Origin of the sequence: Actinomadura oligospora ATCC 43269 (genome assembly GCF_000518265.1) — a bacterium.
Taxonomy (GTDB): Bacteria; Actinomycetota; Actinomycetes; order Streptosporangiales; family Streptosporangiaceae; genus Spirillospora; species Spirillospora oligospora.
This window is the reverse complement of record NZ_KI912410.1, coordinates 964,946-1,148,980: the sequence shown is the minus strand read 5'-3', so window position 1 is coordinate 1,148,980 and position 184,035 is coordinate 964,946. Positions and strand designations below refer to the sequence as shown.

The following is a 184,035-nucleotide window of genomic DNA, read 5'->3' as shown; positions in this document are numbered from 1 at the left end:
GCCGCTCGAGTACCCCCGAAGGGGCCTTTCCGCTCGACTTGCATGTGTTAAGCACGCCGCCAGCGTTCGTCCTGAGCCAGGATCAAACTCTCCATCAAGGTCCAAACGACAATCCCCAGGGGCGAACCCGGAAACCATCAAACCCGAAGGAGGATCCGAAGATCCCAGCATGCGATCCCCAAAAAATGAGGACCACTTGCCTCAAAGAAATCCCCACCCCGAACCGTGAAGGTTCAGAGCACGGGGTGATCAGACACGTTGGCCTGATCTATAAAGGCACTGGCTTTTAACACGCTGTTGAGTTCTCAAGAAACGGACACCCACCGCGCTCGACCCACTCTCGCGGGCCTCGCTCCGGGGCAACCCTTCAATCTTACCGGAATCTTCACTCGTGTCAACCGGCTCTTTCGAGTCGATCTTCTGAGCTTGCCCGTCCACTCATGAGGACGTGGACGACTAGACGTCGTCCGACGTGATCAATCTGTGGAGTCCCTCGGGCCGGCCGCCTTGTCGGCGTCCTGCATCCCGTTCCGGGCTGACCACTCCAGACTAACGCGGTCCGAAGAGTACTTCGAACGGTTTTCCTTCGGTGGTCTCCCCGGGGCCGTCCGCCTCTCGGCGTCCCGCATCCCCTCGGGGCAGGAAGAACATTAGGTACTCCCCGAGGGGGCGTCAAATCGAGGCGTTCAGGCAGGTCCAGAAGGTGCGGGCTCAGTCGGCGGCCGGGGTCTTGGCGGACTGCATCCGGGTGAAGGGGGCCATGCCCGCGAGCTTGCCGCCGTCGATCGGCAGGACAGCGCCGGTGATGAAGGACGCGGCGTCCGACAGGAGCCAGACCACGGCCTCGGCAACCTCGTCGGGCGCGCCGATGCGGCGCATCGGCATGGCCCGGGCTGCCGCGGCCTGGGCCTGCTCGCCGGCGCGTTCCAGCTGCTCGGTGAGGATGGGCCCGGGGGCCAGGGCGTTGACGCGGATTCCGGCGTCGGCGTAGTCGAGGGCGGCGGTCTGGGTGAGGCCGATGAGGCCGAACTTGCTGGTGACGTATCCGGCGAGGCCGCCGACGGCCTGGAGGCCCGCGGTGGAGGACATGTTGACGATCGCTCCCCCGCCGGACTCGAGCATCGCGGGGATCTCGTGGCGCATGGCCAGGAAGACTCCGCGCAAGTTGACGGTCAGGGCGCTGTCGAAATCCTCGATGGCGACGTCCGCGAGTGGGGTGGGCCGGTGGCCTCCGCCGGCGGCGTTGTTGAGGGCGGCGTCGAGGCGTCCGTAGGCGTCGAGGGTCTGCTGGACGAGGTGCTCGACGGCGGCGGCGTCGGTCACGTCGGTCGGGACGGGGAGGGCGCGTCCTCCGTCGGCGGTGATCTCGTCGGCCAGGGACTTGAGGGCGTCGGCGTCACGGGCGGCGAGGACGACGGCGGAACCGGCGCGGTGCAGGGCGCGGGCGGTCGCGGCGCCGATGCCCCGGCTGGCTCCGGTCACGATCGTCACGCGGCCGTCCAGGGGACGGGTGGTCAAGGTGTTCACGGGTGGCCTGCTTTCCGATAGTATTCGTTGGACAGACAGTAAATCCAATTCGAAGGTCGGTCAAGGATGTCGCCTCGTCCCTACCGTTCGGACCGTCGTAGCGCCGCGGCCGAGGAGACCCGCCGGCGTGTGCTCTCAGCTGCGCGGGAGCATCTGGCCGGGGACGGCGTCACGCGTGTGTCGGTGGACGCGGTCGCGAAGGCCGCGGACGTGTCGCGGCAGACGGTCTACAACGTGTTCGGGTCCAAGACGGGGCTGCTGGAGGCACTGTTCGACTCGCTGGCGGAGCATGCCGGGTTGTCGTTGGAACCCGCGTTCACGGCGAATGACGTTGACGAGGCGTTGGCGGAGTTCTGCGGGGCGTTCTGCGGGTTCTGGGCGGCGGAGCGGCCGGTCCTGCGCAGGCTGCGCGGCCTGGCGGTCATGGACGACGATCTGGACCGGCTCCTGCGCGAGCGCGATGACATGCGCAGGGCGGGCCTGTCGGCTCTGCTCAGCCGGTTCGGCGAGGAAGCGCCTGCGGAGGAGCTGCTGGACGTGGCCTGGCAGTTGACGAGTTTCGAGTCCTTCGACCTGCTTGCCGGGCGTGACGGCGGTCGTGACACGGAGGAGGTGGCTCGGGTGATCGCGCGGGCCGTCGCGTCCGTCCGGGCGGAGGCGCGCGGGGCTTGATGCTCGTGCGCGCGCGTCAGGAGCGGGATGCGGAGCAGGAGATCGCAGCGATGCGGCCGTGCTCGTCGAAGCGGACGGCCAGTTCACCGCCGTCGACCATGTCACCGGCCACGACGTCCGGGCTCTCCTTGTACCGGGTGCCGTAGCGGGCGATGTAGCCCTGGACGATCAGTTTGGGGTTGGCCGGGAAGACCTCGGCGGCGGTCATCAGCAGGCGCGGTGTGGCGATGTGGCTGTAGGTGGCCTCGGGGATCTGCGGATCGTCCAGGTGGATGTAGGCCGAGCCCTTGCCGTCGTTGATGCGGCATGACCAGCAGCCGTTTCCGCCTAGGAGGTAGGCCGCGGCCAGGGCCATCGTGGTGGCTGCTTGGTGAGGGTTGGGGAACTCGGAGAAGTCGATGTGTCCTGTGGTGAACTCGACGATTCCCTGCTGGACGCCGTGGTCGTACAGCGCGCGCAGGGGAGCGATGGCCGGGTCGTCCCAGGAGAAGTTGGGGTTCGCCCAGGACCAGAGCCAGGTCTGGCTGAGGTGGGAGAAGCTGCCCATGCTCGTGAGGCCGCCGAAGACCTGGCCTCCGCCGGAGAGCGTGCGGGCGCGCAGGTCGAAGTGGCGGTCGGTGGCGCCGAGGAACTCGTTCAGCACGTCCTGGCGGTGGATCACGACGGCGGACGAGCGGCCCGCGAAATCCTCGAAGGCTTCGCTGTAGCGGGAGAGCGCGAGGGGTTCTTCGATGCCCGGCATGCGCCGTGATCTTAGCCACGCGTCAGGGCCGTGTCAGTGGGACGTCAGCCGGGACCGGGGCGATGTCGGTGGCGCGTCAGTCGTGGGGCCGACTGTGGAGGACGTGGGCGGAGCTCGTAGGGCGTCCACGTGATGGATGGCGGATACGTGAGCCGCCGACATAGACCACGGGAGGCCAAGGGTGGGTCAAGTCATTAGGGCCGAGGGGCTGCGCAAGCGGTTCGGTGAGACGCAGGCACTGGACGGCGTGGACCTGGAGGTTGCGCAGGGGACGGTACTGGGGGTCCTCGGACCTAACGGTGCGGGCAAGACGACGGCGGTGCGGATGCTCGCGACACTGCTGCGTCCGGACGAGGGGCGCGCGGAGATCTGCGGCTTCGACGTCGTCCGGGAGGCGACGCGGGTGCGGGCGCTGATCGGGCTGACCGGGCAGTACGCGTCTCTGGACGAGGAGCTGACCGGCCGGGAGAACCTGGTCATGATCGGACGGCTGCTGGACCTGCCCCGGGCGGAGGCGCGGGCGCGGGCGGCGGGGCTGCTGGAGCGGTTCCGGCTCAGCGACGCGGCGAACCGGGCCGTCAAGACGTTCTCGGGCGGGATGCGGCGGCGGCTGGACATCGCGGCGAGCATGATCAACCGTCCCCGGGTGGTGTTCCTGGACGAGCCGACGACGGGGCTGGACCCGCGGGCGCGCGGGGAGGTCTGGGAGACCATCCAGGAGCTGGTCAGGGACGGCGCGACCGTGCTGCTGACCACGCAGTACCTGGAGGAGGCGGACGCGCTCGCGGACCGGATCGCGGTGTTCGACCACGGGCGGGTCATCGCGGACGGCACTCCGGCGCAGCTGAAGGCGCGCGCGGGGCGGCAGACGCTCGTCGTCCGGGCGTCGGAGGTGTTCCGGACCGAGCAGCTCGCGGCGATCGTGGCGGAGCTGACGGGTGAGCGGCCGGACGTGCGCGCGGAGACGGGCCTGGTGACCGCCCCGGTGACGGATCCGGGAGTCCTGCGGGCGGTGGTCCAGCGGCTGGACGAGACGGACCTCGTGGCGGCTGAGGTGGCCCTGCGGCTGCCGAGCCTGGACGAGGTGTTCCTCAGCCTGACCGGGCACACGACGTCCACACAGACGGCGTCTGAGGCCGCCGCCGCGCAGCAGCAGCTCGAGGGGAGCGTTCGATGACCACAACGACGATGGCGGGCACGGTGGCGGACGTGTTGCCGCCCACGCGGATCAGCGCGCGCAGGACCGTCCGGCACAGCCTGACGTTGGCGTGGCGGAACATCGCGCAGTTGCGGCACTCGCCGGAGAAGCTGCTCGACGTCACGCTGATGCCGCTGGTGTTCCTGACGCTGTTCCTGTACGTGTTCGGCGGCGCGGTCGCCGGGAACACGCACGCCTACCTGCAGCAACTGCTGCCGGGGCTGGTGGCGCAGATGGCGATGTTCTCGACGATGGGGCTGGGCACGGCGCTGAACGAGGACCTGCGGAAGGGCGTGTTCGACCGCTTCCGGAGCCTGCCGATCGCGCGGTCCGCGCCGCTGGTCGGGACCGTCCTCGGCGACACGGTCCGGTTTCTCACGGTGATGGTCATCCTGACGGCCGCGGGCACCGCGATGGGGTTCCGGTTCGGCTCCGATCCGCTGCGGGTGCTGGCGGGGTTCGGGCTGGTGTACGTGTTCTACCTGGCGTTCTCGTGGATCTCGGTGATGGTCGGGCTGCTGGCGCCGTCGCCGGAGACCGTCCAGGGGCTGGCGTTCCTCTTCGTCATGCCACTGACGTTCGGGAGCAGCGTGTTCGTGGCGGACACGAGCACGATGCCGGGCTGGCTCGAGGCGTGGACGAAGGTGAACCCGGTGTCGCACCTGACGGACTCGCTGCGTGCCCTGCTGGTGGGCGGTCCGGTGGGGAACCACGTCTGGTTCACGCTGGCGTGGGCGATCGGGATCGTCACCGTGACGTTCCCGATCGCGATGGTCATGTACAAGCGGCGGGCCTGACGGCCGACGTCGACAGATGACCGCCGACAGGCAGCTGTCGGCGGTCATCTGTTTTGCCGTGCGACCGATCAGGGGGTCAGCGCCAGCGCGTCCTCGCGGGTGGCTTCGCGGCCTCTGGCGTAGGCGGCGTCGAAACGGTCCTGGCCGAGGACGGGCAGGACGGCGGCCGTGACCCGGCGGCGTTCGAGGCTCTGCCGGTCGTGGTAGCCGACGACGCCGTGGGCCGTGCCGAGAAGCTCGGCGGCGCGCTCGTGGTCGCCACGGGCGAGCGACAGCCCGGCGACGCCCTCGACGATCTTGGCCAGCGTGTGGTTGACCAGCATCGACTTCGGGTCGATGTGCTGAAGCGCGCGGGCGTGCCACTCGGCCGCGCGATCGAGGTCCCCGTCCAGGGCCGCGAGGACGCCCAGCCTGCTGTAGGTGAGCGTCCTCGGCTGCAGGAAGTCACCGCGGGAGACGCGGGGGGTGACCAGTTCCAGGGCGCGTTCGGCGGCGGCTCGCGCGGACGCGAGGTCGCCGTCGCGCTGGTGGAGCTCGGCCTGCGTGAGGTAGCCCGTCGTCGCGTCGGCGTACTCGCCGATGCGCAGCGCGGCGCGGATGCCCTCGGTGAGGTCGTCGTGGGCGCGTTCGGTGTCGCCGAGTTCGGCGCGCGCGACCGCGAGGTGGATGAGGACGACCGAGCCCTGGTCGGGGTTGACGCCTTGGTCGGAGTACCGGCGGGCCTCCTCGCCGTACCGGATCGCCTCTTCGGGTCTACCCCGGCTCAGCGAGATCTGCAGCAGGACGATGAGGGTGATCCCCATGCCGAGCCGGTCGCCCAGGGCGCGGAATCCCTCGTAGGACTCCTGCGCGCGCACGTAGGCGGCGTCCAGGTCGCCGTTGTGGAGGGCGTTGAAGGTCAGGAAGGTCTCGGCGATGGCGCCGACCCACGGGTCGGAGTGGCCGACGAGCCCGCGGAAGCCGTCCGCCGTGGCCTCGACGTCGCCGGCGAACATCCGTGAGATCGGCCGGGCGATCACCGCAATCGGGTGCCTCGGACGTTCGGGCAGGAAGCGCAGCAGCTCGTTGATCGTCTCGCCGAACAGCTCCGGCGCGGGGCCCTCCCGTCCGGCCCGCGCGACGACCTTCCCGGTGAACGCGCAGATCGCGTACTCCTCGCTGAGGCCCGGCGGCGGCCCGTCCCCGGCGATCTTGGTGATCGACTCGGCCCACACGCACGCCTCGCGCTCCATGTCGCGCATCAGCCAGTACCAGACGAGCGCGGCGACCAGGCGCAGGCCGGTCGTGACGTCCCGGCTGTCCAGGACGGTCTGGAACGCGGCGTTGTGGTTGTCGCGCTCGGCGGTGAGCCGTTCGACCCAGACGAGCTGCTCGCTGCGGCGCAGCTCGGGTTCGGCGGCCTCGGCGACCTGGAGGAAGTGGGCGGCGTGCGCGGCGCGGACGGCCCCGGTCTCGCCGGTCTCGTCCAGGCGCTCGCGCGCGTACACGCGGACGGTCTCCAGCAGCCGGTAGCGCGGCTCGGCGTCGCCGTCGGCCATGACGAGGGACTTGTCCACCAGGGACGCGACGACGTCGATGACGTCGGCGGACAGGCCCGTCCCGCAGACGCGCTCGGCGGCCTCGGGGGTCGCGCCGCCCGCGAACACCGACAGGCGGGCGAGGACGGTCCGCTCGGCGTCGTCGAGCAGGTCCCAGCTCCAGTCGACGACGGCGCGCAGCGTGCGGTGGCGGGGCAGGGCGGCGCGGCTTCCGCCGGTGAGCAGCCGGAACCGGTCGCCGAGCCGGGCCGCGACCTGCGCGGGTGTGAGGGCGCGGAGGCGCGCGGCGGCGAGTTCGATCGCGAGCGGGATGCCGTCCAGGGCCCGGCAGATCTCGACGAGGTCGGCGACGTTCGCGTCGTCCACGGCGAAGCCGGGCCGGACGGCGGCGGCCCGGTCGGCGAGCAGCCGCGTCGCCGCGTGCCCGAGGGCGGTCGCGGGGTCGGCGCCGGTCGGCGGGAGCGCGAGCGACGGCACCGGGTGGAGGGTCTCGCCGGTGATGCCGAGCGGTTCGCGGCTGGTCGCGAGGATCCGGACCTCGGGCGCGGAGGCGAGCACCCGGTCGGCGAAGGCCGCGACGCCGTCCAGGACGTGCTCGCAGTTGTCCAGGACGAGCAGGGTGCGGCGGGTGGCGAGCAGGTCGGCGAGGCGGTCCAGCGGGAGCGGCGCGGTGCGGCCCTCCGCCTGGAAGAGCAGGTCGGGGACTTCCAGGGCGACGAGGACGGCCTGCGCGACCGCGTCGGCGGCGCTGTCCGCCGCCATCGGCGCGAGCGGGACGAACCAGACGCCGTCGGGCAGCCGGTCCACGAGCGGCGCGGCGGCCTCGGACGCCAGCCGCGTCTTGCCCGCGCCGCCAGGGCCGGTGAGGGTGACGAGCCGGGACTCGCCGAGCATCTTGCCGAGTTGCCGGACCTCCTCGTCCCGCCCGACGAAGCTGGTGAGGGCGGTGGACAGGTTCGTCTGGCCCTTCTCGTGCGCGGGCGGGCCGATCGGCTCGGACGGTCGTGTCTCGGTGTCGCGGCGGAGGATCGACAGGTGCAGGGCGGCCAGCTCCGGGGCCGGGTCGACGCCGAGATGTTCCGCCAGGTGCTCGCGCGTCTCCTCGTACACGCGCAGGGCGTCGGCCGGACGGCCCGCCGCGTTCAGCGCGCGCATGAGGAGACCTCGGAGGCGTTCGCGCAGCGGGTGCGCGGTGGTCAGAGCCTCCAGCTCGGGGAGCAGCGAGACCGACTCCCCCAGCGTCAGCTCGGCCTCTATGCGGTCTTCGGACGCGGTGAGACGGAGCTCTTCAAGGCGGGCGGCTCGTGCGCGCGCGAACTCGGCGTCCGCGACGTCCGCGAGCGCGGGGCCTCGCCACATGTCCAAGGCTTGGCGAAGCGCAGCGGCCCGGTCGGATGGTCCGGACAGCGCCCGCGCGGCGGCGACGGCCCGTTCGAAGGCGACGGCGTCCACGGCGGACGGATCGAGCGCGAGGCGGTATCCGGCCGGGCTGTGCTCGACCAGGTCCCTGCCCGTCGCGGCGCGCAGCCGCGAGACCAGGGCCTGCAGGGCGTTCCCGCCGGGCGGATCGCCGTCCCACAGGTCGTCCAGGAGCCGGGTCGCGGACACCGGGCGGCCCGGCTCCAGCGCCAGCCGGACGAGCAGCGCGCGCAGGCGCGGACCGCTGACCTCGACGGGACGACCGGTCTCGTCCCGCGCTTCGAGCGGCCCCAGAATGCCGATGCGCGCGCCTGTCATGCCTGCATTGTCCCCCAACCGGAAAGTCCGGACCGTCCGCGCCCGCAAACACGTTTGAGGTGAGTGGGGCGGGTAGGGCGGGCACATGGATCTGACTTTCCTCAAACCGCTGTACGCCGGGTCCGGTCCGTTCTCCTCCCTCTACCTGGACCTGACCCGCACCACCGAGGACGCGGCCAAGGCCGCCGAGCTGCGCTGGCGCGCGCGGCGCGGGGAGCTGGCCGCGCAGGGCGCCCCCGAGGGGGACCTGCGCGCCCTGGAGGCCGTCGTCGAGGAGGACCTCCGCGACCGCCGCTCCGAGGGGCTGGTCGCGTTCGCCGCGGGCGGGAAGGTCGGCTACGTCCGGCGGATGAACCGTCCGCCGCGCGCCGAGCACGCCCGCTGCGCCCCGCTCCCGCACGTCCTGCCGCTACTGGCCGAGCTGGGCGAGCGGTTCCCGTACCTGATCGTGAGGGTCGACCGGCGCGGCGGGACGATCACCTGCGCGACCTCCGACGCCTCGCCGGACGCCCCGCCCCGGACGATCGACGTCCCCGGCGACGAGGACTTCCCCCTCCGCAAGCCGAAGGGCGGCGACTGGAACCAGTCCCGCTTCCAGCGGGCCGCCGAGGAGGCGTGGAAGGCCAACGCCCGCAAGGTCGGACGCAGGATCGAGGCCGTGGCGCGGCGCCACGGGGCCGAGCTCGTCATCCTCGCCGGGGACCCGCACGCCCGCTCCGCCGTGATGGAGGAGCTGGGCGAGAACCTGCTCACGCACACCGTCGAGACCGACCGGGGCCCGGACGGGGCCGCGATGGACGCCGAGGTCGGGCGGATCCTGGAGCTGAAGCGCGCCGAGCGGATCATGCGGGTGGCCGAGCGGTTCGAGCGGGAGCTGGCGGCCGGCCGCCGCGCCGTGACCGGGCTGCCCGCGACGGCCGAGGCCGCGTTCGGCGGACGCGTCGAGTCGCTGCTGCTCGACGAGGACCCGGCCGCGCCGACCCGGCTGTGGGTCGGGCCGCGTCCGCACGAGATCGCGGCGACGCCCGAGCGGCTCCGGGAGCTCGGCGTGGCCGAGCCCGCCGAGGAGCGAGCCGACGCCGCCCTGATCCGCGCGGTGGCGGCGACGGACGGCGATCTCACGATCATCCCGGCGATCACGCCGCAGGCCGAGCTGGGCGTCGGAGCGGTCCTACGCTACTGACGGCGCTTCCCGCTGGACGAAACGCGAGAGGGGCCGGTGTCTCCACCGGCCCCTCTCGTCCTCACTGTGGAGCTATGGGGATTCGAACCCCAGACCTCCTCCATGCCATGGAGGCGCGCTACCAACTGCGCCATAGCCCCGCATCAAGCCGTTTCCCGGAGGTGTCTCCGTGGCGACCCGCAGAGAAAAGCTTAGTGCATGGCGGAACCGGTTCGGACCATCCCGAATCCCGGCGGCGGAGGCCGTCCCGGGGTGGGTCAGCGCCAGCCGAGGCGTTCGGCGACCTGGTCGGGGGCGTAGCCCTCCTGGCGGCCTTCGCCGATCCACACCAGGCCGTCCGCCTCGGTGATAGCGCCGAGGGTGTGCTCCTGGGGCATGCGCGGCTGCGTGGCGAGCCGCACCTCCATGTCGGCCGGGTACCGGCGCAGCGCGTCGATCAGGTCGGCGACGGTGACCTCGCGCCGTGCTCCCCTGCGGTGTCGTCCCATGGTCGGTAAGGAAACCACCACCGCCGGAGTGATCTGTCCATTCAAGTGCAAGAGTGTCCGTTTTGAAACTGATCACCTGCGGGCCTGGGCGCCCGGCCGGAAAAGCGAAAGAGCGGCGAGCTCAGGCTCGCCGCTCTTTCGGTGTTGTGGAGCTATGGGGATTCGAACCCCAGACCTCCTCCATGCCATGGAGGCGCGCTACCAACTGCGCCATAGCCCCGTGCGACTGCGATGGACGTACATCCCCGCAGCGCTCCGCCAGCATATAGGACCGGCGGCGTTCAGACGAATCGAATAGGCGGTCGGCCCGGGTCAGGCCCGGTCGTCGCCGGCGCGGTCGTCGCTCATGACGGGCTCCGGCAGGGTGCCCGCGTTGTGCTCGGCGAGCCGCCAGCCGCCGTCCCGCATCTCGGTGAGGACGGACCAGCAGCAGTTGGAGAGGCCACCGAGACGGTTCCACACCTCCTCGGGAAGGCCGAGCATGTGCGCGATGCCGAGGCGCAGGGCGGCACCGTGCGAGGCGACGACCAGGACGCCGTCGGGCCCGAGGGCGGCGGCGTGCCGCTCCAGGGCGGTGCCGACGCGCTTGGCGACCTGCGGGCTGGTCTCACCGCCCGGCGGCTCCCAGCGGACGCGCTGCTCCGGGTACCGCTCGGCGATCTCCCGGTCGCTGAGGCCCTCCCACTCGCCGCCGTCCCGCTCGATCAGCTCCTGGTCGGGGCCGACCGGCAGGCCGGTCAGGTCGGCGAGGCTCTGCGCGGTGTCGCGCGCGCGCACGAGGGTGGACGAGACGATCGCGGTGGGCTGGAGCGCGGCGAGCAGCCGGGCCGCCCGGCGCGCCTGCTCGAGGCCCGTCTCGTCCAGGGGGACGTCGGTCTTGCCCTGGAAGCGCCGCTCGACGTTCCAGGACGTCTGCCCGTGCCGCCACAGGACGAGACGGCGGCGTCCCGGCTCACCGCGCGCGACCGGCGTCTCCCCCGCGTTCGCCGTGGCGGAGGGGTCACTCACCGGGGACCGCCGACCGGGCGCGCTGCGCCATGTGCGCGTTGACGTCCTCGGGGAGCTCGATGGTCGGGCAGTCCTTCCACAGCCGTTCGAGGGCGTAGAAGACGCGCTCCTCCTCGTGCTGGACGTGCACGATCACGTCGGCGTAGTCGAGCAGGACCCAGCGGCCCTCCCGCTCGCCCTCGCGGCGGACGGGCTTGGCCCCGGCCTCCTCGCGCAGGCGCTTCTCCACCTCGTCCACGATCGAGCGGACCTGCCGGTCGTTGGGGGCGGAGCACAGCACGAACGCGTCGGTGATGACGAGCTGCTCGCTCACGTCGTAGGCAATGATTTCGTCGGCCAGCTTGTCGCCCGCCGCCTCGGCGGCGATCCGGACCAGCTCGGCGGCCCTGTCGGATGCGGTCACGGTGCGCTCGTGATCCTCCCTGTGGGGGTGGTGTCCGCCACCAGCCTCTCACGGCGGTGGCCGGCTCCCCCGGTGTCGTCGTATCCCCGCGCACGGGCCGGGACGGCCCGCGACGGTCTTCGCCTTCCAGGGTATGGGGCGTCCGCCACCGCTTTTCCGGACGCGGCGGCGCGGGCCCGGCGGCGGAGGCGGTCAGGCGGTGATCAGGTGGGGTGATCACGTGGGTGATCAGGTCGGGTGCTGATCAGGTGGGGTGCTGATCAGTCGCGGTAGAGGTTGCGTTTGTTGATGTACTGGACGATGCCGTCCGGGACGAGGTACCAGATCGGCTCGCCCGCGCGGACGCGGTCGCGGCACTCGGTGGAGGAGATCGCGAGGGCCGGGACCTCCACCAGGCTGACGCGGCCGTCCGGGAGGCCCGGGTCGGTGAGCCGGTGCCCGGGGCGGGTGACGCCGACGAAGTGGGCGAGCTCGAACAGCTCCTCGGTGTCGTGCCAGTCGAGCATCTTGGCCAGCGCGTCCGCGCCGGTGATGAAGAAGAACTCGTTGTCGTCGCCGTGGATGCCGTGCATGTCGCGGAGGGTGTCCACCGTGTAGGTGGGGCCGGACCGGTCGATGTCGATGCGGCTGACCGAGAACCGCGGGTTGGACGCGGTGGCGATCACCGCCATCAGGTAGCGGTCCTCGGCCGGGGTGACCTTCTGGTCGGGCTTGTGCGACGAGAGCCCGGTGGGGACGAAGATCACCTCGTCCAGCGCGAAGAAGTGCGCCACCTCGCTCGCCGCCACCAGGTGGCCGTGGTGGATCGGGTCGAACGTGCCGCCCATGATCCCCAAACGCCGCTTTTGCGTCATGCCGACGAGAATAGCCAGCGGAGCGAGGCGCTCGGGCGGCGGGTCCTCGGGCGGTCGGGCGGGCGGATCAGCTCGACGGCGGGACGGCCTGGTCGGCGAGGCCGGGGAGGGGTGGGGCGCCCTCCGTCCAGTGGACGACCCGGACGGCCTTGCCCACCTCGACGCGCGGCACGTCCCCGGCGGGCAGGACGGCGACGTCCGCGTGCAGGCCGAGGCCCTCGCGCAGGAGGTGGGCGAGTTCGGCGGACGGGTCGTCCCCGGTGAGCGCCTCGCAGGCGACGACGAGGCGGACGGCGGCCTCCTCGCGGCGGTCCACGACGATCTGGTAGTGCGGGGCGACCAGGCCGGAACCGAGCAGGACGCGTTCGATCTCGCTCGGGTACACGTTCACGCCGCGGACGACGAGCATGTCGTCCGCGCGGCCCATGACCTTGCTCATGCGCACGAGGGTCCGGCCGCAGTCGCAGTCGCCGCGGGTGAGGGACGCCACGTCGCCCGTCCGGTAGCGCACGAGCGGCAGGGCCTGCTTGGTCGGCGTGGTGAAGACCAGCTCGCCGGGAGTGCCCTCCGGGACGGGCTCGCCGGTCGCGGGGTCGACGGCCTCGACGATGAAGTGGTCCTCGTTGACGTGCAGGCCGTTCTGCTCCAGGCACTCGGTCGCGACGCCGGGGCCGATGATCTCGGACAGGCCGTAGATGTCGAGCGCCTTCAGCGGCAGGACGGCCTGGATTGCGGTGCGCAGCTCCTCCGACCAGGGTTCCGCGCCGAAGATCCCGGCCCTGAGGGACGACACGTCGGCGCCGGCCTCGGCGGCGGCCTCGCCGAGCCGGAGCGCGTACGCGGGCGTGCAGGTCAGGATGTCCGGACGCAGGTCGGCGATCATCCGGACCTGGCGGTCGGTCATGCCGCCCGACATGGGGACGACGGTCGCGCCGAACTTCACCGCGCCCTGGTGGATGCCCATGCCGCCGGTGAACAGCCCGTAGCCGTAGGCGTTGTGGACGACGCTGCCCGCGTCGGCCCCGGCGCAGGCCAGCGACCGCGCGCACATGGAGGCCCAGAGGTCCAGGTCCGCGCGGGTGTAGGCGACGAGCGTCGGACGGCCCTTCGTGCCGGACGACCCGTGCACGGCGGCGACCTGGTCCTGCGGGACGGCGACCATGCCGAACGGGTAGGCGTCCCAGAGCTGCTGCTTGGTGGTGAAGGGCAGGCGGGGCAGGTCGTCCAGGTGGACGTCCGCGCCGCCGTCGACCCCCGCCTCGCGGAGCCGCCGCCCCTGGGGGCCGTCCGCCGCGAGCAGCCGGTCGATCATCCCCCACACGCGGTGCCGCTGCAGGGCGGCCCGCTCATCGACGGACATCGCCTCGGCCTTGGGGTCGAACATCCGCGCCTCCTCGTCCGGGCGTCGTTCTCGTCCGGTGTCGTCCATTGTGAAGTGAAGCGCGTCACACGCTCCGGGCGCACGACTTTATTGACCGATCGTTCGGTAAGTCCAGACGTCCACTCGTGGTCGGGATCCCTGTCGGATGAGGAAGGCCAGGGTGGCGGCCCCGGAAGGCGGGGCCGGTGCCGGACGCGCGGTCCGGGAACCTCGGGTTCTCCGCGTTCGTCGGACTTACCATGCCGGACATGACGACCAACACACCGGACCGAGCCCGAACGCGCTTCCCGGGGATCAGCTCCCGGGCCTACGAACACCCCGCTGACCGCTCGGCGCTGGTGGCGCTGCGCTCGCTCACGGGGTTCGACGTCGTCCTGCGGAAGATGTCGGGGCTCTTCAACGAGCGGGCCATCCGGCTGACCTTCCTCGGCGGGGCCGTCCGCGCCGGTGAGGACCAGTTCCGGAACCTGCACGACATGGTCCGCGACGCCGCCTACATCCTGGACCTGCCCGAGGTCCCCGAGATCTACGTCATGCAGGACCCGCGCGCCAACGCGATGGCGATCGGCTCCGACCACCCGTTCATCGTCGTGACGACCGGGCTGCTCGACCTGCACGACGACGAGGAGCTGCGGTTCGTCATCGCGCACGAGGTCGGGCACATCCTGTCCGGCCACGCGGTCTACCAGACGATGATGATGATCCTCATGCAGCTCGGGTCGCGGCTGGCGTGGCTGCCGCTCGGCAACATCGGGATCGCGGCGATCATCATGGGGCTGCGCGAGTGGTTCCGGAAGGCCGAGCTGTCGGCCGACCGCGCCGGCCTGCTCTGCGGGCAGGACCTCGAGGCCGCCAAGCGCGTCATGATGAAGCTGGCGGGCGGCACCCGGCTGTCGGAGATGAACGCCGAGGCGTTCCTCGCGCAGGCGCGCGAGTACGACGCGGCCGGGGACGTCCGGGACGGGTTCCTGAAGTTCCTGAACCTGCTGAACCAGTCGCACCCGTACTCGGTGATCCGGTTCGCCGAGGTCGACAAGTGGGCGCGCGAGGGCGAGTACCAGAGCATCCTGGCCGGGAACTACCCGCGCCGCGACGACGACTCCAGCGCCTCGATCAGCGACGAGGTCAAGAACGCGGCCCGGGCGTACCGCGAGTCCTGGGAGTCCAGCGCCGACCCGTTCGTGGGGAAGGTCCGCGACATCGCGGACGCGGCGGCGAACGCCGCGGGCGGCCTGTTCGACCGGATCGGACGGCGCGCGAACGGCGGGGGCTCCTCGTCCGACTGACCCCTTCGGGGAGACGGTCGTCGCTGTGCGGCGGCCGTCTTCGTGGTTTCCGGAGGCGGTCAGCGCAACGGGCGGCGTCTGGGCAGGTGGCGGAGGTGGTCGCCCGGGTTGAGCTGTTCTGGACGAGTAGGATCCGGGCGGTATGGCCGAGACCTCGTCGCGTCTGCTCAGACTGCTGTCGCACCTCCAGACGCCGCGGCGATGGTCGGCGACCGAGCTGGCCGGGCGGCTGGACGTCACGACGCGGACCGTCCGGCGGGATGTCGAGCGGCTGCGCGACCTCGGGTACCCGGTCGAGACCACGATGGGCCCGGACGGCGGATACCGGCTGGTCGCGGGCACCGCGATGCCGCCGCTGCTGCTGGACGACGAGGAGGCCGTCGCCGTCGCGGTGAGCCTGCGGACGGTCGGCGGGCAGCCGGTCGAGGGCATCGGGCCCGCCGCCGTCCGGGCGCTCGCGAAGCTGGAGCAGGTCCTGCCGTCCCGGCTGCGGCACCGGGTGTCGGCGCTCGGCGACGCGGTCGACGCGCCACTCCCCGAGCCGGACGCGCCCAGCGTCGACCCGGACGTCCTGGCGGTGATCGCCGGAGCCGTGGCGGCCGGGGAACGGCTGCGCTTCCTGTTCCGGGACGAGCGGCGCGTCGTGGAGCCGCACCGGCTCGTCCCTGTGCGGCGGCGCTGGTACCTGCTGGCCTACGACGACGGACGGGACGACTGGCGGGTGTTCCGCGTCGACCGGATCTCCGAGCCCGCCCGGACCGGGCAGCGCGGCACGGCACGGGACGTCCCGGGCGGGGACGCGGCCTCGTTCGTCCTGGGCAAGCTGTACTCGGTCATCCCGACCCACGAGGTGGACGCGACGCTGCACATGCCCGCCGCTGAAGCCGTCCGGGCGCTGCGCGCCGACCCGGACGAGATCACGCCGGTCGACGCGTCCACCTGCCGCCTGCGCGGGCGGGCCGACACCGTCCCGTGGCTCGCGAACCGGCTGCTGATGCTCGGCTGCCGTTTCGAGGTGCACTCTCCTCCCGAACTGGCCGACCACCTGCGTGAACTGGCCGTCCGCGCGGCGTCCGCGGCCGAAGGCGGACCCCGCCCTCCCGCTTGATCATCACGGGCGTACGATCGGCTCCTCCTTATCGAGAAAGGTCGAGGTTCGGTGCGCCGTTCCGCTCTGTTCTCCCTCGCCGCGACCGCCGTCACGGTCGCCGCGTCCCTCCCCCTCCAGCCCGCCGCGTACGCCGCCACCACGGTCGGCACCCAGTTCACGGACCTGTCCACGTCCAGCACGACCGTCAGCTACGAGCACCGGACGGTCACCGTCCGGGGCCTGCTGCGGCAGCTCGTCCAGCGCGAGTGGCAGCCCCTCGGCGGCGCGTCCGTCGACGTGCGGCTCAACGGCACGACGGTCGGCGCCGCCAGGACGGGCGCGGACGGCACGTTCTCCGCGACCGTGGACCTGCCGTCCGGCGGCACGCTGACCGCCGCGTTCGCCGGGGACGACGGCCACCAGTCGTCCCGGGGCACGATCGCGTCGGAAAGGGCCGATCGCGCGGGAACCCGCGTCCTGCTCGACCCGACGCCGTCGTCGGTGCGCGCGGGCACCACGGTCACCTTCTCCGGCGTGGCGCAGATCCTTCTGGACGGCGTCTGGAAGCCGCTCCCCCACGTCCCGATCAGCCTCACTCCCAGCGCGCCCCAGCGCGGCATGACCGGCGACGACGGGCGCTTCAGCATCCCGGCCACGGTCACCGCACCGGACGTGTGGAAGGCCCAGCCCGTGGCCGGTTCCCATGCCTACTACTCGTCGGACGGTTCCGACGGGCGGATCGTCCAGGCGTACGACGACACCCGGTTCGTCGCGTTCGTAATGCCGTCCAAGACCGAGGCCCATCACGAGGCCTACGCCACCGGACGGGTGCAGTGGGGCCACGGCTCGCACTGGGGCGGCCCCGCGCAGTCCCCCATCGTGGCTCTGTACTACCGGGCGAAGGGCTCGACGACCTGGCACTCCTACGGCGGGATGCAGACCGACGACTTCGGGAACTTCTCGATCCCGGTCTACGGTCTGCTCGGCACGGCCGACTGGCAGGCCCGCGTCGTCCGCGACGAGGCGAACCTGCCCAGCACCAGCGGAAACGTGGTCCATACCACCACCGACCAGGGCCACTTCGAGACCGTCTCCGCCTCACGGTCGAGGCGTGGCACCCAGGTGAACGGCCGCCTCCAGGACTGGTACGACGGCCAGCACTCGTTCTCCACGATGAAGGGCCTCAAGGTCGGGCTGTACTACCGGCGCGCGGGCACCAAGACCTGGCACTGGTACCGGACCACCACCACGGGCAAGAACGGCCTCGTCTACTTCAGCGGCCTCAAGCTGGGGAAGGGCTACTACTTCCGGCTGTACCTGCCCGCTCAGGGCCCCTACCTGACGACGACCAGCAAGACCTTCTGATCACGCGCCTGAGCGGGCGACGCGGAAGCCGACGTCGTCGACGCGGTAGGTGGGGTGACTGCGGCGGCGGGCGGACGCACGGCAGCTCCAGTGCTCGTCGAACCATCCGCCGCCGCGCAGGACGCGGTAGGCGCCGTACACCTCGGGGTCGTAAAGGTCCCAGCACCAGTTCCAGACGTTGCCGAGCATGTCGTGCAGGCCCCAGGCGTTGGGCTGCTTGGTGCCGACCTCGTGGGGACGTTCGCCGGAGTTCTCCCGGTACCAGGCGATGTCGTCCAGCGGAGCGTAGTGGGGGCCGCTCGTGCCCGCGCGGCAGGCGTACTCCCATTCGGCCTCGGTGGGGAGCCGGTATCCGCCAGCGGACCGGTCCCATTCGACCTCGTCGCCGTGGACGCGGTAGGCGGGCAGGAGGCCGTCCTGTTCGGACAGGGAGTTGCAGAAGTGGATCGTGTCCCACCAGGAGACGTTCTCGACGGGCAGCAGGTCCCCCGGCGCGGCGGACGGACGGCTGCCCGTGACCCGGGCGTACAGCTCCTGGGTCACGGGCAGCGCGGCGATCCGGAAGGCGTCCAGTCCGACCTGCCAGCGGCGGCTCGTCCGGCGGTCGGACAGGGTCACCGTGCCCGCCGGGATGTCGATCATCACGTCGTGATCGTAGGCCCGGCGTCCGCCCCGCCTTACCGCAGGTCGCGACCTCCCTTACCGCGGGTCGTCGCGTCCCTTACTTCATGGGGCCGCGCGGCAGGACGGGCGTGACGGTCTTGCACTCGCTGCGGCAGTGCGGCTGCAGGGCCGAGACGACCCTGTTGCGGACGCGCGTTCCGCCTCTGGTACTTCGCTTGACGGTCACGCTGAACCTGATGGTCGCCCTGTGTCCGGCGCGGAGCGGTCCGCGCCAGTGCAGGACGCCGTCGCGGAGGTCCACGTCCCCGTGACTGGCTCTCGCGTCATGGTCGTACCTCGCGTAGCGCAGGAGTCTTCGCAGGTCGTCGGTGAAGTGCGCCGGATCCTCCGAGGTGAAGTCGCCGCGTCCGACGTTGCGCGCGGTGATCGTGTAGTGGATGCGCTGCCCGGGCCGGACCGCGTACGGCTCGGCGTCCTTCGACAGGACCAGCTGTGGGTGGTGCACAGGCGGCGGCGGGGGCGGCGGCGGGGGCGGAGGCGGAGGCGGCACCGGCGGACGCTGCGTCTCCACGAGCAGGTTCCGGATCAGGTGGACGTCGGTCCACAGGCCCGTGGACGCGCCGAAGCCGAACCGGTAGCTCTCCGGCACCGGCGTGGGCGCGTCGAAGTCGAGGACCCGCTGGAACCCGTCGCCGTCGTTGAAGTCGATGTCGACCGACATCTTCGGGTCGGGCGCCGGTGTGACCTCGACGCGGACGGTCCGCTTGCTCGGCTCGAGGAGGGCCTCGGCCTCCTGGGGTGAGACGCCGGGGGGCAGGGACGTGGTCGGCCCCTGCAACTCCCCGGGCAGCGTGGACGGCCACGGCGGCGTGGTGCTCCTGTTGGTCGTCGTGGCGTCCAGCCAGCAGTACCCCTCGGTGCCGTTGCCCGGCCCGCGCACCGTCACCATGTTCGCACCCGGAGCCGGGACGCGGATGCTGGTGCCCGCGGGCGACCGCTCAGGACAGCCGTTGCCGCGATGCTCCCAGTCGCCGAAGTAGTTGCCGAGGACGTCGAGGCCGACGCCCACGTATCCGTGCCCGACACCGGGCAGGAACGTCTGGCCCGGGTCGTCGTCCGGCCACTTCTGCGCGTAGCCGAGGCTGCCGCCGAACGGGCCCGGGTTGGACAGGTCGTACGTTCCGTCGGTGAGGAAGAACGAGATGCCGTCCGCGGGACGCACGGTGGTCGTGGCGTACTGCCACTGCTCGAAGGTGACCCGCAGGCCGTCCTTGGACGGGATCGGCGTGTCGAACAGCACCGACCCCTCGCGGTCGTTCGCGGCATCGGTCAGCTGCAGGTACCCGTGCGGCGCGGCGTTCCCCGGCGGCACCCCCGCCCCGACGTAGTCGGAGCAGCCGCCGAGCGGATGGTGGATCCCCGGCGGCGGCGAGGTCCGTGGCGCGCCGGTCAGGCAGGCGGCCCCGTAGGCGTGGAACCGCGGGTCGGCGGTGGCCCCCCTGAAGGTCTCCCGGACGAACTCCTCGAGCTGCGCCGCCCTTCCCGGCGCGGGCCTCCCGGTGTGCGCTCCGGACGGCGGCCCGCCCGGCCCCGCGACGGCGGCGGCGGGAAGCGCCGAAATCACGGTCGCGGCGGCCACTCCGACCACCACTCCGCGGACGCCCCACATATGCCCCACGAATCTCGACAATGTCATGTTCATTCCATTCCACCGATGAGTCACCTCCGCCCCAAACCGGAGCGATCACTTGGCACGTACTTCCGTCGAAGCGGACGCCCCATTCGCACCCCTCCGGCGGGTGGCGCCGGCGGTCGTGGCGGGTCCGGGATGATGAGGGCCATGAGCAGCATCAGGCAGGTGAGCAGCCGGGTCGTGTACGAGAACCCCTGGTTCCTCCTCCGGGAGGACGAGGTCGAGCGGCCGGACGGGTCGCGGGGGATCTACGGGGTCGTCGACCGGCCGGACTTCGCCCTGGTCATCCCCATGCAGGACGACGGGTTCGTGATGGTGGAGGAGTTCCGGTACCCGGTCGGGCGGCGGTGCTGGAACTTTCCGCAGGGGTCGTTCCCGAACCGGGCCGAGGGGGATCCGGAGGAGCTGGCGCGGGCCGAGCTCGTCCAGGAGACGGGGCTGCGGGCCGGGAAGATGCGGCACCTCGGGTTCCTGCACGCGTCGGTGGGGGCGTCGACCAACGGGTTCAACGTGTTCGCGGCGACCGAGCTCGAGCAGGGCCCGCACGAACGGGAGCTCGAGGAGCAGGACATGCGGCAGGGGTTCTTCTCCCGCACCCAGTTCCAGGACATGGTCCTGCGCGGGGAGATCACCGACGACGCGAGCGTGGCCGCCTACGCGCTGCTGATGATGCGCGGGCTCTGAGCACGGCGACGGCCGGACGCCATCGCGCGTCCGGCCGTCGTTCCCTCCCGGGTCAGTTCAGGCGGGCGAGGTAGCCGTTGTCGACCAGCCACAGGACGTTCAGGCGGGACGGGGCGCCGGGGACGAGGGCGCCGTCCAGCATGTACTGGACGCCGTGGCCGGGCTGGGCGAAGGCCGGGGCGATCGGGCCCGACTGCACCTCGAAGGCGCGCAGGACGCGGTAGGCGCGCCAGTTGCAGCCCGCCGGGTTCTGCGCGTTGTCCAGGCTCTGCGGCGGGATGGAACGCTTCGCGTAGCGGGTGCCGTAGGGCGCGAGGAAGCCGCCGTACTCGCTGCCGAAGCGGTCGACGCGCAGGTTCACGCGCAGGCGGTAGGCGTGTTTGACCGGCTTGCCGTCCCGGCCGATGAGGAAGCCGTCGGCGGGCGGGTAGCGCCAGCCGTTGGCCGCGGAGTCCCAGTACTGCTTCAGGAAGCCCGCCTCGGTCATCCCGCCGAAGCGCTGGTAGCCGACCAGTTCGCGTCCGACCACGCCGCGGTCGGGCAGGACGGCCGGGCCGAGGCGCGCGTCGTTGTCGTAGTCGTCGGCCGAGCACGCGCTGACCGGCCCCAGGGGCTGGAGGGGAACCGACGCGGACACCGGGCCGGTCTCGGCCGCGGACGCCGGGCCGGGTCCGGCGGCGGACGCCGGGGACGCGGCGACCGGCCCGGCGAGCAGGGCGAGGGCCGCGAACAGCCAGGCGAGTCGATGGCGCAGGGGCCGCTGACGCAGGTGAGGCAGGTGAGGCATGGTCCGCCTTCCGTGACGGGTGAGACACATGACCACGCCAAGGATGCGAGCGAACACGTCCAGTGACAAGAACCCCGGGTGGCCATAATCGGCTACCCGGGGTTCGCACGCACTCCCTGGAAGAGCGCGCCGGAAGGCTCGTTAGAAGGGCGCGGGGACGAGGAGCTCGACGTTGCGGTCCTCGGTCTTGCCGCGGCGGTGCTGCGGGTCGTCCTGCCAGTCGTTGCCGGAGAGCTCACGCGACAGGGACGCCAGCGAGACCGGGTCGCCGAGGCTCGCGTGGGTCTCCGGGCCCGCGGTGTCCAGGACGGTCGCGAAGACCGAGAGGGTGCCGTCGCGGTTGTCGGCGATCTCCAGGATCCGGGACTGCTGCGGGTAGTCGATGTGGGCGGCCGTGTTGACCTCCCAGAACCCGCCGCCGCCCTGCCGCGCGTGCGGGGTGACCTGGTTGACGTGCGTGTGGCCGTTCACCCACAGGACGACGTTCGGGTAGCGCAGCAGCAGCGCCTTGACCTCGTCGCCCAGGACGCGTCCGCCGCCGAGGGAGTTCTTCAGGGACGCGATCGTGTGGTGGCTGAACAGGACGAACAGCCGGTCCTTGACGTTGTGCGTGACCTTCTTGCCCGCGGTGTCGTAGTACGTCCGGCTACCGGCCTTGAGCTGCGCCTCCAGCCAGGCGAGCTGCGTCTTGTCGAGCGAGCCCTCCGAGTAGCCGTTCGGGTTGACCGTGTCCAGGACGAGCCCGCGGACGATCCCCTGGTCGAAGCCGTAGTACGCGGTGCCCTTGAGCAGGTTCTCGGCGGTGAACCCGTGGCCGCGCAGCCCCGGCGAGGTGTTGAAGTGCTCCCGGACGACCTCGGCCCGCGACAGGACGCGACGCTTCGGGTCGGCCGTGACCTGCCGGAACAACCCGCCGTTGGACTGCGCCGCGAGACGCGCGAACTCGGCGGTGTTGCCCGTCTGCAGAATCCGCGCCAGCTTGTCGGCCTGGGCCGCGTCGGCGGGCGCGACGATCTTCGTCCCGCCGGTCGCGAGGGCCGCGAGCAGCGGGTTCGGCGGGAGGTTGCCCTGCATGAGCCCGTCGTGGTTGCCGAACGCGGCGAGCCACGGGGTGCGCAGGCCGGTCGCCTTGAAGGGGCGGCGGGCCGCGTCGAGCAGGCCGGGGACGCGCGGGAAGCCGTGCTTGGCGAGGGCCTGGTCGGTGGCGTGGCCGGGCGGCGGGCCGTCCGGGTGCCAGTAGGCGGTGCTGTAGCCGACGCCGTCCATCACGCCCTCGTAGCGGCGCAGGTCGCCGGAGTCGGGGGTGATGGCGCGGCCGTCGAGCAGGTCGATGATCCAGCGCAGCTCGTTGTACTGGGTGTTGTCGGCGGCGTCGCCGGTGTTGATGGTGAACGCGAGGCCGAGGCCGGTCGCCGGGCCGTGCCCGACCCGGTTCATCGCGCGGACCATCGCCTCGGCGACGTGCGTGGTGAGGATCTCCTGCGGACGGTAGGCGCCCTCGGTCGGGATCGCGCTCACCAGGTCCTTGATCCGGTCCAGGAACTCGACCCGGCCCGGGGACTGCGCGTCCACGATGTGCACGTCGGTGAGCTGCCCGAACGCCAGCAGGCCGCGGCGGGTCGCGGCGCGTTTCGCGGCGGCCGTCCCCCCGAGGTCGCGGCGCAGGACGTGGGGTTCCCCGGGACCGGCGACGATCTTCCGGTAACCGCCCGTCCCGGGACGACCGAGGACGAGCGTCCGGTCCAGGGTCGTCCCTGCGGCGGAGCCGCGGAGCGGGGGCGCGGCGAAGCCGGGACGGGCGGGGAAGGCGGCCAGGCCGGAGACCGCGAGACCCGCGGCCCCCGCTCCCAGCAGGACGCTGCGGCGGGTGACGCCCGCCGTCCGGGACGAAGCACGATTCACGAGAGTGAATAGACCACACAGTGCACAGTTACATCAAGGGTAAATCTGTCACATTCCACGCACGAAGCGAAGCGCCGCGCCCCGGCGGGGGACGCGGCGCTCGCTTCCGGCCTCGCCGCGCACGGCGATCGGAGTCAGCCCCGGGTGTGTCCCTCACCAGTGACGACGTACTTGGTGGACGTCAGCTCCGGCAGCCCCATCGGGCCGCGCGCGTGCAGCTTCTGCGTCGAGATGCCGATCTCCGCGCCGAAGCCGAACTCCTCGCCGTCGGTGAAGCGGGTCGAGGCGTTCACCATCACCGCGGCCGAGTCGACGAGCGCGACGAACCGCTTCGCTGCAGGCTGCGAGTCCGTGATGATCGCCTCGGTGTGCCCGGACCCGAACTTCCGGATGTGCGCGACGGCCTCGTCCAGGGACGGGACGACCCGGGCGGCGATGTCGAGCGACAGGTACTCGGCGTACCAGTCGTCGTCGGTGGCGGCGACGACGTCCGGCGAGTAGGCGCGGACCAGCGCGTCCCCGTGGACGGTCACGCCCTTCTCCTTCAGCGCGGCCAGCGCGCGCGGCAGGAACCTGTCCGCCACGTTCGCGTGGATGAGGACCGTCTCGGCCGCGTTGCACACCGACGGACGCTGCGTCTTGGCGTTCACCAGGATCGCCAGCGCCATGTCCAGGTCGGCGGCCTCGTCCACGTAGACCGAGCAGTTGCCGACGCCGGTCTCGATCACCGGGACGGTCGACTCCTGCACGACCGAACTGATCAGGGACGCGCCGCCGCGCGGGATCAGCACGTCCACCAGGCCCCGCGCCCGCATCAGGTGCTTCACCGACTCGCGCGAGGTGCCCGGCACCAGCTGGACGGCGTCCTCCGGCACGGCCGTTCCGCGCAGCGCGTCCTGCATGACCGCGACGAGCGCGGTGTTCGACTCGAACGCCGAGGACGACCCGCGCAGCAGCGCCACGTTGCCGCTCTTCAGGCACAGCGCCGCCGCGTCGACCGTGACGTTCGGACGGCCCTCGTAGATGATCCCGACGACGCCCAGCGGCACCCGGACCTGCTGCACCGACAGGCCGTTCGGCAGCACGTACCCGCGCACGGTCTCGCCGACCGGGTCGGGCAGCGAGGCGACCTTCCGGACGGCCGCGGCGACCGCCTCGACGCGCTCGCGGCTCAGCGCCAGCCGGTCGACCATCGCCTCGGACGTGCCCGCCTCGCGCGCCCGCGCGACGTCGGCCGCGTTCGCCTTGACGATCTCGTCGGCGCGGTCGGCCAGCGCGTCCGCGATCGCGTGCAGCGCCGCGTCCTTGGCCGCCCGCGGCAGCGGGGCCAGCTCCGCCGACGCCGCCCGGCCGAACTCGGCCACGCGCAGGAACGCTTCCCGCTCTTCGTTGATCGGCTCGCTCATCAGCGAACCCCTTTCCTGGTTCTCCGCGGTTCGGACGGGCCATCGACCGCACATGTGAGCGCTGCTCAGGCGAGGACGACCAGGTGGTCGCGGTGGATGACCTCGCGTTCGTACTCCGGGCCCAGCTCGCGCGCCAGCCAGCGGGTCGAGCGGCCCATCAGCTCGGGGATCTCGGCGGCGTCGTAGTTGACCAGGCCGCGCGCGACGACCAGGCCGTCCGTGCCGACCAGGTCGACCGGGTCGCCCGCCGCGAACTCGCCCTGGACGCCGGTGACCCCGGCGGGCAGCAGCGACTTGCGGCGCTGCACGATCGCCTCGATCGCGCCCGCGTCCAGCACGACCCGGCCGTGCCCGGTCGTCGCGTGGGCGAGCCACAGGTTCCGGGACGACATGCGCGGCGCGTCGCCCGGGTGGAAGTAGGTGCCGACCGGCTCCCCGGCGAGGGCGGCGGCGGCGCGCGCGGCGTCGGTCAGCACGACCGGGACGCCCGCGATCCGCGCCGCCTCGACCTTGGTGACCATGCCGCCCGTCCCGACGCGCCCGGACCCGCCAAGCTCGATCCCGGCCAGGTCGGCCGGCGACCGCACCTCGTCGATCCGCCGGACGCCGGGCCGTGCCGGATCGCCGGTGTAGAGAGCGTCGACGTCGGAGAGCAGGACGAGGGCGTCCGCCCTGGTCAGATGGGCGACCAGGGCCGCGAGCCGGTCGTTGTCGCCGAACCGGATCTCGTCGGTCGCGACCGTGTCGTTCTCGTTCACGATCGGGACGATGCCGAGCGCGAGGAGCTGCCCGACCGCGCGCTGCGCGTTGCGGTGGTGCGAGCGGCGCATCATGTCGTCCGGCGTCAGCAGCACCTGCCCGACCGTCAGCCCGTACCGCGCGAACGACGCCGTGTACCGGGCGACCAGCAGGCCCTGCCCGACGGACGCGGCGGCCTGCTGGGTGGCCAGGTCGCGCGGGCGCCGGGCCAGCCCGAGCGGGCCGAGCCCGGCGGCGATCGCGCCGGACGACACGAACACGACCTCGGTCCCGGCGGCGCGGCGCGCGGCCAGGACGTCCACCAGCGCGTCGATCCGGTTGGCGTCGATGGTGCCCTGCGGCGTCGTCAGCGAGGACGACCCCGCCTTCACCACGATCCGCCGGGCGTCGCCGATCGCCTTTCGGATGGTCACCAGTCCTCCTGGGGGGGTCGCCCGCTCCGCGCGGGGGTCAGTCCTCGTCGTCGGTGTGGCCCGCGCGGCGGGCGGCGCGCTTCTCCTCCAGCTCGGCGCGGCGCTCGACGTTGGTGCGCCGGTGCCCGGCGGCCGCGTCGAACCGCCGGTCGGTGCCGCGCGGGGACTCGGCGACCGCGGCGGCGGAGGTCTCCGGCTCCCAGTCGAAGACGATCGCGTCCTCCATGGTGCCGATGAGGACCGTGGCCCCGGCGGACGCGCCCGCCTTGGCGAGCTCCTCCTCCACCCCGAGGCGGGCGAGCCGGTCCGCGAGGTAGCCGACGGCCTCCTCGTTGGCGAAGTCGGTCTGCTTCAGCCAGCGGACGGGCTTCTCACCGGTGATCAGGTAGGTGTTGTCGCCGACGTGGCGGACCTCGTACTCGACGTCCCCGCCGACCGGAACCGGGCGGATGACCAGGCGCGTCGGCTCGGCGGGCGGCAGGCTCGCCCGGTACTCGCGGACCATCTCGGCCATCGCGAACGACAGCTCGCGCAGCCCCTCGTGCGTCGCGGCGGACACCTCGAACACCTTCAGCCCGCGCTTCTCGAACTCGGGCCGGACGATGTCGGCGAGGTCGCGGCCGTCCGGGACGTCCACCTTGTTCAGCACGACGATGCGCGGGCGGTCCGACAGCGGACGGTCGCCGAGGACCCGGTCGTAGGCCTGCAGCTCGTTCTCGATGACCTCGAAGTCGGAGATCGGGTCGCGGCCCGGCTCCAGGGTCGCGCAGTCCAGGACGTGCGCGAGCGTGGACGACCGCTCGATGTGCCGGAGGAAGTCCAGGCCGAGGCCCCTGCCCTCGCTCGCGCCCTCGATCAGGCCGGGGACGTCGGCGACGGTGAAGGTGGTGTCGCCCGCGCTGACCACGCCGAGGTTCGGGATCAGGGTGGTGAACGGGTAGTCGGCGATCTTCGGCTTGGCCGCCGACAGCGCCGCGATCAGCGACGACTTGCCCGCGCTCGGGAAGCCGACGAGCGCCACGTCCGCGACGCTCTTCAGCTCCAGGACGACCTCGCGCTCCTCGCCGGGCTCGCCGAGCAGCGCGAAGCCGGGGGCCTTGCGCTTGGCGGTCGCGAGCGCGGCGTTGCCGAGGCCGCCGCGTCCGCCCTGGGCGACGACGAACCGGGTGCCCTCGCCGACCAGGTCGGCCAGCACCTCGCCGCCGCGCGTCTTCACGACCGTGCCGTCGGGCACCGAGAGCACGGTCGGGTCGCCGTTCGCGCCGGTGCGGTGGCCGCCCTGCCCCGGACGGCCGTTGGGGGCCTTGCGGTGCGGGCGGCGGTGGTAGTCGAGGAGGCTGGCGGTGTTGGTGTCCACCTCGAGGATCACGTCACCGCCGTTGCCGCCGTTGGCCCCGTCGGGGCCGCCCAGCGGCTTGAACTTCTCGCGGTGGACCGAGGCACACCCGTGCCCGCCGTTTCCGGCGACCACGTGCAGCACGACCCGGTCCACGAACTGCGCACCGGCTCCGGTGTTGGCGGCCACGAATCCTCCAGGTGGGAAAGAAAACAAGCAAAGGGGCGGACCGAGATCGGTCCGCCCCTTCTCTAACGTCGCTGCGTGGCGGACTTACTCCGCCGGCGGGACGATGGCCACGGCGTTGCGGCCACGGTAGCGGCGGAACTGCACGTGGCCCGCGACCAGCGCGAACAGCGTGTCGTCACCGCCACGGCCGACGCCCGGGCCGGGGTGGAAGTGGGTGCCGCGCTGACGGACGATGATCTCGCCGGCGTTGACCAGCTGGCCGCCGAAGCGCTTGACACCCAGACGCTGTGCGTTGGAGTCGCGGCCGTTACGGCTGGACGACGCGCCCTTCTTGTGTGCCATTCGGGGCCTCCCTTACTTCCCGGCCTTGATACCGGTGATCTTGACCTCGGTGTACGGCTGACGGTGACCCATCCGCCGCTTGTACCCGGTCTTGTTCCGGTAGTGCATGATGTGGATCTTCGGGCCCTTGACCGCGCCGAGGATCTCGGCGGTGACCTCGTAGGAGGCCAGGTCGGCCTGCTTGCTCACGACGTTGGCGCCGTCGACGACCAGCAGCGCCGGGAACGTCACGGTCGCGCCGACCTCGGCGTTGAGCTTGTCGACGGTCAGGACGTCGCCCTCGGCGACCTTCTCCTGCCGCCCGCCTGCGCGGACAATCGCGTACACGCGGAAACCCTTCGTTCAACGCGCGCTTCCGGAGCGAACCGGCCCCGCGCGTGGTCTTCACCAGCCCCCGGGATCGAGGGCCTATCCCCGGCCGGAGCCGAGGACGGCACACCGCACGGTCTCGGGGACCATGGGCGCTCTCTGCTCCTCCCCGCCTGTACGGACGGGGTGTCTGCACCGCCGTCGCGTCGCCGCGGCCTCGCGAGTGCAAGTCGAGATGGCGCGCTGACACGCACCGTCTGTCAAGGTTACCGGACGCCCTGAGGTAAGGCGAACCGCGCGGATCGCCCGCCCGGACGCCCCGGCTCCCGTCAGGAACGGAGATCGTCCGCCCCGGCCGTCACCGGGCCGAACCGCCACCCGAGCGAACCGCAACCGGACCGAACCGTCAGCGGACCGACAGGACGATCTTACCCGCGGTGCGCCCGGTCTCCCCCGACCTGTGGGCTTCCGCGGCCTTCTCCAGCGGGAACACGTCCTGGACCCGCGCCCGGAGGCGGCCGTCGTCGACCAGGGCGGCGATCTCCCGGAGGCCCTGGTGGTCGGGCTCGACCAGGACGAACCCGGCCCGTACGCCCTCGGCCTCGGCCTCGGCGGCGGGCCACGACGCGTCCAGGGGGAGGATCGAGACCAGCCGTCCGGTCCCCGGCCTCAGGGTCCGCAGGGAGCGGGCCGGGTAGTCGCCGCCCATCGTCTCCAGGACGACGTCGACGTCCCGGACGACCTCGGCGAAGTCGGACTCGCGGTAGTCGACCAGTTCGTCCGCGCCCAGGTCGCGCAGGAAGTCGTGCTTGGCGGCGCTGGCCGTGCCGATCACGTGCGCGCCCCGGGCCTTGGCGATCTGGACGGCCAGGTGCCCGACCCCGCCCGCCGCGGCGTGGATCAGGACGCGCTCGCCAGGCCGGACATCAGCGGTGTCCACCAGCGCCTGCCACGCGGTGAGCGCGGCCAGCGGAAGCGCGGCGGCATGGACGTGATCGAGCTTCGCGGGCTTGCGCGCGAAGTGCCGGGCGGGCGCGGTCACGTACTCCGCGTAGGCCCCCGCGGGGTCCGGGAACCGGGGCATTCCGAACACCTCGTCCCCCGGCGCGAAGAGCGCGACGCCGTACCCGACGGCCTCCACCACCCCGGACACGTCCCAGCCGAGCGTGAACGGCGGCCGGGTCCCGTCGTGGAGGCGGCCCCTGGAACGGGTCTTCCAGTCGACCGGGTTGATCCCGGCCGCGTGCACCCGGACCAGGACCTCCCCCGCCCCCGGCTCCGGCCGCGCCGTCTCGACGATCTTCAGGACCTCCGGGCCGCCCGGCTCGTCCTGGCTGACCGCGCGCATCGTGTTCTCTGCCATGTGCCACTTCCTGACCTGCGGTGATCTGACCAGGTCCAGATTTGCGGCCCAGCGAGCCACCCGGGAGTGGCCCGATGGACGCGCTGCGAAAGAATCGGGCCATGCATCGTGTGGCGGTCCTGGCCCTGGACGGCGTCGTCCCGTTCGAACTCGGCATCCCGGCGCGGATCTTCGGCGCGGCGCTGGCGCCGTCCGGCGAGCCGCTCTACGACATCGCCACGTGCAGCCTGGACGGACGTCCGGTCCGGGCGCACGCGGACTTCTCGATCACCGTGGAGCACGACGCGTCCCTGCTGGCCTCGGCGGACACCGTGGTGATCCCGCCCTCGCACGCGCTCGACACGCTGCGGAACGGCGGGGCGCTGCCGGACGACCTGCGCGCGGCGCTCGCGTCCGTCCGGCCCGGGACGCGCCTGGTCGCGATCTGCACCGGCGCGTTCGTGCTGGCCGCCGCCGGGCTCCTGGACCGCCGTCCCGCCACCACGCACTGGGGCGAGGCCGACCTGCTGCGGCGGCTGTTCACCGGCGTCCGGGTCGATCCGGACGTGCTGTACGTGGACGACGGGGACGTGCTGACCTCGGCGGGCGTCACCGCCGGGATCGACCTGTGCCTGCACCTCGTCCGGCGCGACCACGGCAGCGGGGTGGCGGGCCAGGTCGCGCGCCTCTGCGTGACGCCCCCGTGGCGGGACGGCGGGCAGGCGCAGTACATCCCCCGCCCCGTCCCGGAGGACCGTCCGGGCGGGCTGGCCGCCACCCGCGCCTGGGCGCTGGAACGCCTCGGGGACCCGCTCACCCTCGCCGACCTGGCGGCGCACGCGGGCCTCAGCGTCCGCACCTTCACCCGCAACTTCCGCGCCGAGACCGGCGTCAGCCCTGGTCAGTGGCTCGCGGGTCAGCGCCTGGACCTCGCCCGGCGGCTCCTGGAGGCCACCGACCTCCCCGTCGACACCGTGGCCCGGCGCGCGGGCTTCGGCACCGGGACCGCCCTCCGCCAGCGCTTCCGGGCGTCCCTCGGCGTGCCGCCTCAGGCGTACCGGCGCACGTTCCGTCCCACCGCCGCCTGAGGACCGTCCACGGGGGGCTGAGTCGCCCGTGCGGCGGCCTCGATCGCCCGCTTCATCTCCACGACGCCCCGCTCGGTGCGGACGCGGATCTCGGGCGCCAGGGCGTGCGGCAGGACGTCGGTGATCCACACCAGGCGGGCGGCGCGCTCCCCCTCGGGACGGACCTCGAACGACGCGTGATGCCGGTCGACCGCGGGACGCGCGCCCTCCACGACCGCGTAGGCCAGGCGGCGGGCCTCGTCGTCGACGGCGAGGATCAGCTCGCGGATCACATGCCCGTCCGGGAAGGTCAGGAAGCGCTCGTCGCCCTCGACGCGGGTGTCCGCGACGCGTCCGGGCAGCAGCCGCTCGTGCACGGCGCCCACGTCGCGCAGGACGTCCCACACCTGCTCGGGCGACGCGTCGATCACGATCTCATGCCGTACCGAGGCCACGGGCCAAGGCTCCTCTCACAGGCGAATCCCCAGGGGGAAAACGAAGGCGCCCCCGCCGCCCGGAACTGGACGGCGGGGGCGCTCCCGTTAGCGGTTCACTCGACGGACGCGGGTCACTCCGCGTTCGCGGGCTCCGGCGGGGCCGAGGCCGGACGGGTCGCGCGGCGCGTCCGGCGGCGGGTGCGGCCGTTCGAGGAAGCCGCAGACGCCTCGGGCGCCTCGTCGGTGAGCGCGCCCGGGGACGTGCCCTCGGTCTCCTCCGCGGCCTCGGCGGCCTCGACGGCGGCCTGGGCCGGCGGCTCCTCGTCCTCCTTCTTGGTGGACTTGGCGAGCTTCTCCTCGACCGCGCGCTCGACGTCGCCCTTGCGCTTGCGGCGGCGGCCGGTCTCCTTGGCCGCCCCCTTCTCCACGGCCTTCGACGGCTCGACCGGGGTCAGGTGGACGTGGATGCCGCGCCCGTTGCAGCTCTCGCAGGTCTCGGAGAACGCCTCGAGCAGGCCCTGGCCGACGCGCTTGCGGGTCATCTGGACCAGGCCCAGCGAGGTCACCTCGGCGACCTGGTGCTTGGTGCGGTCCCGGGACAGGCACTCCACCAGGCGGCGCAGCACCAGGTCCCGGTTGGACTCCAGCACCATGTCGATGAAGTCGATCACCACGATGCCGCCGATGTCGCGGAGCCGGAGCTGCCGGACGATCTCCTCGGCGGCCTCCAGGTTGTTGCGGGTGACCGTCTCCTCCAGGTTCCCGCCCTGGCCGGTGAACTTGCCGGTGTTCACGTCGATCACGGTCATCGCCTCGGTGCGGTCGATGACCAGCGAGCCGCCGGACGGCAGCCAGACCTTGCGGTCCAGCGCCTTGGCGATCTGCTCGTCGATCCGGAACGCGCCCATGACGTCGCCGTCGCCGGTCCACTTCTCGACCCGGTCGGCCAGGTGCGGCGCGACGTAGCCGACGTACTCCGACACGGTGTCCCAGGCGCCGTCGCCCTGGACGACCAGCTTCCCGAAGTCCTCGTTGAAGATGTCGCGGATGACGCGGATCGTGAGGTCCGGCTCACCGTGCAGCAGGGACGGCGCGGACGCCGACTTGACCTGCTTCTGGATGTGCTCCCACTGGGCGGCCAGGCGGGACACGTCGCGCGCCAGCTCCTCCTCCGTCGCGCCCTCGGCGGCGGTCCGGACGATCACACCGGCGTTCTCCGGCATGACCTTCTTGAGGATCTGCTTGAGGCGGCTGCGCTCCTTGTCCGGCAGCTTGCGGCTGATGCCGGTCATCGAGCCGTCCGGCACGTAGACCAGGTAGCGGCCGGGCAGCGAGACCTGGCTGGTCAGGCGGGCGCCCTTGTGGCCGAGCGGGTCCTTGGTGACCTGCACCAGCACCGACTGGCCGGACTTCAGCGCGGACTCGATCCGCCGCGGCTGGCCCTCCAGCCCGGCGGTGTCCCAGTTGACCTCGCCCGCGTACAGCACGGCGTTGCGGCCCTTGCCGATGTCGACGAACGCGGCCTCCATCGACGGCAGGACGTTCTGGACCTTGCCCAGGTACACGTTGCCGACGTAGCTCTGGTGGCTGGCGCGGTTGATGTAGTGCTCGACCAGGACGTCGTCCTCGAGCACCGCGATCTGGGTCCGGTCGCCCTCCTGCCGGACGACCATCTCGCGCTTGACCGACTCGCGGCGGGCCAGGAACTCGGCCTCGGTGATCACCGGCGGGCGGCGGCGGCCCTGCTCGCGGCCCTCCCGGCGGCGCTGCTTCTTGGCCTCCAGGCGGGTGGAGCCGCGCACGGCCTGCACCTCGTCCTCGACGGGACGGGGGGCCTGCTCGCGCACCTCGCGGACGTGCACGACGGTGTTCGGCGGGTCGTCGGTGACGGTGGCCTCGTCGCCCCCCCCGGAACGGCGGCGACGACGGCGGCGACGGCGGGACGAGCCGGGCCCGCCCTCGCCCTCGTCCTCGTCGCCCTCGTCCTCGGCCTGCTCCTCGGCCGCGGCGGGCTTCGCGGTCTCCTTGGCGGACTCGGCGGCCTCGGCCTCCTCCTCGCCCTCGGCACCCTCGTCCTCGGCGCCCTCACGGCCCCGTCCACGGCCCCGTCCGCCGCGGCGACGGCGGCGGCGGGACGGACGGTCGTCCTCGTCCTGCTCCTCGCCGGGAGCGGCCTCGGCGCGCTCCTCGGTCTCGGGCTCGGCCTCGTCGGCGGGCCGCTCCTCCTCCTGCGCCCGCTTGCGGGCGGGCTTGGCGGCGGTCGGCTGCGGCGGCTGGAACACCACCATCGTCGGCGGCTGGAAGGTCACGCCCGGGACGCCCACGGAGGACGCGGGCTCGTTCTCGTCCACCTCCGGCTCGGCGCCCGGCACGGCCGGGACCTGCGGGACGGCGGAGCTGAAGGCGGCCTCGTCGGTCGCGGCGGCGCGCTTGCGCGACCGCGTGCGGGACGACCTGGGCGCGGCCTCCTCGGCCGGGGCGGCCTCGGCGGCGGCCTCAGACGCGGGCTCGGACACCGACACGGCCTCGGGCGCGGTCTCCTCGGCCGGAGCCTCGGCGGCGCGGGCCGGACGGCGACGCGTCCGGGTGCGCTTGGCCGCGCCCTCGTCCTCGGCGGGGGCCTCGGCGGGTGCGGCGGTCGCGGCGGTGGGCTCGCCCGCGGTCTCCTCGACCTCGGGCGGCGGCGCTGCGGCGCGGGTCGCGGCCCGGCGGCGGGTCGTCTTGACGACCTTCACGGCGGGCTCGGACGTCTCGTCCTTCTCGGCCGGGGCTCCGGCCTCGGCGGACGCCTCGTCCGCGGCGGCGGCGGACGTGCGCGCGCGCCGGGTGCCCTTGGCCTTGGCGGCCCCGCGTCCGGCCCCTGCCTCCGCCTCGGGGGCGGACGCGGCGGGCGCCTGGGCGGTGGGCTCCACGGCGGTGGGCTCCGCAGCGGCCCCGCTGGCGGTCTCCTCGACCTCAGGCGGCGGCGCTGCGGCACGGGTCGCGGCCCGGCGGCGGGTCGTCTTGACGACCTTCACTTCGGGCGTCGCGGTCTCGGTCGCCGCGGCGCGGGTGGTCTTGCGGGCGCGGGCCGGCTTCTTCGCCGGCGTCCCGGACGCCCCGTCGTCGGAGTCCGGCGGCGGACCCGCCGGACGGCTGGCCACGCGTCGCCGCGTGGTGGTCACGGTGGGACGTGAATCCTCGGGGCCCTCGGGCCCGGTGGCCGGATCGGCTTCGTTCTCAAGCATGCGGGCAATCTCCCGTCAGGCTCCCGGGCGCGTCCGCACGCCCCGCCCCACTGGGGCGGTTCGCCGCGGTGCGCCGCACGGGAGCACTCCGTCAGTCATCGGCGCCGACGCGCCCGGACCGGTCGTCCGGACACGACGACGAAGTCGTCGGGGGCGCGCCCGCCGCTCCCTGCAGGCCGGTTCCGCGCCGCCACGGGCGTGGCGGCGGCGGCTTCGGCCCTACGAGCGGGCGCTGACGGCATCCACGCCCACGGCGTCGCCGGACCGCGGCAAGGCGGGACCGTCCACCGCGCCGGCCTCGTCGCCGGAGCTGGTGGCGGTCTCCCGGTCGGGATCGAGCGGATCCGCGAGCACACCGGTTCGCTCGTCCAGGGGCCCCTGCGCCAGCCTGGTCACCAGCGGGGGTGACGGCGGCGCGAGGTCGGCGACCTGGCGGAGACCGGTGAGGATGTCGTCGGGTCGTACGGCGGGTGTGGTGTGCCGCACAACCATGCGAAGTATCGCACATGGGGCATCCGTCGCCTCGGTGCCGCGCCGGTCGGCGTCCTGGGCACGCTCTGCGGCGAGCTCCAGGGCGGACACGGCGGCACGCACGTCGAAACGGCGGCGCCCCTTCTTGGTGAGGCGTTCGACCTCCACCGCCCCGGCGTCCAGGAAGACGGACACGGCGGTCGCGGCGTCGCTTTCGGCGACACCGTCGAGCCGTACCCGCCACTCGGAAGCCTGGAGCCGATCGGCCAGCGCGGTGCTCTTGCCCGTCCCCGCCGGGAGGGCCACGACGTCGACGACGTCGAGGCCCGGAGGCAGGGCGGCGTCGAGCTCGGCGCGCACCCGCGCAGGGTCGCGGGGCTCGGTCAGCCCGATCTCGAGGTATTCGGCCTCACTGGCCACCCCTGTCGCCGCCGCACCCGTGTAAGAGATCTTCGGGTGCGGAGTGAATCCGGCACTGAACGCGACGGGGATCCCGGCACGCCTGACGGCGCGTTCCACGGCCCGGGAAATGTCACGATGGCTCGTGAACCGGAGCCTGCCCCGCTTGGTGTAGCGGACACGCAGGCGCTGGGTCACGGGGGCCGGTGCTGGACCCTCCGGCATGGGAGCCAGGGTTCTGGTCCTTCCTACTCGTGTCGAGTCGAAAACGTCTCCCTATAGAGTACGGCCACCGCGACCCACTTGAGCCCCCGGGCATCCCGGAGGCGCGTCCTCTCCCAGCTCAGGCCCTGTACGCCGGGGCGACGCGCCGTGGGAGCGCGCCCTTCAAGCCTTGGTCGGGGGCGTCCAAAGGAACGGCACGCCGCCCCGTCCGGGACGACGTGCCGTGGGAGAGCGGCGGCGGACGATCAGACGACCGACAGCGGGAGCAGCCTCTTGCCGGTGGGGCCGATCTGGATCTCGGTGTCCATGGTCGGGCAGACGCCGCAGTCGTAGCAGGGGGTCCAGCGGCAGTCCTCGACCTCGGTCTCGTCGACGGCGTCCTGCCAGTCCTGCCAGAGCCACTCGCGGTCGAGACCGGCGTCGAGGTGGTCCCACGGGAGGACCTCGACCTCGTCACGGTCGCGCAGCGTGTACCAGTCGACGTCGACGGGCTCGCCGTCCAGGGCCTTCGCGGCGGCGTTCGTCCAGCGCTCGTAGGAGAAGTGCTCGGACCAGCCGTCGAACCGGCCGCCGTCCTCCCAGACCGCGCGGATGACCTTGCCGACGCGGCGGTCGCCGCGCGACAGCAGGCCCTCGATCACCGACGGCTGGCCGTCGTGGTAGCGCAGGCCGATGGCGCGGCCGTACTCCTTGTCGGAGCGCAGCTCGTCCTTCAGCAGGCGCAGGCGGCGGTCGACGGTCTCGTGGTCGGTCTGCCCGGCCCACTGGAACGGGGTGTGCGGCTTCGGCACGAACCCGCCGATGGACACCGTGCAGCGGATGTCCTTGCGGCCGGTGGCCTCGCGGCCCGCCTTGATGACGCGCTTGGCCATCCCGGCGATCTCCAGGACGTCCTCGTCGGTCTCGGTGGGCAGGCCGCACATGAAGTACAGCTTGACCTGCCGCCAGCCGTTCTCGTAGGCGGTGGTGACGGTGCGGATGAGGTCGTCCTCCGACACCATCTTGTTGATCACCTTGCGCATCCGCTCGGAGCCGCCCTCGGGCGCGAAGGTCAGGCCGGAGCGGCGGCCGTTGCGGGAGAACTCGTTGGCGAGGGTGATGTTGAAGGCGTCCACGCGGGTGGACGGCAGCGACAGCGAGGTGTGCGTGCCCTCGTACCGGTCGCCGAGGCCCTTGGCGACCTCGGCGATCTCGCTGTGGTCGGCCGACGACAGCGACAGCAGGCCGACCTCGGTGAAGCCGGTCTGCCGGATGCCCTCGTCCACCATCGCGCCGATCGTGGTGATCGACCGCTCCCGGACCGGACGGGTGATCATGCCCGCCTGGCAGAACCGGCAGCCGCGCGTGCAGCCGCGGAAGATCTCCACCGAGAACCGCTCGTGGACGGTCTCGGCCAGCGGGACCAGCGGCTTCTTCGGGTAGGGCCACTGGTCGAGGTCCATGACGGTGTGCTTCTCGACCCGCCACGGCACGCCCGGACGGTTCGGCGCGACACGCTTGATCCGGCCGTCCGGCAGGTACTCGACGTCGTAGAACTTCGGCACGTACACGCCGCCGGTCTCGGCGAGGCGCAGCAGCACCCCGTCGCGCCCGCCGGGCTCGCCCTCGTCCTTCCACTCCCGGATCACCTCGGTGATCGCGAGCGCGATCTCCTCGCCGTCGCCGAGGACGGCGGCGTCCAGGAAGTCGGCGATGGGCTCGGGGTTGAAGGCCGCGTGCCCGCCCGCCAGGACGATCGGGTGATCGCCCGTGCGGTCGGCGGCCTCGAGCGGGATGCCCGCGAGGTCGAGCGCCGTGAGCAGGTTGGTGTAGCCGAGTTCGGTGGAGAACGACACGCCGAACACGTCGAACGCGCCGACCGGACGGTGTGAGTCGACGGTGAACTGCGGGAGCGCGTTGTCCCGCATGACCTGCTCCATGTCCGGCCACACCGCGTAGGTGCGCTCGGCGAGCACGCCCTCGCGCTCGTTCAGGATCTCATAGAGGATCTGGACGCCCTGGTTGGGCAGCCCGACCTCGTAGGCGTCGGGGTACATCAGCGCCCAGCGGACGGTCGCGGCGTCCCAGTCCTTGACCTGGGAGTTCAGTTCGCCACCGACGTACTGAATCGGCTTCTGCACGCTCGGGAGCAGCGGCTCCAGGCGCGGGAAGATCGACTCTACGGACATGACGGTGGCCTCCGGTGGCTGGACGTGGGAGAGACCCTCAAGCCTATCCCCGGCGAGCCGGTCGATCGTCCGCCCGTGATCAACCCCGGATGATCGTCGACTGGTGATCATCCGCCGGGACGGCGGTTAGTCGAACGGACGCCTGCGGACGTGGACGGCCTGCAGCAGGCCCAGCGCGATCATGTTCGCGAACGTCGCGGACCCGCCGTAGGACACGAACGGCAGCGGCAGCCCGGTGATCGGCATGATCCCCAGGGTCATCCCGACGTTCTCGAACGTCTGGAACGCCAGCCAGCACACCACGCCCGTCGCGACCAGCGTGCCGAACAGGTCGGCGGCCTGCGAGGCGATCCGCAGCCCGCGCCACAGCACGAGGCCGAGCAGCAGGAGGATCACCGCCGCGCCGAGGAACCCCAGCTCCTCCCCCGCGACCGTGAAGATGAAGTCGGTCTGCTGCTCGGGGACGAAGTGCCCGCCGGTCTGCTCGCCCTGGAACAGGCCCTTGCCGAGAAACCCGCCGGAGCCGATCGCGATCCGCGCCTGCTGGGCGTTGTAGCCCGCGCCGCGCGGGTCGGCGGACGGGTCGATGAACGCGGTGAACCGGGCGAGCTGGTACGGCTGGAGGATCCCGAGGAACCAGACGGCCAGGGCCGCCAGGACGCCGCCGCCGACCAGCCCGGCGATCCACCGTTTGGCCGCGCCGGACACCGCGAGCATGCCGATCACGACGACGGCGAACACCAGGGTGGTGCCGAGGTCCGGCTGGAGCATGATCAGCGCGGCCGGGACCCCGGCCAGGCCGAGCGCGAGCAGCACGTCCCGGCGGCCGGGTCCGACCTCGCCGTCGCGCGGCTCCCCGAGCACCATCGCCATGACCACGACGAGGCCGACCTTGGCGAACTCCGACGGCTGCACCTGGAAGCCGCCGCCGATCACGATCCACGAGTGCGAGCCGTTGATCGTCGAGCCCAGCGGGGTGATCACCGCGAGCAGCCCGACGCAGGCCAGGCCGTACAGGATCGGGACGTAGGCACGCAGCAGCCGGTAGTCCAGGACGGTCACGACCGTGCCCAGCCCGAGCCCGATCACCAGGTTGAGCACGTGCCGCTTGAGGAACCACTCCGGGTCGCGGCCCTGCTCGGTCAGCAGGTGGAAGGTCGCGGACCGGACGAGCAGCGTCCCGATCACCGACAGCGCCAGGACCGACAGGATGAGGGTCCAGTCGAGGCGGCGCAGCCCGGCGGCGTGCCGCCTCCAGGTGTTCCGCTCGCCGTAGCCCTCGACCGGCCCGGCGAACCCGCCCAGCCCGGTCACGGCGCGCCGCCCGCGCCCGGCTTCCGCCCAGACGTCCCGCTCTGGGGCGAGGGCCCGACCGTCGGGAGGGCCGCGCCGGCGGGGTCGTTCGCGCGGTCGGGGCCGTCCGAGGGCTTGGCGGACGGCTTGGCCGACGGACCTGCGGACGGGGCGGACGCCGGGTCGAGCGCGGCCTGCGGACGCGGCAGCTCGGACGGCAGCCGCCCGTCCTTGCCGACCATCGGCTTGCCGCCCTTGCCGAGCCCGTACATGGCCTCGTAGATCTGCCGGACGGCGGGCGCGGCGGTGTTCGCGCCCTGCCCGCCCTGGGAGACCATCACGACGACCGCGTAGCGCGGGTTGTCCACCGGGGCGAACGAGGCGAACCAGGACGTGTCGTCCTTGCCGTAGACCTCGGCGGTGCCCGTCTTGCCCGCCACGTCCACCTTCTTGAAGTCGAAGCCGTTGAACGCCCCGGCGGCCGTCCCGGACTTGGTCACCCCGGCCAGGCCGCCCCGGATGTACTTCAGGACCTTCGGGTCGACCGGCAGCTTCCCTGCGGGCGGATCGGGGACGCGGCGCACGACGCTGCCGTCCGCGCGGACGATCGCCTGCCCGATGCGCGGGACGACCAGCCGTCCGCCGTTGGCGAGGGCCGCGTACGCGCGCGTGAGCTGGAGCGGCGTGGAGAGCACGTCGCCCTGCCCGACCGAGAAGTTCGCCGCGTCGCCCGCGCGCCACACGTAGCCCTCGGCGCAGTTCTCCGCCGCGACCGCCTTCAGGTACGCGGCGCGCGACGGATCGGACTGCTCGATGTCGGGGTAGCCGTCCTTGGCGGCCTTGCAGTCGGCCTTCTTGGTGGCGTTCCAGTACGCGGTCTTCCAGGCCCGGTCCGGGAGCCGGCCGGACGACTCGCTCGGCAGGTCGATCCCGGTCCTCTTGCCGAACCCCCACTGCCGCGCCATCGCGACCATCGGGTCGGAGGGGTTCTTCTTCGGCTTGGTGCCGCCGTCGCGGAGCCACTCCTCGTAGGCGAACTTGTAGAACACGGTGTCGCACGACACGACCAGGGCCTGGTGCAGGCTCATGTCGCCGTGCGACTCGCCCTCGAAGTTGCGGAACGCGCGGCTCCCCACGTTGTAGGAGCCGGGACAGGCGTAGGTGCCGTGCAGGTCGTAGCCGTCCGACACGGCCGCCGACACCGACGAGACCTTGAACGTCGAGCCCGGCGCGAACTGCCCCTGGGTCGCCCGCGAGATGAGCGGCTCGCCCTTCTTCTTGCCGAGCAGCGCGTCGTACTGGTCCTGCGAGATGCCGCCGGTCCAGATGGACGGGTCGTAGGTCGGGTAGCTGGCGAGCGCGACGACGTGCCCGGTCTGGACGTCCATCACGACGGCCGCGCCCGAGTCGGCGTGCTTGCCCTGCGAGCGGGCCGACTTCACCGCGTCCTGGACGGCCCGCTCGGCCGCGCCCTGCACTCCGCCGTCGATGCTGGTCACCAGGTTCCCGCCGGGGGTCGCGGCCTTCTCCTGCGCGGTGCCGGTGACGCGGCCCTGGCTGTCGACCAGGACCTTGCGGAAGCCGGGCACGCCGCGCAGGTCGGCGTCGTAGGCCGCCTCCAGGCCGTCCCGGCCGATCAGGTCGACCCCGCTGTAACCGGTGACCTTCAGGCCCTTGCGCTTGTCCAGCTCCTCCTGCGTGATCGGCTGCAGGTAGCCGAGCGTCTGCGCGGCGTTCGCGCCGCCCGGCCGCGGGTAGTCCCGGACGGCCTGGACCTGCGCGGTCACGCCGGGGAAGTCCTCCTGCCGCTCCATGATCTGCAGGGCGCGCTTGGCGTCGACCTTGTCGTCCACCGGGATCGGCTGGTACGGCGAGCCGGGCCAGCACGGGCGCTTGATGCCGGGCCCGCACAGCCGGGTCTTCCTCGTCAGGTCGTCGTAGCTGCTGCCGAGCACGCCCGCGAGCCGGGTCAGGACGCCCCTGCCCCGGTCCTTCTGCCGCATCAGGACGGTGCGGTCGACCGACACGACGAGCGCGGTGCGGTTGCGGACGAGCGGGCGGCCCTGGTCGTCCAGGATCATGCCGCGGACGGCCGGGACGACGATGTCGCGCGTGCGGTTGTCGGCGGCGACCTGCCGGTAGTGCCGCCCCTCCAGGACCTGCATCGTCCAGAGCCGGCCCATCAGGACCAGCAGCAGCGCCCCGACCGTCACGTACAGGACGATCAGCCTGAGGTGGGTCCGGCTGGTCACAGGCGCGTCCGTCCCGACATCGCCCGGTACCGCGCCGCCGGGACCGAGAACCGGTCCCGGCGTTCCGGCCGGTCGTAGCGGCGTGTCGCGCGGAGCACGCACCACACCACGAACGGGCTGGCGACGACGTCGTAGAGCACCTGGAGCGGCACCACCCGGGCCACGATCGTCCAGGACGCGCGCGGGTCGCCGAGCAGCATCCCGATCGCCGCGTAGGCGACCGTGCCGAGCAGCGCGCCCGCCGCGACCGCGAAGAACGGCACCATCGACTGCCGGTCCATCTCGGCGGCGGCGACCCCGCAGACGTAGCCGATGATGCAGTAGACCAGCGCGTACCGGCCGATCGTGTGGTCGGACGGCGGCACGATGTCGGCGGCGAGGCCGGCGCAGAACCCGGCGACGCACCCGGTCAGCGACCCCGACACGAGCGCGAGCGCCACCACGCTGAGCAGCACCAGGTCCGGGGTGACGCCGCCGGGCAGCGGCAGCCGGTTGGCCACCGACACCTGGAGCACCAGGGCCACCACGATCACGATCGCGGAGATGACGCGCCGTCCGTTGGGCGACGCCTCCGGAGCGTTCAGCATGTCAGGCTCCCTTGGACGGCTTGTATGACGACGGCTTGGAGGGACGGCTCACAGGGCGGCTCAGTGCGACGGCGACGGCGACGTGGCGGACGGTTCCTTCTTGCCCTTGCCCTTGTGCGGCGAGGCCGACGGGGACGGGCTCGCGGGAGAGGGCGGCGCGGACGGCGTCGGAGACGGCGGGAGCACAGCGTCCCGCGGGTCGGACTTGGGCGGTGCGACCACGACCGCCACGACGTCCAGGCTGGTGAAGTGGACGAACGGCTGGACATAGGCGGTGCGGGTCAGGCCGCCGGCGGGTGCGTCGATGCGCTCGACCATCCCGACCGGGACGCCCGGAACGTACGGGCGCTCACCCTGCGAGCCGAGCGTGACCAGGCGCTGCCCGACCCGCATCGGCGCGTTCGCGTCGAGCAGCTGGAAGCGCAGCGGGGTGCGCCCGCCGCCGCCGAGGCCGCGCCGTCCCCGGCCCTGCACGATGCCGATCTCCTTGGAGTCCTCGAGCCGCGCGCCGACGGTGGAGTTCACGTCCGTGGCGAGCAGCACGGTCGCGGTCGCCGGGCCGACGCGCGTGACGCGTCCGACCAGGCCGTCCGCGCTCATCACCGTCATGTCGGTGCGGATCCCGCTGCCGGAGCCGGCGTCGATGGTGACCGTGTCCTCCAGGCCCTGCCCGACCGAGATGACGTTCGCCGCGACGATCTTGTAGCCGCCGAGCCCGGCCGCGCCGAGCAGCCGGTCGAGCTGCGCCGACTTGCCCTGGTCGACCTGGGTGCCGCGGAGCTGGTCGCGCAGGCGCTGGTTCTCGCGCTGGAGCCGGTCGGCGCGTCTGCGCTCGGCGGGCGCGTTGGTGATCGCGTCGACGGCGTTGCCCACCGGACGGACCACCGAGGCCGAGGCGCGCTCGACCGGGCCGAACACCGCCTCCCCGACGCCGCGCAGGCCACGCAGGGGCGAGTCGTCCCCGCCCCGGTAGTCGATCGTGATCATCGCGAGCGCCACCACCAGCAGCGCCGCCAGCACCATGCGGCTGCGTCGGGTGTCGTTCACCCGCGGACCTCCCGTCCCATCGTCCTAGGAGATCAGTGCCGCGACTCCGGTACCAGCACCTGGCGTAGCGAGTCGAAGTCCTCCACGGTCTTGCCGGTGCCCAGCACGACCGAGTCGAGCGGATTGTCCACCAGGTGGATCGGCATCCCGGTCTCCTCGCGCAGCCGCTCGTCCAGGTGCTTGAGCAGCGCACCGCCGCCGGTGAGGGCGATGCCCCGGTCCATGATGTCGCCGGACAGCTCGGGCGGGCACTTGTCGAGCGTGGTCTTCACCGCGTCCACGATCGCGTTGACCGGCTCCTCGATCGCGCGTCGCACCTCCTCGGAGGAGATCACCACGGTCTTCGGCAGCCCCGACACCAGGTCGCGGCCGCGGATCTCGGCGTGCGGCTCCTCCTCCCCGCCGGGGTAGGCCGACCCGATCGCCATCTTGATCTCCTCGGCGGTGCGCTCGCCGAGCATCAGCGAGTACTCCTTCTTGGAGAAGCTGATGATGGCCTGGTCGAGCTCGTCCCCGCCGACCCGGACGGACTGGCTCGTCACGATCCCGCCGAGGGAGATTATGGCGACCTCGGTGGTGCCCCCGCCGATGTCGACCACCATGTTCCCGGTGGGCTCGTAGACCGGGAGCCCGGCGCCGATCGCGGCGGCCATGGGCTCCTCGATGATGTACACGCGGCGGGCGCCGGCCTGGTAGCCGGCCTCCTTGACGGCGCGCTGCTCGACCCCGGTGATCCCGGACGGCACCGCCACCACGATCCGCGGCTTGGCGAAGTGCCGTCGCTTGTGCACCTTCTGGATGAAGTAGCGCAGCATGCGCTCGGTGACGTCGAAGTCGGCGATGACGCCGTCCTTGAGCGGACGGACCGCGACGATGTTGCCCGGCGTCCGGCCGATCATCCGCTTGGCCTCGATGCCGACCGCGACGATCTTGCCCGTGTTGGTGTTGATCGCCACCACGGACGGCTCGTTCAGCACGATCCCGCGCCCGCGCACGTACACCAACGTGTTCGCGGTGCCGAGATCGACCGCCATGTCACGGCCAAGGAACGACAGCTTGTTACCCATGAAGAAAGGGAGCCCTTCATGCTTGTCGGGCGTGCAGAGCGGCGCCCCCATCGTAACGTGCCCACGCCGCGCCGGGCAGTCGCCCCTCCGGCGGCACGCTGTCCGGTTCCACACCGTGACCAGGCACGTTACGCGAAAAACACCCGCGCGTCCGAATGATTCAGACCCGCGTGTCTACCCCCACCCCGCCCGGTCAAACCGGGTCGTCCGCGAACCGCGCGACCACCGGCCCTCCCGAACACGGGCACGCCGCGAACCGACGCCACGCCCCCGTCCGCACCCGACCCCGATGATCACTGACAGTGACCGAAGGTGGTGCGGCGGGCGTGGACATGGCCGTGCCCCGGCGCGCGGGGCGCGCCGGGGCACGGGTGGGGCGTGTCGGCGGACGGTCCGGCGACGGGCGCCGGGTGCCGTCGTTCCGCTCGGGCGGGTCAGCCCAGCTCGGGGAAGAAGAGCTTGATCTCGCGGTCGGCGGAGTAGGTGGAGTCGGAGCCGTGCACGATGTTCTCGCCGATCTCCAGGGCGAAGTCGCCGCGGATGGTGCCGGGCGTGGCCGAGACCGGGTCGGTGGCGCCGGCCAGGGCGCGGAACGCCTCGATGGAGCGCGGGCCCTCGACGACCAGCGCGACCAGCGGGCCGCCGGTGATGAAGTCGACCAGGTCGCCGAAGAACGGCTTCTCGCGGTGCTCCTCGTAGTGCGACTCGGCGGTCTCACGGGCGAGGGTCTTGAGCTCCAGCGCCACGAGCTTCAGGCCCTTGCGCTCGATCCGCGAGATGACCTCGCCCACCACGCCGCGGCGGACACCGTCGGGCTTGACCAGGACAAGAGTGCGCTCGGACACGGAGATTCTCCTCAGGAAAAACGGGATCGTGGGTGGCGCGGACCGCGCCGGGCGTAACGCCAGTGCTTACTGTACCGAGGCGCCCGCTCTGCTCCGGTTGGCGCCGGGCCTCGCGCGCCCGCGGGTGGCGGCGCGTCCGGCGGCGGCGAGCAGGACGGTGAGCACGGCGGCGGCGGCGAGCCAGGCGCGGTAGCCGCCGGTCAGCGCGACGAGCTGGGCCGCGGCACTGGTCGGCGCGGGCTGGAGCCATCCGGCCTGGAGCGACAGGACCACGAGCTGGCCGACGAGGATGGCGGGGAAGCACAGCGACAGCCCGAACAGCGCGCCCGCGACGCCCGCCTCGCGCAGGGACATGGCGAGCGCGAGACCGGCACCCGCGCCGAGCGCGATCATCGAGGCGGTCGCCACGGCCGGGATGTGCGCGGCGTCCGGAAGGTGCGCGGCGGCCACGAACAGCGACGGCAGCGTCGCGAGGACGAGCAACGCGTGTGCCGCGAGCACCGCCACGCGCGCGGTGTGCCTCGGCAGCCACGCGGCGAGCAGGGCCCCGGCCAGCGCGGACGCCGCCCCCATGGCGAACGGCAGGTACGTGGTGGGGGACGTGCCGTCCCCGTTGCGGGCGGCGACCGCGGTGATCCCGGCGAGGGGCGCGGCGACCGGGTAGGCGAGCAGCCCGGTCGTGACCATGACGACGGCCGCGCCGAGCGGGCTGCCCGCCGTGGCGTCCCGGCTGCCGACGAGGGCGAGCCCGGCCAGGCCGAGCAGCGCCAGCCCGGCGAGCGCGAGCCGTCCGCCCGGGGACCAGCCGTAGGTGGTGACGACCGCGATGAACGCGAACCCCGCCGCCGGGGCCAGCGGCAGGACGAGCTGCCCGCGCTCGGTGTGCCTGGACGCGGGCAGCCGTCCTCGGCGTCCGCGCACGAGCAGGCAGAACGGCAGGACGCACGCCACGGCGGCGGCGCACCACGGGAACGGCGCGAGCGCGTCGCGCCAGTCGGTGACGTGCCCGGGAGCGGGGACGCCGTCCGGCAGCGGGACGCGGGCGAGCGCGAGCGGCATCGCGCCGACCAGGGACGCGACGAGCACCCCCGACCAGAGCGCGGAGGCGAGCCGTCCGCCGCGCTCCCAGGCGAGGACGAGGGTCCCGGGCAGCATCAGCCCGGCGCCCATCCCCTGCGCCGCGCGCACCGCCCCGACCAGCGGGACCGAGTCGGCGCGTCCGACCCCGAGCAGCCCCGCCAGCAGCAGCGCGACGCCCGCCAGCAGCACCGGCCGGGCCCCGAACCGCCGCGCCGCGACCGCCCCGACCGGCACCGCGCCCAGCAGCACCGGGACGCTCATCCCGGTGGCGCGCAGGAACGCCGCATACCCGCCGGGCCCGAGCCCGAGCGAACGCCCGGCCTGCTCGATCACGTTGGCGGAGGTGTCCGGCAGCACCAGCACCGCCGCGGGCACGGCCACGACGATCACGGCGAGGACCGCCAGCGTCGCCGCCGCCTCCCGCGCCCCCGCCGTCCTCGTCTTGGAGGTGCGCGCCGACGCGACCAGCCGTCCGAGTTCCTCGCTGGGAGGCTTGGCGGCCAACGCCGCCTGCCCCAGCAGGGACTCCGCCAGCGAGGGCGCGGCGGGCTCCGGCACCTTCACCCACACCCGCTCGCCACGCAACATCGCGGCGGCGTCCGAATCGTCCTCCGGTACGGCGCCACCGGGCACTGCGCCCGGCTCCGGGCCGTCCACCTGCCGAACCTCACGGCCAGGCAGCTTCTCGGCCTCCGGGCCGTGGACGTGCGGGAACTCGCGCGGAGACGTGGCCGGGTTCGCCGCGTTCGACTCGACGGCCGCGTCCCGGGGCGGGTGGACGGGCTCCGGCGCATCCGCCTGCCAGGGGTCACGACTGCGCGGCGCGTCGGCGGGTGCGTGGTCGGCCTGCGGGAGCGGGGTGGGTTGCGGCGCGCCGGTGTACCGGGACTCGCCAAGGGGCGGCAGGACGCCCGACGGGCCGCTGAACTGCGGAAGCTCATCCAGCGGCGGCGCGGGATTCGGGTTGAACGGCGGCGGGAGTTCGTCGGCCGGGCGGGTGTGGGGGTTCTGATGGAAGAACTCGCCCTGAGGCGGGGTGGCGGGACCCGGGACGTCCGCGTGCCAGGGCTCACGGCCGGGAGGCGCGTCGGCGGCCGAGCGGCCTGCCTGCGAAGGCGCGGCGGGTTCCGGCGCGCTGAGCGGCCACACGTCCCTGTCCAGCGCACTGACCTGCGGGAACTCGTCCGGCAGGGGCGCGGGATCCGGGTTGAACGGCGGCTGGGGCTCGCCCTGCGAGGGAGCGGAAGGGCTCGGACGGCGAGCTTCGGGCTGCGGCGGAGCGCCGGGCGTCGGAACGTCCGCCTGCCGGTTCTCAGCCCAAGGCGGGGCGGCAGATTCCGGAACATCCGCGTGCCGGTGCTCGCCCCAGGCCGAGGCGGCGGAATCCGGCACATCCGTACGCCGATGGTCAGCCCAGGGCGAGGCGGCAGGATCCGGAACGGCCGAACGCCGGTGGTCATCCCAGGGCGGGGCAGCGGAATCCGGGACATCCGCATGCCGATGGCCGTCCCAAGGCGAGGCGGCGGCTTCCGGGACATGCGCGTGCCGATGGCCGTCCCAGGAAGAGGCGGCGGGTTCCGGGGCATCCGCGTGCCGGGGGTCGGCGGGCGGCGGGGCGGTGGGGATCGGCGCGTCCCCGTGGGGCGGCGCGGTGCGGGTCGGCGGGTGGCCGGAAGGGAGGTCCGAGGGCGGGCCGTCGGCGGGGACGGGCGCAGGGATGTCGGACTCGGGGTGCTCGGTGGGCCGGAGGAGGTTCGGCGTGAGGATCACCGTGGGGCCGTCCGGGCGGACGGGCGTGTCGGCTTCGACGTGCTCGGCCCGGGGCGGCGTCGGGGGTACCGAGCCGTCCGGGTGCGGGACCTGGTCGCGCGGGACGTCCGGCTGCGCGATGCCGGACGGGAGGATCACCGTCGGGCCGTCGGGACGGACGGAGCCGTCGGCCGTGTCCGGGCCGGGGTCGGCGGGGTTCGGGGACGGGCGGCTTGGCTGTTCGCTCGAGGAGGACACGGCCTTGCTCCTACGGAAAGGCCGCCCGCCAGATCATGATGTCCAGAATGTTCGCTATTTCGGAATGGCGAATTATGGCGGGCGGAATTCGGCTGCCTTCCCCGGGAATTTAGCGCGCCTGAGCCTTTTCCGCCTGGCGTCCCAGCCAAAAAGCCGTTCCCCAGAGAGCGCCGAACAGCACTCCGAGGACGAACATCATCGGGGCCATGAAGCCGGTCAGGAGCACCAGCACCTGCAGGACGGTGCCGACCGCGAAGCCCCACGGACGGCCCATGACGCCGCAGGCCAGCAGGCACAGCACCGCCAGGGTGCCGCCCACCCAGCCCGCGACCGAGCCGTCGACCTTCTGCACCGAGATCGCGACCGGGATCGCCAGCCCGATGACGACGGCCTCACAGGCGAGGACCGCCGAGTACAGACGCCGTTCCGGGTTCATCGGCCCTCTCCCACCCGCAGCAGGGTGCGGGCCTCACCCGCGGTGGTGACCGAGCCGGTGATCAGCACGCCCGCGCCCCGGTACTCGCCGGTCTCCTCGGCGAGGCCGATGGCGCGGTCGATCGCGTCGTCGAGCCGGTCGACGACGTGCACCCGCTCGGGGCCGAACGTGCCCTCGGCGACCTCGCCGAGTTCCTCCGCGGACAGCGAGCGCGGTGAGGAGTTCCGGGTCACGACCAGCTCGGCGACGACGGGCTCGAGCTGGTCGAGCACGCCCGCGATGTCCTTGTCGGCGGCGATCGCGAGGACGCCGACGAGCCGGGTGAAACCGAACGACTCGGTGATCGTGTTGACCGTCGCCTCCATGCCGACCGGGTTGTGCGAGGAGTCGATCAGCACGGTCGGGCCGGTGCGGGCGACCTCCAGGCGGCCCGGCGAGCCGGACTTGGCGAACCCGCTGCGCACGAGCGCCGGGTCGAGCTGGCCCTCGCCGCCGCCGGTGTAGTCCTCGCCCGCCGCGATGCGGGTGGCGGCCTCGAGGTTGTGCTCGCCGCGGGTCGGAGCGCCGGAGGCGAACGCCTCGACCGCCGCGAGCGCGGTCGCCGCGTTGCTGGCCTGGTGCTCGCCGAACAGCGGCAGGAAGATCTCGTCGTACTCGCCGTGCAGCCCGCGCACGGTGATCATCTGGCCGCCGAACGCCACGTCCCGGTGGACGACGCCGTACTCGATGCCTTCGCGCGCCGCGAGCGAACCGGCCTCGCCGATCCTGCGCAGCAGCACCTCGGCGGCCGGGAGCGGCTGCTGCTCCATGACCACGATCTGGCCGGGCTTGATGATCCCGGCCTTCTCGGCCGCGATCTCCTCGACGGTGTCGCCCAGGTAGGCGGTGTGGTCGAGGCCGATCGGGGTGATCACGGCGACGACCCCGTCGGCGAGGTTGGTGGCGTCCCAGGAGCCGCCCATGCCGACCTCGACGACCGCGACGTCGACCGGCGCGTCGGCGAAGGCCGCGAACGCCATCGCCGTCAGGACCTCGAAGAACGACAGCTTCGCGTCGTTCTTGGCGTCGATGAGGTCGACGTAGGGCCTGACGTCCTCGTAGACCTCGACGAACCGGTCCTCGGAGATCGGCTCGCCGTCGATCGCGATGCGCTCGCGCAGGGTGGTCAGCTCGGGGCTGGTGTACAGGCCCGTGCGCAGGCCGCGCTCGCGCAGCAGCGCCTCGATCAGCCGCGCGGTGCTCGACTTGCCGTTGGTGCCCGCCACGTGGATCACCGGGTAGGAGCGCTGCGGCTCGCCCAGCACGTCCACCAGGTCACGGACCCGGTCGAGGGTCGGGTCGATGTCCCACTCGACCCCCCGGCTCATGATCGCGCCGATCGTGTCGCGGTAGTCCGACGACCCCGTCACCTGACTCACGTCCTGTTTTCCTGCCTGTTCAGCGGTGCGTTTCTGCCGACACAGGAAGCCTACTCGCGCCCTGCCACAGGGCCGTCCACACCCGGCACTCCTGTGGATATCCTCCGACGAATGGCCGTTGATCAGGTGTTCTTCCGCGAGTGGGAGGCCCGGCGTCCGGGTTCGGGGCGTTCCGTCGCACGGGCGCGCGAGCTGGCGGAGGCGCTGGGGCTCCTGCCGGTCGGCGTCCCGGTGCTGGCCGTGGTCGGTTCCAAGGGCAAGGGGACGGCCGCGACGTACGCCTCCGCGACCCTTGCGGCGGCGGGGCTGCGGGTGGTTTCGGTGATGAGCCCTGGGCACCGCTCGAACCGGGACCGGATCCGGGTGGACGGACGTGCCGTCTCCCCCGAGGAGTTCGCCGCCCTGGCCTCACGCCTGTCCGAGGCGATGGACGGGCTTCCAGAGGCGTCCGAGGGCTATCTCTCCCCCGCCGGGCTGTTCACGTTGGCCGGGCTCGTGCACGCGCGCGAGGTGGGGGCGGACGTGGTGGTCCTGGAAGCGGGGATGGGCGGCGGCTCGGACGAGATCAGCCTCTTCCCGGCGTCGGTCGTCGCGGTGACGCCGATCTTCGCGGAGCACGTGGGTGTGCTGGGCGACACCGTCACGGAGATCGCCGCCGAGAAGGCCGCGGTGATCGTCCCGGAGACGCGCGCGGTGGTCTCGACGCCGCAGTCGGCCGAGGTCGGGGCCATGCTGGACGCCACAGGTGAGATTCAGGTGGCTGTGGACAGCCCCTGGGACGACGTGCTCCCACCAGGGTTCTCCCGCGCGAACGCCCGGACCGGCGTGCTGGCGGCCCTGCACCTGGCCGAGGCCCTGGGACGGCCTCCTGCGGACGCGCGGGTGCGCGAGGTCCTGAGCACGGTCGTTCTGCCTGGACGGCTCTCCGCGCACGGGCGGGACGGCGTCGAGGTGCTCATCGACTCGGCGATCAATCGGGCCGGGGTCGCCGCGGCGCTGGACGCCGCGCGGGCACGCTGGGACGGCGAGATCGATCACGTCCTGCTCTGCCTGCCCGACCACAAGGACCTGGACGGCGCGATCGCCGAGCTGGACGGCCTGCCGGTCACGTTCGTCCGGCTCCCTCACGCCCATCTGCGGTTCTCCCGCCCGCTGCCGTCCTCCTGGGACGTCCTCGACGCCGCTGAGCTGTCCATGGACGGCCTGGCGGGCCTGGGGCCACACCTGCTGACCCTGGGGACCGTCTACTTCGCCGGTCTCGTCCTGGACGTCCTGGACGCCGACGTCGAGCGGCTCTTCAACGGCCCCTGACCGGCTCGTCGACCGGCGCTCTGGCTAGCGCTCAAGGTCGGCGCGCAGGCGCGTGGCGAGCTTCGCAAGGTCGGTCGTGTTCTGCGCGGGAAGGTTCGACGCGACGAACCCGTACGAGTCGGACGTCGCCCAGGCGCAGTACGGATGCACCGCCGACAGCACGGCGAACGTCCCGCACACGCCCCGCCCGACGTGCTGGAAGGACAGGACGGTGTTCGGCTTCGCCCTGTCGAGGAAGGCGATCGGGTCGCCGATCGAGGCCGTCCCGCCGACGAACAGGACGTTGCTCGCGGCCCCCGAGTAGACCGCCGACGTCTGGCGCGTCCGCGACAGGCTCCCACGCCGCACGGCCTCGACGATGAACGGGTAGGCGACGCTCGCCTCCGGGTCGGACGCGTTCCGGCGCAGGCCGCCCGCCTCGGGCCGCAGCGTGATCCGCTTCTCGGGACCTCCGTCGTCGCCGCCCAGCAGGAGCGTCCCGCCCGCCACGGCGATGGCGACCGCGAAGAGGCCGCCCACCGCGCCGACCACCACGATCCGCCGCCACGGACGGCGGCGGGGTGCCCCGCCGTCTCGCGCGGGCGCGCGAGACGCGGGTTCGTGCTCGACGAGCACCGGCGTCGGAGCGGTGGATCGGGGACCGTCCGCCTTGTGCGGCGCGCCCTCCCGGGACGGGACGGACGACGGCGGCGGCTGAGCCTCCACCGCGTCGGCATTCAGCCACCAGGGCGGCGAATCGCCCCAGCGGGACGGAGGGACCGGCGAATCGGGCATCGCTCTCCTGCACTCGGAAGGACGGCAGGATCGTATCCGCACCGGGACCTCGGCACGCCGGGAAACGGACCAGATCAGCGCAAGTAGAGCCCGTACTCCACCAGCTCGGGCACCAGCCGCGGCGGCAGGTCGCAGACGACCGCGAGGTCCTCGCCGGAGCTGAACCCGCCGGTCTCCTCGCGCAGTTCCACGACCCTCTCCGCCTGCTCCGGCGTCAGCCCGAACCGGGTCAGCTCCAGAGCGGGGACGGCGTTCACGTCGATCAGGCCGCCGTCGTCGTAGGGGCGCTGCGCGGGCGCCAGGTCGGTGCGTCCGATCCGCAGCTCGCGGGCCATCAGCGGGTTGTCGGAGGCGAGCGCGCGGGCCTCCCGGCGGCGCTGCGCCCGCGCGTTCATGTGCTGGACGGCCGCGCGGTTGGCCTGGTCGGCGCTGATCGGCTGCTGCCAGGGCTGCGGCGGCGTGGGCGGCAGCGGCGGACGCCGGTTGCCCGCGACGACCGCGTGCACGATCCACACGGGGATCCAGAGCCCGCACGTCACCACGGTCAGGATCAGGTGCAGCGCGTGCGCGGTGTTGTCCAGCCCGGCGGGCGGACGCGGCGGAGGCGGGGCCTCGTGCGGACGCGGCGGCCTCGGCGGCCTCGGCGGCGCAGGGTGCGCGGGCGGCACCGGTGGCGTCGGCGGGACATGCACGTTGACGTTCACGATCGGCGGCTGCTGCTGCGACGTGGACGGCGCGTCCTTCGGCGGCGCGGCGGGCCGCTCGGGCTCGACCGGCGCGGACGGTGGCATCACGACCTCGGCCGAAACCGACGGCACGACCGCCGCGGGCGGCCCTGAAGGCCCTGGCTGAGCCGGAGCGGGCGCCGGACGCGCGGGTTCCGCAGGCACGGGAAGCGCGGGGTCGTCCACCGCAGGAGGCTGGGGAACGGCCGGAACCGAGAACTCGGGGGCGGTCTCCGGCGCCTTGGGACGCAGTGGCGTGGGATCGGGAGACTGCGACGGCGGCACGGACATCACTCCCCCTGCACTGACCCGGACCTGACCCGGACGACACCGACAGTTTACGAAAGCCCACCCCCTTCGAGTGATCCGAGGTCGATTCCGTTCCCGAAACGACGTCGCCACCCCCTCCCGGAACGACGTCGCCCCCGCCCCGGAACCCGGGACGGGGGCGAGCGCCGAAGCGGTGCGTCAGGCGGCGGGCAGGGCCGCGAGCTGGGCCTCCAGCCGCGCGATGTCGGCCTCGGCCTGCGCGAGACGGCCGCGGTTCTTCGCGACGACGGCGTCGGGGGCCTTGGCCATGAACGCCTCGTTCGCCAGCTTCTTCGAGGTCTGCTCGACCTCCTTGCGGGCGGCGGCCAGGTCCTTCTCCAGCCGCTTGCGCTCGGCCGCGACGTCGATCGTGCCCGCCGTGTCGAGCCGGACGACCACACCCTCGACGGGCAGCGACGCCGTGGCGGAGAAGCCGTCCTCGGGCGGGGTGAGGCGGAGCAGCGCCCGGACGCCCTCCTCGTGGCCGCGCAGCGGCGAGTCGCTCCACTCGAGCGCGGCGGCGACCTTCTGGCCGGGCTTCAGGCCCTGGTCGGCGCGGAACCGGCGGACCTCGGTGACCAGCCGCTGCAGCGACTCGACGGTGAGCTCGGCGGCCTTGTCCTCGCGCGCCGGGTCGGCGGCGGGCCAGGCGGCGCGGATGATCGTCTCCTCGCCGGTCAGGGACGTCCACAGCTCCTCGGTGACGAACGGGATCACCGGGTGCAGCAGGCGGAGCAGCTTGTCGAGCACCTCGCCGAGGACCCGCTGGGTCGCCCCGGCCCGCTCGTCGGCCAGCTGGACCTTCGCGAGCTCCACGTACCAGTCGCAGACCTCGTCCCACGCGAAGTGGTACAGCGTCTCGCACGCCTTGGCGAAGTCGAAGGACTCCAGGTGGCCGTCCACGTCGGCGACGACCTGCTGGAGCCGGGACAGGATCCAGGCGTCCACGGTCGAGACCTCGGCGGGCAGCCCGCCCCGCACGTGCGCGCCGTTGATCATCGCGAACCGGGTGGCGTTCCAGAGCTTGTTGCAGAAGTTGCGCGAGCCCTGCGCCCAGTCCTCGGCGACCGGGACGTCGCCGCCGGGGTTGGCGCCGCGCAGCAGCGTGAAGCGCGTGGCGTCCGCGCCGTACCGGTCGATCCAGTCGAGCGGGTCGACGACGTTGCCGAACGACTTCGACATCTTCTTGCCGTGCTGGTCGCGGACCATGCCGTGCAGCGCGATCGTGTGGAACGGCTGGACGCCGTCCATCGCGTAGAGGCCGAACATCATCATCCGGGCGACCCAGAAGAACAGGATGTCGTACCCCGTGACCAGCACGGACGTCGGGTAGAACCGCTTGAGGTCGGCGGCGTCCGCATCGGGCCAGCCGAGCGTCGAGAACGGCCACAGCGCCGAGGAGAACCAGGTGTCGAGGACGTCGGTGTCCTGCGTCCAGCCGGCGAGGGGCTCATCGTCCGGGCCGGGGCAGACGGTCTCGCCGTCCGGGCCGTACCAGACCGGGATGCGGTGCCCCCACCACAGCTGGCGGCTGATGCACCAGTCGTGCATGTTGTCGACCCACTCGAAGTAGCGGGGCGCCATCTCCGGCGGGTGGATCGCGACGCGGCCGTCGCGGACGGCGTCGCCCGCGGCCTTCGCCAGCGGCTCGACCTTGACGAACCACTGCAGCGACACGCGCGGCTCGACGACCGTGGAGCAGCGCTGGCAGTGCCCGACCGCGTGCTCGTAGGGACGGACCTCCTTGACGATCCGTCCGTCCTCGCGCAGCGCGGCGACGACGGCGGGACGCGCCTCGAACCGGTCCATGCCCTGGAACGGGCCGTGCGCGGTGATCACGCCGCGCTCGTCCATGACCGACAGGGTCGGCAGGTCGTGGCGGCGGCCGATCTCGAAGTCGTTCGGGTCGTGCGCCGGGGTGACCTTGACGCAGCCGGTGCCGAACCCGGGGTCGACGTGCTCGTCGGCGACGACCGGGATGCGGCGGCCGGTCAGCGGCAGCTCCACGGTCGTCCCGACCAGGTGCCGGTACCGCTCGTCGTCCGGGTGGACGGCCACGGCGGTGTCGCCGAGCATCGTCTCGGCGCGGGTGGTCGCGACGACGATCTCGTCGGAGTAGCGGATCGAGACCAGCTCGCCCTCGCGGTCGTAGTGCTCGACCTCGATGTCGGACAGGGCGGTGAGGCAGCGCGGGCACCAGTTGATGATGCGCTCGGCGCGGTAGATCAGGCCGTCGTCGAACAGCCGCTTGAAGATCGTCCGGACGGCGCGGGCGCGCGGCTCGTCCATGGTGAACGCCTCGCGCGTCCAGTCGACCGAGTCGCCGAGGCGGCGCATCTGGCCGAGGATCCGGCCGCCGGACTCGCCCTTCCACTGCCAGACCCGCTCGACGAACGCCTCGCGGCCGAGGTCGTGCCGGGACAGGCCCTCCTTGGCGAGCTCGCGCTCGACCACGTTCTGGGTCGCGATGCCCGCGTGGTCCATGCCGGGGATCCAGGCGACCTCGTGGCCCTGCATGCGGCGGCGGCGGACCAGCGTGTCCTGGATCGAATGGTCCAGGGCGTGGCCCATGTGGAGGGAGCCGGTCACGTTCGGCGGCGGGATGACGATCGAGTAGGCGGGAGCCGCGGGGTTGCGGGCCGGGTCCGCCGTGAAGTAGCCCGCCGATACCCAGCGCTCGTAGAGCCTGCCCTCGACGTTCGCCGGTTGGTACTGGGTGGGCAGATCGACGTCGGCGGCCGGGTTCTCGCCGCGCTCGTTGCCGGGATCGTTGCTGGGCTGAGTCACGGCCCCTGATTCTACGGGTCGCCGACACGTATAACGTGCGGGGTCAAGAGAGATCAAGGATCTAGGAGAGAACGTGAGCGGCTGGAACCCTCCGCCCCAGTCGCCGGGAGGCAATCCCGGCGGTTACCCGCCCGCCCCCGGCGGGGCCCCCAACCCCTACGGCCAGCCAGGTTACGGCCAGCAGCCCGGATACGGCCAGCAGGCGCCCCCCGCCCCGCAGGGCCCGCCGCCCGCCCAGCCGGGATGGGCCCAGCAGGACCAGCCCGGCTGGGGCCAGCCGCCCGGCGGCTTCGCCCCGCCGCAGCCCGGGTTCGGCCCGCCCGGGGTCCCGCCGCGCAAGTCCAAGGCCGGGCTCGTCATCGGCCTGGTCGGCGGCGGCCTCGTCCTGGTGATCATCGCGGTGGTCGCGGTCGTCGCGCTCAGCGGCGCCGGGGGCGACAAGTACTCCATCAGCACGCCCGCCAGCGTGGCCGGGCGCAGCCGCGACGCGTCCATGGAGTCGCAGCTCGCGACCAAGATGGACAACCTCAAGACGCAGATGCGGACGATGACCCACGGCAAGGTCACCGATGTCAGCTCGGCGTTCTACAAGGACTCGGGCAGCAGCGGCGGGCTCACCGGCAGTACCGGCGTGATCTTCTTCGGCGGCACCGGCCCGATCGGGAGCCCGGACACGTTCATGAAGGGCATCCGGTCGTCCGCCAGCACCAGCGGCACCACCGTGGAGGACGTCGAGCCCGGGTCGCACGGCGGCAAGGCGGGCTGCTTCCAGCTCCACTCGGCCGGGATCACCATCACCGAGTGCGCCTGGGCGACCAGCAGCAGCTTCGGCGCGATCGTCCCGACCAAGCCGGGATCCTCGATCAGCGACACCGCCGCCCTGATGCGGACCTTCCGGGACGCGGTGGAGCAGAAGAAGTAGCCGTCACGGGTACCATCCCCCTACCCGCGCGGCGACGGCCGCCGTCGCACGGGTAGGGGGACGCGGCCTCCGGAGGACGAGCCCATGGACACCGCAACCGGCGCCGCGACCGGCAACGGACCGATCCGGGTGCTGATCAGCGACGACCACCCCGTGTTCCGGCAGGGCCTGCGCGGCCTCCTCCAGGCGCTCGGCGTCGAGGTCGTCGGCGAGGCCGAGAGCGGCCCGGACGCGGTCCGGCTGGCCGCCGAGCTGCGGCCGGACGTGGTCGTCATGGACCTGCACATGCCCGGCGGGAACGGCCTGGAGGCCACCCGCACGATCACCCGCACCACCCCCCGCACCGGTGTCCTGGTCCTCACCATGTTCCAGGACGACGACTCGGTGTTCGCCGCGATGCGCGCTGGCGCCCGCGGCTACCTGCTCAAGGAGTCCGGCGCCGAGGAGATCGCGCGCGCCGTCCGCGCCGTCGCCGCGGGCGAGGCCATCTACGGCCCGGAGATCGCCCGGCGCGTCCTCACCTACTTCGCGGGCATGCCACACCCCCGGCAGAACGCGTTCCCCCAGCTCACCGAGCGGGAACGCGAGGTGCTGGAGCTCATCGCGCAGGGCCGCGGCAACGCCGACATCGCGTCCGCGCTGTTCCTGTCCACCAAGACCGTCCGCAACCACGTGTCCAACATCTTCATGAAACTGCAGGTGGCGGACCGCGCCCAGGCCATCGTCATGGCGCGGGAGGCCGGTCTCGGCGAGTCCGGCAAGGGCTGAAACCCCCGCGTTCCCGGCACTGAGCGCGCCGCACGGGGCTGAGCGCGCCGCACGGGGCCGGGGCTGACACGTTCCCGGGCACGCGAAAGGCCCGCCACGGAGGTGGCGGGCCTTCCCGAGGTGCTAGGCGCTCTTCTCGCGGGGTTCGCGCTTGTTGCGTTCGCGCGGGACGAGCGTCGGGTTGACGTGCTCGAGGACGGCCTCGCGGGTGATGACGACGCGGGCCACGTCCTGCCGGGACGGGACCTCGTACATCACCGAGAGGAGGACCTCCTCCATGATCGCGCGGAGGCCGCGGGCGCCGGTGCCGCGCAGGATGGCCTGGTCGGCGATGGCCTCGAGGGCGTCGTCGGTGAACTCCAGGTCGACCCCGTCCAGCTCGAAGAGCCGGTGGTACTGGCGGACCAGCGCGTTCTTCGGCACCGTGAGGATGTTGATCAGGGCCTCGCGGTCCAGGTTGTGGACGCTGGTGATCACCGGTAGGCGGCCGATGAACTCGGGGATCATCCCGAACTTCAGCAGGTCCTCCGGCATGACGTCGCCGAGCACGGCGGCCGAGGTGTCGAAGTCGGACTTGGAGCGGATCACCGCGCCGAAGCCCATGCCCTGCTTGCCGACCCGGGACTCGACGATCTTCTCGAGCCCGGCGAACGCGCCGCCGCAGATGAACAGCACGTTCGTGGTGTCGATCTGGATGAACTCCTGGTGCGGGTGCTTGCGGCCGCCCTGCGGCGGGACGCTCGCGGTGGTGCCCTCCAGGATCTTCAGCAGCGCCTGCTGGACGCCCTCGCCCGAGACGTCGCGGGTGATCGACGGGTTCTCGCTCTTGCGGGCGATCTTGTCGACCTCGTCGATGTAGATGATCCCGGTCTCGGCCTTCTTGACGTCGTAGTCGGCCGCCTGGATCAGTTTCAGCAGGATGTTCTCGACATCCTCGCCGACGTAACCGGCCTCCGTCAGCGCCGTGGCGTCCGCGATCGCGAACGGGACGTTGAGGAGTTTGGCGAGCGTCTGCGCGAGCAGCGTCTTGCCCGATCCGGTGGGGCCGAGGAGCAGGATGTTCGACTTCCCCAGCTCGACACCGTCGCCCGAGCCCGTGTCACCGGACTGGATCCGCTTGTAGTGGTTGTAGACGGCGACCGAGAGGGCCTTCTTGGCCGTCTCCTGCCCGATCACGTAGGAGTCGAGGAACTCGTAGATCTCCCGCGGCTTGGGCAGGCTGTCCCACTTGAGATCGGAGGTCTCGGAGAGCTCCTCCTCGATGATCTCGTTGCAGAGATCGATGCACTCGTCGCAGATGTACACGCCCGGACCCGCGATGAGCTTCTTGACCTGCTTCTGGCTCTTCCCGCAGAACGAGCACTTGAGCAGGTCACCACCGTCGCCGATGCGTGCCACCCAACTGTCTCCTTTTCGTGGGGCCGCGGCCTGTTCGGCCATCCGCTGCGGCTGGGTCTGGTCCCGGAGGCTCCAGGCGTTGGATTCGACGTTACCGCCTCGCGGTGGGTTGTTAAGCCCCCCGCCCGCTACCGTCGCCGGGCGGGGGCCCAACGCGCCCTCCCAGAGGGGACGCCGTCAGCGCCGTATCAGGACGACACTACCTCGGCTTTGCGCTTCCTGCTGACGAAGACATCGTCGATCAGGCCGTAGTCCTTGGCCTCCTGGGCCGTGAGGATCTTGTCCCGCTCGATGTCCCGGCGGACCTCCTCCAGGTCCCGCCCGGAATGCTTGGCCAGGATGTCCTCGAGCTGCTCGCGGATCCGCATGATCTCGCGGGCCTGGATCTCGATGTCGGACGACTGGCCGTAGCTGCCCTCGGTCGCCGGCTGGTGGATCAGGATCCGCGAGTTCGGCAGCGCCGCGCGCTTGCCGGGGGTGCCCGCGGCGAGCAGCACGGCCGCGGCCGAGGCCGCCTGGCCGATGCAGACCGTCTGGATGTCCGGCTTGACGAACTGCATCGTGTCGTAGATCGCCGTCATGGCGGTGAAGGAACCGCCCGGCGAGTTGATGTAGATGCTGATGTCGCGGTCCGGGTCGATCGACTCCAGCGTGATGAGCTGCGCCATCACGTCGTTCGCCGAGGCGTCGTCGATCTGCACGCCGAGGAAGATGATCCGCTCCTCGAAGAGCTTGTTGTACGGGTTCATCTCCTTGACCCCGTACGTGGTGCGCTCGACGAAGGACGGGATGATGTAACGGTTGTCCACCGGCATCACCGCGCCGGATCCGCCCGCCTGGATCTGGGGCCGGTACAGTTCGCTCACTTGCTCTGCCTCCGCTTCGGGATGAATTCGTCAGCTGACCGTGCCCTCGGAGGGCACCTGGTTGGCGCTGAGCACCACGTGGTCGACGAAGCCGTAGTCCTTGGCCGCCTCGGCGGTGAACCAGCGGTCCCGGTCGGAGTCGCGCTCGATCTGCTCCAGCGGCTGGCCGGTGTGGACGGCGATCTTCTCGGCGAGCGTCTTCTTGACGTACAGCATCTGCTCGGCCTGGATCTTGATGTCGGACGCCGTGCCGCCGATGCCGCCGGACGGCTGGTGCATCATGATCCGGGCGTGGGGCAGGGCGTACCGCTTGCCCGGGGTGCCCGCGCAGAGCAGGAACTGCCCCATCGACGCCGCCAGGCCCATTCCGACCGTGACGATGTCGTTCGGGACGTACTGCATGATGTCGTAGATCGCCATGCCGGCCGTCACCGAGCCGCCGGGCGAGTTGATGTAGAGCGTGATGTCGCGGCGGCCGTCCTCGGCCGAGAGCAGGAGCAGCTCGGCGCAGATGCGGTTGGCGATGTCGTCGTCCACCTGCTGGCCGAGGAAGACGATCCGCTCGCGCAGCAGCCGCTGGAAGAGCTGGTCGCCCAGGGGCAGCAGCGGCGCCTCGGCCACCCGCGCCTGGATCCGGGACGACTCGTCGAAAGTCGGAGGCATGCTCACCGGGTGTTCCTCCGGTCCTTTAATCGGTTCGGATGATTGGACATTAACGCGCCCGCGACCCCGGTTAAGCCCGAGGGCCCTGCTTTTCGCCAGGGGCGTACCGATGGCGAGAACCGGCCCCCGTCGCGTAGGAGGCGGCGTGGGGCCCCGCGTGGGCGCCGCGGGACGAACGGGCTGGAACGCCGAGCGCCCCGCAACCCTGGTGGGGGTTGCGGGGCGCTCGGCGTGTCAGGACCTCGTCAGAACCTCGTCGGAGGCGCCGGCGAGGCGGCTCGGAGGGCGCGTCAGGCGTCCTTCTTGCCTTCCTCGGCCTCGGCGGCGGCCTCGGCCTCGGCGTTGGCCTCCTGGGCCTCCTCGCGGTCGGCCTCGGCGGCGGCGTCCGCGTCGGCGGCGACGTCGGCGATCTCCTGGGCCTCCTCGGCCACGTCCTCGCCGGCCTCGACGGTGTCGCCGTTCAGCTCGCGCTGGATGGCCTCGACGTCGAGGGTCTCACCGGACTCGGTCTTCAGCACGATGTGCTCGACGATCAGGTTGAGGGCCTTGCTGCGCAGGACCTCGGAGACGATCGCCGGGAGCTGGTTGTTCTCGGTGAGGTACTGGGCGAGCTGCTGGGGCGCGACGCCCATCTGCATCGCCTGGGTGACGACGTACTCGCTGAGTTCCTCGTTCTCGACGCCCAGTTCCTCCTGGACGGCGAGCTGGTCGAGGACGAAGCCGCCCTTGACCGCGAGCGCCGAGGCGTCCCTGACCTCCTGGTCGAAGTCCTCCTCGGACTTCTCCTCGTCCTTGAGGTAGTCGGCCTTGGTCATGCCCGCCATCTGCAGCTGCTGCTCGAGCTGCTGGTAGCGGCGGTCGATCTCCTGCTGGACGACGGCGTCGGGCAGCGGGATCTCGACCTTCTCCAGCAGGGCCTCGAGCGCCTTGTCGCGGGCGTCGGACAGCTGCTGCATGCGGACCTGGCGGCCGAGCCGGGTGCGGACGTCCTCGCGGAGCTCGTCGATGGTGTCGAACTCGGAGGCGAGCTGCGCGAACTCGTCGTCGGCCTCGGGCAGGTCCTTGACCTTGACCGACTGGACGGTGACGGTGATCTCGGCGTCCTCGCCGGCCTTCTCGCCGCCGACCAGCTTGGAGGAGAAGGTCTTGGACTCGCCGGCGGACAGGCCGGTGACGGCCTCGTCCAGGCCCTCGATGGCGCCCTCGCTGCCGACCTCGTAGGAGAAGCCGGTGGTGGCCGCGTCCTCGACCGACTCGCCCTCGGTCTCGGCGGAGATGTCGATGGTGGCGAAGTCGCCCTTCTCGGCGGCGCGCTCGACCGTGGTCAGCGAGGCGAAGCGCTCACGGAGGGTGTCGAGGGTCTCGGCGACCTTCTCGTCGGTCACCTCGGCGTCCTCGACGACGACCTCGAGGCCGTCGTAGTCCGGCACGTCGAACTTCGGCCGGATGTCGACCTCGGCGGTGAAGGCGAACTTCTCGTTGTCGTCGAGCTCGGTGACCTCGACGTCCGGCTGGCCGAGGACGAAGATCTCCTTCTCCTCGACGGCGCGGCCGTAGAGCTCGGGCAGGGCGTCGTTGACGGCCTCCTGGAGGACCGCGCCACGCCCCACGTACTGGTCGATCAGGCGGGCGGGGACCTTGCCGGGCCGGAAGCCCTTGATCCGCACCTGACGCGAGATCTCCTGGTACGCCTTGTCGAGGTTCGGCTTGAGCTCGTCGAACGGAACCTCGACGGTGAGCTTGACCCGGGTGGGGGTCAGCTCCTCGACATCGGTCTTCACTGGGGTAGGTCTCCTTGATCGGGCACTGTCTCGGCCGCGGCGTTCGACGCGCTTGCTCAGCCTCTGTCAGTCTCTCTGGCTCGCGAACAGGGCGGGCACGCCGAAAAAACGGCTCCGCGCCCATGCGCGCCAAGTCTATGGGGTAACCGGGGGAACTGCGGACATCGGCGGGTCCTTCGGGACCCTGCGGTCCCCGGCGTCCGGTCAACCCCCCGGACGTTACCAGGTGCGACTCGGTGGCATCCGCGCGTCTCCAGGTCGCCGCACGCCCTTCCCCGCCCGCCTGCCGGTTCCTCCCGCCGGTCGTGCCGGGCGGGTTCGGTCCGCGGCACCACGGGCACGGAATTCTGTCCCCGGCTTTCCCGCCCCCGCCCTTACCTTTCTAGCGCTACATTAACTCTGCGCTTACTTCTGCGGCGTCCGCTTTTGTCGCCATTCGCGGGAAGAAGGTAGCAGGCACGGTTAGGATCCATTCGGGGCTTCCGGGCTCAGTGGAGGGGACATGGCCTGGTTCGAACGGGAATTCACCGTGGTTCCGGAGGAGCGCGCGGGGCGGTGAGAGCGCGGCGGGCCAGATGGCGCAGGGCGCGGGGCCGGGCATGACCCGGAGCGGGCCGGTCGGCGCGGGGGCGTTCCGATGGTCCCGTTTCTGTGCCGACTACGGGCGGGCCGTTTCGGGCTGACCCTTCTCAGACCACGCGCGGATCGCGTGCCGACCACACGGGATCCGCGCCTTCCGAAGGCTTCCGGGCCGTGTCCTCGGCGTCAGACGAGGACACGGCCCGGAAGTTCATTCAAAGCGGGTTGGCGTCGGTCACTTGCCCCGGCGGTCCTGCTTGGGGAGGCCCTTGTCGAGGCCCGCGCGGCGCAGGGCGTCGGCCATGGCGCTGTTGCCGACGGGGGCGCTTCCGCCCTGACGGCCGCGCCCTCCGCTGCCACCGTTGCCGCCGCCGTTGCCGCCGCCGCCCTGGCGACGCTGCTGGCCGCCTCCACGCTGGTCACCGCCGCGCTGGCCGCCACCGCCGCGCTGTCCGCCGCCCCGCTGGCCTCCGCCTCCGCCGCCGCGCTGGCGGTCGGCGGGCTTCTGGCGCTCGGTCTCGTCCTCCAGGCGGAGGGTGAGGGAGATGCGCTTGCGCTGGAGGTCGACGTCCAGGACCTTGACGCGGACGATGTCGCCGGGCTTGACGACGTCGCGCGGGTCCTCGACGAACTTGCTGGACATGGCCGAGATGTGGACCAGGCCGTCCTGGTGGACGCCGACGTCGACGAACGCGCCGAAGGCGGCGACGTTGGTGACCACGCCCTCCAGGATCATCCCGGCCTCGAGGTCGGCGAGCTTGTCGACGCCCTCCTTGAAGGTGGCCGTCTTGAAGGCGGGACGCGGGTCGCGGCCCGGCTTCTCCAGCTCGGACAGGATGTCGGTGACGGTCGGCAGGCCGGTCGTGTCGTCCACGAACTGCTGCGGCCTGAGGGAGCGCAGCGTCGCGGTGTTGCCGATCAGGGCCTTGATGTCGGTGCCCGCGGCGTCCAGGATGCGCCGGACGACCGGGTACGACTCGGGGTGGACGGCCGAGGCGTCGAGCGGGTCGTCCCCGCCGGGGATGCGCAGGAAGCCCGCGCACTGCTCGAACGCCTTGGGGCCGAGCCGGGCCACGCCGCGCAGGCCGTCGCGGGTGCGGAACGGGCCGTTGTCGTCGCGGTGCGCGACGATCGAGGCGGCCAGGCTCTCGCCGATGCCGGACACCCGGGTCAGCAGCGGTGCGGACGCGGTGTTGACGTCCACGCCGACCGCGTTCACGGCGTCCTCGACCACGGCGTCCAGGGAGCGGGACAGCTTCAGCTCGGACACGTCGTGCTGGTACTGGCCGACGCCGATGGACTTCGGGTCGATCTTGACCAGCTCGGCGAGCGGGTCCTGGAGGCGGCGGGCGATGGAGACCGCGCCGCGCAGGGACACGTCCAGGTCGGGCAGCTCGCGGGCGGCGTAGGCGGACGCCGAGTACACCGACGCGCCCGCCTCCGACACCATGATCTTGGTGAGCTTGAGGTCGGGGTTCGCGGCGATCAGGTCGGCGGCGAGCTTGTCGGTCTCGCGGGACGCGGTGCCGTTGCCGATCGCGATCAGGTCGACCTTGTGCTCCTTCGCCAGCCTGGCGAGGGTGGCGAGCGAGGCGTCCCACTGGCGGCGCGGCTCGTGCGGGTAGATCGTGTCGGTCGCGACGACCTTGCCGGTGGCGTCGACGACCGCGACCTTCACGCCGGTGCGCAGGCCCGGGTCGAGGCCCATCGTGGCGCGGGTCCCGGCGGGCGCGGCGAGCAGCAGGTCCTTGAGGTTCCCGGCGAAGACGCGGACGGCCTCGTCCTCGGCGTCCTGGCGCAGGCGCGTGCGCAGGTCGATGCCGAGGTGGACCAGGATCCGGGTGCGCCAGGCCCAGCGGACGGCGTCCTGCAGCCACTTGTCGGCCGGACGGCCCTGGTCGGTGATCCGGAACTGCGCGGCGATCTCGGTCTCGTAGCCGGTCCGGACGGCCGGGTCGGCCTCTTCCATCTCGGGCTGGAGGTCGAGGTCGAGGACCTCCTCCTTCTCGCCGCGGAAGAGGGCGAGGATGCGGTGCGACGGCAGCTTGGCGAACGGCTCGGCGAAGTCGAAGTAGTCGGAGAACTTCGCGCCCGCCTCCTCCTTGCCTTCGCGGACCTTGGCGACGACGCGTCCGCTGGTCCACATGCGCTCGCGCAGGGAGCCGATGAGGTCGGCGTCCTCGGCGAACCGCTCGACCAGGATGGCGCGGGCGCCCTCCAGGGCGGCGGTCGCGTCGGCGACGCCCTTCTCGGCGTCCACGTAGCCGGCGGCGGACTCGGCCGGGTCGTGGGTCGGGTCGTCCAGCAGCAGGTTCGCGAGGGGCTCCAGGCCGGCCTCGCGGGCGATCTGGGCCTTGGTGCGGCGCTTGGGCTTGTACGGGAGGTAGATGTCCTCCAGCCGGGCCTTGGAGTCGGCCGCCATGATCTGGGCCCTCAGCTCATCGGTGAGCTTGCCCTGACCGTCGATCGACTCCAGGATCGCGCCGCGCCGCTCGTCCAGCTCGCGGAGGTAGCGGAGCCGCTCCTCCAGGTCGCGGAGCTGGGTGTCGTCGAGCGCGCCGGTCGCCTCCTTGCGGTACCGGGCGATGAACGGGACGGTGGACCCGCCGTCGAGCAGCTCGACGGCGACCCGCACCTGCCCCTCCCTGACGCCGAGCTCGCCTGCGATCCGCTCGGTGATGGGCCGCGGCTCGGCCTGCTCGGCGGCGTTCTGGCTGGTGACTGTCACGTATCGATTCGCTTTCTCCCCGGGATGTCGCCCGTGCATTGTCCAGGAACCGGGGCCGCTTGTCGCGTCAGCCCCGGTTCCCGGACGGTCTCGTCCCCGATCGGTGGAGATCACCCGGGATGGGAGGCCCTGGTCAGCCCACCGGCATGCGCGGGGCGATCCGGTCGCCCGGCGCCGGGCGCCTCCTCGACAGCGGGCCCGGCCACCAGTTCGCGCGTCCGAGCAGGACCATCAGCGCGGGCAGGACGATGATCCGGATCACCACGGCGTCGATGAGGACGGCCACGGCGAGCCCGACGCCCATCTCCTTCATCTCCATCAGGCGCAGCGCCCCGAAGATCGCGAAGACCGAGATCATGATCACCGCGGCGCCGGTCACCGTCCCGGCCGAGCCGGTGATGCCCTCGGCGACGGCGCGGCGGGTCGGGAGCCCAGCCCGGGCGGCCTCGCGGATCCGGCTGACCAGGAAGACGTGGTAGTCCATGGACAGCCCGAACAGGACCGCGAACAGGAAGAGCGGGATCCAGGCGACGATCGTGCCGGTGCTGCGGAAGCCGAGCGCCCCCTCCAGCCAGGTGTGCTGGAAGATCAGGACGAGCGCGCCGAACGAGGCCCCGACCGACAGCAGGTTCACCAGGATCGCGGTCAGCGCGACGACCACCGAGCGGAAGATCACGGTCGTCATCAGGAAGCTCAGGCCGAGGACGAACGCGACGACCAGCGGTGTCCGGTCGGACATCTGCCCGCCGAAGTCGACCGAGGCGGCGGCGTCCCCGCCGACCCAGGTCTCGGCTCCGGCGACCTTCCCGGCGGTGGCCGGGACGAGGTCGTCGCGGAGCCGGGCGACCGCGTCGCGTGCCTGGGCGCTGTTCATGCCGTAGGGGGTGGCGAGCGTGAGCATCTGGACGCGTCCGTCCGCGGAGGCCCGGATGTCCGGACGCGGCCCGCGGGCGACGAACAGGCGGTCGCCGGCGGCGCCGGCCGCGAGGCCGGTCAGGGCGGCGTGGACCTCGCGGGCCCGGTCCGGGGTCGTCCGGACGACGATCTGGTGCTCGGTCGACCTGTCCGGGAACGCGGCGACCAGGCGGTCGTAGGTCCGCAGGGCCGGGATGGCGCGCGGGAGCTGGTCGGTCGTGGTCGACCGCAGCTTCATGTCGAGCGCGGGGACGGCGAGGGCGAGGAGCGCGACGACGGCCAGGACGAGCGTGATCGCCGGGTGCCGCAGCGCCGGGCGCAGCAGCGCGGGCCACAGGCGCGGGTTCTCGCGGGTCGCGGTCAGCCGCCACAGCACCGGGACGCGCGGCCGGTCCACGCGCGGGCCGAGCTTGGCGAGGACGGCGGGCAGCACGGTCAGCGAGCCGAGCATGGCGACCGCGACCACGACGATCGCGGCGGTCGCGAGCGAGGTGAAGATGACGTTGCCGGTGAGGAACATCCCGGCCATCGCGACGATCACCGCGACGCCCGACACCACGACCGCGTGCCCGGAGGTCGCGGCGGCGATCTCGATGGCGTCCCGGTGGCCCGCGCCGCGCAGCCGCTCCTCGCGCTCGCGGCGCAGGTAGAACAGCGAGTAGTCGACGCCGACGGCCATCCCCATGAGCATGGTCATGCTGCTCGCCGTGTCGTACATCGGGACGAGGTGGGAGACCAGCGCGGTCAGCCCGGTCGCGCCGGCGATCGCGGTGATCGCGAGCAGCACCGGGACGCCCGCGGCGATCAGGGCGCCGAACGCCACGATCAGGATCAGCAGCGTCACCGGGAAGCCGATGCCGTCCGCGCGGATCAGGTCCTTCGCGATGAGCTCGGACATGTCCCTGCCGATGGACGCGCCGCCGGTCTGCTCGACGCGCAGCGCGGGGAACCTCTTCTGGACGTCGGCCGTCCGGTCGAGCAGCGGCTTGACGCGGTCCTTGGCGGTGAGCGGGTCGCCCGCCACGGTCGCCGGGACCATGAGCGTCGTGCCGTCCTTGCTCAGGACGGGCGCGTCCACCTTCGTGACCTGCGGGATCCCGCGCAGGGCGGTGGTCACCTCGGCGGCGGCCGTCCGCGCCTCGGCCTGGGGCAGCGGCCCGGACCGGGACGTGATCACCACGTTCTCCACCGCGGGCGGGGTCACTCCGTGGTCGTGCGCGACGCGTCCGGCGGTCCCCGCGTCCCGAGCGGCCTGGTCGAGGTCGGTCGCCTTGTTCGTGCCGAGGGCGCCCCCGAGCACCACGCACGCCACCACGAAGACGATCCACAGCCCGATCGCCCTCCAAGGGTGGCCCGCGCTCCAGCGGGCCACCTGCACCGTCACCGATCGCCTGCTCATGAGCCCGGCACCATCCCGTTCCGTTCGACCGTCCTGCTTTCAACGACGGTTCGATGCTCGTGCGGCGCGGGCTCCGGGACAGTGGGGCCACGTCCTCTTCGGGGTAGGCCAAAGTCCACCTTCGGGATGGGGGGTCCAGGCCCCCTGCCCGGAATGCGCCGTCCGGGCACAATGGGCCTGTGAACGGCGAGCATGTGGACGGCGAGACCCGCGAGCAGGCGGGCGTGGCCGGGCTCGCGGTCGGACGCAGCCTGCTCCAGGCGCTGCTGGCCCAGGTCGCGAACCTGCCGCTGGCGATCCTCCTGCTGGTCTCGCTCGCGCTCGTCCCGCTCGGGGTGGGGCTGGCGCTGCTGCCGCCGGTGCTGGTCGCGGTGCGCGGCCTGGCGAACCAGCAGCGGCGCTGGGCGCGGGACTGGTCGGGGGTCGAGATCCCCGTCCCGTACCGGCCGAGGCCCGCGGAGGTGACCGGCGGCGGCCGGGTGTGGTGGCTGCTGCGGGACCCGGCGTCCTGGCGCGACATGCTCTGGACGGCCGTGAACTCGGTGACCGGGCTGCTGCTGGCCGGGCTGCCCGCCGCGCTGGTCGTCTACGGGCTGGAAGGCGTCCTGGTGATGCCCTGGATGCCCGACCTGCGGACGTTCGGGTGGGGGCCGTTCTGGCCGCTCGGCGACTACGGCCTGCTCGGCTCGTTCGGCTGCGCGCTGCTCGGGTCGACGCTGGTGCTCGTGGGCTGGCTGGCCGGGCCGTCCATCATGCGGGCGTACGCGCTCGTCAACCGGTCGATGCTCGGGCCGACCCGGGGACGGCTGGAGGAGCGCGTCCGGGAGCTGACCGAGACCCGGTCGGAGACCGTGGACACCTCGGCCGCCGAGCTGCGCCGCATCGAGCGCGACCTGCACGACGGCCCGCAGGCCCGGCTCGTCGCGCTCGCGATGCACATCGGCCTCGCCGAGCAGATGGTGAAGGACGACCCGGACACGGCGGTGCGGCTGCTGGTCGAGGCGCGGGAGGCGAGCGGGACGGCCCTCACCGAGCTGCGCGACCTGGTCCGCGGCATCCACCCGCCGGTGCTCGCCGAGCGCGGCCTGGACGGCGGCGTCCGGGCGCTCACGCTGAGCCTGCCGATGCCGGTCGAGGTGGCCGTGGACGTTCCCGGACGGGCCGCTCCCCCGGTCGAGTCCGCAGCGTACTTCGCGGTCGCCGAGATGCTCGCGAACGTCGTGAAGCACGCGGACGCGGAGCGGGCGTGGGTGGACATCCGGCACAATGGCACCGCGCTCGTGATGATCGTCGGGGATGACGGGCGCGGCGGCGCCGATCCCGGGCGGGGCACCGGGATGCGGGGCATCACGCGCCGCCTGGCGGCCTTCGACGGCACCATGGCGGTCGCCAGCCCCGAGGGTGGGCCGACCGTCGTGACCATGGAGCTGCCGTGCGCGTTGTCATCGCCGAAGACCTAGCGCTGCTGCGGGACGGCCTGATCCGGCTGCTGTCGGCCTACGGGTTCGAGGTCGTCGAGGCCGTGGACAACGGGCCGTCGCTGAAGCGGGCCCTGGTGGAGCACCGTCCGGACGTGGCGGTCGTGGACGTCCGGCTGCCGCCGACGTTCACCGACGAGGGGCTGCGGGCGGCGCTGGACGCGCGGCGCGAGATCCCCGGGCTGCCCGTCCTGGTGCTGTCGCAGCACGTGGAGCAGCTGTACTCGCGCGAGCTGCTGTCCGACAGCTCCGGCGGCATCGGCTACCTGCTGAAGGACCGCGTGTCCGACGTGAAGCAGTTCGTGGAGGCGGTGCGGCGCGTCGCGGACGGCGGGACGGCGCTCGACCCGGACGTGGTGTCCCAGCTGCTGACCCGCCGGTCGCGCGAGGAGCCGCTGAAGGCGCTGACGCCGCGCGAGCGCGAGGTGCTGGAGCTGATGGCCGAGGGACGGTCGAACGCCGCGATCGCCGGGAAGATGTTCGTCACCGAGAAGGCCGTCACCAAGCACACCGCGAACATCTTCGCCAAGCTCGGCCTGCCGGTGTCGGAGGACGACAACCGGCGCGTGCTGGCCGTCCTCGCCTACCTGCACGCCTGACGCGCGAAGGGGCCGCCCCTTCCCGGGACGGCCCCTCTCTCGCGGGTCGGGGTCAGCCGACGGTGTAGGAGTAGGGGATCGCGGTGAGGACGTCACCGCCGTTGTAGATCGCGCCGAACTGGCCGTTGAACGCGCCCACCGGTGAGGTCACCAGGTAGAGCACGCCGTTCACGACCGTTCCGGGCTTGGCCGTCGGCGTGATCGTCACCGACACCTTGCCGCTCTTGCCCGGCTGGACGACGACCGGGGTGCCGTTCGGGTCGAAGTTCCCGGTGATGGCCGTCTTGTACGGGTCACCGGCCGGGGAGGTCACCGTGGTGTCCCACGGCTGGGTCTTCGCCAGCGCGGCGAGCGTGCTGGTGCCGGACGGCGCCGGACCCGCGAACGGGCCGATCTGCTGGACGTAGCTGAACCAGAACCCGCGCGCGAGGACGTGCCGTCCGCCCGCCTCGCTGACGCGCGCGATCGAGGTCAGGTCGCCCTTCCTCGCCGAGGCGAGGTCGCCGAACACGTCCGGTTGACCGGCCGGGCCCTGCAGTTCGACCTGCGCCGGGGTGCTGGACTGCGCGGCCAGCGACAGCGACCGGGTGCCGGGCGGCACCAGGTACGCCGGGACCGACGAGGACGGCGTGATCGGCAGCGTGATGGTCGCCGGGCCGAGCGGCGCGAGCGTCACGTCCGGGCGGCAGGCCGGACGGGTCGCCGCGGAGCAAATACGGCGAACGTCCGAATATCAACGGATCTTGACGAGTGGGACAAGAGGGAGAAAAGCGACGATTAGATCACGCTTGTGTTCAGGACACGGCGGGGAGCCGGTTTGCGCCGGACGGTAATTCGTCGCACTAACGGTCGGCTCGCTCCCCGCGACGGCCCGTCAGCGGGCCCAGAAGGGGACGATCTTCTCGTCGCCCTTGGGGGCCAGGTCGCAGCCCTCCTGCACGACGGGCACGGGGGTGTGGACGAGGATTCCTGCGGGCGCGGCGACGACGGCCTGGTAGCCGTCCGCGGAGACGACCATCTGGCGCTCGACCCCGCCCGGCAGGAGCAGGGTGTCGCCGGGCGCGACGTCCACGACCTCGTCGCCGACGGTGAAGGTCGCGGCGCCGCCCAGGCACGTCCAGACCGACTCGTCGTCGAGGACGTGGAACGGGCCGGTCACGCCGGGCACCGCGTCCACCTTCCAGACGGCGAGCTTCGAGGTGCCGCCCTGGGTGGGCGTGGCGAGGGAGGTCATGATGCCGTTCGGGGTCTGGAAACGGCGGGACTCGGTGTCGCGGATCACGGGCATGGGGTTCTCCCGGTAGAATTTAGACAACTGGGTTGTCCATATAGTCAACGAGGTTGTCTTTCATGTCAAGCGCCGAACCCGACGCCCCGGGCTGGGAGCTGCCGCTCCGGCTGTTCCTGGCGTTCCGGCAGATCATCGACGAGACCCACGATGAGCTGGCCGAACAGGGTCATCCGGACATGCGTCCCATGCACGGCTTCGTCTTCCAGGCGATCGGCGTCGAGAGCACCACCGCCATCGAGCTCAGCCGCCGGCTCGGCGTCAGCAAGCAGGCCGCGGGCAAGCTCGTCGACACCCTCGAACGGCTCGGCTACGTCGAGCGGGCGTCCGACCCGTCCGACGCGCGGCGCAAGCTCGTCCGGCTGACCGCGCACGGCTGGGACGCGCTGCACCGGTCCGCGATGATCTTCGACGTCATCCGGAAGCGCTGGGCGGACGAGCTCGGCGACGACCGGATGCGCGCCTTCGAGGCCGCCCTGCGCCAGATGACGCCCGGCGACATGTGGCGGCTGGACGCCCCCGGCTGGTTCGGCTCCACCTGAGCGCGGGCCTGGGCGCGGCCTGGGCGCGGGCCTGGGCGCGGGCTGGGCGCGGGCCTGGGCGCGGGCTGGGCGCGGAGGACGAGGACGAGGGCGAGGGCGCGGGCGCGACCCGCCTGGAACCGATCTTCCAGACCGGCGCAGCGTGCGGGGCGGACCAGCGTGATCGCGGCGAACCGGTGTGCCCAGGGCCCTTGCCCGGGCCGGTCAGCGCGGTTAACATCGCGGCGATTCTTAGGAAACTTTCCTAAGAATAATCAAGATTCCTGTTGGTTCGGGGGCGCGAACTGAACGGAGAATCATGGCCACACCGGGCCCACGGCGGATCCTGGCGATCCTGTCCGCACTCACCGCCGCGGCGGGGCTGACCCTCACCGCGGCGCATCCCTCGGCGGCGGCCGGAGCCGTCACCGCCACCTGCACCAAGACCTCCGACTGGGGCACGGGCTTCGAGGGCTCGTGCACGATCAGCAACGGCACGTCCGCGGCGATCAGCAGCTGGAGGCTGGAGGGCGACCTGCCGTCCGGGACCGCGATCACCGCGGCCTGGAACACCACGCAGACCCACTCCGGCAACCACTACACCTTCGCGAACGCGTCCTGGAACGGGACGGTCGCGGCGGGCGCGTCCACGAGCTTCGGCTTCGACGGCAGCGGCACGGGCTGGTTCTCCGGCTGCACCGTCAACGGCGCGGCGTGCGACGGCTCGGGCAACCCGCCCGGCGGGGACACCCAGGCCCCGACCGCGCCGTCCGGGCTGAAGTCCACCGGCAAGACCGACACGACGGTCAGCCTCTCCTGGACGGCCTCGACCGACAACGTCGGCGTCACGGGCTACGACGTCTACCAGGGTTCGGCCAAGGCGACCTCGGTGACCGGCACGTCCGCGACCGTCACGGGCCTCACGGCGAAGACCGCGTACAGCTTCAGCGTGAAGGCGCGGGACGCCGCCGGGAACGTGTCCGGCGCGTCCAACGCGGTGTCGGTGACGACCAACGACTCCGGCGGCGGGAACCCGCCCGGCGGGACGAAGGTCATGGGGTACTTCACCGACTGGGGCATCTACCAGCGGAACTACCACGTCCGGAACATCGACACCAGCGGCACCGCGAGCAAGCTGACGACCATCAACTACGCGTTCGGCAACGTCACCAACGGGCAGTGCGCGGTCGGCGACGGCTACGCCGACTACGACCGCTTCTACGGCGCGGGCGAGAGCGTGGACGGGACGTCCGACAGCTGGGACAACGGCGCGCTGCGCGGCAGTTTCCACCAGTTGCAGGAGCTCAAGAAGAAGTACCCGAACATCAAGGTGGTCTGGTCGTTCGGCGGCTGGACGTGGTCCGGCGGCTTCACGCAGGCCGCGCAGAACCCGGCCGCGTTCGCCGACTCCTGCTACAAGCTGCTCAACGACCCGCGCTGGGCGGGGCTGTTCGACGGCATCGACATCGACTGGGAGTACCCGAACGCCTGCGGCCTGAGCTGCGACACCAGCGGTTTCGCGTCGTTCAGGAACCTGCTGTCGGCGGTGCGCTCGCGGTTCGGCTCGTCCCAGATCGTGACCGCGGCCATCACGGCGGACGCCACGTCCGGCGGCAAGATGGACGCGGCCGACTACGCGGGCGCGGCGCAGTACGTCGACTGGTACAACGTCATGACCTACGACTACTTCGGCGCGTGGGACGCCAAGGGCCCGACGGCCCCGCACTCCCCGCTGACCACCTACGACGGCATCCCGATCAAGGAGTTCAACAGCACCGACACGATCGCGAAGCTGAAGGGCCTCGGGATCCCGTCCGGCAAGCTGCTGCTCGGCATCGGCTTCTACGGCCGCGGCTGGACGGGCGTCACGCAGAAGGCCCCCGGCGGCACCGCCACCGGCCCGGCCGCGGGCACCTACGAGCAGGGCATCGAGGACTACCGCGTCATCAAGGGCAAGTGCCCCGCCACCAGCGTCGTCGCCGGAACCGCCTACGGCCTGTGCGGCACCGAATGGTGGAGCTACGACACCCCGTCCACGATCGCGGGCAAGATGTCCTACGCCAAGTCGCAGGGCCTCGGCGGCGCCTTCTTCTGGGAGATGTCCGGCGACACCGACAACGGTGAACTGGTCACCGCCGTCCGCTCCGGCCTCGGCTGACCCGCTCCTCCGGTCGCGGCCCGGACCTCCCCAGGACAGCACCCCGGTCCGCGACCCCGCCCGAAGGCCCCCGGCCACTCCTCCCGCCGGGGGCCTTCACCCGGCTCAGAGAGCGTCGAACGTGGGGCGGAGCGCCTCCATCAAACGGTCGATGTAGGGCTGGGGCGTCGTGGCGATGTTCGGACGGTCCTTGCGGAACTCGTCCCACTCGACGTAGGTGAGGGACTCCCGGAGGCTCGCCTCGGCGATCGGTTCCTCCTTGTAGGAGTCGTCCGCCAGCTCGAAGACCTTCGCCAGCAGGTCGGCGGAGACGAACGTGTGCTCGGCGAGCAGGCAGGCGTCGTACAGGTCCTTGCCCTCGGGGTAGATGTCGCTGCTCAGCCAGAGGAGCTTCCAGGCCAGCGACAGTTCGGGCGACGCGGCGAGGACCCGCGCGGCCCCGGAGCCGTCCGGGCGCGGGACGTCGGTGAACTCCGGCTCGGACGGCAGGTGCTCGTTGAACACGAAGTCGAGCTGGACGGTGCCGCCGGGCAGGCCCTCGGTGTCCCACGGGAGGACGACGCGGCGGCCGGGCACGCGGTCGTAGGTCCAGATGTCCGACCAGACCGCGCCGTCCGCGTGGATGAGCACCCCGGAGGCGCGGGACACGTCCTCGGCGGCCCGCGCGACGCCGTGCAGGAGGACGTCGGTGCGCGCCTCGGTGACGCCCCAGGTCTCCGGGCGGAGGACGAAGTCCAGGTCGCCCGGGTCGCGGGCGGCGGAACCGTACCAGGCGGACAGGAGCATGCTGCCGCGCAGCATCAGGTTCTCCGCCCAGCGCGAGCCTCCGACCGCCGCGAGGACGTGGTCGAGCGCGCGGCGGCGGGCCGCGAACCAGCGGGCGGCGTCATCCGGATCGCGGAAGCGCGGCTCGCTGGGACGCAGCGCGCGGCCGTGGTGCTGCATCGCCGGGTCGAACACCGGGACCTGCTCGGCGCCGGGAACCGGCCGGACGGTCGGGGGAAGGCTCAGGCGGGCCGCGGTCGCGGCGTCGGGAGCGTCCGCCGGGATGCGCGCGGTGTCGGGCCAGGGGCCATGGCGCAGGTCGTCCCAGGTCATCGGGTCTCCCGAGGGGCGTCGAAGGTGCCGTGAAGGGCCGCCAGCAGTCGGGCGGCGAACGGGGCGGGAGTGACCGGGCCGTCCGGCAGCTCCCGATTTCGGAAGGCCTTCCAGCTGGCGTCGGCCCGGTGCAGCGCGGCCCGCAGGGTCGCCTCGGTCACGGGCCTCGGGGTGGCGTCCGCCAGCACGCTCACCTCCACCAGCAGGTCGGCGGACAGGTACACGTGCTCGGCGAGCAGGACCGCGTCGAACAGGTCCTTGCCCTGGGGAGCGGCCTCGTTGACCAGCCAGAGCAGCTTCCAGGCCAGCGACAGCTCGGGCGACGCGGCGAGGACGGTCGCCGGGGCGCCGCCGTCCGCCCTCGGGATCTCGGTGGCCACCGGCCCGGTCGGGACCCGCTCGTTGAACGTGAAGTCGATCTGGAGGCGGCCGTGCCCGGCGTCCCCGGCGTCGTAGGGCAGTTCGTACCGGCGGCCCGGCGCCGCGTCGTAGTCCCAGATGTCGTCCCACTCCGCCTTGGCCGCGTCGATGCGCACCGGCGTGGCCGAAGTGTCCGCGCGGGACGCCCGGGCGGCGGCTTCGAGGACCCCGTCCAGGAGATCGTCGGCGTAGCCGTCATCCAGGTTGACGGTGTGCGGAATGACCACGAAGTCCAGGTCGCCGGGCTCGCGGGCCATGTCGCCGAACCAGGCGCGCAGGAGCGTGCTGCCGCGCAGCATCAGGTCGGCGGACCAGACCGAGCCGGCGATCCCGGCCAGGACGTGGTCGAGAGCACGCCGCCGTGCCGCGGTTCGGGTGGGGTCGTCCCGGTTCATCGGGGCTCCTCGGTGATCCAGCCGTCGTCCAGGGACGGGGTGTCGTCGTGGACGACGTACTCGCGTTCGACTTCGACGATCTCGTGGGCGGCCGAGCGCAGCGCGGTGACCAGGGCGTCCAGGCGGGCCCCCGCGGTGGGCGCGCCGACGCGGTGGCAGCGCTGGGTGACGAACCGCTCGGGACGTCCGTCCGGGCGGACGCGCCGGGCGTTGCGGGACACGTGCGCGCCGTGCGCCAGCGCGAGGGCGGCGAGCGCGGCGAGGTCGGCCTCCGGGGTGAGCAGCAGCTTGACGTGGTGCTCGAAGTAGGAGCCGAGCGCGTCGCCCTCGGCGTCGGTGCGCGGGACGCCCTCGTTCCAGGGCGCGGCCTCGACCTTGACGCGGACGACCCGGAGGCCGTCCCCGCGCAGGTCGTCGGCGGCACGGGCGGCCTCGGCCAGGACGGCGTCGCCGGTGCCGGAGCGGCGCAGGCTCAGCATCGGCTGCGCGGGCGTCCGGCCGCGGGCGAGTTCGATCAGGGTGAGCTTGAGTCCGCGCGCCGCGGCGGCCTCGCGCGCCCGCGGCGCGTCCGGCTCGGCGACGGTCAGATGAATCTCGAAATCACCCCTGATGTTCACCCTGCCGAGGGTCGCAGAATCCGGGAAGACGGGTCATCCGAATTTCGAGTGCCAGAATCCCGGATATGGGCCTTCCTGTCGCCGCCGTCCTGTTCGACCTCGACGGAACGCTGATGGATCATGAGACGGCGGCCGTCCGGGCCGTCGTGGAGTGCCGGCCGGACGCCGATCCGGCGTTCGTGGAACGCCGGTGGGTCGAGCTGACCGACGAGTACGTGGAGCGGTTCGCGGCGGGCGAGATGAGCTTCGCCGAACAGCGGCGGCGCCGGGCCGTCCTCCTCGCGGCCGAACTGGGGCGTCCCGGCTGGGACGACGCGGCGGCGGGGCTCACGGGGGTCTGGCTGGACCGTCCCGGCACCGGCGCCGCCGCCGACGTCCCCCGCATCGGCACCCTCGCCGAACTGCCCGGCCTACTCGGCTGAGCCGGAGGCCAGGACGGCCTCGACCTCGAGGACGATCTCGACCTTCTCGCCGAGGGCGACGCCGCCCGGGATCGGCATGTTGGTGTCGACGCCGAACTCGGTGCGGTCGATCACGCCGGACGCGGTGAACCCGGCGCGGGCGCCGCGGCCGTCCGGGTCGAAGTGGTCGGGGCCGAAGCCGCCGATCTCCAGGTCGAAGGTGACGGGCCTGGTCACGCCCTTGATCGTCAGGTCGCCGTCCAGCTCGTAGCGTCCCGCGCCGCGCGCCGGGCGCAGGCCGGTCGAGCGGAACGTCATGGTCGGGTGCTCGTCCACGCCGAAGTACTCGGCGGTGCGCAGGTGCGCGTCGCGCTGGGTGTTGCCGGTGTCGACCGAGTCCGTCCGGACGGTCGCGGTGACGGTGGAGTCGAGCGGGTCCTCGCCGGTCGTGAACGTCGCGTCGAAGTCGGCGAACCGGCCGCGGACCTTGCTGATCATCAGGTGCCGGACGGCGAACCCGACGGTCGAGTGGACGGCGTCCACCGTCCATGAGCCCGCGATGTAGCCGGGGATCTCGACAATCTGGGCGGTCATCGTGTCTCCTTGGTTCTGGGAAGTAAGTCGGTTCCCCGGAGGAACCGCCTTCATCCTGCGAGAACCCAGCAAGCCCCACAAGAAGGCACTTTTTCCTGCCCCAGGAACCCGGAGATAACCATGGACTTCAGCGGCCTGAGCGAGCACTCCCTCGAGGCCTGCCGTGCACGCGAGACCCTCGACCGCGTCGCCGAGAAGTGGACGGTGATGGTCATCGCGCTGCTCGGCGATCGCACCAAGCGGTTCGGCGAGCTGAAGCGCGAGTGTGTCGGGATCAGCCAGCGGATGCTCACCGTGACGCTGCGCGGCCTGGAACGCGACGGCCTCGTCGTCCGGACCGTGTACCCGGAGATCCCGCCGCGCGTCGAGTACACCCTGACCAAGCTCGGCCGGACGATGCTGGAGGCGCTCGAGCCGATCATCGTCTGGACCGAGTCGCACGGCGACGAGATCGACGCCGCCCGCGCCGCCTACGACCACCGAACGTCACCGGAGGAGTAACCCGGTGCGCGCGAGGTGGGGGTCGGGGACGAGGCGGGCGCGGTCGCGCTGTTCGGCGAGCGGTATGGCGAGCGCGTGCGGATCGTGGACATCGGCGACGCGTCCCGCGAGCTGTGCGGCGGCACGCATGTCGGGCACGGCGCGCAGGCGGGGCCCGTGCACCTGCTCGGGGAGTCGTCGGTCGGGTCGGGCCTTCGCCGCGTCGAGGCGCTGACCGGGCCGGACGGTCGCGAAGCGGACCGTCCTCGTGTTGTGACCGCCGGACGCCGTGTCTCGCAGGCCGCCCTGCGGGACGCGGCGGCGCGGGCCTGTCGGTTCGGGATGCGGTGGCGCGGGTGGTCAGTCGGGGATGATGACGGCGCGGCCGTCGATCTTGCCTTCGTGCAGCCGCTGGTAGGCGATCGGGGCCTCGTCGAGCGAGTACGTCTCGACGTGGACGTCCAGCATCCCGGCGCGGGCCAGGTCGAGCACCTCGACCAGCTCGGACCGGCTGCCCCAGTACGGCGACCGGACGGACGCGTCGTAGGCGATCGCGCCGAAGCCGACGGTGGCCGTGCCGCCGCCGATGCCGACGATCGCGACGTCCGCCTCGGTGCTGGCGACCGCCGTGGCGATCGCGGTGGTCGGCGGGGCGCCGACGAAGTCGAACACGGCCTGCGCGCCGAACCCGCCGGTCACCTCGCGCACGCGCGCGACGGCCTTGCCGTCGGACATCACGGCCTCGTGCGCGCCGACCTCCTTGGCGAGCGCGAGCTTGTCGGGCGACACGTCCAGCGCGATCACGCGGGCCGGGGTCAGGGCGCGCAGGAGCTGGATCCCGACGTGCCCGAGGCCGCCCGCGCCGATCACTACGGCCGTGGCGCCCGGCACCAGGCGCGGCAGCGCGCCCTTGATCGCGTGGTACGGGGTGAGCCCGGCGTCGGTCAGCGGGACGGTCCGCACGGGGTCGAGATCACCCAGCGGGACGAGGTGGCGCGGCGCGTCCACCAGCAGGTACTCGGCGATCGCGCCGGGCGCGCCGAGGCCGGGCGGCCGGATCCCGAGGGCGGCGGCGCGGCGGCAGTAGTTCTCCTTGCCCTGGGCGCACTCCGGGCACGTCCCGCAGCCCCACGGCCCGTACACCGCGACGGACTCGCCCGCCGTCAGGCCCGTGACGCCCGCGCCGAGCGCGGCGACCGTGCCCACGCCCTCGTGGCCGAGCGTCAGGGGCAGGCCGATGCCCAGTTCGGCCGAGCTCTGCATCACCACGAAGTCGGAGTGGCAGACCCCGGCCGCGGTCACCTTCAGCAGCACCTGCCCTGGTCCCGGCTCCGGGTCCGGCACCTCGACGACCTCGGGCTGGCTCCCGACCTCGCGGAACTGGACGGCCCTCATGATCTCCCCCTCAGGTGCGGCCCCCGCCTCACGCGGTCCATACCCCCCAGTCGCCCCACCTCCACCTCAACCCACGAAAAGCCCCAGGTGGGCAGGATCTTCCCGGGGAGACACATCACTCGCCCTCGCATCTCTGCGCCGATGCCGCGGAACGGGATAGACTGCTGCGCGCTGCGGGCTGTAGCGCAGTTTGGCTAGCGCACCGCCTTTGGGTGGCGGGGGTCGCCGGTTCGAATCCGGCCAGCCCGACGGACGAGGCGAGGCGGGGCCCACGGGCCACCGCCTTCCTCACCCCGTCAATCGAAGCGACAACCACTGGGAAAACCCGGTACGCTACGGTCACGGACGAGGCGATGCCTCACCCACGCGGATGTAGCTCAATGGTAGAGCCCTAGTCTTCCAAACTAGCTACGCGGGTTCGATTCCCGTCATCCGCTCCACGTGAGAAACGACAACGGCGGCCCGAGGGCCGCCGTTTCGCTTTTCCACCGCCGCCGTTTCCCGCCGCTTCAGCAAAGGCTTCCGGTGAGCGCGACGGAACGCGAGGAACTGCCGACCATCACCTTGGCGCACCCCTTCGCCCGCTGCCAGGAATGTGACGAGGTGTTCCAGTACGAGAGGGCCCGGGCGTCCAGCGGGAAGGTGACGCGGGCCGAAGCGCCGGGCGCGAGCGCGACCTTACTGAAGCCCCTGAGCTGCCAGGCGGGCTCCGGCACGGCCTTGCTGGACGGCAGCCCGAGGTACAGCTGCGGGACGGCGTAGCCGCGGCGCCTGCCGGTGTTGGTGACGGTCACACTCACCCCGGTCCGCGACACCTTCAGGGAAGTGAATTTGAAGCTGGTGTAGGAGAGCCCGTATCCGAACGGGAATGCCGGGACGTAGCCCTTGGCGTCATAGTGCCGATATCCGACCAGCAATTCCTCGCTGTACCGGACGGTGTCCCCGACGCCCGGGTACTGGGACGCGTTTCCGCTCGCCGGGGCCTGCTTCTCGGCGGCGGGGAAAGTGACCGGGAGACGTCCGCCCGGATCGACGTCGCCGAAAAGAACGCGCGCGATCGCCGTCCCGCCGGGCCCGCCCGCGTACCAGGACTCCACGATCCCGCGGACCTTTCCCGCCCAAGGCGTCAACACCGGGCCGCCGGTCTGCATCACGACGACGGTGTTCGGGTTGGCCTTCGCGACGGCCGTGACCAGGGCGTCCTGGTCGCCGAGCTTCCCGTCGCCGCAACGCAGCGTCAGGCACGTCACGTCGGCGTCCTCGGCCCGCGCGTCGGCGACGAACACCACCGCGGCCTTCGCCGCCCTGGCCGCCTTCACGGCCGCCGCGACGTCCGTCCCGTCCCGGTACGTCACGTTCTTGGCCACGGCGCGCGTGGTCAGGGCCTTCAGCGGTGTGATCGACGACACGGGCTTGACGTAGGCGGACCCGACCGCGGAACGCACCTGTGCGGCGGGCTTCCCGATCACCGCGATCTTGGTTCCGGCCTTGAGCGGCAGGACGCCACTCGTGTTTTTGAGCAGGGTGATGCCCTGTTCTGATAGTTGCTGCGCGGTGCGGCCGTGCGCGGTGTAGTCGATGCGTCCGTCGTTGACCGGACGGGCCCGGTCGAACACCCCGAACGCGAACAGCGTCCGGAAGCGGGCGCGGAGCCGCGCGTCGACGTCCGTCCAGGTGATCTTGCCGTTCTCCAGGGCCGAGCCGAGCGCGGGCGGGCTGTACTGGACGCCGACCGGCATCTCCAGGTCGAGCCCGGCCTTCATCGATCCGTCGGTGCTCTTCACGCCGCGCATCCAGTCGCTGACGACGAACCCGGTGAACCCCCACTGCTTGCGCAGCACGCCGTCCAACAGCGGGGTGTTGGAGCAGCTCGGCAGGCCGTTGACCAGGTTGTATCCGCACATGACGCTGCCGACCTTCGCCTCGCGCACCGCCGCCTCGAACGGCGGCAGGTACACCTCCCGCAGCGCCCGCTCGGACACGACCGCGTTCACCGAGTACCGGTTGGCCTCCTGGTTGTTGGCCGGGAAGTGCTTGACCTGCGCGATCAGTCCCCTGGCCTGGACGCTCCCGATCCAGGACGCGCCCATGCGGGACGTCAGCAGCGGATCCTCGCCGTACGCCTCGAACGCCCGGCCGCTCCGGGCCGTCCGCATGAGGTCGACCGCAGGGCCCAGGACCACGTCGTTCCCGTGGTGGACGGCCTCGTCCGCGACCAGCGCGCCCGCCTGCCGGACCGCCTGCGGATCGAAGGTCGCGGCCAGCGACAGCCCGGACGCCAGCGCGGTGTTCGGCCCCTGCTTCACACCCATCGACCCGGCGTCCACCAGGTACAGCTCCGGGATCCCGAGACGGGGAACGCCGTGGACCGTTCCCGCCCGGTACTTCGGATCGTCGGCCGCCCGCAACGGGCCGACCAGGTCGTCCCCGGCGAGCAGCGCCTTCTTCTCCTCCCCGGTCAGCGCCGCGACCAGCGCTTCCGCGCGCCGCTCGGCCGACAGGCCGCGATCGCACCAGGGCCGTCCGGACGGATCGGCGCACGGCGCGCTGTCCGGGGCCGCGCCCGCGACCTGCGACCGGACGACCGGGGAGACGAGGAACCCGGCCGCCGCCAGGGCCCCCACGACGACGACGGTCCTGCTTCTGATCATTTCTCGCCGTCTCAGGAGGTTTGGAGGAGGGCGAGCCCGGCGGCGCGGTGCTCGGCGGCGGTGTTGGGGTCGGTTTCGGCCAGGACGGCGGCGATGCCCTCGTGGGCGAGGGCCTCCTCGTGGCGGTAGCCCACCTCGGGGGCCAGCTCCAGGGCCTGGCGGTGGAGGCGGAGAGCCTCGTCGGGCAGACCCGCCAGGCGGCAGGTCTCGCCGTAGCCGTTGAGGAAGTGGATCTTCCAGTGCTCCTCGAAGAGCTCGTCCAGGAGGGCGAAGGCCCGGCGGTGGCTGGCGAGGGCCTCGTCGTAGCGGCCCATCTGGCGCAGGGCGACGCCCAGGCAGTTGAGGCACCAGGCCTCGTTGTGCTTGTGGCTGTCCTCGCGGGCCAGTTCCAGGGCCCGGGTGAGGTGGTCGTTCGCCTCGTCGGGATTTTCGGGGGCGAGGGCGACGCCGAGGGTGATGCGGGCCGTCAGCGTGGACGGCCAGTCGGGCTCGTCGCCGGTCAGGTCGAGGGCCTGGCGGGCCCGGGCGGCGGCGTCCTCGCGGTAGCCGAGCTGGAGGAGCGCCCAGGCCTCGTTGGCGGTCGCGTGGGCCCTGCCCTTGAGCGAGCCGATGGAGTCGTAGAGCGCGGCGGCCCGGCAGAAGAGGGTCAGGGGCTCCTGCACGTTGCCCTCGTCCCAGAGGAGGAAGGCGCGGCGCATGGCCAGCTCGGCCTCGGCCCAGGTGTCGCCGGTCCCGGCGATCAGGGGCGCGGCGGTGTCGTAGGCGGCGTGGGCCTCGGCCATGCGGCCCGCGTTGTAGCGGGCGAAGCCGAGGTCGCTGTGGGCTTCGGCCAGCCGGAGCGGGTCGTCCAGGCGGCGGGCGGCGTCCAGGGCGCGTTCGAACAGGACGTTGAGGTGCGTGGTCCCGCAGCGGCGGGCGAAGAACGCCCGCATGAAGCGGGGCAGTTCGCAGGCGTGGACGTCGGCTCCGGTCGCGACGGCCGTGTCGAAGACGGTCATCAGGTTCGTGTACTCGGTGCCGAACCAGAAGAGGGCCTGGTGCTTGTGGCCGAAGGCCGGGAGCTCGGCCGGGGCCTCGCCCGCGGTCGGCGCCCGGCTGCGGGACAGGTACGGCATCGCGGACTCGGCGGCTGCCGCCGCGTGGACGTAGTAGTCGAGGACGCGTCCGAGGGCCCGGTCGCGGTCGTCCTGGGTGTCCTGCTCGGCGGTGGCGCGGCGGGCGTGCTCCCGGACGAGGTCGTGCAGCCGGTAGCGACCCCCGGACGGCTGCTGGACGAGGTGCGCGTCGAGGAGGTCCTCCAGCATCGTCCTCGCGGCGCGCAGGGGGACGTCCGCGACGGCCGCCGCCACGTACTCGTCGAAGGACGAGCCGGGCAGCAGCCCGAGGAGGCGGAAGAAGCGGCGCTGCGACCGGTCCAGCTGCCGGACCGACATCGCGAACGCCGTGTCGAACTCACTCGGGCCCTCCGCCATCCGCTCGACGAGGATGCCGACGGTCCAGCCCGGACGGTGCCGGAGGCGGGCGGCGGCCAGGCGCAGCGCGAGCGGCAGGTGGCCGCACAGGCGCAGCACCTCGGCGGCCTGCTCGGGCTCGCGGGCCAGGCGTCCCTCCGGACGGCCGGACTCGCCGCTCGCGCGGGCCAGCAGCTCGGCGCTCTCCTCGGGGGACAGGACGTCCAACGACACCGGCGGGACCTCGTCCAGGCCGAGCAGGCGGTTGCGGCTGGTGATCAGCGCGACCGACGGGCCCGCGCCGGGCAGCAGGTGGCGGACCTGGTCCGCCCCCGCGGCGTTGTCCAGGACGACGACCGCGCGCCGGGACGCCAGCTCCGCGCGCCAGCACGCGGCGAGGGGCTCGATGCCGCCCGCCTGCGGGATCCGCTCGGACGGGACGTCCAGCGCGGCGAGCAGCGTCCGCAGCGCCATGTCGGGGTCGAGCGGCTCGCGTCCCTCGGTGAACCCGTGCAGGTCGAGGTAGAGCTGCGCGTCCGGGTAGCCGGTCGTGAGCCGGTGCGCCGCGTGGACGGCGAGGCAGGTCTTGCCGACGCCCGGCATGCCGTCGATCGCGACCAGCCGGTCGGCCTCGACGGCGGCGAGCACGGCGGCGAGGCCGTCCTCGCGTCCGGTGAAGTCGGGCACGTCGCGGGGCAGGTCGTTGCGCGGCGGACGCGGCGTCCCGGCGGGCGGCGACGGCGGCTGGACCTGGCGGCTGGTCTTCGGCGGCGCGGGCAGCGGGCTCCCGGCCCGCTCCCACAGCGGACGCAGCGGACGCGGGTCGCGCTTCACCAGGCGGCACAGCTCGACGACCGCGGGCCACGGCGGGACGGTCTGCCCGCCGAGGTACCGCGACAGCGAGGACGAGCTGAGGCCGGTGTCCCGCGCGAGCGCCCGGACGCCGCGTCCGGACAGTTCCTGGATCAGCCGGAGCCGTTCGGCCAGCTCCTCCTGCGGATCCGTCGTCCGCTGTTCCGCCACCATCGCGACCCCTGTCGATCTGTCCCGCGTCGCCAGTCTTTTCCTGGTTCGAGTCCTGGCTGGTCGTGACCGTACCAGCTGTCCCACGGTGTCCCACGGGGATCGTCCCGGCGGCCCGTTCCGGCTGTGATTAAGCCATGCCGCACCGACCACGGAGCGGCCGACGAAACCGGGCGGAACGTCCCGGACGAAGGAGAACGACATGCAGGCTCGGATGCAGAACCCCGCCCAGGTCCTCGACGGCGCGATGAAGCCGATCCTGGACATCTTCAAGGCCGTCCACACCGGCGGCGTGGACGAGCAGACCCTGGAGCTGGTGCACCTGCGCGTCAGCCAGATCAACGGCTGCAGCGCCTGCGTCGACGCCGGGGTGAAGGGCGGCCGGAAGGCGGGCGTGAGCGAGGAGAAGCTGGCCACCACCGCCGCGTGGCGCGAGGCCCCCTACTTCTCCGACGAGGAGCGCGCGGCGCTGGAGCTGGCCGAGGCCGCGACGCGCCTGGCCGACCGTCCGGACTCGGTGAGCGACGAGATCTGGGACAACGCCGCCACCTACTACGACGAGAAGCAGCTCGCCGCGATCGTCATGATGATCAGCGTCACGAACCTGTTCAACCGGCTCAACGCCACCACCCGGCAGATCGCCGGCGCCTGGGGCTGATCCCCCACCCCCCTGGAAGACGACGGAGACGAGGAGAACCACCATGGCCGAGAAGTCCACCGCAGCGAAGAACGACGCCGACGCCGAGACGTTCTCGGCCGGGGAGCGCGCGGCGATGAAGGAGCGCGCGAAGGAGCTGAAGGCCGCCGGGCGCAGCGCCTCCCGCGTGGAGAAGGCCGCGCAGGCCGAGCGGGACGTCCTGGCGAAGATCGCCGAGTTCCCGGAACCCGACCGCGCCATGGCCGAGCGGATCCACGCCATCGTCAGGGAGGCCGCCCCGAACCTCGAGCCGAAGCTCTGGTACGGGATGCCGTCCTACGCGCTGGACGGCAAGGTCGTCTGCTTCTTCCAGAACGCGGACAAGTTCAAGGCCCGCTACGCGACGCTCGGTTTCAACGACACCGCGAAGCTCGACGACGGCACGATGTGGCCGACCGCCTACGCCCTGACCGAGCTGACCGAGGCCGCCGAGGCCCGGATCGCCGACCTGCTGAAGCGCGCGGCGGGCTGAGCCCAGCCCCTCGCAGGTGATGCGGTGCGTCCCCCGGGACGCACCGCATCACCTGCGTTGGCCTGCCGTCCGGGCGGTCCGGCAAGACTGGGTGATAGAGGAGATTCGCGACACAACGGTGTGTCTTGGGTGGGGCTTGGGGTTGGGGAGCGGCACGGGGCGGTAGAGAGTGGCTTAGGGCCCACGTGATCACCAGCGACGTCACCGAGGAGATTCGTCATGCCGCCGCAGGCGCAACCCCAGCGACCCGACCCGCAGGCGGTGCTCGGCCCGCTCACCGACGCCGCCGTGTTCCTCGTGGTCACCATCGAGGCCGGGGCCGAGCCGGTGGTGCACGAGCTGCTCGGCGACCTGTCCGGGCTGGTCAGGGCGGTCGGGTTCCGGGTCCCCGAGGGGAACCTGACATGCGTGACCGGCATCGGCTCGGACGCCTGGGACCGGTTGTTCTCCGGGAACCGCCCGGCCGGGCTGCATCCGTTCACCGCGCTCGACGGGCCCCGGCACCGCGCCCCGGCCACACCCGGCGACCTGCTGTTCCACGTCCGCGCCCGCACGATGGACCTCTGCTTCGAGCTCGCCACGCAGATCATGGACCGGCTGCGCGGCGCGGTGACCGTCCAGGACGAGGTGCACGGGTTCCGGTACTTCGAGAAACGTGACCTGATGGGGTTCGTCGACGGCACCGAGAACCCCGCCGGTTCCGCCGCCGAGCGCGCGGTGCTGGTGCGCGCCGAGGACGACCCGGAGTTCGCGGACGGCAGCTACGTGATCGTCCAGAAGTACCTGCACGACCTCCCGGCGTGGAACGCGCTGCCGGTCGAGGCGCAGGAGCTGGTGATCGGCCGCCGCAAGCTGAACGACATCGAGCTGGACGACGCGACCAAGCCGGACGACTCGCACGTCGCGGTGAACACCGTCCTCGGCCCGGACGGCGAGCAGCGGCAGATCCTGCGGGACAACATGCCGTTCGGCGCGCCCGGGAAGGGCGAGTTCGGGACGTACTTCATCGGCTACGCCCACACGCCCGAAACGACCGAGCAGATGCTGCGGAACATGTTCCTCGGCACCGAGGACGGGCACACCGACCGCATCCTCGACTTCTCCACCGCCGTCACCGGGTGCCTGTTCCACGCCCCGACGCTCGACTTCCTCGACTCGCCTCCCGACCTGCCGGATCCCGACTCCGCGGCGGTCGCCCCGCCCGTGCCCGCCGCGGTACCCGAGCCCGCGCCGGGCGACCTGTTCGGGTCACTCGGCATCGGCGGACTGAAGGAGACCCCGTGAACAACCTGCACCGCGAACTCGCGCCGATCTCCGCGGCGGCCTGGGCCGACCTGGAGGACGAGGTCCGCCGCACCTTCACCCGCGGCGTCGCCGGACGCCGCCTCGTGGACGTCCCGGACGCCGCCGGACCCGAGCTCGCGGCCGTCACCACCGGCTACCTCGACGCGGCGGACTCCCCCGCCGACGGCGTCACCGCCGCGCTGCGCACGAGCCGTCCGGTCGTGCAGCTGACCGTCCCGTTCACCGTGTCCCGCGAGGCCGTGGACGCCGTGGAGCGCGGCGCGCAGGACGCCGACTGGCAGCCCGCCAAGGACGCGGCCACCAAGCTCGCCTTCGCCGAGGACCGCGCGATCTTCCACGGCTACGCCCCCGGACGCATCGCCGGGATCGCCGCCGAGGCCGTCACCGTGTCCCCGGCCCGTCCGCTGCCCGTCGAGGCGTCGCACTACCCGGACGTCGTCTCCGAGGCCCTCGCCACGCTGCGGCTCGCGGGCGTGGGCGGGCCGTACGCGCTCGTCCTGGGGTCGGAGGCGTACACGGCCGCGACCCGCTCGTCCGACCAGGGCTATCCCGTCTACCAGCACCTCGCCAAGCTCGTGGACGGCGGCATCGTCTGGGCCCCGGCGATCGACGGCGGCGTCGTGATGAGCACCCGGGGCGGCGACTACCGGCTGAGCCTCGGCCAGGACCTCTCCATCGGCTACACCGGCCACGACGCGTCGGGCGTGAACCTGTACCTGCTCGAGAGCTTCACCTTCCTCGCCTCCACGGCCGAGGCCGCCGTCGCGCTGACCGGCCCGTCCCCGCAGTCACACCCCACCGGCTTCTAACCGGCTGGGCGTCCTTCGGTGACCGTTTCGCCGAAGGACGTCACGAACGCCGTGATCAGGCGGGCGAACTCGTCCCGGTCGGTGTCCGGCCAGTCGGCCATGACCTGCGCGAAAAGCCTCCGCCGCGTCCGGTGCGCGCGGTCGAGGCCCTCGCGGCCGGTCGCGGTGAGTTCGAGCAGCGTGCGCCGCCGGTCGGACGGGTCGGGCCCCCGGGTCACCAGGCCCTCCTCCTCGGCGCGCAGGGCGAGGCGGCTGGCGCGCGGCTGGTCCACGCCGAGGGCGGCGGCGACGTCGGTGACGGCGCACGGGCCGCCGTGCCCCTCGATCGCGTCCAGGACGCCGAACAGCGTCGGGTCCATGCCGCCGGGCCCCGCGAGTCTTCCCAGCGTGCGGCGGGTCTGGCTGCGCCGGATCGCCACCATCGCCCGCTCGACCGCCGCCACCGCGTCGCTCGCGTCCGCGGCGGACCCGTCCTCGTCACCTGTTGCGCTCGACATGCATGTCATCCTACATTCATTGTAAAAGTACATGCATTGGAGGAGAGCATGACCGAGACCTTTCCCGACGCCCGCGCGGACCGTCCGATCGGGTACTGGCTGCGGCACATCGACGGCGCGCTCGACGCGAACCTCGGCCGCCTGCTCGCGGACGACGGGCTCACCCGGCGCGGCTGGCAGGTGCTCAACACCGTGTCCTACGAGCCGATCACCATGGCCGACCTGGACCGGACGCTGGACGCGTTCGTCTCGCCGGACGAGCCGACGATGCGTCCGCAGGTCGAGCGGCTGGTCGACCTCGGCTGGGCGCGCCTCGACGGCGACACGGCCGAGCTGACCGAGGACGGCGTCCGCGCCCACCGGCGCGTCCGGGACACGATCGGCGCCCAGCGCGCCCGGATGATCGAGTGCTTCACCCCGGAGGAGTTCCGGTCGCTGATGGAGATGCTGCGGCGGTTCGCCGCCCACCTCGAAACGGTCTAGCGGACGGCGTCCAGGGCCTGGAGGACGTCCGCGACCAGGTCGCCGGCGTCCTCGATGCCGCAGGAGAACCGGATGAACCCGGGCGGGACGGCGTCGCCGCCCCAGCGGGCGCGGCGCTCGGCGGTGCTGTGCACGGAGCCGAAGCTCGTCGCCTCGCCGACCAGGCGCAACGCGCCGAGGAAGCCCTCGGCGGCGTCCCGCGAGGGCAGCGTGAACGACACGACGCAGCCGAACCGCCGCATCTGCCGGGACGCGAGCGCGTGCGCCGGGTCGTCCTTCAGGCCGGGGTAACGCAGGCCGCCGACCAGCGGGTGGTCGCGGAGGGCGGTCGCGAGGGCGAGGGCGTTCGCGGTCTGGCGGTCGAGCCGGAGCGCGAGCGTCGCCAGGGAGCGGTGCGCGAGCCACGCCTCCATCGGGCCGGGGATCGCGCCGATCGTCTTCCGCCACGTCCGGATCGAGGCGGCGAGGCGCGGGTCACGGGTGGTGACGTGGCCGAGCAGCAGGTCGCCGTGGCCGGTCAGGGACTTGGTGTCGCTGGCGACGGCCAGGTCGGCGCCGAGGTCCAGGACGCGCTGCCCGAACGGCGTCGCGAGGGTGTTGTCCACGGCGACGAGCGCTCCGGCGGCGTGCGCGGCGTCCGCGACGCGCGCGATGTCGCAGACGTCCAGGCCGGGGTTGGACGGCGTCTCCAGCCAGACCAGGCGCGCGCCCTCGACGAGCGCGAGCTGCGCGTCGCCCGCGGTCGGGGCCATGCGGACGCGCACCCCGTAGGACTCCAGGCGGTCCCGCAGGGCGCGGGTCGTCTGGTAGCAGTCGTCCGGCATGACGACGGTGTCGCCGGACGCGACCAGCGACAGCATCGCGGCGGACACGGCGGCCATCCCGGAGGAGAAGACGGTCGTCGCGCCGCCGCCCTCCAGCTCGCTGATCGCGTCCTCCAGCAGCGTCCACGTGGGGTTCGCGTCGCGGCCGTAGGTGTAGGGCCCGGCGGCCTCGCCGGACAGGTGGAAGTGCGCGGCGAACGTCGGGCCGGGCAGCTCGGGCGTGTACTGCTCGGGGGCGGGCCGCCCCGCCCGGACGCTGCGCGTGCTGTCGCCGTCGGCCATGCCGTCCTCCTTCGGGATCTTTCGCCCGAAGGGTAACCGCACAGGTCAGAGCACCAGCGCCCGGGGTGACGAAGGACCCCGGGCAGGGCACGGCCGCAGGCGGCGGCCGGGCAGGTGGCAGGGCCCGGAAACGGACGGTCGGGGTGGGGGCCGTCAGGGGTGGCGGCGGGGGGGGGGGGCCGGGTCGGGGTCGACGCCGCGGCGGGACGGGCCGGACGGCGCGGGCGACGGGGACGGGGCGTCGCCGTCCGCCGGGGCGGGCAGCAGGCCGATCTCGGACAGGTAGGCGCGCCCTCGGGGCGTGATGTCCCACAGGTTGCTGCGCCACTCCTTGCGCCGCCACACGACGCCCGCGGCGAGCAGGCGGCGGCCGACCCGGCTGATCTCGGTGTCGTCGGTGCCGAGCTCGGCCGCCAGCTCGCGGTTCGACCGGCCCGGACGGGCCGCCACGGCGACCAGGAAGCGGGCCGCGTGGCCGCCGGGCCGCAGGCCGAGCTGGAGGCCGGACGGCATCCGCCGCAGCGCCCAGTGCGCGACGTCGATGAGCCCGAGCACCCGCCCGCGCTGCTCGCGCTGGTCGGGATCGAGCGCCGGGACGTCGAGGTAGCGCGTCCGGTGGAGCCACTGGAGACCGTCCTTGAGGGCGGTCAGCGCGGGCTCGTCGGAACTGAGCGACGCGTCGGTGATCAGCATGCCGAGCGCGCTGAACTGCCCCTCCTCGATCGACTTCGCGTGCTCCAGGGTCTCCAGCAGGCGCTCGGCCTCGGCGAGCCGCCCGCGGCTCGCCCCGGGGCCCGGGGGCGTCGCGGGGTTCGTGGTGGAGGTCGTCGTGGAAGTCGTCGCGGGGGTCGTCGCCATGTCGGTGGTCCTCGTTCTCGTCGGCGTCTCTTCGACCGGTGTCCTTCCACTGTCCGTCGATGCCAAGTGAATGTCAAGTGACTCATCGGATCCGCGCCAGACGGCACGAAACCCTTACCAGGACGGCGATAGCATCGAGTCACCCCCTGCCGCGCGCTGTCACCCCCCGGAGGGCGCACATGACGGAACGGCTCGCGGAGCACCCACCCGCGACCGCGGACTACCCGTCCGACCCGGCGGACCTCTTCGTCCGCCTCTACGACGAACTGCCCGTCCGGCTGCACCGGGCGTGGCCCCTGAACCTCTGGTACGAGGACGCCCGCGTCCGGCGCACCGCGGGCGACCTGCGCGAGCGGATCACCGACGACGGCGAACTCGATCCGGCCGAGACCGCCGCGATCGTCGCGGCGGACGAGGACCGCGGCCGGTTCACGCTGCTGCTCGCCCTGGACGGCGCGCTCGCCCTCGCCAATCCCTACGGACCGTTCCACGACGCGTCCGCGCTGACCGGGATCACCGTCCGGTACCTGGTCGAGGGCCGTCTCGACAGCGGGGCGGCGGGTGGCGCGCTGCTCCCCCGCTGTGCCCTGCCGGGACGTCCGGACGGGCTGCGCACGCTGCCGGACTTCTTCGGCGTCCACCGCGTCCCGCCGCATCTGTGGGACGGGATCGAGCACACGCAGCTGGCCGCCGTCCACGACCCGCACCTCTCCCGGGACGTGCCGGTCGAGGTCGGCTGCGCGCCGCTGATGGAGTCCTACGACGACGTGCGGATCGGGTTCGCCGAGCGGGCCGAGCGCACGGTGTACCGGCTCGACCCGGCCGACTCGGCGGCGGTCCGCTCCCGGGTGCGGACGATCATCCGGAAGCTGGACGGGGCGGGCGCGCGGATCGCCGTCCTGCCCGAGGCGACGCTGTCGGACGGGCTGCTCGAGGTGTGGAAGGAGGCCGCCTTCGACACCGCCCGGCCGGGCTCCCCGCTGCGGCTGCTCATGCTCGGGTCGGGGCCGCTCGGAGGAGGCGACCCGCCGCCGAACCGGGCCGTGCTGATCGACCGCTGGACGGGCACGGAGCTGCTCGTCCAGGACAAGCTGAGCCCGTTCGTCCTCGGCGAGCAGCAGCTGCGCGACTGGGCCCCGCCCGGCGCGCCGCGCGCGGGCACCGCCGAGGAGGACATCGCGCCCGGCGCGACCGTCCGGCTGCTGGACTGCTCGCTCGGCCGCCTCGCCGTCCTGATCTGCGAGGACCTCAGCCGCGCGGACCGCTGGGACCGCGAGCTGATGGCGGCCGGGGCGTCCCACCTGCTGGTGCCGATCTTCTCCAAGCCGATCCTGCGGTTCCGCTGGGAGGAGCAGAACGCGCAGCGCCAGGTCAACACGCTCGGCGCGTGGGTGGTGGTCGCCAACAGCCTGGTCGTCGGGAACACCATGCCGCACGACCCGGCGTTCGGCGAGCGGTACACCTGCCTGGTCGCGGGCCCGGCCGGCGCGGCCCGGCTCGACTACGCCTCGGTCCTCGCCTTCGGCGCGGCCGGACGCGGCGACGAGCCCGGCCTCACCGCGGACGGCGCGCTGCCCGTCCTGCACGCGGGAGCCGCGCACGAGGCGTGGCTCCCGCACTGGTCCGACGACCTCACCGAGGACGACCCCCTGGACGGCTGCACCCTGGAGTGACGCTCACCCCGGACCCGGCCGACGGGGTGCCGCCTGAGTCGGCCGGGCAGGGTCGGCCCGGGTCGGCAGGCCGGGGTCGGCCGGGGGCCGGTTCTCGACGAGGCGCTGGTCGGGGACGTCCAGGGACAGGCCCGAGCGGCGCCAGGGCGTCTCGGCGGCCTCGCGGGCGCGGGCGGCCTCCTCGGGACGGTCCAGTTCGTCCAGGGCGACGGCGAGCAGGGACAGGACGCGTCCGCCGAGGTGCTCGTCGCCGATGTCCGCGAACAGCCCGGCGGCGTGCGCGCCGACGTCCGCGGCCTTGTCGGGCTGGCCCAGTTTCAGGTACGCGACGACGATCCGGGGCAGGCACCAGGCCTCGCGGAGCGGCATCCCGCGCGTCCGGTAGATCTCGCGGGACGTCTCCAGCTCGCGCAGCGCGCGCTGCGGATCGTCCGCGTACAGGGACGCGACGCCGAGGCCGAGCCAGCACAGCCCTTCGGCGTTGCCGTCGGCGACGGGCGCGGCGAGCGCGAGCCCGGCGCGCGCGTGTCCTCTGGCCTCCTCGGTCATCCCGGACTCGGCATAGGCGATCGAGAGCTGGGCGTGGGCGCGGCTGAGGACGGCGTCGTCGTCCGGGAGGGCCTCCAGCGCGTCGGTGAGCAGGCTGATCGCCGCGTCCGCCGCGCCCATGAGGCGGGCGCCCGCGCCCATCGCGAACAGCACGCCGCCGGGCAGCAGCTCGGCCGGGACGGCCGTCCGGTCGGCGAGCGACGGGACGACGAACAGCTGGCCGACGAGCCGTCCGGGCGATCCGCCGCTCGCGAGGTAGCCGCGGATCGCGGCCATGACGTTGGCGTGCTCGGCGCGCATCCAGGCGACCATCTCGGCGGCGTCCGCGAAGGGCCTCCCCGTGTGCAGGGCGTCGGCGGCGGCGCTGTGCGCCTCGACGACCTCGGGGTCGGAGTAGGCCTGGTAGAGCGTGAGCGTCTGCCGGAACAGGCCGCGGACGCCCGTTAGGTAGTGCTCCAGGAGCCGTTCCAACGCGCGGGCGCACGAGACCGGGCCGTCGCCCGTCTCCGCCAGGCCGCGCGCGTAGAGGCGCAGCAGGCTGTGGTAGGCGTAGCGGCCCGGCGCGCGGCATTCGAGGAGGCCGGAGTCGACGAGCGACTCGCAGAGGTCCTCGGCGTCCAGGACGTCCAGGTCGAGCAGGGCGGCGGCGGCCTCGACGAACAGGTCCGGGCCGTCGTGCAGGGCGAGCAGCCGGAACGCGCGGGCCTCCTCGATGCCGAGCTGGGCGTAGCCGAGCGCGAAACAGGACTCGACGGCCTCGTCCCCGATCCGCAGCTCGCCGAGCCGCCGTCGCTCGTCGGCGAGGCGTCCGGCGAGGACGGCCGGGCGCATGCGGGGGCGGGCGGCGAGCCGGGACGCGATGATCCGCACCGCGAGCGGCAGCAGCCCGGACGCCTGCACCAGGCGCAGCGACGCGTCCGGGTCGGCGGCGATGCGCTCGGGCCCGGCGACCCGTTCGAGCAGGGCGGTCGCGGCCTCCGGGGTGAACGGCGCGAGGTCCAGGTGCGCGGCGACGGGCAGCTCGGCGAGCCGCGTGCGGCCGGTGACCAGGACGGCGCTGCCGGACTCGCCGGGCAGCAGCGGCGCGATCTGCGCGGCGTCGCGGGCGTCGTCCAGGACGACCAGGACGCGGCGTCCGGCGAGGTGGGAGCGGAGCAGCGCGGCGCGGCGGTCCGGCTCGGGCGGGATCTCCCGGTCGGGCGCGCCGAGCGCGCGCAGGAACGCGGCGAGGACGGCGGCGGGCGCGGCCGGGGCCGGTCCGGCGCCGTGCAGTTCGGCGTAGAGCTGGCCGTCCGGGAAGGCGTCCCGGACGGTGTGCGCGACGTGCAGCGCGAGCGCGGTCTTCCCGATCCCGCCGAGCCCCGCGACGGTCACGACGGGCACGGCGCTGCCGTCCCGCGTGGTGAGCGCGGCGGCGAGCCGTGCGGTCTCGGCGTCCCGCCCGGTGAAGTCGGGCAGATCAGGCGGAAGCTGCCCCGGCGGAACCGCCCGGCACCCGGGCTGGGCGTCGGCGGGCGGAGCTTCGGCGGATGGAGCCTGGGTGGGTGGGGCGGTGGTGGGTTGTGCGTCGTTGGATGGAGCTTTGGCGGGCGGCGCGTCGGACATGGCGATCCCCTCGTTCCCCTCAGGCGTTATTTTGCATGTCGGTCACGTCTGCGGCGGAAGGGACCGGATGGGCGATGGTCCGCGGTTCGCGGTGCTCGGACCGGTTCGCGGGTGGCGCGGGGACGCCGAGCTGGACCTCGGCGCGCCGCAGCAGCGCGCGATGCTGGCGTTCCTGTTGCTGCAGGAGGGACGGGCCGCCGCCGCGCAGACCATCGTGGAGGCGCTGTGGGGCGACCGTCCGCCGGAACGGGCGCGCGGCGCGATCCGCACGTACGCGTCGCGGCTGCGTTCGGCCGTCGAACCGGACCGTGCGCGGCCCGCCGTCCTGGTGACCGCCGGGGACGGGTACCGGCTCGTCCTGCCTGGTGAGGGCCTGGACGCGACGCTGTTCCGGACCAGGCTCGCCGCCGCCGAACGCGCGCGGGCGTCCGGTGAGCTCGACGCCGCGCGGCGCCTGGTGGCCGACGCGCTGGCGCTCTGGACGGGTGATCCCCTGGACGACCTGCCGGGCCCTTTCGCGCGGGCTCAGCGGGCGCGGCTCGCGGAGTGGCGGCTCGTCGCGTCCCAGACGCGGTTCGAGCTGGACCTGGCGCTCGGGCTGCATGAGGAGGCGGTCGCGGAGCTCACGGTCCTGGCGGCCGAGCATCCGCTGCGGGAGGCGTTCCAGCGGCTGCTGATGCTCGCGCTGCACCGGTCGGGACGGCGGGCCGAGGCGATCGAGGTGTTCGAGCGGTCGCGTTCCCTGCTGGACGCCGAGCTCGGGCTCGATCCCGATCCGGACCTGGTCGAGCTGCGCAGGCTCATCGCCGCAGGTCCGACCGTGTTCTCGGCGGTCGCGCAGCTGCCGTCCGACCTGATCGACTTCACGGGGCGCCAGGAGCGGGCCCGGGAGCTCGCGCGCCTGCTGTCGGACGGGCCGACGGTCGCCGCGGTATGCGGGCCGGTCGGGGTCGGGACGTCGGCGCTCGCCCTGCACGTGGCCCATCTCGTCAGAGATGTGTATCCGGACGGCCAGTTTTATGCGGACCTGCGGCGCAGCGGTCCCGACGCGATCCTTCTGGACTTCCTGCGGACGCTCGGCGTCCGGGCCGAAAACGTCACCGACCGCGAGGAACGGGCCGCGCTGTTGCGTTCGGCGCTACGCGGACGCCGGATGCTGCTCGTCCTGGACAACGCGCCGGACGCCGCGTCGCTGCGTCCGCTGCTCCCGGACGGCGGCGAATGCTCGGTACTGGTCACGTGCCGGGCCCGGCCGGAAGGCATCGCGCACGTGATCGAGCTGGACGAGTTCTCCGAGGACGAGGCCCTCGCGTTCTTCGGACGCGTCGCGGGCCATGACCGCGTCGCGCGAGAGCCGGACGCCGTGGCCGAGGCCGTCGCGCTGTGCGGACGGCTGCCGCTGGCCCTCCGGATCCTCGCGGCACGACTGGCCTCCCGGCCCGGCTGGACGGCCGGATCCCTCGTCCGCCGCCTCGCGGACGAACGCCGCCGCCTCGCCGAGCTCAAGGTCGGGACGCTCGGCGTCGAGGCCGCCTTCGCCCGCGAGTACGCGCGACTCGACGCCGGACAGGCCCGCGCCTTCCGGCTTCTGGCGCAACGTGGCCGGCCTTCCTTCTCTCTCGATATGGCCGCTGAACTGCTGAAACGTCCGCGCGAGGAGGTGGAGGGCACGCTGGCGGCGCTGGTCGGCTTCGGCCTCCTGACCTCGCCGTCGCCAGGCCGGTTCCGGTATCCCGACCTGCTCCACCTCTACGCCCGGCATCTCCCCTAGTCCGCTCGGAAAGCCTCAAAGGCGCGTCAGCGGGCGCAGGTGCCGGTGGCGCTCGGCTGGGCTCCGGTGGCCAGGAGGGCGCGGACGTCGTCGGCCTCGGCGATGCCGAGACGGGTGAAGATGTCCAGGGCGGCGCGCCATTCGCGGCGGGCGCGGGAGGTCTGGCCGAGCGCGGCCCACGCCCGGCCGAGGACGACCCGGGTGCGCGCCTGCTGCCAGTCCACGCCGATGACGCGCGCGACCGCGAGGGACTGCGAGGCGGTGTCGGCGGCGTCCTGGAACTGGCCCAGCGCGAGCCGGGTCTCGGCCATCCGCGTGAGGACCTGCGCCTCGCGCAGCGGGAGCGAGTGCGTCCAGCAGACCGTGAGCGCCTCGTCGTACGCGCCGAGCGCGTGGGCGTGCTGGCCCAGCGACTCCTGGATCTGCCCGACGAGGTAGAGCGCGTAGGCGACGGCGACCGGCGCGTCCGCGCGGCGGGCCAGCGAGAGGCCGTGGTACCCGCTGGCGAGCGCGGACGCCCGGTCGCCGAGGGCGAGGTGCAGTTGCGCGATGTTCGCCAGCCGCGTCGCCTGCCCGCGCAGGTTCCCCGTCCGGATGTCGATCCCGAGGGCCTCCTCGCAGCGGCGCAGGGCGGACGCGTGGTCGCGGCGGTAGAACGCGTCCAGCGCGAGGACGCTGAGGGCCTCGGCGAGCGCCGGTTCGTCGCCCAGCTCGCGGCAGAGTTCGACGGCGCGTCCGACGAGCGCCGCGCCGCCGGGCCGCTTGACGCAGTGGATCAGGTGGTAGCCGAGGACGAACGAACCGGCCATCTCGGCGCGCCGGTTCCCGGCCGCGAGCGCCGCGTCCAGGAGGGCCCGCGCGGCGACGACCAGCTCCGTCCAGCGGGGGCCGTCGTCGAGTTGCTGGGCGAGCGCGAGGGTCAGTTCGGCGACGCCGTCCAGGGGCAGGGCGTCGTCGGCGGCGAACCGCGTGACCAGGGCCAGCAGCTCCGAGAGGTGGTCGGTCGTCCACTGGGTCGCGGCGTTCGCGGACGCGAACCGGGGCGTGCCGGAGCGCGGGGCCTGCGCGCTGCTCTCACCGAGCAGGACGAGCGCCTCCCGCTGGGCCTCCAGGTGGTGGGCGAGCAGCCGCGCGAACGCGGCCCGCCGCTCGTCCGAGCCGGGGTGGTCGGTGAGGGTGCGGGCGAACAGGAGGGTGAGGTTGTGGAAGCGGTACCTGCGGGGGGCGGGTGAGGCGAGCATGCCGAGGCCGACGAGGGAGTCGGCGAGTTCCTCGGCCTCGTCGCCGTCGGCGCCGAGGAGGGCCGAGGCGGTGCCGACCGAGATCACGGGGGCGTCCGAGAGGGCGAGCAGGCGGAAGGCGCGGGCCTGCGCGGGGTCCAGGTGCTCGTAGGCCAGCCGGAAGGTGGACTCGACGGCCGTCGGGCCGATGCGGAGCTCGGCGAGCCTGCGGCGGCCGTCCGACAGGCGGGTCAGGAGGCGCTCGACCGTCCAGTCCGGGCGCGCGGCCAGCCGGGACGCGACGATCCGGACGGCGAGGGGCAGCCGGTCGCAGAGGCGCAGGACCTCCTCGGCGGCGGACCGCTCGGCGGCCGTCCGCGCCTCTCCCGCGATGCGCGCGAACAGGTCCAGCGCCTCGCGGCGTCCCAGGGTGTCGAGGTCGAGGTGGCGGTCGACGGGGAACGCCGGCGGACGGGCCCGTCCGGTGACGAGCACCGCGCAGCCCTCGCCGCCGGGCAGGAGCGGACGGAGGCGCGCGGTGTCGCCCGCGTTGTCCAGGACGACCAGGACCTTCCGGTCGGCGAGCCGCGAACGGTAGAGCGCGGTCGCGGCGGCGACGTCGTCGGGCTGGTGCGCGTCCGGGACGCCGAGCCGCCGCAGGAAGCCGCGGAGGACCTCGCCCGGCTCGACCGGCGTGGCCCCGGGGACGGCCTCCGGTTCGGCGGGCCCGCTCGGGGCCGTGCCGAGGTCGGCGTAGAGGACGCCGTCGGGGAAGGCGTCGGCGACCTCGTGCGCGGTCTGGACGGCCAGGGTCGTCTTGCCGACGCCCGCGCCTCCGGCGAGCGTCACGATGACGGGGGCGCGTCCGGGGCGTCCGCCTCGGTCGGGGTCGGTGAGCGTCGCGCGGAGGTGCGCGAGCTCGTGCGTCCGTCCGACGAAGTCGGGGACGGCCCGGGGCAGCTCGTACGCGCGCGCGGTGGCGCAAGTCTGCGGCGTGGCCGGAGCGGCGGGCTCCAGATCGGTGGCGGAGCGAAGGATGCGCTGGTGCAGGTCCTGCAGGACAGGGCCCGGACGCGTGCCCAGTTCTTCGGCGAGCGAGCGGCGGACGGTGGCGTACGCCTCCAACGCCTCCACGCGGCGTCCGCTGCGATAGAGGGCCAGCATGCGGAGGGCGTGCAGGCGCTCGCGGAGAGGGTGGCACGCCGCGAGCGCGGCCAGCTCGACGGCCGCTTCGGCGTGGTCGCCCAGGGCCAGGTCGGCGTCCAGGCGGGCCTCCAGGGCGTCCAGGCGGAGGAGGCGGAGGCGCTCGCGGTGGGCGGACGCGGACGGTCCGGGCAGGCCGACGAGCGGCTCACCGCCCCACAGGGCGTCGGCGTCCAGGAGCAGCCGGCGGGCCTCGGCGTGGTCGCCGCGTCCGGCGGCGTCGCGCGCGTCCTGGACGAGCCGTTCGAACACCACCGCGTCCACCGCCTCGGGCGGGACGCGCAGCGCGTAGCCGCCGCCCACCGAGACCAGGACACGCGGACGCGTCCGGTCGTCCTCCAGCGCGTGCCGCAGCCGGGACACGTAGGTGCGGATCATGCCGACCGCGCGGGCGGGCGGCTCACCCTCCCAGAGCCCGGCGACCAGTTCGCCGATCCCGGCCGTCCGTCCGCCGCGCAGGAGCAGTGCCGCGAGCAGCGCCCCCTGCTGCGGCGATCCCGTGCCGGGCGGCTTGTCAGCCTCCCCGGTCCCGTCGCGCCGGACCGTCAGCGGTCCGAGCAGCGTGAAGCGCAGTCGTGTCGAGGTCACCCCGGAAACCCTCTCGAATGCCTTGTGGTCGAACGTGGTCGGCCCGTCGGTACCTGGTCGTTCCGGACATGGTCGTTCCGGACGTGGTCGTTCCGGACGTGGTCGTTCCGGACGTGGTCGTTCCGGGCCCGGTCACCGCCGCGTCACCGGCGGACGGTGAACGGGTCCGGGCTGGTCGCGCTGCCGCCCGGGACGCGGACGACCAGGCGTCCGGTCGCCGCGTCCGCCGGGACGGTGGTGGTGAGCCCGGTGTCGGTGACGCCCGTGACCGGCGCCTCGGCGGCGCCGAAGCGGACGGCCGTCGCGGACGCCAGCCCGACGCCGGTGATGCGGACGGTCTCGCCAGGCGCCGCGTCCGCCGGGTCCACGCCCCGGACCTGCGGACCCATCGCCTGGTCTCGCCCCTGCTGCGCGGGAGCCAGCAGTGTGGTGAACACCGCGCGCAGCTTCTCGGACGTCTCCCGCGAGAACAGTCCGACCAGCGCGGCGATCGCGGCGATGCCGTACGGGTTGACGTCGTCCGCGCCGCCCGCGCCCGTCACCAGGCCGCCGCGCAGCACCAGGTAGACGATCAGGCCGAGCAGCGCGCCCGCGAACGGGAGCGTCAGGTACATCATGAGCCAGCTGCGCCGGAGCGACCGGTTCCCGACGTACCAGTACAGCGAGCGTGACACGTGCACGCACGCGCCGAGCGCGCCCGCCGCGAGGACGACCAGGAACATCGCCTTGTCGCGGGAGACGTGCGTCCGCCACCCGAACCAGTTCAGCGTGTGACCCGGCGCGGCGGACACACCGGGCTGCGCGCCGGGAGGCGTGGGCGGTGGCCACGCCTGGACGAGCAGGGTCACCAAGGCGGTCGCCAGCAGCGCGACGACCACCGCCACCGCGACGATGTCGCGGGTGCGCGCGTAGTCGCTGCCGACCGGTGACTCCTGCACGGGTGTTCCTCACGTCGGGGACGTCTCACACATATCGCTCGGTTCGGGCACGCCGTTTCCACGGTGACACACCCTGGAGAGCGGTGAATTCACCCCATCCCATTACAAATTGGTGGAGTCTTCACCCTTGGTTCTGTTTCGGACGGACGTCCCGCCCTACGCTCGCGTGCCATGCGCCGAAAAGCATCAGCACTCGCGACCGCGGCGGTCGTCGCCGCCGGGCTCGCCGGGTACTCCGGCACCGCCCGCGCCGAGGCCCCGGGCACCCCCGCGGCCGCCTGTGAGACGCCCGCCGACCACCGGATCGCGCAGGTCCAGGGCTCGGCGGACGCCTCCCCCCTCGCCGGGCAGACCGTCCGCGTCGAGGGCGTCGTGACCGGCGACTTCCGCCGGACCGACCAGCTCAAGGGGTTCTACGTCCAGGACCAGGCGCCCGACGCCGACCCGGCGACCTCCGAAGGCCTGTTCGTCTACTCCACCAAGGACGTCAAGGCGGGCGACCGCGTCCTCGTCACCGGCAAGGTGACCGAGTACAGCGGGCTGACCGAGCTGTCGCCCGTGTCCGCCGTGGACGTCTGCGGCACCGCGACCGAGCCCGTCAAGCCCGTCGACATCCGGCTTCCGCTCCCCGCGGGCGTGACGATGGAGCGGTACGAGGGCATGGCCGTCCGCTTCAAGCAGCGCCTCACCGCCACCGAGGTCTACAACCTCGGCCGCTACGGCGAGGTGTCGCTGTCGTCCGCCGGACGCCTGTTCAACCCGACCGAGGGACGCGGCAGGACGCAGGCGTGGAACGACGCGCACCGCATCCTGCTTGACGACGGGTCGAACGTGCAGAACCCGGCCGTCCCGCCGTACACCAAGCCGAAGGTCCTGCGCGTCGGCGACTCCACGGCGAACCTGACCGCGATCATGTCGCAGGGCTTCGGCACCTACCGGCTCGAGCCGGCCACGCTGCCGAAGTTCGCGCGGACCAACCCGCGCCACGCCAAGCCGTCCCCGGTCGGCGGCGACGTCCGCGTCGCGAGCTTCAACACCGAGAACTGGTTCACCACGCTGAACCAGCGCGGCGCGACCTCCGCCGAGGAGCGCGACCGCCAGCTCGCCAAGCTGGTCTCCGCGATCAAGGGCCTCAACCCGGACGTCGCGGGCCTGATGGAGATCGAGAACAACGACGCCGCGGGCGCCGACTCGGCCATCCAGACCCTCGTCGACAAGCTGAACGCCGAGGTCGGCGCGGGCACCTACGCCTGGATCAGGCACGTGAACCCCGGCACCGACCAGATCCACGTCGCGGCGATCTACAAGCCCGCGAAGGTCCGTCCGGTCGGCGCCGCGCGCTCGTCGGACGCGCCGGTCTTCGAGCGTCCGCCGCTCGTCCAGACGTTCGGGCTCGCCAGCGGCAAGGGCACGACGTTCACGCTCATCGCCAACCACTTCAAGTCCAAGGGCTGCACCGGCGCGACCGGCGCGGACAAGGACCAGGGCGACGGCCAGGGCTGCTTCAACCCGCGCCGCGTCGCGCAGGCGAAGGCGATCGGCGAGCTGGCCGCGCGCGAGAAGAACCCGGTCGTGCTCGGCGACCTCAACGCCTACACCGCCGAGGACCCGGTGAAGGCGCTCGTCGGCGGCGGCCTGGTCGGCCAGACCGAGCGGTTCGTCAAGCCCGCGGAGCGCTACAGCTACGTGTTCGACGGCCAGTCCGGCGAGCTGGACCACGTCCTGGCCGGGAAGGCGATCTCCAAGCGCGTCACCGGCGCGGCGATCTGGCACATCAACGCCGACGAGCCGCTCGCCGAGGGCTACTCGACCAAGTACAACCCGCCGTTCCTGTACCACCCGGACGCGTTCCGCTCGTCCGACCACGACCCGGTCGTGATCGGCCTCAAGCTGCGCTGATCCCCTTCTGACGACGATGCCCGGAGCGCCGCTCGTGCGCTCCGGGCATTCTCGTTCGGGTCAGGACGTGGCGGCGGCGAACGCCTCGGCGAGGATGTCGAGGCCCTCGTTCAGCAGGTGGTCCGGGATGACCAGCGGCGGCAGGAAGCGCAGCACGTTGCCGTACGTCCCGGCGGTGAGGACGAGCAGCCCGGCGGCGTGGCAGCGGCGCGCGATCTCGGCCGTGACCTCCGGGTTCGGGTCCTTGGTGCCGGGCTTGACCAGCTCGATGGCGATCATCGCGCCGCGTCCGCGGACGTCCCCGACCACCTCGTGCTCCGCGGCGAGCTCGCGCAGGCGCGGCAGCATCGTGTCGCCGATGGCGCGGGCGCGCTCGACGAGGCCCTGCGACTCGATCTCCTCCAGGACGGCCAGGGCCGCCTCGCAGGCGAGCGGGTTGCCGCCGTAGGTGCCGCCGAGGCCGCCGCCGTGGACGGTGTCCATGATGTCGGCGCGTCCGGTGACGGCGGCGAGCGGCAGGCCGCCCGCGATGCCCTTCGCGGTCGTGATCAGGTCCGGGACGACGCCCTCGTGCTCGCACGCGAACAGGTTCCCGGTGCGCGCGAAGCCGGTCTGGACCTCGTCCGCGATGAACAGGATGCCGTTCTCCTTGGCGAACTCGGCGATGCGCGGCAGGAAGCCGGGGGCGGGCTCGATGAAGCCGCCCTCGCCCGCGATCGGCTCGATCACCACGGCGGCCACGTTCTCCGGGCCGATCTGCTTGGTGATCTGCTCGATGGCCTGCTGGGCCGCCTCCGGCCCGCAGTTCTCCGGCCCGGTCGGCCAGCGGAACGGGTAGGCCAGGGGCATCCGGTAGACCTCGGGCGCGTACGGCCCGAAGCCCTGCTTGTACGGCATGTTCTTCGCCGTGAGGGTCATCGTGAGCAGCGTCCGGCCGTGGTAGCCGTGGTCGAACACCACGACGGCCTGCCGCCCGGTCGCGTACCGGGCGATCTTGACGGCGTTCTCCACCGCCTCCGCGCCGCTGTTGACCAGGATCGACCGCTTCTCGTGGTCGCCGGGCGTGAGGGTGTTCAGCGCCTCGCAGACCTGCACGTACGACTCGTACGGCGCGACCATGAAACACGTGTGCGTGAACCGGTCGGCCTGGGCCTTCACCCGCTCGGCGACGCGCGGGTTGGCGTTGCCGACGTTGGTGACGGCGATCCCGGAGCCGAAGTCGATCAGCGAGTTGCCGTCGACGTCCACGACCACGCCGCCGCCCGCGTCGGTCACGTACACCGGCAGGACGCTGCCGACGCCCGGCGGGACGGCCGCCTTGCGGCGCTCCTGCAACTCCCGGGAGCGGGGGCCGGGGATCTCCGTGACGATGCGCCGTTCCTGCGCGATTTCGCTGGTCATGGGCCGACGGTAGACCGGCGGGGCCGTAGGCTGAACTCGCCGTGGCGGCGAATCGACGCCGCCCACCTCGCCCTGACGGAAGGACGTGCCGCTCCGGCCCGCGCCTGACCGAAGGACCCCGGACGCGCCGCCCGGCCCGTCCTGACGGAAAGGACCCCGGACGTGCCGCCCCGCCTCGCCGCCGTCGCCGCGCTGCTCCGGCTCGGCCTGCGCCCGCTCACGCCCGTCCCGCCGGACGCGCCGGTCGCCTGGGTCGCGGTCAGCGAGCTCGCGGACCCGACCGCCTACCTGGAGGGCGGCGAGCTGCTCCTCACCACGGGCATGCGGCTGACCTCGGACAACGCCGACGACTACGTCACGCGCCTCGTGCGCCGCGGGGTCGCGGGCGTCGGCTTCGGGGTCGGCGTCGTCCACGACGCCGTGCCCCCGGCCCTGGTCGGCGCGGCGCGGACGCACGGGCTGGCGCTCCTGGAGGTCCCGCGCGCGACGCCGTTCATCGCGGTCGGCAAGGCCGTCTCCCGGATGCTGGCCGCCGAGTGGTACGAGGACGTCACGCGCGCCTTCCAGGCCCAGCGCGCCCTGTCCCGCGCCGCGCTGGACGGCCCGTCCGCCGTGATCGTCCGGCTGGCGCGCGAGCTGGGCGGCTGGGCGCTGCTGCTGGACGCCGCCGGGGCCGTCCGGCACGCCGAGCCCCCGTCCGCCGCGTCCCGGGCCGACGCCCTGACCCCCGACCTGGCCCGCCTCCGCCCGGCCCCGTCCCCCGCCGCCCCGCGCGGGTCGGGCGCCCGGGGACGGGCGGTCGTCGGCAGCCTGTCCCTCGTGGACGGGGACGCGCACGTGGTCGTCCAGGGGATCGGGCTGGGCGACCGTCCGCTCGGGTTCCTGGCGGTCGGGACGCCGGAGCCGCTGCCGCACGTGGCGCACACGATCGTGGGGGCCGCGGCGGCGCTCCTGGCGCTCCGCTCGGAGACCCCCCGCTCCGGCCGCGATCTCCGGGCCGCGCTGGCCGCCGCGCTGCTCGGCCTCCCGGCTCCGGAGAGGGCCGCGCCACGCTTCCCCGCGTCCGTCCTGGCCTGCGCGAACACCATGATCATCGATGCCCTGGAGGCCGACCCCCTCGGCGATCGCTGCCTCGCCCTCCCCCGCCCCGGGCACGTCGTGGTGATCACCCCGTCCGCCGACGTCCACCGGGTCGCGGCCCTCGCGGACGGCCCGGCCGGGGTGAGCGAGCCCGCCGCGTCCGCGTCCGAGCTCGCGGCGGCGCTCGTCCAGGCGGAGCGGGCCCTGTCGGCCGCCCGCCGCACGGGCGGGCCGCTCGGGTACGACGAACTCCCAGGTCAGGGCCTCCTCAGCGTCCTCGACCCGGACCTCGCCCGGGGCTTCGCGGACGCCCTTCTCGCCCCCCTGCGCGCCGAACCGTCCCTCCTGACGTCCCTGCGCGCTTATCTGGCCGTCGGCGGACGCCTCGAGGAGGCCGCGCGCGACCTGGACGTCCACCGGCACACGCTGCGCACCCGCGTCCGCCGCGTCGCCGATCTCCTCGGCCGTGACCTGGACGAACCGGGCGTCAGGGCCGAGCTGTGGGTGGCTCTCGCCGTCACGGACAACGCGGCCGGTCCGATTGGCCTGACCGGCGCATCCGGCCCCGAGTAGGCAGAGATACCGTCGACATATGGACGTGACTCCTTTCTGGCTCGCCGGGCGCCCCGAGACCGGCACCGAAACCCTTGCCGTGACGCACCCGTACGACGGCCGCGAGGTCGCCGTCGTCGCCGTGCCCACTCCCGAGCAGGTCGAGGAGGCCGTGGCGGCGGCCCACGCCGTCCGTGACCAGGCCGCCGCCCTGCCCGTCCACGTGCGCGCGGACGCGCTCACCCACGTCTCCCGCCGCCTCGAGGAGCGGCTGGAGGAGATCGCCCGCCTGATCACCGCCGAGAACGGCAAGCCGCTCATGTGGGCGCGCGTCGAGGTCAGGCGCGCGGTGTCGGTGTTCCGCTTCGCCGCCGAGGAGGCCCGCCGCTGGTCCCCCACCACGCAGCGCCTCGACACCGAGCCGGGCGGCGTCGGCCGCCTGGTCTACGTGGACCGCGTCCCCAAGGGCCCGGTGCTCGGCATCTCGCCGTTCAACTTCCCGCTGAACCTGACCGCGCACAAGGTCGCCCCGGCGATCGCGGCGGGCGCGCCGATCGTCGTCAAGCCCGCCCCGGCGACCCCGCTGTCCGCGCTCGTCCTCGGCGAGATCCTCGCCGAGACCGACCTGCCCGCGGGCATGGTCTCGGTGCTGACCGTCCCGAACGACCGGGCCTCCGACCTCGTGGACGACCCGCGCCTGCCCGTCGTGTCGTTCACCGGGTCCGTCCCGGTCGGCTGGTCGATCAACGACCGCGTGCCGCGCAAGCACGTCACCCTGGAGCTCGGCGGCAACGGCGCGGCCGTCGTCCTGCCGGACGCCGACCTCGACTGGGCCGCCCAGCGCGTCGGCCTGTTCTCCAACTACCAGGCCGGGCAGTCCTGCATCGCCGTCCAGCGCGTCTACGTCGACGACGCCGTCCACGACGAGTTCCTGCCCAAGCTGGTCGAGACGGTGAACTCCCTGGTCACCGGCGACCCGTGGGACGACAAGACCCAGGTCGGCCCCCTGGTCAGCCAGGCCGCCGCCGAGCGCGTCGAGGCCTGGGTGAACGAGGCCGTCGCGTCCGGCGCGAAGATCGCCGCGGGCGGCGTCCGCGAGGGCTCGACCTACGCCCCGACGATCCTCACCGACGTCCCCGAGGACGCCAAGGTCCTCCGCGAGGAGATCTTCGGCCCCGTCCTGGTCGTCCAGCGGACCTCCGGCGTGGACGAGGCGTTCGCCAAGGTCAACGACTCCACGTTCGGCCTCCAGGCGGGCGTGTTCACCCGGAACGTCGACACCGCCTTCCGCGCCCACCGCGAGCTGAACGTCGGCGGCGTGATCATCGGTGACGTCCCGTCCTACCGGGCCGACCAGATGCCCTACGGCGGCGTCAAGGACTCCGGCGTCGGCCGCGAGGGCCTCCACTCCGCCATGACCGACTACACCGAAGAGAAGATCATGGTCCTCACCGGCCTCCCCCTCTGACCCCCCCGGACGGCCGGGGCCCGCGAAGGCCCCGGCCGTCCGCCACAATGCCCCACGTGACCCCCGATCCAGCGCCCGCCCTACTCGGCCTGGCGGCCAACCCGTCGCTGCCGCCCGACCTCCTCGACCGCCTGATCGCGCTCGGCTCCCGGGTCCTGGCCTGCGAACTGGCCGAACGCGACGACCTCACCCCCACGCAGGCCCTCGCCCTGATCGCCCTGGACGAGTCGTGCGCATGGTCGCTGGCCGGAACCCTGGATCCGGACGACCTCGACCCGGCGGCCTTCCCCGAAGCGGCCCTCGCGCTGCTAAACCAGGGCCACGGCCGCCCCGAGTGGTCCCGCTTCCTGGCGGCCGACCCCGACCCCACGCGCCGCGCCCGGCTCACCGACTCCCCGGACCTCCCCGCCGACGTCCAGCACACCCTCTCGCGCGACGAGGACCCCGATGTCGTCGAGGAACTCGCCCGGGTGGCACTCCCCGAGCTCGCCGCCACCCTCGCCCGGCACCCGCACGCCGCCGTCCGCGCCGGGGTCGCCGCCAACCCGGCGACCCCTCCGTCCCTTCTCGCGTCCCTGCTCACCGGCGACGGACTGCCCCCGGCTGTCCGCTGCGAGGTGTGCGAACGCGAGGAGATCCCGTTCGTCCACGACCCGTCCTGCCCGCGCATCGACTGCCACCTGCCGCCCGACGCCGCGTGCGACGGCTCGCACCAGTCCACCGTCCGGCTGACGCGCCTGCGGGCGCTGGAGAACCCGTCCACCCCGGCCTCCGCGGCCATGCCGTTCGCGGACGACCCGTCCTACCTGCTCCGCTGCACGCTCGCGACCCGCGCCGACCTGACCCGCGAGGCGGCCGAACGCCTCGCCACCAGCAGCGAACCGGGCGTCCTCGGCGAACTGGCCGCCAACCCGGCGATCAGCACGTCACTGATGCGGACCTTCGCCACGTCCACGGACCCGTCCATCCGCCGCGACCTGGCGAACAACCCGCGCGTGCCCCTCGACGTCCTCGCCGCCCTGGCTCCGACGACCAAGCTGGGCACCACCCTCCTGCCCCGCGTCGCTGCCGCCTCCCCCGCCGAGACCGAGACCATGGCCGCCTCCCCGAACCCGGCCGTCCGCATGCTGGTCGCAAACCGCCGCGACCTGCCCGCCCCCATCCGCGACGCCCTGGCGGACGACCCCGACGCCAAGGTGGTCAAGGCGATCGCGCCCCACCCTGGCCTGTCCGGAGCCCGGCTCCGCGCCATGGTCGACGCCCACGGCGCGAGGGTCGCGGCCCACGTGGCGTCCAATCCCGACGCCCCGTCCGGCGTCCTGGAGGCCCTTGCGACCCTGAACCCCGCCCGCAAGGCGCTGACCAAGATCGCTCAACATCCCAACGCCACCGCTCCCGCCCTGCTCGCCTGCCTCGGCGACGCCAAGGCGGGGCGCTTCGCCGCGAGCCATCCGGCACTACCACCGGAAGTCATCCTCGAACTGCTCACCGACCACGAAAAGGCCGAGGCAGCCGCAGCCAACCCTTCCCTACCGCCCGACGTCATGCGGCGCATAGCTGACAGAACGCGGGGCGACTCCGGCCGCTACTGGGCCCAGCAGTGAATGCTGAAGTCGTCGAGCCGGAACAGCGCGGGCTGGCCGTTGTTGTTGTTCAGAATCACTGAGACACGCAGGGACGGCGCGCCGAGCAACCGCCACACGTCGGAAGTGATCAGCACCCACTGGTTCGGCGGGAACTGCTTGTTGCCGTCGTAGATGGGGATGCCGTTCGGGTCGGTGACCCTCCACTCGGCCGTCCCGATGCCGACCGAGTTCACCCAGATCTGGGCCTGGCAGTAGGCGTCGTATATCGACACCGAACCGGTGTTGACGCTGACGCCTTCACGGGCCGATCCGTGGGTCGCGAACAGCCACCCGTCGTTGGCGCCCGTGCGCGCGGATCCCAGTCCCTTCTCGAACCCGGCCTGCCCGTCCCCGGGTGTAGCCCCCCACCTGACCGAGTCCGGACTTCCTCAACCCACTATTTTCACAACGACACCAAAGCATTCACCGCATATCACCACACAGCTCCCGGACGCCCCCATCGCCTTTAATGGACATTCGGAATATCAACCCCCAAGTTCCGCGCAAACGAATGCACGTTCACATCGCCATTTCCCGAAAACGCGCAACGTGAGGACTCGAACACCATTAGCGTCCGACACATGCCCCCTTCTGAAGATCACGAGATCACTCTCGAACTCTTCCGGAACCGCCCCGAGTTGGCCCGGAAGGTCGCCGCCGAGGTGTTCGGCCTGGACATGCCGGACGATCTGTGCTGGCGAATGGGCCCCGAGACTGTCACCAACCTCGCGCCACAGCAGATCACCATGGACATCGCGCTGATCGGCTCGTCCGCGAACAGCCCCCGGCGGGCGATCATCCACGAGGTCCAGCGCAAAGCCGGCAGAGCAGACCTGGAGCGCATCTCCTACTCCTGGCCGGAGTACGTGACCAGCATCCGGCGGCGCTTCCAGTGTCCGACGACCCTCATCGCCATGTGCCCGACCCCGTCCATCGCGCGCCGCGTCGGTACCCCCATGAAGACCGGACACCCGGGATTCGACCTGACCGTACTGGCCTACAGCCCACACGATCTCAAGCCGATCGTCGATACCGCCGAGGCCCAGGAGTGGCCCGAATGGGTACTCCTCTCCTCCCCGGCCCACGCCGACGCGGAGGGGACGCCCGTCCTGGAGGCCGTGGCAGCGGCGTTGCAGGTCACGGACGAGGAGTATCAGGGAAAGTACTATGACTACGTGCTGGCACGCCTGACGGACGCCGCCCGACACACCCTGGAGACCATCATGATGAGCGACACCTACAGGCCGCAGAGCGACTGGGGCCGGCGCCTCTGGTCCGAAGGCGAAGCCCACGGCAAGGCCGAGGGCAAGGCCAAGGGAGAGGCCAAGGCGCTGCTGGCGGTCCTGCGGTCGCGTGGGATCGAGGTCTCACCGGAGGCGGCCGATCGGATCACCGCGTGCGCTGACCTGGACGTGCTCGATGTGTGGCTGGACAAGGTCGCGCTCGTCGAGCGAGTCGAGGAGCTCTTCGAAGGACCCACCGCAGGCTGATGGGCGGGGAGGCCGACAGGCCGCAGAGCGACGGGGCCGCAGGAAGAGCCGAAGACAGGACGGAAGGTCAGGCCGAAGCGCTGCTCCGGGCCCTGTCGCCGCCACCGAGGCGGGGCGACCTCGGGTCGGCCAAGGCATATGGGGCGGAGACCGCTCACCTGCTGCGCTTCCCGGAGAACGCGCAGCGGCTGGTCGAATCGCTCCGGGAAGCCCGACAAGGCCGCCGTCGGCCCCGCGAACTCATCGAAGCCGACGAATGAGGGGCGCCGTCACTATGAGGGCAGGGCGATCTTCCTCAAGCCGATCGGTCGGACATTCTGAGGCCGTCCCTCATCGGGCGTGGCCAGTTCGACTGACTCGGCGTGAACGGGAACGCGAACGCGTTGAGGAGCTGTTCGCCTGAACCGGGTTGGGTGAACGCCCGGACCGCGCTTCCTGAGGAGGGTCTTCAGGGAGCGCGGTCATTGTTTCGCGGGGATGCGCGGATGGCCGTCCAGGTGGTCAGGTGGGTGGTGAAGTGGGTGGCGGCTGGGGATGGGGTTGTGGGGAGGACCAAGGCGAGGTGGCGTTTGAGGGTGGGGTTCTTCAGGGGGATCAGGCGGAGGGTGTTGGTGGGGTCGTCGGCTCTTGGGGTGAGTTGGGTGGGTGGGGCCAGGGCTATGCCCATGCCTGCTTGGACGAGGTCGCGGAGGAGTTGCCAGTCGGCGACCTCGCAGACGATGCGGCGGGGGACGGCGGCTTCGGTGAAGGCCGCGTCGGTGCGGCGGCGGGTCGTCCAGGCGGGGTCGGTTTCCACGAAGGGTTCGTTCGCGAGGTCCTGGAGGGTGAGGGTCTCGCGGGTGGCCAGGGGGTGGGTCGTGGGGACGACCACCTGGAGTTCTTCCGAGAGCAGGGGGATCGCGCGCAGGCCGGGCGGGAGTGGGCCCATCTGGTCGAAGAGGGCGCAGTCGAGTTCGCCGTCGGCGACCTTGGCGGCGAGGCCGGTGCCGGGGATCTGGCGGACGGAGACGTCCAGGGCGGGGTGGGCGCGGGCGAAGGCGACCAGGAGTTCCGGGAGCGGGAGCAGGCGCGGGTTGATCGGGTAGGTGCCGATCCGGAGGTGGCCGGAGAGCAGGCCGCGGACGTCCTGGACGGCCTGACGGGCGGCCTCGGCGGATTCCAGGGTGCGGCGGGCGGCCGGGAGGAGCGCCGCGCCCTCGGCGGTGAGGCGGACGGGACGGCTCCCCCGGACGAAGAGGTCCGCTCCGACCTCGCGTTCCAGGGCGCGGACCGAGGACGACAGACCCGACTGGACGATCAGCTCGCGGGCGGCGGCGCGGGTGAAGGTGCGCTCCTCGGCGAGCGCGACGAAGTGCCGGAGATGGCGTAGCTCCATCGGCCCAGTATCTCCGGGAGAGATGGTGAATATCTCGTTTTGCTGCTGGAGAGGGGGTTATCAGGGGGGCGCGGGTTTGCTTGCCTGGAGGGGTCCCCATCGAAAAGGAGCTGGTATGCCCGTCGTGTCCCTAGTCCGGAAGGCACCCCGCGAGGACGTGGGGGCCGGTGCGTATCTGCGCGCGTTCTGGGTCACGGCGGCGGCGTTCGCCGTGGTGATGGCGTTCGGGACGGCGCCGACGCCCCTGTGGCCGCTGTTCGCGGCGCGGGACGGGTTCGGGCCGACGATGGTGACGGTGGCGTTCGCGGCGATCGTCGTCGGGACGGCCACCGGGTTCCTGCTGCTGGGGCACCTGTCGGACCGGCACGGGCGGCGGGTGGTGATCGTCCCGGCCCTGCTGGTCACGGCGGCCTCGGGGGTGCTGTTCCTGGTGTGGCACGGGCTCGCGGGGCTGATCGTCGCGCGGGCGCTGAACGGCGTCGGGACGGGGCTGATGGCCTCGACCGCGACCGCCTACCTGTCGGATCTGTACCACCGCGCGCGTCCGGGCCGTCCGCTGTCGCCGGTGCCGGGGGTCGTCGCGGCGTCGGCGAACCTGGGCGGGCTGGCGCTCGGGCCGCTGGTCGCCGGGGCGCTCGGCGCGTGGGCGCCCAAGCCGCTGGCGACGACGTTCGTGGTGTTCGCGGTGGTGATGACGGCGCTCGCCGTCATCCTGCTGCTGGACGCGCCGGAGACCGTGACCGAGGCGGAGCGTGCGCCGCGCCGGTTCGGGCTGCGGCAAGGTGCGGGCGCGATGTTCGCCGGAGCCGCCGGGACGGGCGTGGCCGCGTTCGCGGTGATGGGGTTCTTCTCGTCGCTGAGCGCCGTGATGCTGCGCGGCGAGCTCGGCGAGTCGTCGGTGTTCGCGGCCGGGATGCCCGGGTTCGTGCTGTTCGCGGCGAGCGCGGTCGTGCAGCTGGCGGCGGGGCGATGGACCGGGGCGCGGATGTCGGGGGCGGGCGTCGTGCTGTTCCCGGCGGGGCTGGCGCTGACCGTCCTGTCGCTGTACCGGCCGTCGCTCGCGGTGTTCCTGGTCGCGGCGACGGTCACGGGGGCGGGCGCGGGCCTGCTGTTCAAGGCGGCGCTGGCCGAGGCGGCGGAGGCGGCGCGGCCCGAGTCGCGGGCGGGCGTCCTCGCGGTGTTCTTCGCCGTCGCCTACGTGGGGCTCGGGCTGCCGTCGGTGGCGTTCAGCGTCGCGCAGCGGCGGTTCGGGCTCCACACGTCGATGGTGTGGTTCGCCGTGCTGCTCTCGGCGGGCGCGGTCGCGACGGTCGTGCTCGCGCGACGGCGGTGACCGAGGGCGGCTTGTGCGGCGCAGGTGACGGCAGGGCGGGCCCGTGCGGGCGGGCCCGCCCCGCCGTGGGGGCGGCCCGCCCTCCGCCACGGCGGGCGGGCCGTCCCCGGGATCGTCAGGCGAGGGTGACGGTGACCGGCATCTCCTTGATGCCGTTCACGAAGTTCGACCGGACGCGCCGGACGTCGCCCGCGAGGCGGATGTCGGCGAGGCGCGGCAGCAGCTCCTCGAACATGACGCGCAGCTCCAGGCGGGCGAGCGCGTTGCCCAGGCAGAAGTGCGGGCTGCCCTTGCCGAAGGTGACGTGGTCGTTCGGCGTGCGGGTCACGTCGAAGACGTCGGGGTTCTCGAAGACGTCCTCGTCGCGGTTGCCGGACGCGAACCAGAGGACGACCTTGTCCCCCTCGCGGATCGTCCTGTCGCGCAGCTCGACGTCGCGGGTGGCCGTCCGGCGGAAGTGGTACACCGGGGACGCGAAGCGCAGGAACTCCTCGACGGCCTGCTCCATCAGCGCGGGGTTGGCGCGCAGGAGGTCGGCCTGGTCGGGGTTGTCGATGAGCGCGCGCATGGTGTGCGTGATGGCGTGCCGGGTGGTCTCGTTGCCCGCGACGACCAGCAGCAGGAAGTAGTTGTCGAAGTCGTGCCCGGACAGCGGCTGACCGTCCATCGGGGTCTCGTTGACCAGCTTCGACACCAGGTCGTCGCCGTCACCGCCGCGGCGCTTGGCGGCCAGGTCGCGGCCGTACTCGAAGACCTCGAGGGCGGCGGGCGAGCGGAACGGCAGGTCCTTGTACTTCTCCGACTCGGCGCTGTGGATGACGACGTCGGCGTACTCGGGGTCCTGGTTGGCGATGATCCGGTTGCCCCACTCGATGAGCCGGGTGGTGTCGTCCTCCGGGACGTCCATCATGCGGGCCAGCACGTTGATCGGGAAGTCGGCGGCGACGTCCTTGACGAAGTCGAAGGTGCCCTTGGCGAGGGCGCGGTCGAGCGTCCGGGCGGTGAGGCCGCGCAGGAACGTCTCGTACCCGGCGACGGCGCGCGGGGTGAACTGGCGCTGGAGGACGCGGCGCAGGGCGTGGTGGCGCGGCCCGTCGGTCTCCAGCAGCGAGCGCCGGATGCTCGCCTGCCGCTCGTCCACCTCCTCCAGGTTCACGAACTTCGTGGACGTGAAGGTCTCGGCGTCGCGGTCGACCCGGACGATGTCGGCGTGCTTGGTCACCGACCAGAAGCCGCTGCCGCCGTCGTGCTCGGGCGTCCAGTGGACGGGGTCGGTGCGGCGCAGGTCGGCGAAGATCCGGTAGGGGGTCTCGCCGTCCAGGAACAGGTCCGGGTCGGCGAGGTCCAGGGACGTCGCGGTGCTCAAACGATGCTCCTTACTCAGAGGTGGTAGGCGTACTCGCGGAACTCCCAGTCGGTGACGTACCGCTGGAAGCGCTCCACCTCGTCGCGCTTGTAGGTCAGGAACGCCCGGACGAACGCCTCGCCGAGCACGGTGGTCAGGTCGGTGTCGGCCTCCAGCGCGTCGAGCGCGGCGGGGAGGCCCGCGGGCAGGACCGGGGAGCGCTCGGCGTCGTAGCCGTAGCCCTCCAGCGGCGCCGGGCACTCGAGCTTGTCGCGGACGCCGAGGTGCGCGGCGGCGACCAGGCCCGCGATGCCGAGGTAGGGGTTGGCGGTCGCGTCGCCGAGGCGGACCTCCAGGCGGGTCGAGGTGCCGCGCTCCGGCGGGATCCGCACCATCGCGCTGCGGTTGTCCAGGCCCCAGTCGATCAGCCAGGGCGCGAGCGTGTCCGGCCCGAACCGCTTGTAGGAGTTGATCGTCGGGTTGAACAGGGCGGCGAGGGCGGGCGCGTGCGTGAGGACGCCCGCGATGGCGTGCCGCGCGGTGTCGGAGAGGCCGTGCTCGCCGGTCTCGTCCGCGAAGACGTTGCGCCCGGACTCGTCGCAGACCGACAGGTGGACGTGGAAGCCGGAGCCGCCCTCGTCGTTGAACGGCTTGGCCATGAAGGTCGCGAGCCGTCCCTCGTGGCGGGCGATCTCCTTGACGGCGGACTTGAACCGGAAGGCGCGGTCGGCGGCGTCGAGGGCGTCGGAGTGGTTCAGGTTGATCTCGAACTGGCCGCCGCAGAACTCGTGGTTGCCCATGGTCGCGCCGATCCCGTACTTCTTCAGGAGGCGCAGCGTGGACAGCAGGTGGCCGTCGGGGTCGCCCTTGCGTCCGGCGACGTAGACGTTGCCCGGGGCGTCGCCGTAGCGGCGCCATCCGGTGGGGCTCTGCGGGTCGGGCTCGCAGAGGAAGTACTCCAGCTCGGGACCGGCGACGGCGGTCAGGCCCGTCGCGCCGAGCGCGGCGGTGACGCGGCGGAGCACCTCGCGCGGGCCCTCGGGGCAGAGCTCCTCGCCCTCCGGCTCGTACGCCTCGCCGAGGCAGTGCGCGACGCCCGGCTCCCAGGGGACCGGGGTGAGCGTCGCGAGGTCCGGGACGACCCGGACGTCGGGGAGCCCGGCGCCGATCCCCTCGGGGACCGGGACCACGTCGCCCATCGGCGTGGTGTGGTACACCGCCCGGCAGAACGCCAGGCCGTGCTCCATCACGGAGGGCAGCTGCTCGACCAGGACGTCCCGGGCGCGCTCGGTGCCGATGAGGTCGGGGTAGGCGACGCGGACGACGTCGATCCCGTCCGCGACGAGCCGCTCCACGACGGACGCGACGTCCGCGTCGGCTGCGTGCGCCTGCGGGCCCGCGGCGGCGTGGTCGCGGGCCGCGTCGAGTGGGTTGTTCACCGTCGAACACTCCCTGCACGGGGGGTCATTTGAGCCCAAACCATATGAGGCGAAGTAAGCGCTGACAAGACCCGCGGACGAACGGAATCGGTCCCGGCCCCTGGTCATGTCCCGGACCCGCCGATAACGTACGGACCCAAACGAACATCCGAAGGAGCAGCATGGACGTGCGAGGCTTCCTGCACCCCCGAACCGCGACGGGCAGGTCGTCGCTGATCCCGAGCCCGCCGTGGCACTACTCCGGCGACCTGCTCACGATCGAGTACCGGACGGACCCGGCGCGCGTGGCCGAGCTGCTGCCCGCACCGCTGTCCCTCGCGGACGAGGACCCGGGCGCGGTCGCGCTGATCTGGGCGGACTGGCAGTCGTGCTCGTCCTCGGGCGAGGAACTGCTCGACCCCGTGCGCGCGCAGTACAAGGAGTGCTTCGTCGTCGTCCGCTGCTCCTTCGAGGGACGGACGTACTCGCGCTGCGTCTACATCTGGGTCGACAAGGACTTCGCCATCGCGCGCGGCCTGCACCAGGGCTACCCGAAGAAGCTCGGCTCGATCCACCAGACGCGTCCGCACCCGTTCGGCGGGGCCGCGCCGCGCATCGCCGAGGGCGGACGGTTCGGCGCGACCCTCGCCGCCGCCGACCGCCGCCTCGCCGAGGCCGTGGTGACGCTGCGCGAGCCGTCCGAGACCAACGGGTTCGTGAACGGCCACCCGATGGCGCACCACCGCTTCCTGCCGAGCATCGAGCTCGGCGGCGCGCCCGCGCTGGACGAGCTGGTCGAGTCCGGCGCGTCCTCGTTCGAGGCGGGCCAGGCGTGGCGCGGGGACGCCGAGTTGCGGCTCTTCGAGGCCCCGACCGAGGAGCTCGCGTCCCTGGAGGTCGACGAGATCATCGGCGCGTACTACCGGCAGGTCGGCGTCGTCTGGAACGGCGGCCGCAAGCTCGCCTGAGCCAAGCAGAAGCGGCGTGCCGGGGCCTCCCCCGGCACGCCGCTTCTCGCGTGTCAGCCTCGGCCGATGCGTTCGTAGACCTCGGGCCGCGTGGCGCGCAGGACGAGCGCGAACACCACGCCCACCAGCCCGGACACGAAGATCATGCCGGGCAGGACCCAGACCAGCGGCGAGTCCTTGTCCGCGCCGAGCAGCGCGTCGAAGTTCCGCAGGCAGACGACGAACAGCGCGGCCAGGCCGAGCCCGGCGAGGGCGGGCGCGACCAGGCGGTTCCACAGGTTCTCGTTCCGCGCGTCCCTGAGGAAGTACGCGACGACGGCGGCCGAGGTCAGCGCGAGCAGCAGCATCACGCCGAGCGCACCAAGGTTGGTGAGCCAGTTGAACAGCGTCAGCACCGGGTCCTTGCCGGACGCCGCGAACGCGACGACCACGACGACCGCGAGGACGGTCTGCGTCGCCGACCCGATGTGCGGGGACCGGTGCCGGGCGTGCGTCCGGGCGAGCGGGCCGGGGAGCACGCCGTCCCGGCCGAGCGAGTAGAAGTACCGCGCGACCGCGTTGTGGAACGACAGCAGCGCCGCGAACAGGCTCGTGACCAGGAAGAACTGGGCCGTGTCGGAGAACGCCCTGTTGACGTGCTGGGTCGCGAGGCCCCAGACCATCCCCGGGCCCTCTTTCCCGGACCGCTCGATGATCTGGCTCGGGCCCGCGCCGATCGTCATGGCCCACGCGGTGAACGCGTAGAACCCGGCGATGACCGCGACGGCGATGTAGGTCGCGCGGGCGACCGTCCGGCGCGGGTCGCGGCACTCCTCGGCGTAGATCGCGGCGGCCTCGAAGCCCATGAAGCTGGCCATCGCGGCGACCATCGCCGCGCCGGTCGCGCCCGTCCGGACGGCGTCCCAGCCGAGCGGCCCGGCCGACACGCCGTCCGGCGCGCCGCCGAACTGGGCGATGTCGAACACCAGGACGGTCAGGAACTCGACCGCGAGCAGGACGCCGAGGACCCGCGCGTTCAGGTCGATCCGGCGGAACCCGAGGACGGCCACGACCGCGACCCCGGCGAGCGCGACGGCCCACCAGGGAAGGTCCCAGCCGAGCCTGCTCTTCAGCAGGTCGGCCGTGGTGAAGCCGAAGATGCCGTACAGGCCGACCTGCATGGTGTTGTACGACAGCAGCGCGACGAACGCCGTCCCGACCCCGGCGACGCGTCCGAGGCCGTGGGTGACGTAGGCGTAGAAGGCCCCGGCGTTGGCGATCGAGCGGCTCATCGCCGCGTATCCGCCGGTGAAGACGATGAGCAGGACCCCGAGCACCACATAGAGGGCCGGGATGCCGAGCGTCCGCGAGACCGCGAACGAGGTGGGCAGGCCGCCCGCCGCGACGGTCAGGGGCGCGGACGCGGAGACGACGAAGAACACGATGCCGGGCACGCCGATGCGGCGGCCGGGCTGGTCGGCGGGAGCGGACAGGGGGGATGCGACATCTGAGATCGCCATCGGCGGCTCCAGGCTGGGCGCGGAGAGTTCGCGCGGGAGGTTCGCCCGGCGGGGTTCGTCGGAGGACAGGGCGCGGATCACCCGCCACTGCCCGACATGCAGGACGAAAAGGGTCATTTGGCCCCGCACGACTTCCGGGTTGCAGGGATCGTACGGATTCAAACGAGCGGCGACAAGGGTAGGTTCAGGAGGCCGACGACGGATGGAGAGCGCGTGACCGGGCATCACACCCTCGGCGAGACCGAGCAGGCGATCCAGCGGCGGCTGGGGGACGTGCCCATCCGGCACGACGCGATGATGGCGGTCTCCAACATCTACCGCGCCGCCACCGCCATCCGGCAGCACGTGGAGGGCTCGGTCCTGCGCCGCGCCGACCTCACCTGGACGGCCTTCGTCGTCCTGTGGGTGGTGTGGATCTGGGACGAGATGGAGACCCGGCACGTCGCCGAGGAGGCGGGCATCTCCAAGGGCACCCTGACCGGGGTCGTCCGCACGCTGGAGGGCCGCGGCCTGCTGGAACGCCACCAGCACGCCACCGACGGACGCCTGGTCCTGCTGCGGCTCACGCCGGAGGGCGAGACGCTGATGTGCGACCTGTTCCCCGCGTTCAACGCCGAGGAGTCCTTCGTCGCCGCGCCCCTGTCCCCCGACGAGAGCCGGGACCTGGCGCACTCCCTGCGCGCCATCGTCGAGCACCTGGAGGCCGACGGCGACGACCGCCGCCAGTCCCTCCTCGCGGGCTCCCCTCCCCCACCCCGCCGCTCCGGCCGCCGCCCCCGCCTCTAGCCTTCGCCGGTCCGGAGGAACTCCGGCCGGACGCGTCGCCAGTCGGGGACGTCCAACTCGTTGAGCGCGGAGACGATGCGTTTCTCCTCGTAGGTGAAATGGGTCTCCATGAGCGCGGCGAGGCCGTCCAACTCGCGCCGGACCTCGTCGGGATCGCTCTCCGGCGACAGGCCGTCCACGATGGCCTGGACCCTGCGGAGGGATTCCTCGATGACGCGGTGATCCTGGGACAGTTCCTCGAGCACCGGACGCAGTTCGGGGAACCGCGCGGCGAGCACGCGGAAAGCGCCGCCGTCCTCGCCTCGGTGGTGGCGGTCGAAGGCCGAGCAGAACGTCAGGCAATGGGCCCGCAGTTCGCGCGGGCGCGCTCCGCCGGAAAGATTCCGCTCGACGCCCTCGCGCAGGACGTCGAGTTCTTCGCGGAGCCAGAGATGGACTTCGATGAGCTGGTTTCCGAACGCCGTGAGGCGCTCAGTGGGTGAAGACAAACCCGTTCCCTTGTTACCGCGCCTCCATGCCCGCGACGTTCTCCCGAAGGGCGCACGCGACGCTGGGCATGGTTGTACCAGCGTGCGGGACGCCCGCTCAACCCGCGTCCGGACCCGGTGCTCAGACCGTGGCGGCGAAGGCGTCCATGAGCTGTTTGCGGTAGCGGGGGATCGCGCCCGGGAGGCCGAGCAGGACGACGCCGACCAGTTCGCCGTCGCGGTGGTAGCCGACGGCGCACTCGCCGGACGGCTCGCCCTCCAGGACGCGGATGTCGTCGCCGCCCAGCGCGGGCGCGCCGAACGACTGGATGCGCAGCTCGTACTGGTCGCTCCAGAAGGACGGCAGGGGCGCGAAGGGCGGCGCGTCCACGCCGAGGAGCGTCCGGGCCGCCTTGCGGGCGGTGTCGGTCGGGATCGACCAGTGCTCGACGCGGCGGCACACGCCGTCGTAGCGGGCGTTGGGGAAGCGCGCGACGTCGCCGACCGCCACGACGTCCGGACGGCCCTCGACGCGCAGGTCGGCGTCGCAGAGGACGCCGTCCGACAGGTCGAGGCCGTTGCCGTCCAGCCAGGACACGCAGGGCGTCGAGCCGACCGCCTCGATGATCGCGTCCGCGGGGAGGGAGGTGCCGTCCGACAGCAGGACGTCACCGGCGTCCGAGGTGCCGAAGGACGTGACCGTGCGCCCGAGGAGGAAGCGGACGCCCCGGGCCTCGTGGCGGCGGCGCAGCTCCGCCCCCAGGTCGGGGCCGAGGGGGCTCATCAGCGGTTCGGACGTGGCGCAGACGACCGTCACCTCCGCGCCGAGCCCGCGGGCCGTCGCGGCGACCTCGCAGCCGACGAAGCCCGCGCCGATCACCACGACGCGGGCGCCGGGGGTGAGGACGGCCCGGAGCCGGGTCGCGTCGTCCAGGGTGCGGACGACGTGCCGCCGGTCCTCCAGGCCGGGCTGGGGCAGGCGGCGGGCGCGCAGGCCCGTCGCCACGACCAGGCCGTCGTAGGCGAGGGACGAGCCGTCCAGGAGGGTGAGGGTGCGGGCGGCCAGGTCGGACGAGACGACCGGCACGCCGAGCCGCCAGTCGACGTCCTCGACCGAGGCGCGCATCCGGAACGCGACCGCCTCGTGCGTGACCTCGGAGGCGAGCACCTCCTTGGACAGCGGCGGACGGTTGTAGGGGCGGTGCGGCTCGTCGCCCACCACCGTCAGGTCCCCCGCGAACCCGGCCGCGCGCAGTTGCTCGGCCGCGCGCAGCCCGCCCATGGACGCGCCGACCACGACGATCCGCCGCATGCTCATCCCTTCGTCAGCCGGAAAAGGCGAGGTCAGCCCTCGATGGTGATGGCCTGGAGCGGGCAGACGTCCGCGGCCTCCTCGACGGCGTCGCGGAGCGACTCGTCGGCGGTCTCCTCGTACTCCAGGTGGCCCTCGTCGTTCAGGCGGAACACGTCGGGGGCGGAGAAGACGCACTGGCCGTGGTCCTGGCAGCGGTCCATGTCCACGATGATCTTCATGGGGGTGGTTCCTTTCGAACGTGCAGGGGGTCAGCGGCGCGGGGCGCGGACGCCCCGGAACTCCCAGTCGCCGCCGAAGGCGGTGGAGACGACCTCTTCGGACTCGGTCGGCTGGGCTCCGCAGTCGTCCCGGACCGGCACCGGCCCGGTGACGATGTGGTTGCGGAGGCGGCCGAGGCCCTCGGCCTCGACCTCGACGACGTCGCCGGGCGACACCGGGCGCGAGTTGGCCGGGGTGCCCGACAGCAGGACGTCGCCGGGGTTGAGGGTGATCGTGCGGGCGATGTCGGCGACGAGGTAGTGCATGTCCCACTGCATCTCGTCGGTCGAGCCGTCCTGGACGATCTCGCCGTTGACGTACGTCCGCAGGTACTTGCCGCGGAAGTCCCAGCCGGTGACGAGGCCCGGGCCGAGCGGGCAGAGCGTGTCGGAGCCCTTCACGCGCAGCATCGAGCCCGCGTCGGTGTCGCGGAAGTCGTGCAGGCCGTAGTCGTTGGCGACCGTGTAGCCCGCGATGTGGTCGCCCGCCTCGGACGGCGCGATGTTGCGGGCGGTGCGCCCGATGACGATCGCGATCTCGCCCTCGTAGTTGAGGTACTTGCAGCCCTCCGGCCGGACGATCGCGCCGCCGTGCGAGTTCAGCGCGGACGTCGGCTTGTGGAAGTAGGTCGGCGCGGGCGGCAGCGAGGTCTGGAACTCCTCGACCCGGCTGCGGTGGTTCAGGTGCACCGCGACGATCTTGGACGGCTCGACCGGCGGCAGGTGCGCCGCGTCCTCGACGCCGACCCGGCGGCCGTCGGCGGCGACGAGCTCCTCGCCGTCGCGCACGACGCGGGTGACCGCGCCGTCCAGCAGGATCCGGCGGTATTCCACGGTCATCGGGCCGTCCATCCGTTCTCGGGCCGGTCGAACCAGATGTGCACCTGGCCCGTGCCGACGCTGTTCTCGTACTCGCTGTAGAGGCGTCCGGGGGCGACGCAGTCCCGCTCGCCCAGCGCGCCGACCATCATGAGGTAGTGCCCGAACCGGGCCTCCGGCTTGTGCCTGAGGAACTCCGGCATCGTGTCCAGGACGCGGGCGTGGTCGCCCTTCCCGAACCACTCGATGCGCTCCTCGTCCGCGCGCCGGGCCTCCTGGGTGCGGATGTGCTCGGGGCCCGCGGCCTCGTGGTCGCGGATCTCGCGCAGCGGCCAGAAGGTGTGCGACAGCGCGCCGGACGCCACCAGCAGGACGCGCCGGTCGGTGTCGGCGATCCCGGCGGCGAGGGCCCGGCCGAGGCGCAGGCTGTCCTCGACGTCGGCGGTCTGGCAGACCCCGATCGAGATCCACTTCTTGCCCGGACGGTCCAGGTACGGCTGGTCCCGGACGCCGAGGTACTCCCACAGGTTGACCGTGGCGTACTGGATCGGCAGGTAGGGGTCGTCGACCGGGGTGATCCACGTGCCCTGCGCCTCGGCGTGCGCCGCGATCGCGTGCGCGAGCTCGGGGTCGCCGGGGATGTCGTAGGGCATCCGGCACATGCCGCGCGGCAGCTCGTCGGAGGTGTAGAGCCCGGCGCGGCGCTCGTGCGAGGTCACGACGAACTCGACGGTCGTCGCCCAGTGCGAGTCGAGGACGACGACGGTGTCGTAGTCGTCCCGGTCGAAGACCTCCGCGCGGAGCCTCTCCAGGCCCGCGACCAGCGTGGAGTCCTCGCCGTTGTTGAGCTCGCGGCGGGTGACCTCGGGCAGGACGATGGTGGGGACGTGCGCGAGCACGCCCGCGCCGACTACTTCTCCCATGGGGCCGTCACCGTGTTCTTCAGGTCGCAGTAGAAGTCGAAGGACCAGTCGCCGCCCTCGCGGCCGACGCCCGACTGCCGGGACCCGCCGAACGGGGCGCGCAGGTCGCGGACGAAGAAGCAGTTCACCCAGACCGTCCCGGCGACGAGCCGGGACGTCACGCGCTCGGCGCGCTCGGGCGAACCGGTCGCGAGCGTCGCGGCGAGGCCGAACCTGGTCTCGTTGGCCATCGCGACGGCCTGCTCTTCGGTGTCGAACGTCTGGAGGGTCAGGACGGGCCCGAAGACCTCCTCCGACGCGATCTCCTTGCCGGGGTTCGCGAACAGCGTCGGCCGGTAGAACAGGCCGCCGAGGTCGTCGTTCGGGCCGCCGCCGAGGAGCGTGGTCGCGCCGTCCGCCTTCGCCCGCTGGACGAACCCGTCCACGCGCTCGAAGTGCCTCCGGTGGATCTGCGGGCCGATGTCGGTGGCCTCGTCGCGGGGGTCGCCCTGCTTCAGCCTGGACGCCTTCTCGACGAACCGCGCGGTGAACTCGTCCACGACGGACGACTCGACGAGCAGCCGCGTCGCGGCGAGGCAGACCTGCCCGGCGTTGTCGTACTGCTCGACGGCCAGGTCGACGGCGAGGTCGAGGTCGGCGTCGGCGAAGACGATGAGCGGGGACTTGCCGCCCAGCTCCAGCGAGAGCGGGGTGAGGTTCGGCCCGGCCGCGGCGGCGATCGTGCGGGCGGTCGGGACGGAGCCGGTGAAGCTGATCCGGCGGACGTCCGGGTGCGCGGTCAGCGGGCCGCCGACCTGCGCGCCGTACCCCTGGACGACGTTGAACACGCCGTCCGGGAGCCCGGCCTCGGCGGTGATGTCGGCCAGCAGGGACGCGGTCAGCGGCGTCCACTCGGCGGGCTTCAGCACGACGGTGTTGCCCGCCGCGAGCGCCGGGGCGATCTTCCACGTGGCGAGCATCAGCGGCGCGTTCCACGGGGTGATCAGCGCGGAGACTCCGGCCGGGTCCCAGGAGACGTGGTTGGTGTGGCCGCGGGTCTCGAAGTCCTCGTGGCCGAGGTTCAGCAGCCAGTCGGCGAAGAACCGGAAGTTGTGCGCGACGCGCGGCATGACGCCGCGCCGGTGCGACCGGATCAGCGCGCCGTTGTCGTACGTCTCGACCTGCGCGAGGTCCTCGACCCGCTTCTCGACGCCGTCCGCGATGGCGTGCAGGAGGCGGGCGCGCTCCTCGCGGGACGTGCGGGCCCAGGCCGGGAACGCCTTGCGCGCGGCGTCGACGGCGGCGTCGACTTCGCGCGCGCCGCCGGAGGAGATCTCCGCGAGCGGCCGCTCGTCGATCGGCGACACGTCGGTGAAGGTCTCGGCGACGTCGCCGGTGCCCACCGAGGGGACGCGCTCACCGCCGATCCAGTGACCGGTGTCGACGGCGACACCCGCGATCGTTGCCACGCGGCACCTCCAGGTTGTTTGATTCCAAACAAGTTTCCGGACGGGAGTGACTCGGGTCAACCCCCACCCCTAACATTCGGGACCAAATGACATCCCCCGGACCCCGAGGAGGGACCGTGCCCGAGGTCTCCCACGCCGAGTGGCTCGACCGGGCCGGCCGGCTCGTCCCGGCGACCGCCCACCGCATCGACGGCGCGGACTCCGCTCCGTCCACCGACACCGGCTTCGACCTGGTCTCCCCTCGGGACGGGAAGGTGATCGCGCGCGTCCCGTCCGCCGGGAAGGACGACGTGGACCGCGCCGTCGCCGCCGCGCGCCGCGCGTTCGACGAGGGTCCGTGGCCGCGCATGGCCCCCGCCGAGCGCAAGGCCGTCCTGCTGCGCTGGGCCGACCTGGTCGAGCGCGACCGCGCCGAGCTCGCGCTGCTGATCTCGCTGGAGATGGGCAAGCCGGTCAGAGAGGCGGACGGCATCGAGCTGCGCGCCGCGATCAACGGCCTGCGCTGGTACGCCGAGATCGCCGACAAGGGCCTGGACGAGGCCCCGCGCACCGCCGCCGGGTCGCTGGCCCTGGTCACGCGCGAGCCCGCCGGGGTCGTCGCGGCCGTCGTCCCGTGGAACTTCCCGCTCACGATGGCGACCTGGAAGCTCGGCCCGGCGCTCGCGGCGGGCTGCACGGCGGTGCTGAAGCCCGCCGAGGAGTCGCCGCTGTCCGCGCTGCGCTTCGCCGCCCTCGCGGACGAGGCGGGCCTGCCCCCGGGCGTCCTCAACGTCGTGAACGGGCCGGGCGAGGTCACCGGCCGCGCGCTCGGCGAGCACCCGGGCGTGGACGTGCTGGCGTTCACCGGATCCACCGAGGTCGGACGGCACTTCCTGCGCTACGCGGCCGACTCCAACCTGAAGCGGGTGTGGCTGGAGCTGGGCGGCAAGTCGCCCAACATCATCCTGCCGGACGCCCCCGACCTGGACGCCGCCGCCGACACGGCCGCCTGGGGGATCTTCTTCAACGCCGGGGAGATGTGCACCGCGCCGTCCCGGCTGCTGGTCCACCAAGACGTCGCCGAGCGCGTCGTCGAGCGGATCGTCGCGCGGGCGTCGGCGATGCGGGTCGGCGACCCGCTCGACCCGGCGACCGAGATGGGGCCGCTCGTGTCGGCCCGGCACCGCGACCGCGTCCTTTCCTACGCCGACGCCGGACGCGCGGACGGCGCGACGCTGCTGGCCGGGGGCTCGGCGATCGACCGTCCGGGGCACTTCGTGGAGCCGACGGTGTTCGGCGACGTCACGCCCTCCATGCGGATCGCGCGCGAGGAGATCTTCGGGCCGGTCCTGTCCGTGCTGACCTTCACCGACGCCGACGAGGCCGTCCGGCTCGCGAACGACACCGACTACGGCCTCGCCGCCGCCGTCTGGACGTCCGACCTGTCCGCCGCGCACCGGATCTCCCGCGCCCTCCGCGCCGGGACGGTCTGGGTGAACTGCTACGAGGAGGGCGACTACAGCGTCCCGTTCGGCGGCGTGAAGCTCTCCGGGCACGGCCGCGACAAGTCCCTGCACGCGCTCGACAAGTACACCGACCTCAAGACCACCTGGATCGAGCTGTGAGCCCCCGGGACGGCCTCAGGCCGCTGATCGCGCTGCCCTGCCGCTTCTCCGAGTCGGCGTCGGCGCTGCGCTACCGGGCCGAGGTGACCGCGCGGGCGCTCGCGGAGGCCGTGTGGCGCGGCGGCGGCGAGCCGTTCATGATGCACCCGGCCGCGCCGGAGGACGTCGCGTCCCGCCTGGCGCGCTGCGACGGCGTCCTGCTGCCGGGCGGCGGCGACCTGCACCCCCGCCACTACGGCGTGGCGGACGAGCACGAGACGCTCTACGACGTGGACGACGACCAGGACGACTTCGACGTCGCGGTCGCCCGCCACGCGCTCGGGGCCGGGCTACCGCTGCTCGCGGTCTGCCGCGGCCTCCAGGTGGTGAACGCCGTCCTCGGCGGGACGCTCCGCCAGCACATGGAGCCCGACCACCGGCACCACGTCCACCCGGTGACCGTGACGTCCGGCACCCTGCTCGCGAAGATCACCGGCGGAGGGGACCTGACCGCGTCCTGCTACCACCACCAGGCCGCGGAGACCCTCGGGACGGGCCTGACCGCGGTCGCCCGCGCGGCGGACGGCACGGTCGAGGCCGTCGAGCTGGACGGGCCGCGCGGCTGGTTCCTCGGCGTGCAGTGGCACCCGGAGGACACCGCCGCGTCCGATCCCGCCCAGCAGGCGGTCTTCACCGAACTGGTCGAGGCGTCCCGCCCCGCCTAGGAGAAGCCCTAGGCGGTGGCGGGCTGGACGGCCGGGGCCGGGGCGACGGCGATCTCGACGTCGGCGATCTCGGCCTCGACGGTCTCGGCGGGGCTCGGGGCCGTGGCGACCTGGATGAAGAAGGCCTCGACGAGGTCGTCCATCAGGCCGGCCGTCTCCCCGGCCCGGGTCTGGACCTCGGCGAGGACGGCGGCCGGGTCGTGCCCCTTCGCGCGCAGGACGGCCGTGCCGCCGCCCGCGAGCCAGTGCCCCAGCAGCGCCGGGTTGATCTCGGGGTGGAACTGCACGCCCATCGAGCGGCCGAGGACGAACGCCTGCGGCGCGGAGCCGGTGCTCGCGATCGTCCGCGCGTCGGGCGGGGTGATCCAGCGGTCGTCGTGGAACTGGAACCACGGCCCGGACGGGACGAGGCCCGGGTCCTCGGTCTCGATCTTCACGTACCCGTGCTCGGAGTACGCGGCGCGCTCGGTCCGGCCGCCGAGGGCGGTCGCGAGGAGCTGCCCGCCGAAGCAGATCCCGAAGATCGGGACGCCCGCGGCGTGCGCCCGGCGGAGCAGCGCGAGCTCCGGCTCGATCACCTGCGCGATCTCCGGATCGTGCGCGGTCCAGATCGAGCCGAGCGGCACGACCAGGTCGAACCCGAGGGGGTCGGGCAGCACGTCACCGGCGCCGGTGAAGGTGTGCACCTCGTACTCCCAGCCCCGGGCGGTGAGCGCGGACTGGAGGCCGTTGACCGGGGCGGGGGCGGGGGAATCATGCTGGATGATCAGAGCTCGCATGTCCATATCGTATGACCCCGGACAAAATGCCTATCAGGACATCTCGGACGCCCCTCACCCGCCCCCCGGGTAGCGCCGAAGCCCCACGCCACAGGGGGTTTCCGGCGTCCTCCGCGTGGTCACCCCGGGCCCGCCGTGCCGCTGAAGCCGGGTCCGCGGCCTCAGAAGCGGCGGTGTGAGAAAGAACGTAGGCCCCGCCGGGAAGAGCGGGCGGCGCCCGGGGGTTGGGAACGGGCATGGTTCTCCCGTTCTCCGTGCTCGATCTCGCGCCCGTGGCGTCCGGTTCGACGTCCGCGCAGGCGCTCCGCAACACCCTCGACCTGGCCCGGCTCGCCGAGGACCTCGGCTTCCACCGGTACTGGCTCGCCGAGCACCACCGGATGCCGGGCATCGCGTCCTCGGCGACGTCGGTGCTGATCGGCCAGGTCGCCGCGGCGACCGAACGGCTGCGGGTCGGGTCCGGCGGGATCATGCTCCCCAACCACGCCCCGATGGTCGTCGCCGAGCAGTTCGGCACGCTGGAGGGCCTGTTCCCGGGCCGGATCGACCTCGGCCTCGGCCGGGCCCCCGGCACCGACCAGGCGACCGCGCGGGCGCTGCGCCGCACGCCCGGCCCGCTCTCGGTGGACGACTTCCCCGAGCAGGTCCACGAGCTGCGCGCCTACTTCGAGGACGGCGGGGCCGTCACCCCCGCGGCGGGCAACCGTCCGCCCGTGTGGCTGCTCGGGTCCAGCGGCTACAGCGCCCAGTTCGCCGGGATGCTCGGCCTCCCGTTCGCGTTCGCGCACCACTTCAGCGCCGAGAACACGCTGCCCGCGCTGGCCCTGTACCGCGAGTCGTTCCGTCCCTCCAAGGACGGCCTGGACAAGCCGCACGCGATGATCGCCGTGTCCGTCACCGCCGCCGAGGACGACGCGACCGCCGAGCGCCTGGCCCGTCCGCAGGCCCTGTCGTTCCTGCGGCTGCGGCAGGGGAATCCGGGCACGCTGCCGTCCCCGGAGGAGGCCGACGCCTACCCGTACACGCCCCTCGACCACGAGATGATCCGCGCCCGGCAGGACGCGCAGGTCGTCGGCGGCCCGGACACCGTCCGGCGGAGGATGGACGCGCTGATCGAGTCCACCGCCGCCGACGAGGTCATGGTCACCACGATGGTCCACGACCACGCGGACCGCCGCCGCTCCTACGAGATCCTCGCCGGGCTGTACGATCTGCCCGGCGCGTCCGGCGACGCGAAGCCGGACGCGGACCTGGCCCGCCGCTGACGGCGGGCCGGACCCGCTCAGCCAGAGGAGGAGGACGAGCCGACCACCGGCGCGTCCTCCTCTTTCTCTTCCTCAAGGGAGAGGACGGCGTTCGGGCACATCCGGACGGCGACCCGGACCTTCTCCACCTGCTCCCCGGGCGGCGTCTCGGTCAGCAGGACGACCGTGCCGTCCTCGTCGGACTGGTCGAACACCTCCGGCGCGTGCAGGACGCACTGCCCCGCCCCCAGGCAGAGATCATGGTCGGCGACGACGCGCATGACGCTCACTCCTCCCAGGCCACCGGCAGCCGGTGCACCCCGTAGATGGCCATGTCGTCCCGCATGGGCACCTCGTCCGCCGGGACGGCCAGGCGCAGACCCGGCAGGCCGTCGAAGAGGCCGGTGAACGCGATCCGCATCTCGACGCGGGCGAGCTGCTGGCCGAGGCACTGGTGGATCCCGTGCCCGAACGAGACGTGCTGCGACGGCGGCCTCGTGACGTCCAGCTCGTCCGGACGGTCGAAGTGCGCGGGGTCGCGGTTCGCGGCGGGCAGCGACAGCACCACGGTCTCGCCCCGCCGCACCCGCCGCCCGTGGACCTCGACGTCCTCCAGGGCCAGCCGCGTGGTGCCGAACTGGATGATCGTCAGGTAGCGCAGCAGCTCCTCGACGGCGCGGTCGGCGGCGTCCGGGGCGCCGCGGAAGGCGGCGAGCTGGTCCGGGTGGGTGAGGAACGTCAGGGTGCCGAGGGCCAGCATGTTCGCGGTGGTCTCGTGCCCGGCGATGAGCAGCAGCCGCCCGATCCCGCCGAGCTCGGCGTCGGTCAGGTCGTTGTCGGCCCTGATCAGCGTGCCGAGCAGCGCGTCGTCCGGATCGCGGCGCTTGGCGTCGACGAGCTCGCGCATGTAGGACTTCAGCGCGTCCCGGGCGGCGAGCACCTCCGCCTCGGGGGCGGTGAGGCTGAGCGAGGCCGCCGACCAGGCGTGGAAGCGGGCGCGGTCGGCGTACGGGACGCCCAGCAGCTCGCAGATCACCAGGGACGGGATCGGCAGCGTGAACGCGGGCACCAGGTCGGCGGGCGGTCCGGCGGCGCGGAGCGCGTCCAGGTGCTCGGCGACGATCCGCTCGACGCGCGGCGCGAGCGCCTGCATCCGGCGGGTGGTGAAGTACGGCGTGAGCAGCCGCCGGAGCCGGGTGTGCTCGGGCGGGTCCATGGTGAGCATCAGGCCCGGCCGTTCCTCGGGCCTGAAGTTGATCCGGCGCACCGGCGAGGACGCGGTGATCCGGTCGGCGCTGAACCGGCCGTCGGCGAGGATCGCGCGGACGTCCTCGTGCCGGGTGAGCAGCCAGCCCTCCTCGCCGTCCGGGAAGGTCATCCGGGAGATCGGCGTCTCCTGGCGGATCAGGGCGAGCTCGGGCGGCGGGTCGAGCGGGTCGTCGCGCCGGAGGGGCAGGGCGGGCAGGTGACCCGGCGCGGAGCGGGCCGGAGCGGCGGGGGGCGTGGGAGCGGAGGCGGGGGGCAGTGGAGCGCGCATGAGAGGGTCCCTTCCTCGGCGGGTCGCGCTGTGCCGCCATGCCCCGGCGGGACGGACGCGGGCGGCCCGCCGGAGGGGACGGCCTCGTCTCCGAAAATAGAACTGTTCCGTTCTATCTTCTAGGAACGCGCGGGTTCGGGGCGTCCAGAAGGGGCCGGAGGATGCCGTCCACAAAGCGATCCACCAGCTCCTGGCCTGGCGTTTCGTCCTTGACGAGGACATGGCTGAGGATGATCGCGAAGGGCAGGTCGACCAGCAGCCCGGCGTCCACGCCGTCCGGGATCTCGCCGCGCCGCATCGCCCGGTCGAGCGAGGACTCGATGGACCGCCGCACCGGCGTCGCCAGCCGCTCCCGCCGCAGCCGGGCCAGCTCGGGATCGGTGCGGCTCCCCTCCAGGATCGCGATGAGCAGGCCCCGGTCGAGTCCCGACCAGCCCGCGACGTAGGCGGTCAGCAGCTGCCGGATGTCCTCGACGAACGATCCGGCGTCCCCGTCCGGCGCCTCCGGCCGGTAGCGCTCCATCGCCGCCACCACCAGGTGCGCCTTGGACGGCCACCGCTGGTAGAGCGTCGCCTTCCCGGCCCGCGCCCGCCGGGCGACCAGGTCCATGGTCAGCCGCTCGTACCCGACCTCGGCGAGCACCTCCAGGACGGTGTCGAACAGCTCCGCCCGCCGCTCCGGACGGCTCAGCGGCACCTTCCGCACGCCGCTCCCCGCCCCGCTCCCCCCGGGCGTCCCGTCCACCGCACGCTTCCCGTCCTCTGGCCGCCCTCGCGCCGCCGATTCGTCCCGCACGCCGTCCGCCCTCCGCACCCGGATCCCTGGGTGCACAGCACGGTAAGCCCCAAGCCGCCGCAGGGCAGCCCTTCGGATGTGTCCTGTTGGGGCAACGTCCCAGCGGACGATCAGGAGGCCGCCCGGCGGGCGTAGCGCGCGCTGCGTCCGTCCGGGTCGGCGCGCAGCGCGGGCAGCTCGCGCGCCAGGACGTCCGCGACGCGCGCGCAGAACGCCTCGGCCTCGTCGGCGGCGTCCGGCTCCTCGGGGACGATCGCGTCGACGATGCCGTCCTCGTACAGGTCGGCCGCGCGGATCCGCTGGGCCGCGGCCAGCTCGGGCGCGCGGTCCGGCGTCCGGTGGACGATCCCGGACGCGCCCTCCGGCGGCAGCGGCGCGAGCCAGGCGTGCCGTGCGGCGAGGACGCGGTCGGCGGGCAGCAGGGCCAGCGCCGCGCCGCCGCTGCCCTCACCCAGCAGGAGGCACAGCGTCGCCGCCCGCAGGGTGATCAGGTCGGCGAGGCAGCGGGCGATCTCCCCGGCCAGCCCGCGCTCCTCCGCCTCCGGCGACAGCGCCGCGCCGGGCGTGTCCACGACGGTGAGCAGCGGCAGGCCGAGCTCGGCGGCGAGGCGCATCCCGCGCCGCGCGACGCGCAGCCCGGCGGGCCCGATCGGCCGTCCGACCCGCTGCGCGGCCCGGTCCTGCCCGATCACCACGCAGGACGCGTCGCCGAACCGCGCGAGCGCGAGCAGCAGGCCCGGGTCCGCCTCGCCGTCGCCCGTCCCGGACAGCGGCGTCACCCCGGAGGCCCCGTGACGCAGCAGCTCACGAACCCCCGGCCGGTCCACGCGCCGCGACCGCTCGACCGATTCCCAGGCGGGAACGTCCGCCGCCCCCGGATCGGCGTGGTCGCCCGAGACGAAACGTCCACGCCGAGGCTGCGCCGGAACACCTTGGACGGCGCACAGGACGTCCAGGGCCTGGGCGGCGACGTCCGGGAGGTCGTCCACGCCGACGACGGCGTCCAGCAGCCCCTTGGCGGCCAGGTTCTCGGCCACCTGCACCCCCGCCGGAAAGGGCTCGCCGTGAAGCGTCTCGTACACGCGCGGACCGAGGAAGCCGATGAGCGCGCCGGGCTCGGCGGCGGTCACATGCCCCAGCGAACCCCAGGACGCGAGAACACCCCCGGTCGTGGGGTGCCGCAGATAGACGAGGTAGGGAAGCCCCGCGGCCCGGTGCGCCATGACGGCGGCCGTGATCCGGGCCATCTGGACGAACGCGATGGTCCCCTCCTGCATGCGCGTCCCACCAGAGGACGGCGCGGCGAGCAGCGGCAGCCCTTCCGCGGTGGCGCGCTCCACCGCCGCGACGATCCGATCGGCCGTGGCCACCCCGATGGACCCGGCGAGAAAGGCGAACTCGGATACGACGACGGCAACACGCCGCCCACGCAGAATTCCGGATCCGGTGAGGACGGCCTCGTCACGTCCGCTGCGCTCGCGCGCCCGCGCGAGGTCCGCCTCGTACCGGGTGCTCAGCGCCGCGTACGAGGGCGGGACGTCCCAGGACGCGAAACTGCCCGGATCCAGAACCCGGTCCAGCAGCCCGGCCGCGTCCGGCCGCTCCAGCGACGCGCTCATGCCTCGCAGGCTAACGTCCGCCCTCGTCGGGCCTCCCGTCAGGGGCCAGCGGAATCCGCAGGACCAGGCGCGCGCCGAGCTTGGTGTCGGCGATGACCAGGCTGCCGCCGTGCGCCTGCGCGATGTCGCGGGAGATCGGCAGTCCCAGGCCGGACCCGGCCGTGTCGCGTTTGCGGCCCTCGGCCAGCCGCTGGAACCGCTGGAAGACCCGTTCACGGTCGGCGACCGGAATTCCGGTCCCGTCGTCCGCCACCGACAGGACGGCGTCGGATCCCCGGTGCTCGACGGTGAGGCTGACGACGGTCCGGGCGTGCCGGGCGGCGTTGTCGAGCAGGTTGGTGATCAGGCGGAGTAGCGGCCCCCGCGCGCCGAGAACGACCACGCCCGGCTCGACGTCGAGGTCCACCGGGACGCGCCGTAGGCGCTTGCCCTCCTGCGCGGCCAGGTCGCCGAGGTCCACGGGCTCGCGGTCCAGCGGGACGCCCGCGTCCAGCTTGGCCAGCAGGAGCAGGTCGGTGACGATCCGCTGGAGCCGGTCGGCGTCGTTCAGCGCGGACCGGGCGACGGCGGGCCAGTCCTCGTCCCCGGGATGCTCCAGGGCGACCTCGAGCTGGGCGCGCAGGCCGGTGAGGGGGCTGCGGAGCTCGTGCGAGACGTCCCCGACGAACTGCCGCTGCCGCGTGACGTTCTGCTCCAGCCGGTGCAGGGTGACGTTGACGGACGCGGCGAGCTGCGCGATCTCGTCGTGCGTCTCCGGAACGGTCACCCGGCGCGGCCTGCCCTGCCCCGTCCCGGTCACCTCGGCGAGCTCGGCGCTCATCCGGCGGACGGGCCGCAGCGCGCTCCGCACGGCCAGCCAGACCGAGAGCGCGATCAGGGCCAGCCCCAGTGGCACGGCGAGCACCACCAGGAAGACGAAGTAGTCGCGCGACTCGGTGAACCCGGGCATGGACACGCCCGCGTAGAGCGTCCGCCACCCGGCGGGCACGTACTCGCGCGAGGCCACCACGAACACCTGCTCCCCGGACAGGGTGGTCGTCCCGCTCAGCGTCGGATGCTCGGAGTCCGGACGCAGGTCGACGATCGGCGGGAGGCCGCCGACGGCGTGACTGGAGGCGCGGACGTGCCGCTGGTCGTCCAGGACCTGGAGCAGCCGGAAGCCGGTGTCACCGGGTTCCAGGACGCCGACCCCCTGCGGATCGCTGGCGCGGACGGTCGCGGCGAGCGACGCGACGGCGCGGTCGCCCCGCTCGCGCAGCGAGCCGTAGACGGCGTTCCGGAGCGTCGCGTAGAAGCCGACCGCCGCCGCGATCAGCAGGACCCCGACCACCATGGTCGCGACCACCGTCACCCTGGTGCGCAGTGACCAGGGACCCGGCGGCCAGCGCCCCGACATCGTCCGCACCCTCCCCGTCGCAGCGCCACGCGGTGTGAACCGCCCGAAGGCCCACGCTGAGGGTTGCGGCGGCCGGACGCCACCACCGGGGGTGGGGGCTGGCCGTACCGGGACGATCCGCTTACGCAATCTTGCACGGCGCTCTACCGTTCCGGCCCCGTCCTGGGGGGAGACGTGCCGGTGGCCGGGACGGGCCGTGCCAACGCCGTCCCGGCCACCGTGCGCCCCGCCGGAAGAGCGCCCCAACGGCGGGGTGGCCCCTGCCTCGGGCCTGACTTCGCGTTCCCCATCCTGAACCGGATTCCCTATAAAGTCAACCGATTTTATAGGGAATCCGGCGGCCGATGTCCGCGCGGGCCGGAGCCTCCCACCCCTGGGGTCCCGTCCGCGCGAACACCGCCTTCGGAGCCGCCGACCGCCCGCCCGTACCGCGCCGAGGAGGTTCCGCCGGGAGACCGGGCGATCGCCGAACCGCTTCACACTCTGCCCTGCCTTCGTGCACTGCCTGCTACATCCAGATGACGATCACGTTTCGCGGTTTCGTGCGAATGGGGCACCATGTTGGGCCTGACGTCCGGAGCGCGATCCGGACCAGAGCGACGAAAGGGCCCAGGGGACGGCATGGACCAACACGAGCCCGAGCCGCCCCGTGGGCTGACGCCGCTCGGCCCTCCGCCGCCGCCCGCTCCCCCGCCCGCGCCCGTCCGCCCGGATCCGGCGGACGCCTCGGCGACCCCGCTCGAGCCGTCCGACCCGCGGGCGGTCGGCGCGTACGCGCTGCTCGGACGGCTCGGCGCGGGCGGCATGGGCACCGTCTACCTGGGCGTCGACCCGAACTCCGGGGCCCGCGTCGCGGTCAAGGTCATGCGCCCGCACCTGACCGACGACCCCCGGTTCCTGCGCCGCTTCCGGGACGAGGCGGTCATCGCCGGACGCGTCGCGTCGTTCTGCACGGCCCGCGTCCTCGCGCACGGCGAGGAGGGCGGCCGTCCCTACATCGTCAGCGAGTACGTCGCCGGGATCACGCTCCAGCAGCGGATCTCGTCCGGCGGCCCGCTGCCCGCCGCCGACCTGCACGGCGTCGCGGTCGGCGTCGCGACCGCCCTGGCCGCGATCCACGCCGCCGGGCTCGTGCACCGCGACCTCAAGCCGGCGAACGTGATGCTCACCCTGTCCGGCTGCCGCGTGATCGACTTCGGCATCGCGCGGACGCAGGGCTCGCCGGGCTCGGTCAGCACGTCCGGCACCGTCCTCGGGACGCCCGGCTGGATCCCCCCGGAGGTCATCGCGGGCGGCCCGGCCTCCCCCGCCGCGGACGTGTTCTCCTGGGGCTGCCTCGTCGCCCACGCGGGCACGGGACGCCTTCCCTTCGGCGAGGGCCCGGCCCCCGAAGTCGTCCTCCGCGCCGCCAACGAGGCCCCGGACCTCGCCGGACTGCCCCCGCAGCTGCTCGCCGCCGTCCGCTCGGCGCTCTCCAAGAACCCGGGCGACCGGCCCACCTCGTCCGAACTGCTGATGTCCCTGATCGAGCAGACCGCCGCCGGGACGTCCGACGCCAAGGACCAGACCGAGATCTTCGGCGCCGTCCCCTTCGCAGCGCGCGCGCACGAGGACGACCCGTCAGCGCACACCCAGGTCTTCAGCCCCGTCCCGAACAACGCCCACGCACAGCCGTTCAACCCGGTTCACGACAACGCGCACACGCAGACCTTCGACCCGGTTCACGTGGACGCGCACACGCAGGCGTTCCGGCCCACTCAGGGGAAGGCCGCGCCCTCCCACCTCCGGACGCGCGTCCTCGCCGGAGTCGGCGCCGCCGCCGCGACCGTCCTCGTGGGCGCGCCGGCCCTCGGCCTCACGGACCAGAGCGACGCCGCGCCGCCGCCCAAGCCGTCGCCGACCGCCACCGCCCCGGCCCCTAAGCCACCCGCGCCGACGGCGAAGCCGAAACCCAAGCCCAAACCAAAGCCGAAGCCCAAGCGCAAACCGAAGCGCGGGCACAAGAAACGCCACTAGAACCGAACAGCCCGGGGTCGGGTTCAGGTGCGCCAGATGAGGAGCAGCGCGCAGTCGTCGTCGCGCTCGGCGGACATCAGCTCGACCAGCTCGCGCGCGCCCTTGCGGAACCCGTTCGGGACGAGCCGCTCCGCCTCGCCGAGCAGCCGGTCGATCCCGGCGTCCAGGTCGCTTCCCGGCGACTCGACCAGGCCGTCGGTGTAGAGGAGCAGCGCGTCGCCCGCGCCGAGCTGCCCGCGCTCCGGGACGGCCGCCAGGTCGGGGATCACCCCGAGGACGACGCCCTTCGCCGGGCTGACCTGCCACGTCCCGCTGCTCGCGTCGAACTGCACGGCGGGCGGATGCCCGGCCGACTCGACGGTGTACTCGCCCGTCGCCAGGTCGATCACGACGTGGACGGCGGTGACGAACCCCTCGTCCCACCGCTGCCGGTGCAGGTAGGAGTTGCACGCGGGCAGGAACCGGTCGGTCGGGACCGACCCGAGCAGCCCGCCGAACGCGCCGGACAGCATCAGCGCCCGCGTGCCCGCGTCCGTCCCCTTGCCCGACACGTCCACGAGCGCGACCTCGAGCACGCCGTCGTGCAGCGCCGACACCACGAAGTCGCCTCCGAAGGACGACCCGCCCGCCTGGAGCATGACGACCTGCGAGTCCCAGCCGTCCGGCAGCTCGGGCATCTCGCCCTGGCTGCGCAGCCGGTCGCGCAGCTCCAGCAGCATCGAGTCGCCGCGCAGCCCCATGACGCCGAGCTGCTGCCGCGTCCGCGCCAGCGTGACAGCGAGGACGGACGTCACCCCGAGCGTCGCGACCATCCCGGGCCCGGTCTGGTTCGGCGCCTGCCAGGCGTCGTAGCAGACCATCACGGCCACGACCCCGAGCAGGACGCCCAGGCTGCGCACGCGCAGGAGCAGCCCGCCGCCGAGCAGCGTGAGGACCAGCGCGCCGGACGGCGACCACCGCTGCGACTCCACCGCCCCGAAACCGAGGACGACGGCGAGCAGGGCGAGGCTCGCGAACAGGTACCGGTCCCGCGACTGCCTCCCCCGCCGCAGCCACCTGTAAAGGGCCACGAGCACGGGGATCCTGCGCAGGAAGGCGCGTACTCGCGGCGGAAGCAGGTGCACCAGACGTTGAAGCATGACGTGGGCACTGTACCGAGCCTCGGCGCGAACGGCCCGGCATCCGCGCCCGCCGTGACCGATCGCGACCGCCGCGCGACACACGATCACCACACGCGCGATCACCGCGCGACGCACGACCACCGCACGCACGACCATCGCGCGACGCACGGTCGCCCACCGCGCGACGCACGATCACCGGATGATCGTCAAGGCCGTCCGCCCTTGCGGCGCACCCCGCCCGCAGGTGTCCAATGGGTGAACTCCCGATGCAAGGAGCCGCGATGTCCCAGCCGAGCATGCGCATCACCGTGGACGCCGCCATGCGCGCCCGCGACGTCTCCCGCCCCGTCCCCGAGGGCGTCCAGCCCCCGGCCGCCGCCGCCCCCGCCGACCCGCCCCGCCAGTCCCGGGCCGCCAAGAACGAACGCCGCCGCCTGGAGAAGCGGGGGCACCGCCCGTCCCTCTGACCGTTCCGGCGGGCCCCCGGACGTCCGGGGGCCCGCCGCCGTCCACCCGAAAGGACTACTCAGCGTGGCTGGTCAACTATTATAAGTAACAGACGGTCGGATCGTTGATCGTCACGCACCAGAGGAGCACGTCATCAACATGAAGCCGCAGGCGTCGCCCGAACCGGACCCGGGCCCGTCCGGAGGCACGGACCCCGCCCCGTCCCGGGACGCGGCCCCTGTCCCGTCCCGGGACGACGACCACCACGCGGCGGGCTGGTGGCGGCGGGAGGTGTTCGCCGATGACCTGGCGGCACGCGCGGACGACACCCCGGACGCGCCGGCGTACGTGAACCACCGGCGGGGCGAGACGGTCACGGTCACCTTCGCCGAGCTGGCCGGATGGGTCGAGCGGCTGGCGGCGGCGCTGCGGGCCCGGCGGGTCGGCCGCGGCGAGGTGGTGGCCTTCCAGCTGCCGAACGTCTGGGAGGCCGCGGCCCTGTGGCTGGCCTGCGGACGCGCCGGAGCGGTGGCGGCGGCGTTGCCCCCATGGTTCGAACGACGGGAACGCGACCTCGCCCTCCGCGCGACATCGGCCGCACTGGTGGTCGGCATGGACGGGGACCTTCCCGACCGGCTCCCGGACGGCGTCCCCGCGGGCGAGCCCGTCGCGCTGGACGAGCTGGTCGCCGAGGCGGCCGTCCAGACCGAGCGCGTCGAGCCGGTTCCGCCCGTCCAGGCGGACGAGCTGTGCCAGCTGGCGTTCACGCCGGGCACCACGGGGCCCCCGAAAGCGGTGGCGCACACGTTCAACACCCGATACGCGGCCCTGTGCGCGGCGATGCGGCAGGTCCCGCCCGGTGCGGCGACGTCCGCGATCGCGGACCTGACCCACACCGTGGGCCTCATGTTCAACACGCTCGCGCCCCTGATGACCGGACGGCCGTCGGTCTTCCGCGCCGACGACGACCTCCAGGGCTGGCTCGACCTGCTGGCCGCCCAGCGGGTCGGATGCGTGGTGGCCACACCGCCGGTCCTGCGCGACCTCGTCGCCGCCCGGACGCGCCGCCAGGATCCCCTGCCAAGCCTCCACCAGGTCATCAGCGTGGGAGCCCCGCTGCCCGCGCCGCTCGCCGCGCGGCTGCGCACGACCCTGGCCCCGCACCTGGTCAACGGTTTCAGCACCGCCGAGACCGGCATGCTCACGGCGTCCTCGCCCGCGCTGGACATCGCCGAGGAGACGCTCGGCCGTCCGGTCGAGGGCGTCCGGGTCCGCCTGCGTCCCGGGAACGGCGCCAGGGCCGCCGACATCGGGCGCCTGGAGGTGCTGGCGCCGGGGCTGTGCCGCAGCGTCGTCGACCTGCGGACGCGCGAGCGGGTGTGGTCGGCCGACGACGGCGACGGCTGGTACTCCACCGGCGACCTGGTCGAACGCGACGTGGAGGGCCGCCTGCGCCACCTCGACCGCGTCACCGGGCGGATGGGCGGCGACGGCATGGTCCCCACCGTGGGCGGGCCGCCCGCCTGAGGCGGAGACGAAGAACGCCGATGGGCTGAGGACGCCTCAGCCCATCGGCGCGTTGCCGGATCCGGGTCAGGACTCGCGCGGAAGGGGCGGGAGTTCACCGGTCTGCTCGAACTCGCCCAGCATCTTGATGCGGCGGGTGTGGCGCGGTTCCTTGGAGTACGGGGTGCCCAGGAACAGCTCGACGAAGCGCGTGGCGTCCTCGACGCTGTACTGGCGCGCGCCGAGGCTGATGATGTTGGCGTCGTTGTGCTCGCGGGCCAGGCGGGCGGTGTCGTCGCTGAAGACCAGGGCCGCGCGGGCGCCCTTGATCTTGTTGGCGGCGATGGCCTCGCCGTTGCCCGAGCCGCCGATGACGATGCCCAGGGAGCCGGGCTCGGCGACGGTCCGCTGGGCGGCACGCAGCACGAACGGCGGGTAGTCGTCCACGGCGTCGTAGACGAAGGCACCGCAGTCGACGGGCTCGTGGCCGTTGTTCTTCAGCCAGTCGACCAGGTGCTCCTTCAGCTCGTACCCGGCATGGTCGCTTCCAAGAAACACGCGCATGCGCCGATTCTCGCAGGTCGCGGACGATCTTGGGACACGCGGGGCCTCCGGGCGTCAGGGCGCCGGGGCGTCCTCCCCGGACGCCGTGCCCGGGCCCGGCTCCGGGTCCCGCGCCGGGCCCGGAGCCGGGGGTCCCGGCGGAGGCACGTTGGGCGCCCACTGCGGATACCCGGGCGGCGCGTACTGGACGGCGGGAGACGGCGCCTGCGGGTATCCGGCCACCGGCGGGCGCTGCGGAGCCGCGGGCCCCGGAGCCGTCACCGGCGTCGGACGCGTCCGCCCGGCGCGGAGGATGGCGACGGCCAGCACCGCGCCCAGACCGGCCACCCACCCGAACCAGAGGCCGAACTGCGCGCCGAGACTCGCCTGCTGCCAGATGGCGTAGTCGGCCATCTCGTTCCGGAGACTGCCGCTGAGCACGTTCCCCCGGTAGAGGGTGTCGCTGTAGAGGAGACCGCGGAGGAGGCCGGTGAGCCCCGCGGCCACCAGGGTGGCCCACCATCCGAGGACGAGGGCCGCGAACAGGCCGCGTTCGGGGCTCAGCGCCCGAGCCCCCGCGAAGACCAGCCCGGCCAGGACGAGCAGGAAGAGGAAGGTCGAGATGTCCTGGGCGAAGACCAGGTCCCCGGCGCTGCCGCGAAGCCCGCCGCCCGGGGCGGTGAGCCGCCAGGCCGGGGCCTGGGCGATCAGGAGCAGCGGCCCCAGGCCGCGGCTGGTGTTCACGTCGTGCTTCGCGATCGCGTCGGCGACCCACTGGTTCGCGACACCGAGGACGTACAGGACGGTCGGCACCAACGCGCCGACCGCCACGACGAGCATCCGCCGGACGGTCATGCGCGCACTGTAACCCTGATCACACCGGCGCGGCAGACCCCATTCGCACCACAACGCCCCCTTCGCACCGCGACACCCGTTCGCAGCGCGACGTCCATTCGCATCGCTACGCTGGGGCCGTCCCCAGCGTTCTCAGGCGGGATAGCGGAAGTCGGGGTCGATCTGCTTCTCCAGGGCCTGGGCCGTCGCGGCGTCGGGACGGCTCCGGGCGTGCCTGAGGTGGAACCCGACGGCCTGGCGGTGGTACTTCGGCCAGTCCTTGCGGCGGGCGTCGACGGCGGCGAGCATCCAGTCGAGCGCGGCCTCGTTCGCCGACTCCAGCTCCACCCCGTGACGGCCCTGCTCCAGGGCGCGGACGGCGGCGGACCACCCGACCCAGGTGAGCAGGTCGTCGCCGACCTCCTCGCGCAGGAAGGCGATGTCGCCGTCGCCCTGGATCTTGTTGCCGACGACGGTGATGGCGACGTCGTGGTCGGCGGCGTACTCCTTGAACCGCCGGTAGACGGCGACGCCCTTGCGCGTGGGCTCGGCCACCAGGAACATCAGGTCGAACCGGGTGAACAGGCCGGACGCGAACGCGTCGGCGCCCGCGGTCATGTCGACGACGGCGTACTCGCCGGGGCCGTCCACGAGGTGGTTGAGGTAGAGCTCGACCGCGCCGGTCCTGGAGTGGTAGCAGGAGACGCCGAGGTCGTCGTCGCCGAACCGGCCGGTGACCAGCAGGGTCGCGCCGTCCGCCTCCTGCCCGAGGGCGTGCACCGGGTCGTCCGCGGCGAGGGTCAGCAGCCGCGAGCCGGAGCCGGGCGGGGTGGTCTTGACCATGGCCGACGGTGAGGGGATCCGCCAGTTCCGGCCGCGCAGATGGGTCCTGATCTCCGGGAGGTGGTCGCCGAGCGCCGGGATCTTGGCGGCGACCTCCTCGTCCAGGCCGAGCGCGGCCCCGAGGTGCTGGTTGACGTCGGCGTCCACCGCGACCACGGGCAGGCCCCGCGCGGTGAGGTGCCGGACGAACAGTGCGGCCAGGGTGGTCTTGCCGCTTCCCCCCTTGCCGACGAGCGCTACCTTCACGAATGCCCCCGATGCCCCCGAAACGGATATGAAAACCGTTGCCACGTGCGGAGAGCCGAGTCTGCCGCCGTGGAGATCGGGAGGCAAGGAGAATCCCCGGGCGCCGGGCAGGCCGCCGTTCACACCCGCCGCGTCCGCGCAAGCGGATGCCCGAATCCCGGGCGAATGTCACGGTCGCGGGTATTGCAAATCTCTTGCAACTGCGTACATTTGGCCAGAGCGACACGAAGGCGAGAACACGTGGGCGAGAAGGGGCGGACCGGATGGGTGAGAGCGGCGTCGGGGTGCGGCGTTCACTCGGCGCGGGCGAATGGGGACGGCTCGGCGGGATGGCCGCGTTCATCCTCATGCTGCACGTCGTCGGGTGGGGGATCCTGCTCCTGCTGGTGCTGCCCGGCCACTACCGGCTCGGCGACGGCAAGCTGTTCGGCGTCGGCATCGGCCTGACCGCCTACACGCTCGGCATGCGGCACGCCTTCGACGCCGACCACCTCGCCGCGATCGACAACACCACCCGGAAGATGATGAACGAGGGCAGGCGCCCGATGTCCATCGGCTTCTGGTTCTCGCTAGGGCACTCCTCGGTGGTGTTCGTCTCCTGCATCCTGCTCGGGCTCGGCGTGAAGGCGCTCGCCAACGGCATCTCCGACGACCAGTCCGGCCTGCACAAGGTCACCGGGACGATCGGCCCGACGGTCTCCGGCACCTTCCTCGCCGCGATCGCGACCATCAACCTGGTCATCCTCGTCGGCATCATCAAGGTGTTCCGGAGGATGAAGGCCGGGGAGTACGACGAGGCCGCGCTGGAGGAGCAGCTCAACAACCGCGGCTTCATGAACCGGATCCTCGGCCGGTTCACCAGGCTGATCACCAAGCCCTGGCAGATGTATCCGCTCGGCTTCCTGTTCGGGCTCGGCTTCGACACCGCCTCGGAGATCGCGCTGCTCGCGCTCGCCGGTAGCGCGGCGGCGGGCGCCGGACTCCCCTGGTACGCGGCGCTGTGCCTCCCGATCATCTTCGCCGCGGGCATGTCGCTGTGGGACACCATCGACGGCACGTTCATGAACTTCGCCTACGGCTGGGCGTTCTCCAACCCCGTCCGCAAGGTCTTCTACAACATCACGCTGACCGGCGTCTCGGTCGTGTTCGCGTTCGTCATCGGCGGCACCGAGCTGCTCCAGGTCCTCCAGGACCGGGCCGGGCTCACCGGCGGGTTCTGGGACTGGATCGGGAACCTGGACCTGAATGTCGCCGGGTTCGTCGTCACCGGGCTGCTGCTCGTCCTGTGGGCGGGCGCGCTGCTCTACTGGAAGCTCGGCCGGGTGGAGGAGCGCTGGTCCGCCGGGCTCGCCGAAACCGACGGCGAGCCCGCGCGAACCGGCGCCTGACCAGGCCCTACCTCCTTGGCCCCCCGAGGGTACGGGCCCGGTTCGCCGGGCCCTGCCCCCTGATGCCTGACGATCCTCAGGACCCGGCGTCCGGCCGCGCCGACCCGGTCAGTCGAAGATCGGGTCGCGGGTGCGGGTGCGCTTGAGCTCGTAGAAGCCGTCCACCGACGCGACCGCGAGGACGCCGTCGAAGAGCCGCAGCGCCTGCTCGCCGCGCGGGATCGGCGTGACGACCGGGCCGAAGAACGCGTGCCCGTCGATCTCGATGACCGGGGTGCCGACCTCCTGGCCGACACGGTCGATGCCGTCCTTGTGGGACGCGCGGACGGCCGGGTCGAGCGAGGTGTCGTCCGCGGCCGAGGCCAGCTCCGGGTCCAGGCCCGCGGCGGTCAGCGCCTCGCGGAACAGCTCCGGGCTCCACTCGCGGCGGTCGTGGTGCCGGCGCGTGCCGAGCTCGGTGTAGAGCCGTCCGAGGGCCTCCGCGCCGTACTTCTGCTCGGCGGCGATGGCGATCCGGACCGGACCCCAGCCCCGCTCGATCATGTCCTTGTACTCCTGCGGCACGTCCTTGTCCTCGTTGAGGACCGACAGGCTCATCACGTGCCAGTGGACGTCGAGATCGCGGTGCTCCGCCACCTCGTGGATCCACCGGGACGTGATCCACGCCCACGGGCACAGCGGGTCGAACCAGAAGTCCACGCGCTGGGACATCGTCATCCTCCTCAGGGGCCACGCCAGAACTTGTCAGCGGCAACCCCGGCCGATCCCTCCGCATTCCCGCACGCGGATGCGAAGTCGGGCACTCGCGACGCCGTGACCAGCGTACGGGCGGTGTCCGCGTGACCCCTCACCGCCACATTTCGTCCTGCTCACGGCGAACAAGGCGCCCCTCCCTCGCATCGAACGGCGCCGCCGACGCCGCGGGGGCCCGGGCATTGGTAGACATGGGGGGACAGGGTTCTTTGACGACGCACTTTGACCACGAGGGAGTACACGTGGCAGGCAACCTCACGCGCGACGAGGCGCGGGAACGGGCGCGGCTGCTCACCGTCGAGTCGTACGAGGTGGAGCTCGACCTGACGACCGGCGCCGAGCGGTTCGGCTCGACCACCGTGATCCGGTTCGGCTGCGCCGAGCCGGGCGCCTCGACCTTCGTCGACCTGCACGGCGGGGTCGTGCACGAGGTGACGCTGAACGGCCGGGCGCTCGACCCGGCGTCCTACGACGCCGAGAAGGGCCGCGTCCCGCTGCCCGACCTCGCCGCCGACAACGTGCTGAAGGTCGTGGCGGACGCGACGTACTCCAACTCCGGCGAGGGCCTGCACCGCTTCGTCGACCCGGTCGACCGGTCGGTGTACCTGTACACCCAGTTCGAGACGGCCGACGCGCACCGGATGTTCACCTGCTTCGACCAGCCGGACCTCAAGGCGGCCCACGAGTTCACGATCACCGCCCCCGAGGACTGGCAGGTCGTGTCCAACGAGGCCCCCGACAAGGTCGCGGGCCAGGTCCGGCACTTCCCGAGGACGCCGCGGATCTCGACCTACATCACCGCGCTGGTCGCCGGTCCGTACCACGTCGTCCGGGACGAGTACCGCCGCGCGGACGGCTCGGTCATCCCGCTCGGCGTGTTCTGCCGCGCGTCGCTCGCCGAGCACCTGGACGCCGACGCGATCGTGGACGTGACCCGCCAGGGCTTCGCGTTCTTCGAGGAGGTCTTCGGCCGTCCGTACCCGTTCTCCAAGTACGACCAGCTGTTCGTGCCGGAGTTCAACGCGGGCGCGATGGAGAACGCGGGCTGCGTCACCTTCCTGGAGGACTACGTCTTCCGGTCGCGGGTCACCGACGCCGCCTACGAGCGCCGCGCCGAGACGATCCTGCACGAGATGGCGCACATGTGGTTCGGCGACCTGGTCACCATGCGCTGGTGGGACGACCTGTGGCTGAACGAGTCGTTCGCGACGTTCATGAGCGTCCTGTGCCAGTCCGAGGCGACCAAGTGGAAGGGCGCCTGGACGACGTTCGCGAACCTGGAGAAGGCGTGGGCGTACCGGCAGGACCAGCTGCCGTCCACGCACCCGATCTCGGCCGACATCCCCGACATCCGGGCCGTGGAGGTCAACTTCGACGGCATCACCTACGCCAAGGGCGCGAGCGTCCTGAAGCAGCTGGTGGCCTATGTCGGGCGGGACAACTTCCTCGAGGGCGTCCGGCACTACTTCGACCGGCACGCATGGGGCAACACCGTCCTCGCCGACCTGCTCGGCGCGCTGGAGCAGACGTCCGGACGCGAGCTGACGTCCTGGTCGAAGGAGTGGCTCGAGACCGCGGGCGTCAACACCATGCGGCCGGTCTACGAGCTGGACGCCGACGGCAACTTCACCTCGTTCGCCGTCCAGCAGGAGGCGAAGGCCGACTACCCGACGCTGCGCTCGCACCGCCTGGCGATCGGCCTGTACGACCGGACGCCGGACGGCATCGTCCGCCGCCGCCGGGTCGAGCTGGACGTCGTCGGCGCGCGCACCGAGGTGCCCGAGCTGGTCGGCGACAAGCGCCCTGACCTGATCCTGGTGAACGACGACGACCTGACCTACACCAAGGTCCGGCTCGACGACCACTCGCTGCAGACCCTCGTCGACGGCATCGGCGACATCAGGGACAGCCTGCCCCGCGCGCTGTGCTGGTCGGCCGCGTGGGACATGACCCGCGACGCCGAGATGGCCACCCGCGACTACGTCCGGCTGGTCCTGTCGGGCATCCGCGGCGTCACCGACATCATGGTCACCCAGACCCTGCTGCGGCAGGCGCGCACGGCCGTCCAGCAGTACGCGGACCCGTCGTGGCGTCCCGAGGGCCTGCGCCTGATGGCGGACGCCCTGTACGACCTGGCCCGCGAGGCCGCGCCCGGCTCGGACTTCCAGCTCGCCTACGTCCAGGCGTTCACCGCGGTCGCGTCCTCGGCCGAGCACCTGGCCTACGTCAGGGGCCTGCTGGACGGCTCGCAGGTCCTCGACGGCCTCACCGTCGACACCGAGCTGCGCTGGACCCTCCTGCGCCGCTTGGTCGTCACCGGCGAGGCGGGCCAGGCCGACCTGGACGCCGAGCTGAAGCGCGACCCGACGGCCGCGGGCGAGCGCCACGCCGCCGCCGGCGCCGCCGCGATCCCGACCGCCGAGGCCAAGGCCGCCGCCTGGGACAAGATCGTCTCCGGCACGCTGCCGAACGCCGTCTTCCGCGCGACCATCGGCGGCTTCGTCGACCCCGACCAGGCCGAACTGCTCCTCCCGTACGTGGACAGGTACTTCGCCGAGGTCGGCCGCGTCTGGAAGGAGTGGTCGAGCGACACGTCCCAGACGTTCGCCGAGAGCGGCTACCCCTTCCTCGTGGTCGACCAGTCCATCGTCGACCGCACCGAGGCGTACATCGCGGACGAGAACCCCCCGTCCGCCCTCGTCCGCCTCCTGTCCGAGGGCCGCGACGGCATCACCCGCGCCCTCAAGGCCCGCGCCAAGGACGCCACCGCCTCCTGACGCGCAGCACGACACCAGGCCGCCCGGCCCGCCGGGCGGCCTTTGTCATGCGCGTCAGTCGTATGTCATGCGGGTCAGTCGTAGACGTACATGCGCTGGACGCGACCGGTGGTCCGGCCTCGGCCTTCGCGCTGGCGGCGGATGACATAGGTGCCGGGGGCGATTCCGGAGCCGCCGTGCTCCGGGTGCATCAGGTGGACGGGATGGTCCGCCCAGAGCACGCCGAGCGCGAGATTCTCCAGGTCGCCGACGTCCTCGGTCCAGCGGCACGTGTGCGGCTCGGCGACGAGCGTGTGCGGGTTGCCGCCCGCGCCGCCGCGCAGCACCTCCACGCCGTCCGGCGGGACCGGGCGCCAGCGGGCCCACTCCGGGACGGTCACGGCCCCGGCCAGGTCGTCGAACGGGACGATGAGCAGGTCGCCCTGGGCCTGCGGGCCCGCGAGGACGGGGATCGCGACGTCCATCTCGAGGTGGTCGAGGACGTCGAGGCCGGTCTGCCGGGTGAGGTCGGACAGGGTCATGGTCATGGGCTTCACCGTGGTCATGGGCATCACCGTGGGGGTCTCAGGTCCGGCGCTGGAGCCGGGCGTACTGGTCGGGGCCGAGGCCGTAGGTCCAGGCGGCGGCCGCGACCGGGTCGGGGAGGTCCACCGGGACGGTCAGGCCGTACCGGCGGCGGGTGCCGTCGCGTTCGAGGGATCCGTTGACGGCGAGGAGCAGCCGCGCGGGGGTGCCCCAGGTGTCGCTCGGCAGATCGAACAGGCGCAGCTCGGAGCCGGGGTTTCCGGGGTCCGGGGCGGCGCCGACGAGCCGGAGGCCCGCGGCCTCGGTGTAGGCGTCCCAGCCGATGCGCTCGATGGCGCAGCGGCGGACCTCGATGTTGGGTTCGGCGGCGATGCGCTCCGGGGTCGGGTCGGTGATGACCCATTCCGGGACGCGTGTGCCGTTCACCGCGTGGAAGCCCCAGCCGTCGGCGTAGCGGACCGCCGGGCCGTCCAGGCTGTGCGGACGCCGTCCGCCGTCGGGGGCGGGCTCGGCGCGGACCTCCACGGGACGCTCGGACACCACGCAGACCTCGTCGCCCGGCCACCACCAGCCGCAGGAGCGCGCGAGCGCCGTCCACACGTCGAGCGCCTCCGACTCCTCCGGGCGAAAGCGCAGCAGCCCGCTGCGGCGCCAGAGGTCGTACGCGCCGACCTGGTGGACGCCGTGCTGGCCGAAGCAGGAGTACCCGGACGGGTCCCCGCCCTCCGAGTTCAGGAGGTCGCGGAGCGGAACCAGCACCGAGTCCCGGACGGTCCGGGTGAGCGCCGGGATCACCGCCCGCGACACGACCAGCATCGCGTCCGTGCCCTGCCGGACGGCCTGTTCGGGCGCGTCCGTCCGCCAGGGGTCGAAGAGGTAGGTGCCGTAGCGGCGTCTCCGCAGACTCACCACCTCACCTATGCGGTAGCCCAGCCGCGCGTACTGGGCCGCGATGAGGCCGGCGGTCGGCCAGTCGTCGCGGTGGCGCGGCAGCGCGTCGAAGCGGGGCGGGAGCGTCGGACGCGCCGAGACACCGGCGTCCGTGGCCGCGGCCGGGGACGGCACCCAGACGAAGCGGGGCACGGGTCTTCGGACGCGGGTGTACAGCTCGGAAATGGCCGCTTCGGCGGCCGGACGGTCCGCGGGGAGGGCGGAGAGGCCCTCATCGATCCATTCGTCGCGGATCCGGATCGCCCGGCGCACGGTGTCGAGTGCGTCTCGCCTGGCATCGGCCGCGGTTCTCAGAGCGCCGCGCGTGGGCGGCGTGGGGTGCGTCATCGCACCGGGGCGTCAAGCCCCCTTCTGTTGATCACGGGGTGATGGTGACACGGCGGGCTCGGGCGGGCAAGGGCGGCGGCGGAAGGTTTTCCACGGACGGGCGGGGCGAGGCGGGGAAAACGCGTGGCAGAGTTACGGGGTGGAGACCGCGCGGGACGTGCTCAGGGTGTTGGCGAAGCGGCAGGCGTTCGGGGATCTGGAGGCCCTGACGACGGGCGGACGGGGGCCGGTCCCGCCGCTGTGCGCGTTCGGGCAGCGGGTGCTGGACCTGGACGCCGAGGACTTCGGGATGCCGGAGGAGGCCGGGGAGGTCCCGAAGGACCTGCTCGACCGGGCGCGCGCGAGCCGGATGCCGCAGACGGCCAAGGAGCGGCCGCGCGGGGCGCTGGCGAGCCTGCGTCCGGCGTACCGGCTGCTGCTGGAGGTCATCGAGATCCGGTGGCGGCGGCGGGAGATGGCGCCGCTGGTCGCGGCCGTCCACATCGCGAGCGAGTACGCGCCGATGCTGGCGTGGGAGCCGGTGCTCGGGCACGCGGGCGACCCGGCGCTGATCGGACGGTCGGTGACCGGGCCGGGCAGCCGGTTCGGGGTGCCGGTCGAGCCGGGGTCGGAACGCAACTGCGACCACACGCGGCCCGAGCGGTCCGCGTGCGAGCGGACGCTGCGGGTCGCGAACGAGCCCGGGCCGGGCTGGCGCGCCTACCTCGACCGGCAGCACAGCCAGGTGGCGCGGGCGCTCGGCGACTGCGCGGCGCGCTGCCGGACGCCGTGCAGCGTGATGACCCGCCTGGACGAGGGCGCCCGGCGCGACCTGGTCGACCGCTGCCGCCTCGCGGCGGACTTCGCCGACAGCGCCCTGGTGCGGCTGCGGCACGCCGCGCCGGTCGGGCACGGTTTCGGAGTGCCGTCGCCGGAGGAGGTGCAGACGGCGTGGGCGCGGGCCCGGTCGTCGCTGCGGCACCATCCGCTGGGCGAGGAGGCCCTGAAGAACGAGGACACCGACGGCTACCCGCTCCCCGGCCTGCCCGGCCTGTTCTCGGTGATCGGCGCCACCGAGCTCGTCCCGGACGACCTGCTGGCGGAGGTCTCCCGCAGGCTGCTCGTGGCGCTCGCCTAGTCGGGCAGGTCGTCCAGCAGGACGGGACGGCCCGACGCGTCCGCGAGCGGGACCCGCCAGTTCGGGTACTCGTCGGTCGTGCCGGGCTGGTTCTGGGTGCGGCGCTCCCCCACGAGGTCGACGAGCGCGAGCCCGGCCAGGCGGGCCGGGGTACGGCGCAGGAACCCGTGCAGGGCGTGGACGACCTCGGCGTCGTGCGCGGACGAGCCGGAGTCGAGGGCCGCGAGGACCGTCGCCGGGGACGTGGCCAGCAGGCCCTCGGCGGCGAGGAGGTCGAGCCATCCGGCCAGAGTGCGGCGGTGGTCGGCGATCTCGTCCGCCAGCGGGCGGGTGAGCAGGCCGAGGCGGTCGCGCAGCGCGAGGTGGTCGCCGTGCAGCATCCCGGTGATCGGCGGCATGTCGTGCGTCCCGACCGTCGCCAGGGACGCCTCGCGCCACTCCCCCGGCCGTTTCGGACGGCCCGAACCGTCGCGTTCGAACCAGAGCAGGGACGTCCCATGCAGGCCGCGCGCGGCGAGGTCCTCGCGGAGGCCGGGTTCGACGGTGCCGAGGTCCTCGGCGATCACCACGCCGCCGGTGCGGGCGGCCTCCCAGGTCAGCGCGGACAGCATCGCGTCCCGGTCGTAGGCGACGTACGCGCCGTCCGCCGGGGACGCGCCGTCCGGGATCCACCACAGCCGCGACACCTGCATCGCGTGGTCGAGCCGGAGCCCGCCGCCGTGCCGGAGCGCCGCCGCGACCATGCCGCGGAAGGGCAGGTAGGCGGCCTCGGCGAGGTGTCCGGGGTGCCAGGGCGGCTGGCCCCAGTCCTGGCCGAGCTGGTTGAAGGCGTCCGGCGGCGCGCCGACGCTCATGCCGGGCGCGAACAGCGTCCGGTACATCCAGGCGTCCGCGCCGGACGGGTGGACGCCGACCGCCAGGTCGTGGACGATCCCGATCGTCATCCCGGCCTCGCGCGCGGCGGCCTGCGCCGCGCCCAGCTGCCCTTCGAGCCGCCACTGGAGCCAGGCGTGGAAGTCCACGCGGCCGGCGAGCCGCCGCGAGGCCGCCGCGAGGGCCCTGCCGTCGGCGTCGCGCAGCTCGGCGGGCCACGCGCGCCAGTCCGGCCCCTGCTCCTCGCACAGCGCGCACCACGTGGCGAAGGCCGTGAGGGGCGCGCCTTCCCGGCGGCGATACACCGCATACGAGACATGCCCCTTAAAAGCCGCGTAAAGGACCTCCAGGGCGCGCATCTTGGCCGTGTGGACCGCGTCCCGGTCCAGGACGTCCAGGGACGCGTTCCGGGCCCTCAGGGGCGCGCTGAGGCGGTCCACGCGGTCGCGCTCGTCCGGCGGGAGGGCGGCGTACTCGGGGACGTCCTCGACCCGGAGGTACAGGGGGCTCGTGAAGCGACGGCTCATCGGCGAGTACGGCGACGGCCCGACCGGCGGGACGGGCTCGGCCGCGTGCAGCGGGTTGACCAGGACGAACCCCGCCCCCTGCCGCGCGCCCCACACGGCGAGGTCGGCGAGGTCCCGAAGATCGCCCATCCCCCAGGACGCCCGCGACCGGACCGAGTACAGCTGCGCCGTCAGCCCCCACGCGCGCGGCCCAGCGCCGAGCCGCTCCGGCGCGACGAGCAGGGCCGCCTCCTCGCCGCCGACGGTCAGCCGGTGCCAGCCGAGCGGCAGCTCCTCGGCCGCCGGAAGATCGAGGACGCGCCCGTCCGCGAGCGCGACCGCACCCTCCTCCACCGGCGGACGGCCGGGCCGCGCGACCACGACCGGCGGAAGTCCCCGCTGTTCGGCGGCCCGCGCCGCCGCCAGCCCGTCCCGGACGGCCCGGGACGTCGAGACGTCCGCCCCGAGCGAGGTCAGGACGGCCCGGAGTGTCTCGACGGACACCTCGGCCTCGCGTCCACGCCAGTCGACGTACTCCGTCAGGACACCTCGAGCACGGGCCAAGGCCCTCAGATCCCGGTCAGCCACGCCTGCACCATGCCCCCGCGGGGCGGGGGCATGACAAGTGTCAGGCGTGCCAGATCTCCGGTTTGCGGTGGGCCCAGGGCCGGGCCTCCTCGAGCTGCGCGGACAGCGAGATGAGCGTGGACTCGCCGCCGAGGCGTCCGGCGAGCATGACGCCGACGGGCAGTCCCTCGTCCGTCCAGTGGAGGGGGACGTTCACGGCGGGCTGGCCGGAGACGTTGTAGACGGAGGTGAAGGGGGTGAAGAGCTTCTGGCGCTCGAAGTTCTCCTCGGGGGTCTGGCCGTGGAAGTGGCCGAGGGGGGCCGGGAGCTGGGCGAGGGTCGGGTGCAGGACGGCGTCGTACGCGTCCAGGACGGGGATGACGGTCCGCATCGCGGACTGCAGGGACGCGTGGGCCATCATCAGCTGCGGCGCGGTCGTGACGTCGCCACGGGCCCGCAGCCAGCGGGTGAGGGGCTGGAGCAGCTCCTCACGGTCGGGGGCGACCGGGGTGAGGGACGCCATCGCGGCCCACAGCGTCTCGAAATGCGGGACGAGGTCGGCGTTCCAGAGGAGCGGGACGTCCACGACCTCGTGCCCCAGCTCCTCCAGCAGCTCGGACGCGGCGTCGTAGGCGGCCTGGACGTCCGGGTGGATCTCCACGCCGGGGACGCCCGCCTCGATGCTGCGGGCGATGCGGAGGCGGCCCGGCGGACGCTCGGTGGCCGCCAGGAAGCCGCCCTCCCCGGACGGGGCGTGGAACATGTCGCCCGGCCGCGGGCCCGCCATGACGTCCAGCAGGAGCGCCGCGTCCCGGACGGTCCGGGCGATCGGGCCGTTGGTGGACAGGCCGAACAGGTCCGGGACGATCGGGCCGTGCGAGATCCGCCCCCGGCTCGGCTTGATCCCGAACAGCCCGCAGGCCGACGCCGGGATCCGGATCGAGCCGCCGCCGTCGCTACCCTGCGCGACCGGGGCCAGGCCGGACGCGACCGCCGCGGCGGCCCCGCCGGACGAGCCGCCCGCCGAGCGGGAGGTGTCCCAGGGGGTCCGCGCCGGGGGCGCGACGTCGTTTTCCGTATAACAGGGCAGGCCGAATTCGGGGGTGTTCGTCTTGCCCAGATGGACAGATCCCGCTTCCCTCAGCCGGACCACCACGGTGTCGTCGGCGAAGCCGGTGAGGTCGGCGTGCGCGGCCGAGCCGAGCGTCATCCGGACGCCGGAGACCATGTTCAGGTCCTTCACCGGGACCGGGACGCCCAGCAGCGGCGGCAGGTCGGCCGGGTCGTCCGCCGAGGCCACCGCCTTCTCGGCGGCCCGCGCCTGCTCCAGGGCCAGCTCCGGGGTGAGCGTGACGTACGCGCCGACCCGGTCGTTCAACCGCTCCGCGCGGTCGAGGTAGTGGCGGGTCAGCTCGACGGGCGAGAGGTCCCGGGAACGGACGGCGGCGGCGGCCTGTTCGGCCGTGAGGTCGTGGGTATGAGTCACAGAGTCGAACGCTAGCCGCAGGCCCGGGAGGAGAATGGACCTACCCGTCCGCCGGGTCCGTGAACCCTGCGGAAACGGCGACAAAAGTATTAACCCGACATGACTGGTCGGGGACCCGCGAACTGATTACTCTGCGCTCGGAGGATCATGATTCCGGCGCGAAAGGAACACGGAGCGTCACCTATGGCGATCACGGAACGGAGCAACGGCCAGCAGGCCCGCGGCCAGCCCGACCCGGCCGCAGAACAACGTCCGCCCGAGGGCGAAACGGTCGCCGAACGGCCCGACGAGGGCCCCGTCGACGAGTCCCCCGGCCCCCGCTCGTTCGGCGAGACGCTCGCCGACCCCGCCGTCCGGCCCTGGATCCAGCGCGGCGTCGCGGCGCTGGTGGTGCTGATCGTGGTGTCGGTCGCGTCCACTCTCCTGCTCGGCATCGTCGCGGCGGCCCTCGTCGTGGTCGGGGACGTGGTCCGCCGCGCCCGCACCGCCTCGAGCGTCGAGGCGTGGCAGAAGGCGTCGGCGGTCGAGCGCAAGACCGAACGGCAGCTGAAGTCCCTGGAGAAGAACGGATACCGGGTGCTGCACGCCCGGGCCGTCCCCCGCGATGACGAGGGTGTCAGCGACGGGCGGATCGACCACCTGGTCATCGGCCCGAGCGGGGTGTACGCGATCGACTCCGAGGCCTGGGACAAGCGGCTGCCGGTGCGCACGCTCTCCCACCGCAAGCTCTTCCACGGGCCCTTCAACAAGAAGGACCGGCTGGACGAGACCGCGTGGGAGGCCGACCTGGCCAGCAAGATCATCAGCCGGCAGGTCGGCTTCGAGGTGCCGGTCCAGGGCTCGGTGGCGATCTACGGACCGTCCATCCCCTGGAAGGTGATGCGGGTCCGCGACGTGGACGTCTACGCCGGGAACCGGGCGCGGGGCTACCTGCGCCGCAGGCCGCGCGTGCTGACCGTCACCGACGTGGAGCGCATCTTCCAGGCGGCCGAGGACTCGCTGCCGCCCAAGTACCCCGACTCCGACTGATCCGATCGGACCGGTCCAACCGGCCGGTCCCCTATTGATCACCACACACCGCCCGGGCGGTCCAGCCGGACCGGGCCGCCCACCAGGCTCGACGACGAGCCCCGGCCGCCGGGCCACGCGCGCCGGCCGCCACGGAGGGGCACCCTGGCGCCCGGGGTGCCGCTTCCCGCTCCCGGCCGTCCCCGGAGCCCCCTCCCCGGCCCCCGGAAGGCGCCCCCTTCACCTCCCGCCTCCCCGGCCACGCGCCTCCCGCGCCCCGGCCGCGCGCCTTCCCCAGCGCCGTCCGGGACGCTCAGGCAGGGCACACGCAGGGCGTTGGTACGATCGAACGACACCGGCCGGCCGACCCGTTCCGCGGACCGGCGTCCGCGCGCGGCGGCCCGTCCGACGCGTCCGGGACGCCCGACCCCGCACCCCGAACGGATCGGGCAGACCCGGCCCCGCGCCGACCGGCGGCAGCGCCGCGCGACCCGCCCGCTGCGGCCCGAGCCCGGCCCGCGCCCGCCCCACCCGCCGCGGACGAGGTCCCCGCTCGCCGAAACGCCGCTTGCCCGAAACGCTGCTCGCGTCCACGCTCGTCACGGTTGGAGAAGGTCCCGATGCCACCGCTCAGGTCACGTACGGTCACCCACGGCAGGAACATGGCGGGCGCCCGCGCCCTCATGCGGGCCAGCGGCGTACAGCGCGAGGACTTCGGCAAGCCGATCGTCGCCGTGGCCAACAGCTTCACCCAGTTCGTCCCCGGGCACGTCCACCTGCGCGAGGTCGGCGACGTGGTCGCCGGGGCCGTCCGCGAGGCGGGCGGCGTGCCGCGCGAGTTCAACACGATCGCCGTGGACGACGGCATCGCCATGGGCCACGACGGGATGCTGTACTCGCTGCCGTCCCGCGAGCTGATCGCCGACGCGGTCGAGTACATGGTCGAGGCGCACCGCGCGGACGCGCTCATCTGCGTCTCCAACTGCGACAAGATCACGCCGGGCATGCTGCTGGCCGCGCTGCGGCTGAACATCCCGACCGTGTTCGTGTCCGGCGGCCCGATGGAGGCCGGCAAGCCCGTCGCGGGCGTGTCCGGCGGCCACAAGCTCGACCTGATCGACCCCATGATCGCCGCGGCGAACGAGGCGGTCAGCGACGCCACGCTCGCCGAGATGGAGGAGAACGCCTGCCCGACCTGCGGGTCCTGCTCGGGCATGTTCACCGCCAACTCGATGAACTGCCTCACCGAGGCGATCGGCCTGGCCCTGCCCGGCAACGGCACCGTCCTCGCCACCCACACCGCGCGCCGCCGCCTGTACGAGGACGCGGGCCGGACGGTCGTGGAGATCGCCAAGCGCTTCTACGACGGGGACGACGCGTCCGTCCTGCCGCTGAACATCGCGACCAAGGAGGCGTTCGAGAACGCCATGGTCCTCGACATCGCGATGGGCGGCTCGACGAACACGATCCTGCACCTGCTCGCCGCCGCGGTCGAGGGGCACGTCGACTTCGGGCTGAAGGAGATCGACGAGCTGTCCCGGCGCGTCCCGTGCGTCTGCAAGCTGGCCCCCGCGACCGGTAAGTACCACGTCGAGGACTGCCACCGCGCGGGCGGCATCCCGGCGCTGCTCGGCGAGCTCGACCGGGCCGGGCTGCTGCACCGGTCCGTCGCCTCCGTCCACTCGGCGTCGTTGACCGAGCACCTCGCCAAGTGGGACGTCCGCTCCCCGGACGTGCTGCCCGAGGCCGTCGAGATGTTCCACGCCGCGCCCGGCGGCGTCCGCACGACCTCGGCGTTCAGCCAGTCCGCGCGCTGGGACGAGCTCGACCTCGACCGCGCGGAGGGCTGCATCCGCGACGTCGAGCACGCCTACACCGCCGACGGCGGCCTGGCCGTCCTGCGCGGCAACATCGCCGAGGACGGCGCGATCGTCAAGACCGCGGGCGTCGACGAGGAGCTGTGGACCTTCACCGGCCCGGCCGTCGTCTTCGAGTCCCAGGACGCGGCGGTCGAGGGCATCCTCGGCGGGAAGATCAAGGAGGGCGACGTCGTCGTCATCCGCTACGAGGGGCCGCGCGGCGGGCCGGGCATGCAGGAGATGCTCTACCCGACGTCCTTCCTCAAGGGCCGGGGCCTCGGCAAGTCCTGCGCGCTGATCACCGACGGCCGCTTCTCCGGCGGCACGTCCGGGCTGTCGATCGGGCACGCCTCGCCGGAGGCGGCGGCGGGCGGCGTGATCGCCCTCGTCCGGGACGGCGACCGGATCGTCATCGACATCCCGAACCGGGTGCTGGAGCTGGACGTCCCCGAGGAGGAGCTGGAGGCGCGCCGCGCCAAGCTGCTGGAGGAGCTGGGCGGCTACCGTCCGCGCGACCGCGACCGCAAGGTCAGCGCGGCGCTGCAGGCGTACGCGGCCATGGCGACGTCCGCGTCCACCGGCGCGGCCCGCGACGTGAGCCTCCTCGCCCGCTGACCGCACCGAGAGGCCCCTCCGCCCGCTGACCGCGTTGAGAGGGTCCTCCGCCCGCTGATCCGTTCCACCTGAACGCCCGTCCGGACGCCCCGTCCGGACGGGCGTTCCGCGTGCCGGGGCCGTTGCGCGGATGAGCGTTCCGTGTGCCGGGCGGGACGCGTGAAAGCGATCGGGCCCTCGGGTCAATACAGGAGAGATCAACCGAAAGGACTCTCCTTGCGACCCATCAGATCCGGGGTGGCGGCCCTCGGCGGCGCGGCCGTCCTCGCCACCTCGCTCGCGCTTCCCGGCGGCGCGGACGCGGCGGCGCGCCCCGCGCCCAGGCAACCGCTGCCCGTCGGGAAGTCCTGGAAGGTCACCCTGTTCACCGGGGACGTGGTGACCATCCGGACGCGGAAGGGTGCCATCCCGATCGTCGGCGTGCGGCCCGGCGCGGACCGCCGCAACAAGCTCTTCAGCACCTCGGTGCGGCCGGACGGGCACGTCGTCGTGCTGCCCGCCGACATGGCCCGCCTGCGCGGACGCGTGATCGACCCCGCGCTGTTCGACGTCACGACCCTGATCCAGAACGGCTACGACGACGCGCGCAGCCGGGACCTCCCACTGATCGTCCAGGGTCCGGGCCGGTCGGTGGCGGCGGCGCTGCCCCAAGGGCGGCGGCTCGTCAGCATCGGCGCGGTGGCCGTCCGGCAGCCCCGGTCCAGGTCGGTGCGGCTCGGCACGGCCCTCGCGGCGGCGCCGTCCGGCGCGTCCCACGTCTGGCTGGACCGGACGATCCGGGCGTCGTCGGCGTCCACCGCGAAGCCCAGGCCCACCAGGACGGCCTCGCCGAGGCCGACGAGCACGAGGCCGGCGACCCCGGGCGCGGAGTCGCTCGACCCCAACCTCACCCAGGTCGGCGCGCCCGCCGCGTGGCAGGCCGGGGCGACCGGACGCGGCGTGAAGGTGGCCGTGCTGGACAGCGGCGTGGACGCCACGCATCCCGACCTCAAGGGCCGGGTCGCCGAGACGGCCAACTTCTCCTCGTCCGCCGACGGCGTCGACCGGTACGGGCACGGGACGCACGTCGCGTCGATCCTCGCGGGCGACGGCACGGCGGCGGACGGGGCCCGCAAGGGCGTCGCCCCGGACGCGTCGCTGCTGGTCGGCAAGGTGCTCGACGACGAGGGCCGCGCCTCGGAGTCGCAGCTCATCGCGGGCATGGAGTGGGCCGCCGCCCGGGCGAAGATCGTGAACATGAGCCTCGGCGGCGACTCCTCCGACGGAGCCGACCCTCTCTCGGAGGCGGTCGACAAGCTCACCAGGGCCCACGGCACGCTCTTCGTGATCGCCGCGGGCAACGGCGGCGCGACCGGCTCGGTCGAGTCGCCGGGGGCGGCCGACAGCGCACTCACCGTCGGCGCGGTCGACGGCGCGGACCGGCTCGCGGGCTTCTCCAGCCGGGGCCCCCGCCAGGGACGGACCGCCGCCAAGCCCGAGATCGTCGCGCCGGGCGTGGACATCGTCGCCGCCCGTGCCGCCGGGACGTCCCGGGGCAGGATCATCTCCGCCCGGTACACGGAACTGTCCGGAACGTCCATGGCCACCCCGCACGTCGCGGGCGCCGCCGCGCTGGTCGCGCAGCGGCACCCGGACTGGGCGCCGGACCGGATCAAGGCGGCGCTCGTCGGCTCGGCCGCCCCGGCGACGGGCGGCGACGCCTTCGAGCTCGGGGCCGGACGGCTCGACGCGGCCGCCGCGGTGACCTCGCCGCTCCTGTCGCGGCAGGCCGTCCCGCACCTCGGCACCTCCTCGTTCCCCGACCACCCGGCGCTCCGGACCAAGCTGGTCTGGGACGCGCCGTCCGGGGCGGTGCCGGCGGACCTGTCCGTCAAGGTCACCGACCGTGAGGGGCACACCGTCGCGGACGCCGCGACCCTGTCGGCGACGCGGGTCGACGTCCCCGCCGGGGGCACCGCGACCGCGGAGCTGAGCGTCCGCGTGGCCCGTCCGGGCCTGTACTCGGCCGAGGTCGTCGCGAGCGGGGGTGGGCACACCGCGCGCACGCCCGTCACGTTCTCCGTCGAACCGCCCAGCCACACGCTGACCCTCGTCGGCAAGCCGATCCCGGGCACGGCCGGTGACGGCTACGCGGCTTCGGCGTCGGTCGTGAACCTCGACGACGTCGCCCGGTTCGCGACGGGCATGGACGTCCCGGCCGACGACAGCGGCAGGATCCGCGTGCCGGACGGCCGGTACAGCGTCCTCGGCAAGGTGTGGGACTTCAGGACGGACAACTCCACGCGGCTGGCGCTGGTCGGTGCTCCGGAGATCACCATGGACAAGGACCTCACGGTGACGCTCGACGGCGCGGCGGCCAAACCGTTCGACGCGTCCGTCCAGGGGGTCGGGACGGAGACGGCGATGAGAGCACTCACGCTCCTCCAGTCCTTCCGGCAGGGTCTCCTCGGCGAGACCGGGTACGCGTCCGGAACGTCCGACGAGGTGCTGGTCCAGCCGATGCCGGGAAACGTCTCGACGGGTTCCCTCAGCACGACCACCGCGTTCCGGCTGACCGCGCCGGGGACGGTGTTCGACCTGTTCTACACGCGTCCCGGCGGGGTGCCCGCCGACGCGTCGCACGTGGTCACCCCGGCCGAGATCGCCACGATGGCCCGGTTCGACCAGCGGTTCGCGGCCGTGGACGGCGACATCTCCAAGCCGATCCGCGAGACCCGGTACGGGATGACGCTGGACACGGGCCTCGCGGCCGGGTTCCAGGCCGATTCCACCGTCCCGGCGGGCACGACCCGGACCGACTACGTGTCGGCGGGCGGCGGCCTGTTCTGGACGCACGAGGCGGCTCCGCAGACCGTCGCCGACGGCCGGTGGATCGACGAGCTCCCCTTCACCGAGCCGAAGCCCGGCTCACGGACCACCGAGACGTGGGGCCGCCAGCCCTTCCGCCCCGGACCGTACTCGGGGACCCTGCCCTCCCCGAGCTTCTGCACCCCGACGCCGTCCGTCCGGACGAGCGGGAACGTGCACGTCCACCTCGTCGACCTCCAGGTCCGCCCGGACGGCTTCGACTGCGGCGACGTCGAGGCGCTGCAGCACACCCTGACGCTCAGTGAGGGGACGCGCGTCATCGGCCGCGCCTCGTCGGGCGCGGCGGACTTCTCCGTCCCGGCGCGGCCCGCCGTGTTCACGCTGCGCTACGACACCGACGCGTCCTCGGTGCTCTCGGTGTCGCCGAAGACGTCCACCACCTGGACGTTCACGTCGGACGCCCCGTCCGGGCCGTCCTCGGTGCGGCTGCCGCTGCTCGTCGTCGACTACGACCTCGGCCTCGACCTGCGGAACCAGCCGACCGGCGCGCCCGCGACGTTCACCGTCGCCCGGGTCGCGGGCTCGGCGGACGCGACGATCGCCGGGATGACGGTCGAGACGTCCGTGGACGGCGGCGGGACGTGGCGCGCGGCGCAGGTGCGCGCGCTCGGCGGCGGCAGGTTCTCCGCCGCGCTGCCGAAGCCGGGCGCGGGCGGCGGCCTGTCCCTGCGCGTGACCGCGCGAGACTCGGGCGGCGGGTCCGTCCGGCAGGAGATCACCTCCGCCTACCGGCTGCGTTGAGCCGGGCTTCCCTCGGGGGTAGGCGGCGGCATGACCTCCGACGTCATCGCCTGCCCCCGGGGTCTCGGGCCAGACTAAAGATCATCAACCGGACGCACCGGGCGTCCGGAAGGATCAGAGGAGCCCGCCATGCCGTCCTACGCCATCGCCCGCATGTACCCCGAGCCGCGGATCCACGACGACGCGCTCGAATACATGGAGCGCATCCAGGCGACCATGGACCCGTTCGGCGGGAGGTTCCTCGTCCACGGGGCCGTCCCGGACGTCAAGGAGGGCGAGTTCCCCGGTGTCGTGGTGATCCTCGGCTTCCCGGACGCGGACGGCGCGCGGGCCTGGTACGCCTCGGAGCCGTACGCCGAGATCAAGGGGTTGCGCGCCGACCACATCCCCGGCGACCTGTTCCTCGTCGAGGGCGTCGAGGGCGACTACGACGTCGCGAAGACCGCCGCCGAGCTGCGCCGGCTGCGCGACGCCGCCGGCGCGGCCTCGGAGTGACCGCGCGGAGGGGCGGCGGGGGTCAGGAGCAGCAGCCTCCGCCGCAGCACCCTCCGCCCCCGCCACCGCGTGGGGCGGGCGCGGACGCCTGCCCCGTCACCGCGACGGTGGACAGCAGTTTGACGGTGTCGTCGTGGCCCGCCGGGCACGGGGCCGGGTCGGACGCCTGGATCATCGGGCGAGAGACCTCGAAGGTCGAGCCGCACGCGCGGCAGCGATAGTCATACCGTGGCACGCCACCAGGATACGTGCGGACGCCCCCGTGAACAGAGGGGTCAGGCGGCGGGTTCGGTGACGTAGGGGGCCCACTGCGGATCGCCGTCGTGGACGATGCCGATCAGCCTCCAGTGCGCGCCGCGCGGCACGCCGGGCGTGATCGGGAGCGTCCAGCCCAGTTCCTCGAGTAGACGGTCGGCCTTGCTGTGGTTGCAGGTCTGGCAGGACGCGACGCAGTTCTCCCAGACGTGCTTGCCGCCCCGGCTGCGCGGCTGCACGTGGTCGATGGTCTCGGCGCGGCGTCCGCAGTAGACGCAGCGGAAGTTGTCCCGGCGCATCAGCGCCGTGCGGGTCAGCGGGACCCGGGTCCGGAACGGGATCCGCACGTACCGGCGGAGCCGGATCACGGAGGGGACCTCCACCGTCATCGCGGCGGAGTGCAGCACCGCGCCGGACGCGTCGTGGTGGACGATCTCGGCCTTGTCGCGGAGGACGAGCACGACCGCGCGGCGGAGCGGGAGGGTCGTCAGGGGTTCGTAGGTCGCGTTGAGGAGCAGGACCTGGCGCATCAGACGGCCTCCGCCGGGGTGAGCGCGGCCGCCGTCAGGGGGATGACCGTTCGTTTCTTCGCCTCGGCGGGCGCACGACTCGCGCGCGCCCCGTCCCGAGGCCCGAGTATCGTCTCCGGCACCTGCGCATCCGCCACGAGGACCTCCTCAGGGGCGTTTCCGGTCCGTCCTTTACGAGCCTGCCGTCCACTGCCCGGCCCGCGGGGGCGGGCGGCGGCAGCCGACCGAAACGGCCGGCCCGCAATCAGTGTGGCCCCTGAGCTGACCGCCCGCTACCCCCTTTCATCCCCACGATCGGGGCGGTTCGAACGGCCGGGCCCCGGGCGCCGCGAAATTTCCGACGCGCGAGGACCCTCCCGCGAACCCGGCGCCCGGCCCGGCCCGAAAGGCCGGACCGGAACACCCGCTCACCTCAGTGCCGCGCCCCCCGCACCGCACCAGGCACCGCCTGCCCCCTCGGAGCCGTCTGCCCCTTCGGAGCGGCCTGCCCCCGCGGAGCCACCTGCCCCTTCGGAGCGGCAGCGCCGTTCACGCCGCTGGCGCCGTTCACACCGGTCGTGCCGGTCGCGCCGGCCATGCCGTTGGAGCCCGACGCCGCCAGCCCGCCCGCCGGCACCGGGCCCGGCTGCCAGGTCACCCTGCCGTTGACCTTGACCGACCCCCTGGCGGCCGAGGGCACGGTGGCCGTCAGGTCACCCCTGGAGGTCGCCCCCGCCTGCAGCACCCCGTAGGAGCACCGGATCTCGGCCGCGACCGCCTTGCACTCCTGCGGCAGCTTGCCGACCTTGAGCTGCGGCGTCAGCCTGTGGACCAGGACGACGTCCTTCACGGCCTCGCCGCCCGTGTTCCGGACCGTCCAGCTCCAGGTCAGGACCCCGCCCGCCTGCACGAGCTTCGGCGAACTGTAGGAGACCTCGACCTTCCCGGCCCTCGGGTCGGCCCCCCGGCCTCCCTTCCCCGTCGCGCTCCGCGCCGGCGTCCGCAGCGCCACCGCCCCCGGGATACGACGCGGCACCCGCCCCGCAGGCGCCGTACGCGGCGTCACGCTCGAAGGCACGAATCGCGGCGCCACATTCGCGGCCGCCTGACGCGGCGTCACGTACGCGGGCACGCTCCGCGGCGGAAGGTTCGCAGGCGCCGTCCTCGGCGCGAGGTTCGCGGCCGTCGGACGCTGCGCCAGGTTGCCGCCCGCGCTTCGGGGCGCCAAGTTCGTCGGCACCTGGCGCGGCGCGAGGTTCGCGGGCGTCGTCCGAGGCGTCACGTTCGAGAACGTGGATCGCGGCGGCAGATTCGCGGGCGCCTGACGCGGGTTCACCGGCGTCGTCCTAGGTACGAGATACCCAGGCGCCGGACGCTGCGCCAGGTTGCCGCCCGCCGTCCGCGGCACCAGGTTCGTGGGCACCTGACGCGGCGCGAGATTCCCGGGCGTCCACCTCGGCGCAAGGTTCCCGGGCGTGCGCGGCGTCAGGTTCCCGGGCATCGACCTGGGCGTCAGATTCCCGGGCGCCGACCTCGGCACGAGATTCCCGGGCGTCGTGCGCGGCGTCAGATTCCCGGGCGTGCGCGGCGTCAGGTTTCCGGGCGTCGTCCTGGGCGTCAGGTTCCCAGGCGCCGTCCTCGGTGTCAGGTTTCGGGGTGGCGTCCTCGGCGTGAGGTTCGCGGGTATTTGGTGCGGTGTGAGGTTCCACGGTGTGGTTCTCGGCGGCGTGTTCGCGGGCGGTGTTCTGGGGGTGGGGTCCGCGGGTGTGGTCCGCGGGGTGGCCTGCGCGGGCTTCGGCAGGGCCCTAGGACGTGTGGGCGTGTTCCGCGGCGGCGTGGGCGCCGGTTTCGGTATCGGTTTGAGATCGGGCGTGACGCGCGTCGGCGTGAAGGCCGGCGTGGCGTCCGCGTGGCCGGGGACGGGAATCGGCGTGGCCTGCGCGGGCGCGGCGGCGATCAGTGCGGCTCCGGCGAGCGCCCCGCCCAGGACCGTCCCGCGAACGGCCTTGCTGTTCTTCATGTACTCCCCCGTTGTTGATGAACCCAGTGATCTTTTGCCTATCTACCGATGTCACCGAGCGTGTACACCTCGTTACGCGGATTGATCTGGGATCAGGCTCGGGTCGAGATGAATACAGTGCTTCGCATGAGCCGACCGCAGTACCCCGCCGCGCCGCGCGCGGACGTCGCCGACGACCTGCACGGTCATCGTGTGCCCGACCCGTACAGATGGCTGGAGGACGCCGACTCCGAGGACACCGCCAAGTGGCTCTCGGCGCAGGACGACCTGTTCCGCCAGACCGTGGACGGCCTGCCCGGGCGCGACCGGCTGCGCGCCCGGCTCGGCGAGCTGCTCAGCGCGGGCAGCGTCGGCGCGCCGGTGTGGCGCGACGGACGGCGGTTCTTCACGCGCCGCACCGCCGAGCAGGAGCACCCCGTCCTCTACACCGTCGACGCGGACGGCGCCGAGCGCGTCCTGGTCGACCCGACCGCGCTCGACCCGGACGGCACGACCACGCTCGACGGCTGGCAGCCCGACAAGGAGGGGCGGCGGCTGGCGTACAAGGTCTCGCACGGCGGCGACGAGGAGTCCCTGCTCCACGTGCTGGACGTGGCGTCCGGCGAGCCCGTCGAGGGGCCGATCGACCGGACCCGCAACTCGGTCGTCGCGTGGCTGCCGGGCGGCGAGGCGTACTACTACGTGCGGCGGCTCGCGCCGGGCGAGGTCCCGGACGGCGAGGAGCAGTTCCACCGCCGCGTCTATCTGCACCGCGTCGGCGCCGACCCGGACGAGGGCGACGTCCTGGTCTTCGGCGACGGACTGGACAAGACGAACTACTACGGCATCTCGGTCAGTCGCGACGGGCGCTGGCTGACGGTGACCGCGTCCGCCGGGACCGCGCCGCGCAACGACCTGTGGATCGCCGACCTCACCGCCGCCCCGCTCGAGCGCCCCGAGCTGCGCCCCGTCCAGGTCGGGGTGGACGCCTCGACCAGCCTGCACGTCGGACGCGACGGACGCGCCTACGTGTTCACCGACCGGGACGCCCCGCGCTCGCGGATCTGCGTGACCGACCCCTCCGACCCGTCCCCCGGGACCTGGCGCGACCTGGTCCCCGAGGACCCGGAGGCCGTCCTCACCGACTACGCGATCCTGGACGACCTCGACCGGCCCGTCCTGCTCGCGGGCTGGGAGCGGCACGCGATCAGCGAGATCACCGTCCACGACCTGGCGTCCGGCGAGCGGCTCGGGACCGTCCCGCTGCCCGGCCTCGGCTCGGTCGGCGGCATCGTCGAACGTCCGGACGGCGGGCACGAGGCGTGGTTCGGCTACACCGACAACGTCACGCCGTCGTCGGTGCTGCACTACGACGCGCGGACGGGCGAGACGCGCGTGTGGGCGTCCGCGCCGGGCTCGGTCAGCGTCCCCGAGATCGAGACGCGGCAGGTCACCTACGCGTCCTACGACGGGACGCCCGTCCGGATGCTGGTGATCTCCCGTCCCGGCGGCGACGGACCGCGTCCGACCGTTCTGTACGGATACGGCGGTTTCAACGTCTCCCTCACCCCGGCGTACTCGGCGTCCATCCTCGCCTGGGTCGAGGCGGGCGGCGTGTACGTGATCGCGAACCTGCGCGGCGGCTCGGAGGAGGGCGAGGACTGGCACCGCGCGGGGATGCGCGACCGCAAGCAGAACGTCTTCGACGACTTCCACTCCGCCGCCGAACGCCTCGTCGCGGACGGCCTGACCACGCCGTCCCAGCTGGCGATCTCCGGCGGATCCAACGGCGGCCTGCTCGTCGGCGCGGCCCTGACGCAGCGCCCGGACCTGTACCGCGCCGTGATCTGCTCGGCGCCCCTGCTCGACATGGTCCGCTACGAGAGGTTCGGCATCGGCCAGATCTGGAACGACGAGTTCGGCTCGGCCGACAAGCCGGACGAGCTCGCGTGGCTCCTCGCGTACTCGCCGTACCACCACGTCCGCGAGGACGTCGCGTACCCGGCCGTCCTGTTCACCATCTTCGACAGCGACGGCCGCGTCGACCCGCTGCACGCCCGCAAGATGTGCGCGGCCCTCCAGCACGCCACGTCCTCGGACGAGCCCGTCCTGCTGCGCCGCGAGTCCGACGTCGGCCACGCCGCCCGGTCCGTCAGCCGCTCCGCCGCCCTCATGACCGACACCCTGTCCTTCCTCGCCCACGAAACAGGGTTGCGTCTGCCCTGAGCCTCCGGCTCCGGGTCCGGTGCCGTGTGAGCGGCCCGGACCGGTGGGGTCGGTCACGGGGGCGACCCCGGGCGGGACGTGGGGTGCGGGCGCATGATCGAATTCAGTCGTGCCCTCTTCGACACCGCAGGACGACGGGCTGCTCGACCGGGTCTGCGCGCTGCTCGCCGACCCGCCGGACGAGCCCGCCGCACCGGACGGCTACCTGGACCTGCTCGAGGCCGAGCCCGTGCCGACGCTCGCCCAGCGGGCCATGCAGTCCACGCTGCTGCCGCAGGTCTACGAGCGGATCTGGCGCCCGTTCGCGTTCAACATCGCCAAGGGCTGGCCGTCCGGGCCGGACACCGCCGAGGAGCACGCGCTCGCCCGTGACTGGCTCGGCCTCGCCCAGCCCGGCGACATCGCCAAGCCCGCCGCGACCGTCCTCGACCTGGCGTGCGGGCCGGGCAACACCACCCGCGCCGTCGCGTCCGGCGTCGGTGAGAACGGCCTGGTCGTCGGGCTCGACGCGTCCGCGTCCATGCTCGCCCGCGCCGCCGCCGACAGCCAGGGCATCGCCTACGTCCGCGGCAACGCGATCGACCCGCCGTTCCGCACCGGCGTCTTCGACGCGGTCTGCTGCCTCGGCGCGCTCTACCTCTTCGACGACCCCTGGACCGCCCTGGACGGCATGGCCCGCGTCCTGCGGCCGGGCGGTCGCCTGGTGATCCTCACCACGCGCCGCCCGGCGTTCCCGGTCTTCCGCGTCACCGGCGACATCCTCGGCCGCGCCACCGGCGTCACCGTGTTCGACGACGACCTTCCCGACGAACTCACCTCTCGCGGCCTGACCGTCCTCCACCATCGCCGCTATCCCTTGATGCAGTTTCTCGCGGCGGAATTGAAGAAGTAGGTCCCCGGGCCCGGCGGAATGGCACGAAAAAGCCCGGGACGGCGGCCTTTCGGCGGACCGCGCCTCCGCCGGAGGCCGTCGTCCCGGGGGCCCACTGGTGCTCAGTGGAGTCTTTTCTCGATTCTCAGCGAATCCGTTTTTCGATGTAGATGTTGACGATGCCGTTGATGACCTCGCGGTTGGTCTCGCGCCAGCCGAACTTGCGGTAGAGCGCGAGGGCGGGGCCCTGCCGGGACGTGGTGTCGGCCCGCAGCAGGTGGTAGCCGAGCTCGGCTGCGCGTTCCTCCAGCGCCTGGACGACGGCCTCGCCGTAGCCCCGGCGCTGGAGCTCCGGCCGCACCCGCAGCCGCACCATCTCGACCACGGGTTCCTCGCGGACCCGGACGACCGGCGCGCCCGGGCCCTGCGCGCGCTCGGCGCCGCCGGGGACCAGGTCGCCGCGGCGGAGGCCGCCCATGGCGACGATCCGTCCGTCCACCTCGCCGACGAGGAACTCGCCGTCGCCCCGAAGGTAGATCTCCTCCATCCGGAAGAAGTCGTGGTCGTAGTAGACCCCGTCGCCGGGCCGCAGCCCGACCTGCGCGAGCCCCTGCCGGTGGAGGAGGAGCACGGCGGCGTGGTCGGCGTCGGCGTACCGGCGCAGGACCAGCCCTCCGTACTCCCATGCGGGCGGGTCGTCCCGCACGCGGACGAGGCTCGGACGGTCGGCCCGGCGCCGTCGCGGGACGGCGCCGTGTTCGGCGGCGCCATGCTCGGCACCGCTGTGCCCCGCCCCCTCATGGCCCGCACCGGCGTGGCCCGCACCAGGATGGCCTGCACCGGCGTGCCCCGCCCCTGCGTGGCCCGCTCCGGTGTGCCCCGCTCCGGCGTGTCCTACCCCTGCGTGGCCTGCACCGGTGTGTCCCGCCCCCGTGTGCTCGGGGACGGTGTGCTCCGGGGCGGGTGCTCCGTCGGCCGGTGGAACGGCCCGGTCGCCCGTGGCCGGCGGACGCGCCGGGACGGCCGGGGAGGCGGGGGGCTGGCCTTCTGACTGTGGCATGCGCATCAGACCTGCTCGGCCGGCGGAACCGACGGCCTGGACGATGGGGGCGGCGAGCCGGACGGACCCTGGATGTTCGGGCCGGACAGCGACTCGTAGAACTCGGTCAGGGCCGGCAGGCCCGGGTGCTTGGCGCCGACCGCCGCGCCGACCTGCCGCGCCCGGTGGACGAGGATGTCGGAGCGGTGCTCGGAGGGCAGGTCCAGGATGGCCTCCTGGGCCGCGACGAGCGCCGCGTCCGGCTGGCCCGCGTGGAGCTTGCAGGACGCCCGGTCGAGCCGGACCAGTGTGAGGTCGACGCGGTCGGTCGGGGCGTACAGCGTGAGCGCCTTGCTCAGCGACTCCTCACCGCCCTTGTGGTCGCCCAGGTTGGTGTAGGTGTCGCCCTCGTAGAACGTCATCTGCCGTTCGGTGAAGCCGAACACCAGGTCGCCGGTGTGCTCCTTGCTCAGCTGGTCGAACACCGACCGGCCGCGCAGCAGAGCCCGGCGGGCGCTCGGCGCGGCGTCGCCGCGGCCGCGCAGCGCGAGCTGGCCGAGGGCGCGCGCCTCGACCGCGGGCGCCATCGCGGCGGCCACGCTCGGGTCGCGTCCGGCGAGGTCCTGGGCCTTGCGGGCCAGGTGGAGCGCCTCGCGCGGGTCGCCGTAGTACATCGGGACGAGCGCCTCGCGCACGGTCACCCAGGCGCGCAGCTTGCGGTCGCCGGTCTCGTCGGCGGCCGTCCGCGCGGTCCGGAAGAACGAGCGCGCCAGGCGGTGGTCGCCCAGATTGATCATGATCAGCCCGGACAGCCCGGACAGCTGGGCGGCGATCCGCAGCAGTCGCTCCTGGAGTTCGACGGGCTGGCGTTTGTCGGCCATCCGCCGGACCTCGGAGAAGTCGAGCAGCACGTCGCAGAGCATCCGCAGCGACGGTGTCGCCTGGTACTGCTGCCCGTAGCCGAGCGTCGTCTCCTCCCACTGGTCGAGCATGGTCGGTGACACGGTCGCGCTGACCAGGGTGTCGTCCATCTTGCGCCGAAGATTGTCCACGGCGCCGAGGATCTGGCCGTCGAGCGTCACGACGCCCGATCCGGCCAGCAGGCTCAGCAGGGTCCTGCGAAGCACGATGTCCTCCTCTCCCACATCAATGGAGGCGGGGCCGTCAGCGCGGTCCGGACCCCTGGGGTTTCTGACGGAGATCCAGTGCCGGTCGTCCGGCGCCGGGACCACCACCGCCCCGATCAGGGCGTCGGTGTCGGACGGCGGGCGGAGACCAGGTTCCCGCTGGGACGGGACGCCCGCGGGCAGCGGGGCGCCGGCCGTCTCAGCGGGCCGGGTCGAGTGGCCGCGCCCGCAGATGCAGGGGCTGCGGTACCCGAGGTCGTCGGGCTCGACCCGGTAGACGGCGCACAGGTAGTGGAGGTATTCGGGCCCGGGACGCTTGTAACCGCTCTCGTAGGCCGACAGCAGCGTGTCCCCGAGCTTGGGCTCGGGCTTGCCGTCGACCTCGAACAGCGCGCGGACCTGGGCGACGATGTCGGACAGCGCCACGCCGTGGGCGAGGCGGTGCGCCTTGATCGGCGTGATGCCGAACAGCGGCCCGCACTGATCGTGGATGTCGACCGCGATCTGGGCGGGGGTGCGTCCCCTGGCGAGACCACGCGCCCTGATCCGGCGCGCGATTTCCGTCTCCTTCTTCGGGGGGTCTGACATCGTTCCGGCCTCCTCACCGCTGGGCCGGGGGGGTCCTCGGAGCGAGGGCCTGACCTCGGGTGCCACGGCGACCGGTAGCTAGGTCAACCTCATCGGACGGGGATTCCCGCACACCGGCGGTGAGCTGGCGATACGAGAAATAATCTCTTGCGCACGCAGCGTAACGCCCGCACCGGGGCAGGCCAAGCCATTCCCAAGAAACGCGGGCGTGCCGGGGACGGCTTCTCTCCCCCGGGTAGAGATTTCTCCTCCAAGGTCTGTGGACCTCCGCCTGAGATGGGGGAATCCCGTACTTCGGCGGACAGCCGGGCCCTTGACCCATCACCGTTGGGGTTGCGATTCTCGCCGCGTGTAATGGTACGGAAGCACTGAGTTCGATCACGTGGGGGTCCGGCCCCGGCCGGGATGAAGATCATCAACCCGCGGCGAGAAGGACCATTCGGCCACACGGGAACGGCACGAGCAGTCCTCACTGCACGGATGACGGAGGGGGTGCGTCAGGTGGCACACGACGAGCGCGTCGGCTACCTGGAGGAGCTGGAGCACGAACTCGACACGCGCGGCCTGGTCGCGCGGGTGGTCCGGACCCGGTCCGGCCCGGCGTTCCTGCGGGTGGTGAACCCGGAGGCGGCGAGCCTGGCCGAGGACGTCACCTGCGCGCCGGCGCCGGAGACACGCGACCACTACTACTGGTGGTCCTGGGGGGAACGCATGCACCGGGTGGACGACCCGCGCGGGGCCGCGTCGAAACTGGCGCACGTCCTGCAGCCGCTGCGACAACAGACGCGCGGTCTCGAGGCCCACGGCTTCGAGATCCGCGATCCGGCCACCGCCGGAGGCCGGCTCTCGGGCCGTCCCTGACGGGGCCGGAGGCGTCCCCGGGGGTCGTGGCCGACACGGCGCGGCAGCCACGGCCCCCGCGGGACCAGCCCAACCAGTCCGACCGGTTCGATCAGTCCGAACGGTTCGATCAGTCCGAACGGTTCGACAGGGCCGCCTGATCGTCCGGACGGTCCTGATCATCCGGCAAGTCCGACACACCCGACCGTCCGCCTTCTCGATCTTCCGCCGCCCGGCGGGGGCGGGGCGGCCGATCTCGCACCCGGCCAGGGGGGGAACCGGCCGGGACAGCGAGACGGCGCCCTCCGGCCACCGGGTCGTCACCCGCCGGGCAGGCCGCCCGGCGGTGGCCGGAGGGCCGGGCCGTGCGGGCGGCGATGTGACCAGCGCCTCCGTACCGGCACCCACTGAGCGGCCGCGGGTCCGCTTCCCATGCCCGTCCGACCGGGCCCGCGGCCAAGGGCAGACCCTCCCCGTCCGATGCGCGTCGATCGTCCGGCGCTGGACGAACCCGTCGTCACCGTCCCCTACGATCGGGCTCGTACCGCCGCAGGTCCACGACGATGTGACGCGGCATCCACCATCGGTCGGGAGGGTCTGCCCCCATGTACGGCACAGTGGCGTCCAGCGCGCCCGTCCACGCGGCGACGGCGCTGAGTGAGCCCCTGGTCAAGATGGACGGCAAGGCGGAGCAGTACTGCGGCGTCGATCCGTCCGCGCCCTGCCGGCTGTTCTGGAACATCACCCACAGCCCGGGGGCCACCAGGTTCGTCCACGACTACAACCTGGACGCCTGGACCGGCAAGCTCGTCTCGATCGTCGTCACGTTCGTGATCGCCCTGATCATCCGGAACATCGCACACCGGATGATCACCAAGGTCACCCAGCGGATGTCCGAGGGGACCCTCTCGGAGAAGGCCCGGGAGAAGAGCCGGACGATCTTCGAGGGCAGCCAGGCGCTGCTGTCCCAGCGGCGCGCGCAGCGGGCCAAGACGCTCGGCTCGGTGCTGCGCTCGGTCGCGTCCGTGGTGATCATGGGGACGGCCCTGTTCAGCATCCTCGGCTACCTCGGACTGAACCTCACCCCGATCGTCGCCAGCGCCAGCGTCATCGGCGTCGCGGTCGGTTTCGGCGCCCAGAACATCGTCAAGGACTGCCTGGCCGGCATCTTCATGCTGCTGGAGGACCAGTACGGCGTCGGCGACGTGATCGACGTGGGCAGCGCCAAGGGCACGGTCGAGGCGGTCACCCTGCGGGTCACCCGGATGCGGGACGTCAACGGCGTCGTCTGGTACGTCCCGAACGGGGAGATCAAGAAGGTCGGCAACGAGTCCCAGAACTGGGGCCGCGCGGTGCTGGACATCCCCGTCGACATCGGCGAGGACGTCGAGAAGGTCAAGGACATCCTCCAGGGCACGGCCGACACGATGGCCGAGGACCCGGCCTGGGCCGACCTCATCCTGGAGCGGCCGTCGGTCTGGGGCGTCCAGGCCCTCGCCGCGGACGCGCTGGTCATCCGCGTCGTGCTGAAGACCGCGCCGGGCCAGCAGGCCGCGTGCGCCCGCGAGCTGCGCGAGCGCGTGAAGCTCGCGTTCGACCAGGCCGGCGTCCAGGTGGCCACCCCCGCCACCGCCTCCTGAGCCGCGCCTCCCCCACGGCCGTCCCGCCCGCGTGGCGCGGACGGCCGTTCCGCGTGACGACCTTTCCGCCGGACGGACCTTCCGCGTGACGGCCGTTCCGTGTGACGGCCGTTCCGCGTGGCGGCCGTTCCGTCGGACGGACGATCAAGAGGCGTAAGCGGGCTCGTACCGCATAGGCTTGGGGCGTTATGGCTGAACCCGAACAGGTGACCTTCTACGAGGCGGTCGGGGGCGAGGAGACGTTCCGCGTCCTCGTCCACCGCTTCTACCAGGGCGTCGCGGACGACCCGGCGCTGCGCGCGATGTATCCGGAGGAGGATCTCGGCCCCGCCGAGGAGCGGCTGCGGCTGTTCCTCATCCAGTACTGGGGCGGCCCGAACACCTACAGCCAGGAGCGCGGGCATCCGCGGCTCCGCATGCGGCACGTCCCGTTCGTGGTGAACGAGGCGGCCAAGGAGGCCTGGCTCAAGCACATGCGCAAGGCGCTGGACGACACGGTCGCCGAGCGCGGCCTCCCTCCGCAGGCCGAGCAGATGCTCTGGAACTACTTCACCATGGCCGCCCAGTCCATGGTCAACTCCCCCTCCTGACCGGGCGGCGCCCGGAAACCCTCCACGACCCGAGATCCGGCCCCGGACGCGCATGCCGCTCCGGGGCCGTTCTGTGCGCTATGGCTATATGTGCTATGGCCGGTCGAGTGAAGGTTCGGGCGGTTCCGGGTAGATCGTTGGAATGACGCGATCCCCCTGGTGGCGCAACGCCGTCGTGTACGAGGTCTACGTCCGCAGCTTCGCCGACAGCGGCGGCGACGGGGAGGGTGATCTCCAGGGGGTCCGGTCCCGGCTGCCCTACCTGCGGGAACTCGGGGTGGACGCGCTGTGGCTGACGCCGTTCTACCCGTCCCCGCTCGCGGACGGCGGCTACGACGTGGCCGACTACACCGGGGTGGACCCGCGGTTCGGGACGATCGGGGACTTCGACGCGCTGGTCGCCGACGCGCACGCGCACGGGCTGCGGCTGATCATCGACATCGTGCCGAACCACACCTCGGACCGGCACCCGTGGTTCCGGCGGGCGCTCGCCGCGCAGCCCGGCGATCCGGCGCGGAACCGGTACGTGTTCCGGCCGGGACGGATCCGTCCGGACGGGCGGATGGAGGGTCCGCCGAACGACTGGCCGTCCATGTTCGGCGGCCCGGCCTGGGAGCGGCTCCCGGACGGCCAGTGGTACCTGCACCTCTACGCGCGCGAGCAGCCGGACCTGAACTGGCGGCACCCGGACGTCCGCGACGCGTTCGAGGACGTCCTGCGGTTCTGGCTCGACCGGGGCGTGGACGGCTTCCGGATCGACGTCGCCGCCGGGCTGTTCAAGGATCCGGCGTTCGCCGATCTCGGCGCGGACGCGCGGCACGCCCTGCACGGCCGGATCTACAGCCGTCCGGAGGCGCACGGCGTCTACCGGGACTGGCGGCGGATCCTGGACTCCTACGACGGTGACCGGATGGCCGTCGGCGAGATCTGGACCGACTCCCCTGGCGATCTCGCGAAGTTCCTCCGCCCGGACGAGCTGCACCAGGCGTTCCAGTTCGACCTCCAGCTCGCGCCCTGGTCGGCGCCCGCGTTCCGGGACGTGATCAAGGCGGCGTGCGCGGCGGTCGCGCCGACCGGGGCGGCGCCGACGTGGGTGCTGTCCAGCCACGACATGCCCCGGCACGTCACGCGTTACGAGCTGCCGCCGGGGCCGCCCGGGATCGGGACGGCCCGCGCCCGCGCCGCGCTGCTCATGCTGCTCGCGCTGCCCGGCTCGGCGTACCTGTACCAGGGCGAGGAGCTGGGCCTTCCCGAGGTCGAGGACCTGCCCGACGCGGCGCGGCAGGACCCGATCTCGCGCCGCACCGGCGGCCGTCAGCCCGGCCGGGACGGCTGCCGGGTGCCGATCCCCTGGTCCGGGACGAAGGAGCCGTTCGGCTTCTCCCCGGACGACGGCGTCCGCCCCTGGCTGCCGATGCCCGCGAGCTGGGCGTCCCTCACGGCGGAGGCGCAGGACGGCGACCCGGCGTCCATGCTCGCCTTCTACCGCCGCGCGCTGGCGCTGCGCCGCGAGCTGCTGGACGGTGGTCTGCCCGAGGAGATCGAGTGGCCGGACGCCCCGTCCGACGCGTCCGTGGTCTTCCGGCGCGGACGGCTGACCTGCGTCGTGAACTGCTCGGACGCGCCCGTCCGGCTGCCGTCCGGGGAGGTCGTCCTGGCGAGCGGGCCCTGCGACGGGGGCCTGCTGCCGGGCGACGCGTCCGCCTGGATCATCGACGGGGAGAAATGACGAGGCGTGGGACGCGGACCTGGGGGATGGTCCATGTCCCACGCCTCGGGGGTGGGAACCGCGAGCCCTCGGGAGGCTCACGGCTCAGCGGCTACAGCGGGGGACGCTGCGCCAGGGTCGGGTCCTCGCCCATCGGGGTCGGAACCGCGGTGGTGGCCTTCATGGTCGGCGTGACGCCGGCCCAGCGCTGCAGGTCGGCGACGGCCTTGGCGCGCTGCGCGTCCGGCAGCTTGGCGATCAGCCGGCCGCTGTGGTTCATGCCGGGGGCGACGTAGACGGCCGAGTCACGGCTGCCCTTGCCGAGCCGGAACGGCTTGCTGCCCCACGGGTCGTTCGCACCGTAGACGAACAGCATGTGGTTGGCGTTGCCGCGCACCCACGAGTCGATGTCACGCATCGCCCTGCCGTTGTCGAACCTCATCGCGATGTCGCGCGGGACGTACGTCCGCGGCACGTAGCTGCTCTCGTAGCGCAGCAGGTCGTGCAGGTTCGGGAACTTCGGCGACGGCCAGCCGAGCTGCGTGCCCGCCTGGTAGTAGTACGGGATGTACGCGCTGAGGTTCTGGTCGGCGTAGGACGAGCCGTCGGCGACGTCCATGAACACCTTGTAGATGTCGTCGTCGGACGCGCTGGTCGCGGGCAGCGAGGCGCACTCGGCCTGCAGGTGGTACTGCCAGAAGCCCCACTCGAAGTCCATGACGGAGTTCTCGAAGGCGCGGTCGGTGCCCTTGAGGATGGAGAACGTCCACCCGTTGGTCTTGGCGTCCGCGTTCAGCCGCGTCTCCATCGCCGTGCGGCGCTTGAGGATCTCGCGGGCCAGGTCCTTCACGTGGGTGCGGCACTTCGCGTCGGTGCCGACCGTCTGGAAGAACTTGTCGTACGCCTTGTCCTTGTTGTTGTTGTAGTCGTTGGGCGCGACGTACACGACCGACCCGGCGACGTCGTTCGGGTAGAACCGCTTGTGGTACGTCGCGGTCATGCCGCCCTTGCTGGCGCCCGTGTTGATCCACTTGGCCTTGTAGATCGGCTTGAGCGCCTGGACGATGCGGTGCTCGTCGGTGGCGGCCTGCCAGATGTTGTCGTTCTTCCAGTTCGCGTCCGCCGGGCGGGACGGCGTGAAGTACCGGTACTCGACCGAGATCTGGTTGGCGGACAGCAGCGCCGTCGGCTCCGACTGGAACATCGTCTCGGGAGTGTTGTAGCCGCTGGTGTACTCCACCATCGGCGCGCTCGCGTCCCGGTGCTCCAGCATGATCCGCTGCTCGAACCACTTGCCCTTGGGCTTGCGGTGGTCGACCGGCTGCTTGTAGGTCAGCCAGAACCAGCGGTAACCCGTCAGGGTGGAGGTCTTCTCCTGGACGGTCATGCCCGGGATCGCCTTGAGCTGGGCCAGGATGTCGCCGCTCGCGGCCGGGGCCGGGGCCGCGGCCTGGGCCGCGCCGGCGAGGCCGAGTCCGGAGGCGGTCAGACCGCCCGCCAGCAGCAGGGTCATCGCCCTGTGGGAAACGCGCCGCATCTTCTCACCTTCACGTGGGGTCGCCACAATTCGCTTTGCGACCGTAGAGGTAAGAAGTGGGACGAAAACATACCGCAGGGACGCTTGTTACACACCCGTGACCGTGGCGATCTCCCGGCATCAGACCAGGCCATCCCCGCACGGACGCCCACGACACGCCGAAACCGCAGGCGAGCGGGACGGGAAGTCAGGAAGGGTCAGCGGGACGGTCAGACGAGGCCGCCGCTGAGCAGATGGGCGACCAGCCAGGCGAGCCCGAGCAGCAGCGCGAGGCGGCGGAGCTGCCAGCCGAGCGGCTTGCCGCGGACGGCGAACACCTTCCAGACGACCTCGGACAGCGTGTCGCCCGGCTGTCGGTTGAACACCGCGGGCATCTCGATCGCGAAGAACATCGCGACCCACAGGATCCAGGCGAAGACATAGGGGGACATCGGCACCTCGAACGGGGGTGGGGCTGGTTGCCCGTTTGATCCCCATATGCCGAGATCGTTACCCCTGGCCAGGGCTGGTATTTCCGGAAAGCTCCGGAAAGTCAGGTCAGGACGTCCACGGCCCGTCCGAGCAGGACGCGGAGCGCCTCCAGTTCGTCCTCGTCGAACGCGTCCACGATCCGGCGCTCGACGGCGACGGCCGCGGCGTCCGCCTCGTCCAGGAGGGCCTCGCCCTCGGGGGTGAGCCGCGTGACGAGCACCTGCGCGTGATCCTCGGACGGACGGCGTTCGACCAGGCCACGGCCCTCCAGCGTCTTCAGCACCGTCGTCATGCTCTGCGGTGTCACCGCGCAGTACCGGGCGAGTCTCGCGCCCGAGATGCCCGGCGCCAGGGAGAGCGCGTACATCGCCGCGTACTGCGGGACGGTCAGCCCGAACGGCCGCAGCACCCGGGTCTTCTCGGCGATCAGCGCCTGCTCGGCGCGCTTGATCAGCGAGCCGGGACGCCAGGCCGTGGCCCGCTCGATCCGTTCGTCGGCCTCCATCGGACCTCCCCTTCCGCAGGAACCCTACCAACCCTCGACGACTTGACAAGGTCCGCATTCGTATCAGAACTTGTATCTCCATCAGGGTTCTTATGGTTATCGACCTCGAAGGGATCATCCGTCATGCCCGGCTCCGCCCGGCACGCCACCTCGCCCAGCCCCGCACACCCCGGCTCCCGGCGCGGGTCGCCGTCCACCTCGGCGCGGCGCGCCTCCCCCGGCGTGACGCTCACCGTGGTCTGCGGCGCACTGCTGCTCATCCCGATCACCGCCACGGGCGCCGCCGAGGCGACCGCCGACGTCGGACGGTCGCTGCACGCGGGCCTCGCCGCCTCCCAGTGGGTCGTCAACGCGTTCTTCCTGACCTTCGCGAGCCTCATGGCGAGCACCGGCTCGCTCGCCGACCGGATCGGACGGCGACGGATGTTCACGGGCGGGCTCGCCGTGTTCACCGCGTCCATGCTTGTCGCGACGCTCACGCCGGACATCGGGACGCTCGTCGCCGCGCGCCTGCTCACCGGGGCGGGGGCCGCCGCCGCGACCACCGGCGGCAGCGCCCTGCTGGCCGCCGCCTTCCCGGACGGGCCGTCCCGCACCCGCGCGTTCGGCGTGTTCGGGACCGTCCTCGGCCTCGGCCTCGCGTTCGGCCCGGTCATCGCCGGGCTGCTCGTCACCGGCCTCGGCTGGCGTGCGTTCTTCGGCGTCGCCGCCGTCGCGCTGGTGCCGAGCCTGCTGGCCGTCCCGCTGCTCACCGAGTCGCGGCGGGACGCGTCCGGGCCGATCGACTGGACGGGCGCCGCGACCTTCACGCTCGGCCTCTCCGCGTTCACGTTCGCGCTGGTCGAAGGGCCGACGCTCGGCTGGACGCACGGGGCCGTCCTCGGCGGGTTCACCGCGTGCGTGCTGCTGCTGGCCGCGTTCGCGACCGTCGAACGGCGTCATCCGAACCCGCTCGTGGACCTCGCGCTGCTGACCCGTCCTCGTTTCGTGGCGATCTCCGCGATGCCGTTCCTGCTCGCGTTCGGGTTCGTCGCGCTCACCATCGTCCTGCCGCCGTACTTCATGGCGACGCTGCACGCGTCCGCGAGCACGGCGGGCCTGACGCTGATGCTGCTCACCGGGCCGACGCTCGTCCTGCCGCCGCTCACGGGCGTCCTCGGCGGACGGCTGTCCCAGCGCGCCCTGCTCGTCCTGACGTTGCTGCTGGTCGCGGCCGGGACCGCGCTGCTGGCGCTCGTCCCGGGAGGTGCGGGCGCCAAATCCCTCGCGGCCCCGCTGCTGCTGATCGGCACCGGCTTCGGGATCTCCCTGGCCATCATGGACGGCGCGGCCATCTCCTCCGTCGAGCCCGAACGCGCCGGGATGGCCGCGGGCCTGTTCAACACCGCCCGGATCAGCGGCGAGGTCGTCGCCGTGGCCGTCCTCGGGGCGCTGCTCACCACGTTCACCCGCTCCGACCTGGCCGGACACTACGGCGACCGCACCGCCTCGGAGGCCACGTCCCGGCTGCTGCAGGGCGACATGACTCCCCCGGGCGGAGTCGCGGCGACCGGCTACGCCGAGGCCGCCACGCACGCGTACGCGGGCGCGCTCCACGACGTCCTGTGGGCGCTCTCCGCGTTGTCGCTGGTCGGAGCGCTGATCGTCGCCCGTCTTCTCCGTCCCACTCCTGCCTCCGCCCCCGCCGTCGCCGTCGAGCGACGCGCGGTGGCCGAACCCGTCCGCTGAAAGGAACCCGAAGAATGCCCACCGCCGACGTCCAGCTCAGCACCGGCCTCAGCACTGTCAACTACCTGCTCACCGGCACCGGGCCCGGCCTCGTCCTGGTGCACGGCACCGGCGCGGACGGCCCCGGCAACTGGGGCCCGCTCATCGACGCCCTCGCCGACCGCTTCACCATCCTCGCCCCGGACCTCTCCGGCGCGGGCGCGACCCGCGACCCCGGCGGCCCGATCCTCCTGGACGACCTGGTCAGGCAGGTTCTGGGTGCGGCCGACCACGCGGGCTTGGACTGCTTCCACCTCGCGGGCCACTCCCTGGGCGCGACCGTCGCCGTCGCCGTCGCCGGAACGTCCCCGGACCGCGTCCTGTCGCTCACCCCGCACGCCGGATGGGCGAAGACCGACCCCTGGATGGCCTTCCAGTTCGACCTCTGGGCCCGCCTCACCCGCATGGACCCCGAACTCCAGGCCCGCCTGCTCCAGTGCACGGCCATGGGCGACGCCACGCTCCGCGCCCGCACCGGTGCCGACTTCGACGCCGCCACGGCCGGTTTCACGCAGGCGATCCAGGCTGTCTCGGACGGCTACCTCCGCCAGATCGAGACCGACCTCACCGTCGACATCACGGCCCTGCTCCCGGAGATCACCGCGCCGACCGTGATCCTCTCCAGCTCGGACGACCGCGTCGTCCCGCCCCACCACCAGCGGCACCTGGCCGAGGCCATCGCGGACGCCCGCCTCGTGGAGGTCCCCGGCGGCCACGGCCTCCCCTTCGAGAACCCCGAGCTGTTCGTCCGGTCCTTCACCGAGGTGCTCGACGCCCACGCCTTCGCGGCGGTCTGACCCGCTCAGTCCGCGTGGCCGACTCCAGGTCGGCCACGCGACGCCGCCCCGCTACTCGGCGGGGGCGAGGTAGCGGCCTATGAAGTCGCGCTCGTACGGCGTGAAACGGCGCAGCCGGTTCTTCTCCACGTCGAACGCGACGAGCACCGAGGTGGCCCGCGCGTACACGTTCTCGTCGTCCCGCACCTCGTAGGCCAGCGTGAACGACGCGCCCCGCACCCGGGTGATCCACGTCTCCACCCGGACGGGCTCGACGGTCGGCAGCAGCGGCGTCACGTAGTCGATCTCGTGCCGCGCGACGACCATCCCCCGGATGGGCTCCTCGCCCTTGCGGACGGGATCGGCGTGGAACATCTCCAGCCGCGCGTCCTCCAGGTAGCCGAGGAACTTCACGTTGTTCACGTGCCCCTGCGAGTCGATGTCGCCGAACCTCAGGTGGAACTCGTAGACGTGCCGGAAGTCCGCCATGGGCCGTTCGTCACCGCTCTGCATGTCCTCGCCCGGGTCGTCGAAGTGGATCGGGCCCGAATCTACCCGCCGTCCCCACCCCCTCGCTCATGCACCCAACCCACAACAACCCACCACGATTTGTATCCGGCGTCCCCTTGCCACCACGCGGAAGCGCCGCGTCCTCGTGGAGGACGCGGCGCTTCGGACGACCATGACGGAGCCGCCGGCGGATCGGCGGCTCCGCGCTCGGTCAGTCGCGGGTGAGACGGCGGTGGGTCACCCGGTGCGGACGGGCCGCCTCGGCGCCCAGGCGCTCGATCTTGTTCTTCTCGTAGTCGGCGAAGTTGCCCTCGAACCAGAACCAGTTCGAGCCGTCCTCCCACGCCAGGATGTGCGTGGCGATGCGGTCGAGGAACCACCGGTCGTGCGAGGTGATCACGGCGCAGCCGGGGAACTCCAGGAGGGCGTTCTCCAGGCTCGACAGGGTCTCGGTGTCGAGGTCGTTGGTCGGCTCGTCCAGCAGCAGGACGTTGCCGCCCTGCTTGAGGGTGAGCGCGAGGTTCAGCCGGTTGCGCTCGCCGCCGGACAGGACGCCCGCGGGCTTCTGCTGGTCCGGGCCCTTGAAGCCGAAGGCGGCGACGTAGGCGCGGGACGGCATCTCGACCTGGCCGACGTTGATGTGGTCCAGGCCGTCCGAGACGACCTCCCACACCGTCTTGTCCGGGGCGATGCCGCCGCGGCCCTGGTCCACGTAGGAGACCTGGACGGTCTCACCGACGCGCAGCACGCCGGAGGTCGGCTTCTCCTCGCCGATGATCATGCGGAACAGGGTGGTCTTGCCGACGCCGTTCGGGCCGATGACGCCGACGATGCCGTTCGGCGGCAGGTTGAAGGACAGGTCGTCCATCAGCACCCGGTCGCCGAAGCCCTTGGTGAGCTTGTCGGCGACGATCACCGTGTTGCCCAGGCGCGGCCCCGGCGGGATCTGGATCTCCTCGAAGTCCAGCTTCCGGGTCTTGGCGGCCTCGGAGGCCATCTCCTCGTACCGCGCCAGGCGGGCCTTGGACTTGGTCTGGCGGGCCTTGGGGTTCGACCGAACCCACTCGAGCTCGTCCTCGAGGCGCTTCTTGCGCTTGGCGTCCTTGTTGCCCTCGACCTTGAGCCGCTCGGCCTTCTTCTCCAGGTAGGTGGAGTAGTTGCCCTCGTAGGGGTGGCAGCGCCCCCGGTCCAGCTCCAGGATCCAGGTCGCGACGTTGTCCAGGAAGTACCGGTCGTGGGTGACGGCGAGGACGGTGCCCTCGTACTTGGCGAGGAACTGCTCCAGCCACTGGACGGACTCGGCGTCCAGGTGGTTGGTCGGCTCGTCCAGGAGGAGCAGGTCGGGGGACTGCAGCAGGAGCTTGCACAGCGCCACGCGGCGGCGCTCACCACCGGAGAGCTTGGTGACGTCGGCGTCCCGCGGCGGGCAGCGCAGGGCGTCCATCGCCTGCTCGAGCTGGGAGTCGAGGTCCCAGGCGTTGCTGTGGTCGAGCTGCTCCTGCAGCTTGCCCATCTCCGCCATGAGCTCGTCGGAGTAGTCGGTCGCCATCTGCTCGGCGATCTCGTTGAACCGGTCGAGCATCGCCTTGGTCTCGGCGACGCCCTCCTCGACGTTGCCGAGGACGGTCTTCTCCTCGTTCAGCGGCGGCTCCTGCTGCAGGATGCCCACCGTGAACCCCGGCATGAGCTTGGCGTCGCCGTTGGACGGCTGCTCCAGACCGGCCATCATCCGCAGCAGCGTCGACTTGCCGGTGCCGTTCGGGCCCAGCACGCCGATCTTGGCGCCGGGCAGGAAGTGCAAGGTGACGTCGTCCAGGACGACCTTGTCGCCATGTGCCTTGCGCACACGCTGCATCGTGTAGATGTACTCGGCCATAATCCTCAAGCCTATTGGGTCCCGGGCACCGTTCGTCGCACCCTTCGAAGACCCCGCCCCCTCACTCCCAAACCCACCCCATCCCCCCATCCCCAGCGCCCCACGCCCCCCACCCGACACACCACCCCCAGCACCCCTCCCCGCTCCCGCCCTCACCCCCACCCCCAAGCCCCACCCGCGCGGCAGCCCCCCGCGCCACCCTCACGACGTCCGCACCACGCACCCCTCATGATCAAGGGCCACAGCCAGCAAATCCCCCACCTGACCTGCCCCAACCCCCCAAATGTGTCCGAAACCACGCCCCCCGCCCCTCCAGCCCCGGCAGTCCGCGACCAGGCGAAGCCGAGCCCACGCAAGGGCCAAACCAAGACACGAACAAGCGAACCTGACCACGCGCCCCCTGCCGCCGGGCACCCCCGCACGGGCGACGGGCACAGGCAGACCGCCCCAGACCGATGAGCACCGCCCGCACGGAGCTGGCCCGACGGACACGAGCAAGCAGGCGGACGCAGGCAATAAACGCGGACGGGCGAGCGTGGCTGGGTGGCGGGGCGGGGCACAGGCGGAGCCGAGTGGACATGGCGTGGGCGCAGTCGGGTGGACCGCCCGCGCAGGCGCAGCCCGTGGCCGTCACCGAAGCAAGGTGGCCGGACGGACGCAAGCCGACGCACGTAGCCGGGGGCACGCGGCCGGGGCACCTGGCCGGGGCACCTGGCCGGGGCACACAGCCAGGCGCACGTGGCCAGGCGGAAGCGGTCCGATGGGCGTCGCCCGCAGTGGGCCAGCGGATGCGGGCGGCGAAGGTGAGTGTGGCTGGGTGGGCGGGGGGCCTGCGGGCGCGGCGGGGTGGACGTAGGCGAGGGCCTGCGGGCGCGGGTGGTGGGGGTCAGTCTTCGGAGGGGTGGGGGTTTTCTACGGCGGGGAGGCAGACTCGGTCTCGGCCGGATTCCTTGGCTCGGTAGAGGGCGAGGTCGGCGGCGGCGAGGAGTTCGATGAGGTCGGAGCCGTGGGTGTGGAGGAGGGCGACGCCCACGGAGATCGTGACGGCCACGGTGCCGCGTTCGGCGGGGACGGCGAGGCGGCGGACGCGGCCACGGAGTCGTTCGGCGATGCGGCACGCCTCGACGGTGTCGGCGCCGGGGAGCAGGACGACGAACTCCTCGCCGCCGAAGCGGCCGACGACGTCGTAGTCTCGGACCTGGCCGCACAGGGTGGTCGCGACACCGATCAGCACCTGGTCGCCGACCAGGTGGCCGTGGTTGTCGTTGACCCTCTTGAAGTGGTCGATGTCGATCAGGAGCAGGGCGAGGGCCTCGTCGGTGCGCTGGGCGCGGGACAGCTCGGTGTCGGCCTCCCGCTGCCAGGCTGCGGCGTTCAGCAGGCCGGTCTTGGCGTCGGCCCGGGCGGCGGCCTGGAGTTGCTGGTGCATCAGGCTGCGCTGCAGCAGGACGACCGGGGGCAGCGCCAGCAGGAGGAGCGCCGGGGAGACCGCGCTGGTGATCGTGACGATCACGCCGACGCACAGCTCCACGACGTCCAGCAGGAGGCTCTCGCGGTTCCAGAGGACCTCGCGCCACCGGCTCTCGGGGGCGGCCGCGTGGGCGGCGACGGCGACGATCCCCGCGTTGAGGACGGTGAACAGGGCCGCGCACGCGATCGCGACCGGGATGCCCGGGTAGCCGTCGACGACCCAGCCGGGGCCGTCCGCCAGCGGCTCGGGCACCACGGAGTGGAAGACCACGCTCGCGCACGCTCCCGCCAGGCCGAGCGCCGAGGTCACCATAACGCGCCGGTACAGCAGCGTGCGGCGGACGCGGAACTGGAGCAGCGTCTGCAGCGGGATGGGGATCAGCAGCGCGTAGACCGGCGGGAGCAGCAGCGCCACCGGCAGCCACCACGCCGAGAGCAGGTCGCGGGCGACGCCCGCGGGCATCCCGAGTCGCCGGGACGCCTCGATGCAGACCGCGCCGCAGGCCAACAGAGCGGTAAATGTGAGTAGATCTTCCAGCCGGAACGAGGTGCGCCAGAGCCCCATCGCGGTCAGCGCCAGGTGCAGGAGCACCACCGCGGGAACGTAGACGGCCAGCAGGGACGGCCGCCCGGATCCCCCTGGGCGCCGGGACGTGTGGGTCAGGTCGCCACCTCGGTCCTCGGCGGACGACTGCACTGCCGTCATCCTTCCCCCCTATGCATCACGTTGTGTAACACGATAGTTGCAACGTGTGCGGAGTGCGTCGGAAACCGGTACCTTCGATACCTCAACAGGCGGACGGCCGCCGTGGCCGTCCATAGGGGCCGCGGGGCTCCGCGGCCCCCCGCACATCTGGAGGGGGAATCCACCATGCGCGGCGTTTCCTGGGTCTAGCGCTCTGGGCCCTGCGCACTGTGGTGGCATCACGACAGTGTGCCTTCGCCGCGGAAGCGTTCCGCGGCAGGCGGCCTTCCTGACCCGAGGCCCGCGCCGCACCGGGCCGAATCGCCAGCGCCGGCTTCTGCCCCCCCGCGGCGGTTCCCGTCCCGGCCCGCGACCGGCCTCGCAAGACCGCCCGGCCCGGTGGCCGCGCCCTCCTCGGACGGGCCGCGCCGCCCCGGCGGTGCACCGCCCACTCCGGCCGACCGCACGCCCACCGGGCCACCCAAGCCCAGCCCTCCACGCCCCGATGCCCACGCCCCCGAGATCCATGGCCCCGATGTCCATGGCCAGCCGCCCCCTCCCGTCGCCCCCACTCTCGCCGTCCATCCCTCGCCCCACCCCACCCCCGTCCGTGGCGGACGACCACGGCGGACGGCCGTGGCGGACGGCCGTGGCGGACGGCCGTGGCGGACGAGCCGTGGCTGACGGCCAGGGTGGACTGTCAGGCCCCGCCGCATTTGCTCCTCTACCTTCAGACGGGGCGAGGCTTCGACTTGTTCACCGGCCCAGGGGCCTGCGCCTCCCCCGCGCCTCCCCCGCGCCTCCCCCGCGCCTCCCCCGCGCCTCCTCCGCGCCTCCTCCGCGCCTCCCCCGCGCCTCCTCCGCGCCTCCTCCGCGCCTCCTCCGCGCCTTCCCCACTCCTCCTCCGGTGGGACCTGGTCTGCCTCGGAGTGATCGCTTGTGCGGGGTCGCCTCGTGGTGTTGAGCCCAACGGACAGCGCCCGCGTTAGGCGCTGGCAGCCCGCACGAGCACGACGCGTGTGGGCTGGCCACCCACACACAGGGAGAGAGTGCGCGTGTGTGGCGGCCCACACGTAAGAGCTCGGGCTGGTGGCGGCCCGTGTGTACGGATCTCCCATGTGGTGGCGGTTCGCGGAGAGGACGCACGAGGTGATGTTGGCCTCCGCTGATCAGGTGCGCGGGTCGCTGGTGGCGGACCGCGCGGGCAAGGTGGATGGGGTTGTGGCCGCGCAGAGGGGACGCGGGATGCCAGCGGTCAGTGCAGAGGCGGAGCGCGGGGTGGTGGCGGGCCATGTGGATGGGTGCGCATGAGATGGCGGTCCTCATGGAGAGGGGACGCGGACTGGTCACAGGCCGTGCGGACGGGGTGCATGGGGTGGTGGCCCGCGCGCGGAGGGCGCGCGGGGTGATGTTGGCTCGCGCGGATGACGCGCCGAGGCTGGTCACGCCGGGGGCGCCAGGGGGCGTGGGGGTGGGAGCCGGGCCGCTTGGGGCGGCCCGGCCTTGCAAGGGGTGTCGGGTGGGTTGGGTTAGGCGGCCTTGGCGGGTTCGGTGGGCTCTTCGGTGGGCTGGTCGCCGGTGAGGGCGAAGAGGTCGGAGAGCTCCTGGGCCTCGCGGCGGTCGGACTCGGTGAGGGAAGACGACCGGGACGCGGTGCGGAAGTCGGCGGTGCCCCGGGTCAGGTCGTGGCCGAGGGTCGTCGCCTCGATCTCGGCGCAGTAGCGCCACTGGCCGTCGCGCTCGTACTGGCGGATGCGGAGGCGGCCGGTGACGATCACGGGATGACCCCGGGCGAACTCCGAGGAGTTGATGTTCTCGGCCAGGCCGCGCCAGCAGTTGACGGTCAGGAACATGGTCTCGACGTCCGCCCACTGACCGGTCGTGCGGTCGAAGCGGCGCGGGGTGCAGGCCAGGCGCATCGACAGGTACGGGGTGCCGTTCGCGGTGATCAGGAACTGCGGGGTGTCGGCCACCCAGCCGATGACGGTGATCTGGGCCTCGTTCATGGTTCCTCCGGTTTGTCTCGTGGTGTGCGGAAGCGTTCTCGTGACGCTTCCGCACTCCACGATCGCGGAGGGTGAGGGTCCTTGGAAAGTCGGCGGCGCAGGTGTGGACAACCGGTGCGGTTGCTTAGGCGG

General features: G+C 72.8%; 149 protein-coding genes, 4 tRNA genes, 1 rRNA gene and 1 pseudogene. 57 read left to right on the top strand and 98 right to left on the bottom strand.

The window, feature by feature from the left end:
* Both P696_RS0137040 and P696_RS50630 read right to left on the bottom strand, forming a co-directional pair.
* Window positions 1-98, bottom strand: a 16S ribosomal RNA gene (locus P696_RS0137040); the annotation flags it as partial.
* A gap of 613 nt (window positions 99-711) precedes the next feature.
* The gene (locus tag P696_RS50630; protein WP_034488491.1) at window positions 712-1,527 is read right to left on the bottom strand and encodes an SDR family NAD(P)-dependent oxidoreductase; all 816 of its coding nucleotides are present in this window, start codon (window positions 1,525-1,527) and stop codon (window positions 712-714) included.
* A gap of 129 nt (window positions 1,528-1,656) precedes the next feature.
* On the opposite strand from P696_RS50630, the gene P696_RS50625 reads away from it, so the two are divergent.
* Window positions 1,657-2,199, top strand: a complete 543-nt coding sequence (locus tag P696_RS50625; protein WP_170026682.1) for a TetR/AcrR family transcriptional regulator — start codon at window positions 1,657-1,659, stop codon at window positions 2,197-2,199.
* A 16-nt stretch (window positions 2,200-2,215) separates the two neighbouring features.
* Here P696_RS50625 and P696_RS0137025 read toward each other — a convergent pair whose 3' ends face one another.
* The gene (locus P696_RS0137025) at window positions 2,216-2,941 is read right to left on the bottom strand and encodes a DUF6882 domain-containing protein (protein WP_026416268.1); all 726 of its coding nucleotides are present in this window, start codon (window positions 2,939-2,941) and stop codon (window positions 2,216-2,218) included.
* A 181-nt stretch (window positions 2,942-3,122) separates the two neighbouring features.
* Between P696_RS0137025 and P696_RS0137020 the strand changes: the two genes are divergently transcribed.
* On the top strand, window positions 3,123-4,118 hold the full coding sequence (locus P696_RS0137020) for a daunorubicin resistance protein DrrA family ABC transporter ATP-binding protein (protein ID WP_026416267.1): 996 nt from the start codon (window positions 3,123-3,125) through the stop codon (window positions 4,116-4,118).
* Window positions 4,115-4,936, top strand: a complete 822-nt coding sequence (locus P696_RS0137015; protein WP_026416266.1) for an ABC transporter permease — start codon at window positions 4,115-4,117, stop codon at window positions 4,934-4,936. Before P696_RS0137020 ends, P696_RS0137015 begins: the two co-directional genes overlap by 4 nt.
* A 68-nt stretch (window positions 4,937-5,004) precedes the next feature.
* On the opposite strand, the gene P696_RS50620 is transcribed toward P696_RS0137015, so the two are convergent.
* Window positions 5,005-8,211 carry an AfsR/SARP family transcriptional regulator gene (locus tag P696_RS50620; RefSeq protein ID WP_034488486.1) on the bottom strand — a complete coding sequence of 1,069 codons (3,207 nt, stop codon included), beginning with the start codon at window positions 8,209-8,211 and terminating at the stop codon, window positions 5,005-5,007.
* Window positions 8,212-8,296: 85 nt separating this feature from the next.
* Here P696_RS50620 and P696_RS0137005 point away from each other — a divergent pair, with 85 nt between their 5' ends.
* Complete coding sequence (locus P696_RS0137005) at window positions 8,297-9,394, top strand: baeRF2 domain-containing protein (RefSeq protein ID WP_026416265.1); 1,098 nt, start codon at window positions 8,297-8,299, stop codon at window positions 9,392-9,394.
* Window positions 9,395-9,461: 67 nt separating this feature from the next.
* On the opposite strand, the gene P696_RS0137000 is transcribed toward P696_RS0137005, so the two are convergent.
* The 7 genes from P696_RS0137000 to P696_RS0136970 form a co-directional block, all read right to left on the bottom strand.
* Window positions 9,462-9,534 (bottom strand) — tRNA-Ala (locus P696_RS0137000).
* Window positions 9,535-9,651: 117 nt separating this feature from the next.
* Complete coding sequence (locus tag P696_RS53350; protein WP_051468608.1) at window positions 9,652-9,882, bottom strand: hypothetical protein; 231 nt, start codon at window positions 9,880-9,882, stop codon at window positions 9,652-9,654.
* A 147-nt stretch (window positions 9,883-10,029) separates the two neighbouring features.
* Window positions 10,030-10,102 (bottom strand) — tRNA-Ala (locus P696_RS0136990).
* Between the two features lie 92 nt (window positions 10,103-10,194).
* A complete protein-coding gene (locus tag P696_RS0136985) occupies window positions 10,195-10,812 on the bottom strand; it encodes a histidine phosphatase family protein (RefSeq protein WP_026416263.1) in 618 nt (205 codons plus the stop codon).
* Between the two features lie 70 nt (window positions 10,813-10,882).
* Window positions 10,883-11,293 carry a ribosome silencing factor gene (gene rsfS / locus P696_RS0136980; protein ID WP_026416262.1) on the bottom strand — a complete coding sequence of 137 codons (411 nt, stop codon included), beginning with the start codon at window positions 11,291-11,293 and terminating at the stop codon, window positions 10,883-10,885.
* Window positions 11,294-11,553: 260 nt separating this feature from the next.
* Window positions 11,554-12,147, bottom strand: coding sequence for a nicotinate-nucleotide adenylyltransferase (gene nadD / locus P696_RS0136975; protein ID WP_084338721.1), 594 nt, complete (start codon window positions 12,145-12,147; stop codon window positions 11,554-11,556).
* A 67-nt stretch (window positions 12,148-12,214) separates the two neighbouring features.
* Complete coding sequence (locus tag P696_RS0136970; protein ID WP_026416260.1) at window positions 12,215-13,531, bottom strand: phenylacetate--CoA ligase family protein; 1,317 nt, start codon at window positions 13,529-13,531, stop codon at window positions 12,215-12,217.
* Window positions 13,532-13,776: 245 nt separating this feature from the next.
* On the opposite strand from P696_RS0136970, the gene P696_RS0136965 reads away from it, so the two are divergent.
* The 3 genes from P696_RS0136965 to P696_RS0136955 all read left to right on the top strand — a co-directional run bounded on the left by P696_RS0136965 (window position 13,777) and on the right by P696_RS0136955 (window position 17,269).
* Window positions 13,777-14,814, top strand: coding sequence for a M48 family metallopeptidase (locus P696_RS0136965; protein WP_034488970.1), 1,038 nt, complete (start codon window positions 13,777-13,779; stop codon window positions 14,812-14,814).
* Window positions 14,815-14,956: 142 nt separating this feature from the next.
* Window positions 14,957-15,922, top strand: coding sequence for a helix-turn-helix transcriptional regulator (locus tag P696_RS0136960; RefSeq protein WP_034488482.1), 966 nt, complete (start codon window positions 14,957-14,959; stop codon window positions 15,920-15,922).
* Window positions 15,923-15,973: 51 nt separating this feature from the next.
* Window positions 15,974-17,269 carry a hypothetical protein gene (locus P696_RS0136955; RefSeq protein ID WP_026416257.1) on the top strand — a complete coding sequence of 432 codons (1,296 nt, stop codon included), beginning with the start codon at window positions 15,974-15,976 and terminating at the stop codon, window positions 17,267-17,269.
* Here the strand turns inward: P696_RS0136955 and P696_RS0136950 are convergent, their stop codons facing one another.
* A complete protein-coding gene (locus tag P696_RS0136950; RefSeq protein WP_026416256.1) occupies window positions 17,270-17,911 on the bottom strand; it encodes a formylglycine-generating enzyme family protein in 642 nt (213 codons plus the stop codon).
* A 79-nt stretch (window positions 17,912-17,990) separates the two neighbouring features.
* Window positions 17,991-19,589: a DUF7927 domain-containing protein gene (locus P696_RS0136945; protein WP_157430126.1), complete on the bottom strand. Its 1,599-nt coding sequence runs from the start codon at window positions 19,587-19,589 to the stop codon at window positions 17,991-17,993.
* 144 nt (window positions 19,590-19,733) lie between these two features.
* Here P696_RS0136945 and P696_RS0136940 point away from each other — a divergent pair, with 144 nt between their 5' ends.
* Window positions 19,734-20,270, top strand: coding sequence for an NUDIX hydrolase (locus P696_RS0136940; protein ID WP_026416254.1), 537 nt, complete (start codon window positions 19,734-19,736; stop codon window positions 20,268-20,270).
* 52 nt (window positions 20,271-20,322) lie between these two features.
* Here P696_RS0136940 and P696_RS0136935 read toward each other — a convergent pair whose 3' ends face one another.
* The 8 genes from P696_RS0136935 to P696_RS0136900 form a co-directional block, all read right to left on the bottom strand.
* Complete coding sequence (locus P696_RS0136935) at window positions 20,323-21,057, bottom strand: TNT domain-containing protein (RefSeq protein ID WP_064744212.1); 735 nt, start codon at window positions 21,055-21,057, stop codon at window positions 20,323-20,325.
* Window positions 21,058-21,198: 141 nt separating this feature from the next.
* Window positions 21,199-22,959 carry a TIGR03767 family metallophosphoesterase gene (locus P696_RS0136930; protein WP_034488480.1) on the bottom strand — a complete coding sequence of 587 codons (1,761 nt, stop codon included), beginning with the start codon at window positions 22,957-22,959 and terminating at the stop codon, window positions 21,199-21,201.
* Between the two features lie 134 nt (window positions 22,960-23,093).
* Window positions 23,094-24,365, bottom strand: a complete 1,272-nt coding sequence (locus P696_RS0136925; protein WP_051468605.1) for a glutamate-5-semialdehyde dehydrogenase — start codon at window positions 24,363-24,365, stop codon at window positions 23,094-23,096.
* A gap of 65 nt (window positions 24,366-24,430) precedes the next feature.
* The gene (gene proB / locus P696_RS0136920) at window positions 24,431-25,537 is read right to left on the bottom strand and encodes a glutamate 5-kinase (protein WP_425394173.1); all 1,107 of its coding nucleotides are present in this window, start codon (window positions 25,535-25,537) and stop codon (window positions 24,431-24,433) included.
* Between the two features lie 37 nt (window positions 25,538-25,574).
* On the bottom strand, window positions 25,575-27,062 hold the full coding sequence (gene obgE / locus P696_RS50610) for a GTPase ObgE (protein ID WP_034488474.1): 1,488 nt from the start codon (window positions 27,060-27,062) through the stop codon (window positions 25,575-25,577).
* 84 nt (window positions 27,063-27,146) lie between these two features.
* Entirely contained in the window at window positions 27,147-27,404 is a 258-nt protein-coding gene (gene rpmA, locus P696_RS0136910; protein ID WP_026416249.1) for a 50S ribosomal protein L27, read from the bottom strand.
* Between the two features lie 12 nt (window positions 27,405-27,416).
* Window positions 27,417-27,731, bottom strand: a complete 315-nt coding sequence (rplU, locus tag P696_RS0136905) for a 50S ribosomal protein L21 (protein ID WP_026416248.1) — start codon at window positions 27,729-27,731, stop codon at window positions 27,417-27,419.
* A 388-nt stretch (window positions 27,732-28,119) separates the two neighbouring features.
* On the bottom strand, window positions 28,120-29,076 hold the full coding sequence (locus P696_RS0136900) for an NADP-dependent oxidoreductase (RefSeq protein WP_026416247.1): 957 nt from the start codon (window positions 29,074-29,076) through the stop codon (window positions 28,120-28,122).
* A 101-nt stretch (window positions 29,077-29,177) separates the two neighbouring features.
* On the opposite strand from P696_RS0136900, the gene P696_RS0136895 reads away from it, so the two are divergent.
* Window positions 29,178-30,143, top strand: coding sequence for a GlxA family transcriptional regulator (locus P696_RS0136895; protein ID WP_026416246.1), 966 nt, complete (start codon window positions 29,178-29,180; stop codon window positions 30,141-30,143).
* On the opposite strand, the gene P696_RS50605 is transcribed toward P696_RS0136895, so the two are convergent.
* From P696_RS50605 to P696_RS0136830, 13 genes are all read right to left on the bottom strand, one after another.
* Entirely contained in the window at window positions 30,104-30,577 is a 474-nt protein-coding gene (locus P696_RS50605; RefSeq protein ID WP_051468603.1) for an SRPBCC family protein, read from the bottom strand. The two genes, P696_RS0136895 and P696_RS50605, sit on opposite strands and share 40 nt — an antisense overlap.
* Window positions 30,578-30,690: 113 nt before the next feature.
* The gene (locus tag P696_RS50600) at window positions 30,691-33,786 is read right to left on the bottom strand and encodes an Rne/Rng family ribonuclease (protein WP_084338720.1); all 3,096 of its coding nucleotides are present in this window, start codon (window positions 33,784-33,786) and stop codon (window positions 30,691-30,693) included.
* 219 nt (window positions 33,787-34,005) lie between these two features.
* Window positions 34,006-34,881: a TIGR03936 family radical SAM-associated protein gene (locus tag P696_RS0136880; RefSeq protein ID WP_084338718.1), complete on the bottom strand. Its 876-nt coding sequence runs from the start codon at window positions 34,879-34,881 to the stop codon at window positions 34,006-34,008.
* 245 nt (window positions 34,882-35,126) lie between these two features.
* The gene (locus P696_RS0136875) at window positions 35,127-37,049 is read right to left on the bottom strand and encodes a TIGR03960 family B12-binding radical SAM protein (RefSeq protein ID WP_026416244.1); all 1,923 of its coding nucleotides are present in this window, start codon (window positions 37,047-37,049) and stop codon (window positions 35,127-35,129) included.
* 126 nt (window positions 37,050-37,175) lie between these two features.
* A complete protein-coding gene (rodA, locus tag P696_RS0136870) occupies window positions 37,176-38,354 on the bottom strand; it encodes a rod shape-determining protein RodA (RefSeq protein WP_157430146.1) in 1,179 nt (392 codons plus the stop codon).
* A 5-nt stretch (window positions 38,355-38,359) separates the two neighbouring features.
* Window positions 38,360-40,594, bottom strand: coding sequence for a penicillin-binding protein 2 (gene mrdA, locus P696_RS50595; protein WP_084338716.1), 2,235 nt, complete (start codon window positions 40,592-40,594; stop codon window positions 38,360-38,362).
* Window positions 40,591-41,181 carry a rod shape-determining protein MreD gene (mreD, locus tag P696_RS0136860; RefSeq protein WP_026416242.1) on the bottom strand — a complete coding sequence of 197 codons (591 nt, stop codon included), beginning with the start codon at window positions 41,179-41,181 and terminating at the stop codon, window positions 40,591-40,593. The genes mrdA and mreD overlap by 4 nt, the downstream gene beginning before the upstream one ends.
* A 60-nt stretch (window positions 41,182-41,241) precedes the next feature.
* On the bottom strand, window positions 41,242-42,228 hold the full coding sequence (gene mreC / locus P696_RS0136855; protein WP_026416241.1) for a rod shape-determining protein MreC: 987 nt from the start codon (window positions 42,226-42,228) through the stop codon (window positions 41,242-41,244).
* 32 nt (window positions 42,229-42,260) lie between these two features.
* Window positions 42,261-43,295: a rod shape-determining protein gene (locus tag P696_RS0136850; protein WP_026416240.1), complete on the bottom strand. Its 1,035-nt coding sequence runs from the start codon at window positions 43,293-43,295 to the stop codon at window positions 42,261-42,263.
* A gap of 434 nt (window positions 43,296-43,729) precedes the next feature.
* Complete coding sequence (gene ndk, locus P696_RS0136845) at window positions 43,730-44,140, bottom strand: nucleoside-diphosphate kinase (RefSeq protein WP_026416239.1); 411 nt, start codon at window positions 44,138-44,140, stop codon at window positions 43,730-43,732.
* 66 nt (window positions 44,141-44,206) lie between these two features.
* A complete protein-coding gene (locus tag P696_RS0136840) occupies window positions 44,207-47,227 on the bottom strand; it encodes a hypothetical protein (protein WP_026416238.1) in 3,021 nt (1,006 codons plus the stop codon).
* A gap of 109 nt (window positions 47,228-47,336) precedes the next feature.
* On the bottom strand, window positions 47,337-47,663 hold the full coding sequence (locus tag P696_RS0136835; protein ID WP_026416237.1) for a DUF4233 domain-containing protein: 327 nt from the start codon (window positions 47,661-47,663) through the stop codon (window positions 47,337-47,339).
* Entirely contained in the window at window positions 47,660-49,030 is a 1,371-nt protein-coding gene (locus tag P696_RS0136830; protein ID WP_051468706.1) for a bifunctional folylpolyglutamate synthase/dihydrofolate synthase, read from the bottom strand. Before P696_RS0136830 ends, P696_RS0136835 begins: the two co-directional genes overlap by 4 nt.
* 162 nt (window positions 49,031-49,192) lie before the next feature.
* Between P696_RS0136830 and P696_RS0136825 the strand changes: the two genes are divergently transcribed.
* The gene (locus P696_RS0136825; RefSeq protein WP_026416235.1) at window positions 49,193-50,392 is read left to right on the top strand and encodes a folylpolyglutamate synthase/dihydrofolate synthase family protein; all 1,200 of its coding nucleotides are present in this window, start codon (window positions 49,193-49,195) and stop codon (window positions 50,390-50,392) included.
* A 24-nt stretch (window positions 50,393-50,416) separates the two neighbouring features.
* Here P696_RS0136825 and P696_RS0136820 read toward each other — a convergent pair whose 3' ends face one another.
* From P696_RS0136820 to P696_RS0136800, 3 genes are all read right to left on the bottom strand, one after another.
* On the bottom strand, window positions 50,417-51,166 hold the full coding sequence (locus tag P696_RS0136820) for a hypothetical protein (RefSeq protein ID WP_026416234.1): 750 nt from the start codon (window positions 51,164-51,166) through the stop codon (window positions 50,417-50,419).
* A gap of 74 nt (window positions 51,167-51,240) precedes the next feature.
* Entirely contained in the window at window positions 51,241-51,957 is a 717-nt protein-coding gene (locus P696_RS58955) for a ComEA family DNA-binding protein (protein WP_157430125.1), read from the bottom strand.
* A gap of 402 nt (window positions 51,958-52,359) precedes the next feature.
* Window positions 52,360-54,987: a valine--tRNA ligase gene (locus tag P696_RS0136800; protein WP_026416233.1), complete on the bottom strand. Its 2,628-nt coding sequence runs from the start codon at window positions 54,985-54,987 to the stop codon at window positions 52,360-52,362.
* A 73-nt stretch (window positions 54,988-55,060) separates the two neighbouring features.
* Here P696_RS0136800 and P696_RS53345 point away from each other — a divergent pair, with 73 nt between their 5' ends.
* Both P696_RS53345 and P696_RS0136790 read left to right on the top strand, forming a co-directional pair.
* A complete protein-coding gene (locus P696_RS53345) occupies window positions 55,061-55,909 on the top strand; it encodes a hypothetical protein (protein WP_026416232.1) in 849 nt (282 codons plus the stop codon).
* Window positions 55,910-55,993: 84 nt separating this feature from the next.
* Complete coding sequence (locus P696_RS0136790; RefSeq protein ID WP_051468601.1) at window positions 55,994-56,677, top strand: response regulator; 684 nt, start codon at window positions 55,994-55,996, stop codon at window positions 56,675-56,677.
* A gap of 123 nt (window positions 56,678-56,800) precedes the next feature.
* On the opposite strand, the gene clpX is transcribed toward P696_RS0136790, so the two are convergent.
* The 6 genes from clpX to P696_RS50575 form a co-directional block, all read right to left on the bottom strand.
* A complete protein-coding gene (gene clpX / locus P696_RS0136785) occupies window positions 56,801-58,075 on the bottom strand; it encodes an ATP-dependent Clp protease ATP-binding subunit ClpX (protein ID WP_026416230.1) in 1,275 nt (424 codons plus the stop codon).
* A 188-nt stretch (window positions 58,076-58,263) separates the two neighbouring features.
* Window positions 58,264-58,941: an ATP-dependent Clp protease proteolytic subunit gene (locus P696_RS0136780; RefSeq protein WP_034488467.1), complete on the bottom strand. Its 678-nt coding sequence runs from the start codon at window positions 58,939-58,941 to the stop codon at window positions 58,264-58,266.
* A 30-nt stretch (window positions 58,942-58,971) separates the two neighbouring features.
* The gene (locus tag P696_RS0136775; protein ID WP_034488956.1) at window positions 58,972-59,604 is read right to left on the bottom strand and encodes a ClpP family protease; all 633 of its coding nucleotides are present in this window, start codon (window positions 59,602-59,604) and stop codon (window positions 58,972-58,974) included.
* A gap of 290 nt (window positions 59,605-59,894) precedes the next feature.
* Window positions 59,895-61,385, bottom strand: coding sequence for a trigger factor (gene tig / locus P696_RS0136770; protein ID WP_026416227.1), 1,491 nt, complete (start codon window positions 61,383-61,385; stop codon window positions 59,895-59,897).
* An 814-nt stretch (window positions 61,386-62,199) separates the two neighbouring features.
* Window positions 62,200-64,731, bottom strand: a complete 2,532-nt coding sequence (locus P696_RS0136765) for a Tex family protein (protein ID WP_084338713.1) — start codon at window positions 64,729-64,731, stop codon at window positions 62,200-62,202.
* Window positions 64,732-64,825: 94 nt separating this feature from the next.
* On the bottom strand, window positions 64,826-67,006 hold the full coding sequence (locus P696_RS50575; RefSeq protein WP_034488465.1) for an MMPL family transporter: 2,181 nt from the start codon (window positions 67,004-67,006) through the stop codon (window positions 64,826-64,828).
* 179 nt (window positions 67,007-67,185) lie between these two features.
* Between P696_RS50575 and P696_RS0136755 the strand changes: the two genes are divergently transcribed.
* Both P696_RS0136755 and P696_RS0136750 read left to right on the top strand, forming a co-directional pair.
* The gene (locus P696_RS0136755) at window positions 67,186-68,466 is read left to right on the top strand and encodes a sensor histidine kinase (RefSeq protein ID WP_245627948.1); all 1,281 of its coding nucleotides are present in this window, start codon (window positions 67,186-67,188) and stop codon (window positions 68,464-68,466) included.
* Window positions 68,439-69,083: a LuxR C-terminal-related transcriptional regulator gene (locus P696_RS0136750; protein WP_026416224.1), complete on the top strand. Its 645-nt coding sequence runs from the start codon at window positions 68,439-68,441 to the stop codon at window positions 69,081-69,083. Before P696_RS0136755 ends, P696_RS0136750 begins: the two co-directional genes overlap by 28 nt.
* 52 nt (window positions 69,084-69,135) lie before the next feature.
* Here P696_RS0136750 and P696_RS0136745 read toward each other — a convergent pair whose 3' ends face one another.
* Both P696_RS0136745 and P696_RS0136740 read right to left on the bottom strand, forming a co-directional pair.
* Entirely contained in the window at window positions 69,136-69,759 is a 624-nt protein-coding gene (locus P696_RS0136745; protein ID WP_026416223.1) for a hypothetical protein, read from the bottom strand.
* 198 nt (window positions 69,760-69,957) lie between these two features.
* Window positions 69,958-70,371 carry a cupin domain-containing protein gene (locus tag P696_RS0136740; RefSeq protein ID WP_026416222.1) on the bottom strand — a complete coding sequence of 138 codons (414 nt, stop codon included), beginning with the start codon at window positions 70,369-70,371 and terminating at the stop codon, window positions 69,958-69,960.
* Window positions 70,372-70,433: 62 nt separating this feature from the next.
* On the opposite strand from P696_RS0136740, the gene P696_RS0136735 reads away from it, so the two are divergent.
* Both P696_RS0136735 and P696_RS0136730 read left to right on the top strand, forming a co-directional pair.
* Window positions 70,434-70,913, top strand: a complete 480-nt coding sequence (locus tag P696_RS0136735; RefSeq protein ID WP_026416221.1) for a MarR family winged helix-turn-helix transcriptional regulator — start codon at window positions 70,434-70,436, stop codon at window positions 70,911-70,913.
* Between the two features lie 298 nt (window positions 70,914-71,211).
* Window positions 71,212-73,050, top strand: coding sequence for a glycosyl hydrolase family 18 protein (locus tag P696_RS0136730; RefSeq protein ID WP_084338711.1), 1,839 nt, complete (start codon window positions 71,212-71,214; stop codon window positions 73,048-73,050).
* Window positions 73,051-73,155: 105 nt separating this feature from the next.
* Here the strand turns inward: P696_RS0136730 and P696_RS50570 are convergent, their stop codons facing one another.
* The 3 genes from P696_RS50570 to P696_RS0136715 are packed head-to-tail and all read right to left on the bottom strand — an operon-like array spanning window position 73,156 to window position 75,580.
* A complete protein-coding gene (locus P696_RS50570) occupies window positions 73,156-74,148 on the bottom strand; it encodes a nucleotidyl transferase AbiEii/AbiGii toxin family protein (protein WP_051468598.1) in 993 nt (330 codons plus the stop codon).
* A complete protein-coding gene (locus P696_RS50565; RefSeq protein WP_051468596.1) occupies window positions 74,145-74,963 on the bottom strand; it encodes a nucleotidyl transferase AbiEii/AbiGii toxin family protein in 819 nt (272 codons plus the stop codon). The genes P696_RS50570 and P696_RS50565 overlap by 4 nt, the downstream gene beginning before the upstream one ends.
* On the bottom strand, window positions 74,960-75,580 hold the full coding sequence (locus tag P696_RS0136715; protein WP_245627947.1) for a hypothetical protein: 621 nt from the start codon (window positions 75,578-75,580) through the stop codon (window positions 74,960-74,962). Before P696_RS0136715 ends, P696_RS50565 begins: the two co-directional genes overlap by 4 nt.
* A 65-nt stretch (window positions 75,581-75,645) precedes the next feature.
* On the opposite strand from P696_RS0136715, the gene P696_RS50560 reads away from it, so the two are divergent.
* Complete coding sequence (locus P696_RS50560) at window positions 75,646-76,002, top strand: HAD family hydrolase (protein ID WP_026416218.1); 357 nt, start codon at window positions 75,646-75,648, stop codon at window positions 76,000-76,002.
* On the opposite strand, the gene P696_RS0136705 is transcribed toward P696_RS50560, so the two are convergent.
* On the bottom strand, window positions 75,991-76,575 hold the full coding sequence (locus tag P696_RS0136705) for a YceI family protein (protein WP_026416217.1): 585 nt from the start codon (window positions 76,573-76,575) through the stop codon (window positions 75,991-75,993). The two genes, P696_RS50560 and P696_RS0136705, sit on opposite strands and share 12 nt — an antisense overlap.
* Before the next feature lie 120 nt (window positions 76,576-76,695).
* Between P696_RS0136705 and P696_RS50555 the strand changes: the two genes are divergently transcribed.
* A complete protein-coding gene (locus P696_RS50555; RefSeq protein ID WP_034488460.1) occupies window positions 76,696-77,076 on the top strand; it encodes a winged helix-turn-helix transcriptional regulator in 381 nt (126 codons plus the stop codon).
* Between the two features lie 27 nt (window positions 77,077-77,103).
* Window positions 77,104-77,301, top strand: a pseudogene (locus P696_RS55255) (hypothetical protein); the annotation flags it as partial.
* Window positions 77,302-77,415: 114 nt separating this feature from the next.
* On the opposite strand, the gene P696_RS0136690 reads toward P696_RS55255, so the two are convergent.
* A complete protein-coding gene (locus tag P696_RS0136690; RefSeq protein ID WP_026416216.1) occupies window positions 77,416-78,450 on the bottom strand; it encodes an NAD(P)-dependent alcohol dehydrogenase in 1,035 nt (344 codons plus the stop codon).
* 174 nt (window positions 78,451-78,624) lie between these two features.
* Between P696_RS0136690 and P696_RS0136685 the strand changes: the two genes are divergently transcribed.
* A tRNA-Pro gene (locus P696_RS0136685) sits at window positions 78,625-78,699 on the top strand.
* Window positions 78,700-78,816: 117 nt separating this feature from the next.
* A tRNA-Gly gene (locus P696_RS0136680) sits at window positions 78,817-78,890 on the top strand.
* A gap of 69 nt (window positions 78,891-78,959) precedes the next feature.
* Here P696_RS0136680 and P696_RS0136675 read toward each other — a convergent pair.
* Together P696_RS0136675 and P696_RS0136670 are read right to left on the bottom strand one after the other, a co-directional pair.
* Window positions 78,960-81,101 carry a beta-glucosidase family protein gene (locus P696_RS0136675; RefSeq protein ID WP_034488454.1) on the bottom strand — a complete coding sequence of 714 codons (2,142 nt, stop codon included), beginning with the start codon at window positions 81,099-81,101 and terminating at the stop codon, window positions 78,960-78,962.
* Window positions 81,102-81,112: 11 nt separating this feature from the next.
* Entirely contained in the window at window positions 81,113-83,578 is a 2,466-nt protein-coding gene (locus P696_RS0136670; RefSeq protein WP_026416214.1) for an ATP-binding protein, read from the bottom strand.
* Window positions 83,579-83,777: 199 nt separating this feature from the next.
* Between P696_RS0136670 and P696_RS0136665 the strand changes: the two genes are divergently transcribed.
* From P696_RS0136665 to P696_RS0136650, 4 genes are all read left to right on the top strand, one after another.
* Window positions 83,778-84,233 (top strand): carboxymuconolactone decarboxylase family protein, encoded by a 456-nt coding sequence (locus P696_RS0136665; protein ID WP_034488451.1) that lies wholly within the window; start codon window positions 83,778-83,780, stop codon window positions 84,231-84,233.
* 43 nt (window positions 84,234-84,276) lie between these two features.
* Window positions 84,277-84,744 (top strand): iron chaperone, encoded by a 468-nt coding sequence (locus P696_RS0136660; RefSeq protein WP_026416212.1) that lies wholly within the window; start codon window positions 84,277-84,279, stop codon window positions 84,742-84,744.
* 219 nt (window positions 84,745-84,963) lie between these two features.
* Window positions 84,964-86,028: a Dyp-type peroxidase gene (locus P696_RS0136655; RefSeq protein ID WP_026416211.1), complete on the top strand. Its 1,065-nt coding sequence runs from the start codon at window positions 84,964-84,966 to the stop codon at window positions 86,026-86,028.
* Complete coding sequence (locus tag P696_RS0136650; protein ID WP_026416210.1) at window positions 86,025-86,858, top strand: family 1 encapsulin nanocompartment shell protein; 834 nt, start codon at window positions 86,025-86,027, stop codon at window positions 86,856-86,858. The genes P696_RS0136655 and P696_RS0136650 overlap by 4 nt, the downstream gene beginning before the upstream one ends.
* On the opposite strand, the gene P696_RS50545 is transcribed toward P696_RS0136650, so the two are convergent.
* Entirely contained in the window at window positions 86,855-87,355 is a 501-nt protein-coding gene (locus P696_RS50545) for a MarR family winged helix-turn-helix transcriptional regulator (RefSeq protein WP_051468594.1), read from the bottom strand. The genes P696_RS0136650 and P696_RS50545 overlap by 4 nt on opposite strands.
* Before the next feature lie 48 nt (window positions 87,356-87,403).
* Between P696_RS50545 and P696_RS0136640 the strand changes: the two genes are divergently transcribed.
* Entirely contained in the window at window positions 87,404-87,838 is a 435-nt protein-coding gene (locus P696_RS0136640) for a MarR family winged helix-turn-helix transcriptional regulator (RefSeq protein WP_026416209.1), read from the top strand.
* On the opposite strand, the gene P696_RS0136635 is transcribed toward P696_RS0136640, so the two are convergent.
* Window positions 87,835-88,944: a cystathionine gamma-lyase gene (locus P696_RS0136635; RefSeq protein WP_026416208.1), complete on the bottom strand. Its 1,110-nt coding sequence runs from the start codon at window positions 88,942-88,944 to the stop codon at window positions 87,835-87,837. The genes P696_RS0136640 and P696_RS0136635 overlap by 4 nt on opposite strands.
* A 153-nt stretch (window positions 88,945-89,097) precedes the next feature.
* Window positions 89,098-89,802 (bottom strand): MarR family winged helix-turn-helix transcriptional regulator, encoded by a 705-nt coding sequence (locus P696_RS0136630; RefSeq protein ID WP_026416207.1) that lies wholly within the window; start codon window positions 89,800-89,802, stop codon window positions 89,098-89,100.
* A gap of 179 nt (window positions 89,803-89,981) precedes the next feature.
* Between P696_RS0136630 and P696_RS0136625 the strand changes: the two genes are divergently transcribed.
* Complete coding sequence (locus tag P696_RS0136625; RefSeq protein WP_026416206.1) at window positions 89,982-91,475, top strand: carbon-nitrogen hydrolase family protein; 1,494 nt, start codon at window positions 89,982-89,984, stop codon at window positions 91,473-91,475.
* 3 nt (window positions 91,476-91,478) lie between these two features.
* Here P696_RS0136625 and P696_RS50540 read toward each other — a convergent pair whose 3' ends face one another.
* Window positions 91,479-93,629 (bottom strand): AAA family ATPase, encoded by a 2,151-nt coding sequence (locus tag P696_RS50540; RefSeq protein WP_051468593.1) that lies wholly within the window; start codon window positions 93,627-93,629, stop codon window positions 91,479-91,481.
* Window positions 93,630-93,696: 67 nt separating this feature from the next.
* Between P696_RS50540 and P696_RS50535 the strand changes: the two genes are divergently transcribed.
* Window positions 93,697-95,400 carry an AfsR/SARP family transcriptional regulator gene (locus P696_RS50535; RefSeq protein ID WP_051468591.1) on the top strand — a complete coding sequence of 568 codons (1,704 nt, stop codon included), beginning with the start codon at window positions 93,697-93,699 and terminating at the stop codon, window positions 95,398-95,400.
* A 26-nt stretch (window positions 95,401-95,426) separates the two neighbouring features.
* On the opposite strand, the gene P696_RS50530 is transcribed toward P696_RS50535, so the two are convergent.
* Together P696_RS50530 and P696_RS53340 are read right to left on the bottom strand one after the other, a co-directional pair.
* Entirely contained in the window at window positions 95,427-98,411 is a 2,985-nt protein-coding gene (locus P696_RS50530; protein ID WP_051468590.1) for an AfsR/SARP family transcriptional regulator, read from the bottom strand.
* Between the two features lie 143 nt (window positions 98,412-98,554).
* The gene (locus P696_RS53340; RefSeq protein ID WP_051468587.1) at window positions 98,555-99,349 is read right to left on the bottom strand and encodes an IPT/TIG domain-containing protein; all 795 of its coding nucleotides are present in this window, start codon (window positions 99,347-99,349) and stop codon (window positions 98,555-98,557) included.
* 171 nt (window positions 99,350-99,520) lie between these two features.
* Here P696_RS53340 and P696_RS0136600 point away from each other — a divergent pair, with 171 nt between their 5' ends.
* Window positions 99,521-101,248, top strand: a complete 1,728-nt coding sequence (locus tag P696_RS0136600; RefSeq protein WP_026416205.1) for an ExeM/NucH family extracellular endonuclease — start codon at window positions 99,521-99,523, stop codon at window positions 101,246-101,248.
* 60 nt (window positions 101,249-101,308) lie between these two features.
* On the opposite strand, the gene gabT is transcribed toward P696_RS0136600, so the two are convergent.
* The gene (gene gabT / locus P696_RS0136595; protein WP_026416204.1) at window positions 101,309-102,649 is read right to left on the bottom strand and encodes a 4-aminobutyrate--2-oxoglutarate transaminase; all 1,341 of its coding nucleotides are present in this window, start codon (window positions 102,647-102,649) and stop codon (window positions 101,309-101,311) included.
* Window positions 102,650-102,811: 162 nt separating this feature from the next.
* Here gabT and P696_RS50520 point away from each other — a divergent pair, with 162 nt between their 5' ends.
* From P696_RS50520 to P696_RS50515, 3 genes are read left to right on the top strand one after another with little or no spacing between them, the layout of a single operon-like run.
* A complete protein-coding gene (locus P696_RS50520; protein ID WP_051468584.1) occupies window positions 102,812-104,302 on the top strand; it encodes a PucR family transcriptional regulator in 1,491 nt (496 codons plus the stop codon).
* 19 nt (window positions 104,303-104,321) lie between these two features.
* On the top strand, window positions 104,322-105,749 hold the full coding sequence (locus P696_RS0136585) for an aldehyde dehydrogenase family protein (protein ID WP_026416203.1): 1,428 nt from the start codon (window positions 104,322-104,324) through the stop codon (window positions 105,747-105,749).
* 56 nt (window positions 105,750-105,805) lie between these two features.
* Entirely contained in the window at window positions 105,806-107,353 is a 1,548-nt protein-coding gene (locus tag P696_RS50515) for a hypothetical protein (RefSeq protein ID WP_211245936.1), read from the top strand.
* Here the strand turns inward: P696_RS50515 and P696_RS0136575 are convergent.
* Window positions 107,335-107,607, bottom strand: a complete 273-nt coding sequence (locus tag P696_RS0136575) for a hypothetical protein (protein WP_026416202.1) — start codon at window positions 107,605-107,607, stop codon at window positions 107,335-107,337. The genes P696_RS50515 and P696_RS0136575 overlap by 19 nt on opposite strands.
* A gap of 348 nt (window positions 107,608-107,955) precedes the next feature.
* Between P696_RS0136575 and P696_RS0136570 the strand changes: the two genes are divergently transcribed.
* Window positions 107,956-108,864, top strand: a complete 909-nt coding sequence (locus P696_RS0136570) for a hypothetical protein (protein ID WP_026416201.1) — start codon at window positions 107,956-107,958, stop codon at window positions 108,862-108,864.
* 448 nt (window positions 108,865-109,312) lie between these two features.
* Here the strand turns inward: P696_RS0136570 and P696_RS50505 are convergent, their stop codons facing one another.
* Entirely contained in the window at window positions 109,313-110,239 is a 927-nt protein-coding gene (locus P696_RS50505) for a LysR family transcriptional regulator (protein WP_051468581.1), read from the bottom strand.
* Between the two features lie 115 nt (window positions 110,240-110,354).
* On the opposite strand from P696_RS50505, the gene P696_RS0136555 reads away from it, so the two are divergent.
* Window positions 110,355-111,572: an MFS transporter gene (locus tag P696_RS0136555; RefSeq protein ID WP_026416200.1), complete on the top strand. Its 1,218-nt coding sequence runs from the start codon at window positions 110,355-110,357 to the stop codon at window positions 111,570-111,572.
* 115 nt (window positions 111,573-111,687) lie between these two features.
* Here P696_RS0136555 and P696_RS0136550 read toward each other — a convergent pair whose 3' ends face one another.
* Window positions 111,688-112,938, bottom strand: a complete 1,251-nt coding sequence (locus tag P696_RS0136550; RefSeq protein ID WP_026416199.1) for a cytochrome P450 — start codon at window positions 112,936-112,938, stop codon at window positions 111,688-111,690.
* Between the two features lie 14 nt (window positions 112,939-112,952).
* The gene (locus P696_RS0136545; protein ID WP_245627946.1) at window positions 112,953-114,356 is read right to left on the bottom strand and encodes a glutamine synthetase family protein; all 1,404 of its coding nucleotides are present in this window, start codon (window positions 114,354-114,356) and stop codon (window positions 112,953-112,955) included.
* Between the two features lie 161 nt (window positions 114,357-114,517).
* Between P696_RS0136545 and P696_RS0136540 the strand changes: the two genes are divergently transcribed.
* Entirely contained in the window at window positions 114,518-115,303 is a 786-nt protein-coding gene (locus P696_RS0136540; protein ID WP_026416197.1) for an acetoacetate decarboxylase family protein, read from the top strand.
* A 53-nt stretch (window positions 115,304-115,356) separates the two neighbouring features.
* Here the strand turns inward: P696_RS0136540 and P696_RS0136535 are convergent, their stop codons facing one another.
* On the bottom strand, window positions 115,357-116,919 hold the full coding sequence (locus P696_RS0136535; protein ID WP_245627945.1) for an APC family permease: 1,563 nt from the start codon (window positions 116,917-116,919) through the stop codon (window positions 115,357-115,359).
* Window positions 116,920-117,015: 96 nt separating this feature from the next.
* On the opposite strand from P696_RS0136535, the gene P696_RS0136530 reads away from it, so the two are divergent.
* Window positions 117,016-117,588, top strand: a complete 573-nt coding sequence (locus P696_RS0136530) for a MarR family winged helix-turn-helix transcriptional regulator (RefSeq protein WP_026416195.1) — start codon at window positions 117,016-117,018, stop codon at window positions 117,586-117,588.
* On the opposite strand, the gene P696_RS0136525 is transcribed toward P696_RS0136530, so the two are convergent.
* The 6 genes from P696_RS0136525 to P696_RS0136500 form a co-directional block, all read right to left on the bottom strand.
* A complete protein-coding gene (locus tag P696_RS0136525; protein ID WP_026416194.1) occupies window positions 117,585-118,076 on the bottom strand; it encodes a hemerythrin domain-containing protein in 492 nt (163 codons plus the stop codon). The genes P696_RS0136530 and P696_RS0136525 overlap by 4 nt on opposite strands.
* Window positions 118,077-118,197: 121 nt before the next feature.
* Window positions 118,198-119,367 (bottom strand): NAD(P)/FAD-dependent oxidoreductase, encoded by a 1,170-nt coding sequence (locus P696_RS0136520; protein WP_034488929.1) that lies wholly within the window; start codon window positions 119,365-119,367, stop codon window positions 118,198-118,200.
* A 32-nt stretch (window positions 119,368-119,399) separates the two neighbouring features.
* Window positions 119,400-119,588 (bottom strand): ferredoxin, encoded by a 189-nt coding sequence (locus P696_RS0136515; protein ID WP_026416192.1) that lies wholly within the window; start codon window positions 119,586-119,588, stop codon window positions 119,400-119,402.
* Window positions 119,589-119,618: 30 nt separating this feature from the next.
* Window positions 119,619-120,467, bottom strand: coding sequence for a fumarylacetoacetate hydrolase family protein (locus tag P696_RS0136510; protein WP_026416191.1), 849 nt, complete (start codon window positions 120,465-120,467; stop codon window positions 119,619-119,621).
* Entirely contained in the window at window positions 120,464-121,369 is a 906-nt protein-coding gene (locus P696_RS0136505; protein WP_026416190.1) for a DODA-type extradiol aromatic ring-opening family dioxygenase, read from the bottom strand. Before P696_RS0136505 ends, P696_RS0136510 begins: the two co-directional genes overlap by 4 nt.
* Complete coding sequence (locus tag P696_RS0136500; protein ID WP_026416189.1) at window positions 121,357-122,817, bottom strand: aldehyde dehydrogenase; 1,461 nt, start codon at window positions 122,815-122,817, stop codon at window positions 121,357-121,359. Before P696_RS0136500 ends, P696_RS0136505 begins: the two co-directional genes overlap by 13 nt.
* Before the next feature lie 116 nt (window positions 122,818-122,933).
* Between P696_RS0136500 and P696_RS0136495 the strand changes: the two genes are divergently transcribed.
* Together P696_RS0136495 and P696_RS0136490 are read left to right on the top strand one after the other, a co-directional pair.
* Window positions 122,934-124,421: an aldehyde dehydrogenase gene (locus P696_RS0136495; RefSeq protein ID WP_026416188.1), complete on the top strand. Its 1,488-nt coding sequence runs from the start codon at window positions 122,934-122,936 to the stop codon at window positions 124,419-124,421.
* A complete protein-coding gene (locus P696_RS0136490; RefSeq protein ID WP_157430123.1) occupies window positions 124,418-125,125 on the top strand; it encodes a gamma-glutamyl-gamma-aminobutyrate hydrolase family protein in 708 nt (235 codons plus the stop codon). The genes P696_RS0136495 and P696_RS0136490 overlap by 4 nt, the downstream gene beginning before the upstream one ends.
* Before the next feature lie 8 nt (window positions 125,126-125,133).
* Here the strand turns inward: P696_RS0136490 and P696_RS50500 are convergent, their stop codons facing one another.
* On the bottom strand, window positions 125,134-125,904 hold the full coding sequence (locus tag P696_RS50500) for a type 1 glutamine amidotransferase (RefSeq protein ID WP_170026680.1): 771 nt from the start codon (window positions 125,902-125,904) through the stop codon (window positions 125,134-125,136).
* Window positions 125,905-126,140: 236 nt separating this feature from the next.
* Between P696_RS50500 and P696_RS0136480 the strand changes: the two genes are divergently transcribed.
* Window positions 126,141-127,169, top strand: coding sequence for an LLM class flavin-dependent oxidoreductase (locus P696_RS0136480; RefSeq protein ID WP_026416187.1), 1,029 nt, complete (start codon window positions 126,141-126,143; stop codon window positions 127,167-127,169).
* A 17-nt stretch (window positions 127,170-127,186) separates the two neighbouring features.
* Here the strand turns inward: P696_RS0136480 and P696_RS0136475 are convergent, their stop codons facing one another.
* The 5 genes from P696_RS0136475 to P696_RS50490 form a co-directional block, all read right to left on the bottom strand.
* Entirely contained in the window at window positions 127,187-127,429 is a 243-nt protein-coding gene (locus P696_RS0136475) for a ferredoxin (protein WP_026416186.1), read from the bottom strand.
* A 5-nt stretch (window positions 127,430-127,434) separates the two neighbouring features.
* Window positions 127,435-128,685 (bottom strand): cytochrome P450, encoded by a 1,251-nt coding sequence (locus tag P696_RS0136470; protein ID WP_084338701.1) that lies wholly within the window; start codon window positions 128,683-128,685, stop codon window positions 127,435-127,437.
* A 112-nt stretch (window positions 128,686-128,797) separates the two neighbouring features.
* A complete protein-coding gene (locus P696_RS50495) occupies window positions 128,798-129,391 on the bottom strand; it encodes a TetR/AcrR family transcriptional regulator (RefSeq protein ID WP_051468577.1) in 594 nt (197 codons plus the stop codon).
* A gap of 200 nt (window positions 129,392-129,591) precedes the next feature.
* Entirely contained in the window at window positions 129,592-131,100 is a 1,509-nt protein-coding gene (locus tag P696_RS0136460; protein ID WP_051468575.1) for a carboxyl transferase domain-containing protein, read from the bottom strand.
* A gap of 10 nt (window positions 131,101-131,110) precedes the next feature.
* Window positions 131,111-132,496 (bottom strand): sensor histidine kinase, encoded by a 1,386-nt coding sequence (locus P696_RS50490; protein WP_034488443.1) that lies wholly within the window; start codon window positions 132,494-132,496, stop codon window positions 131,111-131,113.
* 621 nt (window positions 132,497-133,117) lie between these two features.
* Here P696_RS50490 and P696_RS53335 point away from each other — a divergent pair.
* On the top strand, window positions 133,118-134,512 hold the full coding sequence (locus tag P696_RS53335; RefSeq protein WP_051468574.1) for a serine/threonine-protein kinase: 1,395 nt from the start codon (window positions 133,118-133,120) through the stop codon (window positions 134,510-134,512).
* Window positions 134,513-134,535: 23 nt separating this feature from the next.
* On the opposite strand, the gene P696_RS0136445 is transcribed toward P696_RS53335, so the two are convergent.
* A complete protein-coding gene (locus P696_RS0136445) occupies window positions 134,536-135,651 on the bottom strand; it encodes a PP2C family protein-serine/threonine phosphatase (RefSeq protein WP_026416183.1) in 1,116 nt (371 codons plus the stop codon).
* Window positions 135,652-135,914: 263 nt separating this feature from the next.
* Between P696_RS0136445 and P696_RS0136440 the strand changes: the two genes are divergently transcribed.
* Window positions 135,915-136,100 carry a hypothetical protein gene (locus P696_RS0136440; protein ID WP_026416182.1) on the top strand — a complete coding sequence of 62 codons (186 nt, stop codon included), beginning with the start codon at window positions 135,915-135,917 and terminating at the stop codon, window positions 136,098-136,100.
* 139 nt (window positions 136,101-136,239) lie between these two features.
* Window positions 136,240-137,607: an AMP-binding protein gene (locus P696_RS0136435; RefSeq protein ID WP_026416181.1), complete on the top strand. Its 1,368-nt coding sequence runs from the start codon at window positions 136,240-136,242 to the stop codon at window positions 137,605-137,607.
* A 66-nt stretch (window positions 137,608-137,673) separates the two neighbouring features.
* Here the strand turns inward: P696_RS0136435 and P696_RS0136430 are convergent, their stop codons facing one another.
* The 3 genes from P696_RS0136430 to P696_RS0136420 all read right to left on the bottom strand — a co-directional run bounded on the left by P696_RS0136430 (window position 137,674) and on the right by P696_RS0136420 (window position 140,052).
* On the bottom strand, window positions 137,674-138,150 hold the full coding sequence (locus P696_RS0136430; protein ID WP_026416180.1) for a ribose-5-phosphate isomerase: 477 nt from the start codon (window positions 138,148-138,150) through the stop codon (window positions 137,674-137,676).
* 54 nt (window positions 138,151-138,204) lie between these two features.
* Window positions 138,205-138,984 (bottom strand): hypothetical protein, encoded by a 780-nt coding sequence (locus P696_RS0136425; RefSeq protein ID WP_026416179.1) that lies wholly within the window; start codon window positions 138,982-138,984, stop codon window positions 138,205-138,207.
* Between the two features lie 132 nt (window positions 138,985-139,116).
* Window positions 139,117-140,052, bottom strand: a complete 936-nt coding sequence (locus P696_RS0136420; RefSeq protein WP_026416178.1) for an ATP-binding protein — start codon at window positions 140,050-140,052, stop codon at window positions 139,117-139,119.
* Between the two features lie 263 nt (window positions 140,053-140,315).
* On the opposite strand from P696_RS0136420, the gene nicT reads away from it, so the two are divergent.
* Window positions 140,316-141,440 carry a Nickel transporter NicT gene (gene nicT, locus P696_RS0136415; protein WP_051468573.1) on the top strand — a complete coding sequence of 375 codons (1,125 nt, stop codon included), beginning with the start codon at window positions 140,316-140,318 and terminating at the stop codon, window positions 141,438-141,440.
* A 108-nt stretch (window positions 141,441-141,548) separates the two neighbouring features.
* On the opposite strand, the gene P696_RS0136410 is transcribed toward nicT, so the two are convergent.
* Complete coding sequence (locus P696_RS0136410) at window positions 141,549-142,157, bottom strand: mycothiol-dependent nitroreductase Rv2466c family protein (protein ID WP_026416176.1); 609 nt, start codon at window positions 142,155-142,157, stop codon at window positions 141,549-141,551.
* 278 nt (window positions 142,158-142,435) lie between these two features.
* On the opposite strand from P696_RS0136410, the gene pepN reads away from it, so the two are divergent.
* Window positions 142,436-144,970: an aminopeptidase N gene (gene pepN, locus P696_RS0136405; protein WP_026416175.1), complete on the top strand. Its 2,535-nt coding sequence runs from the start codon at window positions 142,436-142,438 to the stop codon at window positions 144,968-144,970.
* Window positions 144,971-145,044: 74 nt separating this feature from the next.
* Here pepN and P696_RS0136400 read toward each other — a convergent pair whose 3' ends face one another.
* On the bottom strand, window positions 145,045-145,515 hold the full coding sequence (locus P696_RS0136400) for a hypothetical protein (protein ID WP_157430122.1): 471 nt from the start codon (window positions 145,513-145,515) through the stop codon (window positions 145,045-145,047).
* 19 nt (window positions 145,516-145,534) lie between these two features.
* Complete coding sequence (locus tag P696_RS0136395) at window positions 145,535-146,698, bottom strand: DUF6745 domain-containing protein (protein ID WP_211245934.1); 1,164 nt, start codon at window positions 146,696-146,698, stop codon at window positions 145,535-145,537.
* A 214-nt stretch (window positions 146,699-146,912) separates the two neighbouring features.
* Here P696_RS0136395 and P696_RS0136390 point away from each other — a divergent pair, with 214 nt between their 5' ends.
* Window positions 146,913-147,890 carry a hypothetical protein gene (locus P696_RS0136390; protein WP_026416172.1) on the top strand — a complete coding sequence of 326 codons (978 nt, stop codon included), beginning with the start codon at window positions 146,913-146,915 and terminating at the stop codon, window positions 147,888-147,890.
* Here P696_RS0136390 and malQ read toward each other — a convergent pair.
* Together malQ and P696_RS0136380 are read right to left on the bottom strand one after the other, a co-directional pair.
* Window positions 147,887-149,857, bottom strand: coding sequence for a 4-alpha-glucanotransferase (gene malQ, locus P696_RS50480; RefSeq protein ID WP_051468572.1), 1,971 nt, complete (start codon window positions 149,855-149,857; stop codon window positions 147,887-147,889). The two genes, P696_RS0136390 and malQ, sit on opposite strands and share 4 nt — an antisense overlap.
* 40 nt (window positions 149,858-149,897) lie before the next feature.
* Window positions 149,898-151,322 carry an amidase gene (locus P696_RS0136380; RefSeq protein ID WP_026416171.1) on the bottom strand — a complete coding sequence of 475 codons (1,425 nt, stop codon included), beginning with the start codon at window positions 151,320-151,322 and terminating at the stop codon, window positions 149,898-149,900.
* Between the two features lie 183 nt (window positions 151,323-151,505).
* On the opposite strand from P696_RS0136380, the gene P696_RS50475 reads away from it, so the two are divergent.
* The 4 genes from P696_RS50475 (at window position 151,506) to P696_RS0136360 (ending at window position 158,908) form a co-directional block, all read left to right on the top strand.
* The gene (locus P696_RS50475; RefSeq protein ID WP_034488439.1) at window positions 151,506-152,351 is read left to right on the top strand and encodes a nuclease-related domain-containing protein; all 846 of its coding nucleotides are present in this window, start codon (window positions 151,506-151,508) and stop codon (window positions 152,349-152,351) included.
* A gap of 599 nt (window positions 152,352-152,950) precedes the next feature.
* Window positions 152,951-154,804 carry a dihydroxy-acid dehydratase gene (gene ilvD / locus P696_RS0136370; RefSeq protein ID WP_026416170.1) on the top strand — a complete coding sequence of 618 codons (1,854 nt, stop codon included), beginning with the start codon at window positions 152,951-152,953 and terminating at the stop codon, window positions 154,802-154,804.
* A gap of 216 nt (window positions 154,805-155,020) precedes the next feature.
* Entirely contained in the window at window positions 155,021-158,413 is a 3,393-nt protein-coding gene (locus P696_RS0136365; protein WP_157430121.1) for a S8 family peptidase, read from the top strand.
* A gap of 129 nt (window positions 158,414-158,542) precedes the next feature.
* Window positions 158,543-158,908, top strand: coding sequence for a DUF1330 domain-containing protein (locus tag P696_RS0136360; protein ID WP_026416168.1), 366 nt, complete (start codon window positions 158,543-158,545; stop codon window positions 158,906-158,908).
* 22 nt (window positions 158,909-158,930) lie between these two features.
* Here the strand turns inward: P696_RS0136360 and P696_RS0136355 are convergent, their stop codons facing one another.
* The 4 genes from P696_RS0136355 to P696_RS0136340 all read right to left on the bottom strand — a co-directional run bounded on the left by P696_RS0136355 (window position 158,931) and on the right by P696_RS0136340 (window position 160,684).
* Window positions 158,931-159,143, bottom strand: a complete 213-nt coding sequence (locus tag P696_RS0136355; RefSeq protein WP_026416167.1) for an FmdB family zinc ribbon protein — start codon at window positions 159,141-159,143, stop codon at window positions 158,931-158,933.
* A gap of 40 nt (window positions 159,144-159,183) precedes the next feature.
* Window positions 159,184-159,693: an HNH endonuclease gene (locus P696_RS0136350; protein WP_026416166.1), complete on the bottom strand. Its 510-nt coding sequence runs from the start codon at window positions 159,691-159,693 to the stop codon at window positions 159,184-159,186.
* Window positions 159,693-159,830 carry a hypothetical protein gene (locus P696_RS56575; protein ID WP_157430120.1) on the bottom strand — a complete coding sequence of 46 codons (138 nt, stop codon included), beginning with the start codon at window positions 159,828-159,830 and terminating at the stop codon, window positions 159,693-159,695. Before P696_RS56575 ends, P696_RS0136350 begins: the two co-directional genes overlap by 1 nt.
* A 275-nt stretch (window positions 159,831-160,105) precedes the next feature.
* Window positions 160,106-160,684, bottom strand: a complete 579-nt coding sequence (locus P696_RS0136340; protein WP_026416165.1) for a DUF11 domain-containing protein — start codon at window positions 160,682-160,684, stop codon at window positions 160,106-160,108.
* Between the two features lie 1,134 nt (window positions 160,685-161,818).
* On the opposite strand from P696_RS0136340, the gene P696_RS0136325 reads away from it, so the two are divergent.
* Window positions 161,819-163,897, top strand: a complete 2,079-nt coding sequence (locus P696_RS0136325; RefSeq protein ID WP_026416164.1) for a prolyl oligopeptidase family serine peptidase — start codon at window positions 161,819-161,821, stop codon at window positions 163,895-163,897.
* A 109-nt stretch (window positions 163,898-164,006) separates the two neighbouring features.
* Window positions 164,007-164,789, top strand: coding sequence for a class I SAM-dependent methyltransferase (locus P696_RS0136320; protein WP_034488432.1), 783 nt, complete (start codon window positions 164,007-164,009; stop codon window positions 164,787-164,789).
* A gap of 124 nt (window positions 164,790-164,913) precedes the next feature.
* Here P696_RS0136320 and P696_RS58530 read toward each other — a convergent pair whose 3' ends face one another.
* On the bottom strand, window positions 164,914-165,474 hold the full coding sequence (locus tag P696_RS58530; RefSeq protein ID WP_051468570.1) for a GNAT family N-acetyltransferase: 561 nt from the start codon (window positions 165,472-165,474) through the stop codon (window positions 164,914-164,916).
* Window positions 165,475-165,833: 359 nt separating this feature from the next.
* Window positions 165,834-167,522: an NsdA family TPR-like regulatory protein gene (locus P696_RS50455; protein WP_034488427.1), complete on the bottom strand. Its 1,689-nt coding sequence runs from the start codon at window positions 167,520-167,522 to the stop codon at window positions 165,834-165,836.
* Between the two features lie 501 nt (window positions 167,523-168,023).
* On the opposite strand from P696_RS50455, the gene P696_RS50450 reads away from it, so the two are divergent.
* The 4 genes from P696_RS50450 to P696_RS0136285 all read left to right on the top strand — a co-directional run bounded on the left by P696_RS50450 (window position 168,024) and on the right by P696_RS0136285 (window position 172,321).
* Window positions 168,024-168,383, top strand: coding sequence for a hypothetical protein (locus tag P696_RS50450; RefSeq protein ID WP_245627944.1), 360 nt, complete (start codon window positions 168,024-168,026; stop codon window positions 168,381-168,383).
* 584 nt (window positions 168,384-168,967) lie between these two features.
* On the top strand, window positions 168,968-170,002 hold the full coding sequence (locus tag P696_RS50445) for a mechanosensitive ion channel family protein (protein WP_084338697.1): 1,035 nt from the start codon (window positions 168,968-168,970) through the stop codon (window positions 170,000-170,002).
* Between the two features lie 188 nt (window positions 170,003-170,190).
* Window positions 170,191-170,592 carry a globin gene (locus P696_RS0136290; protein ID WP_026416162.1) on the top strand — a complete coding sequence of 134 codons (402 nt, stop codon included), beginning with the start codon at window positions 170,191-170,193 and terminating at the stop codon, window positions 170,590-170,592.
* Window positions 170,593-170,734: 142 nt separating this feature from the next.
* Complete coding sequence (locus P696_RS0136285; protein WP_051468569.1) at window positions 170,735-172,321, top strand: glycoside hydrolase family 13 protein; 1,587 nt, start codon at window positions 170,735-170,737, stop codon at window positions 172,319-172,321.
* Window positions 172,322-172,412: 91 nt separating this feature from the next.
* On the opposite strand, the gene P696_RS0136280 is transcribed toward P696_RS0136285, so the two are convergent.
* From P696_RS0136280 to P696_RS0136270, 3 genes are all read right to left on the bottom strand, one after another.
* Window positions 172,413-173,837 carry a S28 family serine protease gene (locus tag P696_RS0136280; protein WP_026416160.1) on the bottom strand — a complete coding sequence of 475 codons (1,425 nt, stop codon included), beginning with the start codon at window positions 173,835-173,837 and terminating at the stop codon, window positions 172,413-172,415.
* 209 nt (window positions 173,838-174,046) lie between these two features.
* On the bottom strand, window positions 174,047-174,268 hold the full coding sequence (locus P696_RS0136275; RefSeq protein ID WP_026416159.1) for a hypothetical protein: 222 nt from the start codon (window positions 174,266-174,268) through the stop codon (window positions 174,047-174,049).
* Between the two features lie 101 nt (window positions 174,269-174,369).
* Window positions 174,370-174,813, bottom strand: a complete 444-nt coding sequence (locus P696_RS0136270) for a MarR family winged helix-turn-helix transcriptional regulator (RefSeq protein WP_026416158.1) — start codon at window positions 174,811-174,813, stop codon at window positions 174,370-174,372.
* 123 nt (window positions 174,814-174,936) lie between these two features.
* Here P696_RS0136270 and P696_RS50440 point away from each other — a divergent pair, with 123 nt between their 5' ends.
* Both P696_RS50440 and P696_RS0136260 read left to right on the top strand, forming a co-directional pair.
* Entirely contained in the window at window positions 174,937-176,541 is a 1,605-nt protein-coding gene (locus tag P696_RS50440) for an MFS transporter (protein WP_051468568.1), read from the top strand.
* Between the two features lie 14 nt (window positions 176,542-176,555).
* Window positions 176,556-177,377, top strand: coding sequence for an alpha/beta fold hydrolase (locus P696_RS0136260; protein ID WP_026416157.1), 822 nt, complete (start codon window positions 176,556-176,558; stop codon window positions 177,375-177,377).
* A gap of 51 nt (window positions 177,378-177,428) precedes the next feature.
* On the opposite strand, the gene P696_RS0136255 is transcribed toward P696_RS0136260, so the two are convergent.
* The 4 genes from P696_RS0136255 to P696_RS50430 all read right to left on the bottom strand — a co-directional run bounded on the left by P696_RS0136255 (window position 177,429) and on the right by P696_RS50430 (window position 183,903).
* A complete protein-coding gene (locus P696_RS0136255) occupies window positions 177,429-177,869 on the bottom strand; it encodes an acyl-CoA thioesterase (protein WP_051468567.1) in 441 nt (146 codons plus the stop codon).
* A gap of 208 nt (window positions 177,870-178,077) precedes the next feature.
* The gene (gene ettA / locus P696_RS0136250; protein WP_026416155.1) at window positions 178,078-179,742 is read right to left on the bottom strand and encodes an energy-dependent translational throttle protein EttA; all 1,665 of its coding nucleotides are present in this window, start codon (window positions 179,740-179,742) and stop codon (window positions 178,078-178,080) included.
* Between the two features lie 886 nt (window positions 179,743-180,628).
* Window positions 180,629-181,918 (bottom strand): GGDEF domain-containing protein, encoded by a 1,290-nt coding sequence (locus P696_RS0136245; protein WP_026416154.1) that lies wholly within the window; start codon window positions 181,916-181,918, stop codon window positions 180,629-180,631.
* A gap of 1,508 nt (window positions 181,919-183,426) precedes the next feature.
* Complete coding sequence (locus P696_RS50430) at window positions 183,427-183,903, bottom strand: single-stranded DNA-binding protein (RefSeq protein ID WP_051468566.1); 477 nt, start codon at window positions 183,901-183,903, stop codon at window positions 183,427-183,429.
* Window positions 183,904-184,035: the final 132 nt, after the last annotated feature.

What these genes read in the sequence shown, in the direction of transcription:
- P696_RS0137025 (WP_026416268.1), bottom strand. Translation starts at nt 2,941, where the DNA reads ATGCCGGGCATCGAAGAACCCCTCGCGCTCTCCCGCTACAGCGAAGCC.
- P696_RS0137015 (WP_026416266.1), top strand. Translation starts at nt 4,115, where the DNA reads ATGACCACAACGACGATGGCGGGCACGGTGGCGGACGTGTTGCCGCCC.
- P696_RS50620 (WP_034488486.1), bottom strand. Translation starts at nt 8,211, where the DNA reads ATGACAGGCGCGCGCATCGGCATTCTGGGGCCGCTCGAAGCGCGGGAC.
- P696_RS0137005 (WP_026416265.1), top strand. Translation starts at nt 8,297, where the DNA reads ATGGATCTGACTTTCCTCAAACCGCTGTACGCCGGGTCCGGTCCGTTC.
- P696_RS53350 (WP_051468608.1), bottom strand. Translation starts at nt 9,882, where the DNA reads ATGGGACGACACCGCAGGGGAGCACGGCGCGAGGTCACCGTCGCCGAC.
- nadD (WP_084338721.1), bottom strand. Translation starts at nt 12,147, where the DNA reads ATGACGCAAAAGCGGCGTTTGGGGATCATGGGCGGCACGTTCGACCCG.
- P696_RS0136970 (WP_026416260.1), bottom strand. Translation starts at nt 13,531, where the DNA reads ATGTTCGACCCCAAGGCCGAGGCGATGTCCGTCGATGAGCGGGCCGCC.
- P696_RS0136965 (WP_034488970.1), top strand. Translation starts at nt 13,777, where the DNA reads ATGACGACCAACACACCGGACCGAGCCCGAACGCGCTTCCCGGGGATC.
- P696_RS0136960 (WP_034488482.1), top strand. Translation starts at nt 14,957, where the DNA reads ATGGCCGAGACCTCGTCGCGTCTGCTCAGACTGCTGTCGCACCTCCAG.
- P696_RS0136950 (WP_026416256.1), bottom strand. Translation starts at nt 17,911, where the DNA reads ATGATCGACATCCCGGCGGGCACGGTGACCCTGTCCGACCGCCGGACG.
- P696_RS0136945 (WP_157430126.1), bottom strand. Translation starts at nt 19,589, where the DNA reads ATGACATTGTCGAGATTCGTGGGGCATATGTGGGGCGTCCGCGGAGTG.
- P696_RS0136940 (WP_026416254.1), top strand. Translation starts at nt 19,734, where the DNA reads ATGAGCAGCATCAGGCAGGTGAGCAGCCGGGTCGTGTACGAGAACCCC.
- P696_RS0136935 (WP_064744212.1), bottom strand. Translation starts at nt 21,057, where the DNA reads ATGCCTCACCTGCCTCACCTGCGTCAGCGGCCCCTGCGCCATCGACTC.
- P696_RS0136925 (WP_051468605.1), bottom strand. Translation starts at nt 24,365, where the DNA reads ATGAGCGAGCCGATCAACGAAGAGCGGGAAGCGTTCCTGCGCGTGGCC.
- rpmA (WP_026416249.1), bottom strand. Translation starts at nt 27,404, where the DNA reads ATGGCACACAAGAAGGGCGCGTCGTCCAGCCGTAACGGCCGCGACTCC.
- P696_RS0136900 (WP_026416247.1), bottom strand. Translation starts at nt 29,076, where the DNA reads ATGGCAGAGAACACGATGCGCGCGGTCAGCCAGGACGAGCCGGGCGGC.
- P696_RS0136895 (WP_026416246.1), top strand. Translation starts at nt 29,178, where the DNA reads ATGCATCGTGTGGCGGTCCTGGCCCTGGACGGCGTCGTCCCGTTCGAA.
- P696_RS50600 (WP_084338720.1), bottom strand. Translation starts at nt 33,786, where the DNA reads ATGCTTGAGAACGAAGCCGATCCGGCCACCGGGCCCGAGGGCCCCGAG.
- P696_RS0136880 (WP_084338718.1), bottom strand. Translation starts at nt 34,881, where the DNA reads ATGCCGGAGGGTCCAGCACCGGCCCCCGTGACCCAGCGCCTGCGTGTC.
- P696_RS0136875 (WP_026416244.1), bottom strand. Translation starts at nt 37,049, where the DNA reads ATGTCCGTAGAGTCGATCTTCCCGCGCCTGGAGCCGCTGCTCCCGAGC.
- mreD (WP_026416242.1), bottom strand. Translation starts at nt 41,181, where the DNA reads ATGCTGAACGCTCCGGAGGCGTCGCCCAACGGACGGCGCGTCATCTCC.
- P696_RS0136850 (WP_026416240.1), bottom strand. Translation starts at nt 43,295, where the DNA reads ATGGGTAACAAGCTGTCGTTCCTTGGCCGTGACATGGCGGTCGATCTC.
- P696_RS0136835 (WP_026416237.1), bottom strand. Translation starts at nt 47,663, where the DNA reads ATGAACCCGGAACGGCGTCTGTACTCGGCGGTCCTCGCCTGTGAGGCC.
- P696_RS0136830 (WP_051468706.1), bottom strand. Translation starts at nt 49,030, where the DNA reads ATGAGCCGGGGGGTCGAGTGGGACATCGACCCGACCCTCGACCGGGTC.
- P696_RS0136825 (WP_026416235.1), top strand. Translation starts at nt 49,193, where the DNA reads ATGGCCGTTGATCAGGTGTTCTTCCGCGAGTGGGAGGCCCGGCGTCCG.
- P696_RS0136820 (WP_026416234.1), bottom strand. Translation starts at nt 51,166, where the DNA reads ATGCCCGATTCGCCGGTCCCTCCGTCCCGCTGGGGCGATTCGCCGCCC.
- P696_RS58955 (WP_157430125.1), bottom strand. Translation starts at nt 51,957, where the DNA reads ATGCCACCGTCCGCGCCGGTCGAGCCCGAGCGGCCCGCCGCGCCGCCG.
- P696_RS0136790 (WP_051468601.1), top strand. Translation starts at nt 55,994, where the DNA reads ATGGACACCGCAACCGGCGCCGCGACCGGCAACGGACCGATCCGGGTG.
- P696_RS0136775 (WP_034488956.1), bottom strand. Translation starts at nt 59,604, where the DNA reads ATGCCTCCGACTTTCGACGAGTCGTCCCGGATCCAGGCGCGGGTGGCC.
- P696_RS0136765 (WP_084338713.1), bottom strand. Translation starts at nt 64,731, where the DNA reads ATGCACGGGCGACATCCCGGGGAGAAAGCGAATCGATACGTGACAGTC.
- P696_RS50575 (WP_034488465.1), bottom strand. Translation starts at nt 67,006, where the DNA reads ATGAGCAGGCGATCGGTGACGGTGCAGGTGGCCCGCTGGAGCGCGGGC.
- P696_RS0136740 (WP_026416222.1), bottom strand. Translation starts at nt 70,371, where the DNA reads ATGCCCGTGATCCGCGACACCGAGTCCCGCCGTTTCCAGACCCCGAAC.
- P696_RS0136735 (WP_026416221.1), top strand. Translation starts at nt 70,434, where the DNA reads ATGTCAAGCGCCGAACCCGACGCCCCGGGCTGGGAGCTGCCGCTCCGG.
- P696_RS0136730 (WP_084338711.1), top strand. Translation starts at nt 71,212, where the DNA reads ATGGCCACACCGGGCCCACGGCGGATCCTGGCGATCCTGTCCGCACTC.
- P696_RS50570 (WP_051468598.1), bottom strand. Translation starts at nt 74,148, where the DNA reads ATGACCTGGGACGACCTGCGCCATGGCCCCTGGCCCGACACCGCGCGC.
- P696_RS50565 (WP_051468596.1), bottom strand. Translation starts at nt 74,963, where the DNA reads ATGAACCGGGACGACCCCACCCGAACCGCGGCACGGCGGCGTGCTCTC.
- P696_RS50560 (WP_026416218.1), top strand. Translation starts at nt 75,646, where the DNA reads ATGGGCCTTCCTGTCGCCGCCGTCCTGTTCGACCTCGACGGAACGCTG.
- P696_RS0136705 (WP_026416217.1), bottom strand. Translation starts at nt 76,575, where the DNA reads ATGACCGCCCAGATTGTCGAGATCCCCGGCTACATCGCGGGCTCATGG.
- P696_RS50555 (WP_034488460.1), top strand. Translation starts at nt 76,696, where the DNA reads ATGGACTTCAGCGGCCTGAGCGAGCACTCCCTCGAGGCCTGCCGTGCA.
- P696_RS0136690 (WP_026416216.1), bottom strand. Translation starts at nt 78,450, where the DNA reads ATGAGGGCCGTCCAGTTCCGCGAGGTCGGGAGCCAGCCCGAGGTCGTC.
- P696_RS0136675 (WP_034488454.1), bottom strand. Translation starts at nt 81,101, where the DNA reads ATGATCAGAAGCAGGACCGTCGTCGTCGTGGGGGCCCTGGCGGCGGCC.
- P696_RS0136670 (WP_026416214.1), bottom strand. Translation starts at nt 83,578, where the DNA reads ATGGTGGCGGAACAGCGGACGACGGATCCGCAGGAGGAGCTGGCCGAA.
- P696_RS0136665 (WP_034488451.1), top strand. Translation starts at nt 83,778, where the DNA reads ATGCAGGCTCGGATGCAGAACCCCGCCCAGGTCCTCGACGGCGCGATG.
- P696_RS0136660 (WP_026416212.1), top strand. Translation starts at nt 84,277, where the DNA reads ATGGCCGAGAAGTCCACCGCAGCGAAGAACGACGCCGACGCCGAGACG.
- P696_RS0136655 (WP_026416211.1), top strand. Translation starts at nt 84,964, where the DNA reads ATGCCGCCGCAGGCGCAACCCCAGCGACCCGACCCGCAGGCGGTGCTC.
- P696_RS50545 (WP_051468594.1), bottom strand. Translation starts at nt 87,355, where the DNA reads ATGTCGAGCGCAACAGGTGACGAGGACGGGTCCGCCGCGGACGCGAGC.
- P696_RS0136640 (WP_026416209.1), top strand. Translation starts at nt 87,404, where the DNA reads ATGACCGAGACCTTTCCCGACGCCCGCGCGGACCGTCCGATCGGGTAC.
- P696_RS0136635 (WP_026416208.1), bottom strand. Translation starts at nt 88,944, where the DNA reads ATGGCCGACGGCGACAGCACGCGCAGCGTCCGGGCGGGGCGGCCCGCC.
- P696_RS0136630 (WP_026416207.1), bottom strand. Translation starts at nt 89,802, where the DNA reads ATGGCGACGACCCCCGCGACGACTTCCACGACGACCTCCACCACGAAC.
- P696_RS0136625 (WP_026416206.1), top strand. Translation starts at nt 89,982, where the DNA reads ATGACGGAACGGCTCGCGGAGCACCCACCCGCGACCGCGGACTACCCG.
- P696_RS50540 (WP_051468593.1), bottom strand. Translation starts at nt 93,629, where the DNA reads ATGTCCGACGCGCCGCCCGCCAAAGCTCCATCCAACGACGCACAACCC.
- P696_RS50535 (WP_051468591.1), top strand. Translation starts at nt 93,697, where the DNA reads ATGGGCGATGGTCCGCGGTTCGCGGTGCTCGGACCGGTTCGCGGGTGG.
- P696_RS0136600 (WP_026416205.1), top strand. Translation starts at nt 99,521, where the DNA reads ATGCGCCGAAAAGCATCAGCACTCGCGACCGCGGCGGTCGTCGCCGCC.
- gabT (WP_026416204.1), bottom strand. Translation starts at nt 102,649, where the DNA reads ATGACCAGCGAAATCGCGCAGGAACGGCGCATCGTCACGGAGATCCCC.
- P696_RS0136585 (WP_026416203.1), top strand. Translation starts at nt 104,322, where the DNA reads ATGGACGTGACTCCTTTCTGGCTCGCCGGGCGCCCCGAGACCGGCACC.
- P696_RS0136570 (WP_026416201.1), top strand. Translation starts at nt 107,956, where the DNA reads ATGCCCCCTTCTGAAGATCACGAGATCACTCTCGAACTCTTCCGGAAC.
- P696_RS50505 (WP_051468581.1), bottom strand. Translation starts at nt 110,239, where the DNA reads ATGGAGCTACGCCATCTCCGGCACTTCGTCGCGCTCGCCGAGGAGCGC.
- P696_RS0136555 (WP_026416200.1), top strand. Translation starts at nt 110,355, where the DNA reads ATGCCCGTCGTGTCCCTAGTCCGGAAGGCACCCCGCGAGGACGTGGGG.
- P696_RS0136540 (WP_026416197.1), top strand. Translation starts at nt 114,518, where the DNA reads ATGGACGTGCGAGGCTTCCTGCACCCCCGAACCGCGACGGGCAGGTCG.
- P696_RS0136535 (WP_245627945.1), bottom strand. Translation starts at nt 116,919, where the DNA reads ATGACCCTTTTCGTCCTGCATGTCGGGCAGTGGCGGGTGATCCGCGCC.
- P696_RS0136520 (WP_034488929.1), bottom strand. Translation starts at nt 119,367, where the DNA reads ATGCGGCGGATCGTCGTGGTCGGCGCGTCCATGGGCGGGCTGCGCGCG.
- P696_RS0136515 (WP_026416192.1), bottom strand. Translation starts at nt 119,588, where the DNA reads ATGAAGATCATCGTGGACATGGACCGCTGCCAGGACCACGGCCAGTGC.
- P696_RS0136510 (WP_026416191.1), bottom strand. Translation starts at nt 120,467, where the DNA reads ATGACCGTGGAATACCGCCGGATCCTGCTGGACGGCGCGGTCACCCGC.
- P696_RS0136505 (WP_026416190.1), bottom strand. Translation starts at nt 121,369, where the DNA reads ATGGGAGAAGTAGTCGGCGCGGGCGTGCTCGCGCACGTCCCCACCATC.
- P696_RS50500 (WP_170026680.1), bottom strand. Translation starts at nt 125,904, where the DNA reads ATGCGAGCTCTGATCATCCAGCATGATTCCCCCGCCCCCGCCCCGGTC.
- P696_RS0136480 (WP_026416187.1), top strand. Translation starts at nt 126,141, where the DNA reads ATGGTTCTCCCGTTCTCCGTGCTCGATCTCGCGCCCGTGGCGTCCGGT.
- P696_RS0136475 (WP_026416186.1), bottom strand. Translation starts at nt 127,429, where the DNA reads ATGCGCGTCGTCGCCGACCATGATCTCTGCCTGGGGGCGGGGCAGTGC.
- P696_RS0136470 (WP_084338701.1), bottom strand. Translation starts at nt 128,685, where the DNA reads ATGCGCGCTCCACTGCCCCCCGCCTCCGCTCCCACGCCCCCCGCCGCT.
- P696_RS0136460 (WP_051468575.1), bottom strand. Translation starts at nt 131,100, where the DNA reads ATGAGCGCGTCGCTGGAGCGGCCGGACGCGGCCGGGCTGCTGGACCGG.
- P696_RS50490 (WP_034488443.1), bottom strand. Translation starts at nt 132,496, where the DNA reads ATGTCGGGGCGCTGGCCGCCGGGTCCCTGGTCACTGCGCACCAGGGTG.
- P696_RS53335 (WP_051468574.1), top strand. Translation starts at nt 133,118, where the DNA reads ATGGACCAACACGAGCCCGAGCCGCCCCGTGGGCTGACGCCGCTCGGC.
- P696_RS0136445 (WP_026416183.1), bottom strand. Translation starts at nt 135,651, where the DNA reads ATGCTTCAACGTCTGGTGCACCTGCTTCCGCCGCGAGTACGCGCCTTC.
- P696_RS0136440 (WP_026416182.1), top strand. Translation starts at nt 135,915, where the DNA reads ATGTCCCAGCCGAGCATGCGCATCACCGTGGACGCCGCCATGCGCGCC.
- P696_RS0136435 (WP_026416181.1), top strand. Translation starts at nt 136,240, where the DNA reads ATGAAGCCGCAGGCGTCGCCCGAACCGGACCCGGGCCCGTCCGGAGGC.
- P696_RS0136430 (WP_026416180.1), bottom strand. Translation starts at nt 138,150, where the DNA reads ATGCGCGTGTTTCTTGGAAGCGACCATGCCGGGTACGAGCTGAAGGAG.
- P696_RS0136425 (WP_026416179.1), bottom strand. Translation starts at nt 138,984, where the DNA reads ATGACCGTCCGGCGGATGCTCGTCGTGGCGGTCGGCGCGTTGGTGCCG.
- nicT (WP_051468573.1), top strand. Translation starts at nt 140,316, where the DNA reads ATGGGTGAGAGCGGCGTCGGGGTGCGGCGTTCACTCGGCGCGGGCGAA.
- P696_RS0136410 (WP_026416176.1), bottom strand. Translation starts at nt 142,157, where the DNA reads ATGACGATGTCCCAGCGCGTGGACTTCTGGTTCGACCCGCTGTGCCCG.
- P696_RS0136400 (WP_157430122.1), bottom strand. Translation starts at nt 145,515, where the DNA reads ATGACCACGGTGAAGCCCATGACCATGACCCTGTCCGACCTCACCCGG.
- P696_RS50475 (WP_034488439.1), top strand. Translation starts at nt 151,506, where the DNA reads ATGGCGATCACGGAACGGAGCAACGGCCAGCAGGCCCGCGGCCAGCCC.
- ilvD (WP_026416170.1), top strand. Translation starts at nt 152,951, where the DNA reads ATGCCACCGCTCAGGTCACGTACGGTCACCCACGGCAGGAACATGGCG.
- P696_RS0136360 (WP_026416168.1), top strand. Translation starts at nt 158,543, where the DNA reads ATGCCGTCCTACGCCATCGCCCGCATGTACCCCGAGCCGCGGATCCAC.
- P696_RS0136350 (WP_026416166.1), bottom strand. Translation starts at nt 159,693, where the DNA reads ATGCGCCAGGTCCTGCTCCTCAACGCGACCTACGAACCCCTGACGACC.
- P696_RS0136325 (WP_026416164.1), top strand. Translation starts at nt 161,819, where the DNA reads ATGAGCCGACCGCAGTACCCCGCCGCGCCGCGCGCGGACGTCGCCGAC.
- P696_RS50455 (WP_034488427.1), bottom strand. Translation starts at nt 167,522, where the DNA reads ATGTCAGACCCCCCGAAGAAGGAGACGGAAATCGCGCGCCGGATCAGG.
- P696_RS50445 (WP_084338697.1), top strand. Translation starts at nt 168,968, where the DNA reads ATGTACGGCACAGTGGCGTCCAGCGCGCCCGTCCACGCGGCGACGGCG.
- P696_RS0136290 (WP_026416162.1), top strand. Translation starts at nt 170,191, where the DNA reads ATGGCTGAACCCGAACAGGTGACCTTCTACGAGGCGGTCGGGGGCGAG.
- P696_RS0136285 (WP_051468569.1), top strand. Translation starts at nt 170,735, where the DNA reads ATGACGCGATCCCCCTGGTGGCGCAACGCCGTCGTGTACGAGGTCTAC.
- P696_RS0136280 (WP_026416160.1), bottom strand. Translation starts at nt 173,837, where the DNA reads ATGCGGCGCGTTTCCCACAGGGCGATGACCCTGCTGCTGGCGGGCGGT.
- P696_RS0136275 (WP_026416159.1), bottom strand. Translation starts at nt 174,268, where the DNA reads ATGTCCCCCTATGTCTTCGCCTGGATCCTGTGGGTCGCGATGTTCTTC.
- P696_RS0136270 (WP_026416158.1), bottom strand. Translation starts at nt 174,813, where the DNA reads ATGGAGGCCGACGAACGGATCGAGCGGGCCACGGCCTGGCGTCCCGGC.
- P696_RS50440 (WP_051468568.1), top strand. Translation starts at nt 174,937, where the DNA reads ATGCCCGGCTCCGCCCGGCACGCCACCTCGCCCAGCCCCGCACACCCC.
- P696_RS0136260 (WP_026416157.1), top strand. Translation starts at nt 176,556, where the DNA reads ATGCCCACCGCCGACGTCCAGCTCAGCACCGGCCTCAGCACTGTCAAC.
- P696_RS0136255 (WP_051468567.1), bottom strand. Translation starts at nt 177,869, where the DNA reads ATGCAGAGCGGTGACGAACGGCCCATGGCGGACTTCCGGCACGTCTAC.
- ettA (WP_026416155.1), bottom strand. Translation starts at nt 179,742, where the DNA reads ATGGCCGAGTACATCTACACGATGCAGCGTGTGCGCAAGGCACATGGC.
- P696_RS0136245 (WP_026416154.1), bottom strand. Translation starts at nt 181,918, where the DNA reads ATGACGGCAGTGCAGTCGTCCGCCGAGGACCGAGGTGGCGACCTGACC.
- P696_RS50430 (WP_051468566.1), bottom strand. Translation starts at nt 183,903, where the DNA reads ATGAACGAGGCCCAGATCACCGTCATCGGCTGGGTGGCCGACACCCCG.